Here is a 225,438-nt window from a genome sequence, read left to right as displayed (position 1 = left end):
GCAGGGTCATCAGCGGCTGGCCCGCGGTCACGGTGTCGCCCGGCTTCGCGTGCAGCTCGATGCCCGCGCCCGCCTGGACCGGGTCCTCCTTGCGCGCGCGGCCGGCGCCCAGGCGCCAGGCGCCGACGCCCACCCCGTACGCGTCCAGGCGCGTCAGCACGCCCGAAGCGGTGGCGGTGACCACGTGCTGTTCGCGGGCCACCGGCAGGGCCGCGTCCGGGTCGCCGCCCTGGGCCGCGATCATCCGGCGCCACACGTCCATCGCCCGGCCGTCGGCCAGTGCCTTCGCCGGGTCGGCGTCCTTGATGCCCGCCGCGTCCAGCATCTCCCGCGCGAGGGCCAGGGTCAGCTCGACGACGTCCGAGGGGCCGCCGCCCGCCAGGACCTCCACCGACTCGCGGATCTCCAGGGCGTTGCCGGCGGTCAGGCCGAGCGGGGTGGACATGTCGGTGAGGAGGGCGACCGTCTTGACGCCCGAGTCGGTGCCGAGGCCCACCATGGTGCGCGCCAGCTCGCGCGCGTCCTCGATGTTCTTCATGAAGGCGCCGGTGCCGACCTTCACGTCCAGGACGAGGGAGCCGGTGCCTTCGGCGATCTTCTTGGACATGATGGAGGAGGCGATCAGCGGGATGGCCTCGACGGTGCCCGTGACGTCGCGCAGCGCGTAGAGCTTCTTGTCGGCCGGGGCGAGGCCGTCGCCCGCGGCGCAGATGACCGCGCCGGTGGTGTCCAGGACGTGCAGCATCTCCTCGTTGGAGAGCAGCGCGCGCCAGCCGGGGATGGATTCCAGCTTGTCCAGGGTGCCGCCGGTGTGGCCGAGGCCGCGGCCGGAGAGCTGCGGTACGGCAGCGCCGCAGGCGGCGACGAGCGGGGCCAGCGGCAGGGTGATCTTGTCGCCGACGCCGCCCGTGGAGTGCTTGTCGGCCGTCGGGCGGGAGAGGGAGTCGAAGTTCATCCGCTCGCCGCTGGCGATCATCGCGGCGGTCCAGCGGGCGATCTCGGCGCGGTTCATGCCGTTCAGCAGGATGGCCATCGCCAGCGCCGACATCTGCTCGTCGGCGACCACGCCGCGCGTGTACGCGTCGATGACCCAGTCGATCTGCTCGGGGCTCAGTTCGCCGCGGTCCCGCTTGGTGCGGATGACGGAGATGACGTCCATGGAAGTGCTTCCTTCTACGCGCATAGAGAGAGGGGATTCCGGTTACGGAAGGACGGACGGCCCTCCGCCCGGCAGGGCGGAGGGCCGTCGTCGTGACTATCTGAGGTGGTCGGGCCCGAAGGCCTGCGGCAGCATCGCGGAGAGCGGCAGGATGCCCTCCGGCGTCTCCACCTGGAGTTCCGGGCCGCCGAACTCGAACAGCAGCTGGCGGCAGCGGCCGCACGGGACGAGGATCTCGCCCTTGCCGTCCACGCACGTGAAGTGCGTCAGCCGGCCGCCGCCCGTGGCCTGGAGGGAGGAGACCAGACCGCACTCGGCGCACAGGCCGAGTCCGTAGCTCGCGTTCTCGACGTTGCAGCCGACGACGGTACGACCGTCGTCGACCAGCGCGGCGACGCCGACCGGGAAGCCCGAGTACGGGGCGTACGCGCGGGACATGGCGTCCCGGGCGGCCTCGCGCAGGGTCTCCCAGTCCACGGCGCCGAGCACCTCGTGGGGCGCCGTCACTTGCCCTGGCCCTTGCGGTAGGGCATGCCGTCCGCCTTGGGCATCCGCAGGCGCTGCGCGGACAGCGCGAGCACGAGCAGCGTGGTCAGGTACGGGGCGGCGTCCACGAACTGGCTGGGCACCGCGTCGGTCAGCGCGTACCAGAGGAACAGCAGCACGGCGAAGACCGCCGAGACGCCGGCCTGGACGTACTTCTTCTTGTAGAGCTGCCAGGCGACGACCAGGACCAGCAGGATCGCGATGAGCAGCAGCATCGCGTGGACGTTCTCGGCGCCGCCGCGCAGCTTGAGGCTGTCGGTGAAGCCGAAGAGGCCCGCGCCCAGCGCCATGCCGCCCGGCATCCAGTTGCCGAAGATCATCGCGGCGAGACCGATGTAACCGCGGCCGCCGGTCTGGCCCTCCTGGTAGATCGGGCTGGCCACGATCGACAGGAACACGCCGCCCAGGCCCGCCAGGGCGCCCGAGACGATCACGGCGATGTACTTGTACTTGTAGACGTTGACGCCGAGCGATTCGGCGGCGACGGGGTTCTCGCCGCAGGAGCGCAGCCGCAGGCCGAAGGTGGTGCGCCACAGCACCCACCAGGTGCCGGGGATGAGCAGCAGCGCGACGACGGTCAGCAGCGACAGGTTGGTGACCAGGCCGCCGATGACGCCGGCGAGGTCGGAGATGAAGAACCAGTGCTTGCCCTGGAGGGTGGCCATCCAGTCGGACAGCCCCGGCACGGTGATCTTGTAGATCTCCTCGACGCGAGGGGACTGCTTGGAGGAGCCGCCGGGCGCGTCGGCGAAGGTGAAGTTCGACAGGTACTGGGTGAAGCCCAGCGCCAGGATGTTGATGGCCACACCGGAGACGATGTGGTTCACGTTGAAGGTGACCGTGATGATCGCGTGCAGCAGGCCGCCGATGGCGCCGCCGATCAGGCCGACGAGGACTCCGGTCCACGGGCCCCACTGGTAGCCGGCCCAGGCGCCGAACCAGGTGCCGAGGATCATCATGCCTTCGAGGCCGATGTTGACCACGCCCGCGCGCTCGGCCCACAGGCCGCCGAGTCCGGCGAGGCCGATCGGCACGGCGAGGGAGAGCGCTCCGGAGACCTGGCCGATCGAGGTCAGGTCGTCGGCGCCGCTGATCACGCGGACCAGCGAGATCAGCGCGAGTCCGCCCGCGACGATCAGCATGGTCCACGGGAGGGTGAGCTTCTTGCGTCCGCCCTGCTTCTTGGGCGCGGCGCTGGTCGCGGAAACGGTGCTGGTGCTCACGCCGAGACCTCCTTCTCGGTCTTGATCGCGAGGCCTGCGGCCAGTTCCTCGCCGACCTTCTGCTGCTGGCGGCGGATGCCGTAACGGCGGACGAGCTCGTAGGAGACGACGACCGCGATCACGATCAGGCCCTTCATGATCGTGCCGATCTCCTTGGCGTACCCGGCCGTGTCGAGCGAGGCCGAGGCCTTGTCGATGAAGGCCATCAGGAACGCGGCGAAGAAGATGCCGATCGGGCTGTTGCGGCCGAGGAGCGCGATGGTGATGCCGGTGAAGCCGACACCGACCGGGAAGGAGAGGCTGTACGTGTGGCTCTCGCCCAGCAGGACCGGCATGCCGGCGAGGCCGGCGACGGCACCGGAGATGAGCATCGAGGTGATGATCATCTTCTTGGCGTCCACACCGGAGGCCTGCGCGGCGGACTCGCTGGCGCCGGTGGCGCGCAGGTCGAAGCCGAAGCGGGTGCGGTTGAGGGTGAACCAGTAGACGATGCCCAGCGCGAAGGCGACGAAGGTGAACCCGTAGATCTCCAGGCCGTCGCCGAAGGCGAGGGCCGGGAACCAGCCGGACTTGGGGATCTCACCGGTGGTCAGGTCGTTGGAGCCCGCGGGCTGGACGCCGAGGTTCTTCGGCAGGATCAGCCAGGCGATCAGGCTCGTCGCGATGGCGTTCAGCATGATCGTGGAGACGACCTCGCTGACGCCGCGCTTGGCCTTCAGGATGCCGGCGATGCCGGCCCAGGAGGCACCGACCAGCATGGCGACGACCACGATCAGCAGGATGTGCAGCGGGCCGGGCAGCGTGACCGCCGCGCCGACCACCGCGGACAGCATCGCCGCGAGGCGGTACTGGCCGTCGACACCGATGTTGAAGAGGTTCATCCGGAAGCCGATGGCCACGGCCAGGGCCGCCAGGTAGTACGTACCGGCCTGGTTGATGATGAGGACCTGGACGTCCTCGTAGCCGGCGTTCTCCACCATGAGGCGCAGCGGTTCGATCGGGTCGACGCCCGTCGCCGCCAGCACGATCATGGTCAGCGCGAAGGCGGTGACCAGGGCGAGCGCGGGGCCGGCGAAGCCGAGGAGCAGCCGGTCCTTGTCGAATTTCTTCATCGGGCCTCGTCCTCCGGAGAGTCGGTACGGGCATCCGTGCCGGCGTCGGAGCGGTTGTCGGTGGCTTCCAGGTGCCCGGAGGCGGCGCCCGTCATGGCGGTGCCGAGTTCCTCGGGGGTCACGGTCGCGGGGTCGGCGTCCGCGACCAGGCGGCCGCGGTAGATGACGCGCAGGGTGTCGGACAGGCCGATCAGCTCGTCCAGGTCGGCGGAGATCAGCAGGACCGCCAGGCCTTCGCGGCGGGCCGCGCGGATCGCGTCCCAGATCTGCGCCTGCGCACCGACGTCCACACCACGGGTGGGGTGGGCGGCGATGAGGAACTTCGGGTTGTGGCTCATCTCGCGGCCGACGATCAGCTTCTGCTGGTTGCCGCCGGAGAGCGAGGAGGCGGTGACCTCGATGCCGGGCGTGCGGACGTCGTACTCGCGCACGATCCGCTCGGTGTCCTTGCGGGCGGCCTTCGGGTCGAGGATGCCGTGCTTGGAGTTGGGGGCCTCGGTGACGTGGCCGAGGATGCGGTTCTCCCAGAGCGGGGACTCCAGCAGCAGACCGTGCCGGTGGCGGTCCTCGGGGATGTAGCCGATGCCGCCCTCGCGGCGCTTGCGCGTCGCGACGGTGGAGATGTCGGTGCCGTCCAGCGTGATGGTGCCGCCGTCCGGGATGCTCATGCCCATCAGGGCCTCGATGAGCTCCGTCTGGCCGTTGCCCTCGACGCCCGCGATGCCGAGCACCTCACCCTTGTGGATGGTGAGGTTGATGTTGGCCAGCACCTCGCGGACCACGCCGTCCGGGTCGGTCGCGGCCAGCCGCAGGTCCTGGACCTTGAGCATCGGCGTGGTGGTGACCGTGGACTCGCGGGTCTCGGGCGAGGGGAGTTCGGAGCCGACCATCAGCTCGGCGAGCTGCTTGGTCGTGGTGGTGCGCGGGTCGGCGGTGCCCACCGTGGTGCCGCGCCGGATGACGGTGATGTCATCGGCGACCTTCAGGACCTCACCCAGCTTGTGCGAGATGAAGATGACGGTCAGGCCTTCGGCCTTGAGCTCGCGCAGGTTGTCGAAGAGGGCGTCGACCTCCTGCGGCACGAGCACGGCGGTCGGCTCGTCGAGGATGAGGATCTTGGCGCCGCGGTAGAGGACCTTGAGGATCTCCACGCGCTGCCGGTCGGCGACGCCGAGGTCTTCGACCAGGGCGTCGGGGCGCACGCCGAGGCCGTACGCGTCCGAGATCTCCTTGATCTTCTTGCGCGCCTTCGCGCCGATGCCGTAGAGCTGCTCGCCGCCGAGAACGACGTTCTCCAGGACGGTGAAGTTGTCGGCCAGCATGAAGTGCTGGTGCACCATGCCGATGCCGCGGGCGATGGCGTCGCCGGGGCTGTGGAAGGAGACCTGCTCCCCGTCGATCGCGATGGTGCCCTCGTCCGGCTTCTGCATGCCGTAGAGGATCTTCATCAGGGTCGACTTGCCGGCGCCGTTCTCACCGACGAGGGCGTGGACCGTGCCCTTGCGGACGGTGATCGCGATGTCCTTGTTGGCGACGACGCCGGGGAAGCGCTTGGTGATGCCGTGCAGTTCTACGGCGGGGGGCGGGCTGGACGCGTTGATGACGCACTCTCCTTGGCGCGGAAGGAGCTGAAGGCAGGGAGGGGGACAGGGCGGGGAGAGAAAGTATCGCGTCCACGATGCTTCTACGCGCGTAGCACTGTCGAAAGTGAAAACTTGCGGCCAACCGGCCACAAGATCACACGAAACCACGTGAGACGGATCGGGGCCCGGGAGCGATAGAGACCGCTTCCCGGACCCCGGAGACCACGCTTACCGCATGTCAGACAGTGCCTTACGGCGCGGTCTTGACGGTGATCTTCTTGGCGATGATGTCGGCCTTGGCCTTCTCGACCGCGGCGACGACGTCCGCCATCTTCTTGTACTCGGGGTTGGAGTCGGCCAGGCCGACGCCGTCCTTGTCGAGGCCGTAGCGGACCTCACCGGACTCGGGCTTGCCGTCCTGGACCGACTTGATCAGGTTGAAGACGGAGAGCGAGACCTGCTTGGTGACCGAAGTCAGGATGTGGTCCTTGTACTTCGCCAGACCGGCCTGGTTGTACTGGTCCGAGTCGACGCCGATGGCCCACTTGCCCTTGGCGGCGGTGGCCTCGATGGCACCGGAGCCGGCCAGACCGGCGGCCGCGTAGACCACGTCGGCGCCCTTGTCGAGCTGACCCTCGGCGGCGGCCTTGCCCAGGTCGGGCTTGGCGAAACCGTCGAAGTTCGGCGGCTGGGTCAGGTACTGGGTGAGCACCTTGGCGTTCGGGTTGGTGTCCTTGACGCCCTGGGTGAAGCCCGCCTCGAACTTCTTGATCAGCGGAACCTCGACACCGCCGATGAAGCCGACCGTGCCGGTCTTGGACGCCTTGGCGGCGGCGACGCCGGCCAGGTAGGAGCCCTGCTCCTCGTTGAAGACGAGGTTGGCGATGTTCGGAGCGGTCACCGAGGTGTCGTCGATGATGCCGAAGGTGGTCTTCGGGAACTTCTCCGCGACCTTCTTGATGGCCGGAGCGTAGGAGAAGCCGACGCCGATGACCGGGTTGTTGCCCTTGCGGGCCAGCTCGGTCAGGCGCTGGACCTTGTCGGCCTCGCCCTCACCGTCGGTGGGCTCCGCCTCGGCGCCCTTGACCTGCAGGTCCTTCTCGGCCTGCTGGAGGCCGGCGTAGGCGGCGTCGTTGAACGACTGGTCGCCGCGGCCACCGATGTCGTACGCGATGGCGACGGACTTCTCCGCGGAGGAGGAGGGCGACGACGAGTCCGAGGACTTCTTACCGCCACAGGCGGTGGCCGAGAGGGCCAGCGCTGCGGACGCGATGCCCACGGTGGCGATCCTGGTGATCCGGCGCAAGGGGAGGCTCCTTCAAAACCTGACCGAAGCGCCACGACCGGCGCTGGTTTCGCCGAGATCGTAACGCGCGTAGATGTCAGTTAAAGGCCCGTTCATGAGTCGTTATCGGATCGTCGTGAACCAGACAGTGACCGATCGGTAACTCCTGCCCCGTCCAGCCCTTGTGTACCAAGGGCTGGACGCTACCGGTCGGTCGGCTGTGAATGCTGTACTGATTTCGGCCAGTCGGTGGCGGTGAGTCAGCCCGCGGGCCTGCCGTGGCGCGCTTCCAGCGGCCGGCCGTCCAGCAGGGCGGCGGCCGTGAAGAACTCCACGCCGACCCCGATCGCGGCCTCGTCCACGTCGAAGTCGCCCCGGTGCAGGTCCCGCTTGGCCGTGTCGCCGGGGGTGCGGACCCCCAGCCGGGCCATGGCCCCGGGCACGTGCTCCAGGTACCAGGAGAAGTCCTCGCCGCCCAGGCTCTGCTCGGTGTCCTCGATCGAGTCCGGGCCGAGCCGGGCGGCCATCGCCTCGCGCAGCAGTTCGGTGACCACCGGGTCGTTGACCACCGGGGGCACACCGCGGACGTAGGTGATCTCCGACTTGGCCCGGTGCAGGGAGGCGATCTCGTCGATGGCCGCGTGGATCTGGTCGGGGGCCTCGTGCCAGGCGTTCAGGTCCAGGCAGCGGATGGTCCCGGACAGCTCCGCGTGCATCGGGATGACGTTGCAGGCGTGTCCGGCCTCGATCCGGCCCCAGGTGACGGACATGCCCGAGCGGGCGTCCATCCGCCGGGCCAGCACGGCCGGCAGGTCGATGGCGAGCCGGGCGGCCGCCGTCACCAGGTCGGTGGTCAGGTGCGGACGGGCGGTGTGCCCGCCCGGCCCTTCGAGGGCCACCTCCAGCCGGTCGCAGGCCGAGGTGATGGGTCCGCTGCGCAGACCGATCCGCCCGGCGTCGACCCGGGGGTCGCAGTGCACGGCGATGATCTTGCCCACGCCGTCCAGCACCCCGGAGTCGATGGCCTCGGTGGCGCCGCCCGGCAGGACCTCCTCGGCGGGCTGGAAGAGCAGCCGCACCGGCCGGGGCAGCAGGCCCTGGCGGTCGAGCTCGGCGAGGACGAGGCCGGCGCCGAGGACGACGGCCGTGTGCACGTCGTGGCCACAGGCGTGGGCGCGGTCCGGGACGGTCGAGCGGTACGAGACGTGCGTCTTGGCATCCGGGATGGGCAGGGCGTCGATGTCCGCGCGCAGGGCCAGCATGGGCCGCACCCGGTCCCAGGTCCCGACGTCACAGATGAGGCCGGTCCCCGATTTCAGCACCTTCGGGCGCAGGCCCGCTTTCTCCAGCCGGGCCTTGATCGCCGCCGTGGTGCGGAACTCGTGGTGTCCCAGCTCGGGATGCATGTGCAAGTCCCGGCGGAAGGCGATCAGTTCGGCACGCAGGTGGTCCGGAAGCTTGCCGGGCAGCTCGGGCCGGTCGGGCTTGCCGGGCAGGGCGGTCTGGGACTCGCGGGACATCAACTGGTTCACCCGTTTAAGGGTAGGCGCACCTCCACCTCAACTGGCTGGAGATCACCAAAAGTTCATGCCGTTAGGGGAAAGAAACCCGGCCTCTGGACGCATGACCGGATGTGAGCGGGGGTAAACTCGCGCGCTCACTCCGGCCCTCATCTGCCCGCCGGGGCCGCCTGAGCAGGAAGTCTGTGCACATCGCGGGCCGTGTCGGTGACCCCGGCGAGAAAACCGCGGGCCCGCGCCGAGGCGCTCTGCGTGAGCCAGAGCGGATCGACATCGCATACGGCCACCGTCACACCGGTACCGGTGAGGGCGTAGGGCAGCGTGTGGACGACCGTGGACGGAAAGCTGACGATCGTACGGCCGACCGGTCCACGCCGCGCGATCAGCTCCAGCGGCAGGTCCGGACGTACGATCTCCAGCCCCGTCGCCTCGCTCAGCGCGCGCAGCTTCTCCGGGGACTCCCTGCGGTGCGCGAAGTAGCGCGTGGCCCCGTGCTCCAGGGCCAGGGCGCGGACCGCCTCCCGGTAGCGGTCCGGATCGACCACCCCGGTCTCCACCAGCGAGGTCCCGACCAGATCGGTGCCCTTGGTCAGGCGCGGCGGGCCGAAGCGGGCCCGGGTCCAGGCGAAGTCGTTGAGCCGGACGGTCATCGCTGCGTGCGGGGCGCTCACCGGCATCGAGGTGAACACCTCGACGTGGCGGCTGCCGCCCGGGCGCGGGGTGAACCGCCGCCGGGCGTTCGCCGACACCGGTGCGTACGCCAGCTCGCGCAGCCGGCCCGGCAGTCCGCCGCCGCCGACCCGGTGCCAGCGCACGAGCCGCTCGCCGCGGGAGGTCTGGGCGACGAACTCCATGGTGGCCGTGCCGTCGTCGACCACGACGAGCTCCTCGGCCCGTACCAGGGTCAGCAGGAGCTGCACGTACCGCGAGAAGGGATCCCCTATCACCACCCGCCGCGCCGCCCGCACCTCGCGCGCGAGCGCGGCGAGCGCCTTCACCGGTGCGAAGCGGCCGCCGCGCGCCTCCTGCCAGCGCACCTCGTGCCCCTCGTCCCGCGCCAGCCCCGCCATCCGGCGCAGCTGCCCGCGGGACATCGGGTCGGTGGGCGGCAGCACGACGATCCGCACCCCCGTCCCCTCCCCTTCACCCAGGCGCTGCTTGGCGGCCCGCGCGGGCGGACCCTCGCCGTCCGGCCCGGGCGGCCCTGCGGCGGAGCGGGAGGGCTGGCGCGGCACGCCGTCGAGCAGCCTGCCGGGCTCGGATGCCGGTCCGCTGCGCGCGTGGGCCCACTCGAGGACGTTGAGGAGCTGGACGGGGCTCTCCACGAAGGCCAGGGTCCGGGCGGGGGCGGGGGGGTGTGCGGGGGCTGAGCGGGTCACCGGGAACTCCTCGTCAGAGGGCGGAAGGGGACGACACGCCGGGTGTACGGGGCGGGCGGGGCGGGGGCGGGGCAGGGGTGGAGCGGGGCAGGGCAGGAGCGGGGCGCCCCGGGTCCGGGGGCAGCCGGATCCGGGGCGCCCCGCCGTTTCACACCGCGGCGAGCTCGCCCTGGACGCGGCGGAGCTTCTTCATCGGGCCGAGCTCGGACTCGTAGACCCGCTTGACCCCGTCACCCAGGGCCGTCTCGATCGTCCGGATGTCGCGGACCAGCCGCGACAGGCCGCCCGGCTCCACGGACGCCGCCTGGTCGGAGCCCCACATCGCCCGGTCGAGGGTGATGTGGCGCTCGACGAAGGCCGCGCCGAGCGCGACCGCGGCCAGGGTGGTCTGCAGGCCCGTCTCGTGGCCGGAGTAGCCGATCGGGACGTTGGGGTACTCCTCGCGCAGGGTGTTGATGACCCGCAGGTTGAGCTCCTCGGCCTTGGCCGGGTAGGTGGAAGTGGCGTGGCAGAGCAGGATGTTGTCGCTGCCGAGCACCTCCACCGCGTGCCGGATCTGCTTCGGGGTGGACATCCCGGTGGACAGGACGACGGTGCGGCCGGTCGCGCGCAGGGCGCGCAGCAGCTCGTCGTCGGTCAGCGAGGCGGAGGCCACCTTGTGCGCGGGGACGTCGAACTTCTCCAGGAAGGCGACGGCCTCGGTGTCCCACGGGGAGGCGAACCAGTCGATGCCGCGCTTGGCGCAGTGCTCGTCTATGGCGCGGTACTCGGCCTCGCCGAACTCCACACGGTGGCGGTAGTCGATGTAGGTCATCCGGCCCCAGGGGGTGTCGCGCTCGATGTCCCACTGGTCGCGCGGGGTGCAGATCTCCGGGGTGCGCTTCTGGAACTTCACGGCGTCGCAGCCGGCTTCGGCGGCGGCGTCGATGAGGGCGAGCGCGTTGCCGAGGTCGCCGTTGTGGTTGATGCCGATCTCGCCGACGACGTACACGGGCTGACCGGGGCCGGCGGTGCGCGAGCCGAAGGTGCGGAGGCGGGCGGCTGCGGGGCTGGACTTCATGGCAGAGCTTTCCTTCGGTACGGGGTGCGGGAGCTGGGCAGGCACAGGAGGTGCGGGGTCGGGAAGTGCGGGAGGGGTGAGGACCGGCGCGAGTGCGCGGGCGCGGGCCAGGTCGTGGGGATCGTCGATCTCCAGGACCCGGGCGGGATCGGTGGCGACGGGCACGGTCCGCCCGAAGAAGCGGTGGCGGGCGGTGCGGAACCCGGCGGCGGACATGGCGTAGGCGGCGCCGGTCTCCAGCAGGTCCTGGGGACGGTCCTGGCGGCGGGGGCGGTACGAGGCCTCGTGGTTGACCCCGGCTCCGGAGCCGTCGGCCCCGGCCCGCCAGAGGAAGCCGTGGAAGGGAGCCACGGTGAGCGCGGAGTCGGCGTCGCCGGATACGACGGCGGCGGCGACCGACTCGACGTCGGAGGCGGTGATGAAGGGGCTGGTGCACTGGACCAGGAGGACCACGTCGACGGTGACCGAGTGCAGTTCCTCGAAGGAGTTGAGCGCGTGCAGCACGGCGGCTTCGCTGGTGGCGGTGTCCCCGGAGATCCCGGCGGGCCTGCGCAGGGCGTCGGCCCCGGCCGCGCGGGCGGCGGCCGCGATCGCATCGGAGTCGGTGGACACCAGGACGTCGGTGACGCTGCCGGCCCCGAGGCAGGCCCGGACGGCCCGTACGACCAGCGGCATCCCGCCCACGTCGGCGAGGTTCTTGCCCGGTACCCCCTTGGACCCCCCGCGGGCGGGGATCACGGCCAGCACCCGGCTGGTTCCGGGCTGTCGGGCGGCATCGGCCCGGACCGCGGCGGCGGCGGCGGCGGCGCCGGCGCCGGCGCCGGTGTCCGCTTCGGTACTGACGGCGACCCCGGATCCGGCCGCGCGGGCGCTCACAGCTCCCCCAGCCGGCGGATCACCGGCGCGACGCGCTGGACGCCGTGGCGGTAGGCGCCGCGGGCGGCTTCGCGCAGGTGGGCGCGGAGCTTGCGGCGCAGCCGGGACTCACCGGCGGCCGCCCGGACCGAGCCGGGCAAGGGCCGTCCGTCGGGGCCCAGTTGGTGCCGGGCCAGGATCCCGGGCAGGTATCCGGGAGCGGTGGTCGGCGTGTAGTGGGGGGCGAGGGCGGGCAGCCGGCCCCGCTCCAGCAGGGCCGCGAGGCGGCTGCGGGCCGCGGCGTACGCCCCGCCTCCCGCGTCGCCGGCCGCAGCGGGGGCCACGCCCTGCGCCGCCAGCCACTCGGGGTTCCCCCGGGGCAGCAGTCCCGCGTCGAGCTGGGTCCAGGAGGCCAGGCAGCCCGAGCCGAGGAAGTGGTGGTTGCCCAGGGCTTCGCGGATGCCGAGGTCGGTCAGGACCGCCGTCGGGATCCCGCGGTGCAGCGATTCGAGGGCGGCCGTGGAGGAGACGGTGACCAGCAGGTCCGCGGTGTCCAGGACCTCGCCCATGTTCCCGTACACCAGGCGGCAGTTGGCGGGGAGGCCGCCGGGCAGCCGTTCCGCCAGGCGCTGGTACGGGTGCTCCTCGAGGTGTGTGGTGTGCTCCCCGGGGCGGCTGCGCAGTTTGATCAGCACCTCGCGCTCCGGGTGCAGCCGGGCGTGCTCCGCGGCGCGGCCCAGCAGGTAGGCGCGGTCGGCGCGGCCGTCCGGCACGGACGGCTGGACGGCGAAGACCACCCGGTGGGGTGTGTCGCCGACCGGCTGGTGGGGCGCTCCGCCGAGGAACGGCAGCGCGGTCTCCACGACGGCCCCCGCATCCGCGCCCGCGCCCTCGTACACCTCGCGGAACCGCGCGGCGTCGTGGCGGGAGTTGGCGAGGACGAGGTCGGCTCCGTGCCGCAGCAGCAGCCCGTCGGCGAGCTTCTCGTAGACGACCCCGACGTACCCGGTGACGAACACCGGCCGTGCGCCCGGTTCGGGCCACAGCGCCCGGGCCCCGTGAAGGACTGCCTGCACGGCGCCGCCGACCAGCGCGAGGACGACCACGTCGTAAGGGGCCGGGCCCGGGTGCCCGGGCTCGGAGGGCGACGAGGACCCCGGCTCGGCCAGCTCCGCGAGGAACCCGGCGCAGGTCACCTCGGTCAGCCGGTCGGCCCGGACGCCGACCTCGCCGAGCTGGCGCGCGGTGGGTGTGGCACGGCCCCGCAGCAGGAAACCGGTGAGGTGGACGGAGCCGGGCTCCGGGGCGAGGCGGCGCGCGGTGAGCGCACCCCATTTCCACCGGGTGTCGGAATCTGCGAGTACGGCCACTCGGAGGACGGCACGATCGGCCGCACGATTGCTTGCTGGCACCCGGCAGAAGTTATTCCGCCTTTCCGGTGATCGGCCCAACGAACGCACAACAGCGGGTTAACAACCCGTCGACGAAATGCGAAAGGGCCAGGAAACACCCCGGTTAAGACACCCGCCGTGCGTCGTTCACATGGAATCCGCGTCCGGGTCACGGTAAATGGTGAGCGGCGCTCTAATGTCTCCCGAGTGCCCAAGCTCTCCATTGTCGTGCCGTTCTACAACGTGCAGACATACGCGCCGGATGCCCTGAAAAGTCTCGAACTGAACGCACGGGACGATTTCGAGTTCCTGCTGGTCGACGACTGCTCGACGGACGGGACGCCCGCACTCCTGGAGCGTGCGGCGCGCGAGCTGCCCGGCGCCGTGCTCCTCAGACACGAGCGCAACGGCGGGCTGGCGACGGCCCGCAACACCGGCCTGGACGCGGCCCGCGGCGAATACATCGCCTTCCTGGACGGGGACGACTGGCTGGCGCCCGGCCACCTGGCCCGGACACTGGCCGCCATCGAGGCTCTGAGCTGCGACTTCGTCCGTAACGACCATGTCAGGTGCACCGGCCGGGAGCGCTCGGTGCAGCGCGTCCCGTACGGCCCGGAGTCGTTCGTGGCCGATCCCCGCACCGGCATCCTGCCCGCCTCCCGGGCCACCTCGGTGGACTATCCGTTCGCGTGGGCGGGGATGTACCACCGGCGGCTGCTGGACCGAGGGCTGCTGCACTTCACGGACGGTCTGCGGACGGCCGAGGACCGGCCGTGGATCTGGCGGCTGCACCGGGAGGCGCGGTCCTTCGCGGCGGTGGGCCTGCCCGGGATCTTCTACCGGCGCGGAGTTTCCACCTCGCTCACACAAATCGGGGACGAGCGTCAGCTCGATTTCATTCGAGCATTTGACCAGGTGGTGGAGGAGACGGCCGCCGACCGGGAATCCGATCTTCTCCTCCCCAAAGCCGTCCGGACGTACTGCGCGATTATCGCGCACCACATCGGATCCATCGAAAGGTTCGAACCGGCCGTGGCCAGGAAACTCCGTTCGATGAGCGCGGCCGCGCTCGGGCGCATGCCGCAGGATGTGCTGGACCAGGCCCTTTCCTCGATGGACGCCGAACGCTCCGCCCTGCTGCGCCGGCTCCGCCGCCGCACCCCGTCGGGAGCGGCAGCGTGAGTCTCACCCAGATCTTCATCGCCTCCACCCTCTACGGGACGGCCACGCTCGCCGCGGCCGTCGACGCCGGCAGCTTCCCGCCCGCCGACCGCCGGATCCTGCTGACCAGCAACCACTCCGTCGCCGCCGAGATCAACCCCCGGCTCGCCGACATGCCCGGCTTCGCCACGCTGAGCACCCGCTTCGACCAGGTGCTCGACTGGAACACCGTCATCGAGCCGCAGCACCCCGGCTCCTGGTCGCCGCGCGCCGACGACGTCCCGCTGTGGGAGCGGTACCTGCGGACCCTGTGGGGTCTCGGCGAGGACCGGGTCGAGCTGATCGTGGAGTCCCTCCAGGTGCCGCCCGCGCAGGCCCTGTGCCAGCTCTTCCCGGGCGCCGCCGTCGACGTCTACGCCGACGGGCTGATGAGCTACGGACCCACGCGCGTCCGGCTCGACCCGCAGATCGGGATGCGGGTGCGGCGGGTGCTGCACCTGGACCTCGTACCGGGGCTGGAACCGCTGCTCCTCACGGAGTTCGGGGTGCCGGCGGAGCTGGTGCCGACCGACGAGTTCCTCAAGGTGCTGGCCGCACTGGCCGCGTCGGCTCCGGACGGCGGGCAGCTCCCCGCGGCCCGGGCCGCGGGCGAGGCCCCGGCGCTGCTCCTGGGCCAGTACCTCTCGGCGCTCGACCTCATCTCCGCGCAGCAGGAAGAGGACCTGCACGCCGAGATGGTGCGCGGCGCGTACGCCCTTGGACACCGGGAGCTGATCTTCAAGCCGCATCCCAGCGCCCCGGCCGTCCACTCCCGCCGGGCGGAGGCGGAGGCCGAGCGGCTCGGCGCCCGCCTGACCGTCATGGACACTCCCGTGCTGGCCGAGATCCTCTACCAGCAGTTGCACCCGGCGCTGGTGGTCGGCTGCTTCTCCACCGGGCTGCTGACGGCGTCCACGTTGTTCGGGCTGCCCGTCGCGCGGGCGGGGACGGGGACCGTACTGGCCCGGCTCACCCCGTACCAGAACAGCAACCGGGTCCCGCTGACGATCGTGGACACGCTGTTGCCCGACCTGGCCGACACCGCGGCCGTGCGCGGCTGGACCGCCCCGGGACCCGCCGAGGTGCAGTCCCGCCTGGGCGGTCTGCTGACCGCGGTCGGCTTCGTGATGCAGCCGCGGATCCTCACGCAGCACCGCGCGGCGGCCGAGGAGTACCTGACCCGGCACCTGGACGCCCGTACCTGGCGCTATTTCACCCGGCGCCGCCTGGCGAGCCAGGGCCTGCCCGGCGGCATCCCCGCGCAACTGGCGTTCCTGACCCGCAGCCCGGTCCTGCGCAGCGCCGTGCGCCGCGCCCGCCGGGTCCGCCGTCTGAGAGGCAAGCGATGACCGCCACCGTGGTACCGGGCGCGCGCACCGATGCGAAGTCCGGGCCGAAGTCGGGGCCGAAGTCCGGCTCCGACCGGCTCCGGGCCCTGGACGGGCTGCGGCTGCTCGCCGCCCTCATGGTCTGCGGGTACCACTACGGCGGCCGCGGCGGGGAGGTGGCCAAGTCCTGGGGCGCCTCGCCGAACAAGTTGTTCCCCAGCGCCTCGACCTGGCTGGCGTACGGCCCGCTCGGCGTGCAGATCTTCTTCATCATCAGCGGCTTCGTGATCTGCATGAGCGCCCAGGGGCGCACGGTCCGCGAGTTCGCCGCCTCCCGCGCGGCCCGCCTCTACCCGGCGTACTGGGTGGCGATCGCGCTGGTCACCGTGGCGGTCGAACGGGTCTCGCCGTCGGACCTCCTGCTCAACCTGACCATGCTCCAGCAGCCGCTGGGCGCCGACCGGGTGCTCGGCGTGTGCTGGACGCTCTGGGTCGAGCTGCGCTTCTACGTCCTCTTCGCGCTCTGTGTGATCCTGCCGGGCGGAGGCCGCCGGCGGACGCTGCTGTTCTGCGGCGTCTGGACGATCGCGGCGGTGCTCGCGAACGTCGCCGATCCCATGGGCAAGGGATTCCTCAGCCAGGCCCTGATGCCGCAGTACGCGCCGTTCTTCATCGGCGGCATCGGCTTGTACCTGGTGCACCGCGACCACCGCGACAAGCTCGCCTGGGCCGCGGCCGTGACCGGCTGGCTGATCGGGCAGCACTACGCGGTGGCGGGGCTGTGGCACGCGCCGAACCCGAAGGCCTTCTCGTACCGCAGCTCGCTGGTGATCATCGCGATCGTGACGGCCGGCTTCGCGGTGGTCGCCCTGGTCGCGCTCGGCAAGCTCGGCTGGGCGCGCTGGAAGTGGCTGACGGTGGCCGGGGCCCTGACGTATCCGTTCTACCTGGTCCACGAGCATCTGGGCTTCGTGGTCATCAAAGCCCTGCACCGGACGGCGGGCATCCCGGCTCCGGCCACCTTCGCGCTGACGGTGGTGTTCATGCTGGGCCTGGCCTGGGCGATCCACCGTCTGGTGGAACGTCCCTTCGGCCCGAAACTGCGCAGAGCCCTCAGCTGACGGCGAGCTTGGCGGCGAAGCCCAGGAACAGGACTCCCGCCGCCGAGCTGGCCCCGGCGGACAGCCGCTTGCGGCGCCGGAAGGCGGCGGCCAGGCGGGTCCCGCCGAATATCAGCGTGGTCAGGTACAGGAAGCTGCCGATCTGCAGCAGGCCGCCGAGCAGCAGGAAGGACAGCGCCGGGTAGGCGTAGCCGGGGTCCACGAACTGCACGAAGAAGGACATCAGGAACAGGATGGCCTTCGGGTTGAACACGCTGATCAGCAGCGCCCGCCGGTAGGGCCGCTCGGCCCCGTCCCCGGCGGAGCCGTCGGCGGCCTCGGCCACCGGAGCCCCGGCCCGCTCCTGGGCCCCGTCCCGCTCGCGCCGCGCGCGCCACATCGTCCACGCGCCCCGCAGCATTCCGACGGCGAGCCAGGTCAGGTACCCGGCGCCGAGCAGTTTGACGATGCCGAAGAGCATCGGGCTGGTCTGGAGCAGGGCCCCGGCGCCCACGGCGGCCAGGGTCATGAGGACGGCGTCCCCCGTGAACACGCCGAAGGCCGCGGTGTACCCCTTGCGCACTCCGCGGCGCGCGGCGACGGAGAGCACGTAGAGCGAGTTCGGGCCCGGCAGCAAAATGATCAGCACGAGGCCGGCGAGATACGTCGGAAGGTCTGTGACACCCAGCATGTGCAGGAGTGTCCCATAGGGACGCACCTGTCGCGCCAGTGAGTTTCACAGTGTGGTCCCCCCGCTGGAGCGTGTGTGCGAGTGCGGGTTCCGCAGTGGCTGCGAGCCTCCCCGGACTGGTAGAACCTCCCCTGCCCACAGGCGCTGGTCACAATGGCGCAACATCGCCGCCGTCCCTGCAACTGTCGACGCCCGCCAGGCATCACCTAGATACACGTCGTAGAAACCGGGGGACTGCAATGCACCGACAGAAAGTCATAATCCGAGCTCTTGGCCTGGCCACCGCCGTCGCACTCGCCGCGACCGCCTGCGGTCCGCAGAAGGCGGAGTCCAAGGGCTCCCCCTCCGCGCCCGCTTCGCCCACGGCGGTCGCCTCCACCTCGCCGTCCTCGGACGCCAAGCCCGGCGACGCGTCACCGTCCGCCTCGCCGTCCACCTCGCCTTCCGAGTCCGCTTCCCCGTCCGCTTCCGCCTCCGCGAAGCCGACCGTCAAGCAGGTGATGTCGAACGGCGACGACAGCGACCAGGTGCGCGATCTCCAGGCCCGGCTGCGTCAGCTCAAGTTGATGTCGGTCGCCCCGACCGGCTTCTACGGTTCCAAGACGACGGCCGCGGTCAAGTCCTTCCAGTCGAAGAACGGCCTGACCGCCACGGGCGGCGTGGACGAGCCCACCTGGACGAAGATCCAGAGCCTGACCAAGAAGCCCACCGCCGACGAGCTGAACCCGTCGACCGTCAACGAGGCGGACGCGCCCGACCCGCGCTGCATGACGGGCCGGGTGATGTGCATCAGCAAGGAGAGCCGCACGCTCGCCTGGATGATCGACGGCAAGGTCGTCTCCACCATGGACGTCCGCTTCGGCTCCGAGAACACCCCGACCCGCGAGGGCGTGTTCGACGTGGGCTGGAAGGCCAAGGAGTGGACGTCGACGATCTACCACACGCCCATGCCGTACGCGATGTTCTTCAGCGGCGGCCAGGCCGTGCACTACTCGGCTGACTTCGCCGCCCGCGGTTACGCCGGCGCCTCGCACGGCTGCGTGAACGTCCGGGACAAGGCCAAGCTGTCGAAGCTGTTCGACGCCGTCCAGGTCGGCGACAAGGTCGTCGTCTACTGGTGAGCCGGACCGGCCGGCCGGTCGGAGATTGAGGGCGCGGGCGGGATCGGGGGAACGAATCCCGCCCGCGCCGGTTGCGCAGAGCCCAGGGGTACGGGGGGAACCCCGGCTCATGCGCGGCCGATGACCAGTCGGCTCGATATGTACTGCGCCGTCGGTTCGAAAAGTGTTACAGCCGGTGCGAGGGATCGTTTCAGGACACTGTCCGATACCCGGTCCCGCGCCCGGACACCGCTCAACTGCGGACGTGCAGCCCCAGTGAGCCGTCCACGCCCTGGGCTCCGCCGGCCGGCTCGGCCGGGGTCAGGGTGGGCGCCCCCGTCGAGGTGCTCCCGCCGACCACGGCCGGCGCCTCGCCCCGCGGAGCGCCGCCGGCGCTCCCGTCGAGGATCGTCTGGCAGTAGCGCGGGATCCGCAGGAGCCCCTTGGCCAGCCGTACGAGCTTCTCGCGGCGGTCGCCGTCGAGCTTTCCCGCCCGGAAGTCCCGGCACATCCCGACCGCCCCGGTCCGGCTGTCCCGGTCCTTGTCGGCATTGTCCGTGCCGCCTTCGAGGAAGCGGTCCCGGGATTCCCTGCCCGGGGTGGAGCCGTTGGCGCTCGGACCGGTCGCACTGCCGCCACCCGTCCCCATCCCACCGGCGGCGGCATCGGGTGCGGACGGAGTACGCCCGTCCGCGCCGAGGGTGCTGCCCGGGTCCGCAGTGGCACCCGGAGTCCCGGAGCCGGGCGTCCGGGTGGACTTCGGCTGCGGGATCAGCGTCGGGTCCGAACCGCCCGCGGCCGCCGAGGAGTCCCCGGTGCCCACCGACACGGCCGGGGCCCGGCCGGCGCTCTCGTAGGTGTCGTGGTCCAGCAGTCCGGCGCCGGCCGCGGCCGCCAGGCCTCCCACGGCCACGCTCGCCACGGCCGCCGCGAGAACGAAGCGGACCGGGCGGTGCCGTCGGGGGCCTGAACCGGAATGCGAACCGGAACCGGAAGATACGCCCGGGCCGTGGCCGGAACCAGACCCTGCGCCCCGGTGCGTTCCGGGCGGGCTGAGCTCCACCACGGTCTCGGCGGAGCCGAACATCCCGGCGCCCCCGGACTCCGTCAGCGGCACCGTGCCGCGCGCGGCACGGAAGGCAGCGAGCGCGGCGGCTTCTCCGGGCAGTTCCCCGCCGACCGACGGGGGCGGCTCGGCCAGTGCGTCGAGGGCGGCGCGCAGCCGCTCCGCGCGGGCGCGGGCGTGGTGCTCGGCGCCAGGTGTGGCCGGTTCTCCGCGCAGCAGTCTGTCCGCCGCGGCTCTGTCCAGCCACCTGTCGCGCTCGTCGGCCATCACATGTCCTTCTGCGTCCGCCAACGTGAATGCGTCACACCGGTTTGTTCTACGAGGCCCCCGCCATGGCCGCGCTGCGCCGGTACGGCATCGAGATCCCTCCCGCCCCCGCCGTCCCGTGCCTGGTCACCAGTACCGCGGCCGCTGCCATTATCTCCGAGCCCGAAGCCGGTTCCGGAGCCGATACCGGAGTCCGACCCGAAACCGCCCTCCGCGCAGAGCAGCTCGGCCAGCTTCTTCAGGCCCCGGTGCGCGGCGGTGCGTACCGCTCCGGGGCGCTTGCCCAGCGTCTCGGCCGCGGTCTTGGCGTCGAGGCCGACCACGACCCGGAGGACCACGGCTTCCGCCTGGTCCTGCGGGAGCTGGGCTATGAGGGCCATGGTGCGGCTGGTGGACAGGGCCTCCATGGCCTCGGCCACGGTGTCGGAGTCGGCGGCGCGGCCCGTCAGTTCGGTCTCGTCGCCGCCCACGGCGGGGCGGCGGCCGCGCATCCGGATGTGATCGAGGGCACGGTTGCGGGCGATGCGGGCGGCCCAGCCGCGGAAGCGGTCGGCGTCGCCGGTGAAGGAATCGAGGTCGCGGGCGATCTGCAGCCAGGCTTCGGAGGTGACGTCCTCGGCGTCGCCGTCCCCGACGAGCGTGCGGACGTATCCGAGCAGGCGTGGGTGCACGGCGCGGTACACAGTACGGAACGCGATCTCGTCGCCGTCTTGTGCCGCGAGCACCGCGGTGGTCAGCTCCGCGTCGTCCCCCAGCAAAGTCCCCAACCCGTTCACTGTCCTGTACGTGTGGCGCAAATCAGCACGTTACGGGTTTCAAGCACCTTCGTCCACGAGTTGTACAACGAGCAACCAATCCTGCGCGGAGCGAGGTGTGACACAAAACGCACCCAAGGCGCTGACAGGGGTACGGGCTTGTCGCACGAGTCCGTGACGGATGGCGGCCGGGGCCTCTCCTGTGGGGGGTGGCGGCCTCGGCCGCCCTCCCCTTTCCCGGCCTTCTCCCAGCCGTCTCCCGGGTCATCATGCCCCGCGCCACGCGCGGCCCGGCAGGCAGCCTTCGCCCCGGCCGCACGCCCCCCGGATGGCGCCTTGTCATCCTTTCGGCTCACTTCCGGGTGAAAACCCCGGATGGGTACGACACACCCGGCCCCACGTCGATAGCGTGGCGGTACACCCGCGCCACGCCACGAGGAGCCCCCCGCTGTCCAGCCACCTTCCGGCACAGGCCCGCGGCAGCTCCGATCCCCCTCAAGACTCCGGGCTCGCGCGGTTCAACGCCCTGTCCCCCGAAGCCGCCCACTCCGTACTGCTGCACTGCTGCGGCAGCACCCGCTGGGCCCAGCGGGTGGCGGCCCACCGCCCCTACCCCGACCACGGCGCGCTGCTCGCCGCCGCGGACGAGGCCTCGTACGACCTGTCCCAAGCGGACCTCTCGGAGGCACTGGCCGGCGAGTTCCCGCCGGAGCTGGAGCCCGGGGCCTCGTACGCCGCCCTCCTGGCGCTCGACGCGGCCCACGCGGAGTACGAGCGGACGTACCGCCACGCCTTCGTGATCTGCCTCGACGGGCACACCCCGGAGGAGCAGGCGGACGAGCTGCTGGCCGCGATCCGGCGGCGGATGGACCTGGAGGTGGACGAGGAGCGCGCGATCTCCGCCGATGAGCTCCGTCGCGTCGCGCAGGTCCGGCTGGCCGACCTGACACACTGGCTGACCTCGGCAGATGGGGTATCTGCTGCCGAATTCGGGCTATTCGCCCCTGTGGGATAGTCCGTCCGTGCCTGTTTGATCACACCGACGGCCCCCGCGCAAGGGAACCGACAAAGCGTCGCTACGATGTCCGGGGCCGGAGGACCGTACCCGGCCGGGCCCGACCGACAAAGAAGCCGGCTGGCCCCCGCCCCGCTTCCGGAGGGTTTTCCGTGCCGGCTGGAACGTTGTACCGCGGCCGGGAAGGAATGTGGTCCTGGGTGGCTCATCGAGTCACCGGCGTCCTCATCTTCTTCTTCCTGTTCGTACACGTCCTCGACACCGCTCTCGTCCGCGTCTCTCCCGAGGCGTACGACGATGTCGTGGCTACCTACAAGACTCCGATCGTCGCGCTGCTGGAATACGGCCTCGTCGCCGCAATCCTGTTCCACGCGCTCAACGGTCTCCGTGTCATCGCCGTGGACTTCTGGTCCAAGGGACCGCGCTACCAGAAGCAGATGCTCTGGACCGTGCTGAGCGTCTGGATCGTGCTGATGGCCGGGGCCGTTTACCCCGTGCTGCACCACGCCTACCTCGAACTGTTGGGGAAGTGACACGCATGTCTTCTGACACTTCTCCCGCCGGCATGACCAAGGCCATCGGCGACGTGGAGGGGGTCTCCCTCTACGACGTCGAGAACCCGGCGCCGTACATCGAGGCCCCGCGCAAGCGCACCAGCAAGACCCCGCGCTCCACGCGCGGCAACTTCGAGATGGTCGCGTGGCTCTTCATGCGCCTCTCGGGCATCGTGCTGGTCGTCCTGGTCATCGGCCACCTGCTGATCCAGCTCGTCCTCGACGGCGGCGTCTCCAAGATCGGCTTCGCCTTCGTGGCCGGCCGCTGGGCGTCCCCGTTCTGGCAGGTCTGGGACCTGCTGATGCTGTGGCTCGCGATGCTCCACGGAGCGAACGGCCTGCGTACCGTCATCAACGACTACGCGGAGCGCGCCAACACGCGGCTGTGGCTCAAGGGCCTGCTCTACACCGCCACCGTGTTCACCATTCTTCTGGGCACGCTGGTGATCTTCACCTTCGACCCGAACATCCGCTAGGCAACGGGGCTGAGGCGAAACCAATGAAGATCCACAAGTACGACACCGTCATCGTCGGGGCGGGCGGCGCAGGCATGCGCGCCGCCATCGAGTCGACGAAGCGCAGCCGCACCGCCGTGCTGACCAAGCTCTACCCCACCCGCTCCCACACGGGCGCCGCGCAGGGCGGCATGGCCGCCGCGCTCGCCAACGTGGAGGACGACAACTGGGAGTGGCACACCTTCGACACGGTCAAGGGCGGTGACTACCTGGTCGACCAGGACGCCGCCGAGATCCTGGCGAAGGAGGCCATCGACGCGGTCCTCGACCTCGAGAAGATGGGCCTGCCGTTCAACCGCACCCCGGACGGCACCATCGACCAGCGCCGCTTCGGCGGCCACTCGCGCAACCACGGTGAGGCGCCGGTCCGCCGGTCCTGCTACGCCGCGGACCGCACCGGTCACATGATCCTCCAGACCCTCTACCAAAACTGTGTCAAGGAGGGCGTGGAGTTCTTCAACGAGTTCTACGTCCTGGACCAGCTCCTGGTCGAGGAGGACGGCGTCAAGAAGTCGGCCGGCGTGGTCGCGTACGAGCTCGCCACCGGCGAGATCCACGTGTTCCAGGCGAAGTCCGTCATCTACGCCTCCGGCGGCACCGGCAAGTTCTTCAAGGTGACCTCCAACGCGCACACCCTCACGGGTGACGGCCAGGCGGCCTGCTACCGCCGCGGCCTGCCGCTCGAGGACATGGAGTTCTTCCAGTTCCACCCGACGGGCATCTGGCGCATGGGCATCCTGCTGACGGAGGGCGCCCGCGGTGAGGGCGGCATCCTCCGCAACAAGGACGGCGAGCGCTTCATGGAGAAGTACGCGCCGGTCATGAAGGACCTCGCGTCCCGTGACGTCGTCTCGCGCTCCATCTACACCGAGATCCGCGAAGGCCGCGGCTGCGGCCCGGCCGGTGACCACGTGTACCTGGACCTGACGCACCTGCCGCCGGAGCAGCTCGACGCGAAGCTCCCGGACATCACCGAGTTCGCGCGCACCTACCTGGGCATCGAGCCGTACACGGACCCGATCCCGATCCAGCCCACCGCGCACTACGCCATGGGCGGCATCCCGACCAACGTCGAGGGTGAGGTCCTCATGGACAACACCACCGTCGTCCCGGGCCTGTACGCGGCCGGCGAGGTCGCGTGCGTATCGGTGCACGGCGCGAACCGCCTGGGCACCAACTCGCTGCTGGACATCAACGTCTTCGGCAAGCGCTCCGGCATCGCCGCGGCGGCGTACGCGCACGCCCACGACTACGTCGAGCTGCCCGAGAACCCGGCGCAGCAGGTCATCGACCAGGTCGAGCAGCTGCGTGCCTCCACGGGCAACGAGCGGGTCGCGGACCTGCGCCTGGAGCTCCAGGAGACGATGGACGCCTGCGTGATGGTGTTCCGCACCGAGCAGACGATCAAGACCGCGGTCGAGAAGATCGCGGAGCTGCGCGCGCGCTACAAGAACGTCTCGGTCCAGGACAAGGGCAAGCGCTTCAACACGGACCTGCTGGAAGCCATCGAGCTGGGCAACCTGCTCGACCTGGCCGAGGTCATGGCCGTGTCCGCGCTGGCGCGCAAGGAGTCCCGCGGCGGTCACTACCGCGAGGACTACCCGAACCGCGACGACGTCAACTTCATGCGCCACACCATGGCGTACCGCGAGGTCGACGACAACGGCCAGGACTCGGTCCGCCTGGACTACAAGCCCGTCGTCGTCACCCGCTACCAGCCGATGGAGCGTAAGTACTGATGGCCACCCCGACCATGTCCAAGACGGACCAGATGGAGGCGGCGGCCGCCGCTTCGCCGTTCATCACGGTCACGTTCCGGATCCGCCGCTTCAACCCCGAGATCTCGGACGAGTCGCAGTGGCAGGACTTCCAGATCGAGATCGACCCGAAGGAGCGCGTGCTCGACGGTCTCCACAAGATCAAGTGGGACCTCGACGGCACGCTGACCTTCCGCCGGTCGTGCGCGCACGGCATCTGCGGCTCCGACGCGATGCGGATCAACGGCAAGAACAGGCTCGCCTGCAAGACGCTGATCAAGGACATCAACCCGGAGAAGCCGATCACGGTCGAGGCCATCAAGGGCCTCACCGTGATGAAGGACCTCGTCGTCGACATGGAGCCCTTCTTCCAGGCGTACCGGGACGTCATGCCGTTCCTGGTCACCAAGGGCAACGAGCCGACGCGCGAGCGCCTGCAGTCCGCCGAGGACCGCGAGCGCTTCGACGACACCACCAAGTGCATCCTGTGCGCCGCGTGCACGTCCTCGTGCCCGGTGTTCTGGAACGACGGCCAGTACTTCGGCCCGGCGGCGATCGTCAACGCGCACCGCTTCATCTTCGACTCGCGTGACGAGGCCGGCGAGCAGCGCCTCGAGATCCTGAACGACAAGGACGGCGTGTGGCGCTGCCGCACGACCTTCAACTGCACCGACGCGTGCCCCCGCGGCATCGAGGTCACGAAGGCGATCCAGGAAGTGAAGCGCGCCCTCATCACGCGCCGCTTCTGATCCCGTCGTAGTCAGTCGTACGAGGGCCCCGCGCCCGGTGTTCGCACCGGGCGCGGGGCCTTCGGCGTATCGGCGCCGCCGTCTCAGCCCCGCCCTCTCAGCCCCGGCGGATCTGGCTGGTGATCGTCGGGTCGGTGATGGCCGTGTCGTCGGCCAGCAGCATCGCCTTGCTGAGGACGACCGCCAGGGTCCGGTCGCCCTCGTAGGGCAGGTAGCCCGCGTCCGGGGAGGCGCCGGCCTTGGGCACGATGCACAGGTACTGGTCGTTCGGCTCCATCAGGATGTTGCCGGAGCCGAGGTGGATCTTGTACCTGCGCAGCTCGCCCCGGACGTGCAGGAACCTGCCCTCGACGTGGCAGCGGTCCGCGATCGCCAGCCTCGGCACCAGCCGCTCCAGCAGCGTCCGCCGGGTCTCGGCGCTCTGGCCGAGCTCGCCGAAGCCGTACGAGGTCCAGTACTCCCGGAAGCGGCCCTCGGGACCGCCGTCGGACCAGGTGGGATCGTTGCCCACGCTGGCGACCCCGACGAACAGGTCCACGTCGCGCAGCACCTCGCTGAGCACGAGCTCGGGTATCTCGGTGAGCGGGAGCGGGTCGACCGGTGCCCGGCCGTCGCGCAGCCACATGCGGTACTCGCCGCCGTAGGTGCTGGCGGAGTTCTCCGGGGCGTCGATCGGTTGAAGTGCTCTCCCGGTTGAAGCCGGGAGATTCCTGCCTACCTTGCGGTGGCGGGCTTGACGCGCTTGGCGCGCCTGACGACTGCCCTCCCGGCAGCCGGGATGAGCGCGAGGCCCATCCGGTACAGGTGCAGGACGTTGCGGGCCGCGTTGTGGTCGGCATTCCCGGCCCATCCGCAGTCCGGGTTCTTGCACGCGAACACGGCCTGGGACTCCCTGCTCCCGGGCGTGGTGAACCCGCACGCCGAGCAGCGCAGGCTGGTGCCGGGGGCGGGGACCTTGTGCAGGGTGCCGCCGCGCCGGACGGTCTTGTACGTCAGCATGATGACCGTCCGACCCCACGCCTCCCCGCTGATCGCGCGGTTCAGCCCGGACTTCTGGGCGACGTTCCTGCCCGGCTGGTCCACCGTGCCCTTGGCGGACTTGACCATGTTCGTGATGGTGAGTGCTTCGACCACGACGGTGCCGTAGGTGCGGGCGATGGCGGTGGTCGTCTGGTGCTGCCAGTCCAGAGCCCTGCGCTTGGCTTTCGCGCGGAGCCCTGCGATCTGGTCGTAGGTGCGGTGCAGTCGACGGCTGGTGTGCTCGCCGGGCTTACGGTGCTGCTTACGCCGTGCGGCCCGCTGCTCCAGGTCCAGCAGCTTTGCCTGCTCCTTGTCGGTCAGCCATTCGCCGTGCTCGTACGTCTCACCGTCCGACAGCGCGATGGGCACGGTGACACCCACGTCGATACCGACATCCGGCCCATGGTGCGGCTCCGGCTGGACCTCCAGGGTCTGGATGCGGAAGGCAATGTGCCAGCCGAGGACGTCCCTGATCAGCCGCGCCCCGGTGATCCGGTTCTCCCCGTTGGCACGCTTGCCCACGGGCAGGTCTTTGGTCCACCGGAAGCGGACCCGGCCGATCTTCGGCAGGTTGACCATGCCCCACCTGCGGTGCACGCGGACGATGTTCAGATCCCGGCCCTGCGGTACGTCTACAGACATCACCGTGCGGACCCGGCCCTTGAAGTCCGGGGCGCCCGCACGGCCCTCCCAGCAGTTCTTCCACGCCTGGAAGTACGTCTTCAGTACCGCTTGCGCGGCCTGCGCCGGAAGAACAGCCAGGAAGTCGATGTCCTCACGAGCCTGGCGGATCGCGGCGTCCGCATTCGCAAGCGTCCGCTTCTCCTTCGGCATCATCCGCCACCAGGCATGCAGCAGGTTCCACATGGTGCGGGCCGCATGCGCCTGATCATCCGCCTTGCGAACCCTGGCAGGCGACAGCGCGAGCCGGGCACGGTGCCCGAACCGCCGTTTCACTGCCGCCCGTTCACTCACAATCCCGACGATAGCGTTGGTTCGTGCCACCTCAATGGGAGCCGAATCCCGATGCCAGAAGCGGTCGTCATGTTGTCTGCAACCTGCACGTTCGCTTGGCTTTCATTGCGAAATACGGCGGAACGCGTTCACCGGTGCCATGCCGACGATCAGGGTCGCTGTAGGAGATCAGCACGCTGCGCCGCAGGGTGGCGAGCGCAGCGTCCGGGACAGTCCGCCCGGCGGCGAGCCAGCCGTGCACCCGGGCCGACCAGCTGCCACCGTAGGTGCAATAGGTCCGCCCCAGCTGCTCGAAGGCCTGCCGGGTCGCTTCGTCGGGGTCGGCCGCCATGTCAGCCACCCACCAGGGCGACGAGCTTGAGAAAGGTGACCTCGGTGCCGAGCGGGAGGTCGATTTCCTCGTCCAGGTCCGTGATCTGGCGCTCCCCCACCAGGACGAGGAAGCCGTTGCGCCCGAAGGCGGCGAGGGCCGCCTCGGTCTGCGCCTGCGGATCGACCGGGCCGTCCGCCTCGGCAGGGCGCACGAGCCGGCTCCCGGCCGCGGCCGGGGCCGCTGCCGGCCTGGACCGCGCCGCCTTGGCCTCGGCCACTTCCTGAAATATCCGCCTTCGGATCAACTCGCGCAGCGCGAGCCTCTCTTCGGTGATTTCCATCCCCCAGCCGTCACCACGGCCCCCGGCAGTCGTCTCGTCGACGAAGATCACGCTTCCCATGCCAGGAGATTAGGAGGGGGCACTGACAATCGGCCTACTGGCCCGGGGAAGGCTGTGTAAGGATCGACATCATGAGTGAGCAGCAGCCGAATCCGTACGCGGGCGACCCGAACCAGGTTGGCGGTCAGGGAGACAACAAGTGGGGTCCCGGCACGCCGAGTTACGGCGCCCCGGCGCAGCCCGGATACGGCTACCCGTCGGCCGGGCCGCCCCAGCCCGGCTACGGCTACCCGCCGGCCGACCCGTCGCAGCCCGGATACGGGTACCCGCAGCCCCCGGCCTACCAGCCGACCATCGGCGGCGCGGGCATGACGGCGCCGATGCCCCCGATGCCCTCCGCGGGGTACGCGGCGGCCGGGCTCTCGCTGGGCGACATCACCATCGCCGGGGACCAGATCATCACCCCGTCGGGCAACATGCCGCTCAGGGGCGCCATCTGGAACGCCACGGACTTCTCCCGGACGGAGGAGAAGATCCCGGCGCACGCGATCGTGCTGGCCGTCATCTTCTTCCTGTTCTGCCTGCTCGGCCTGCTCTTCCTCCTGATGAAGGAGCGCCGCACGACGGGCTACATCCAGATCACGGTGAACAGCGGCGGCCGCCACCACTCCACGATGATCCCGGCCGTGGACCCGGGCACGTACATGTGGGTGATGAGCCAGCTCAACCAGGCCCGCGCGCTGAGCATGTGACCCGACCCCGGGGCCCCGGGCCCTGGGGGCGACCCGGTAGGACGGCCCCTAGCCGGCGGCGGGGGCCCCTTCCGTGTCGAAGGTGTAGAACTTGCGGTGGTCCAGCATGTCGGCCGGGGTCACGTCCGTCCACGGCGACATGACGCCGTGCAGGTCGACCACGTCCTTTGTCGCAGTGGCGGGCAGGTACGTGGACTTCGGGTTCCGCCGCTGCCATTCGGCCCAGAGCATGTCGATGAAGGCATGGTGCATCCAGAAGACCGGGTCGTTGGGGGATGCCGCGGTGGCCATGTGGCCACCGATCCATACGTGGACGCGGTTGTGGAGGTTTGCGCCGCGCCAGCCTTCGAGGTGGTTGCGGAAGCCGTTGGAGGTGCTGTTCCAAGGGGCCGCGTCGTACTCGGGCATGGCGAGGACGGCGTTCACCTCCGCCTTGGTCGGCAGCTCGGGTACGCCCGCGCCGAGGGTGCGCCGCAGGTACTGGCGCTGGTCCACTCCCACGGTGATGGGCCACTTGCCCGCCCCGTAGGAGAAGGGCCCGTCGAGTACCTGCCCGTCCCGTGCCCGGCTGGTGCCGCCCATGAAGTCCGCGGCCCAGAGGGAGGAGCTGGGGGTCCGGTCGACGGTCCAGTCCCAGTACGGGAGCGAGACCTTCGGATCCACCTTCTGCAACTGGGCTTCGAAGCCGAGCAGGAAGCGCCGGTGCCAGGGGAGGAAGGAGGGAGCGCGGTGACCGACCCGGGTGCCGAGGTCGGAGTCGTTCATCAGGAAGGCGTTGTGGGCATCGACGTACCGGTCGTAGACGCCCGTCCGCTTGAGTTCGAGCAGCGCGTTGGTGAAGGCGCGCTTCTCCTCGGCGGTGAGCTTGGCCTGGCTCTTGCGGACGGTCATACGGCGACGCCGCCCTTCGGTGCGAACGGAACGAGGGCTGCGCCCTGGAGGTCGCGGATGGCTGCGCGGGCGGCCTCCACTGGATTCGGATACGTCTGGTAGTGGTTGACGACGCTGACCCAGGTGCCGTCCGCATTGGGCATGATGTGCAGTTCGTTGCCGTCGATCTTGACGGTGGGCACGCCGACGCCGTGGTGGCCGCCCGCGCCGAGAGCGATCTGGATGCGGCGGCCCTCGAAGACCTCGTCGATGCCGCCGGCAGGTATGGAAGCGGGCGAGCCGGACGCCGGGGAGCCGGACGCCCCGGCCGCCGGGGAGCCGGCCGACTTGGACGTGCAGGCGGTCAGCCCGAGAGCGGTGGTTGCGCCGGCAGCTATGCCCAAGGCATGCCGGCGGGTGATCTTCTTCATGGCTCGAAGAAATACCAGAGGCGCGTGAACGGCCGACCGGCGCCCCGGAGTTAATCCGGTCCGGCCCGACGGGAACGGTTCGCTTGAACCTGTTCAAAACCTGCTCTACAGTCAGTGACGTCAGCAGTTGAACATGTTCAAGGGGGCTGAGGGCAATGGACCTCACCGTGGTCGCGTACGTCATCTACCTGCTCGTAAGCATCGGACTCACCGTCTGGGTGGCCCGCACGCTCAGCCGCAACGGCCGCATCTTCATCGCCGACGTCCTGCAGGGGAACGAGAAGCTCGCGGACGCCGTCAACCAGCTCCTGGTCGTCGGGTTCTACCTCGTCAACATCGGCTTCGTGACCCTCTACCTGCGGTCGGCCGAGGAGATCGTCGCGGCCCGCGGGCTCTTCGAGGCGCTCTCGGTCAAGCTCGGCGTCGTCCTCCTGGTCCTCGGCTTCATGCACCTCAGCAACGTCTGGGTGCTGAACAAGATGCGCCGCCGCGGAATCATGGAGCGCCAGCACACCCCGCCGCTCCCCCCGCAGGGCTGGACCACGCCGGGCGCCCCCCAGGGCTGGCCCGCTCCCACCCGGGGCTGATCCCGATGACCACCACCGCGACCCGGTACCTGACGGTGCTGTACGACGCGAACTGCCCGCTCTGTGTCCACATCCGGCACTGGCTGCTCTCACAGCGCTGGCTGGTCCCACTGCGGCTCGTGCCCGCGGCCTCGGCCGAGGCCCAGCAGCGGTACCCGCAGCTCGACCACGCCGCGACGCTCCAGGAGATCACCGTCATCGGGGACTCCGGCCAGGTGTGGACCGGGACGGACGCCTTCATCGTCTGCCTGTGGGCGCTGACCGAGCACCGGCCGAAGGCGAACTGGCTGGCCACACCGGCCGGCCGGCCCTTCGCCAAGGCCGTCATGTACACCGCGTCCAAGTGGCGGGAGGCCGTACGGGACGACTCGGGGGACGCGGCCGCCGCCACCGGGCAGGACCCCGAGGAACCGGCCTGTGACGACCACTGCCCCGTACCCCGATAGGGTCATACACCGTGACTGATCAGAAGGCTCCCAAGAGCGAGCAGACCCGCACTCTCATCCTCGAAACCGCGCTCCGCCTCTTCCAGGAGCGCGGGTTCGACAAGACGACGATGCGCGGTATCGCGAAGGAGGCCGGGGTATCGGTCGGCAACGCCTACTACTACTTCGAGTCGAAGGAACACCTGGTCCAGGGGTTCTACGACCGGATCGGCGCCGCCCACCTGGCGGCGGTCCGGCCGATCCTGGACAACGAGACCGATCTCCAGAAGCGGCTCGCGGGCGTGCTGACCAGCTGGCTGGACATCGCGGCGCCCTACCACGAGTTCGCCTCGCAGTTCTTCAAGAACGCGGCGGACCCGGAGAGCCCGCTCAGCCCCTTCTCCCCGGAATCGGAAGCGGCCCGCAACCAGGCCATCGACATGCACCGCGAGGTGCTGGCCGGCGCGAAGACCAAGGTTCCGGACGAACTGGCCGACGTGCTGCCGGAGCTGATGTGGCTCTCGCAGATGGGCCTGGTCCTCTACTGGGTCTTCGACCGTTCCCCGAACAGCGAGAAGACCCGGCGGCTCGCCCAGCGCGGCGCGCAGCTGACGACGCGGGGCATCATCCTGGCCCGGTTCCGGGTGCTGCGCCCGCTGGTGCGCGAGGTCCACGAACTGTTCACGGACTTCCTGCCGGGCATGGCCGAGAAGGCCGTGTCGGGCAAGTCCGGCTCCCGCAGGCGGGCCTCGGACCCGGACGCGGGCCCCGAGCCCGGTCCGGAGGTCTAGGGAGTGTCTGTTCGGATCGCGCCGGGGCCCCGTGCTCGCACGGAGCCCCGTACGGCCGTTACAGCCAGTTGAGCTCCCACAGGCGCCAGACGCCCGTGCCGTCCGAGAGGAACTGCGCGCCGGTGACGGCCTCGCGGGACATCACGTAGTCCTTCTTCTGCCAGATCGGCAGCATCGGGACGTCCTGGGCGACGAGCTTCTGGAGCTCGCGGAAGTCGTTGGCCGCGCCGGCCCGGTCCGAGAAGGACTGGGTGCGGGTGATGAGGTCGTCGACGGCCTTGTTCGAGAAGCCGTTGTTCATCGAGGAGTCGGCGCCGACGAGCGGGGCGAGGAAGTTGTCCGCGTCCGGGAAGTCCGCGATCCAGCCGATCGTGTAGGCGTCGAACTCGCCGGCCGCGTACCCCTTCTGGAAGTCGGCCCACACCTCGACCTGCTTGATGTTCAGGTGGAACAGGCCGGTGGACTCCAGCTGCTTCTTGATCTCCTCGGCCTCGGCGATGTTCGCGCCGCGCACGTTGACCCCGAGGTTGATCGTGACCGGGGCGGTGATCCCGGCGTCCTTGAGGAGCTTCTTCGCGGTGAGCCCGTTGGGCGTCGGCCACGCGTCGAAGAAGGGCGTGCTGTGCGCGGCGATGCCGGCCGGAACCAGCGAGAAGAGCGGGGTGACCGTGCCCTTGTAGACCTCGCCCGCCACCTTGGGGCGGTCCAGGACCGCGGCGACGGCCTGGCGGACGGCGGGCTGCGCCGCCGGGGAGCCGGCGCGGACGTTGAAGACCATGCTGCGGGTCTCGGTGCCGCCCGTGGCCTCGTAGCGGGTGTCCTTCAGGCCCGGGTTGAGGGCCGCGAGGGTGGCCGGGGGCATGTCGCGGTGGGCGACCTCGATCCCGTGGTCGTTCCAGGCCTGCTCGAGCTCCTTGGAGTCCTTGTAGTACCGGACGGTGACGGACGTCTTGGAGATCTTGCCCTGGCCCTTGTACGAGGCGTTCGGCTTGAGCTCGGCGCTGGTGCCCGGCACGTAGGCGCCGAGGGTGAACGGGCCGGAGCCGTCGGCCTTGTTGCCCTCGCGCAGGGCCTTGGCCGGGTACTTGTCCTTGTCCACGATCGAGGCGGCGCCCGTCGCGATCTTGAACGGGAAGGTGGCGTCGCCCGCGGAGAGGTTGAAGGTGACCGTGTTGCCCTCGGCCTTGACCGAGTCCAGGGTGTTGAACAGCGGCGCCGGACCCTGGTCGGAGTTGATCGCCTTGATCCGGTCGAAGGAGTACTTGACGTCCTCGGCGGTGACCGCGCGGCCGGAGGCGAACTTCAGGTCGGGGCGCAGCTCGCACTGGTACGTGCTGAGCTTCTCGCCGACGAACTTGCAGGCGGAGGCCGCGTCGGGCACCGGGGTGTCCGAACCGGACCGGATGGTCAGCAGCGACTGGTAGACGTTGCTGAACAGGGCCCAGGAGCCGGCGTCGTACGCCCCGGCGGGGTCGAGGGAGGAGACCACGTCGCTCGTGCCGACACGGATCGCCTTGCCGCCGCCCGCGTCCTGCGGCAGCAGCTGCCAGGTGGCGACTCCGGCGACGGCCAGGCCCAGCCCGGTCGCGATGACTTTCGAGCGGACAGACCGCAACATCCTTGACCCCACCCCATGTGGCCGTACACCGCTGCGCACGACCGACTATCCGATTATCGGTCATCCCATCATGGAATTTCGGCCTCGGGAAGGCCGATTCACGGCGGGTCGCTAACGATTGAGGTAAGTCAAGCCTGATATGACACGAGTTCGACGATTGTGATGTCCGACGGGGCTCCGACCCGGACCGGCGGCCCCCAGGCCCCGGCGCCGCGCGATACGTACAGCTGGGTGTCGCCGTAGCGCTCCAGCCCGGCGACGGTGGGATTGGCGAGCTCGGCGATGTAGTTGCCGGGCCACAGCTGGCCGCCGTGGGTGTGCCCGGACAGCTGGAGGTCGACCCCGTGCCGGACGGCCTCGTCGATCACGATGGGCTGGTGGGCGAGGAGCACGGCGGTACGGGCCCGGTCGCGGTCCCCGAGGGCCGCCTCGAAATCGGGACCCTGGCCCTCGCTCTCCCCCGCGACGTCGTTGACCCCGGCCAGGTCGAAGTACGGCAGCGGGCGGCGGGCGTTCTCCAGGGGCATGAGGCCGAGCTCGCGGACGTGCTCCACCCACGGGGCGGCGCCGGAGAAGTACTCGTGGTTGCCGGTGACGAAGTACGAGCCGTGCCGCGCGCGCAGGTGCCTGAGCGGCTCGGCGGCCGGCCCGAGGTCGTGCACGGTGCCGTCGACGAGGTCACCGACCACGGCGATGAGGTCGGGCTGGGTCCGGTTGATGGTCTCGACGATCCGGGCGGTGTGGGCGCGGCCGAGGATCGGGCCGAGGTGGATGTCGCTGACCACCGCGATGCGGAAGCCGTGCCCGGCGCGGGGCAGCTTCGCCAGGGGCACCTGGACCCGCTTCACGCGGGGGCCGCGCAGGACTCCGTAGGTGCCGTACCCGACGGTGCCGACCGCGGCGGCGCCGGCGGCCCCGGCCACGGTCCGCGCGAAGCGGCGGCGGCTGAGGGCCGAGGGGGGCTCGGGGGTCTGCCCGGCGGGGGCGGGCTCGGCGGGCGCTGCGGGGGCCGTGGGCGCGGCGGGGGCTGCGAGCGTGGCCTGCGGCGCGGTTCCCCTCCCCACCCCTTCCCGCCGCGCCGGATCGTGCGGCTCCGCCGCGAGGCGGGGCTCCGCCCCAGCCCCCGTCCGGGCCGCGCCCCCGGCGGCATCATCCGCGGCCGGCGGGGTGGCCGCGGTCGACCGGCGGAGCCACACCGCACGGATCGGCTCCGCGACCAGCATCGCCATCGACAGGTACAGCAGCACCGCCAGCCACATGAAGCCCGGCCAGGCGACCGTGCGCTGGAGCCAGAAGGGGACTCCCGCACGGCCGGCGACCAGGGCGGCCACCGCGAGCAGCGGCAGGGCGAAAGCCAGGGCCGTGCCCGCGCGGCGGGTACGGCTGCCCGGGGCGGTGGTGTCGCGGACCAGGCGGGTCCAGAGCCAGCGGTGCACCAGGACCAGGAGGGCCAGTACGACCAGGGCTACGGCCGCGAACAGGAGGATCGTCACGCGTCCGGCCCCTGACGTGATTCGCGCCGCAGCGCCCTCACCCCGCGCAACCCGATCACTCCGACGGCCGTCCCCAGGAGAAAGGACGCCACCGCCAGGAGAAGGTGGACCCAGAAGTACGCGGTCGGGCTCCCTGCCTCGTCGAATGCCAGACCGCTGCCGTCCTTCCACAGGTTCCGGACGAAAGACACCCAGATGAACCAGCTCCACACTCCGAAGGCGAGCAGGAACCAGGAAGCGGCGCGGCTGAGTTTCATGAGCTCAGTATCGGTTTCGTCCCCAGGACGGCCGCGCCGGGGTGGGCTGTCCCGGCGGTGGTTGCGGCGGGTTGGCCGGTCCGTGCCGGTGGTCACAGCATCGGGATGTACTTTCACCTGCGTGTCTGCCAAGAAGACCGCGTTGACGGTCCTTTCCGCCGCACTGCCCGCGCTGCTGCTCCCGGCTCTGTTCGTGTCGCCCGCGCACGCCGCGCCGACGCCCTCGCCGACGCCGCCGGCCGACGGGAAGGGGCAGCCGGCCAAGGCGCCCGCGCCGCCCGCCTCGATGTCGACGGTCGGCGGAGCCTCGCTCGGGCAGCCCGGTACGCAGGTCAACCTGTTGCCCGGCGCGCCCGCCCTGCCGGCGAACCTGACGGGCCGCTCCTGGATCGTGGCCGACGCCGAGACCGGTGAGGTCCTGGCGGCGCACAACGCGCACTGGCGGCTCCCCCCGGCCTCCACCATGAAGATGCTCTTCGCGGACACCGTCCTGCCGACCCTGCCCAAGGAGACGGTCCACAAGGTCACCGAGCAGGAGCTGTCGGGGGTCGGCGCCGGTTCCAGCCTGGTCGGCGTCAAGGAGGACACCGAATACAGCGTCCACGACCTGTGGCTCGGGGTGTTCCTGCGCTCCGGGAACGACGCCGTGCACGTACTTTCGGCCATGAACGGCGGCGTCGAGAAGACCGTCAAGGACATGCAGGCGCACGCCGAGGAGCTCCAGGCACTGGACACCCACGTGATCTCACCGGACGGCTACGACGCTCCGGGCCAGGTCTCCAGCGCCTACGACCTCACCCTCATCGCCCGCTCCGGCCTGCAGAAGGCGGACTTCCGGGAGTACTGCGGCACGGCGAGCGCGAAGTTCCCCGGCAAGCAGGAGGCCGGGAAGCCGCGCGAGACCTTCGAGATCCAGAACACCAACCGGCTGATGACGGGTGCGGGCGGCCTCTCCCCCTACAAGGGCATCGCCGGGGTGAAGAACGGCAACACCACCATGGCCGGCTCCACCTTCACCGGCGCCGCCCAGCGCGGCGACAAGAAGCTGCTGGTCACCGTGATGAACCCGGGCACCGGCGGCGCGAACTCCGTGTACGAGGAGACCGCCGACCTGCTGGACTGGGGTTTCGCGGCGGTCGGGAAGGTCAAGCCGGTGGGTGAGCTGGTGCCGCCGAAGAGCGCCGACACCACGTCCCACGGCTCCCCGGCCCAGTCCCACGAGAACAACCCCTCGGCGGCCGGCGGCTCCGGCAGCAGCGGGGTCGCCACCGCCCTCGGCATCGCGGGCGGGGTGCTGGCGGTGGTGGGCGGCGGGGCCTACGTGCTCAACCGGCGTCTGCCGCGAGGCCGCGGCCGCCGCGCCCCGGGCCGCGAGGCCCCGTAGAGCCGACCGGCCACGGAGCCGGATCCGGGATCAGCCGGCCGCCGGGACCGTCCCCGGCCCGGACTTCCCCGGATCCGCCTCCGGGGCGGGCTCAGGCTCCGGGACGGGCTCCGGCTCCGGGACGGGCCCCGGCTCCGGGTCCTCGACCCCGTCGCCGTCCGCGTCGTCGCGGCTCGCCGTCCAGGCCGCGCAGAACAGCAGCAGCTTCGCCGTCAGGTTGATCCAGATCAGCAGGGCGATCGGCACACCGAAGGCCCCGTACATGCTCTTCGTGGCCACCTCCCGCATGTAGCCGCTGAGCAGCAGTTTCAGCAGCTCGAAGCCGGCCGCGCCGATCAGGGCCGCCTGGATCAGGCGGCCGCGCGGGGGTTCGACGCCCGGGAGCAGGGTCAGGACGTAGAGCAGCAGCAGGAAGGCGGCCAGGACGCCGACGAGGAAGGCCGCGGTGCGCAGCAGGCCGCCGCCGACTCCGTCACGCGGCAGGCCGATCCAGTTGCCGGCCTTGCCGACCAGGCTGGAGCCGACGATCGAGGCCGCGGCCGAGGCCAGGACCGCCCCGCCGAGGCCGATGAGGACCAGGGCGTCCTTGCCCTTGCGGACGATGGGGTTTCCCTCGTCCTCGTCGTCCTTGTCCCATACGGCGCGCAGGCAGCCGCGCATCGAGCCGACCCAGCCGATGCCGGTGAAGAGCAGGATTCCGGCGGCCACCAGCCCGACCGTGCCGGCGTTCGCGACCAGCGCGTTGATGTCGAGCTGGTCGGAGATGCCGGGCACCTGCTCGGCGAGGTTCTTCTGGAGCCGGTCGAGCTGGTCCTGGCTGAGCAGCGCCGCGCCGATCGCGGCGGCCACGGTGATCAGGGGGAAGAGCGCGACGAAGCTGATGAAGGTGATCGCGGCGGCGAGCCGGCCCCAGTGCACCCGGTCGAGCCGCTGGTACGAACGCCACAGGTGGGTCCGCATCAGCGCGGACATCAGGGTCCCGATCACCGGGATTTTCGTCAGCCAGTCCATGCCGTCACCGTAAATGAGCTGTCGGAAATAGCCGGGATTGCCGCAATTGGGGACTACGGTCGTCGATTGTGACTTTTCGCCCGACGGCTCGGCCGTTCCACGCCCTGATCCTGCGAAGGATCAGCTTCCGGTTCCGGTTCCTGCGTCAGGAACGGCGTACGGTCGCCTCGCCCGCGGCGGCCGCCGGGCTGTCGGTCGCCGAGCCCAGCTGCGCCGGAACGCCCGGTGCGCCGCCCCCGAACGGATACTCCCGCAGCTTGCGCCAGACCCCGTCCGAGCCCTGCTCGTAGAGGGCGAAACCGCCGCAGGTCCACTCCGCCGCATAGTCCGCGAGGGTGCTGAACGCCAGGTCCATCGCCTCCTCGGAGATCCCGTGGGCGACCGTGACGTGCGGGTGGTACGGGAACGCCAGCTCCCGGCTGAGCGGCCCCTGCTCGTCGCGGACCCGGCCCTGGAGCCGGGTGCAGCCCGTGCCGCCCTCGACGACCTGGACGAAGACGACCGGCGAGAGGGGCCGGAAGGTTCCCGTGCCGGCCAGCCGCATCGGGAAGGGCCGTCCGGCGGCTGCGACCTCGGCCAGGTGGGCGCGGATCTCCGGCAGCCGCTCCGCGGCCACCTCCGTCGGCGGCAGGAGGGTGACGTGCGTGGGAATGCCGTGCGCGGCGGCGTCCCCGAAGCCCGCGCGCAGCTCCTGGAGGCTGCTGCCGTACGGCTCCGGGACCGCGATCGAAACGCCGAGCGTTACGGTCCCCACGAATCTCTCCTCCGCCTGTCGTTCCTGTGCGTCGTCGGTGCGCGGCCTGTGGGCCGAGCGGGTGCTGCCGCACCAGTGTGGCGGCAGCACCCCCCGGATCGCCAGGGCCCTCTTCCTCTTCCGTGCGTCTCAGTGCTTCGCGGGCAGGAATCCGAGGTGGTCGTAAGCCTGCGCCAGAGTCTCCGACGCGACCGCGCGAGCCTTCTCCGCGCCCTTGGCCAGCAGGTTGTCCAGGGTCTCCGGGTCGTCCAGGTACTCCTGGGTGCGCTGCTTGAACGGTGTGACGAAATCGACCATCACTCCGGCGAGATCGGTCTTGAGCGCGCCGTAGCCCTTGCCCTCGTACGCGGTCTCCAGCGCGGCGACCGACTCACCCGTGAGGGTGGAGAAGATCGTGAGCAGATTGCTGACGCCGGGCTTCTCCACCGGGTCGAAGCGGACGACGGCCTCGGTGTCCGTGACGGCGCTCTTGATCTTCTTCTCGGTGGCCTTGGGCTCGTCGAGGAGGTTGATCAGGCCCTTGGGGGACGACGCCGACTTCGACATCTTGATCGCCGGGTCCTGGAGGTCGTAGATCTTCGCGACCTCCTTGACGATGTGCGGCGCGGGCAGCGTGAAGGTCTTGCCGAAGCGCTGGTTGAAGCGCTCGGCCAGGTCGCGGGTCAGCTCGATGTGCTGGCGCTGGTCCTCGCCGACCGGGACGGCGTTCGCCTGGTAGAGCAGGATGTCGGCGACCTGCAGGATCGGGTACGTGAACAGGCCGACGGTGGCGTTGTTGGCGCCGCCCTTGGCGGACTTGTCCTTGAACTGGGTCATCCGGCTGGCCTCGCCGAAGCCGGTGATGCAGTTCATGACCCAGCCGAGCTGGGCGTGCTCGGGCACGTGGCTCTGGATGAAGAGCGTGCAGCGCTCGGGGTCCAGGCCGGCGGCGAGCAGCTGCGCGGCGGAGAGCCGGGTGTTCGCGCGCAGGTCCTTGGGATCCTGCGGCATGGTGATCGCGTGCAGGTCGACGACCATGTAGAACGCGTCGTGCGTCTCCTGTAGGGCGACGTACTGGCGGATCGCTCCGAGGTAGTTCCCGAGGTGGAACGAACCGGAGGTGGGCTGGATACCGGAGAGCGCGCGGGGACGATCAGAAGCCATGGCTTCATTCTCTCAGGTGCGATGACGGGCTCGGGCCCGCCTTTGACCGGATCTTGCCCGGCCCGGCCGGCCTCCCGGGGCTCCGCCCCGGACCCCGCGCCTCAAACGCCGGCGAGGCTGGATTTTCCCCTGCGGGGGCTCGAATTGCCCGGCGGGGCCGGAATTGCCGCTGCGCGGCATATTCCAGCCCGTCCGGCGTTTGAGGACCGGGTCCGGGCGGAGCCCGGGGAACGGTGGAAGGGCGGGTCGGGGACGAGCCCCGCAGGGCCCCGCCCCCTCCACCGCGTCGCTACGCCAGCGGGAGCCCCGGGGCCGGGAAGGCGGCCATCAGGTCCGAGACCTCCGCGCGGATCGCGGCCAGGGCCTGCTCGTCCCCGTCCGCGGCCGCGGACACCGCACGCGAGATCCAGTCGGCGACCACCGGCATGTGCTCGGTCGACAGACCCCGCGACGTCAGCGACGGCGTACCGATCCGGATCCCCGACGGGTCGAAGGGCTTGCGCGGGTCGAAGGGCACCGTGTTGTAGTTCACGACGATGCCCGCCCGGTCCAGCGCCTTCGCCGCGATCTTGCCCGGGACCCCGCGCGAGGTCAGGTCCATCAGGATCAGGTGGTTGTCCGTGCCGCCGGAGACCAGGTCGAAGCCCTGGGCCAGCAGTGCCGCGGCCAGCGCCTTGGCATTGGCGACGACCGCGTGGGCGTACGAGACGAAGGAGGGCTGCGCCGCCTCGTGGAGGGCCACGGCGATACCGGCCGTGGTCTGGTTGTGCGGGCCGCCCTGGAGGCCCGGGAAGACCGCCTTGTCGATGGCCTTCGCGTGCTCCTCGCGGCACATCAGCATCGCGCCGCGCGGGCCGCGCAGGGTCTTGTGGGTGGTGGTGGAGATGACGTCCACGTGGCCGGCCGGGGAGGGGTGCGCGCCGCCCGCGATCAGGCCCGCGATGTGCGCGACGTCGGCGACGAGGATCGAGCCCGCCTCCTTGGCGATCGAGGCGAAGGCCTCGAAGTCGATCGTGCGCGGGAGGGCGGTGCCGCCGCAGAAGATCAGCTTGGGGCGCTCGGCCAGCGCGAGTTCCCGTACGGCGTCGTAGTCGATCAGACCGGTGTCCGCCTGGACGCCGTACTGCACGCCCCGGAACCAGGAGCCGGTCGCCGAGACGCCCCAGCCGTGGGTCAGGTGCCCGCCCATCGGCAGGGCCATGCCCATCACGGTGTCGCCGGGCTTGGCGAAGGCCAGGTACACGGCGAGGTTGGCCGGGGAGCCGGAGTACGGCTGCACGTTCGCGTGGTCCACCCCGAAGAGGCCCTTCGCCCGCTCGACGGCCAGGGCCTCGATGCGGTCGATGTTCTGCTGGCCCTCGTAGTAGCGGCGGCCCGGGTAGCCCTCGCTGTACTTGTTCTGCAGCACGGTGCCGGAGGCTTCCAGCACGGCGGCGGACACGTAGTTCTCGCTGGGGATCAGGCGCAGGGTCTCCGCCTGGAGGGTTTCCTCGGCGGCGACGAAGGACGCCAGCTCGGGGTCGGTGCTGAACAGGGCGGGGTGGTGGCTCGCGCTCATGGCGGCTCCTCCGGGGTCGATGTCAGATCTCGTCCCCGCGAGGCCCAGGCGAGCGGCCCTGTATGCGGTCGTGCCCGCACGACTCCCCCGGAGTTCGTTCTCCGTACGCCAGTCGCCGTGCGTACGCACACCTTAGCGGGCGCGCCACGAGAAAGGTTTCTCCGGCCGGTATACGACCCAGGATGCAGAGTGACGCCACCCTCGTCACAGGCCATGAACGACGATCGGAGACCCCGTGTCGACAACTGCTGATGCCATCCGTTCCGCCGACGCGCACAGCGCGCACAACTACCACCCCCTGCCCGTCGTCGTCGCGACCGCCGAAGGCGCGTGGATGACGGACGTGGAGGGCCGCCGCTACCTCGACATGCTCGCGGGCTACTCCGCGCTCAACTTCGGCCACGGCAACCGCCGCCTCCTCGATGCCGCCCGCGCCCAGCTGGAGCGGGTCACCCTCACCTCCCGCGCCTTCCACCACGACCGCTTCGCGGACTTCTGCACCGAGCTGGCCGCGCTGTGCGGCAAGGAGATGGTGCTGCCCATGAACACGGGCGCGGAGGCCGTGGAGACGGCCGTCAAGACCGCCCGCAAGTGGGGGTACGAGGTCAAGGGCGTCCCGGACGGCCACGCCAAGATCGTGGTCGCGTCCGACAACTTCCACGGCCGCACCACCACGATCGTGTCCTTCTCGACGGACCACGACGCCCGCGACCACTTCGGGCCCTACACCCCCGGGTTCGAGATCGTCCCGTACGGGGACCTCACCGCGCTCTCCCACGCCGTCACCTCCAACACGGTCGCCGTGCTCCTGGAGCCCATCCAGGGCGAGGCGGGCGTCCTCGTACCGCCCGCCGGATACCTCCAGGGCGTACGGGAACTGACGCGCGAGCGGAACGTCCTCTTCATGGCGGACGAGATCCAGTCGGGGCTGGGCCGGACCGGGAAGACCTTCGCGTGCGAGCACGAGGGAGTGGTCCCGGACGTCTACATCCTCGGCAAGGCCCTGGGCGGCGGGGTCGTCCCCGTCTCGGCGGTGGTCGCCGACCGCGACGTCCTCGGCGTGTTCAAGCCGGGCGAGCACGGCTCCACCTTCGGCGGGAACCCCCTGGCCTGCGCCGTGGCCCTGGAGGTCATCGCGATGCTGCGCTCCGGCGAGTACCAGCAGCGCGCCACCGAGCTCGGCGACCACCTGCACCGGGAGCTGAACCTGCTGGTCGGCGGCGGTGCGGTGACCGCCGTACGGGGCCGCGGGCTGTGGGCGGGCATCGACATCGACCCGGCGCGCGGCACCGGCCGGGAGATCTCCGAGAAGCTGATGGACCTCGGGGTCCTGGTCAAGGACACCCACGGGTCGACGATCCGGATCGCACCGCCGCTGGTGATCAGCAAGGAGGACCTGGACTGGGGCCTGGACCAGCTCAGGTCGGTCCTCGCCACCGAATAGCGGCTCCTCTCAGAGGATGCTGCGCCTACAAGATGCTGCGCCTACAAAATGACGTGGGGCAGGAAGCGGGCGTACTCGTCCGTGACCGGCCCCGCCGATTCGCGGATGCCGAGCCCCGCCGCCTCGTCCTCGACGACCCACGCGCCGAGCACCACCCGGTTGCCGTCGAAGTCGGGCAGCGGGGCGAGGGCCTGGAAGACGTACGTCTCGTCCGGCTCCGGCACGAACGGCTCGCCGCCCACCGGATGCAGGGTGACCCCGGCGCCCTCGCGCCCCAGCAGCGGCTTCGCCGCGTAACCGCCGGTCTCCGCCAGCTCGCGCGGGCCGTCGAGGTAGGCGGGCAGCAGGTTCGGGTGCTCCGGGAAGAGCTCCCACAGGACGGCCAGCAGCGCCTTGTTGGAGAGCAGCATCTTCCACAGCGGCTCGATCCAGGCGGTGGTGCCGGAGCCGCCGCCGTGGTCGTAGCTGCCCAGCACCTGCGGGGCGAACTCGTCGGTGACCAGCCACTCCCACGGGTAGAGCTTGAAGCACGCGCGGATGAAGCCCAGCTTCTCGTCCACGAACCGGCCGGACAGGGCGTCCCAGCCGATCCTCTCGACGGACAGCGCCCGCGCGTCGATGCCGGCCTGCTCGGCGGTCTCCCGGAGGTAGGCGACCGTCATCAGGTCCTCGCCGAGCTCGTCGGTCTCGGAGTGCGCGAAGTGCAGCGGGCCGGGGGGCAGCAGTTCCGCCTGCCGGCGCCAGGCCTCGACCAGCCGCTCGTGCAGGGAGTTCCACTGGTCGGCGCCCGGGAAGCGCTCCTCCATCCAGAACCACTGCGGGCTGGCGGCCTCCACCAGGGAGGTCGGGGTGTCGGCGTTGTACTCCAGCATCTTGGCGGGGCTGCCCTCGGCCCCGTCGTAGCGCAGGTCGAAGCGGCCGTAGAGCGAGGGCTGTTCGGCGCGCCGCCGCCAGGACTCGGCGATGAGCGCGGCGAGCTTCGGGTCGGTGATGCCGAGGTCCGCGAAGCGGTCGTGCTCGACGATGTGCTCCGCCGCCGCCAGGCACATGGCGTGCAGCTCCTCGACCACGTTCTCCAGCGCCTCCACCTCGGGCAGCGAGAAGGAGTAGTACGCGCTCTCGTCCCAGTAGGGGCGCAGGGAGTCGTCGGGGTAGCGGGTGAGCGGGTAGATCAGCCCCTGTTCCTCGACGGTCTTCTGCCAGTCGGGGCGGGGTTCGATCGTGTGGCGCTTCATCGGTGTGCGTTCCCTCGGGTATCGGGCGGCCGGGCTCGGTCAGCCGCCGCTGGAGCCGGAGCTCTTGTGCCCGCCGATGCCGCCGCGGGTGACGGCCGATTTGTCGAAGCTGCCGCCGGAGGCCTTGCCGCTGCGCACGGAGCCGCCGTAGTAGTACGTGCCGCGGCTGGTGGTGCCGCCGCTGCCGGTCTTGCAGTACTTGTCGTCGAGCTTGTCCAGCGTGGTCCGGTCGACGCAGCGCCTGTCCGGTTCGCTGCTGTTGCCGCAGGCCACCAGGGTGGCTGCGAGCAGGCCCATGCCTCCGAGGACGACGGCGCCGGAACGCATGCGGCGCTGCTTGGTGCGGCTGCTGGTGTCCATGTCTACTGCTCCCCCTAGGGCCTGTGCTGCCGACAGAGTAGAGCGGGTCCCCGGACCGATGGAATCCGGCCGTCCCCCGATCCGCGGGACTAGAGTCGCTTCGTGCTCATTGGGATGGTTTGCGCGCTCGGTGCGGCGGTCTGCTTCGGCACGGCGTCGGTCCTTCAGGCGGTGGCGGCGCGGGCGGCGGAGCCCGGGACGGGCTCGGGGGTCGACACCGCCCTGCTCCTACGGGCGCTGCGCCAGTGGCGCTACCTCGCCGGACTGGGCCTGGACGGGCTCGGCTTCGTCCTCCAGATCATCGCCCTGCGCCACCTCCCCATCTACGCGGTGGGCGCCGCCCTCGCCGCCAGCCTCGCGGTGACGGCGGTGGTCGCGGCGCGGCTGCTGCGGGTCCGGCTCAGCGGAACGGAATGGGCCGCGGTGGCGGTGGTGTGCGGGGGGCTGGTGATGCTCGGACTGTCCTCGGGAGAGGAGGGCTCCCAGGCCGGTTCGCTCGCGCTGAAGCTGGGGCTGCTGGGGGTGGCGGGGCTGGTGCTCGTGGTCGGAGCCGTGGCGGGCGGGCTGCCGGACCGCAGCCGGGCGCTGGCGCTGGGCCTGGCGGCCGGGACGGGCTTCGGGGTGGTGGAGGTCGCGGTCCGGCTCATCGACGAGGTCTCGCTGTCGGCCCTGTCCAACCCGGCGCTGTACGCGCTGCTGCTGGGCGGTGGTTCGGCCTTCCTGCTGCTCACCTCGGCCCTGCAGCGGGGCTCCGTGACGGTGGCCACCGCCGGGATGGTGCTGGGCGAGACCCTCGGCCCGGCGGCGGTGGGCGTGGCCTGGCTGGGCGACCGCACCCGCGAGGGTCTGACCTGGCTGGCGATCACCGGCTTCGCTGTCTCCGTGGCTGGCGCCCTGGCACTGGCCCGCTTCGGCGAGCCCCCGGCGCAGGAAGGGGAGGAGTCCGGGCCGACGGAGGCCTGAGGCGGTCTCACGGCAGCGCGGCGACCAGCGCGGCCAGGGTCGCGGACCAGGCGCTCTGGGTCGGGGTGCCGAAGCCGACGACCAGGGCCTCGCGCGGGGCCGCCGTCGCCTCCGGGTGGCGGAAATAGGACAGCGACTGGAGGCCCAGGTCCTGCCAGGCGGCTGCCCGCAGGGCCGCGCGTTCCCCGCCCGGCTCCAGGTCCAGGACCGCGTGGAGTCCCGCCGCGATCCCGGAGACCGCCACCCGGTCCCCGACCGCCGCCACCAGCTCGTCCCGGCGCCGCCGGTACCGCAGCCGCATCCCGCGCACGTGCCGGTCGTACGCCCCCGACCGGATGAACTCCGCGAGCGTCAGCTGGTCCAGCGCGCTGGAGCTCCAGTCGGTCCGGCCCTTCGCCGCGACCACCTCGTCGAGCAGCGCGGGCGGGACCACCATCCAGCCCATGCGCAGCCCCGGCGCCAGGGACTTGCTCGCCGTGCCGAGGTAGACCACCCGGCCCGGGTCCAGCCCCTGCAGCGCGCCCACCGGCTGGCGGTCGTAGCGGAACTCGCCGTCGTAGTCGTCCTCCAGGATCAGCCCGCCCGTGGACCGGGCCCAGTCCACCGCCGCCGCCCTGCGTACCGGGGTCAGCGCGGCGCCCGTCGGGAACTGGTGCGCCGGGGTGAGGAGCACCGCGCCCGAAGCGGGGGACAGCGAGTGGGTGTGCGCTCCCGCCGCGTCCACCTCCAGCGGCCGGGTCCGCAGCCCCGCCGCGGTCAGCAGGTCCCGGTGCTCGTCGAGCCCGTAGCTCTCCACCGCCACCTCCCGGACCCGGCGCGCCCGCAGCAGCTTCGCCAGCACCATCACCCCGTGCGCGAACCCGGAGCACAGCACGATCCGTTCCGGGTCCGCGTGCACCCCGCGGGCCCGTGCCAGGTACCCGGCCAGGGCTTCGCGCAGTTCCACCCGGCCGCGCGGGTCCCCGTACCCGAAGGCCTCGTTGGGGGCGTCGGTCAGGGCCCGGCGGGCCGCCGACAGCCAGGCCGCGCGCGGGAAGCCGCCCAGGTCGGGGGTGCCGGGGAAGAGGCTGTACGAGGTCCTCGCGCGCACGGGGCGCCGTACGGGCGCGGCCGGAGCGCTGCGCCGCTCCCGGGCCCGTTCCGCGACCCGGGTCCCGGAGCCCTGCCGGGCCGTCAGCCAGCCCTCGGCGACGAGCTCGGCGTACGCCTCGGCGACGGTGTTGCGGGCGATCCCCAGATCGGCGGCGAGCGAGCGCGAGGAGGGCAGCCGGGTCCCCGGGGCGAGCCGCCCGCTGCGCGCGGCCTCGCGCAGCGCCTCGGTCAGCCCGGCCCGCAGACCGCGTCCCGCGGACAGCTCCAGGTGCAGGTCCGCGCCGAAAGTGGCCCAGGATTCCGTCATGGATATGGACCATACCGGCGGGCCGCCTGCTTCGTAGGGTGGGCTCATGACCACTCACGTGCACACCACCGACCTCGCCGCCGAACACGCCCCCCGCGGCAACTGGGGCCAGCACTCCCCCGAGATCTACAAGGCGGTCCTGGCCCTGGAGATCGCCGCGAAGAAGGGCCTGGACCCCTCGCTCGTCGAGCTCGTCAAGATCCGCGCCTCACAGCTCAACCACTGCGCCTTCTGCCTCGACATGCACACGAAGGACGCCATCGCGGCGGGCGAGAGCGTCGAGCGGATCGTGCTGCTCGGCGCCTGGGAGGAGTCGCGGCACTTCTACACCGAGAAGGAGCTCGCCGCGATCGAGCTGACCGAGGCCGTCACGGTCCTGACGGAGGGCTTCGTGCCCGACGAGGTGTTCGAGAAGGCGTCGAAGCACTTCGAGGAGAAGGAGCTGACCCAGCTGATCGCCGTGATCGCGACGATCAACGTCTGGAACCGCTTCGGCGTCACCTACCGCATGGCCCCGGGCCACTACACCCCCGGCATGTACAACAAGTAGTCGGCGGACCGGTCCTCCCGGCCGCGTCAGCCGGCCGGGCGGAAGGCTGCCAGGGCGGCGGCGTGGTGCTCCTGGGTGAGCGTCCACTCGGGGGCCGGGCCGGCCGTCAGGACGGCCCACTTCTTGCCGTCCTGCGCGAAGAAGACCCGTTCGATCCCGCGCCGCCTGCCGTGCGATTCCGCGCTGTCGTACTCGTAGACGAGCTCGCCGGCGTCGGCGGCGCCGGGTGCCGGGCCGACCCGGATCTCCTGGTAGCCGGAGGTCTGGGCCCGCAGGTACGAGGAGGCGCCCTGGACGGCTCCGAGCGGGCTCAGGTCGGCCTCGCTGACCTGGAAGATCTGGACCAGGGAGGCGCGGTCGGGCGAGCGGTAGAAGACTCCCGAGGCGGCCTCCTCCCTGACCCAGCCGACGGGCACGGCGACGGTGAAGCCCTTCGCGTCGCGCACCGTCTCGTGCGCGGTGCTGCCGCTGGCGCCGGGGCTGGGGCTACGGGTGGGACTGGCGCTGGGGCTCGGTCCGGAGGCAGCGGTACCGGTGGGCGCGGGCGCGGCGGATGCGTCGCCGGTCGCCGGAGCGCTCGAAGCGGTGAGCCCCGGGGGCACGGGCTCGTCCCCCCGCTCCCGCTCCACGAACCAGACGGCCGCCGCGCCGATCGCGAGCGCGGCCACCGCGACCACCGCCGTCGTGGGCGTCAGCCACCGGCCGCGCGGCCCGTCGGGGCGCGGGGGCCCCGGCGGTACGGGCCCGGGCGGCACGGACCCCGGGTACGGGTCGTACTGGGGCAGGGGCTGGTGACCCGACGGGGCTCCGGGCCCGGGATGGACCGGGGCGTAACCGGGCGGGACGGGCGGGACGGAAGGTGCGGAAGGTGCGCCTGGCGGCCACGCCTGGCCCGGGGCGGGGCCGGGCGGCGGGCCCGGAGCGGGCGTCGGGGGCGCAGTCGGCGCCGGTGCCGGTGCCGGGGCGGGCGCCGGGGCCGAGGCCTGGGCCGGGCCGTCCGAGACCCAACGCTGGGTCTGCGGGTCCCAGCGGGGTGCGCCCTGCGGCTGCGAGGCCACGGCTCAGCCCCCCAGCGAGGTCAGCAGCCCGGCCAGCGCCGTGGCCGCGCTGACCGATTCCACCAGCGGGGCCCAGCGTTCCAGCGCCCCGCGCAGCCGGGTGACCAGGCCGGGGCGGATCTCCGCCGCCCCCTCCAGTCCCTCGGCGACCCCGTCCAGTTCGGTGTCGAGCGCCGTCCGGTCCGCGCCGCGCGGCAGCCGTACGAGGGCCGCGCGCAGCTCCAGTACCGCCTCCAGGAGCGCCTCCGGTGCGACGGCCCCGGCCGCCGTGTCCCCGTGGTGGACGGTGTTGGTGTTGTTGCTGCCCCCGATGCTGAAGGCGCTGCCGGTGATTCCGCCGATCCGGACGGACGGCTCGGACCCGCCCGTGCCCGTACCGGTCCCCGTACCGCTGTCGTCAGTTGCCACCGCTGCTCCCCCTGCCCCTGCCGCCGCCGTGGCGGACGGTGTTGGTGTTGTTGCTGCCGCCGACGCTGAAGGTGCTGCCGTTCACCGACTGGATGAACGTGCCGCCTTCGGCCACGTTGACCGCCCGCGCCGCGAACTCCTCGGTGTGCCAGCCCGCCTCGTGCAGGGCGAGCACGATCCCCCCGACGACCCGGTCCTGAATGGTCTTCAGGAAGCGGTCGAGGTCCATGAGGTGGAACAGCGAGCCGTTGTCCTGGGAGGCCAGGTCGCGCACCGACACCCGCGGCCCCTCGGGCCGGGCGCCGCCGTGCCCGGCGGTGGCGATCCGCCACCAGCTGACCAGGCCGCGGCCCAGGGTGGCGACGGAGGCCGCGATGGATCCGGGGGTGTTGCGCACGGCCCAGACGGCCTTGCCGAACGCGTTGTTGTTCCGGTGGCGCTGGGCGTCGGCGTCCGCGTTGTGGAAGGTGACGTGGACGGGGAGCAGCACGTGCGGGGCCACTTCCAGCATCATCATCCCGCCCTGCGTGTGGACCCGTACGAAGACGGTGACGACGAGGTTCTCGTCCCAGCCGCCGACCCGGACCCGCAGGAAGTGCCGGCGTCGTTCGCCGCCCTCCTCGATGGCGGCGGCCCGCTGTTCGCCGTACTGGCCGTGGACGACCTGGGCGGTGTCGCGGTGCGGCAGTCCGGCGGCGGGCAGGAACACGCACTCGTCCACGACCAGTTCGCGCATCCGGTCCCCGACGGCGGCGGCCGACTCGGGGGAACCGTGCGGCGAGGGCACCCGCAGGCGCTCCAGCAGCGGCACGACCTTGCCGAGGATGTGGGCGTTGGTGACCGGGACCGGCTTGCGGTCGGGTCCGAGGTCCTCGCGCGGGCGCAGTTCCACGGACAGCTGCCAGGGCATGTAGGGATCACCCGCCCCGCAGAACGGGTCGTTGACGTCGTACATGATCACCGGCGCGAACTGCTCGGCCCGGATGCGCTGGCGGATCCGCTGGAAGCGGGCTCCCTGGGCGGCTTCGGCCGGGTCGCCCGCGTGGTCGGCGTAGCGCTGCGGGTTGAGGTCGGTGGCGATGGTCCGGAAGACGTACCCGCGCTGGAGTCCCACGACGGTGGCCACGGCGCCGAGGACCACGGGCAGCCACCAGGCGGTGGCGCTGCCGCTGAGGGCGCTGCCCGACGGGGCGAACGGCAGGCCCAGGATCCCGCCCGTGTTCCCGAGGGAGCTCAGCAGCGCGAGGCCGCCGAAGCCGAAGGCGAGCAGGATGAGGACGATCATCCACCAGACGTAGATGCGCAGGATCAGGGCGAGGGCGCGCAGCAGCGGGACGCTGCGGCCGCGCAGCCAGTCGGCCAGGCTGAGCATCAGGAACGGGAAGACCAGTACGGCGAGGGCGCCGCCGGTGAGCAGGGAGCCGACGAACCAGGCTCCGAGGACCCCGGCGGCCCAGCCGAGTTCGGCGCGGCGGGCGCGCAGCGCGTGGGCGAGCACCCGGGAGGCGTCGTAGCCGTAGGAGGGGGCGACGACCCGCTCCTCGTGGACGTACAGCTCGTCGATGACCCGGTCGCGGTAGCCGGCGTCCAGGTAGGTGCCCGCGCACAGGAAACGGCCCGCTTCGCTGAGGGAGGGGTGGACCGGCGGGCGACCGGCGGGCGGATCACCCCAGGCGCCGCTGTCGGGCCGGCGGGGAATCGGGATCTCGGTCACCGGTCGACCTTAGGTTTTCCCTACACCCCGCGATAGAAAGAATCACGCCAAAGCGCCCCGTGCCAGGTTTGGCCGGGGCGCTTCGACGTACGTACTAATTCGCTCAGACTGATGTGCCCACAGGACGCGCTCAGCCTGAATGCGCTCAGATCAGGCCGAGCTCGCGCACCGCGTCGCGCTCCTCGACGAGCTCCGCCACGGACGCGTCGATGCGCGCACGGGAGAACTCGTTGATGTCCAGGCCCTGGACGATCTCGTAGCGGCCGTCCTTGGTGGTGACCGGGAAGGAGGAGATGATGCCCTCCGGCACGCCGTAGGAGCCGTCCGACGGGATGCCCATCGAGGTCCAGTCGCCCGCCGCGGTGCCGTTGACCCACGTGTGGACGTGGTCGATGGCGGCGTTGGCGGCCGAGGCGGCCGAGGACGCGCCGCGGGCCTCGATGATCGCCGCGCCGCGCTTGGCGACGGTCGGGATGAAGTCGTCCGACAGCCAGGCCTGGTCGTTGACCAGCTCGGCGGCGTTCTTGCCGGCGATCTCCGCGTGGAAGATGTCCGGGTACTGGGTCGCCGAGTGGTTGCCCCAGATGGTCAGGCGCTTGATGTCGGAGACGGCGGCGCCGGTCTTGGCGGCCAGCTGCGAGATCGCGCGGTTGTGGTCCAGGCGGGTCATCGCGGTGAAGCGCTCGGCCGGTACGTCCGGGGCGGCGGCCTGCGCGATGAGCGCGTTGGTGTTGGCCGGGTTGCCCACGACCAGGACCTTGATGTCGTCCGCGGCGTGCGCGTTGATCGCGGCGCCCTGCGGCTTGAAGATGCCGCCGTTGGCGGAGAGCAGGTCACCGCGCTCCATGCCCTTGGTGCGCGGGCGGGCGCCGACCAGCAGCGCGACGTTGGCACCCTCGAAACCCTTGTTCGGGTCGTCGAAGATGTCGATGCCGGCGAGCAGCGGGAAGGCGCAGTCGTCGAGCTCCATGGCGGTGCCCTGGGCGGCCTTCATGCCCTGGGGGATCTCCAGAAGACGGAGCTTGACCGGCACGTCCGCGCCGAGCAGGTGGCCGGACGCGATGCGGAAGAGCAGCGCGTAGCCGATCTGGCCGGCGGCGCCGGTGACGGTGACATTCACGGGAGTGCGGGTCATGGCCTTCTCCGTTAGACAGCTGGCGGTGGGGCGTCCCTGCCCCATGTGCTGGGAGGACGCCGCTCCGTGGCCCAGTAAATCTTGACGTGAAGAGACATCCGCCGTCAGGCTATCCGACCCTGGAGCACCCCAATCCCCCGGCCCGTGTGGTGCGTGGCACACGGGTGGTGCCAGGACGCCCTCCGGACGCCCGTCGGAGGCTCTCCTGGGCGCCCGCCGGACCGCGCGCGGACGGTGCCGCGGCGGCCCCGGTGCGGACCCGGTGCGGGTGTGTCACACCTGGAAGATCTCCCCGGTCCGGTGCCCTTCGACGGACTTGACGTAGGCGTTGGCGGCCCGCGCCACCGGTACCGCGTCGAATCCCGCGAAGGTGTCCCCGTAGATGCCCATGGACTCCTCGAAGACGGTCGGGCTGACGGCGTTGATCCGCTGCCGGCCGGGGAGTTCGATGGCCGCGGCCCGTACGAAGGCCTCCACCGCGCCGTTGACGAGCGAGGCCACCGATCCCGTCAGCAGGGGCTCGCGGGCCAGGATGCCGGTGATCAGGGTGAACGAGGCGTGCGCGGGCAGCCGTACGGAGCCCTGGCGGACCAACTCGATCTGGGAGACGGCCTTGCCCTCCAGGCCCGCGCGCACGTCCTGGGTGCTCAGCTCGCCGAGCGGCTTCCACGGGACGCTGCCGGCCGCGACCGCCACCGCGTCCACGGGACCCACCGTGTCGTACATGGCCCGGATGGACTCCGGATCGGTGATGTCCACGTGGACGTCCGCGTCCTTGCGGGAGGCGGTGACGACCTCGTGACCGCGCCCGCGCAGGGCCTCCTGAACCGCTCGGCCGAGGGTTCCGTTCGCTCCGATGACTACAACCTTGATCGCGTTCATGACGTCGAGCATCGCCAGGAATGATCGCGAAGTCCACCGGTGGCGGCCGGGGCGGCGGCCGCCGGGACGGGCGGGGTGCTCGGGGCGGGCGGGGCGGTCAGCGGACCGTGAAGCGGACCGCGCTCTCCAGGAACGGGATGTGCAGCCACGGCTTGGGCTCCATGACCAGCGCGAGCAGCACGATCGCCACGCCCAGCAGCCCGTACGTGACCATGTCCGTGAACCGGGAGCGCACCGCGAGCATGCCCACGGAGGGCAGTATCCGGCGCAGCACCGAAGCCGCGATCAGCGCGATGCCGATCATCAGGCAGCCGAGGCGCGGGTGGCCCATGGCCGTGGCCAGCAGCCCGCCCGCCGTGGCGGCGAGGACCGCCAGCATCGGCCACTGGCGGGCCGGCGCGGGCGCGCCGCCGGGCGCGGCCCGGCCGCCGCCCTCGGGGCGGGCGGTGTCCCGGGTGACGGAGGGGAAGCGGCGGGAGCGCGCCGCACCGGCGGCGGCCTCGGCCTTCTCGGCCTTGGCTCCGGCTCCGGACCCCGATGCGGGCCCCGCGGCGGACCCGGCCGGCTCCCCCGGCCCCGAGGGCGCCGCAGGCTTCGTAGAGCCCGCGGATCCCTCGGAGTCCGCGCGCTCAGCCCGCACTGGGGACGATCCGCTCGGCGGCCTCGACCACGTTGACGAGGAGCTGGGCCCGGGTCATCGGGCCGACGCCGCCCGGGTTCGGGGAGATCCAGCCGGCCACGTCCGCGACCCCGGGGTGCACGTCCCCGACGATCTTGCCGTTCTCGTCGCGGCTGACGCCGACGTCGAGCACGGCCGCGCCGGGCTTCACGTCCTCCGGCTTGACCAGGTGCGGCACACCGGCCGCCGCGACGATGATGTCGGCCTGGCGCAGCTGGGCGGCCAGGTCGCGGGTGCCGGTGTGGCACATCGTCACCGTGGCGTTCTCCGACCTGCGGGTCAGCAGCAGGCCCATGGAGCGGCCGACCGTGATGCCTCGGCCGAGGAGCACGACATGCGCGCCGTTGATCTCCACGCCGTGGTGGCGCAGCAGCTGGACGATCCCGTACGGGGTACACGGCAGCGGGCCCGGCTCGTTCAGGACCAGCCTGCCGAGTGACATCGGGTGCAGGCCGTCGGCGTCCTTCGCCGGGTCCATCAGCTCCAGGACGCGGTTGGTGTCGATTCCCTTGGGAAGCGGGAGTTGGACGATGTAGCCCGTGCACTCCGGGTTGTCGTTCAGCTCGCGCACGACCGCCTCGATGTCCTCCTGGGAGGCCGTCGCGGGCAGTTCGCGCTGGATGGAGGCGATGCCGACCTCGGCGCAGTCCTTGTGCTTGCCGTTGACGTACCAGCGGCTGCCCGGGTCGTCGCCGACCAGCAGGGTGCCGAGGCCCGGGGTGATGCCCCGGGCCTTGAGCGCCGCCACGCGGGCGGTCAGTTCGGACTTGATCGCGGCTGCGGTGGCCTTGCCGTCGAGAATCTGGGCAGTCATGGCCCCATCCTCCCGGATGAGGCGGTCGCGGATCCAGTCGCATCCGCCCCGCGACCGGTCCGATTCGTTGCACTTGCACAACGAGTGGGCGGGCGGGCGCGACGCGGCTGGACAAGTCCACCCCGTTCGCACGACGATGACCGGAAGATGTGCCGCGGGCAGTGCCGGGGGGCGGGCCGCACCACTTGCAGCGAATCCTCCTAGCGTGCCGTGCGTCCCCGCACTTCCACGGAGGAACACCCCAAGATGAGTTTCGGCGACCCGAACAACCCGTACGGGCAGCAGCAGCCCCAGGGCCAGCCCGGTTACGGCTACCCGCAGCAGGCACCCCAGGGCGTTCCGCCCCAGGGCTACGCCTACCCGCAGCAGGCCGGCTACCCGGGCCCGGCCGGCTACCCGGGTGCCAACGTGCCGATGCCGGGCGGCGTCAAGGGCGCCCGCGTCATCCTCTGGATCCTCGGCATCCTGGAGGCCCTGGGCGGCCTGCTCGTCGCGGTCGGCGGCGCGCTGTTCGCCTCGGCGTTCTCCAGCTCTTCCAGCTCCTCGGCGAGCGACGCGGGCACCGCCGCGGCCGGCGTGTTCGTCGTCCTCGGCATACTCATGGTCGGCATCTCGCTGTGGCCGATCCTGACCGCCGCCAAGATGGCCAAGGGCCGCGGCGGCGTCCGGGTCTCCGGCATCATCTTCGGATCGATCCAGACCCTCTTCGCCGGAGGCGGCCTGCTCGTCAGCATCGTGACGCTCAGCAACCTGAACGACTCGGGCGTCGCCCCCTTCATGTTCACGCTCGTCATCCAGGGCGTCTCGCTCGGTCTGGGCCTCTGGATCCTGATCGGCCTGGCCAACTCGGCCGCGGGCGTCTACTTCAAGCGCCCGCAGTACTAGGACCGCCGCCGCGGCCGGTACGAAGCCTCGTAGCCTCGTACCGGCCGCGCATACGGCGAAGGCCGCGCACCGCATCGCTGCGGTGCGCGGCCTTCGCCGTATTGCCGGGGACTCAGTGGAAGAAGTGCCGGGTCCCGGTGAGGTACATCGTGACGCCCGCCGCCTTCGCGGCCTCGATGACCAGCTCGTCGCGCATCGAACCGCCCGGCTGGACCACGGCCTTGATACCCGCGGCCGTCAGGATCTCCAGCCCGTCCGGGAAGGGGAAGAAGGCGTCGGACGCGGCGTACGAGCCCTGCGCGCGCTCGGCGCCCGCCCGCTCGACCGCGAGCTTCGCGGAGTCGACGCGGTTGACCTGGCCCATGCCGACGCCGACCGAGGCGCCGTCCTTGGCGAGCAGGATCGCGTTGGACTTGACGGCGCGGCAGGCCTTCCACGCGAAGGCGAGGTCGGCGAGCTCGTCGGCGGAGAGGGCCTCGCCGGTGGCGAGGGTCCAGTTGGCCGGGTCGTCGCCCTCGGCCTGGAAGACGTCCGCCTGCTGGAGGAGCACGCCGCCGGAGATGGGCTTGAGGTCGCCCGGCTGGTGCGGGTGGCCCTCGACCTTCAGGACGCGGATGTTCTTCTTCTTGGCGAGGACCTCGACGGCGCCCGGCTCGAAGCCGGGGGCCACGATGACCTCGGTGAAGATTTCGGCGACCTGCTCGGCGAGCTCCACGCTCACCGGGCGGTTGACGGCGATGACGCCGCCGAAGGCGGAGGCCGTGTCGCAGGCGTGCGCCTTGCGGTGGGCCTCGGCGACGTCCTTGCCCACCGCGATGCCGCACGGGTTGGCGTGCTTGATGATCGCGACGCAGGGCTCTTCGTGGTCGTAGGCGGCGCGGCGGGCCGCGTCGGTGTCCACGTAGTTGTTGTAGGACATCTCCTTGCCGTGCAGCTGCTCGGCATTGGCGAGCCCGCCGGGCTGGCCGTCCGTGTACAGGGCCGCGGCCTGGTGCGGGTTCTCGCCGTAGCGGAGGGTGGACTTGCGCTCCCACGCGCCGGCCAGGAACTCGGGCAGCGCGTCCGTTTCCTGGGGGGCCTCCGGGGCGTACGCGTTCGTGAACCAGGAGGCCACGGCGACGTCGTACGCGGCGGTGTGCTGGAAGGCCTCGGCCGCGAGCCGCTTGCGGGCGGTGAGGTCGAAGCCGCCGCCCTGGGCGGCGGTGAGCACGTCGGCGTAGCGCGCAGGGCTGGTGACCACGGCCACCGAGGGGTGGTTCTTGGCGGCGGCGCGGACCATCGACGGGCCGCCGATGTCGATCTGCTCCACGCACTCGTCCTCGGTCGCGCCCGACTGGACGGTCGCGAGGAAGGGGTAGAGGTTGACGACCACCAGGTCGAAGGGCTCGACGCCCAGCTCGGCCAGCTGGTTGCGGTGGTCCTCCAGGCGCAGGTCGGCGAGGATGCCGGCGTGCACGCGCGGGTGCAGGGTCTTGACCCGGCCGTCCAGGCACTCGGGGAAGCCGGTCAGCTCCTCGACCTTGGTGACGGGCACCCCGGCCGCGGCGATCTTCCCGGCGGTGGAGCCGGTCGAGACGAGCGCGACGCCCGCCTCGTGCAGGCCGCGGGCCAGCTCTTCCAGCCCCGTCTTGTCGTAGACGCTGATGAGGGCGCGCCGGATCGGGCGCTTCGAAGCGGTGAGGTCTGCGCTCTCTGCGGTCACGGTCTCTGCGGTCCCTGCGGCCTCTGCGGCGGTCACTGGATTGTTACCTTTCGTCCCTCGATGCTGTAGCCGTGCCGGGCCAGGCGCCCCACGACCTCGACGAGCAGCTCGCGCTCGACTTCCTTGATCCGCTCGTGGAGAGCGGCTTCGTCCTCTTCGTCCCGGATCTCGACCACACCCTGGGCGATGATCGGACCGGTGTCCACGCCCGTGTCCACGAAGTGGACCGTGCAGCCGGTGACCTTCGCCCCGTAGGCGAGTGCGTCCCGTACGCCGTGGGCGCCCGGGAAGGCCGGGAGGAGGGCGGGGTGGGTGTTGATGAACCGGCCGCCGAAGCGGTCGATGAACTCCGCACCCACGATCTTCATGAACCCCGCCGAGACCACGAGGTCCGGCGCGTGCGCGTCGGTGGCCTCGGTCAGGGCGGCATCCCACTGCGCGCGGGTCGCGTACGCCTTGACCGGGCACACGAAGGTGGGGATCCCCGCCTTCTCGGCACGTTCCAGGCCGGCGATGTTCTCGCGGTCGGCTCCCACGGCGACGACTTCGGCACCGAAACCCTCGGATCCGCCGGGGTGGGCGTCGATGGCGTCGAGCAGGGCCTGGAGGTTGGTGCCGGAGCCGGAGACCAGCACGACCAGGCGGGAGACGGCCATGGGAGGCCCTTTCTCGGGCGGGGGCACCCCCGGCGTGAGCTGGGGGCACGTCGTTCGTCTTGTGCGGTCGTACGAAACTTCGGGTCGCCGAGATGGGCGGACCCTACGAAGCCACCGACCGCCTGCAACGATACCGGCACACCGGACGGCCCCCGAGGGACGGGGGGACGGGTGGGCGGTAGCGTCTGGCCTACAAGCCGCAAACAGGCCTCCGACGTCCCAGCGACGTCCATGACACAGGGGATGAAACACACCCGATGCCGGATCGCCGCCAGCCCGACCGCTCCACCGACGACAATCCCTTCGCGGCGCCCCCGGAAGGCCGGCCCGACCAGCCCTGGGAACCGCGCGACGGCGGTGACGGCGGACCCGGGCACGGGCCGGGCGAGGCCCCCGGATCCGGACCGGCCCGCTGGGATCCGACGGACCCGATCCAGCGACGGGCGCGGTACGCGCTGCTGGCCGGCATGTGGGGCTTCTTCTTCGTGGTCATGGACATCCCCTCGATGGGGCTGCTCCTCGGCGCACTGGCCCTGTACTGGGGGATCAGCGCCCTGCGGGGCACACCGGTGAAGCCCGCCGGGGAGGACGGAGCGGCCACCGCCACGGTGGCCGATGTGACCGGGGGGCCGAGCCGGGCCACGGAGCCCGCCGCGGCCCAGGGCGGCCTGGCGGCCCTGGGGGCCGCCGCCCGGCCCCAGCGGACGGCGGCGGTGAGCGGCCTGGTCGCCGCCTCGCTGGCGGTGCTGCTGGCGCTGTCCTCGTACGCCGTGCACCTCGCGTACAAGGACTTCTACGTCTGCGCGCAGGACGCCCTCACGAAATCGGCGGAGATGCAGTGCAACGACCTGCTGCCGGACAACTTCATCGGAAAGATGATCAAGATTCCGGGGTAGTCGGACCGGCTATTCGGATTCCTGCCCGGGTTCCTTCCCGGAGTCCCTCGTCCCGGTGACCGGTGCGGCTTCCGTTTCGGGCCCCGGCCTGAGGCGGGTCAGGACCCGCGCGCCGGTCACGGCCGGGGCGAGCGGGGCCGGGACGGCCGGAGCCGGAGCCGGCAGGGGCTCCGCGGCGGGCGGCGGGCCGGCGGGCATCGCCGGGATCCCGCTGGTCGCGGGGGTCCCCGGGGGCGGCGGGGTCGCTGGAATCGCGACGATCGGGATCGGAGTCAGGTCCAGCTTGAGCCCGGGCATGACCAGTACGGGCCGCTTCGGCGGCACCGGTACGGGCCCGGGCGCCCGACCCGGCGCGGACCCGGCGCGGGGCTCCTCCTCGAGGGGCTCCGGCGGGTTCGGCGCGGAGGAGAAGTCCGGGATCAGGGTGCCCGCGGCCCGGCGCAGCGCCGCCCAGCGGACCTCCCGTACCCCGCTGTCGTGCCAGGCCTCCGCTCCGTCGGGGGCCTCGGACATCCCCCTCGCGGGCCGGTTGCGCCACGCGTGCACCGTCACGGCCACCGGGACGGCGAGCGCCAGGGTCCAGACCAGGGCCGCGCCGCCCGCCTGCCACCAGACCGGCCCGAAGGCGGCCAGCTCCCGGGAGCCGAGCGGCCCGGCCGAGGCGGCGGCGAGCCCGGCCGTGGCCAGGGCGCACACCAGCGCGCCCAGGGCCGCGGTGAGCGCGGTCTCCCCGTACGAGACTTCGCGCGCCCGGCGCACCGCGAACCAGCCCACCGCCAGCCCGGCCACCACCGGCACCGCGGCCGCGGCCCAGGTCAGCGGCGTGCCGGGGCCCTGCGCGGGCAGCGCGGCGAGCAGCGGGAAGCGGGGCAGCGCGGGCGAGCCGCCGAAGCCGAGCGGGGTCGCGGTGGCCGAGGCGCCCAGCGCGAAGCCGGGGCCCAGGGCGTAGGCGGCGCCCCAGACCACGGCGTTCGGGATCAGGGTGAGGGCCAGCAGCAGGACGGCGAAGCGGCCCGACCAGAATCCGGTCAGCGCCGCGAAGGACCCCTGCACCTCCGCCCCGTGCCAGGCCAGCGAGGCTCCGACCAGCAGTGCTCCGCCGCCGAGCAGGACCAGGACCCCGCCGACGCCGGCCCGCAGCGCGAGTGCGTAGCGGGGGCGGGTGAACCGGCCGGTCAGCGGCCCGAGCGGTCTCCCCCGGGCCTCCCAGACCCCGCCGGCGGCGGCCAGTGCGGCCACCAGCGGGAGGTGCCAGGCCGCGCTGAGCGGGTCGGCGGGCATCGGCCCGGAGGCGGCGTACACGGTGGCCAGGGCGCCGACGCCGAGGTAGCCGCAGAGCACGGCGGAGAACACCACCGAGGCGGGCAGCGGCTCCGCGCCCCGCTCCTCCTCGGCGGCGCTGCCGAGCCGGGCGGCACGCCGGATGAGCAGCGCGGGCAGGGCGATGAGCAGCAGCGGGGTCACGCCGACGGGGGCGGGGACCCCGGAGAGGGTCTCGTAGCGGACCAGGTCGGTCCCGTGGGCGAGCAGCCAGAGGCCCGCGGCGAGGTGCAGGGCGCCGCCGGGGCCGCTGTCGGGGTAGGGGGAGCTGATCCACAGGACGATGACGAGCACGGCGAGGAAGCCGAGCCCCAGTCCCGCGGCTACGGCTCCGCCCACGACACACGCGGCGGCCGCCGGTGAACGGCGCCGGGCGGGGGCCCTTGGGGGCGTGGGCAACGAGGTCCCGCGTTCGGTCACTTGGGTCACCCGCTCATGGTGCCAACGACACGCGCTATGGGCGGGTAACAGGCGAATGCCCGTGGTGTCGCTCAATATACGTTTATGTACTTTTTCGCTCAGGGCGTCCGGGTCGCGGGGAGTGTGGCATGACACAAAGCGTCACGGAGCTGAGCCTCCCCACCCCGAAGGAACGCCGACGCCTGCGCGAAGCGGCCGAGCTGACGCACGAGGAGGTCGCGGCGGCGGTGGGGGTCACCGCCACCACGGTCCGCTCCTGGGAGACCGGCCGCACCCACCCTCGGGGCCGCAAGCGCGAGGCCTACGTGAAGCTCCTGACCCGCCTCGCCACGGTCACTGACCCTGCGTCGGACCAGGGGGAGCAGGCGGAGCAGGTCGACGCGGACGGGGCTGCGGCCGTGGTTGCGGCCGCGCCTGACGGGGCCTCGGAGTCCGAAGCGGACCCGACGGCCGGTACGGAGCCGGCCGCCGTCGCCGTTCCCGACACGCCGACCCGGCCCACCCGGCCCGCCTGGGCCAACGGCGCCGAGGTCGAGCCCGAGGTCGAGGTCGAGGTCGAAGCCACTGCCGTGACCGGCGTGTCGGAGGAGTCCGAGGCGGTAACCGGAGCCTCGGAACCCCACACGGACGAGGCGTCAGCCGCCAACTCCGCCGAGGGGCGCTTCGGGTTCCGTGCCCATGCCTTCGGGCGCCCCGTCGGCGCGCAGACCCGGCCCAAGGCCGCCGTCAAGCGGGCCGCGAAGCCCCCCGTCGGAGTGCCCCGGCACGAGGCCAAGGCCACGGTAAAGGCCGCGGTCGGCGGTGGCGGCGGCCTCGCCACGCTCCGGTCAGGAGGAACGGTTCCTCCCGGTCCGGGCACGGGTCCGGGCACGGGTCCGGGCACGGGTCCGGGCACCGGAATGAGCATCAACGGTATCGGCAGCGGCACCGGTCCGGGCAGCGCCGGGCCGGGCGACGAGAACCGCGGCACGAGTGCCCGTACCGCCCCCGAGGACTCCGCCGCGGACGCCCCCGAAGGCGCTGGAGACGGCGACGGGGCGGACGAACGCCCGCCCCCGAAGGTCCCCGCGCCGGAATCCGCCTTCGACGCGCTCTACAACCGCACCGCCCCCGCCCTCACCCGCCAGGCCTACCTCCTCACCGGCCGCCGCGCCCTCGCCCGCGAGGCCGTGGAGCACGCCTTCCAGCAGGCGTGGGGCCGCTGGCCCGAGGTGGCCACCGACCCGGACCCGGTCGGATGGGTGCGCGCGGCGGCGTACGAATACGCGCTCTCGCCCTGGCACCAGTTCCGCAGGGCCCACAAGCACCCCGACAAGCCCCCGGCGGACCCCGGCGACCGCGTCCTCATGGACGCGATGCTCGCGCTGCCGCCCGCCCACCGCCGGACCGTGCTGCTCTACGACGGCGTCGGGCTGGACCTCCCCGACACCGCCGCCGAGACCGAGGCCTCCACGCCGACCGCCGGCAGCCGCCTCGTCAACGCCCACGACGAGCTCGCCGACCGGCTCCCCGAGCTGGCCGACGTGGCACCCGGGAAGCAGTCCGCACTGCTGCGCGAGCGGCTCGGCGGCCTGAGACCGGCCGTCGCGCTGGAGCCGCGCTCCGCGGCCGTCGTCCGGGCGGCCGGCGAGGGCCGGACCCGGCGGTGGACCCGCGCGATCCTGGGGCTGACGGCGGTGATCGCCGCCGCGACGGCCTACACGGCGGTGACCGCGCCGACCGAGTACGTGCCCGAGCGCGCCCCCGGCGCGAACGTGTCGGGCGTGCCCCCGCACGCCGGCCCGCAGCAGCTCTCGGACGAGGGGCGCCAGCTCCACGAGAAGCTGCTGAACGACCCGGCGGCCGGCCCGGCGAGGGTCTCGCCGAAGCCGGAGTAGAACGGGACCGGACCGGACGGGACCGGACGGGACCGGACCGGACCGGACCGGACCGGACCGGACCGGACCGGACCGGACGGGACGAGAACGGGCGTGGCCCGCACCCCCTCACAGGGTGCGGGCCACGCCCGTCACTACGTACAACTGCGGCAGCAACTGCTGCCGTCGCGAATTACTTCGCGGCGTTGAGGATCTCGCGCGCCAGCTTGGCCGTCTCGGTCGGCGTCTTGCCGACCTTCACGCCCGCGGCCTCGAGGGCCTCCTTCTTGGCCTGTGCGGTGCCAGAAGAACCGGAGACGATGGCACCGGCGTGGCCCATGGTCTTGCCCTCGGGGGCGGTGAAGCCCGCGACGTAGCCGACGACCGGCTTGGTGACGTTCTTCGCGATGAAGTCCGCCGCACGCTCCTCGGCGTCGCCGCCGATCTCGCCGATCATGACGATCAGGTCGGTGTCGGGGTCCGCCTCGAACGCCGCGAGGGCGTCGATGTGCGTGGTGCCGATGACCGGGTCGCCACCGATGCCGACGGCGGAGGAGAAGCCGAGGTCACGGAGCTCGTACATCATCTGGTAGGTCAGCGTGCCCGACTTGGACACGAGACCGATGCGGCCGGGCTTGGTGATGTCGCCCGGGATGATGCCGGCGTTGGACTGGCCGGGGGTGATCAGACCCGGGCAGTTCGGGCCGATGATCCGCGTCTTGTTGCCCTTGGACGTCGCGTACGACCAGAAGGCGGCGGAGTCGTGCACCGCGATGCCCTCGGTGATGACGACGGCCAGCGGGATCTCGGCGTCGATCGCCTCGACCACGGCGGCCTTGGCGAAGGCCGGCGGGACGAAGAGGACGGAGACGTTGGCGCCCGTCTTCTCCATCGCCTCGGCGACGGAACCGAAGACCGGGATCTCCGTGCCGTCGAAGTCGACGGTGGTGCCGGCCTTGCGCGGGTTGACGCCACCGACGATGTCGGTGCCGTCAGCCAGCATCAGCTTGGTGTGCTTCATGCCCGTGGCACCGGTCATGCCCTGGACGATGACCTTGCTGTCCTTGTTGAGGAAGATAGCCATGTGAGTCTGTGACCTCTGCCCTTACTTCGCAGCCGCGAGCTCGGCGGCCTTGTCGGCCGCGCCGTCCATGGTGTCCACGCGCTGCACCAGCGGGTGGTTGGCGTCCGAGAGGATCTTGCGACCCAGCTCGGCGTTGTTGCCGTCGAGACGGACGACCAGCGGCTTGGTGACCGCCTCGCCCTTGTCCTCGAGCAGCTGCAGCGCCTGGACGATGCCGTTGGCGACCTCGTCACACGCGGTGATGCCACCGAAGACGTTGACGAAGACGGACTTGACGTCCGGGTCGCCGAGGATGATCTCGAGACCGTTGGCCATGACGGCGGCGGAAGCGCCACCGCCGATGTCCAGGAAGTTGGCGGGCTTGACGCCGCCGTGGTTCTCGCCGGCGTAGGCGACGACGTCGAGGGTGCTCATGACGAGACCCGCGCCGTTGCCGATGATGCCGACCTCGCCGTCGAGCTTGACGTAGTTGAGGTTCTTCGCCTTGGCGGCGGCCTCGAGCGGGTTCGCGGCCGCGTGGTCCACGAACGCCTCGTGGCCCGGCTGGCGGAACTCGGCGTTCTCGTCGAGCGAGACCTTGCCGTCGAGCGCGATGACGTCGCCGTTGGCGACCTTCGCGAGCGGGTTGACCTCGACGAGGAGCGCGTCCTCGGCGATGAAGGTCGCCCACAGGGTCACGAGGACCTCGGCGACCTTCTCGGCAACCTCGGCCGGGAACTGCGCCAGCGCGACGATCTCGCGGGCCTTCTCGATGGTCACGCCCTCGTTGGCGTTCACCGGGACCTTGGCGAGCTTCTCCGGGGTCTCCTCGGCGACCTGCTCGATGTCCATGCCGCCCGCAACCGAGGCCATGGCCAGGAAGGTGCGGTTGGTACGGTCCAGCAGGTACGAGACGTAGTACTCCTCGAGGATCTCGGGAGCCGTCTCGGCGATCATCACCTTGTGGACCGTGTGGCCCTTGATGTCCATCCCGAGGATGTCCGTCGCACGAGCGACGGCCTCGTCGGGGGTGGCGGCGAGCTTGACGCCACCGGCCTTGCCGCGGCCGCCGACCTTCACCTGTGCCTTGACGACCGACTTGCCACCCATGCGCTCGGTGGCCTCGCGGGCTGCCTCAGGCGTGTCGATGACTTCACCGGCCAGCACCGGTACACCGTGCTTGGCGAAGAGGTCCCTCGCCTGGTACTCGAACAGGTCCACGCGCGTCCGTCCCTTGTCTTCAAAGATTCGCAGTGATTCGCGGTTATCTGCTATCTGCGTGGGCGTGCCGCGGAGGGCAACGTGACGGCGCTGTCACAAGGAAGGCGCACACGGTGACCGTGGACGCGGCATGTCCGTCCCGCAGGTTATCCCCGTGGGACGTAGGTCCCTAAATCGCAGATCACACCTGAGCGGTGATACCTGTCACAGATCGCCTCACGGTTGAACTGCATCTTCGTGCGATCTGCCGATGTACGGGCGGGATCAGGACCCTCCGACCGGTCCGGGCAGGGGCCGCTTCTCCAGGGCCGCGGCCATCACGTCCGGGAACAGGTCGGGGGTGCAGGCGAAGGCCGGGGCGCCCAGTTCGGCGAGGGCCGCGGCGTGTTCGCGGTCGTAGGCGGGAGCACCCTCGTCGGACAGCGCGAGCAGGGTCACGAACTCGACGCCCGCGCCCTTCATCGCCGCGACCCGCTTGAGCATTTCGTTGCGTATGCCGCCCTCGTAAAGATCACTGATGAGGACGACGACCGTGTCGGCGGGCCGGGTGATCCTGGACTGGCAGTAGGCGAGCGCGCGGTTGATGTCGGTGCCGCCGCCGAGCTGGGTACCGAAGAGCACGTCGACGGGGTCGTCGAGCTGGTCCGTCAGATCCACGACAGCGGTATCGAAGACAACGAGCCGGGTCGAGATCGAACGCATCGAGGCCAGCACCGCCCCGAAGACGGAGGCGTAGACGACCGAGGCCGCCATCGAACCCGACTGGTCGATGCAGAGGATGACCTCCTTCTTCACCGACTGCGAGGCCCGGCCGTAGCCGATCAGCCGCTCGGGGACCACGGTGCGGTACTCGGGAAGGTAGTTCTTCAGGTTCGCCCGGATGGTCCGGTCCCAGTCGATGTCCGCGTGCCGGGGGCGGCTGATCCGGGCCGACCGGTCGAGGGCACCGGTGAGCGTGGCCCGGGTCCGGGCCGCGAGCCGCTTCTCCAACTGCTCGACCACTTTGCGGACCACGGCGCGGGCCGTCTCCCTGGTCGTCTCGGGCATCGCCTTGTTGAGGGAGAGCAGGGTGCCGACGAGGTGGACGTCCGGCTCCACGGCCTCCAGCATCTCGGGCTCCAGCAGCAGCGCGGACAGCCCCAGCCGCTGGATGGCATCCCGCTGCATGACCTGCACCACGGAGGCGGGGAAGTACGTCCGGATGTCCCCGAGCCACCGGGCCACCTTCGGCGCGGACCCCCCGAGCCCGCCCGACCGCTCCCCCGCAGCCTTGCGCCCCCCACCATCCCCGCCACCGCCGTACAACGCCCCGAGCACGGAGTCCATCCCGGCATCCGCCCCGCTCAGCACACACCCGGTCCCATCGGCCTCCCCCCCGAGCACCATCCGCCACCGCCGCAACCGCTCGTCGCCGACGCCCGCCATCTGCCATCCCCTGCTCTCGTAGTCAGCACATCAATCAGCCCCGCCTGGTCCGCCCACAGCCCGTCCGGCGTTTGAGGCCCGGGCCCGCGCAGCGCCCCACTTCCAGCCCGTCCGGCGTTTGAGGACCGGGTCCGGGCAGCGCCCAACCCCCAGCCCGTCCGGCGTTTGAGGACCGGGCCCGCGCAGCGCCCAACCCCCAGCCCGTCCGGCGTTTGAGGACCGGGCCCGCGCAGCGCCCAACCCCCAGCCCGTCCGGCGTTTGAGGACCGGGCCCGCGCAGCGCCCAACCCCCAGCCCGTCCGGCGTTTGAGGACCGGGTCCGGGCAGAGCCCGGGGAACGGTGGAAGGGCGGGTAGGGGACACGCCCCGCGCAGCGGCACCCCCACAGCCCCGGCCACAGCCCCGGCCACGGCACCGGCACCGGCACCGGTCAGCCCGGCGCCCCCGCCAGGAGCAGGCGGTGGACCAGGTCCACCACCGCGTCCGCCCGGACCGGGTCCAGCTCCGCCCCGAAGCCCGCCGGAGCGGACCCCGCACCCCGCCCGGCGGCGGAGGGTCCGGCCCCCGGCCCCCGCCGCACCAGCTCGCCCAGGGTCCGTTTCACGCCCGGCTCGTACGCCCCGAACGTCCGCCGCAGCAGCGGCAGTACGTCCACGAACGCCCGCTCCGGCACGGATGTCAGCCACGCGTCGATCAGACCGAGCAGCCGCTCGTCGTGGACGAGCAGCGTGCCGCCGCCCGAGCCGCCGCCCGCGAATCCCTCGATCCAGCCCGCCGCGTCGGCCGGCGCGGACGCCGGGGAGAGCGAGAGCCCCATCAGCCGGGCCGTCTCCTGCGGCGGCAGCCGCCCGTCGTCGAGCAGCAGCCGCGCGGCCCGGCCGCGTATCAGCCCGGGGACGGTGTCCCGCCCGGCCAGGCTCCGCAGCACCGTCGACCACCGCTCCCGCAGCCCCTCGGCCCCGTGGGCCCCACCAGCCCCATCCGACCCGTCGCCCCCGTCGCCTCCCAGCAGCCCGATCGCCGCGTGTACGGAGTCCACGTGTCCCCGCAGCTCCGCCGCCGCGTCGGCGTCCAGCCCGGCCGCGCAGGCGGGCGGCAACGCCACGCAGATCCGCTCCGCGAGCCCGGCCGCGACCGTGCCCAGCGCCGCCGCGTCGGTGCCGCGTACGTCCCCGTACCGCAGGGAACGGGCCAGCGCGGGCAGCGCCTTGGCCAGTCCCGCGACATCGGTGTCCAGCGCGGCCAGGTCGGCCAGCGCCCGCAGCACGGCGGGCAGCGCCTGCGAGAGCCCCGCCAGCAGGCACCGCTCGGCCAGGGCGGTGACCTCGCCCAGCTCCCGGGCGCTCTCCGCGTCGGCCTCGGCCCTGGCGGTGGCCGCCCCGAGGACGGTGGTCCCCCATATGCCCGCTTCGGCGATCCGCACCGCGAGCTCCGGTTCCCAGCGGAGCCGCCAGGTCTCCCGGAAGGTGCCGGTGCTCCCCCGGGAGGCCGCCGGGACGCCCCAGTCGATGCCGAGCAGCCGCAGCCGGTGCAGCAGCAGGGACTTGGCCGCGTCGGAGTCCTTGCGCAGATCCAGTTCCAGGTCCCGCTCCTGCGCCTCGGCCTTGAGGCGCAGTGAGCGCTGCTGGCGGGTCAGGTCCCGCTGGAGCGGTACGGCGGGTGCCGCGTCGGGGACTTCGCCGAGCACGTCCCCGACGACGAGCCGGTCCTGGATCAGCGCGAGCGGTATGTCGGAGCCGTCGCACATGACCGCCCGGACCGCTTCCAGGGTCTCCGTCAGCCCCGGTACGGGTCTGCCCCGCATCGCGGCGAGGGTGTCGGCGAGCCGGACCGCTTCGATGACGTGCGCCGGGGAGACCTGCCGGTCCTCGGCGCGCAGCAGGTCCGCGACCTTGGTCAGCCACCGCTCGACGGGCCGGTCCCGGGCCGCGAAGAGGTGCGCGTACCAGCCGGGCGAGGTGATGCCCGCCCCGTACCCGCCGGCTCGGGCGAGGCGCCGGTGGGTCCAGGGGACCCAGGTGGTCTCCACCTTGACCTTGGGCACTCCGGTGAGCAGTGCCTTGTCGGCGGCCGCGGTGGTCTTCGCCCGCAGGGCCGGCACGTGCCAGGCTCCGCAGACCACGGCGTACCCGTCGCCGAACTCGCGGCGCGCTGCCCGCATCCGCTGGCGCATGTGGGCCTCGCGCACCAGGTCCCGGTGGTGGCCGCCGGCCCCGTACTCCTCGCGCAGGGCGCCCATGGCTTCGCCCAGCGCTTCGAACACGGCCAGCGGGTCCGCGCCGCCGGAGCCGCCCCGGTGTTCGACCACGTCCTCCCACCAGCGCTCGGGGTCGTCGTACCCGGCGGTTTCGGCGAGTACGGCCAGGGGGTCCAGCCGTACGGTGCGGCCGGAGGGTCCGGGCGCCTCCCCGCCCTCCCCCGCGTCCTCCCCCGAATCCCCTTCGGCGTCTCCCCCGAGGTCGGCCTCCCCGGCCAGGGCCAGGGAATGGGCGGCGGGCAGGTCGATGAACCGGACCGGCACGTCCCGCGCCTGGGCCCACCGGATGGCGGCCCACTCCGGGGAGAAGCCGGCCAGCGGCCAGAACGCGGCCCGCCCGGGGTCGTCGGCGGCGTGTGCGAGCAGGGCCACGGGCGGCCGCATCCCGGGGTCGGCGGCGAGCGGCAGCAGGGCGTCTCCCTCGGGCGGCCCCTCGATCAGCACCGCCGAGGGCTGCGCCGCGTCGAGGGCGGCCCGTACGGCGCGGGCCGAGCCGGGCCCGTGGTGCCGTACGCCCAGCAGCAGCGGCCCGCGCTGCGCGGTCCGCGGGCTCATACGGTCACCTCCCGGCAGGCGCGGTAGAAGTCCTTCCAGCCCTCGCGCTCGCGCACCACGGCCTCCAGGTACTCCTGCCAGACCACCCGGTCGGCGGCCGGGTCCCGCACGACGGCCCCGAGGATCCCGGCGGCCACGTCGGAGGGGCGCAGGACGCCGTCCCCGAAGTGGGCGGCCAGGGCGAGGCCGCCGGTGACCACCGATATGGCCTCGGCGGTGGACAGGGTGCCGCTGGGCGACTTCACCTTCGTCCGTCCGTCGTCGGTGATGCCGCCGCGCAGCTCGCGGAAGACGGTGACCACCCGGCGGATCTCCTCGAGGCCCTCCGGCGCGGCGGGCAGGTCGAGGGCACGGCCCATCTGGTCCACGCGGCGGGCGACGATGTCGACCTCGGCGTCGGCAGTGGCGGGCAGCGGCAGGACGACGGTGTTGAAGCGGCGGCGCAGTGCGCTGGAGAGCTCGTTGACCCCGCGGTCGCGGTCGTTGGCGGTGGCGATGAGGTTGAAGCCGCGCACGGCCTGCACCTCCTGGCCGAGCTCCGGTATCGGGAGGGTCTTCTCGGACAGGACGGTGATGAGGGTGTCCTGGACGTCGGCGGGGATGCGGGTGAGCTCCTCGACGCGGGCGGTCATTCCGTCGGCCATGGCCCGCATGACGGGGCTGGGTACGAGGGCTTCGCGGCTGGGCCCGTGGGCGAGCAGGCGGGCGTAGTTCCAGCCGTACCGGATGGCCTCCTCCGGGGTGCCGGCGGTGCCCTGGACGAGCAGGGTGGAGTCTCCGCTGACGGCTGCGGCGAGGTGCTCGGACACCCAGGTCTTGGCGGTGCCGGGGACTCCGAGGAGCAGCAGGGCGCGGTCGGTGGCCAGGGTGGTGACGGCGACTTCGACGATGCGGCGCGGGCCGACGTACTTGGGTGTGATGACGGTGCCGTCTTCGAGCGTGCCGCCGAGCAGGTACGTGGCCACGGCCCACGGGGAGAGCTTCCAGCGGGCCGGGCGGGGCCGGTCGTCGGCGTCCGCCAGGGCTTTCAGTTCGTGCGCGAAGGCGTCTTCGGCATGCGGTCGCAGTGCCTCGGCGGTGGTCTCGTTCTCGGTCGCGGTCATGGTCCCCCTCCAATGCTCGGCAGCCATGTCCGACTGCTGGCTCCACGATGCACCCGACCACTGACAACGCCCCCTGGACCCCGCGTTGTTGCAGGTCAGAGCGATTGTCAGTGGGGGTCTCTACGGTGGAACACATGACAGAGCAGGGGGTCCGCTGGACAGCGGAACAGGTACTGGCTCTGGCTCCTGACGACGCATCACGCAAGGCGGGGGCCAGACTCGGCGGGGCGGGGCCGTGGTCACAGACCGGAGGTTCCGCTTCCGGTGCGGTGTGGGGTTTGTGCAAGGGCAGCGGCAGCAAGCCGTACCGGACGGTCGTCGACCTGTCGGGCCCGGCGTACAAGTGCTCCTGCCCGAGCCGGAAGTTCCCCTGCAAGCACGCGCTGGGGCTGCTGCTGCTGTGGGCTACGGAGGGGCTCGCAGACGCGGCGGGGGCGCCGAGGGGGGACGGGATGCCCGACGGGGCGGCGGCTCCGGACTGGGCCGGCGAGTGGCTGGCGGAGCGGGCGGCGAAGGCCGCCCGGACCGCGGCCGACCGCTCCGCCGAGGCCGGGCCGGCGGACGCGGAGGCCGCCCGGAAGCGGGCCGAGCGGCGGGCGGTCCGGATCGGGGCGGGGGTCGCCGAGCTGGAGCAGCGGCTCGCGGACCTGGTCCGCGGCGGCCTGGCCGGACAGGAGCAGGCCGGGTACGCCGCCTGGGAGGAGACCGCCGCCAGGATGGTCGACGCCCAGGCGCCGGGACTGGCGGCCCGGGTGCGGGAGTTGGGGACGATACCCAGTTGCGGCGCCGGATGGCCCGCCCGGATGCTGGAGGAGGCCGCGCTGCTGCACCTGCTGGACCGGGCGTGGCTGGGGATATCCGCATTGCCGGAACCGCTGGCCTCGACGGTCCGCGGCCGGGTGGGACTGCCTTCCGGGGCGGGGGGCGAGGTCGTACGGGACCGCTGGCTCGTGCTGGCCCAGTACGACACGGCGTCGCCCGACGGCCGCCTCACCACCCGCCGGATATGGCTGCGCGGGCTGGCGAGCGGGCGGCCGGCCCTGGTCCTGGACTTCGGCCCGCCCGGGCGACCACCCGGGCTGGCCCTGCCCGTCGGGCTGGTGCTGGATGCGGAAGCCCGCTTCCGGCCCGGCTCGGCGGGACTCCGGGCGGACCTCACCGAACGGTTCGCACCGGCCGAGCCGTGCGGGGCTGCGCCGACGGGCGTGAGCACCGGCGCGGCACTGGAGGCGTACGGCGCGGCACTGCGCGAGGACCCCTGGCTGGAGTCCTGGCCTGTGGTGCTCGGCCCTGTGGTGCCGATACCGGGAGGACAGCGGGGGGACCAACCAGGCGAAGCAGCCTGGCAATTGGCGGACGTGGAAGGGGCGTCCGCCCTGCCCGTGCCCTTGACCGGGGCCGGGAGCCGGCCCCGTGCGGGGCTGTGGCAACTGGCCGCGCTGTCGGGAGGCGGGCCGGTGACGGTGTTCGGCGAATGCGGACACCGCGGTTTCACCCCGCTGACGGCCTGGCAGCCGGACTCCTCGGAGCCGGTGGTGCTGACTTCGGCCTGAGCGGGGCGCAGGGGGAAGAAGCGGCGGCGCATGGGCGCCGACGTGCAGGAACGACTGAGCCGGGGGGCTTTTGTGGACGACAACCACGCCAGTTGAGACCGAAGTCGTGGCGATGACCACGGGGGAATTCGAGCTGCTCCGGTCCCGCGGAGGGGGCGGGACCGGAGCACGCCACGCGCACGAGGGAAGGACCCGATGACCACGACGACGAAGACCACGACCACCACAACCACGCACTCGGGCACGAACACCGGCACACCCACGGGCACGGGCACGGCCACAGCCACGCCCACCACCACGGCCGCCGTCCCGGACTGGGACGAGTTGGTCGGAGCCGCACTCCTGGGGACCGAACGCCGCCAGGGCAGTCCCGGGGCCCTGCTCGGGGCCGCGGCCGTGCAGACGGTCCGGCGCCGGGCCGGTCTGCGGCCCGCCGAGGCGGGCCCGCGGCTGGAGCCCGCGCCGCACGATCCCCGGCCCATGCCGCCGGAGGCGGCCCGGCGGCGGCTCGCGCATCTGCTGGCCGGCCGGACCGCCGCGGGCAGCGGCGGCGGGCGGCGGGGGGCCGCCCCGGATCTGACGGAGCTGCTGCCGCAGTGGCTGGCCGCCGCCGGACACCACGGCTACCGGGCACCGGCGGCGCTGGTCCCCGCGCTCCTGGACGCGGCGCGGGCCCGCACCGACCTGCGCCCCCAGGCGCTGGCCCTGGCCGGGACGCGCGGGCTGTGGCTGGCCCGGCTGAATCCGGACTGGCGGTTCGCACTGCGCGGCGGTTCCGGCGGCGCCGGGGAACTCCCCGCGCCGACGGACGCCGCAGGGGTGGAACGCCTGTGGCAGGAAGGGCTGTTCGCGGAGCGGGTGGCGCTGCTCGGTACCGTACGGGCCCACGAGGCGGCGGCCGCGCTCCGCCTGCTGAGCACCACATGGCCCACCGAGCGGGCCGAGGACCGGCTGATGTTCCTCGACTCGCTGCGGGTGGGCCTCTCGCCGGGAGACGAGCCGTTCCTGGAGGCCGCGCTGGCCGACCGCAGCCGCAACGTCCGGGCGACCGCCGCCGAACTGCTCTCCGCGCTGCCGGAATCGGCGCTGGCCGGACGGATGGCCGAGCGGGCCCTGGTCTGCGTAGGCCCGGAGGGGGTGACACCGCCGGTCGAGTGCGACGCGGGCATGCTGCGCGACGGGGTGGTCAAGCGGCCGCCCGCCGGGCGCGGGGAGCGGGCCTGGTGGCTGGCGCAGCTGGTGGAGGCCGCTCCGCTCTCCTGCTGGCAGGAGCGGTTCGGGGGGCTCGGCCCGGCGGAGATCGTGGCGCTGCCGACGGCCGAGGGCTGGGCGGAGGAACTCCATGCGGCCTGGTGCCGGGCGGCGGTCCGCCAGCGCGATCCCGCCTGGTGCGAGGCCCTGCTGGGCTCGGCATCGGCCCCGCCCGCGACGGGCCCGGCGACGGCTTCGCTCGCCGAGCGGGCGAAGCTCCTGTCGATCCTCGGCGAGGAGGAACGGGCGGCGTGGGTCGCGGAGTTCATACGGGCCCACGGGCTGTCGGAGGCGTTCCAGCTGCTCGGGGTCTGCGTGGTGCCGTGGGCGGGAGAGCTGGGGCGGGCCGTGGTGGAGGCGCTGGACAGCGCTCGGGAGGCGGGCGGCTACCCGTGGAGCTTCAGCGGGGTGATGGGACTGGCGGAGCGCTGCCTCGACCCCGCGGAGGCAGGGCTGCTGGACGCGGTCGCGGTGGCAGCGGCTCCGGCCGAGCCGGGGGGCGCGGAGGCCTACTGGTCGGAGGCCTTCCAGCGCCTGGTCGCCACGCTCCGCCTCCGCGCGACGATGCACGCCGAACTCACCCCGCAGGGTCCATGACCCCGGGGCCGTGCGCGCCGGACCGTGCGGGGTCGGTCCGCTCGGCCGGCGCCGGGCGGACCTTGCCCGTAAGGGCTACGACGTCTGTCGGACGTGCCCGTTCACCCAGGCCACGATCTCCGTGGTCGTCGCGCCCGGGGTGAAGATCTCCGCCACGCCCTTCTCCTTCAGCGGAGCGATGTCCGCCTCCGGGATGATCCCGCCGCCGAACACCTTGATGTCGGCCGCGTCGCGCTCCGCGAGGAGTTCCAGCACGCGCGCGAACAGCGTGTTGTGGGCTCCCGAGAGGATCGACAGGCCGATCGCGTCGGCGTCTTCCTGGATCGCGGTGTCCACGATCTGTTCGGGGGTTTGGTGGAGGCCGGTGTAGATGACCTCCATGCCGGCGTCCCGCAGGGCCCGCGCGATCACCTTGGCACCCCGGTCGTGGCCGTCGAGACCCGGCTTGGCCACCACCACACGGATCGGACCGGTCACACCCATCGCACTGCCTCCCGAGTGAACGAACGTTAAGTACAGCATCGCGCACACCCCCGTTTCGCGGTCAACCGGGAGGGGGAAATCACACGTGGGATGGCGTGCCGCCGCTCCCGTGCCGCCACACCGTGCCGACAGCCGCACGGCACGGCGTGGCCGGCCGTCGCGGGCTCCTGGCACTTTGTCCCGGTCCCAAGGCAGTTGGGGGGAGGCCGTCCATGGGGCTGTCCACGTCCGGGGCCGCGCTGCGGGCCGGCCTGTTGGAAGCGATCGTGCTCGGCGGGCACATCCTGATGTATCCCACGGGGATCCGCCAGGAGCGACGGCCCGCCACCACCGGCGAGCGTCCGCCCGTCCTGCTCCTGCACGGGTTCACCGACAACCGTTCCGTCTTCGTCCTGCTGCGCCGCGCCCTCGGGGCGGGCGGCCGGCGGCAGGTGGAGACGTACAACTACTCGCCCTTCACCCTCGACCTGCGCGTCACCGCCCGCCACCTGGCCCTGCGCATCGAGGAGCTGTGCGAGCGCACCGGGCAGGAGCGGGTGGACCTGGTGGGACACAGCCTCGGCGGGCTGGTGGGGCGGTACTACGTCCAGCGGCTCGGCGGCGACGCCCGCGTCCGCATGCTCGTCACGCTCGGAACCCCACATTCCGGAACCCGCGTCGCGCCCTTCATGGACGCACATCCGCTGGTCCGCCAGATGCGCCCGGACTCCGAGGTGATGGCCGAACTGCGCGCACCCGCGCCCGGCTGCCGGACGCGCTGCGTGGCGTTCTGGAGCGAGTTCGACGAGCTGATGGACCCGACCGAGACGGCCCGCATCGAGCATCCGGACCTGCTCGCGGAGAACGTGCAGGTCACCGGCATCGGACACCTCGCCCTGCCCGCGCACCCGACGGTCATCGCGGCGGTCCGGCGCGCACTCGACGGGCCCGGCCCGGCCGCCCTCGCCCACCCCGGCGCGGCCTCCGTCGCCTGATTTCCCGACCCCGGAAATCGGCCCGCCACACCCTCTCTAATCGAACGCATTTCGAACTCAAGGCCAAGGGTGCTTCTTTGGGCGACCGAAAGGCGGCCGAATGCCCGGTTCCCTCAAGGCTGGAACCCGCCGAAGATTGTCGTTGCGAGTAACCGCCGGGTACAGTCACGCCACTGCTCTCCTCCGAGGAACCCCAAATTCCTCGGCCACCCAGGCCCCCCGTTGCCGAGGCGAAAGAGAAGTTGGTGAACGACCGCCCATCGTCGGGCCAGTACCCCAACCATGGGTACGACGGCCTTTCCACCACCACTTTCGCTGGTGATTCCGCGTACACGTCCCAGGAATCACAGGGTCAGGGCTATAACTACGCCGCTTATGGCTCGTACGAAACCAGTTCCTACGACACTGGTTCCTACGACACCGGCGGGTACGACACGACCGCCTGGACCACCCCGCAGAGCAGCTATCCCCAGCAGCCGCAGGCCGGTTACGACACCGCCGACGGTTACGACGGATACCTCTCGACCGTCCCCGCCCAGGCCGTCTCCACGGACTACCAGTCCACCGCCTTCGGCTACGACGCCTCCGCCGAGCAGACCGGCCACTGGTCGGTCCCCGGCTACGCCGCCGAAACCGGCACCTACGACGCCACCGCCTGGAACACCGGCGCGCAGCAGCAGGAGCAGGAACAGCAGCAGGACTACTCGTACGGCTACGAGCAGCCCCAGGAACAGGCGCAGGCCCAGCAGTACGCGTACGAGTACGAGTACGAGACGTACTCCGCGTACGAGGAGCCCGCATCCGCGTCCTACACCGAGACCTCCGTCTTCGGGGTCATCGCCGACGAAGTCACCGGCGAGTTCGCGTTCGACCCCGAGCTCGAGCTCGAGCTCGATGACGAGGGCGACGCCGCCGAGTTCCGGGTGCACGACCTCCCCACCCAGGCCATGCCCGTCACGCTCGCGGCCCCGGCCGCACCGCGCCCCTCGCGCCGCGCCGGCAAATCCGGCAGCGCGGGCAAGTCGGGCAGCGTCGGCAAGTCCGGCAGCGGAAGTCCGGCCGCCGGTGGCAACACCCGCCGCCGCACCCCCGCGAAGCGTTCCGCCCTGCTGACCGTGGCCGTGCCCTCCGCCTGCGTGATGGGCGTCGCGGGTGTCGCCGCCGCCTCCGTGGGCGGACTGACCGGTCCGGAGAAGCCTTCCGAGGAGACGACCACGATGGCCGCGCCCGACCCGGCGTCCATCAAGCCGGTCGCGGCGAACAGCAAGCTGGACACGCAGCTCACCGCGCTGAGCGCCGACGCCGGCGATTTCGCGAACCGTGCGAGCCGCACCCAGGAGCGCATCGACCTGCGCCTGCGCCAGGACGAGGAAAAGAAGAAGAAGGCGGAGGAGGAGGCGGCCAAGGAAGCGGCGCGCCCCAAGTTCGTTCTCCCCGTCGAGCAGCACGGCCTCAGCGCGGGCTTCGGCCAGGCCGGCGTCAACTGGATGTCCGTGCACACGGGCATCGACTTCCCGGTTTCCTACGGGACTACGGTCATGGCCGCCACCGACGGCACCGTGCGCAGCCAGTGGAACAGCGCCTACGGCAACATGGTGATACTCACCGCGCCCGACGGCACCGAGACCTGGTACTGCCACCTCAGCAGCGCCAAGATCCGCTCCGGCAAGGTCAAGGCCGGCGATGTAATCGCGTACTCCGGCAACTCCGGCAACTCCACCGGTCCGCACCTGCACTTCGAGGTGCGTCCGGGCGGCGGCACCCCGGTCGATCCCCAGGCATGGCTCCGCAGCCACGGCCTGGACCCGAACTAAGAGGAACCGGACCCCGGACCGGCGGCCGCGCGGCCGGCAGGCCGGTCATCCCCTCCGACCGGCCTGCCCGCCCACCGCTTCCTAGAGCTTCTGCACCGGCGCGTACCGCAGCAGCAGCCGCTTCGGCTTCTCGTCCCCGAAGTCGATGGTGGCCTGCGCGTCGGCGCCCGCCCCCTTGACCTCCATGACGGTGCCCAGCCCGAACTGGTCGTGCGTGACCCGGTCCCCGACCACCAGCGCGATGACCGGCTTGTCGGAGGCCCGGCGCGTCGCGAACCCGGACGGGCCCGACTTCGAACGCGACGAGGACAGGAACGACTCCGGCGAGGTCCCGAACGAGCTCTTCGAGCCGCCGCCCGAGCCCGAAGACCCGTACCCGGAGCTCCGCATCGGGCCCGCCGGCTTCTGCGCCGCGCCCGTCCGCTTCCACTGCAGGTATTCGGCCGGGATCTCCTCGAGGAACCGCGACGGCGGGTTGTAGGAGGGGGTGCCCCAGGCGCTGCGCATGGAGGAGCGCGTCAGGTACAGCCGCTCGCGCGCCCGGGTGATGCCCACGTACGCGAGGCGGCGCTCCTCCTCGAGTTCCTTGGCCTGGCCCAACGCCCGCATGTGCGGGAAGACCCCGTCCTCCATGCCGGTCAGGAAGACCACCGGGAATTCGAGGCCCTTGGCGGTGTGCAGGGTCATGAGGGTGATGACGCCGTTGCCGTCGGTGTCCTCGTCCGGGATCTGGTCGGAGTCGGCGACCAGCGCGACCTGTTCCAGGAACTCCGACAGCGTGCCGGGGCCCACGGGCGGTCCGCCGTTCTCGGCGGCCTCCGCCGCGGCGGCCTCCCGGGCCTGCTCGAACTCGAGCGCCACGGCAGCCAGTTCCTGGAGGTTCTCGATGCGCGTCTCGTCCTGCGGGTCGGTCGAGGCCTGGAGCTCGGCGAGGTAGCCCGTACGCTCCAGGACCGCTTCCAGGACCACCGCCGGGCCCGCGCCCGAGTCGACGATCGTGCGGAGCTCTTCCATCAGCACGTTGAAGCGCTTGACGGCATTGGTCGAGCGGGCGGCCATGCCGAAGGCCTCGTCCACGCGGCGCAGAGCCTGCGGGAAGGTGATCTTCTCGCGCATGCCGAGGGCGTCGATCATCGCTTCCGCGCGCTCGCCGATACCGCGCTTGGGCACGTTCAGGATGCGGCGGAGCGGGACGTTGTCCTCGGGGTTGGCCAGGACGCGCAGGTACGCGAGGACGTCCCTGACCTCCTTGCGCTCGTAGAAGCGCACGCCGCCGACGACCTTGTAGGGCAGTCCGACGCGGATGAAGATCTCCTCGAACACGCGGGACTGCGCGTTGGTCCGGTAGAAGATCGCGACGTCGCCGGCCTTCGCGTCGCCCGCGTCCGTCAGCCGGTCGATCTCGTCGGCGATGAACTGGGCCTCGTCGTGCTCGGTGTCCGCGACGTAGCCGGTGATCACCGCGCCCGTGCCGGCCTCGGTCCACAGGTTCTTCGCGCGGCGGTTCTCGTTGCGCTCGATGACCGCGTTGGCGGCGGACAGGATCGTCTGCGTGGAGCGGTAGTTCTGCTCCAGCAGGATCGTGGTGGCGTCCGCGTAGTCCTCTTCGAACTGGAGGATGTTGCGGATGGTCGCGCCGCGGAAGGCGTAGATCGACTGGTCGGCGTCACCCACGACGCACAGCTCGGCCGGCGGCAGGTCCGGGTATCCGGTGCCGACCAGTTCGCGCACGAGCGTGTACTGGGCGTGGTTGGTGTCCTGGTACTCGTCGACCAGCACGTGCCGGAAGCGGCGCCGGTAGTGCTCGGCGACCTCCGGGAAGGCCTGGAGCAGGTGGACGGTGGTCATGATGATGTCGTCGAAGTCGAGGGCGTTCGCCTCGCGCAGCCGCCCCTGGTACATCGCGTACGCCTGGGCGAGGGTCTTCTCGAAGCCGTCCACGGCCTGGCCGGCGAAGGCGTCCTCGTCGATCAGCTCGTTCTTCAGGTTCGAGATCTTGGCGTTGAAGGCCTTCGGCGGGAACTTCTTCGGGTCCAGGTCCAGATCGCGGCAGACGAGGGCCATCAGCCGCTTCGAGTCGGCCGCGTCGTAGATCGAGAACGAGGAGGTGAAACCGAGCCGCTTGGACTCGCCGCGCAGGATGCGCACGCACGCACTGTGGAAGGTGGAGACCCACATGGCGTTGGCGCGCGGGCCGACGAGGCCCTCGACGCGCTCCTTCATCTCGCCGGCGGCCTTGTTGGTGAAGGTGATCGCCAGGATCTGGCCGGGGTGGACCCCGCGCGCGCCGAGCAGGTGGCCGATGCGGTGCGTCAGCACGCGCGTCTTGCCGGAGCCTGCGCCGGCCACGATGAGCAGCGGGGATCCCGCGTGCACCACGGCGGCGCGCTGCTCCGCGTTCAGCCCGTCGAGGAGCGCCGCCGGGTCGATGACGGGCCTGGGGGCGCCGTCCCGGTAGTACGCGTCCCCGCTCATGGGCATGTCGAACCGGCCCCCGAAGAGATCGTCCGCGCCCGTCTCGGGGGCGGCGTGATCTTCGGGCGGCGGCGGGACCTCGTCGGAGGGGGAGAGGTCGGCCAGGAAGCTGTCGTCAAAGAGGCTGCTCATCGCCTTCCGAGTTTAGAGGGCGGGACCGACAGCCGGTCCCGGCCCGGGAAATTCGACGGCATATGCACGGCGAATCCTGTGCGGGCCCTTCCGAGGCACCCCCTCCGCGACTAGCGTGCCCCGCCAACCGGAAGGAGGTGCCGGCCGTGCATTCGTACGGATTCCCCTCGCTCCACTCCTCTCCCCACCGCAAGCCGCGCGCCCGAAGACATCCCCACGCCCCCGCCGCCGTCGTCACGACCGCGGCCCTGTCCTCCTTAGGACTGCTCCTCCCCCACCAGGCCTCGGCGGCGCCCGCGCCCCGCCCCTCGGTGGAGGAGGTACGGGCCCGCGTGGACGAGCTGCACCGGCAGGCGGGCACCGCCACGCAGGCCTACGACGCGGCGGCCGAGCGGACCGAACGGCAGCGGGCCCTGCTCTCGGCGCTGATGGACCAGGTGGCCGCCACCACCCAGAAGCTGAACGAGACCCGGCGGCTGCTCGGCAGCTACGCCGCCGACCGGTACCGCGGCGCCGGCCCCCTCGGCGGGACGGCGACCCTGTTCCTCGCCGAGGACCCGCAGGCCTTCTTCACCCGGGCCCACCTGCTGAACCGGCTCGACGGCCGCGAGGACGCACAGCTCGCGCGGTACACGCAGGCCAGGGCCGAGACAGCGAGCAAGCGCCGGGAGGCGGCCAAGGTCGCCCTGGACCTGGAGGCCGCGCAGGAGGAGTTACGGGCGCGCAAGCAGGAGGTGCAAGGCCGGCTCTCCGAGGCGAACACCCTGCTGGCGAAGCTCACCGCGGCGCAGCGGGCGCAGGTGGCGGGCGTACGGGCCCCCGCGGGCTCGGGTGACCTGCCCGCCGACTCCCCCGCTTCGGTGGCCGGCGCCAAGGCAGTGGCCTTCGCCCGGGCCCAGCTCGGGAAGCCGTACGTCTGGGGCGCGACCGGCCCGAACTCGTACGACTGCTCCGGACTGACCCAGGCCGCCTGGCGTGCGGCGGGCGTCACGCTGCCGCGTACCACCTGGGACCAGGCCGAGGCGGCGCCGCGGATCGCGACGAAGGACCTGCGCCCCGGTGACCTGGTGTTCTTCTACGGGGACATCAGCCATGTCGGGATCTACATCGGCGGCGGCCGCATGATCCACGCCCCGCGGCCGGGTGCGTACGTCCGCGAGGACTCGGTCTTCTACCAGCCGGTCCACAGCAGCGTCCGGCCGGGCTGAGACCGTCAGGGTCCGGCCGGGCTGAGACCAGCGGCATCCTGCCGGGCTGAGACCCCCCGCCACCCGGTCGTATTAAATACTCCGCGCGCGGCGTGGCGGGTGAGCCGTCCGGGCGGGATGCGTTCGGGGCCGTTATTCCGGCCCGCGTGGCCGGGGACCACTGCGGAGTCGCTGCCGGGGACCGCTGCAGAGTCCCCGACGGCTCCTGCACAGTCCCCGACGGATCCGGAGGGCTTCTCCCCGAGCCCTCCCGTGTCCCTCCCCGAAGGAGCCCCCTCGTGATCGCGTCCCCGATCCCGTCCCCGATCCCGCACCCGAGCCGCCGGCTGGCCGCCCGTCTCACCCGCGTCCTGCTGCCCGCGTGCGGAGCCGCCGCACTGGTGGGGACAGTGGTGGCGCCCGCGTCCGCGGCGGCCGCGGCCACGCCCGTGGCCTGCAGCGCGGCCTCGCTCTCCGCCGCCATCACCGCGGCCAATGCCTCGGGCGGCTCGCTGTCGCTGGCCACGGGCTGTACGTACGCGCTGACCGCGCCGCTGCCGGCGATCAAGGGGACGGTGGCCATCGAGGGTCATGTCGCCACGATCACCCGCGCGCCCAAGGCACCCCCGTTCGGGATCCTCGTGGTCGACCGGGGCGGCAACCTCACCATCAGCCATGTGATCATCACCGGCGGGAACGCGGCCGGGAGCTTCGGCGGCGGCATCCGCAACGACGGAACCCTCTCGGTGGCCGCGTCGATCATCAGCAACAACAAGGCCGACTACTCGGGCGGGATCGCCGGGACCGGCGGCTCGACCACGACGATCACCAACAGCTTCATCACCGGGAACACGGCGACGCGCAACGGCGGCGGCTTCGCCAACGACGGGCACATGACGATCACGCGGTCCACCGTCAGCGACAACACGGCACTGGAGAAGGGCGGCGGGGTGGCCAACGACGGGGTCCTGAAGATCGACCGGTCGGCGTTGACGAACAACTCCGCGAGCGGCCCGGCCGGACTCGGCGGCGGGATCGCCAACTTCGGCGGCCCCGGGGCCTCCACCACCCTCGACGGGGCCATCGTGACCGGCAACAGGGCCACGGCGGGCACCGGCGGGGTCTACAACAGCGCCGGGACGATCGCTTCGCGCGCGAGCACCACCTCGCTCAACCAGCCCAACAACTGCATGAAGAGCGCCCCGGCCGTACCCCTCTGCTCCAACTGAGCCACGTCCGGCGCCCATCGGCGTGTCGGTCACACAGCGCCAGCCTCCGCACGGGGCGCCCGGCGTGGCGCTCACCCTCCGTATCAGGGCGAGTTGACGGACCACCGTCGGCTCGCCCTTCGGCCTGCTCCGGCAGGGGAGTTCGAGTCGCCGATTCCGCCATCCGGACCTAGCGTCAAGCCATCGAGGGGCATTTCCTGCCTTTTGCGGACAAACAGTTCGCGGCTGCACCTCGGGGACCCGGAGGAATCACCATGCGTGCGATACGTGTCGCATCCGTCGCCCTGCTGTCCACCGCCGCTCTCGCGCTCGCCGCGCCGATGGCCGCGGCCAATGACGGCGGGACCACGCCCAACGTCACGTCGTTCGGCTTCACCGTCTCCCCCACCACCGTCGCCCCCGGCGGGACCGTCACCCTCAACGCCACGGGGTGCCAGGAACCGCTGGTCAAGGCCTCGTCCGGCATCTTCGACGCCGTCGAGCTCAACGAGGGCAAGCCCGCCACCGCCAAGGTGGACGCGGATGCCAAGCCGGGCGCCCAGTACGAGGTCACCTTCGACTGCAAGGGCGAGAAGGGCACCACCACCCTCACGGTCGCGGGCCACTCGACCGGCACGGGCACCACCACCCCCTCCAAGGGCGTCAAGGCCGGCCTCGGCGGCGGTGCGGGCGGCCTGAACGGCACCGAGATCGCCGCCGGTTCCGCACTGCTCGCGGCCGCGCTCGGCGGTGGCGTGTACCTCATGCGCCGTCGCGCCGACGGCAACGCCTGAGCACGGGCCCCCTGGCCGCGGGCCTCCCGACCGAGGCCTCCTGCCCCAGGGCTCCTGGGCCAGGACTCCTGAGACAGGACTCCTGACCGCTGGGCCCGTCCGACTCGCCCCTGACGACCGGACGGGCCCGGCCCAAGACCTCCCGCCCCCCGCAAGGAGACGCATCACATGCCCCGCCACCAGGAGCGTACGAAGCCTCGCGGCGGCTGGGGCGTCGTCGCCGTGGTCGCCCTCAGCGGCACCTTCCTCCTCACCAACGGCCTCGAAGCGAACGGCGGTCCGCCGCAGCCCGCGAACGCCGCCACCCTGGTCACCGACCCCGTCCACGACGAGGCCGCCCGCCGCCTCCCCCCGGCACCCGCGCCGCTGAAGCCCTCCCCGCCGACCCGGATCCGGGTGCCCTCCGTACAGGTCGACGCCCCCGTCACCCGCGTCGGACTCGACGCCGAGGGCTGGGTGGACGCCCCGCCGCCGCAGGACAAGAACCTGGCCGGCTGGTACGAGGGCTCCCCCGCCCCCGGCGCGCGGGGCACCACCGTGATCGACGGCCACGTGGACAACCAGCAGGGCCCGGCGGTCTTCTACAACCTCGGCTCGCTCAAGCAGGGCCAGCACATCGAGGTGGACCGGCAGGACGGCAGTACCGCCGTGTTCACGGTGTACGGCATCGAGGTCGTCGGCAAGAACGCGTTCCCGGCCCAGCGCGTCTACGGCTCCAAGGGCGCCCCGGAGCTCCGCGTGATCACCTGCGGCGGCGGCTTCACGAAGAAGACGGGGTACGACGGCAATGTCGTCGTCTTCGCCCGCCTGACGTCGATCCGAAAATAGCCACGATCTAGGCTCGTCGGCATGACTGTTCTCATCAACGCCTTCCTCGGCCTGCACATCATCGGGATCGCCTCGCTCCTCGGCGGCTTCCTGACCCAGATGAAGGCGATGAGCGCCGGCACCGCCCGTTTCGTGCCAGCGATGCTGCACGGCGCGCTGACCATGCTGGTCACCGGCGTGCTGCTCGTCGGCTTCCGCGAGATGGACGGCGGGACGGTCAACAACATCAAGATCGGCGTGAAGCTGGCGATCCTCTTCGTGGTCCTGGCGCTCGTCTACGTCAAGCGGGACGAGGAGCGGGTGGAGAAGGCGCTGTTCGGTGCCGTCGGCGGACTGACCATGGTCAATATCTTCATCGCCGTTCTCTGGCACTGACCACGGACGGCCACTGACCGGCAAGACCCGGTCGAATGCGGGCACTTACGATCATCTCGTCATCCGACCGTTACCTCCGGGTCTAGCGTCCTCCTCCAAGCACCGAGAGAGGAAGGACGTGAGGCCCTCGTGGCCAGTCATCGAAAGCCCAGGCAGCGCCCGCTTTCCGGCAGCACCGCACGGACCACCGTACGCACCACCGCCGCCACCCTCGCCCTCGCGGGCGCTGCCACCGCCACCGCGTTCGAAGGCACCTCCCAGGCCGACCCCCAGCCGACGCCCTCGCAGGTCAAGGCCGAGGTGGACCGGCTCTACGAGGAGGCCGAGGCCGCGACCGACCAGTACAACGGGGCGAAGGAGAAGGCGGACGAGGCGGAGCGCGCGCTCTCCGGACTCCAGGACGAAACCGCCCGCAAGACCGACCAGCTCAACACCGCCCGCAGTGCGCTCGGGTCGCTGGCCACGACCCAGTACCGCAACGGAACCCTGGGCGCCGCCGTCCAGCTGGCGATGTCCGCCAGTCCGCAGGAGTACCTGGACCGGGCCACCCTCATGGCGCACGCCGGCAATCGCAGCGCCGTCGAGATCGCCGTCGTGCGCCGCAAGCTCGACGAGGTCGGGCGCCTCAAGGAGCAGGCCTCCGGACGCCTCGCCGACCTGCGCGCCCGCCAGGGCGAACTCGCCGGGCACAAGGCCGAGATCGAGAAGAAGCTGACCACCGCGCAGCAACTGCTGGCCAAGCTCACCGCCGAGGAGCGCGCGGCCTACGAGGCCCGCTCCGGCGGCAGCGCCCCCACCGGCGCACAGACCCAGGCCCCGCCGCCCTCCGACGGATCGCGCGCCGCCCGCGCGGTGGCGTTCGCGTACGGGGCGATCGGCAAGCCTTACGTATGGGGCGCGACGGGACCGGACTCGTTCGACTGCTCGGGCCTGACCCAGGCGGCCTGGCGCGCGGCCGGGGTCTCCCTCCCGCGCACCACCTACACCCAGATCAACGCCGGGCAGCGGGTCTCCCGCGACCAGCTGGCCCCCGGTGACCTGGTGTTCTTCTACTCCGGGGTCTCCCACGTCGGCATGTACATCGGCAACGGCCAGATGATCCACGCCCCGCGCCCCGGCTCGACGGTGCGCCTCGCCCCGGTGGACTCGATGCCCTGGGCCGGCGCGTCCCGCCCGGCGTGAGGACCGCTCCGGTTCCACGGGCACCCGCTCCGCCTGCGGGGGCAGCCGCTACGGCGCCTTGACCACCGAGGTCAGCCAGCCGAAGGTCTGCGGCAGCTGCTTCGACCACGAGTCGAGATTGTGCCCGCCGGTGACCTTCTCCGCGTGCACCACCGTCGGGTTCTTCGCGATGCCCTTGAGGTCCGTGCCCGACAGGTAGCCGTCCTGCTCGGCCCCCGACATCCACAGCGAGACCGCCGGCGGCGCGGGCGCGGCCGTGAGCAGGTTCTTCAGGTTGTGGACGCGCCGCATCTCCGGGTCCTGGGCCACCAGCGAAGTGGACTCCTGGCCCGGGTCGTTGTAGCCGGACAGGGAGACGGCCGCGCTGTAGCGGTCGGGGTGCAGGATCGCCAGCTTGGCGGCGCAGTACGCGCCCGCCGAGTACCCGGCCACGCCCCAGGTGCGGGCCTCCTCCGAGGCCCGGAAGTTGTCGACGACCATCTTGCGGACGTCGACGCTGAACCAGCTGTCGGCGTTGACCTTGCCGGGGATGTTGGCGCAGCCGGTGTCGGCCTGGCCCACCAGCATGGCGCGCGGCGAGACCAGGATGAAGGGCTGCACCTTGCCGCTCTTCATCAGCGGCTCCAGCACCTCGTGCGCCTTGAGCCCCTGGAACCAGGACTTGCCCGTCCCCGGTATGCCCGGGATCAGCTCGACCACCGGGAACTTCTTGTCCTTGAAGGCGGGGTCCTCGTACTGCGGCGGGAGCCACACCATGACGTCGCCCTTGACCCCGGAGATCTTGCCGTTGAGCTCGGTCTTCTTGACCCGGCCCCCGACGCCGTCGACCGGCTCGAACTCCTGGAGCACCTTCGGCTCCGCCTTGACCTCGGCGGCCTTCTTCCCGCCGAGCCCGTCGGGCCCCAGGTCGGGGGCGGCGGTGACGTACTTGCCGGTGCCCATCAGGTCGCCCCAGGAGGCGTAGAAGTTCATGTCGCGGTTCACCGCGATGAACACCAGGGTGACGGCCGTGACCTGGGCGAAGACCACCATCAGGCCGCGCGAGCCGACACGTACGACGGCGGGGCCGCGCACCTTGCTCCACACGAACAGCGGCAGGACGACGGCCAACACGGTCAGGGCGACCACCGTCGCGAAGAGGGGGGTCCCCGTCAGACTCATCACGCCACCCAAGAGGGCAGCGCGAGGCCACCCGGTTGCTCCCCACCCCTGCGTCGTGGATCACATGGGCTCAGGGCAAATGCGCTGGTACCGGGCGCGCTTGGGCCAAATCCGCTCAGACCAGCCGACGGGCCGTGGCCCAGCGGGTCAGCTCGTGGCGGTTGGACAGCTGGAGCTTCCTCAGGACCGCCGAGACGTGCGATTCGACCGTCTTGACCGAGATGAAGAGCTGCTTGGCGATCTCCTTGTACGCGTATCCGCGCGCGATCAGCCGCAGTACCTCGCGCTCGCGCTGGGTGAGGCGGTCCAGGTCCTCGTCGACCGGCGGGGCGTCCGTCGAGGCGAAGGCGTCGAGCACGAAGCCCGCCAGTCGCGGCGAGAACACCGCGTCCCCGTCCTGGACCCGGAAGACCGAGTCCACCAGGTCGGTGCCGGTGATCGTCTTGGTGACATAGCCGCGCGCACCGCCCCGGATGACTCCGATGACGTCCTCGGCGGCGTCCGACACCGACAGCGCCAGGAACCGTACGGGGTCCTCGGCGGCCGACATCAGCGGGGCGCAGCGGCGCAGCACCTCGACGCCGCCGCCGCCGGGCAGGTGCACGTCGAGGAGCACCACCTCGGGGCGGGTGGCGGTGATGACGGTGACGGCCTGGTCCACGTCGGCGGCTTCGCCGACGACCTCGACCCCGGTCCGCTCGGTCTCGCCGATCTCGGCCTGGACCCCCGTGCGGAACATCCGGTGGTCGTCGACGAGCACCACCCGGACCCGCCTGCTGGCCGCACCGGTGGTCGCGTTCGCGCTGTCCTCGGTCATGCTGCCTTCGCCGCCCTCTCCATTTCCAGCTCGACTTCCGTGCCGCCGTCGGGCGCGGACCGCAGCCGCGCGGTCCCGCCGTTGCGCTGCATCCGGCCGATGATCGATTCTCGTACGCCCATCCGGTCGTCCGGTACCGCGTCCATGTCGAAGCCCGGTCCGCGGTCCCGCACGGACACGAACACCGTCTGGCCCTCGACCTCCGCGTACACCTGGACGGGGCCGCCCTCGCCACCGTACTTGGCGGCGTTGACCATCGCCTCGCGCGCGGCCTGCATCTGTGCCGCCAGCTTCTCGTCGAGGGGGCAGTCGCCGACGACGACCACCTCGATGGGGACCCCGTGGTGGTCCTCGACCTCGGCGGCGGTCTTCTTCACGGCCTCGGCCAGTGTCGTCGGCTCCTCGGCCTCGTCCTTGCCGGTGCCCTCGGGCTTGTACAGCCAGTTCCGCAGCTCCCGCTCCTGGGCCCGCGCGAGGCGGCGCACCTCTCCGGAGTCCTCGGCGTTGCGCTGGATCAGGGTCAGGGTGTGCAGCACGGAGTCGTGGACGTGCGCGGCGACCTCGGCGCGCTCCTGGGCGCGGATGCGCATCAGGCGCTCCTCGGAGAGGTCCTGGGTCATCCGGATCAGCCAGGGGCCTGCGAGGAGGGCGACGCCGACGAGGACGGCGAGGGTGGCGGTCAGTACGTTGCCCAGCTGGGCGGCGGAGCCGCGGACGACGATGAAGACCGTCAGGCCGACGCCGACCAGGGCCACGCCCGCGAGCGCCCGGGCGGTCTGGAGCAGCCGGACGTGCCGGCCGGCGGCCTCGTTCCAGTGGGCGCGGCGGGCGTTGTCGGCCTGCCGCCAGACGAGGACCACACCGGCGCCGACCAGCAGGAGCGGCCACACGTACCGGCCGGAGGCGCCGCCGACCTGGACCTTGGAGATGAAGATGCCTGCGCCGACGCACAGCGCGACCAGTGCGGTGATCTGGCCCCGCTCGGGCTTGCGCAGCCGCCGGGTGCCGTCGGGGAGGGTGTCGAAGTAGGAGCGGTGGCCGCTGCGCCCGCCGACGCCGAGCGGTACGAAGACCCAGAACGCGGCGTACAGCAGCACGCCCAGGCCGTCGCCCCACATGAACAGGCCGAAGAAGGCGAGCCGGACCCAGATGACGGGCACACCGAGGTGTCCGGCGAGTCCGCGCGCGACGCCGCCGAGCATCCGGCCGTCGGCGCTGCGGTAGAGCTTGCGCGGCGGCGCCTCTTCGGAGTCGGGTGCGTACGGCGGACGGGGGGCGGCTGCTACGGGCATGTCACCGATGGTCACACGTGCACGGTGCCCGGGACATCAGGGCAGCCCCCCAGTTCTCTCGGGGGGATATCAGGGTTGCGCCAGGGTGGATCCGGATGCCCGTCGCGGCGGCGGGCCGTCACCATGGACGCATGACCGACGTGCACGAATCCCCGCCACCGGACGCAGGCTCCGGTTCCGGCGCGAGCGCCGCAGCCATCCCGCCGCCCGCCGAGCGCCCTCCCCTGCGCCGCAGCCGGCGCGACAAGGTGCTCGCGGGCGTCTGCGGCGGGCTGGGCCGGTACTTCGACCTGGACCCGGTGATCTTCCGGATCGTGCTCGGCGTCCTCGGGGTGACCGGCGGCGTCGGTCTGATCTTCTACGGGTTCGCGTGGCTGCTGCTGCCCCAGGAGGGCGAGGAGGACAGCGAGGCGAAGAAGCTCCTGACGGGCCGGGTCGAGGGCGCGACCCTGGCGGCGGTGTTCGCCGCGCTGGTGGGCTGCGCCCTGTTCCTGTCGATGCTGGACAACGGCGGCCTGGCGGTCTTCTCCGTCCTGGCGGCCCTGGCGCTGGGCGGCGCGGCGTACTGGTCGCAGCACCACCGCAAGAACCTCGCGCCGGCCCCGGAGGAGAAGTCCGCCCCCGGCGCCGACTTCGTCTGGCCGGCGGCGACGCGCACCGGCCACCGGACCGCGCACAGCCCGGCGCCGCCCGAGACCCAGGCGCCGCCCGCGCCCGGCGGCCCGTCCTGGTGGCGGGATCCGCTGGTCAAGGACGGCACGACGGGACCGGTCGGCTCCACCGGGTACCTGTGGGGCCCCGACGACTCGGCCTCGCCCACCCCGGACGGTCCGGCGGCGGCCCCGGGCGGGGACCGCGTCCGCAGGGCTCCGCGCGGCGGCATCGGCGGCCGGGTGTTCGTCCTGGCCGTGCTGGCCGGGGGCATCGCCACCGCCTCGGTCTGGGACGGCAGCACCTTGAGCCATGCGCTCCAGGTCGGTTTCGCCGCCGCCCTCGCCGTCTTCGGGCTCGGGCTCGCGGTGAGCTCGGTCGCGGGCCGCACCGGATTCGGCACCGTGCTGCTCTCGGTGATCACGGCCGGGCTGCTGGCCGGGGCGGTCGCGCTGCCCAAGGAGATCGGCACCGACTGGCACGACGTGACCTGGCACCCGGCCGCGGTGGCCGACGTGGCGCCGAGGTACGAGGCGGGCACCGGACTGGCCACCTTGGACCTGAGCCACCTGAGCGTGCCCAAGGGCACCACCCTGCCCGTCAACGCCTCCATCGAGGCGGGCCGGCTCCGGGTGGTCCTGCCGAGCGGGGTCACCGCGCAGGGGGAGGTCGCGGTCGAGCTGGGCGACATCCAGATGCCCGGCGATCACGGCAACCAGATACGCATCAAGAACGGCGGGGAGACCCGGCAGGTGACCCTGCCGCCGGCGCCGGGCTCCGAACCCGGCGGGACGATCGAGCTGCACCTGACCGCGGGTGTGGGACAGGTGGAGGTGGACCGTGCGCACTCATGAGTTCCAGCCGGGACGGCTGATCGCGGGCCTGGTCCTGATGGCGGCCGGGGCGCTCTACCTGCTCGGCGCGGCAGGCGAGGCCGACCCGCCGTGGTTCCTCGTCCTGCTGATGACCCTGGGCGGGCTCTCGTTCGCCGCGGTGGTGGGCCTGGTGACCTACGCCGTGCGCCGCGACCGGCGCGACCGGATCACCGAGTCCAGCGAGAGGTAGGGCGCCCCGGCGAGGACCAGCGGGAGCCAGGCCATCAGGTAGATGAGGTCGTTGCCGTAGTAGTACGGGGTAACGGCCCAGGACACCGTGAGCCACAGGCTGAGCGAGATCAGCGCTCCGCCGACGGCCGCGACGCGCGTCAGCAGACCGGCCAGGACACCCAGGCCGACCAGGAGTTCCCCGATCGCCAGGGCGACGGCGAAGCCGACGGGTGCCTTCAGCGCCAGGTCCACCAGGGCCGGGATCGCGGAGGTGTCGCGCACCCCGCGCATCAGCTCGCCGATGGAGCCGTCGCCGGTGGCGGAGAGGAACGCGGAGTCGGTCAGCTTGTCCAGACCCGCGTAGACGAAGGTCACGCCGAGGAAGATCCGCAGGGGCAGGAGCGCGTGGCGGGCGGCGACCGCGCGCAGGCCCACGGGCTCGTCGGCGCGCGCGCCGGAAGGGACGTCAGTTCGGGTCACGCGACATGTGTACCCGCTTCACTCGGCCACGTCGATGGTGCAGCGGTTGGATTCCACTCCGGCGGCCGTCACCACCTGGATCTCGATCCGTCCCGGTTCCACTTCCGCGGGCACCGGCACGGTCAGCACCGCGTCGGAGGGATTGGTGAACCCGCCCGCCACCGGGACCAGCGGCACGTGCACGTGGACCGCCCCGACGCGTACGACCAGCCGCGCCAGCATCTCCGGCGTCTGCGCCCCGGGCGGCACGAAGCCGACGCCCCGGATCTCGATGTCGTCCCCGGGACGGATCGCCGCGTCCAGGTCCCCGGGTTCGCGTCTGCGCACCACCGAGAGCACCAGCGGGCGGCTGCCCTCCGCGTACTTGGCCGCCAGGTACACGGCCGCCGACAGTGCCACCAGCAGCGCGAGCGCCCACGGCAGTTGCGGCAGCCGGTCCGGGAACCGGGCCAGGGACACGGCCGCGAAGGCCAGTACCACCGTGGAGACCAGCACGTACTGCGCGTCCGGGAAGGAGCCCCGGCCCGCGTCGTCCGTCAGCAGGTCGGCCCCGGTCGGACGGTCCGCCGGCAGCTTCTGCAGCCGCTGCCCCATGATCCGTACGGAGACCACGCGGCGCACCAGCACCGCGACCCCCGAGGTCAGTGCGAGCACCGCCAGCAGCGGCAGGGCCCGCCCGAGCGCGAGGCCCGCGTACAGCGCCTGGCGTTCCGGTCCGGGCTCGGAGGCCGCGAGCCGCAGCGCGGGCAGCAGCGTCGCGAACGCGGTGAGGACCAGCCAGGCGCTGGGCACCGCCTTCGAGGTGGAGAGCCGGTTGTCCTCGCCGACCAGCGGGGCCAGCAGCCCGCCCCGCAGGGTCTGCGCGCGGGCCGCCACGGTCAGCAGCGCGGCCAGTATCAGCGCGGCCAGCAGTGCGGCGGTGCGCGCGGTGGACCAGCCGGTGCCGAGCGCGGTGCCGACCTGGACCAGCAGCAGGACCCCGGCGGCGATCCACACGGCGAGCACGGCCCGCCGCGAGAGCAGGTACAGCCAGGAGTGCCCGGCTTCCCGCCCGCGGTCGGCGACCGTCCGGGCGGACAGGGTCAGCTCGTCGGAAACCCATTGGCGGGAGGCCCCGAGCGAGTGGGCCACCGCGGCCGGCAGCCCCTGCCCGGCGGCGAACTCGTCGCGCTTCTCCAGGAACGCGGCGATCGCGCGCCGGTGCCCCTCTCGTGAGCAGTCGTCGCAGGCACAGGCCGCGGTATGAGTGCCTCTGGACATCTCTTGGACAGCCACGGACGTGCCGCCTCTCTGAACTACGGTGCAATGCCAGCGAATTGTGCACCACTGCGGCAGTGCTCCGGATTGCGCACGATGTCAGAGCAGGTGATTAACCGTTCATGATGTTGACGCCACCGCTTCCGGCCGCTTCCAGCAGCGGCTGGCAGCTCGCCCAGGCCGCGAGATCGGACCCGAACCGCTCCCGGGTGGCGACCGCGCCGTGATGGCCGATGAGCACCGGTTTCCCGGCCGCCCGCGCGATCAGCTGCACCTGCGCGGCCCGCTCCGCCGCGATGAACCACCAGGCCGCGGCCTCCACCGAGCCGCCGACCGTCAGCAGCCCGTGGTTGCGCAGGATCAGCGCCTTGTACGGGCCGAGCGCGTCCGCGATCCGGCCGGAGTCCTCGGCGGCGGCGTACTCGTCGAGGAGCGCGTGGTCCTCGTAGAAGGCGCAGGCCTCCTGCGTGATCGGGGCGAGCAGTTCGCCGAGGGCCGCGAGCGCCCTGCCGTACGGGGCCTGCGTGCGCACGACGGCGGCCACGGCGGGCCGGGCCCGGTGGACGGCGGCGTGCACGCCGAAGGCCAGCTGGTTGACCCGGCGCTCTCCCTGGCGGACCCGGCCCTCCCCGTCGACCAGCAGCAGGTCCTGGGGGCCGAGGGCGCCGAAGGGCCGGCCGAAGGGGTTCACCCAGTAGCAGTCCTCGAACTCCGGGTCCCGCACGGTGACGTGCCCGCCCACCCCGTCCTCGTAGCCGAGCCGCCCCAGCAGCCGCAGCACCCCGGCGAGCCGCTCCTTGCGGTGCGCGCGCTCCTCGGCGGCGGTGGCGAACACCGGCGGCATCTCGAAGCCCAGCCGCTCCACGGGCACGGGTCCGGGTGCGGGTGCACGTCCTGGCTGCTCGGCCATGGCCCCTCCTTCAAGGTCGCGGCGCAAGGTACCGGCGAGCGGCCGAAGAGGCCATACACGCGGCGAGGCCGCCGCTCCCGGGCAGGGAGCGGCGGCCTCGTCACATGCGGCTGACGGGTGGGACTACTCCCACTCGATGGTGCCCGGGGGCTTGCTCGTGCAGTCCAGGACCACGCGGTTCACGTCCGGCACCTCGTTGGTGATCCGGGTGGAGATCTTGGCGAGGACCTCGTACGGCATGCGCGTCCAGTCCGCGGTCATCGCGTCCTCGGAGGAGACGGGGCGCAGCACGATCGGGTGGCCGTAGGTGCGGCCGTCGCCCTGGACGCCGACGCTGCGGACGTCCGCGAGCAGGACGACCGGGCACTGCCAGATCTCGCGGTCCAGGCCGGCCGCGGTGAGCTCGTGGCGGGCGATGGCGTCGGCCTCGCGGAGCAGGTCCAGGCGCTCCTTGGTGACCTCGCCGACGATGCGGATGCCCAGGCCGGGGCCCGGGAAGGGCTGGCGCTGGACGATCTCGGCGGGCAGGCCGAGCTCCTGGCCGACCATCCGGACCTCGTCCTTGAACAGCTGGCGCAGCGGCTCGACGAGCTCGAACTCGATGTCGTCGGGGAGCCCGCCCACGTTGTGGTGGGACTTGATGTTGGCGGTGCCGGTGCCGCCGCCGGATTCGACGACGTCCGGGTACAGGGTGCCCTGGACGAGGAAGGCGACCGCGGGGCCGTCCTCCTGGAGGATCTCCAGCTGGGCCTGCTCGAAGACGCGGATGAACTCGCGGCCGATGATCTTGCGCTTGGTCTCCGGGTCGGAGACCCCGGCCAGCGCGTTCAGGAAGCGCTCCTGGGCGTCGACGACCTTCAGCTGCACGCCGGTCGCGGCGACGAAGTCCTTCTCGACCTGCTCGGTCTCGCCCTTGCGCATCAGGCCGTGGTCGACGTAGACGCAGGTGAGCTGCGAGCCGATGGCCTTCTGTACGAGGGCTGCGGCGACCGCCGAGTCCACGCCGCCGGAGAGGCCGCAGATGGCGCGCTTGTCGCCGACCTGCTCGCGGATGGCCGCGACCTGCTCCTCGACGATGTTGCCGGTGGTCCAGGTCGGGGCCAGGCCCGCGCCCCGGTAGAGGAAGTGCTCCAGGATCTGCTGGCCGTGCGTGGAGTGCATCACCTCGGGGTGGTACTGCACGCCGTACAGCTTCTTCTCGTCGTTCTCGAAGGCCGCGACCGGTACGACGTCGGTCGACGCGGTGACGGTGAAGCCCTCGGGAGCGGCGGAGCAGGCATCGCCGTGGGACATCCACACCGACTGGCTCTCGGGGGTGCCCTCGAAGAGGGTGGAGCCGGTCTTGGAGACGGCCAGCGGGGTGCGGCCGTACTCGCGGGAGCCGGTGTTGTCGACGGTGCCGCCGAGGGTGACCGCCATCAGCTGGAAGCCGTAGCACATGCCGAAGACGGGGATGCCGGCCTCGAAGAGCGCGCCGTCGAGCTGGGGGGCTCCCTCCTCGTACACGGAGGACGGGCCGCCGGAGAGGATGATCGCCTTGGGGTTCTTGGCCAGCATCTCGGCCACGGGCATCGTGCTGGGCACGATCTCCGAGTAGACCCGTGCCTCGCGGACTCGGCGGGCGATGAGCTGGGCGTACTGGGCACCGAAGTCGACGACGAGAACCGTGTCCGGAGCGCTGTCGTGGGTGGCGGAGATGGCTTCAGGCACGGGGCAGGCCTTCCGGCGGAAGAGGGGGTTGTTTTGTCGATTCTAACGGGGGAAGGGTGGGCCTCTTCGTCTCACCATCCGAACCGCTTGGCCCTCAGCGCCGCGGCGGGCCATAATCGGCTCGTGCGCAAGCAGCTGAGCTTCCTCTTTACCTATGGCACCGGCCGGTCCGGTCGCCATGGGTCATCGTGATGCTCGCTTGAGCCACTGACTTCCCAGAGCGCCCCGGTCCGGACAGGACCGGGGCGCTCTGGCGTTCCGCTCCTGCCGGCGAGATCGATCCCACGAACCGCAGGAGAAGAGACCCATGAGCGTCACGACCACCCCCGAGCAGCTGATCGCCGATTCCCGCGAGCGGATCGATGCCCTCGACGACCGGATCATCGGACTGATCCAGGAGCGGATGGCCGTCTCGACCGTCATCCAGGAGGCCCGGATCACCTCGGGCGGCCGCCGGGTGCACCTGTCCCGGGAGATGGAGGTGCTGGGTCACTGGAGCGACGCCCTCGGCAAGCCCGGCACCACCCTCGCCATGACCCTGCTGGAGCTGTGCCGCGGCCGCGTCTGAGGCCGCGCGGCCGGGAGGTCGGGGCGGGCTCGGAGGTCGGCCGGTCGGCCGTTCGTCACCCGTCCGGACCGTGACCGCCCCCACCGCCCTTCGTTGATGCGGGTGTCCGTGCCAGCCAGGCGCGGAACCGCAACACCACGCGTGGCTCCGACGGAGCGATGAGACGTGCGCCCTGAGGAGCGCGCGTCGTGGGACCTCGCTCCTTCGCGTGACCGGACGGCAGGGGACAGCAGCCCGGTCACCCCATAAAGGACGGCCGGCCCGGGGGACGCCCCGGACCGGCCGTTCTTGCTTTCTACGGAGTTACGCGGCTACGGAGCTACGCGCGCGCGGCGGCCCTGCGGCGGAACGCCACGAACAGCGCGCCACCGGCGGCGACGAGCACCGCTCCGCCGATCGCGATCGGGCCGGCGGTGCTGCCGGTGGAGGCCAGGCCCCCGTTGGGCTTGGCGTTGTTGCCCGCGCCGGGAGCGGCCGAGGCGGAGGTGCTCGGAGCCGGGCTCGGCGCGGCGGTACCGGTGCTCGGACCCGGGGTGGGCGTGGTGGTGGAGCCCTTGGCGTTGATCACGAAGGCGGCCCGGTTGTTGGCGTGGTTCGGGTCCCAGCTCTGGGGCTTGGGGTCCGCGTCGCCGTGCCACTGACCGACCGAGACCGAGCCCTTGGCGTCCTCGACGAGCTTCTCGATCTTCAGTTCGAACGGGAAGGAGACCTTCCCCTTCTCTCCGACGACGTAGTCCGACGCGCAGGAATAGCGCGGGGCACCCGTCCGCTCCTCGCGGTGCGTGCCGTCCGCGTTCAGGCTGCTGCACTCCTTCGCGGCCTTGGTGACCTTCGCACCGGCCGGAATCACGATGTCCGTGATGGCCACGCTCTCCCCGGAGCGCAGGTAGGCGACCCAGGCCGGGCCGTTGTTCTGGAAGCCCAGGTCGGCCTTGACCGTCTCGCCCGCCTTGCCCTTGAGGGAGACGGGGGTGGCCGCAAAGTCGGCGGTGTTCGTCACGTGGAGGTCGAACTCGCGGTAGTTGTCCTGCGGGTTCAGGTCAGCGGAGAGCCGCGCGGCCTTGGCGGGCTGCTCCTTGAGCGTCAGCTTCTTGCCCGTCTGCTGCTTGCTGGACGCCCCCGGGAACTTCGGCTCCCCGCCCTTCTCGTACACCGCGTAGGTAACGATCTCGTTGAAGGCGTACGGCGCAGCCTTGAGCGTCAGCGGATCGGTCTCGTAGATCAGGCCCGCCTTGATCTCGTCGTCGACGGTGCAGACCGTGGTGCTGTCCGGGTCCTGACCCGGGTCGCCGCCGTAGGAGCAGTTGTCGTACCGCTCGACGAGGTCCAGGCCGTGGGTGTCGTGGATGACCAGGGACAGGCCCTGCGCGGATTCGGTGCCGGTGTTCGAGACGACGATGGGCAGGGGCTGCGTTCCGCCCGGCTTCATCTCCTCCTTGAGCCCGGCGTCCGCCAGCACCAGGTCGGGACCGCCCACCTTGACCTTGGTGGTGGCCGGCCTGAAGGTGGCCCCCTTGGCCGAGCCGGTCATCGTCAGGTCGACGACGGTGCCGAGCTTGGCGTCCTTGGCCGCGCTCACGTCCAGCGCCGCGACCGTGTAGTCGTGCGGCCAGAGGCCGTACTGCGTGCACGTGACCGCGGTGTCCGTCAGCTTGCAGTCGGCCACGCCGTGGTTCTCGCTCAGCGAGACGTCCGCGATGCCCTTGAGCTTGGTCAGGTCGACCGTGAAGGTGATCGGCCCGTCGAAGGAGTTCGACGTGGGGTTCTCGATCCGGAAGTCGACGGTCGTCTTCTGTGCCTCGCCGCCCTGGGCGGGGTGCGGCCGCAGTCCGATCCCGGACGGGGCGCTGAGGGTGAAGACGGGGTCCGCGGCGTTCGCGGGGGTGGTGGCCAGCCCCACGGCCACCAGGCCGCAGGCGGCCAGCAGGGAGATGCGCTTTCTCATGCCCCCTTGACCATCGAACACCCGTCGCAGTTGCACATCCGACCATGTGACGGACACCACAGACGTGAATCCCGGATTCCGGTACAACCATCAAGCTTGAACATCTGTCACTTATGTACCGCGGTGGGACGGCCCTCGGAGGGGGAGCGCCGTCCCACCGCGTTTTTCATTCCGCGGCCGTCACCCGCGGCGGGATCTCCGGGACCGCCAGGAACGGCAGGCGCAGCGCCCCGAAGGCCTCCTTCGGGACGGCCGGACGGGCCGGTTCCACGGCCGACAGGCGGGCGTAGGCCCGGCCCTGCTCCGGGCGCGGGTCGCGTTCGCCCTTGTTCGGCCAGTAGGACATCGCCCGTTCCGCCTGCGCGGTGATGGTCAGCGAGGGGTTGACCCCGAGGTTCGCGGAGACCGCCGAGCCGTCCACGACCGAGATACCCGGGTGCCCGTAGAGCCGGTGGTACGGGTCGACCACACCCTCCTCGGGCGAGGCGCCGATCGGGCAGCCGCCGAGGAAATGGGCCGTCAGCGGGGTTCCCATCAGCTCGCCGACGTTACTGCCCGCAAATCCGTTGATTTCCTCCGCAAGCAGCGTGGCCGCCTGAGTGGCCTCGGCGATCTGTACCGGATTGGGTGCTCCGTGGCCCTGGCGGGCGGTGAGCAGGCCCTTCCCGAGGCCGCCGGGCTTGCGGTAGGTGGTCAGGGAGTTGTCGAGCGACTGCATGACCAGGCCGATGATGGTCCGCTCCGACCAGCGCCGGTTGGAGAGCGAGCGCAGCAGCTGCACCGGGTGCTTGGCGGTGCGCCCGAACCAGGCCCGGACCCGGTGCGGGGAGTACGGCACCTGGAGGATCGTCATGAACCCCATGGCGTTGGAGCCCTTGCCGTAGCGCACCGGCTCGATGTGGGTGTCGGCGTCGGGGTGCACGGAGGAGGTGATGGCCACGCCCCGGGTGAAGTCCGCCCGCCCGTCCTTGCCGTGCCGCTTGCGGTAGCGCCGGTCATCGGTCTGAGCGCCTACGAGGCCTTCGGAGTTGGTCCGGGTCAGCTCCCCGAGCCGGTCCGACAGGCGGGGAAGCTCGCCGAGGTCCTTCATCGTGTGCAGCAGGGTCTGGGTGCCGTACGTGCCCGCCGCGACGACCACGTAGCGGGCGCGCAGCACCTTGGCCTTGCCGCGGCGGCGGCCGTCGGTGGGGACCGTGCGGACGCGGTGGCCGCCGGCCGGGTCCTCGGAGAGGGCGGTGACGGTCGTCATCGGGTGGATGACGGCTCCGGCCCGCTCGGCGAGGTGCAGGTAGTTCTCGTTGAGGGTGTTCTTCGCGCCGTGCCGGCAGCCGGTCATGCACTCGCCGCACTCGGTGCACGCCTTGCGGGCGGGGCCGGCGCCGCCGAAGTACGGGTCGGCGACCTCGTCGCCGGGCCGGACCTTCGCCTGGTCCGCGGCGTCGTCCCCGTCTCCGAAGAAGACGCCGACGGGGGCCATGTGGAAGGAGTCGGCGACGCCCATGACGGTGGCGGCGGCCTTGAGGTGCACGTCGGAGGGGGTCATCGTCGGGTTCAGCCGCACCCCCAGCATCCGCTTGGCCTGGTCGTAGTAGGGGGCGAGCTCCGCGTGCCAGTCCGTGATGGACGCCCACTGCCGGTCCTCGAAGAAGGCGGTGGGCGGCACGTACAGGGTGTTGGCGTAGTTGAGCGAGCCGCCGCCCACTCCGGCGCCCGCGAGCACCATCACGTTGCCGAGGAGGTGGATGCGCTGGATCCCGTACAGGCCGAGGGCCGGGGCCCACAGGTAGTTGCGCAGGTCCCAGCTGTTCTTCGGCAGGCTCTCGCGGGTGAAGCGGCGGCCCGCCTCCAGGACGCCGACCCGGTAGCCCTTCTCGGTGAGCCGCAGTGCCGAGACCGACCCTCCGAAGCCCGATCCGATGACGATGACGTCGTAGTCGTACGCGTCTTCGTCGATGTCTGCCTCTGCGTCGTCGTACGACACTGCGGTGCCTCCCAAACGGATCGGGCCATCGGACTGGACTGCCAGGACTGCCAGGACTGCCTAGCGGAGTCGGAGCGCCTTCATGACCTTGAGGCTGCGGGTCATGAACGCGGCGTACTTCTCGTCGTCCATGCCCAGCGAGGGCGCCATCGGCAGCAGCCGCTGGTGGGCGACGGTCTGGGCCTCGGTGTACTTGAGGATGCCCTCGGAGCCGTGGCGGCGGCCGAGCCCGGAGTCCTTCATGCCGCCCATGGGGGCGGCGGCGCTGCCGTAGGCGGGGGCGTAGCCCTCGTTGATGTTCACGGTGCCGGTGCGCAGGCGTGCGGCGACGGCGTGGCCGCGGCGGGAGTCCTTCGTCCAGACGCTGGAGTTCAGGCCGTAGGCCGTCCCGTTGGCCTGGGCGATGACCTCGTCCTCGTCGGTGAAGCGGTAGACGGAGACGACCGGGCCGAAGGTCTCCTCCCCGCACACCGCCATGGGCGCCTCGACGCCTTCGAGGATGGTCGGCTCGTAGAAGAGCGGGCCGATGTCGGGGCGGGCGACGCCGCCCGCGACGAGGGTGGCGCCCTTGGCCACGGCCTCGTCCACGTGCCTCGTCACGGATTCCAGCTGGCGCGTGCCGGCCAGGCAGCCCATCTCCGCGCCGTAGGCGAGGGAGGAGCCCAGGCGCATGGCCTTCGTGCGGGCAGCGAAGCGGGCGATGAACTCGTCGGCGATCGAGGCGTGCACGTACAGGCGCTCGATGGAGATGCAGAGCTGGCCCGCGGAGGAGAAGCAGGCGCGGACGGCGCCGGCGGCGGCCTTCTCCACGTCGGCGTCGCGCAGGACGAGCATGGCGTTCTTGCCGCCGAGTTCGAGGGAGACCCCGACCAGGCGGGCGGCCGCGCCCTGGGCGACCTCGCGGCCGGTACGCGTGGAACCGGTGAACGAAACGTAGTCGGCGTGGCGGACCACCTCGGGGCCGACGACCGGGCCCTCGCCGAGGACGATCTGGAACACCTCCGCCGGCAGCCCCGCCTCGATCATCAGGTCGCGGGCCCACAGCGCGCTGAGCGCGGTCTCGGTGTCGGGCTTCATCACGACGGCGTTGCCCGAGACGAAGGCGGGCAGGGCGTCGCCGATGGACAGCTCGAAGGGGTAGTTCCAGGGGGCGATCTGGCCGACGACCCCGCGCGGCTGGCGCAGCTCGGTGACCTTGGTGAGGGTGGGCATGGCGCCCGTGTGGCCCTTGGGGCGCAGGTACGAGGGGGCCTTGCGGCCGTAGTGCCGGGCGGAGATCGCGACGGCCTGGACCTCTTCGTGGGCGTGCAGACGGGCCTTGCCGGTCTCCAGCTGGATCAGGTCGAGCACCTCGGCCTGGCGCGAGAGGACCAGGTCGTGGAAGCGCAGCAGTACGGCGGCCCGTGCGCGGACGGGCACTGCGGCCCAGGCGGGCTGCGCGGCGCGGGCCGCGGCGAAGGCCTCGGCCACCTCCCCGGGGGTGGCCTCGGGAAGGTCCGCGAGCTTGTCGCCCGTGAAGGGGCTGTGGTTGGCGGTGCGGCCGGAGCCGGCCACTCCGCGGATCAGCCGGGCGACCAGTTCGGGGGTCACCACGTCGGCGGCGCTCCGGGCGCCGGCCGGGGCGGGGGCGACCGGGTTGGTGGGCTGCGGGGCGCTGCGGAGGGCCGGGGCCTGCGTGTCCGTCATGCCGGTGAGCGTATTGCGCCCGGGGGTGCTTTGGGTACCCGCCGGTAACCGGATTTTGCCATTTCCGCCAGTGATCGCTGGCAGGATGGCGGAAATCCGGGGCCCGGGGCGGCCTCCGGCCCGGCAGGGGCCCCGAATCGTGACCCGTCCGGGGCCCCTGCGCTCAGCCTGCGGACCCGGCCGGGCTCAGCCCTCGGACGCCGGCTGCCAGCCGGTGAGCACGGTGTCGAACTGCGACCGGGCCGTCTGCCAGTCGGCGGCCGGGCTCGACATGTACACCGCGTACTCGGTGCCGTCCGCGCCGTAGTACATCTGCTCGATCGCACGCCGGGGCCCTGTGAACGCCCCGGTCTTCTCCGTCCAGGTGAACTCCCACAGGCCGGCCTTGACCTGCCCCCGGAAGCTGTTCTGGTGCAGCGTCACGCGCACGTAGTCGGAGCGCTTGGCCAGCTGCTTCTCCAGGTCCAGCAGGTGCATGTACGGGTTGTCGAACTCCGGCTTCGGGTTCACGGCGAGCCGGATGAAGTGCTTGCCGCCGTCCGGCGTGTAGTCGATCTGCCCGCCGTCCATCCGGCGGGTCCAGCCGTCCGGGACGAAGAGCGAGAAGCCCTCCGGGTCCTCGACCTTGTGCCAGCCGGCCGGCGCGACCGCCGCCTTCTCACCCTTGGAGTCACCGTTCCCGGGCGACTTCCCGGACGCACTCGCGCTCCTGGACGGATCCGCACCGGCCCCGTCCGCGCTCGCGTCCCCGATGTACTTCAGCACCCCGAACACCCCCGCGCCGCCGAGCACCGCCGCCACCAGGGCGACCACCGCCGCACGCCGGACCCGGCCGACGGCAGGGCCGCCCCGGCCCTGGTCCGGGCCGTGGCCGTGGCCCTGACCCCGGTCCGGGCCGTAGGCCTGGGGTCCCGGGTGCGCCCCGGCGGGCAGCTCGGCCGTGTCCGCCGACCCGCCCCGGACGGGGGCCAGCTCCTCGAAGCCGACCGCGCGCGTGGGCACGTACTCCTGCGCCGACTTCGGCTCGCGGCCTTCCATCGCCTCCAGCAGCATCTGCTCCACATCGGCCGCCGACGGCCGGTGCGCCGGGTCCTTGCGCAGCAGCGCCGTGATGACCGCGGCCAGCGGGCCCGCGTGGGCCGGGGGCGGCAGCTCGTCGTTCACCACGGCCTGGAGGCTGGAGATGGGCGAGGTCCGGCGGAACGGCGAACGGGCCTCGACCGCCGTGTACAGCGTCGCGCCCAGCGCCCACAGGTCGGAGGCCGGGTCCGGGGGCCCGCCCGTGACCCGCTCGGGGGCCAGGTAGTCGATGGAACCGACGAGCTCGCCGGTGCGCGTGATGGAGGAGTCGCCCTCGATCGCGGCGATCCCGAAGTCCGCGAGCATCACCCGCCCGTCCTTGGCGAGCATCACGTTGCCGGGCTTCACGTCCCGGTGCAGTACGCCGACCGCGTGCGCGGCCCGCAGGGCGCGCAGCACGTGCAGCCCGATCCGGGCCGCCTCCCGGGGCTCGATCCGTCCGGCCGTCTTCGCCGAGTCCGCGAGGGAGGGTCCGTCGATGTACTCCATGACGATCCACGGCCGGTCGTCGTGTTCCAGCACGTCATGGACGGTGACGACGGCCGGATGCTGGATCCGGGCCGCGGCCCGCGCCTCCTTCTGGGTCCGGGCGTGCAGGACCTCCCGGTCGGCCTGGGCCACGTACAGGCCGGCCGTCAGCTCCTTGACGGCGACGGTTCTGTGCAGCAGCTCGTCGTGCGCGCGCCAGACCTTGCCCATGCCGCCCCTGCCGATGGGCTCCACGAGCCGGTACCGGCCTGCGAGCAACGCACCCGCACCTGTCTGCTGTTCCACGAAACCCCGCCGCCGCTCTGTGCACTTCCGGTCAGACTACGGAGCGTGCGGGCGCTGCCGGAACCTCTCGGCGGCGGTGCGGCCGCACTGTGACGCAATCGCCGTACTAATGGCTCGTCAGGAGGCGTTCACCCACCGGATTTGTAACTGGCCGTCGCCTGTTCGAAAGCCTCCGTGACCTTGCCCTCCTGGTCGAGCGGGCCCGTGACCAGGACGATGTGGTACGAACCTCCGAGCGCGACGACGAAGTTGCGGGCCACGACGGACCGGCCGTTGCCGTCGATCCACGTGTACCGGCCGGTGACGCGGAGCTGGTTGCCGACCTTCGTGGAGCGGATGTCGCTGACGCTGGACCAGGTGGAGGACCGGTACGGAGCCAGCTCGGACTCCTTGTCCTTCTGGTACGTGGCCGGGTCCGGGTTGCCCTCCACCTTGTCCCGGCCGGGGACGACGGTGAGGGCGAAGTCCCCGTCGACGTAGCGCACCTGTCCGGACTCGTTGATTCCGCGCCGCTCCCAGCCGTTCGGGACCGTGATCGCGAAGTGCTCGGCGTCCTGCTGGGTGGTGTACCCGGACGGGGCGGGGGCGTTGGTCTGGGCGGCGGGCTTGGACTCCGGCGGGCTGGCGGAGGGCCGCGGCGCGCCGGTACCCGGGCTCCGGCTCTGCCCCGCACTCGGCGTCTGCCCCGAGCTGGCGGGCGGCTTGACCCCGGCGGCCCGCTGCCCGGCCTGCGGTTCGGCGGAGCGGGGCATGAAGAACATGGCGTAGGCCACGGCTCCGGCGAGCAGCACGAGGACCCCGAGCAGCAGCGAACGCCCCAGCGCACGCGGCTTGTGGGGGTGTTCGGCACTGCGGTGGCGGCCGTGCAGATCGGCCCGCCGCCGTACGACGGGCAGCCGCGCGGGATCCGGCTCCGGCATCGGGAGCAGCATGGCGAAGCCGCCGTCGGGCTCGGGCGCGGAGCGCACGAGGGAGCGCAGCCAGCCGCGGAGCTCCTCGAAGTCGGGTCGCTCGGTCGGGTCCTGACGCAGCAGCGACTCCACGATCGGCCGCAGCGGGCCGCACTCCTCGGCGAAGGCGGGCGGCTCGGCGCAGACCATCTCCACGAGCTCGGCGACGCTGTCCTCCGGGTACGGGGCATGGCCCTGCACCGCCCGGTACAGCAGAGCCCCGAGCCCCCAGAGGTCGGTGGCCGGCCCGACGGGTGCGGCCAACTGCCACGGCCCGTGCACGGCCTGCGCCTGCTCGGGCGACCACCGCTCGGTGACGGCCCCGACCACGGCCATCCGCGTCTGCCGGGCCCGCTCGGCGGCGAGCCCGCCCCTGGGACCACTCCCCCACCCGCCGGACCCCTGCGACGGGGCGGACGCGGGGGCGTTCGCCGGGGTCGTCGCCGGGGGCGTCGCCGGGGCACCGGTCGCGTAGTTGCCCGTCCGGGCGATCGCGGGGCCGGTCGTGTAGCCGGTCGCCGGGCTGCTCGTCCGACCGGCTGCCGGACCGTCCGCCTGGTTGCTCGCCCGGCCGGTCGCCGGGGCCGAGGACGCCATGGGGGGCCGCCCCTGCCCGGGCCCGGAAGGCCCGCCCGGACCCACCGCCGGGAGGCCGGGCCGGGCCGGAGCACTGCCGGGAGCACTGCCCGGCGCCCCGGCCGGGTCCTCCGCCTGGCGGTAGCCCTGCGGCAGCGCGAGTTGCGCCGGAAGCGCGGGACGGACCGGCGGGGTCCGCGGCTCCGGCTCGGCCGGGGGCTCCGCCTCCGCCGGGGGCTCGGCCGGGGGCTGGGCCTCGGCCGGGAGCTGGGGCTCGGCGGGGGGCTGGGGCTGGCTGCGCGGGGTGGCGCCGTGCCAGGCCGCGCCGCTGACGGGCCCCCCGTACGGGTACGAGTACCCCTGCGGCAGCTTCGACCCCTCGGGCCTCGGCTCCGCCGCGGTCTCCGCGGCCTCCGCGCCTGCCTCCAGCGCGGGCTGCGCTCCGGCCTTGCGCTGCTCGGTGATCCGCGCGGCGGCCTGCGCACCGGCTCGGTACGCGGCGATGGCCCCGGCCCGCGCGGCGGCCTTCGGGTCGGGCCGCTCCCCGGTCGCCCCGGGGCCGATGTGGTCGTTGTACCGCGGCCCGGTGTCGTACCCGGGAGCCACGAGGGGCGCGTACTCGGCCCTCCCGCCGCCGCTCTCCGGGGCAGCCGCCCCGCCCCCGGCCCCGGCGACACCCGCCGCCGAGCCGTACCCGGAGTCGTCCCGCCCCGAGCCGTACCCGGCCGCGGTGTCGTACCCGGCCTCGTCCCGCCCGGAGTCGTACCCGTGCCCGGCGTCAGCCCGCCCGGCCTGGTACCCAGCGGCGTCCCGCCCGGCCTGGTACCCGGCGGCGTCCCGCCCGGCCTGGTACCCGTACCCGGAATCGTCCCGCCCGGCCTCGTACCCGGCGACGCCCTGCCCGGCCTCGTACCCGTACCCGGCCCCGGAGCCCAAGGCGTCCTGCGCGGAACCGACGGCGCCCTGCTCGTACCCGTACCGGGCGACCTCCCCGGAACCGGCCGCGGCCGGCCCCGGACCGTGCCCGGAGACCTCCCCGGAGCCGGAGTCGAAGCTGGAACCGGAACCGGCACCGCCAGCGCGTGCTGAGCCACCAGCTCCGGAGCCGTATCCGCCGGTCCCCGGGTCAGCCGGCGGTCCCGCGAGGGAGCCCGCGCCCGCGAAGCCCTCGGCGTCCGGCGACGGGACCGGGTCGTACCCGCACAGCGCGTCCTCCGCGGCACCCGCCGCCAGCCCCGTCAGGACGACGCGGCCGTCCTCGCAGATCAGGACCGTCCGCGTGGTGATGTTCCGGTGGGTCCAGCCGTGCGCGTGCAGCACCCGCAGCGCGGTCAGCACGTCCGCCGCGACCTCCGCCGCCCGGTACGGGCTCAGCGGTTCCTCGGCGATCAGTGCCGCCAGCGGTCTGGCCGGTACGAGTTCGCTCACTATCCACAGCGACCCGCCCTCCGCGAACACGTCGAAGACCTGGTCCAGCCGCGGATGGTCCGGCACGGACGCCGCCGCCTGCGCCGCCGCGATGGCCCTGCGCACGGCGGGCAGTTCACCCGGAACCCGGGCCCGCCGCCCCGCACCGCCGCCGCCAGCGCCGGCCGGATCGTCCAGGGTGCCGTCCAGCAGCTCCGCGTCCACGACCTCCGGCAACGGCACCTGCCGTACCAGGACTTCCTGCCCGCTCCGGGTGTCGAAGGCCCTGGTCTCTATCAGTTCGTACTCGTCGGACGGCGGCAGCGGCAGGCGGTAGCGGCTGGCCAGGATCCGGCCCGCATAGTCCTCCACTTCGCCTCCCCCGAGAGCTGTGGACCCGTCCCCATGGCCCGGCTGCCACGATACGTCGCCCAGGGCGCCCGCGTCCCGGCCCTGGCAAGGCTCGCACCCAAGGCTCGTAACCCGGGGCTCACGCCCGGGGGGCCGGCGTCAGTTCAGCGGCTGGAACGTCTCGAACGCCGTCTTGCGCATCTGCGAGCACTCCGCGGCGTCCCACTGGTCTGCCGCGCAGCTGATCATGATCGCGTAGCCGTGCTTCGCGTCCATCCTGAACCCGCGGTCGAGCACGCGGACCCTCGTGCCCTTCTGGTCCCGCTCGAACTCCCAGTCCGCGACGGTCGGGTACCCCCGGTAGTCCACCACGTCGACCCGCAGCAGCTTGTAGTTCGTGCTGCTGCTCGCCACGGCCGGAGCGAGCTCCAGCCACGCGGCGCGCGCGTCCTGACCCGGCTTGGCGTTGAAGTCGACCTGGATGCGCGGGAAACCGCCGTCACGGCTGTATATCGCGCCGTCGTTGTCGCCGATCGTGTCGGTCTGCTTGAAGCCCTGGGGCATCGCCATCGCGAAGTGCAGCCCCGGCTCCGTCACCATGACGTACCCGGCCGGGAGTCCGCCCCCGGAGCCCCCGGGTGTGGCGCCCTGCCCCTGACCGCTGCTGGTCGTACCGGTGCCCGTACCCGTACCGGAGCTCGCGCCGGGGCTCGGCGAGCCCGCACCGCCGTTGGCGCTGGTGCCCGGCTGCCCGGACTTCGGCGAGGGGGTGGGGGCCGGTGAGGCTCCGCCCGCCGGGCTGGACGCGGACGAGGGATTGCCGCCCTTGCCCTCGTTCTTCGCGCCGCCCTTCTCGTCACCGTTGAAGGCGTACGCGATGAGTGACCCTATGACCGCCAGGACGACGACCAGGCCGGCTATCGCGAGCACGATGGTGCGGCGCGGCATGACGTCGGTGAGCGGCGCCGGGACGGGCGCGGGGCGCGCGGTCGGGGGCGTCACCCCCGTCGTGGGCGTGGCGGTGACGACCGCGGCCGCCTTGCGGGCCGACTTCAGCGCGGCACGGGCCCGCTCGCGCTGTTCCCGCTCCCGGCGCTCGCGGTCCTTCTTCTCTGCCTTCTCCGCGGCCTTCGCCGCCTTCTCGGCATTCGCCTTCTCCGCGGCCTCCTGTGCCTCGGCGAGCGATATCTGCCGGGTTTCCTCGGCGCTCGGCGCCGCTACGGGGGCCGGCTCCTCCGGTGCATCGATCACGGCGGTGAGCATCGCCCGCGCGCGGTGCTCGTCGAGCCGGTGGGCGGGGTCCTTGACGAGGAGTCCGTAGATGACCTCGGTCAGCGGACCGGCGTTCTTGGGCGGGTCGACCGGCTCGGTCATGACCGCGGTGAGGGTGGCGAGGGCCGAGCCCTTGTCGTACGGGGGCGTCCCCTCGACCGAGGCGTACAGCAGCCCGCCGAGCGACCACATGTCCGCGGGCGGACCGGGGCGCTGGCCGCGGGCCCGCTCGGGGGAGATGTACGAGGGCGCGCCGACGAGCATGCCGGTGGAGGTGACGGACGGGTCGCCCTCGACCTGGGCGATGCCGAAGTCGGTGAGGATGACGCGGCCGTTGCCGTGGTCGGCGAGGAGCACGTTGGAGGGCTTCACGTCGCGGTGCAGGATGCCCTGGCGGTGCGCGGCGCGCAGTACGTCGAGGACGGCGAGGCCGACTTCGGCGGCGCGACGGGGGGTGAGGGGACCGTTCTCACGGATGAACTCGGCGAGGGACGGGCCCTCGATGAGCTCCATGACGATCCACGGGCGGCCGTCTTCGTCGACGACGTCGTAGACGGTCACCGCGCCACCGCTGCGGATCCGCGCGATGGCCTTGGCCTCGCGCAGGGTGCGGGTGATGAGGCGGCGCTTCTCGTCCTCGTCCACGCCGGTGCCGAAGCGGAGTTCCTTGACGGCGACGGTGCGGCCGAGGGTCTCGTCCTCGGCGCGCCAGACCGTGCCCATGCCGCCCTTGCCGAGGACGTCGCTGAGCCGGTAGCGACCCGCGAGGAGCCGGCCCTCGTCCTGAGCGCCCTGTCCCGCCTTGACCACGGCCGCCTTGACGGCCGCGGCCACCTCGTCGGCCTTGCTCACCGCGGCAGGCTTCGCCGCCGGAGCCGGAGCCGGAGCCGCGGGCTTCGCGTCCTCGGGCTCAGCCTTCGGGGCTGCCTTGTCGGCCGCCTTCTCGGGCGCCTTGTCGGGCGCCTTCTCGGGCGCCTTGTCGGGCGCCTTCTCGGGCGCCTTCTCGGGCGCCTTCTCGGCCGCCTTCTCGGGCGCCTTGTCGGCCACCTTCTCCGGCGCCTTCTCAGCAGCCTTGGCCGCGCCGGACCGCGCCGCCGGAACGGCAGCCCCACCCGCGGCGGGCTTCGCGTCCTCGGGCTCCGCCACGGCAGTCTTCGCCACCGGAGCCTTGCGCAACTCCGGCTTCGCCGCAGCAGGCTTCGCGTCCTCCGGCTCCGCCGCGGCGGGCTTCGCGTCCTGCGGTTCCGTATCCCCGGCCGCCGACGCGGCCTTGGCCCCGGCCCGGGCCGTGCCGCCGCGCTTCGCGGTGGGGGGCTTCGGGCCCGCGGGCTTCTCGTCCGCGTGATCGGCTGCCGGAGACACCGGCGATCCCGTCCCGACAGACGGCTCCGGCGACTCGGTGTGCTCCGGCTTCGACATGCGTCCCCTCTGCGATCGTGCCGCCTGTTCCGGTTGTCCCGGCAGTGGCCGGGGTCCCCGGTAACCCGCCCCGGCAGAACCCTCATTGTCCCTTACTCCGCAACGGACGGGAGCCCCGGGTCCGTGGTTCCCCCCTCCGCATTGCGGAGTTACAACGGGACGATGTCCGGTGCCCCCAGCCTCGCGGCGTCCGCCGTCTGGTCGTCCGGCTGGCGCTGCGATTCCCGCTCCGCCTGCACCCGCTTTTCGTAGTGTTCCACTTCCTTCTCGATCTGCTGCTTGTCCCACCCCAGTACCGGAGCCATCAACTCCGCGCACTCCCGCGCCGATCTCGTCCCCCGGTCGAAGGTCTCGATCGAGATCCGCGTCCGCCGCGTCAGTACGTCGTCGAGGTGCCGCGCGCCCTCGTGCGAGGCCGCGTAGACCACTTCGGCCCGGAGGTAGTCGTCGGCGCCCGTCAGCGGCTCCGCCAGCGACGGATCCGCCGCGATCAGCGACAGCAGTTCCTCCGTCAGCGAGCCGTACCGGTTCAACAGGTGCTCCACCCGCACCACGTGGAGCCCGGTCCGCGCCGCGATCCGCGCCCGCCCGTTCCAGAGGGCCCGGTACCCCTCCGCCCCGACCAGCGGCACGTCCTCCGTCACGCACTCCGCGACCCGCTGGTCCAGGCCGTGCACGGCCTCGTCCACCGCGTCCTTGGCCATCACCCGGTACGTCGTGTACTTGCCGCCCGCGACCACCACCAGCCCCGGCACCGGATGTGCCACCGTGTGCTCGCGCGAGAGCTTGCTCGTCGCGTCCGACTCCCCTGCCAGCAGTGGCCGCAGGCCGGCGTAGACCCCCTGGACGTCGTCCCGGGTGAGCGGTACCGCCAGCACCGTGTTCACGTGCTCCAGCAGGTAGTCGATGTCGGCGCTCGACGCCGCCGGATGCGCCTTGTCCAGGTCCCAGTCGGTGTCCGTGGTGCCCACGATCCAGTGCCGGCCCCACGGGATGACGAACAGCACGGACTTCTCCGTCCGCAGGATCAGCCCCGTCGAGGAGTGGATCCGGTCCTTCGGGACGACCAGGTGGATGCCCTTCGACGCCCGTACGTGGAACTGTCCGCGCTCCCCGATCAGCGCCTGGGTGTCGTCCGTCCACACCCCCGTCGCGTTGACGATCTGCTTCGCGCGGATCTCGTACTCCCCGCCGCCCTCCACGTCCTGGACCCGGGCGCCGACGACCCGCTCGCCCTCGCGCAGGAAGCCGACGACCCTCGCCCGGTTGGCGCACTGCGCCCCGTACGCGGCGGCCGTCCGCACCAGCGTCGCCACGTAGCGCGCGTCGTCCATCTGGGCGTCGTAGTACTGCAGGGCGCCCACCAGCGCGTCCTTGCGCAGTGCCGGAGCGATCCGCAGGGCGCGCTTGCGCGAGAGGTGGCGGTGCGTCGGCAGCCCGCGCCCGTGGCCGCTGGAGAGCGACATGGCGTCGTACAGGGCGACCCCGGAGCCCGCGTAGAACCGCTCCCATCCCTTGTGCTGCAACGGGTAGAGGAACGGCACCGGCTTCACCAGGTGCGGGGCGAGGCGCCCCAGCAGCAGGCCACGCTCCTTCAGCGCCTCCCGCACGAGGCCGAAGTCGAGCATCTCCAGGTATCTGAGCCCGCCGTGGATGAGCTTGCTGGAGCGGCTGGACGTGCCCGAAGCCCAGTCCCGCGCTTCCACCAGGCCGGTCGCCAGACCGCGGGTCACGGCGTCCAGGGCGGTCCCGGCCCCCACCACGCCCGCGCCGACCACCAGCACGTCCAGCTCCCGCTCGGCCATTGCGGCGAGCGCCTCGGCGCGCTGCGCCGGTCCGAGCACCCCCGCCCCGCCCCCCATTCCCCTTCCGAACCCCGCACCCGAGCCCGCTCCCGTACCCGACCCTGCGCCGTTCCCTGTCCCTGTCCCTGTCGTGCTCACAGCCGCCTGCCTCCCGTTACGCGGGCCGCCCTGCCCGCCCCGTGGGGTCATCCCACCCGTCGTGGGTGATCCCGCTCACATCGCCCGTTCACGATTCTGTCCGCCCGCACCCACATCAGCCACCGCCTGTGGATAACACGACGGCGACCGCCACCTCTGAATGCGACATATCTGTCATATATACGCCTAGTCTGACATTGCGCCAGCTCTCCGCATCCACAGGACTTGCGCGCTCCGCCCCCTCATGCATGTCAGGGAAGGGAAGGGACGGCACCCCCATGCCCGCAGATCTCGCCGTCATCGGACTCGGCCATCTCGGTCTCCCGCTCGCCCAGGCAGCCGTGGCCGCCGGGATCGAGACGGTCGGCTACGACAGCGGTCCGGCGACGGACTCCACCCTCACAGCCGCCGAGATCCGCCGCATGTCGGCGGCCGGCTTCCGGGTCACCACCAACCCCGTAGAACTCGGCCGGGTCCGCACCGCCGTCATCTGCGCCCCCACCCAGCTCGGCGCGGACCGTGCACTCGACCTGTCCGCGGTCGGCGAGGCGGGCCGTACGCTCGCCGCCCGGCTGCGCCCCCACACCACCGTGATCCTCGAATCGGCCGCCCACCCGGGCGTCACCGAGGAGTACCTGCGCCCGATCCTCGAATCGGGCTCCCGGCTGCGCGCCGGCCGGGACTTCCACCTGGCCTACTCCCCCAGCCGCCTCGACCCCGGCAACCGCACGCACGGCATCTCCAACACCCCCAAGGTCATCGGCGGCCTCACCCCCGCCTGCACCGAGTCGGCGCACGCCTTCTACGCCCGCCTCACCGACAAGGTGGTCCGCGCCCGCGGCCTGCGCGAGGCCGAGACCGTACAGCTCCTCGAAACGAACTACCGGCACGTCAACATCGCCCTCATGAACGAGATGGCGGTGCTGTGCCACGACCTCGGCGTGGACCTGTGGGACGTCATCCGGTGCGCCGAGACCAAGCCGTACGGGTTCCAGGCCTTCCGCCCCGGCCCCGGGGTCGGCGGCCACGGCGTCCCCCTCGACCCCAACTACCTCCCCCACACCACCCGCACCCCCGGCCACCCGCTGCGCATGATCGGCCTGGCGCAGGAGATCAACAACCGGATGCCGCAGTACGTCATCCAGCGCAGCGCCACCCTCCTCAACGAGCACGGCAAGTCCGCCCGCGGGGCCCGCGTCCTCCTCCTGGGCGTCACCTACAAGCCGGACCTCGCCGACCAGGAGGGCTCCCCGGCCCGCGAGATCGCCAGCCGCCTCCTCGACCTCGGGGCGCTGATCAGCTACCACGACCCGTACATCGGCGGATGGCGCGTCAGGGACCAGCCGGTTCCCCGCGCGGAATCGTTGTACGAGGCCGCCGCCAACGCCGACCTGACGATCCTGCTCCAGCACCACCGCACGTACGACCTCCAAGGGCTGGCGGTGAAGGCCCAGTTGCTGCTGGACACCCGCGGAGCCAGCCCGGTGGGCGCCGCGCACCGGCTGTAACCAGCCGCCGGTCACGGCCCACGACGGCCGAAATCCCCTCCTGGGACGCCGTAGGCGGCTGCTAGCCTGCGGCGACTTATCTCGCACATACGTCCCATGCACAGACATGCGGCTTTCCCGTGCGCCCGAAAATCCCTGGGGGGGATTTCTCCATGAGCCAGCAGATCCAGCCGCCCGCGCCCGAATCCGCGACGCCGCCGACCGCACCCGACGCCGTCCCCGCGCCCCCGGCTCCGGCCCAGGCCCAGGCCGGCTTCCCGGCCCAGTCCGGCGCCGACTTCCTGGCCCCGGCCCCGGTCCGCACCGGCAACGTGGGCCTCGGCATCGTCGCCGCGCTCGTCGCCGCCCTGGTCGCGGCCGGTGCGTACGGCGCCATCATGAACGCCCTGGAACGCCAGTTCAGCTACGCCGCGATCGGTGTCGGTCTGCTCGTCGGTTTCACCGCCGCCAAGGTCGGCGGCCGCAACCCGGTCCTGCCCGTGGTCGCGGCCGTGTTCTCGCTCGGTGCCGTCTACCTCGGTCAGCTGTTCTTCGTCGCGCTCTTCATCGCGAAGACGGCCGGCACCGGCCTGGGCGACGTCATCGACGCCATGGGCGTCAGCGGCATCAACTCCGCCTTCCAGGAGGGTGCCGACGCCATCGACTACCTCTTCATCCCCCTCGCCGGCGTCGTCGCGTTCAGCGTCGCCCGCAAGCTGAACTCCTGACGACCGGGGCGGTCCGCCGCTCCCACCCCGGCAGCCGAGCCCGGAACACCGGGCCGGCCTGCCGCCGTGCCGCCGTGCCGCCGTGCCGCCGTGCCGCCGTGCCGCAAGACGGTCCACCCGCGCCGCCGAGCGCGGCGAGTCCGCCCGCCGCACCCCCGCCGAGCAGCCACTCCCTTGATCGAAAGCCCGGACCGGAACCCTGTCGCCCACAGAGCGGCCGGTCATATGATCCGCGCGTGTCCGCTCACCCCCCGCTCGGCCGGCCCGTGTCCGAACCCGCCGACCGCATCCCCGCCCTCGCCGCCCTGCGCACCCACGTCCACCGCCAGGACTGGGCTGCCGTCGCCGCGGCCTTCGCCGCGCTCACCGACGAGGACGACCGCGCCGTCGCCTCCCGCGTGGTCGGCGACCAGCAGAACGCCGAGGCGTTCCTCAACCGGGCGATGGCCGAGGACCCCGGAGATCCGCTCGTACGGACCCTGCTCGCCGAGCGGCAGATCCGGATCGGCTGGGCCATCCGTACCGCCGCCTCCGCCCAGCACCTCACGGCCGCGCAGTTCCAGCAGTTCCACGGCTACCTGCGGCGCGCCGAGATGCTCCTCATCGACGTCTGCGCCGAGCACCCCCGGTACGCCCTCGCCTGGTACCTGCGCATCACCACCTCCCGCGGCCTCGTACTGGGCCTCGGCGAGACCCGGCGCCGTTACGAGCGGCTCGCCGAGCACCACCCGCACCACTACGCGGGCCAGCAGCAGCTCCTCCAGCAGCTCTGCCCCAAATGGGGCGGGACCTGGGAGGCCGCACACGGCTTCGCCGAGGAATGTTCCAGGTCCGCGCCCCCCGGCAGCCCGAACGGCGCCCTGGTGGCCGTCGCGCAGATGGAGCAGTACCTGGAATCGCACGGGAAGGGCGAACTGCGGGGCGCGGAGAGGTACCTCAACGCCCCCGAGAACCGTGCGCGCCTGATGGCGGCCGCCGAGCACTCCGTGTTCCACTCCGCCGCCCGGGCCGACGCGTACGTCCACACCGACGCCCACAACGCCTTCGCGGCCGCCCACAGCGCGGCCGTCCGACCCGCCGACGCGGCCCCGCACTTCCGGGTCCTCGGCGACAACGCGAGCGAGTTCCCGTGGGGGTACCTCGGCATCGGGGACCACACGGCCGAGTTCGCCCGCCACCGCGAGCACGCCCTGGCAAAGGGCTGAGGGATACGAAGATGACCACCGACACGGACGGCATCGTCACCACCACGGTGAACGGCATCCGCACCCTGCTGGCCCCCCGCCCCGGCCCCCTCACCGCCGGGCTGCTCTTCCGGGTCGGCAGCGCCGACGAGACCCTGGCCACCAGTGGCATCACGCACCTCGTCGAACACCTCGCCCTGCACCACCACGGCTTGGGCGACCTGCACTACAACGGCGCCACCGCCCCCACGTACACCCACTTCCACGTCACCGGCTCCCCCGCGGACATCACCGAGTACCTGAACGGCGTCTGCGCCGCCCTGCGCGACCTGCCCATGGACCGGCTGGAGACCGAGAAGGAGATCCTGCGCACCGAGGCCGCCGGCAAGAACAGCGGCCCGGCCCACTCCGCGGCCCTGTGGCGCTACGGGGCGAACTCCTACGGCCTCGTCGCCTACCCCGAGTTCGGCCTCTTCAAGATCACCGAGAGCGATGTGCGCGACTGGGCGCGGACCCGGTTCACCCGGGAGAACGCCGTCCTGTGGATCGCCGGCGACGCCGCCCTCGAAGGCGTCGAAGGAATAGAAGGCCTGGGCCTGGGCCTCGACCTCGGCCTCCCCTCCGGCGAGTGGCGCCCCGCGCCCGAGCCCACCTCCGCCCTGCCCAGGACCCCCGCCTACTTCCACGGCGAGGACGGCGGCGTCTGCCTGACCGCCGTGGTGCCCCGCTCCACCGGGGCGACCCTGTTCGCCGGGGTGCTGAGCAAGGAGCTCTTCCGCGAACTGCGCCAGAAGGGCGGTTACTCCTACACGGCGGCCGCCGACTACACCATGCGCGACGCCGATCACGCGACCGTCCTCGCGTACGCCGACTCGCTGCCCGAGAAGCAGGACGCCCTGGTCGGAGCCTTCGTGGACGTCCTCGCGAAGCTCCGCGCCGGCCGCATCGAGGAGTCCGACCTGGACTCCGTACGGGCCTCCGCGCTGGCCCGGTTCGAGGTCCCCGACCTCGCCGCGGCCTGGCTGCCCGGCCGCGCCGTGGACCTGCTGCTGGGCCGCCCCCACCTCAGCACCGCCGGGGCACGGGCGGAGATCGAGGCGGTCACCGCCGCGGACCTGCGGAAGGTGGCGCGCGCCGTCTGGGCGGACGCCCTGATGCAGGTGCCCGACCGGGCCGTGGACTGGGCGGGGCTGACGGCCGCACCCAGCCAGTCGGCGGAGCTCGTCACCGGACGGCGCCATCCGTCCGTGGAGGACGACGCGGTGTACCTCGTCGTGGGCACCGAGGGCATCAGCGGGGTCAGTGCGCACGGCAGGGCCACCGTCCGGTACGCCGACTGCGTGCTGCTGCGGACCTTCCCGGACGGAGGCCTGCAGCTGATCGGCCGCGACGGCATCGCGCTCACCGTCGAACCCACCCTCTACAGGATCCGCCGGTCCGACCTGTCCGTGGTGGACGCCTCCGTCCCGCCGTCGGCGGTGGTCGCGATGGAGCCCCGCGACCCCTCCCGGATCCCGCGGCCCGGCAAGCCGACCCTCGCCACGTCCTGGCGCAACCCGCGCTCCGGGCTGTTCACCGCCGCGATCTGGGGACTGGGCGTCCTCTCGGTGGCCCTGGCCGTCGTCACGTGGGTGCTCGCCTTCCGCGCGACCGACCGGTCCATCGCCCCGGGGGACCAGGACTGGCGTGCGGTCAAGGTCACCTGCCTGCTGACCGTGGCCTGCGCCGCCGCCTTCGTCACCCGACTGCGCCGCCGCGGAGGCCGGTCCGCCGCACGGGTCCGAGGGGCGTCGTGATCACCGAAACCACCGCCGACGGCGTCCGCACGCTCCTGGAGGGCAAGAACTGACCGGCCGGGCCCGCACGCGCCGGAGGGCCGGCACCCCTGACGGGATGCCGGCCCTCCGGCGTGCGTGCGTGCCCTGCGGGGGTACGTCAGCGGCTGTGCTGCGAGTCCGCGATCGTGACCTCGACCCGCTGGAACTCCTTGAGCTCGCTGTAGCCGGTGGTGGCCATCGAGCGGCGCAGCGCGCCGAAGATGTTCATCGAGCCGTCCGGGGTGTGCGACGGGCCGGTGAGGATCTCCTCGGTGGTGCCGACCGTACCGAGGTCGACCTTCTTGCCGCGCGGCACGTCCTCGTGGACGGCCTCCATGCCCCAGTGGTTGCCCTTGCCGGGCGCGTCCGTGGCACGGGCCAGCGGGGAGCCCATCATCACGGCGTCGGCGCCGCAGGCGACGGCCTTGGGGATGTCGCCGGACCAGCCGACGCCGCCGTCGGCGATGACGTGCACGTAGCGGCCGCCGGACTCGTCCATGTAGTCGCGGCGGGCCGCGGCCACGTCCGCGACGGCGGTGGCCATCGGGACCTGGATGCCGAGCACGTTGCGCGTGGTGTGCGCGGCGCCGCCGCCGAAGCCGACCAGGACGCCCGCGGCGCCGGTGCGCATCAGGTGCAGGGCCGCGGTGTAGGTGGCGCAGCCGCCCACGATGACCGGGACGTCGAGCTCGTAGATGAACTGCTTGAGGTTCAGCGGCTCGGCGGCGCCGGAGACGTGCTCCGCCGACACGGTGGTGCCGCGGATCACGAAGATGTCCACGCCCGCGTCGACGACGGCCTTGGAGAACTCGGCCGTGCGCTGCGGGGAGAGCGCGGCGGCGGTGACGACGCCGGAGTCGCGCACCTCCTTGATCCGCTGGCGGATCAGGTCCGCCTGGATCGGAGCGGAGTAGATCTCCTGGAGGCGACGGGTCGCGGTGGCCTCGTCCAGCTCCGCGATCTCGTCGAGCAGCGGCTGCGGGTCCTCGTACCGGGTCCACAGACCTTCGAGGTTCAGCACGCCGAGGCCGCCGAGCTCACCGATGCGGATGGCGGTCTGCGGGGAGACGACCGAGTCCATGGGAGCGGCCAGGAACGGGAGCTCGAAGCGGTAGGCGTCGATCTGCCAGGCGATCGAGACCTCCTTCGGGTCCCGGGTCCGGCGGCTGGGGACGATGGCGATGTCATCGAACGCGTACGCCCGGCGGCCGCGCTTGCCGCGCCCGATCTCGATCTCAGTCACGTGTGGTGGCCTTTCCTCTGGGTCTGCCCGTCCAGTATCCCCGAACCCCGGGGACTCGCGTTCCGGTGACCGCTGTACGGACGCACGCAGCGGGCACGGCGAAGGGGCGGACCCGTCCGGGCCCGCCCCTCCCTCACTGCTCCGATCAGCCCTTGCGGCTGTAGTTCGGTGCTTCCACCGTCATCTGGATGTCGTGCGGGTGGCTCTCCTTGAGACCCGCCGACGTGATGCGGACGAAGCGGCCGCGGTCCTGGAGCTCGGGAACCGTGCGGCCGCCGACGTAGAACATCGACTGGCGCAGGCCGCCGACGAGCTGGTGCACGACCGCGGAGAGCGGGCCGCGGTACGGGACCTGGCCCTCGATGCCCTCGGGGATGAGCTTGTCGTCGCCGCCCACGCCCTCCTGGAAGTAGCGGTCCTTGGAGAAGGACTTGCGGTCGCCGCGGGACTGCATCGCGCCGAGCGAGCCCATGCCGCGGTACGACTTGAACTGCTTGCCGTTGATGAAGAGCAGCTCGCCCGGGGACTCCTCGCAGCCCGCGAGCAGCGAGCCGAGCATCACCGTGTCGGCGCCCGCGACGAGGGCCTTCGCGATGTCGCCGGAGTACTGGAGGCCGCCGTCGCCGATGACCGGGACGCCGGCCGCCTTGGCGGCGAGCGAGGCCTCGTAGATCGCGGTGACCTGCGGGACGCCGATGCCGGCGACGACGCGGGTGGTGCAGATCGAGCCGGGGCCGACGCCGACCTTGATGCCGTCGCAGCCGGCGTCGATGAGGGCCTGGGCGCCGTCGCGGGTGGCGATGTTGCCGCCGATGACGTCGACCGTCGAGTTCGACTTGATCTTGGAGACCATGTCGCCGACGAGACGGGAGTGGCCGTGGGCGGTGTCGACGACGATGAAGTCGGCGCCCGCCTCGATCAGGGCCTGGGCACGCTCGTACGCGTCGCCCGCGACACCGACGGCCGCGCCGACGAGCAGCCGGCCGTCCTTGTCCTTGGCGGCGTTCGGGTACTTCTCGGCCTTGACGAAGTCCTTGACCGTGATGAGGCCCTTGAGGATGCCGGACTCGTCGACGAGCGGCAGCTTCTCGATCTTGTGGCGGCGCAGCAGCTCCATGGCGTCCACGCCGGTGATGCCGACCTTGCCCGTGACCAGCGGCATCGGGGTCATGACCTCGCGCACCTGGCGGCTGCGGTCCGACTCGAAGGCCATGTCGCGGTTGGTGACGATGCCGAGCAGCTTGCCGGCCGGGTCGGTGACCGGGACGCCGGAGATGCGGAACTTCGCGCAGAGCTCGTCGGCCTCGCGCAGCGTCGCGTCCGGGTGCACCGTGATCGGGTCCGTGACCATGCCGGACTCGGAGCGCTTGACCAGGTCGACCTGGTTGGCCTGGTCGACGATGGAGAGGTTTCGGTGCAGAACGCCGACGCCGCCCTGGCGGGCCATCGCGATGGCCATCCGGGCCTCGGTGACCTTGTCCATGGCGGCGGAGAGCAGCGGGACGTTCACACGGACGTTGCGCGAGATCAGGGAGGAGGTGTCGATCGCGTCCGGCGACATGTCCGAGGAGCCAGGAAGCAGCAGCACGTCGTCATACGTGAGGCCGAGTGTGGCGAATTTGTCGGGCACTCCGTCGGCGTTCACAGTCATGACACCTTCCCATATGGTCTTGCTCGGCGCGGATGTCCATGCTAACGGGATCCCGACGCGTCTCATTCCACGACCAAGGTCAAGGCCAAGTTTCGTTGTTTCCTACGAAAAAAGCCGGTCGTCCTACTGCTCGGCGAGCGCACGGAGCCGACTGAGCGCCCGGTGCTGGGCCACCCGTACCGCTCCGGGGGACATTCCGAGCATCTGGCCGGTCTCCTCCGCGGTCAGCCCGACCGCGACGCGCAGGACGAGGAGCTCGCGCTGGTTCTCCGGAAGGTTGGCCAGCAGCTTCTTCGCCCAGGCGGCGTCGCTGCTCAGCAGCGCGCGCTCCTCCGGGCCCAGCGAGTCGTCGGGGCGCTCCGGCATCTCGTCGGAGGGCACGGCCGTGCTGCCGGGGTGCCGCATGGCGGCCCGCTGCAGGTCGGCGACCTTGTGCGCGGCGATGGCGAAGACGAAGGCCTCGAAGGGGCGCCCGGTGTCCCGGTAGCGCGGCAGGGCCATCAGGACGGCGACGCAGACCTCCTGCGCGAGGTCCTCCACGAAGTGACGAGCGTCACCGGGAAGTCGCGAGAGGCGGGTTCTGCAATAGCGGATGGCGAGGGGGTGCACGAAGGCCAGGAGGTCGTGCGTGGCCTGCTCGTCGCCCTCGACGGCGCGGCGTACGAGCGCGGTGACGGTGCCGTCACCGCCGCCCCTGGCGGCCCCGGTGGAGCCGGTGGCCGCGGGGGATCCCTGGGCCTCGTCGTCGCGCATCAATCCATGGTGCCTTGGCGCCGGAGTATTCGTGGCACTGCGGCCCGTGTTGTGCATCGAAGCGTTATGCGGGGTGGGTGCACCGGAACTCATGCTCTGGCCCTCCCCTCCCGCTCGGCCGAATCGTCCCCGAGGCGACATCTCCAAGGATGCGCCACACCCTCAAGCATGCGGCATCGCGCACGAAGCGACACGTCCCCCGGATTGTGCCCCGCCAATCCCGGGTTCGCACCAGGGTTCGACGGGACGGAAGGCGGGACTTGTCCGACCCCGGCGGGCCGGGGCGCCGGCCCGGCACGTCGGCCGGGTGCGCGGGCCGCGGCGCCGCCGGCCGGTGAGGGCCGGCGGTCGTGCGGTCAGCGGACCAGGCCCCAGCGGAATCCGAGGGCCACGGCGTGCGCCCGGTCCGAGGCGCCGAGCTTCTTGAACAGCCGGCGGGCGTGCGTCTTGACCGTGTCCTCGGAGAGGAAGAGCTCGCGCCCGATCTCCGCGTTGGACCGGCCGTGGCTCATGCCCTCCAGCACCTGGATCTCGCGCGCGGTGAGCGTGGGCGCGGCGCCCATCTCTGCCGAGCGGAGCCGGCGCGGGGCCAGCCTCCAGGTCGGGTCGGCGAGGGCCTGGGTGACCGTGGCCCGCAGTTCGGCGCGCGAGGCGTCCTTGTGCAGGTAGCCCCGGGCACCGGCGGCGACCGCGAGGGCCACGCCGTCCAGGTCTTCGGCGACCGTCAGCATGATGATGCGGGCGCCGGGGTCGGCCGAGAGCAGCCGGCGAACCGTCTCCACACCGCCGAGTCCGGGCATCCGTACATCCATCAGAATCAGATCGGAACGGTCGGCACCCCAGCGGCGGAGGACTTCCTCGCCGTTGGCAGCCGTCGTCACACGCTCGACGCCGGGCACGGTGGCAACCGCGCGACGGAGCGCCTCTCGGGCAAGCGGGGAGTCGTCGCAGACGAGGACGGATGTCATGACCGCCCTCCGCAGCTGCTGATGCGCGTCACCTTGAGCCTCCAGGCTGGTACGTATCGTCACCTGTGCGGTCGATGCTCCCGGACACCTGTCCGAGAACTTCTTGGTTCAACCGCCTTCGCACTCTCAACGATGGTCACTCGAAAGAGTTACGGGTCGGACGGACACCTTCGGCACTCTACGTGAGGAAGCGAACACAAGGCGGGCACCGCTCTCCGCGTGTCCTCCAGATGACGGTATGCCCTATTTGGCGGCTTTCCTTCCGTTTGGCGCATGTCTGAGGCTAGATTCCCAATGAGTCATATTTACATCTACTACGACAGTAGGTGTGGAGACATGGACCGTATCCGCCTCAGTACCGGCACCAAGAGGACTACCAATGGCAGATTTCTCCCGCCTCCCCGGACCGAACGCCGACCTCTGGGACTGGCAGCTGCTGGCTGCCTGCCGCGGGGTCGACAGCTCCCTCTTCTTCCACCCGGAAGGCGAGCGGGGCGCGGCCAGGAGCGCGCGCGAGGCCTCGGCTAAAGAGGTCTGCATGCGATGCCCGGTGCGTTCTGAATGCGCCGCGCACGCACTCGCCGTCCGCGAGCCCTACGGGGTGTGGGGCGGCCTGACCGAGGACGAACGCGAAGAACTGATGGGCCGCGCACGCCATCGCCTGATCCCCGCGACCACCGCGATCCCGACCGCGATCGGGCCGATCGCTCCGCACTGAGCGGGTCACGGAACGCGCGAAGGAACGTTTCCTTCAACCCCGCGGCACGCACAGGCGCGCCGCCTCCGGCCCGGGTCGCCACCCGACCGGCCGTACCGCCGTACGGTCCTTCGCGTGGCGGCCCGATCCGGCCGCCCCTCAGCGCTGCGCGGCCCGCTCCAGCTCGGCCAGGGTCGCGGCCACCGCCGGCACCCGGGCCAGGTCCGGCAGGGTCAGCGCCACGACCTCCCGCTCCACGGCGGGTTCCACGACGAGAGTGCTCACGCCCTTGGCCCGTACGGACTCCACCGCGAGCTCGGGCAGCACCGCGACCCCGAGCCCGGCCCCGACCAGGCCGACCACGGCCGGGTAGTCGTCGGTGGCGAAATCGATGCGCGGGGTGAAGCCGACGGCCTCGCACACGTCCACCAGATGGCGGCGGCAGCGCGGACAGCCCGCGATCCAGGGGTCGTCGGCCAGCTCCGCCATGCCCACCTGCCCGGCCCCGGCCAGCCGGTGCCCGTCCGGGACCAGCCCGATGAGCCGGTCGGTCAGCAGCGGCCGGACCACGAGGTCCTCCCACTCGGCCGCCGACCCGGCGGCCCCGCCGTAGCGGAAGGCCAGCGCGAGATCGCAGTCGCCCTCGCGCAGCATCTCGACCGAGCGCGGCGGCTCGGCCTCCACCAGCGAGATCCGGGTGCCGGGGTGCGCCGCGCGCATCGCCGCCAGCGCGGTCGGCACCAGGGTGGAGCTGCCGCTCGGGAAGGAGACGAGCCGGACCCGGCCCGCGCGCAGTCCGGCGATGGCCGCGACCTCCTCCTCGGCCGCGGTCAGCCCGGCGAGGATGCCGGCGGCATGCCGGACCAGCGCCTCACCCGCCTGGGTGAGGCGCATTTCGCGCCCGGTGCGGATCAGCAGGGGGGTGCCCGCGGACTGTTCCAGCGCCTTCATCTGCTGGGAGACGGCCGGCTGGGTGCAGCCCAGCTCGCGGGCGGCGGCGGAGAAGGAACCGGTTCCGGCGACAGCGCGCAGAACTCGGAGATGACGTGCCTCGATCACTCTTCGAGCATAAGGGCTACTTTGATGGCGGAGCGAATTATCCCGTGACGCTTTGAGGCCGTTCGGCTAGCGTGGATCCATGCATCTCATCTCCGTGAACCTCGGTCGCGCGACGGCCGTCGAGTACACCGACGCGGAGGGCGGGCTGACCGGACACGGAAAGCTCCCCGCCCCCGGCCCCGTCCGCGTCTTCGCGCCGGGACCCAGGGGCCCCGGCGCGAGCGGGGTCGAGGGCGACGACGTCTGCGACCTGCGCCATCACGGCGGCGACCACCAGGCGGTGTACGCGTACGCACGCGAGGACCTGGACTGGTGGGGGCGCGAGCTGGAGCGCGAGATGCCCGGCGGGATCTTCGCCGAGAACTTCACCACCTCCGGCGTCGACGTGAACGGCGCGCTGCTCGGCGAGCGCTGGCGGGTCGGCCCCGACCTGGTCCTGGAGGTGGCCGCGGCCCGCATCCCGTGCCGGACCTTCCAGGGGGCGCTCGGGGAGCAGTCCTGGGTCAAGCGGTTCACCCAGGAGGCCCGGCCGGGCGCGTACCTGCGGGTGATCGAGGAGGGTTCCGTCTCCCCCGGCGACGCCGTCGAGGTGCTGCACCGACCGGACCACGAGGTGACGGTGGCGTTCTGGTTCCGCGCGTTCACCACCGAGCGGGAGCTGCTGCCGCGCGTCCTGGCGGCGGGCGACGCACTGGCCCCGTCGTCGCGGGACAAGGTCCTGGAGTACGTGCGCAAGCAGGGGCTGCGCGCCGGAAGCGACCCCGCGGGCGACTAGGTTGCGCCTATGACGACTGCGTTGATTACGGGATCCACGGCGGGCATCGGCGCCGCCTTCGCCCGGCGGCTCGCCGCCCAGGGGCACAACCTCGTCCTGGTGGCCCGGGACACGAAGCGGCTCGGCGAGCAGGCCACCGAACTGCACGACCGGCACGGCATCGAGGCCGAGGTGCTGGCCGCCGACCTCTCCACGGAGGAGGGCATCGTCGCCGTCGAGAAACGTCTCGGCGACCGCAAGCACCCGGTCGACCTGCTGGTCAACAACGCGGGCTTCGGCAACAAGGGCCGCTACCTCGAAGTGTCCATGGCCGACGAGCTGACCATGCTGAAGGTGCACGTCGAGGCCGTACTGCGGCTGACCTCGGCGGCGACGGAGCCGATGCGCTCGCGCGGACGCGGCGGCGTGATCAACGTGGCCTCGGTGGCCGCCTTCCTGCCGCGCGGAACCTACGGGGCCAGCAAGGCCTGGGTCGTGCAGTTCACGCAGGGCGCGGCGAAGGACCTGACCGGTTCGGGCGTGCGGCTGATGGCGCTGTGCCCCGGCTTCGTGCGGACCGAGTTCCACGAGCGCGCCGGCATGGGCACGGACAACATCCCCGGCTGGATGTGGCTCGACGCCGACAAGCTGGTGGCCTCGGCCCTGGCCGACCTGGCGCGGGGCAGGACCGTGTCGATCCCGGATCCCCGGTACAAGGCGCTGATGAGCGTGGTGAAGCTGACCCCGCGCGGGCTGCTGGGCGGGGTCTCCTCGCGTACGGGCCGCAAGTACGGCCCCCAGTGACCGCCCGGTGACCGGGCCGCAGCGGCCTTCCGGTAAACGCGGCATATGGGTGGATTCTCCCTAAACTGGATGTGTCCCATCCAGCGCGGGAGGCGACGCGATGACATTCGTACAAGTAATCGATTACGAGACCACGCGGTTCGACGAGATGAACGCCCTGATCGACCGCTGGGCCGAGCAGGCGAGCGGTCGGCGCACGGTCACCCACACGATGATCGGCAGGGACCGCGATTCCAAGACCCACTACGTCGACCTCGTCGAATTCCCCTCGTACGAAGAGGCCATGAGGAACTCCCACCTTCCGGAGACGGACAGGATGTTCCAGGAGATGGTGGCCCTGTGCGAGGGCATGCCGAAATTCATGAACCTCGAGGTCGTCCGCGACGAGTACCTCAACAAGCTGGTGGTGAACCGGTTCTTCGAGGAGGTCGCGGGCAAGGGCAACTTCGATGTGATCGAGGAGTGCATCGCGGCCGATTACGTCACCCACGACATCATGGACACCACGGGTGAGGGCAACGGCCGGGACGGCCTGCGCAAGACCGTCGGCATGTGGCGGGACGCCATCGACTTCAGCTTCGACATGACGCGCCAGATCGCCGAAGGGGACTGCGTCACGACGCTCTGGGACTTTCGGGGCACCCACAAGGGCGAGTTCATGGGGGTCGCACCGACCGGCAAGGAAGTCAGCATGTCGGGCTGTACGACCAGCCGCATCGAGAACGGCCAGATCGCCGAGGACTGGTGGTACTACGACGCCCCGGGCCTGATGCGCCAGATGGGGATGATGCAGTAGCACCCCGCCGGTCATACCGCAGGGAACGGGAAAAGCCCCGGCCGCCAAGGCGACCGGGGCTTTTTCAACCCACCTCTGACGAGGTCAGTGGCTGTGGCCGTGACCGTGGCCGTGACCGGCGTCGCCCTCGTCGTCCGCCGGCTTCTCGACGACCAGGGTCTCGGTCGTGAGCAGCAGGGAGGCGATGGAAGCGGCGTTCTCCAGCGCGGAACGGGTGACCTTGACCGGGTCGATGACGCCGGCCTTGACCAGGTCGCCGTACTCGCCGGTGGCGGCGTTGAAGCCCTGGCCCTTGTCGAGCTCGGCAACCTTCGCCGTGATGACGTAGCCCTCGAGGCCCGCGTTCTCGGCGATCCAGCGCAGCGGCTCGACGGCGGCGCGGCGCACGACCGCGACACCGGTGGCCTCGTCGCCGGTCAGACCGAGGTTGCCCTCGAGGACCTTGACGGCGTGGACGAGCGCGGAGCCACCGCCGGAGACGATGCCCTCCTCGACCGCGGCGCGGGTCGCCGAGATGGCGTCCTCGAGACGGTGCTTGCGCTCCTTGAGCTCCACCTCGGTGGCGGCGCCGACCTTGATGACGCAGACGCCGCCGGCGAGCTTCGCCAGGCGCTCCTGCAGCTTCTCGCGGTCCCAGTCCGAGTCGGTGGACTCGATCTCGGCCTTGATCTGGTTGACGCGGCCGAGGACGTCCTCGGACTTGCCGCCACCGTCGACGATGGTGGTGCCGTCCTTGGTGATGGTCACGCGGCGCGCGGAACCGAGTACGTCCAGACCGGCCTGGTCGAGCTTGAGGCCGACCTCCTCGGCGATGACGGTGGCACCGGTGAGGGTGGCCATGTCCTGGAGCATCGCCTTGCGGCGGTCACCGAAGCCGGGCGCCTTGACGGCGACGGCGTTGAAGGTGCCACGGATCTTGTTGACGACGAGGGTGGAGAGCGCCTCGCCCTCGACGTCCTCGGCGATGATCAGCAGCGGCTTGGTGCCACCGGCCTGGATGACCTTCTCGAGCAGCGGCAGGAGGTCCTGGATGGAGGAGATCTTGCCCTGGTTGATCAGGATGTACGGGTCGTCGAGGACGGCCTCCATACGCTCCTGGTCGGAGACCATGTACGGGGAGAGGTAGCCCTTGTCGAAGGCCATGCCCTCGGTGAACTCCAGCTCCACGCCGAAGGCGTTGGACTCCTCGACGGTGATGACACCGTCCTTGCCGACCTTGTCCATCGCCTCGGCGATGAGCTCGCCGATCTGGGTGTCCTGCGCGGAGAGCGAGGCCACGGCGGCGATGTCGGACTTGTCCTCGATCGGGCGGGCGGTCGCGAGGAGCTCCTCGGACACGGCCTTGACCGCGAGGTCGATGCCCTTCTTGAGGGCGGCCGGGGAGGCGCCCGCGGCGACGTTGCGCAGGCCCTCGCGGACCAGCGCCTGGGCCAGCACGGTGGCGGTGGTGGTGCCGTCACCCGCAACATCGTTGGTCTTGGTCGCCACCTCCTTCACGAGCTGCGCGCCCAGGTTCTCGTACGGGTCGTCCAGCTCGACCTCGCGGGCGATGGTGACACCGTCGTTGGTGATGGTGGGCGCACCGAACTTCTTGTCGATGACGACGTTGCGGCCCTTGGGGCCGATCGTCACCTTGACCGTGTCGGCAAGCTTGTTGACGCCGCGCTCGAGGGCGCGACGGGCGTCCTCGTCAAACTTAAGAATCTTCGGCATGGGAGCGGTTCAGCCCTCTCGTTGCGATCCCCGGCCGCTCACCGCGACCGCCTAACCCAGAACGAACTACGCCCCTCGCCGCCCGGCATCAGCAGGGGTGACCAGGGGCGTAGCTCAAAGCAAAACTGGAGAAGTGATTACTTCTCGACGATCGCGAGCACGTCGCGGGCCGAGAGGACGAGGTACTCCTCGCCGTTGTACTTCACTTCGGTGCCGCCGTACTTGGAGTACAGGACGACGTCGCCGACGGTGACGTCCAGCGGGAGACGCTGGCCGTCCTCGAAGCGACCCGGGCCCACGGCAAGGACGACGCCCTCCTGGGGCTTCTCCTTCGCGGTGTCCGGGATGACCAGGCCAGAGGCCGTGGTCTGCTCGGCGTCGAGCGGCTGGACCACAATGCGGTCCTCGAGCGGCTTGATGGCAACCTTGGAGCTGGTGGTCGTCACGATCTGACCTCCCCCTTCGGAGATCCGGGGTTAACTGTCTGAGGTGGCGACCAGGTCGATCCGTCGTCGCGGGAGCCGGACCTGCCTGTCGCTGTGTTGGCACTCACCAGGGGCGAGTGCCAGACGCGAGACTATTCCGGCGATTAGCACTCGGTCAAGCGGAGTGCCAATACACGCCGCTGGTTTCGCCGCCCGGGCCGCCCCGGAGCGCCCCGTAACCCCGCCCCCTCGGGGCGTCTTCGAGCCCCCGCTTCCCCTCCCCCGGCCGCGGCGGACCACGTCCCGCCGGGTCGTGGGGGTCCTGTATGTGAGGCTTGGGGCATGCGCATTCTGGTCGTCGAAGACGAAGTGGGGCTCGCCGAATCGCTGCGGCGCGGGCTCGCCGCCGACGGCCACTGGATCGACCTCGCCCACGACGGACACCGCGGCCTGGACCTCGCACTCACCGGCGGCCCGTACGACGCCGTCGTCCTGGACCTGATGCTCCCGGGCCTGTCGGGCTACGAGATCTGCAAGCGGATGCGCGCCCACGGCGACCCCACCCCCGTCCTGATCCTGACCGCCAAGGACGGCGAGTACGACGAGGCCGAAGGGCTCGACTCGGGCGCCGACGACTACCTCACGAAGCCGTTCTCCTTCGTCGTCCTCGCCGCCCGGCTGCGCGCGATCACCCGCCGCGCCGCCGGCCCCCCGCAGAGCGCCGTACTCCAAGCGGGCGACCTGGTCCTGGACCCGCGCGGCCGCCGCTGCCGCCGCGGCAAGCACGAGATCGAGCTGACCGCCCGTGAGCTCGGCGTCCTGGCCTGCCTGATGGAACAGCCCGGCCGGGCCGTCGCCAAGCAGGACATCCTCGACGAGGTCTGGGAAGGTCCGCACGGCATCGACCCGAACATCGTCGAGGTCTACGTCTCCTCCCTGCGCCGGAAGATCGACGTCCCCTTCGGCCGCCGCTCGATCCTCACCGTCCACGGCACCGGCTACCGGATGGCCCCGGACGGTGGATAGGCCGTTCCGGCGCCCCGGACGGCCGTCGCACCCCCGGCGGCCCCGCCCGCGCCTGGGCAGCCTGCGCGCCCGCGCCGCCGCGGCCGCCGCCCTCGCGATGGCCGCCGTCCTCGCCACCGGCGGGCTGTGGCTGTACACGGTGCTGCGCGCCAACCTCATCGAGAACACCACCGGCCGCACCGAGCTCGCCGCCCGCAAGGTCGCCTCCCAGCTCGACAGCGGGATCCTTCCGGCCGCCGGCCGGCTGCCCGCGCCGGAGGGCGGGGTGGACCTGGTCCTCGTACGGGACGCGAACGGCCGGACCATCGCCACCAGCGGGGACCTGAAGGACACCCCCGAACTCGGCGAGCTGCGTCCCGCCCCCGGCAGCGACTCCCGCTCGGCCGTGCTGGCGCCCGCGCGCCCCGGCGCGGAACGGCGCGCGGTGGTCGCCGTGGAGGCCCCTGGTCCGCGCGGGGCGCGCGATCCGCACACCGTGTACGCCATGACGGTCCTGGGCGACGTGGACGCGGCCGACCGGTCCGTCGCCCTGGGCCTGCTCGCCGGCGCGCCCCCGCTGATCGCCTTCTCGGCGGCCCTGGCCTGGTGGGTGACCGGCCAGGCGCTGCGCCCGGTGGCCGCGATCCGCACCGAGCTGGCCGCGGTCACCGCCAGCGAGCTCGACCGCCGGGTCCCGGACCCGGGCGGGGCCGACGAGATCGCGCAGCTGGCCCGGACCGTCAACGCCACCCTGGACCGGCTGGAGCGCAGCGACGCCCGGCAGCGGCAGTTCACCGCCGACGCCTCGCACGAGCTGCGCAACCCCCTGGCGGCCGTCCGGTCCCGGCTGGAGGTGGCGCTGCGGGATCCCGACCGGGAGTCGGTGGCGGCCGCGCTGGCCGATACCGAGCGGCTCCAGGGCATCGCGGCCGATCTGCTCCTGCTGGCCCGGCTCGACGGCGGACCCGCGCCGCGCACCGAGCCCGTGGACCTCGCGCTGCTGGCCGCCGAGGCCGTGGCGCGGCGCCCGGATCCCCGGGTCGCGCTACGGCTGGACGCGCGGGCCCCCGTACCGGCTGCCGGGGATCCGGCGCGGCTGGAGCGGGCGCTGGCCAATCTCGTGGACAACGCCCTGCGGTACGCCCGGACCGGGGTCACCGTCCGGGCGTCGGCGAGCGGCGACGGCTGGGCGCTGCTGGAGGTCGCGGACGACGGGCCGGGCATCCCGGAGGCGGACCGGGACCGGGTCTTCGAGCGCTTCGTGCGGCTGGACGCGGACCGGGGCCGGGCCAGCGGCGGCACCGGCCTGGGCCTGGCCATCGCCCGGGAGATCGCGCGGGCGCACGGCGGCGACCTGCGCGCGCTCCCCGCGGCCGCCGGAGCCACCGGCGCGCGGCTGGTGCTGCGCTTGCCCCAGTCGGCCCCGCCCTCATTCAGCCCCGGCAGGGGGTCCCCCCGGACGAAGTCTGGGGGAGTTTGAGGCGCGGGGGCCCGGGGGCAGCGCCCCCGGCAACGGCGCCGCACCCGCCCCCCGGCACCAGCCCCTGAAAGCGGCTTCAGGACCCTCAGGTTTCCTTCAGCACCGCTGCATCAGCATCGACATCCATGAGTGCGCACCGCAGGAAGCCCCAGGAACCGCAGGCCCCCGCGACCCGGCGCCGCAGGCCCTCGCGCCGGACCCGGCTCACCCGGACCGTGCTGGCGGGAGCCTGCGCGCTGGTGGTGCTCATGGGCTGCACCGCCTGGTACCTGTACCACGACCTCGTCTCCACCATCGGCAGCTCCAAGGCCCTGGAGGGGGCCGAGAAGTCGAAGTACGGAGATGTGAACATCCTCCTGATGGGCCTGGACAGCCGCCGCGACCAGAACGGCGAGCCGCTGCCCGAGGACGTCCTGGACAAGCTGCACGCGGGCAGTTCCGACATCGGCGGCTACAACACCAACACCCTGATCCTGCTCCACGTACCCGGCGACGGGGGCAAGGCGAAGGCCTTCTCGGTGCCGCGCGACGACTTCGTCGAGATGCACGGCGTGCCCGGGTTCACCGGCAAGGCCAAGATCAAGGAGGCCTACGGGCGGGCGAAGGCCAAGCACGAGGAGCAGCTCGCCACCCAGGGGGTCAAGGACCGGCGGCAGCTGGAGCACGAGGGGCGCGAGGCGGGGCGCAAGGCCGAGCTCGACACGGTCCGCGCCTTCCTCGGCGTCCCGATCGACCACTTCGCCGAGCTGAACCTGGCCGGTTTCTACCACCTGGCGAGCGCCCTGGACGGCGTACCGGTGTGTCTGAAGCACCCCGTGAAGGACAGTTTCTCGGGCGCCGACTTCCCGGCGGGGCGCCAGAGCCTCGACGGTCAGCAGTCGCTGGCCTTCGTGCGGCAGCGGCACGGCCTGACCATGGGCGATCTGGACCGCACGAAGCGGCAGCAGGCCTTTCTGGCGGGTGCGACGTACAAGCTGAACCAGGCGGGGACCTTCACCGACCCGGTGAAATTGATCAAGTTGATCGACACCGCGAAACAGGACGTCGTCACCGATCAGGGGTGGGACCTGCTGTCGTTCGTGAAGCAGGCGAAGAACCTGTCGGGGGGCAACGTGGAGTTTGTGACCCTTCCCATCGAAGGCTTCGACAGGAACCATGGCGCCGAGATAAACGTCGTAGACGATATGAAGATAAAGCGACTCATTGCCGAGCAGATCGGGCCCAAGGCCGCTGCGAGCCCGAGCGCACCGGGCGCCGCTCCCTCCTCGGCAGGGTCGCCCGCCCCGGGGGCCTCCCCCTCCCCCGCCCCGTCCCAGACGAGCAGCGGAACCCCCGCCATCGATGGCGGCGGCGTCCCGTGCGTGGACTGAAACCCCTGACGACGGCGGGCGCGCGGCGCCGCACCGAAGCGCTGCTGCTCGTCCTGGTCGTCGTCATCGCCGTGTCCGGCCACGCCAGCGCGGGGCTGGCGATGAACGACGCGCTGCCGCCCAACCTCACCGGCTTCACGATCAGCATGTCGCTGCTCGCGCTGGTGGGGCACCTGGCCGTGCGCCGGTTCGCCGCGTACGCGGATCCGCTGATCTTCCCGCTCGCCATGCTGCTGACGGGGCTGGGGCTGGTGCTGCTGCACCGGCTCGACCAGGGGTACATCGAGCGGTACAAGTCGACGGCGAACGCGCCCGGCCAGCTGCTCTGGTCGGTGGTCGGCGTCGCCGCGTGCATCCTCGTGCTGTGGGTCCTGCGCGACCACCGGCTGCTCCAGCGGTTCATCTACATCACGATGGCCGTCGCACTGGTGGCGCTGATCGCGCCGGCGTTCTTCGGCGCGGACACCTACGGGGCGAAGCGCTGGATCCGGCTCGGCGCGCTCTCGGTCCAGCCCGGCGAGTTCGTGAAGATCATGATCGCCGTCTTCTTCGCGGGCTACCTGGTCATCCACCGCGACGCGCTGGCCCTGTCGGGCCGCAAGTTCCTGGGCATGCGCCTGCCCCCGATGCGCCAGCTCGGACCGATCGTCACGGTGTGGATCATCTCGCTGCTCGTGCTGGTCTTCGAGCGCGACCTCGGTACCTCGCTGATCTTCTTCGGCGTCTTCGTGGTGATGCTCTACGTGGCCACGGAGCGCACCAGCTGGATCGTCTGCGGTCTGCTCATGGCCTCGGTGGGCGCCTTCGTCGTGGGCTCCACGGAACCGCACGTCAAGGGCCGCGTGGCCGCCTGGCTGAACCCGCTGTCGTACTACTGGAAGGACCGGCCGCCGGGGGTCATCTCCGACCAGTCGGCGCAGGCGCTGTTCAGCTTCGGCACCGGCGGCATCTCGGGCACGGGGCTCGGCATGGGCAATCCGGAGCTGATCAAGTTCGCCGGCCGCAGCGACTTCATCCTCACCACGGTCGGCGAGGAACTGGGCCTGGCCGGTGTCATGGCCGTCCTGATCCTCTACGCGCTCCTCGTGCAGCGGGGGCTGCGGATGGCCCTGGGCGCCCGCGACCCGTTCGGCAAGCTCCTCGCCGTGGGCCTCTCCTCCGCGCTGGCCCTTCAGGTCTTCGTGGTGGCGGGCGGGGTCACGGGCCTGATCCCCCTGACGGGCAAGGCCCTGCCCTTCCTGGCGGCGGGCGGCTCGTCGCTCCTGGCCAACTGGGTCATGATCGCCCTGCTGCTACGGATCTCCGACAGCGCGGAACGCCAGCGCGAGGCGGATGCCAGGGGCCCGGTGGAAACGACGATCACCCCGGCGGTGTCGGGTCCGGGCCCCACGGGTTCCTGGCGCGGCCGAAGAACGGCCTAGAGGTAGTCCTCCAGGCGCCCGATCCGGTAGCCCTGCTCCTGTATCCGCTGGAGCATCCGCGTGGTCATCTCGATCTCCGTCGTGCCCTTGAGCTCGGCGGGGCCGCGGAAGTGGGCCAGGATGATGTCGCCCGGTTTGAGGGCGGAGCCCTCGGCGTACTGGAAGTTGTTGATCTGCATCGACACGCGCCACAGGAGGAGCTGCGATATCCCGCACTCGTTCGCGGCCCTGAGGGTGTCGTCGTTGTAGTTGCCGTACGGCGGGCGGAAGCGGGTCGGCTTGGTGCCGAACCGCTTCTCCAGACGCTCCTGCTGACCGCATATCTCCTTCTTCTGTGCCGCGAAGGAGAGGGTCTTGAGGTTCGGGTGCGTCAGCGTGTGGTTGTTTATCGTGCTGTTGGATCCGTTGTCGCGGAGCTTCTCGAAGTGGCCGTAGTCCGACGAGGCGATGTTGTCCGTCAGGAACATGCTGATCGGCAGCTTCAGATCGGCCGCCATCTTCAGGAACTCGGGGTTCTTCTCCGCGCCGTCGTCGAACGTCAGGAAGACGACCTTGTCGTCCGCCGGGACGGGTATTCGGTCGATGACCTGGACCCGGCCCGGCTTGGCGGGCGGGATCTGGGGTTTGACGGCGGGCTTGGGGGCGTACTGGACGGGGGCGTTCAGGCCCCACTTCCGGTACGCCTCGTCACCCGCGACCGCCGAGCCCGCCGTCCCCGAGGGGGAGGCCGGGGCGGAGGGCGACGGGGAGGTCCTTTCCTCCGTCGCCTTGCGGCCCATTCGTTCGATGGGGTCCACGCTGTCCCCGCACCCCGTCAGGGACAGCGCGAGCGCGCCGGCCGCCAGCGTTCCGGCTACCAACCGGCGCGCGTACCTCACAAGTAGTCCTCCAAGCGGGCCACGGCATACCCCTTGTCCGTGACGGTCTTCATGACATGACGGATCATGTCAGTCATGCTGCCCTTCCAGTCTTCCTTGCCCCGGAAGTGCGTGAGGATGATGTCACCGGGGTGCAGGTCGCGGTCCCACTCGCGCCAGTCCATCCGGTCCGGGAAGGCCTCCTCGTTCCAGAGGGGGACGTGCTTGATCCCGCAGGACTTGGCCGCGCGCAGCGTGTCCTCGTTGTAGTTGCCGTACGGCGGGCGGAACAGGGTGGGCCGCTTGCCGAACTGCTTCTCGATCGTGTCCTGCTGACCGCAGATCTCCTGACGCTGCTTCTCGTAGGAGAGCGCCGGCATGTAGCGGTGGTTGAGCGTGTGGTTGTTCAGGGTGACGCCCGCGTCCTGCATCTGCTTGAAGTACGGGTAGTTGTCCCGCACCAGGTAGTCGCTCAGGAACGCGGTGTACGGGAGCTTGAGCTCCTGCATCATCTTCAGGAACTCGGGGTCCTTCTCGGCACCGTCGTCGATCGTCAGGAAGACGACCTTCTCCTCCGTGGGGACGGTGGTGAAGACCGGCGGCAGGCTGTCGCCGTCCTCGACCTCGAAGCCCTTGCGGGTGGTGATCTCGGGCTTCTCCTTGGGCACGGCCGGGGCCATCAGCGGCGGCTTGGCCAGCCCCCACCGTTTGGCGGCGACGGCCCGCGCCTGCTGGGCGGCCTTCAGCTTCTCGGCGTAGTTGCCGAGCGCACCGGCGGCGCCGGGCCCCTCGGCGCCGGCGGCTGCCTTCGCCTTGGCGGCCTTGTCCGGCGCTGCGGAGCCGCTGGATCCGCACCCCGTCGCCAAGCCGGCGACCAGCAGTGCGGCCATGGCGGCCATCCCCAACCGGCCTCGCGCAACTGCCGCGATCCGGTGACCCTGTTGCGTCTTATGTTCCTTTTGTCGGACTAGCTGCATAGCTGGGCATCTTTGCACCTGTCACGCACCCGCCCCTGTCGACACCTCGGCGGGAACCCGACCTTCCACCGAGTGGCCGACAATGGACCCCGTGACCCCCGAAGACTTCGCCGCGCTCCTCACCCCCGAGGGCAGCGCCCTCCTCGACTCGCTCCGGGAGTACGACCCCGCCCAGGAGCTCGCCGTAGCCACCCGGCTGCGCCGCGAGCACCCCGCCCCGCTGGTCTCCGCCGCCCTCGGGCAGGCCCGGCTGCGGCAGCGCGCGGTGGCGAAGTTCGGGGCCGAGGACGCCCACCGGATGTACTTCACCCCCGGCGGCGGCGAGATGGCCACCCGCGCGTCGGTGGCCTCGTACCGCGCCGAGCGGCTCGCGGCCCTGGGCGTACGGAGCCTCGCGGACCTGTGCTGCGGCATCGGCGGCGACGCCCTCGCCCTGGCCCGCCTCGGCATCCGCGTACTGGCGGTGGACCACGACCCGCTGACCGTCGCCGTCGCGCGCGCCAACGCCGAGGCGCTGGGACTGGCCGACCTGATCGAGGTCCGGGAGGCGGACGTCACGGAGGTCGACACCGCGGGCTACGACGCCGTCTTCATCGACCCGGCCCGGCGGGGCGGGCGCGGCCGGATCTTCGACCCGGAGTCCTACTCCCCGCCGCTGTCCTGGGCGATCGCCACCGCCCGCGCCGCCGAGTTCGCCGCCATCAAGATCGCGCCCGGGATCCCCCACGAGGCGGTCCCCGCCGAGGCGGCGGCCGAGTGGATCTCCGACCAGGGGGACGTGAAGGAGGCCGTCCTGTGGTTCGGGACCGCCCCCGGCGAGATCCGCGCGACCCTGCTGCCCGGCCCGCGCGCGCTGGTGACCGCCGATCCGCTGCCCGACCCGGAGGCCGGTCCGGTCGGCCGCTACCTCTACGAGCCCGACGGGGCCGTGATCCGGGCCCACCTCGTCGCCGAGGTCGCGGAGCAGCTGGGCGGCCGGCTGATCGACCCGACGATCGCGTACATCACCGCCGACGAGCTGCACGAGACCCCGTACGCGACCTCGTACGAGATCACCGACGTGCTGCCCTTCGGCCTCAAGAAGCTCAAGGCGCTGCTGCGCGAGCGCGGGGTCGGCATCCTGACGGTGAAGAAGCGCGGCTCGGCGATCGAGCCGGAGGAGCTGCGCAGGAAGGTGAAGCCGCAGGGGCCGAACTCCGCGACGGTGTTCCTGACCCGGGTCGCGGGGGCGCCCTCGATGCTGATCGGCTCGCCGACGGCCAGGCCCTGACGGGGCTCTAGGTCGTCGGGCGGGTGGGGCCGCCGAAGGCCCGTACCGCCCACCGGTAGTGCGCGCCGGCCTTGCCGAGGCCCAGCAGGCCGGTGATCCACAGGATCATGCCGAGGCCCATCATGTACGCGACCTCGCCGTAGGTGTCCGCGCCCGGCCGGGCCGTCACCGCGGTCCCGAAGGTCACATAGAGCCCGAGCGCGCCCAGCAGGAACGAGGTCAGCAGCCAGGTCAGGCTGCGCCCCGGGGCGCGCACCTCGGCGTCGGCGGCCGGGTCCCGGCCCAGCTCCGCCCACGCGGACATCAGCCGGCGGATCTGGCGGTCCTGCTTGGCGCCCCAGGCGAACCAGAACCCGGCCGGTATCAGCACGCCCACGCCGAGCACGGCGAAGATGAGGCCGAAGAGGTACGAGAACAGGTCGTGGGTCTCGAAGGCCATCAGGGCCATGCCGACGAAGGTCCAGCCGAGGGCGAAGACCGCCGAGACGGCCCACAGCAGCAGCAGCCTCCCGAAGCCGAGGCTGCGCCGCCCGAGTTCGCTCAGGAAACGGGCACGGTCGGCCCGTACGGCATTCTCGTCCAGCCAGGCGCGCAGGTGCGCGGGAGGGGGCGGCGGCGGCAGGTCACGGCGGGGCATGCACATGACCATAGCCGCACGCAGGGCGGCTTCCGCCGAGCCCCTGCCCGGAGGCTCAGCCTCCGGGTCCCTCGACGGCCTCCACCGATTCGAAGCGCCAGCGGTGGACCGCCCGGGTGATCAAATCGGCGTCGGGCTCGGGGAGTTCGGGCAGGTCCGCACCGACCCCCTCGGGGGTCTCCCACCAGGTGATCACGAGCACCCGGTCCTGCGGGGCCCGGAACACCTCGCGCCGCACCGGCTCCTGGGCCAGCACCCGCGAACGGGCCCACTCCAGCAGCTCGTTGCCCCGCCCGGGCACGGACCGGGCCTCCCACATCAGCGCGACGGTGCTCACGAGTACAGGTTGTCCTTGCTCAGCTCGTGCACGTGGTCGTGGCTGTGGCTGTGGCTGTGGCCGTGGTCGTGGCTGTGCCCGTCCCCGCTTCCGTCCCCGTCTTCGTGGGAATGGCCGGAAGAACGGCCGGGAACGTGCGGGTCCGTCACCGGAAGCGAGGAGTCCGCCGACAGGTCCCAGTCCGAGGCCGGCCTGTTCCGCTTGACCATCTCCGCGCCCAGCGCCGCCACCATCGCGCCGTTGTCCGTGCACAGCCCCGGCCGCGGCACCCGCAGGACGATCCCCGCGGCGTCGCAGCGCTCCTGGGCGAGCGAGCGCAGCCGGGAATTGGCCGCGACACCGCCGCCGATCATCAGGTGGTCCACGCCCTCGTCCTTGCACGCGCGGATCGCCTTGCGCGTCAGCACGTCCACCACGGCTTCCTGGAAGGAGGCCGCCACATCGCGCACCGGCACCTCCTCGCCCGCCTTGCGCTTCGCCTCGATCCAGCGGGCGACGGAGGTCTTGAGTCCGGAGAAGGAGAAGTCGTACGCCGCGTCGCGCGGCCCCGTCAGCCCGCGCGGGAAGTTGATCGCCTTCGGATCGCCCTCGCGCGCGAGGCGGTCGATGACCGGACCGCCGGGGAAGCCCAGCTGGAGCACGCGCGCGATCTTGTCGAAGGCCTCGCCGGCCGCGTCGTCGATGGTCGCGCCGAGCGGGCGCACGTCGGAGGTGATGTCGGGGGCCAGCAGCAGCGAGGAGTGCCCGCCGGAGACCAGCAGCGCCATCGTCGGCTCCGGCAGCGGCCCGTGCTCCAGCTGGTCGACGCAGATGTGCGAGGCCAGGTGGTTCACCCCGTACAGCGGCTTGCCCAGCGCGTACGCGTACGCCTTCGCGGCCGAGACGCCCACCAGCAGCGCCCCCGCGAGGCCGGGCCCGGCGGTGACGGCGATGCCGTCGAGGTCGCGGGCGCTGACCCCGGCCTCCTTCAGGGCGCGCTCGATGGTGGGGACCATGGCCTCCAGGTGCGCGCGGGAGGCCACCTCGGGCACGACCCCGCCGAAGCGGGCGTGCTCGTCGACGCTCGACGCGATGGCGTCCGCGAGGAGGGTGGTGCCCCGGACGATGCCGACGCCGGTCTCGTCGCAGGAGGTCTCGATGCCGAGGACGAGCGGTTCGTCAGCCATGGGTCGTCTCACCTTGTACGGGTCCGTCCGCGGGGACGGAGGTTGCGGGGTCGGAAAGGCGCATCACGAGCGCGTCGACGTTGCCGGGCTGGTAGTAGCCGCGCCGGAAGCCGATCGGCTCGAAGCCGAAGCGCGCGTACAGCTTCTGGGCCCGGGTGTTGTCCACCCGCACCTCCAGCAGCACCTCGGCGCACTCGAAATCGCTGGCGGCGCGCAGCAGGTCGGTCAGCAGCCGGGCGCCGAGCCCGGTGCCCCACTGGTCGCGGGCGGCGGCGATGGTCTGCACGTCGCCCAGGTCTCCGGCGGCGGCCAGCCCGGCGTAGCCGACGATGCGGCCGTCGTCGGCTTCGGCCACGACGTAGCGGCGGGTGGCACCGGGGCCGCGGGCGTGCGCGAGCTCGGACCAGAACATCCCGGCGGACCAGGCGTCCTCGGGGAACAGCTCGTGCTCCAGCTCCAGCACGGGTTCGATGTCCCACCAGCGCATTTCGCGCAGTACGGCGGTGGTGGCGGTCACTTGGGGGTGACCACCTTGTAGTTCTTGGGCACCTGGGCGTCGGGGCGGCGCAGGTAGAGCGGGGTCGCGGGCAGGAACTCTTCCCCCGCCGCGAGGCGTTCCACCGCCAGGGCCGCCAGCGCGGCGGCGCTCTGGTGCTCCGGGGCGCGGGCGTCGGTGAAGACCTCCGGGTAGAGCTGCGCGCCCTGCCCGACGGCGGGCAGTCCGGCGACCCGCTCGGCGATGTCGGCCGGCCGGTCCACCGCGGGCTCGCCGACCCGGGTGCGCGGGTCCTCGTACCGGGCCCAGTAGACCTCCTTGCGCCGCGCGTCGGTGGCCACGGTGAAGGGGCCCTCGATCCCGGCGGCGCCGGCCGCGTAGGCCAGGCCGTCGAGGGTGCACAGCCCGTGCACGGGCACGCCGAGGACGGCGGCGAAGGTGGAGGCGGTGACGAGTCCGACCCGCAGCCCGGTGTAGGGGCCGGGGCCGACGCCGACGACGATGCCGGTGACGGCTTCGAGCTTGACCCCCGCCTCGGCGAGGACCTTGTCGACGGAGGGCAGCAGGAGCTCCCCGTGGCGGCGGGCGTCGACCTGGTTCGACTCGGCGAGGACGGACTCGCCGTCGTGCAGGGCGACGGTGACGGCGGGCGTGGCGGTATCTACAGCGAGCAAGAGCACGCGAACAGCCTACGACTCCGGGGCCCCGGGCCCTTGCGGCCGGTCTGGGAGCAGCCCGGCTGCTACCTTCGACCCAGGTGTCACCGATCAAGGTGTCGGGACGCCCCAGACCATGCGGAGAGGTGGACCAAGGTGGCACGCAGCAGCTCGGGAATCGTGGCCGGGCTCACCGTCGCGGCACTCGCCGCGGTCGGCTTCCTCGGCTACCAGGCCTCCGCCACCGCCCCCGCGCACCCGCAGAAGGCCGTCGCGCAGAGCCCCTCGCCCGCCCCGAGCCCTTCCGGCGCCGCGAAGGCGGACCCGGCCAAGCCGGTGGCCGTCCCGGCGGGCTCCGGTACCGGGATGCGCGTCGTGTACTCGATCGGCGCGAAGCGCGTGTGGCTGGTGGACGCCGCCGGCCAGGAGCCGAAGTCGTTCACGGTGATGCCGAGCACGGTCCATCCGGCGCCGGGCAGCTACACGGTCGGCAACCGCACGGGCACGGTGACGGGCTCGGACGGGGTGCCGATCGAGCACGTGGTCCGGTTCGCGAGCACGCAGGGCATCACGGTCGGTTTCAGCGCCCGCGTGGACAACACGCTCCCGGAGCCCGATCCGGGCAAGAAGACCGGCGGGGTCCGCATGACGCGCGCGGACGGCGACGCGATGTGGGCCTTCGCGACGATCGGCACCAAGGTCGTCGTCGTCTCCTGACGTTCGCCCGAACGGGGGACGCGCCCAGGCCCCTTCCCGGGCCTCCCCCGCCCTTCAGGCCGCTTCGGACTCCGCAGCGGCCTGTTCGCCTTCACCGGCCTCTTCGGCCTCTTCCCGTGCGGCTTGCGCCCCTACGGCCGCCTCCGCGGCGGGATCCGGATCGCCGCCGCTCTCGCGGGCGGGCGGTGTCGACACGGCGCTGGCGGCGACGCCGGCGGCGAGCAGCGCCCCCATGGACACGCCGGACGGGCGGGGCGGCCGCGCTCCCGGTGCCGCCGCTCCCGGTGGTGCTGCTCCTGCTGCCGACATGGCTGCCTCCTGGCCGGGGCCAGCCTGTACTTAGGTACGCCTAACCAGCCCTCGCTACCATGTGACCACGTGCCGTGGCGCGCGCGCAATATCTTGCCGACGAGTTGTCGGTACGTTAACCGCGAACTTTCATTCCGAGAGGACGCCCGCGAGGGTCTCCAGACCCGCGCCGGCCGACCAGCGCCCGCCGATCCCGCGCACGGTGACCTCCCGGACGTCGTCCAGGACCTCCTCGTGCCCCACCGCCCGCCGGATCACCACGTGCAGCCGGTCGTCGGACAGCTCCTCGACCTTGCCGTCGCCCCATTCCACGACGACCACGGACTCGGGCAGCGAGACGTCGAGGTCCAGGTCCTCCATCTCGTCGAGCCCGCCGCCGAGCCGGTACGCGTCCACGTGCACCAGTGCCGGGCCGCCGGTCAGCGACGGGTGGACCCGCGCGATCACGAAGGTCGGCGAGGTCACCGCCCCGCGTACGCCGAGGCCTTCGCCGAGTCCGCGGGTCAAGGTGGTCTTGCCGGCGCCGAGTTCCCCGGTCAGCAGGACGAGGTCGCCGGGGCGGAGCAGACCGGCGATCCGGCGGCCGAGGTCCTGCATGGCGTCGGGCGAGCCGACGGTGATGTGCGCTTCGGCTCCCGCTTCAGGAACCGCTGCCTGCGGTACTTCTTCCATGACCGGAAACGTTAGCCGGTGCGGGCACCACCGCGGTGCGCGCCAGCAGCCCGGTGAGCAGCCGGGTCACGGTGTCCGGGTGTTCCAGCATCATCAGGTGCCCGGCGGACTCCAGGACGACCAGCTCCGCGGAGGGCAGCGCGTCCTTGATGATCTGACTGTGCCCGGGCGGGGTGACCATGTCGCTGTCCCCGGCGATGACGGTGACGGGGATGTCGGCGAACCGCTGGAGCGCGGCGGTCTTGTCGTGCGTCTGGAAGGCCGGGTAGAACTCGGCGACCACGTCGATGGGGGTGCCCTCGATGAGCCGCTCGGCGAAGCGGGCCACGCCCGGGTCCACGTCGGGCGAGGCGAAGGAGTACATCTTGACCATGCCGGCGAACAGGTCGGCGGTGGCCCGGCGGCCCTTCTCCACCAGCTCCACCTGGGAGCCGAGCGCCTTGAGCACCCCGGGCAGCAGGCGGCGTACCGCCCCGAAGCCCACGGAGGGCAGCCCGTACGTCACCTCGTGCAGGCGGCCGCTGGAGGTGCCGACGAAGGCCACCCCGGCCACCCGCTCGCGGACGAGCTCGGGGAACTGCTCCGCGAGTCCCATGATGGTCATGCCGCCCATCGAGTGACCGACCAGGATCAGCGGGCCCTCGGGGGCGGCCGCGTCGATGACGGCCTTCAGGTCGCGGCCGAGCTGCTCGATGGTCACCGGCTCGCCCTCGGCCTGGGCCAGCCCGCGGCCGCTGCGGCCGTGGCTGCGCTGGTCCCAGTACACGGCGCGGACCTGACCGCGCAGGGCCGCGCGCTGGAAGTGCCAGGAGTCCTGCGCGAGGCAGTAGCCGTGGCAGAAGACCACGGTCGGCGGGGCCGGGGCCTTGCGGCGCAGCCGGCGCCGCTTGCCCTCTTCGGGCAGTTCGTCGATCTCGTAGTAGAGCGGGGTGCCGTCCTCGGCCCACGCCTGGCCGGGGGCGCCGCGCAGGGAGCCGTAGTCCCCGGTGGCGTCGAGGGCGAGGCGCGCCTTCATGCGCATGCCCCGCCCGACGGTGATCCGTTCGACCGCGACTCCGGCGGCCGCGCCCGCGGCTATCACGCCGATGGCCGCTCCGGCCCAGCCGGCCTTGCGCCAGTTCTCGCTCACGCCGCCGCCCTCACTCAGCCGTTGCGGTACTTCCGTCGCGGTACACCCGGGGAACCCTGACCCCGATACGTGTGACGATCTCATACGCGATCGTGTGCGCCGCTTGAGCCCAGTCCTCGGCGGTGGGCTCGCCGCGTTCGCCGTCGCCGAAGATGACCACCTCGTCGCCGGGCAGGACCCGGTCCTCGGGGCCGATGTCCACGACGAACTGGTCCATGGCCACGCGTCCGGCGGCGTGCCGCGTCCGGCCCCCGAGGAGGACGGGGCCGCGGCCCGAGGCGTGCCGCGGGATGCCGTCGGCGTAGCCGGCCGGGATGAGCGCGAGCCGGGTCTCGTCCTCGGTCACGTAGTGGTGCCCGTAACTGACCCCGTGTCCGGCGGGGACCTCCTTGACCAGGGCCACGAAGGCCTTCAGGGCCATGGCGGGGCGCAGCCCGAGCTGGGCGGGGGTGCCGAGTTCGGGGGCCGGGGAGACCCCGTACACGGCGAGGCCGCACCGGACGAGGTCGAAGTGGCTCTCGGGCAGGGTCAGGGTGGCGGGCGAGTTGGCGATGTGCCGGACCTCGGGCTCGATGCCCTCCTTCTCGGCGTACGCGAGCATGTCGCGGAAGGCGGTGAGCTGGAGCGCGATGGAGGGGTGTCCGGGCTCGTCGGCGCAGGCGAAGTGGGACCACAGCCCGGTGACGTGGACGGTGCCCTCGGCCTGGGCGGCGACGGCCGCACCGACGAGCTCGGCCCAGTCGGCGGGCTGGCAGCCGTTGCGGCCGAGGCCGGTGTCGGCCTTGAGCTGGATCCGGGCCGTGCGCCCGGCGGCGCGGGCGGCCGCGCGCACTTCCTCCAGGGCCCACATCCCGCTGACGGCGACGTCCACGTCGGCCTCGATGGCTTGCCGCCACGGCCCGCCGGGGGTCCACAGCCAGCACAGGATCCGCCCGCCGACCCCGGCGGCGCGCAGCGCGAGCGCCTCTTCGGGGGTGGCGGTCCCGAGCCAGGTCGCACCGGCTTCGAGGGCCGCCCGGGCGCAGGGCACGGCGCCGTGCCCGTAGGCGTCGGACTTGACTACGGCCATCACCTCGGCCCGGGGCGCCCGCTCGCGCAACGCGCGCACGTTCGCCCGTACGGCGTCAAGATCGATCTCGGCGTACACGCGCGTGGGTGTCTCGTTCATCCCCCACAGTCTCTCAGAGGCCGACCGTCGCGCTCGTCTGCGGCTCCACATCCGGCTCCACCTCCGGCTACGGCTCCACGCGCGGCCGCGGTGCGCCGGGGCACCGGTGGCCCGGCGGGCGGCTCACCCGGCTGCTCAGCCAGCGGCTCAGCGGCTCACCCGGCCGCTCAGCCGGCGGCCACCTCGCGCCAGGCGGCGGGCAGGGCGGCGGCGATGTCGTGGGCCAGCAGCGGGCCGCCGTCCGAGGCGATGCGGCCCGCGAGACCGTGCAGGTACGCCGCCACCGACGCCGCGTCGGCCCCGGACAGCCCGGCCGCCAGCAGCGACCCCGCCAGGCCCGACAGCACGTCACCGCTCCCGGCCGTCGCCAGCCACGCCGTGCCCGTCGGGTTCACCCGTACCGTCCGCGCGTCCCCGGAGCACACCAGCGTCGTCGACCCCTTCAGGAGCGCCGTCGCCCCGTACCGCCCGGCCAGCTCCCGCACGGCCGCCAGCCGGCCCGCCTCCACCACCTCCCGGGCGACCCCGAGCAGCGCCGCCGCCTCCCCCGCGTGCGGGGTCAGCACCGTCTCGGCCTGCCTCGCCCGCAGCGCCCCGGGGTCCAGCCCGCGCAGCCCGTCCGCGTCCACCAGGACCGGCACGGGCTGCGCCAGCGCCTGGGCGACGGCCGGGTCCTCGCCCTCGCCCAGCCCCGGACCGACCACCCAGGACTGGACCCGGCCGGGCCCGATCAGCGTCTCGGGGTAGCGGGCGAGCACGGCGTCCGCCACCGCCGGGGGTCCCACGTACCGCACCGCGCCCGCGCCGCCCCGCAGGGCCCCCGCCACGGCGAGCACCGCCGCACCCGGGTACCGGGCGGACCCGGCGATGATCCCGACCACGCCCCGCCGGTACTTGTCGCTGGTCCGCGCGGGCACCGGCAGCAGCCGGGCCACCTCCGCGTGGAGCGGAGCCTGTGCGTCGGGCGGCTCCGGGAAGGACAGCCCGATGTCCACCAGGTGCACCACCCCGGCCCGGGTGGCCCCCGGGTCGATGAGCAGTCCCGGCTTGTGGGCCCCGAAGGTCACGGTGACATCCGCCCGTACGGCCGCCCCCGCCACCTCCCCGGTGTCCGCGTCCACCCCGCTCGGCAGGTCCACGGCCACCACCGGCGCGCCCGCCGGGATCCGCTCCACCAGCGCGGCCGCCGCCGGCCGCAGCCCGCCGCGCCCGCCGATGCCGACCAGCCCGTCGAGGACCAGGTCCGCCCGGTGCGGCACCTCCTCGGCGAGGCGGCCTCCCGCGGCCCGCAGCGCGGCCAGGCCGCCCGCGTGCACCCGCGCCGGATCCATCGCCACCGCCGTCACCCCGGCGCCGCGCCGGGCCAGGCGGGCGCCCGCGTACAGGGCGTCGCCGCCGTTGTCCCCGGGGCCGACCAGCAGGACGACCCGGGACCCGTACACCCGGGGCAGCAGCCGGGCGCAGACGGCGGCCAGTCCCGCCGCCGCCCGCTGCATCAGGGCGCCCTCGGGCAGCCGGGCCATCAGCTCGCGCTCGGCGGCCCGTACGGTCTCCACGCTGTAAGCAGTACGCATGGCACCACCCTGCCCGCTATCCCTCGGCGATCACCACCGCGGAGGCGATGCCCGCGTCGTGGCTGAGGGATATGTGCCAGGACTTCACGCCCAGCTCCGCGGCCCGCGCCTGGACCGTCCCGGACACCCGCAGCCGGGGCTGCCCGCTGTCCTCGACGTACACCTCGGCGTCGGTCCACAGCAGCCCGGCGGGCGCGCCGAGGGCCTTGGCCAGTGCTTCCTTGGCCGCGAACCGGGCGGCGAGCGAGGCGGTTCCGCGCCGTTCGCCGCCCGGCAGGGTCAACTCGGCATCGAGGAAGAGGCGTTGCGCCAGGCTCGGCGTCCGTTCCAGTGCCACGCCGAACCGCTCGACCTCGGCAACGTCAATCCCCACACCGATAATCACAACGCACCCCTACGAAGCCATTTATTCGACGGTCACCGCTGCGCCCCATTGTCGGCGACCTGCTCCGTTCGCTGCGCTCACTCCACAGTCACCGACTTCGCGAGGTTACGCGGCTGGTCCACCTCATTGCCCCGCGCGGTCGCCAACTCGCACGCGAAGACCTGCAACGGCACGGTCGCCACCAGCGGCTGGAGCAGCGTCGGAGTGGCCGGAATGCGGATCAGGTGGTCGGCGTACGGGACGACCGCCTCGTCGCCCTCCTCCGCGATCACGATGGTCCGCGCCCCGCGCGCCCGGATCTCCTGGATGTTCGACACGATCTTGTCGTGCAGCACCGAACGCCCGCGCGGCGACGGTACGACCACCACCACCGGCAGGTCCTTCTCGATCAGCGCGATCGGCCCGTGCTTGAGCTCGCCGGCCGCGAAGCCCTCGGCGTGCATGTACGCGAGCTCCTTGAGCTTGAGCGCACCCTCCAGCGCCACCGGGTAGCCGACGTGCCGGCCCAGGAAGAGCACCGTGTTCTTGTCGGCCAGGGAGCGCGCGAGCTCCCGTACCGGCTCCATCGTCTCCAGTACGGTGTCCACCGCCGCGGCGATGTCCGACAGCTCCCGGATCACCGCCCGGATCTCGTCGCCCCACTTCGTACCCCGCACCTGCCCGAGGTACAGGGCGACCAGGTAGCAGGCCACCAGCTGCGTCAGGAACGCCTTGGTCGAGGCGACGGCCACCTCGGGTCCGGCGTGCGTGTACAGCACGGCGTCCGACTCGCGCGGGATGGTCGAGCCGTTCGTATTGCAGACGGCCAGCACCTTGGCACCCTGCTCGCGCGCGTGCCGCAGCGCCATGAGGGTGTCCATGGTCTCGCCCGACTGCGAGATCGCGATCACCAGCGTCCGCTGGTCCAGGATCGGGTCGCGGTAGCGGAACTCGCTGGCCAGCTCCGTCTCGCACGGGATGCGGGTCCAGTGCTCGATGGCCAGCTTCGCGATCATGCCCGCGTGGTACGCCGTACCGCACGCCACGATCACGACCTTGTCGACCTCGCGCAGCACCGAATCCGGGATGCGCACCTCGTCGAGGGTCAGCAGTCCGCTCGCGTCGATCCTGCCCAGGAGGGTGTCGGCGACAGCCTTCGGCTGCTCGGCGATCTCCTTGAGCATGAAGTAGTCATAACCCCCCTTCTCGGCCGCCGAGGCGTCCCAGTCCACGTGGTACGCCCGCACGTTCGCGGCCGAACCGTCGAAGTTGGTCACCGTGACACCGTCGCGGCGGAGCTCGACGACCTGGTCCTGCCCCAGCTCGATCGCGGACCGCGTGTGGGCGATGAACGCGGCCACGTCCGAGGCGAGGAAGTTCTCACCCTCTCCAACGCCCACGACCAGGGGCGAGTTCCGGCGCGCGCCGACCACCACGTCCGCGTCGTCGGCGTGCACGGCGACCAGGGTGAAGGCCCCCTCCAGCAGCCGGCACACCTGCCGCATCGCCTCCGCGAGGTCCCCGGAGTCCTCGAACCGCTCCGCCAGCAGGTGCGCCACGACCTCGGTGTCCGTCTCGGACTCCAGCCGGTGCCCGCGCCCGGCCAGCTCGGCCCGCAGCGCGGCGAAGTTCTCGATGATCCCGTTGTGCACGACGGCCACGCGCCCCGAATTGTCGAGGTGCGGGTGGGCGTTGACGTCGGTGGGCCCGCCATGGGTCGCCCACCGGGTGTGTCCCAGCCCCGTGGAACCGGCCGGCATCGGGTGCCCGACCAGTTCCTTCTCCAGATTGACCAGCTTGCCGGCCTTCTTGACCGAAGCGAGAGCGCCGTCCGCGAGCACGGCGACACCCGCCGAGTCGTAGCCGCGGTACTCCAGCCGCTTGAGTCCGGCAATGACCACATCGAGCGCCGACTGCGCTCCCACGTAACCCACGATTCCGCACATAAGCCGCAGGGTACGCCGTAGTTGGCTCCCCGCCCGGTACCTGAACAAGACGAAAACCCCGCCCCGGCGAATGTGCCGGAGCGGGGTTGACGCATGCGTGGCCGAGCATGCGGGACCTAAGGTCAGCCGAGCTTCTTGACCTGCGCCGCGACGACGGCCGTCGGCTGCTCGGCGGTGCCGGCGAGGCTGACGGCGGAGAAGGTGGCGAGGGTGTTGCCCTTGCGCACGACCACGAGCTGCGTCGTGAACGCCTCGCCGTCCGCGTCACCCGCGATGGTGTAGGCGATCGCCTCGTCGCCGGCGGTGACCGGGGCGGCCGGGGCGACCTTGGTGACCTTGCCGGCTTCGCCCGCCTGGGTGGCCGTGTAGCCGGAGGCGCACGGCGTGCCCGCGCTCTTGAGCGAGGCGAAGGCATCCTCCGCGCCCTTGCCCTCGTACGACTGCAGGGTGACGGCGGTGGCGGTCGCGCCGAGGGCGTCCATACCGGCCTTCAGCTTCTCCTCCGGGCTCGCGTCCGCGGCCGGAGCCTTGCCCTTGGCGACGACCTTGACCCGCGCGGTGCCGGAGGAGGAACCGATCGCCGTCATGGACTGCGCCTTGACCAGCGGGAGGCATGCGGGCTTGTCGCTGGTGGCCCCGGCGCCCGCCTTGGCCTCCTCGGGCGTGGCGGCCTTGAAGACGTAGTCGGGCAGATCGGCCTGGACCAGGAGGACACCGCCGAGCTCGGCGTCCGTCTTGCCCTTGACGGCCGGGGCCGCCGGAGCGGAGGCGGACGGCTTCGTGTCGTCCTTCTTGGCGTCGGCCTTCTCCGTGCCGCCGCACGCGGTGGCGAGCAGCGCCAGGGACACGGCCGAGGCGGACAGGACGGTACGGCGGACGAGAGTGCTGCGCATGTGTGGTTCCCCCCACGGGAATGGTCTGCGGAAACGGGCAGCGCGCCGCGGCGCCCCCGGAACGGGGCGGCGGTACGAGCTGCGGTGCTCAACACCGTACGTGACCGGATGCCCCGCGCCAGCATTGATTTGCGCGCCCCGCCCATCGTGATCCCACTGAGACCGCACAGTGCCCCAATCCGGACCGCCCCCGGTACAACCCGCCCACCCCGGGCCATAAGGCCCGGCGGCACGTGACCGACCACACCACCCACAACCGCCCCCGAGCCCCGACAATGGCCCTGTGATCACTTCGCCGCCACGAAGCACGCCGGACGAAAGCGCAACGGAGCGCCCCGTCGGATCGGAGCACCCCGCGCACCCCGAGCCTGCCGCGCACCCCACGCGCCGCCGGGGCCACGAGGCCTCCCCCTACGTGGACCTCACCCGCGCGGAGTGGAGCGCCCTGCGCGAGCGGACCCCGCTGCCGCTGACGGCCGGCGAGGTCGAGCGGCTGCGCGGGCTCGGCGACGTCATCGACCTCGACGAGGTCCGCGACGTGTACCTGCCGCTCTCCCGGCTGCTGAACCTGTACGTGGGGGCCACCAGCAACCTCCGCGGCACCCTCAACACCTTCCTCGGCGACGCCGGCAACGGCCAGGGCGCGCAGCAGGGCACCCCCTTCGTCATAGGGGTCGCCGGCTCCGTGGCCGTCGGCAAGTCCACCGTGGCCCGCCTCCTCCAGGCCCTGCTCGCCCGCTGGCCCGAGCACCCGCGCGTGGAGCTGGTGACCACGGACGGCTTCCTGTACCCGATGAAGGAGCTCCAGCGGCGCGGGCTGACCGCCCGCAAGGGGTTCCCGGAGTCCTACGACCGCCGCGCGCTGACCCGCTTCGTCGCCGACATCAAGGCCGGCAAGGACGAGGTCACCGCCCCGGTCTACTCGCACCTGATCTACGACATCGTCCCCGGCGAGCAGCTCGTCGTGCGCCGCCCCGACATCCTGATCGTCGAGGGGCTCAACGTCCTCCAGCCGGCGCTGCCCGGCAACGACGGCCGCACCAGGGTCGCGCTCGCCGACTACTTCGACTTCAGCGTGTACGTGGACGCCCGCCCCGAGGACATCGAGCGCTGGTACCTCAACCGGTTCCGCAAGCTGCGCGAGACGGCGTTCCAGAACCCCTTCTCCTACTTCCGCAAGTACACCCAGGTCTCCGAGGAGGAGGCGCTGGAGTACGCGCAGACGATGTGGCGGACCATCAACAAGCCCAACCTGCTGGAGAACGTGGCCCCGACCCGCGGCCGCGCCACCCTCGTCGTGCGCAAGGGCCCGGACCACAAGGTGCAGAAGCTGAGTCTGCGCAAGCTCTGACGGCGCCTCGCGGGCTACTGTGCGGCCATGCTGCATCTACGGATGATCATCCCGCCCGACCGCACGGACGCGGTGGTCCGGATCATCGAGGGGACGGTCGGCACCACCCATCTGGCGGTGCTGCCGGGCGCGGCCCGCATTCCCGCGGGCGACATCGTGCTGTGCGACGTGGCCCGCGAGGCGGGCGACGAGCTCCTGCACGAGCTGCGCATGCTCTCCATCGACAAGGACGGCTCGATCGCGGTCGAGAACATCGACCTCTCCCTCTCGGAGCGGGCCGACCGGGCCGAGGAGGAGGCCCCGGGCGAGGCCGCCGACGCCGTCCTGTGGGAGCAGCTGACCGGGGCGACGCACGAGGAGTCCACCCTCTCCATCACCTACGCCGCCTTCATGATCGTCGCGACGATGATCGCGGCCTGCGGTGTGGTCCTCGACAACGCCATCCTGATCGTGGGCGCGATGGCGGTCGGCCCCGAGTTCGGCCCGCTCGCGGGCGTCTGCACGGGCCTGGTGCAGCGCGCCCCGAGGCTGGCCGCCCGTTCCCTGGTCGCCCTGCTGGTGGGCTTCGCCGCCGCGATGGTCGCGACCACCGTCTTCAGCCTGGTGATGGACGCCCTCGGCCTGTTCCACGCGGGAATGCTGGACAAGCCCCGTCCCAACACCAGCTTCATCTGGCAGCCGGACCCGTTCTCCTTCGTCGTGGCCCTGCTCGCCGGCGTGGCCGGGGTGCTCTCGCTGACCTCGGCGAAGTCCGGGGCGCTGGTCGGCGTCGCGATCTCGGTGACCACCGTCCCGGCCGGCGCCAACGCGGCCGTGGCGCTCAGCTACGGGGAGTTCGCCCAGATGTGGGGCTCGGCCGAGCAGCTGCTGCTGAACCTGTGCGGAATCATGCTGGCCGGCGTACTGACCCTGCTGGGCCAAAAACTCCTGTGGCGCACCCAGCGCGGCCACTGGCGCCGCCCGCAGCCCAAGGCCTGATCCCGGGCCCCCGAAGGGCCCCGGATACGGGACCGGCCCCGCGCTACGAGGCTTCGTAGCGCGGGGCCGGTTCCATGACAACCGTGCGGGGTCTAGCCGAGGGCCGACTTCACCGCGTCGGCCAGGCGGCCGGCGACGGAGCGGGCCTGCTCGATGTCGGCGGCCTCCACCATCACCCGGACGAGCGGCTCGGTGCCCGAGGGGCGCAGCAGTACGCGCCCGGTCGAGCCCAGCTCCCGCTCCGCGTCCGCGACGGCCGCGGCCAGCTCGGCCGAGGTCGTGACCCGGGACTTGTCCACGTCGGGGACGTTGATCAGGACCTGCGGAAGCCGGCTCATGACCCCGGCCAGCTCCGCGAGCGACTTGCCGGTGGCCGCGATCCGCGCCGCCAGCATCAGGCCGGTCAGGGTGCCGTCGCCGGTGGTGGCGTGGTCGAGGATGATCACGTGGCCGGACTGCTCGCCGCCCAGCGCGTACCCGTGCTCCTTCATCGACTCCAGGACGTACCGGTCGCCGACCCCGGTCTGCACGACCTGGATGCCCTCGGCCTCCATGGCCAGCTTGAAGCCCAGGTTCGACATCACGGTGCCGACCACGGTGTCCTCGCGCAGGTGCCCCGCCTCGCGCATGGCAAGCGCGAGCACGGCGAGGATCTGGTCGCCGTCGATCTCGGCGCCGTTCGCGTCCACGGCCAGGCAGCGGTCCGCGTCCCCGTCGTGCGCGATGCCCAGGTCGGCGCCGTGCTCGACGACGGCCTGCTTGAGCAGACCGAGGTGGGTGGAGCCGCAGCCGTCGTTGATGTTCAGGCCGTCGGGCTCGGCGCCAATCGTGACGATCTCGGCGCCGGCCCGGGTGAAGGCCTCCGGCGAGACGAAGGCGGCCGCGCCGTGCGCCTCGTCCAGGACCACCTTGAGGCCGTCGAGGCGGTTCGGGAGGACACCCATGAGGTGGGCGACGTACTTGTCGAAGCCCTCGGTGTAGTCGGAGACGCGGCCGACGCCGGAGCCGGTGGGCCGGTCCCACGGAGCGCCCGTGCGGTGGTCCTCGTAGACGGACTCGATCCGGTCCTCGAGCTCGTCGGCCAGCTTGTGCCCGCCGCGCGCGAAGAACTTGATGCCGTTGTCGGGCATGGCGTTGTGGCTGGCCGAGAGCATCACGCCGAGGTCGGCGCCCAGCGCACCGGTGAGATACGCCACCGCCGGGGTGGGCAGCACACCGACGCGCAGGACGTCCACGCCCGCGCTCGCGAGGCCGGCGACGACTGCGGCCTCCAGGAATTCACCGGAGGCACGGGGGTCCCGGCCCACTACGGCGGTGGCGCGGTGACCCGCGAAGGTGCCCGCCTCGGCCAGTACGTGTGCGGCCGCCACGGAGAGGCCGAGCGCCAGCTCGGCCGTCAGATCCGCGTTCGCGACGCCTCGTACACCGTCCGTCCCGAAGAGTCGTCCCACTGTTGTCCTCCCGAGTTCACACTGCGTTTGTGACCACTTGTGCCATGTATCTGCCGCTTGTGGCAGTAAACGAACCGCCCCGGCAGCACGGAGAGTGCTGCCGGGGCGGATTCGTTGCAGAACAGCAGGCGCAGATTAACGCTTGCTGTACTGCGGAGCCTTGCGGGCCTTCTTGAGACCGGCCTTCTTGCGCTCGACCGCACGGTCGTCGCGGGAAAGGAAGCCGGCCTTCTTCAGCGCCGGGCGGTTGTTGTCGACGTCGGCCTCGTTCAGCGCACGAGCGACACCGAGGCGCAGGGCACCGGCCTGACCGGAGACGCCGCCACCCGAGATGCGGGCGATGACGTCGTAGCGGCCGTCGAGCTCGAGGAGCTTGAAGGGCTCGTTGACTTCCTGCTGGTGCACCTTGTTGGGGAAGTAGTCCTCAAGGGTGCGGGCGTTGATCTTCCACTTGCCGGTGCCCGGAACGATCCGGACGCGGGCGATGGCGTTCTTGCGACGGCCCAGGCCGGCGGCCGGCTGGGGGTCGCCGAAGCGACCGGCAAGGGACTCCGAGGTGTAGTCGCCCTCGACTACGTCAGCGGACTCGGTGGTGTATTCCTCGACGTTGCCCTCGAACTCTTCTTCGATGACAGGGGTCTCGGCGGTGGTCTCGGCCACGATGCTCCTCAGAATTTTCTACGTCTTAGGGGGTGGCCGGAACTACTGCGCGACCTGGGTGATCTCGAACGCCACCGGCTGCTGCGCAGCGTGCGGGTGGTTCTCGCCCGAGTAGACCTTCAGCTTCGAGATCATCTGACGGCCCAGGGTGTTCTTGGGGAGCATGCCCTTGATGGCCTTCTCGACGGCCTTCTCCGGGTTGTTCGCCAGGAGGTCGTCGTAACGCACGGAGCGGAGACCACCCGGGTAACCGGAGTGGCGGTACGCCATCTTCTGGGTCGCCTTGTTGCCGGACAGGTGAACCTTGTCGGCGTTGACGATGATGACGAAGTCGCCCATGTCCATGTGGGGGGCGTAAGTCGGCTTGTGCTTGCCCCGCAGGAGGGCAGCGGCCTGGGTCGCCAGACGGCCGAGGACAACGTCCTGAGCGTCGATGACGAGCCACTGGCGCGAGATGTCGCCGGGCTTGGGGCTGAACGTACGCACGCGTATGCCTTCGCTTCTTCAGTGGTGGGTCATCCCCGGGGGGTGAGCCCGAGGGACGGGTCCTGACATGGGTCACCACGGACGATCACGACAGCCCTGGTTCACATCGGAGACGCAACCCGTGTGTACCGCTGGTCATCGGCCCGGTGGACCGGCGTAAGGCAGTTCACGTGAGAATGAGCAAGCCAATACGCATAACGAACCAGCAGGGTACCCCTGAAGACCTGGAAGGGTCAAAACGCGGTCCGCGATCCCGTCTCGACGGGGGTTGCGGCGCACTCCGGTTCGGTCCTGGGTGGGGACCCCGTAGTTCGTACTGGGTCCAGAGTAACCCGGATCGGACGCAGCGAACGCCGGGCCAGCAATCCGGCCAGCGAGCACAGGGTCACCATGTCCTTGAAAGCACGCCGCTTGTGCTCGAACTCCGAGGGCCACGGGATGCCCGCGGTCTGGGGCACCAGGGCCAGCCAGAACCAGGGCGAGCGCGGCATCGAGCCCGCCCGCACCCCCGACACCAGCAGCAGCGGGAGCACCACCAGCAGGTAGTGGTCGAAGGACGGCCGCGACACCAGGAATGCGGCCAGCATCACCATGCAGGCCGTCTCCACCAGCCTCAGCTCACCCCGGTCCCCGTCCGTCTCCACGGGCCGCCGCCACCGCCGCCAGGCCGCCCACAGACCGCACCCGGCCCCCGCGAAGGCCAGCAGCACCGCCAGCGGCGCCGGCACCCCCAGCCGCGGCAGCGCCGCGATCGGCGAGGCGTCCCAGGGCAGCGCGTAGGAGTCCTGGCCGTGCAGCAGGAACGGCAGCGTCTTGGTGAAGAACAGCATCGGGTGCGGCATCATCAGCGCCCCGGCCAGCGACAGCCCCAGCGGTACGCCCACCGCCACCGCCAGTCCCCGCCACTGCCGCGCGAGGACGAAGAGCAGCCCGATCGGCACCAGCATCGGCTTGCACGCGATGGCCAGGCCCACCACCAGCCCGGCGGCCCCCCAGGAGCGCCGGTGCGCCAGCAGCAGCGCCACCGGCAGGGCGGCGGCCGAGATGGCCGTCCAGTTCCCGATGAGCACGAGGTTGATGTACGGCTTGTAGGCCAGCGCGAACAGTCCGAAGCCGCCCACCGCGAGCCGGGAGCGCACCGGCACCGAGAACAGTTTCAGCGCGGCCCACCAGCCGATCCCGACCAGCCCGGTCATCCCCAGCGGCAGCACGCAGCGCAGCAGCGGGGCCGGCAGCAGCGCCTCGGGGATCGCCATGATGACGGCGCTGGGGAGGTAGAGGAAGCGCTTGTCCTCGTACGGGGACACCCCCGCGAGCAGGGCGTCCGCCGCCTTGACGACGAAGGCGTTGTCCGAGCCCCAGTTCACCCGCAGGCTCGCCGAGACCGCGACCGCGAGCAGGATCACCAGGGTCACGGCCCGCCAGGACCGGGGGGCGGGCCGCAGCAGCCACGCCACCCGCCGGTCCCAGGAGGACGGGGTGTCCCACTTCATGACCCACACACTCGGCCGCAACCCCACGACGACTTCCCCTCGACCAAGCCGGGGGGAGGCCTCCCCCTAGCGCTTGCGCTCGACCCTACGTTCGTCCCAGACGGGCTCCGTAGTCTCCCGCACAACACCGTCCGAACCGAAGACCAGATAACGGTCAAATGTGCGGGCGAACCACCGGTCGTGCGTGACGCACAACACAGTGCCCTCGTAGGCCTCCAGCCCGTCCTGCAGCGCCTCCGCCGATTCCAGGTCCAGGTTGTCCGTCGGCTCGTCCAGGAGCAGCGCCGTCGTACCCGCCAGTTCCAGCAGCAGGATCTGGAAACGCGCCTGCTGGCCGCCCGAGAGCCTCTCGAAGGGCTGGTCCCCCTGGCGCTCCAGCTCGTAGCGGCGCAGGGCGCCCATCGCCTGGCCCAGCGGCTTCGCCGCCTCCGTCCACAGGATGTCGACGAGTGTGCGGCCGAACAGCTCGGGGTGGGCGTGGGTCTGCGCGAAGTGGCCGGGCACCACGCGGGCGCCGAGCTTCCACGTACCCGTGTGCTTGACGTCCTCCCCCGCCATCAGGCGCAGGAAGTGGGACTTCCCGGAGCCGTTCGAGCCCAGGACCGCGACCCGCTCCCCGTAGAAGACCTCCAGGGAGAAGGGCTTCATCAGCCCGGTGAGCTCCAGGTTCTCCACCGTGAGCGCGCGCACGCCCGTACGGCCGCCCTTGAGCCGCATCCGGATGTCCTGCTCGCGCGGCGGCTCGGGCGGCGGGCCCGCGTCCTCGAACTTCTTGAAGCGGGTCTGCATCGCGTGGTACCGCGAGGCCATGTCCGGGCTGCTCGCAGCCTGGCCGCGCAGTCGCAGCACCAGGGCCTTCAGCCGGGCGTGCTCCTCGTCCCAGCGCCGCTTGAGCTCCTCGAAGCGCGCGAAGCGCTCCTTGCGGGCGTCGTGGAAGGTGGAGAAGCCCTCGCCGTGGATCCACACGTCCGAGCCGTTCGGGCTCGCCTCCAGGCTGATGATCTTCTCGGCGGCCTGGGTCAGCAGCTCCCGGTCGTGGCTGACGAAGAGCACCGTCTTGCGGGTGGCCTTCAGCTGGTCCTCCAGCCACCGCTTGCCCGGGACGTCCAGGTAGTTGTCCGGCTCGTCGAGCAGCAGCACCTCGTCCGGCCCGCGCAGCAGCGCCTCCAGCACCAGGCGCTTCTGCTCACCGCCCGAGAGCGTGCGCACCTCGCGGAACTGCGCCGAGTCGTACGGGATCGCCAGCGCGGCCATCGTGCAGACGTCCCACAGGGTCTCCGCCTCGTACCCCTGGACGTCCGCCCAGTCGCTCAGCGCCTGCGCGTAGGCCATCTGGGCGGCCTCGTCGTCCACGGTCAGGATCAGCTGCTCGGCGTGGTCCACGGCCTTCGCGGCGGCGCGGATCCGCGGCTGGGCCACCGAGACCAGGAGGTCCCGTACGGTCGTCTCGTCCCGTACGGAGCCCACGAACTGCGACATCACGCCGAGGCCGCCGGAGACGGTGACGCCGCCGCCGTGCGGCTGGAGCTCACCGGAGATCATCTTCAGCAGTGTGGTCTTGCCGGCCCCGTTCGCCCCGACGAGGGCGACGACCGCTCCCTCCCCCACCCGGAAGGAGACGTCGGGGAGCAGAACCCGCCCGTCGGGAAGGTAGTACTCCAGGTGGCTGGCTTCGAGATGTCCCATGCCGGGCATTGTCCAGGTCCGCCACCGTTCCACCCAAACTGATTAGCAGCAGCCCTTGCCCGGCAGGGTGCGCAGGTTCCGCGCCTCCTTGCTGCGGGCGGCCAGCAGCTCGTCGGCCGGGTAGCCGACCTCCTCCAGGGTCAGCCCGTGCGGCTTGACCACGTGCACCGAGGAGTCCCGTACGGCCGCGGCCAGCACCTTGCCGGGCCAGTCGGTCGTCCGGTGGCCGTCGCCGACGTGCAGCAGGGCTCCGACCAGCGAGCGCACCATGTTGTGGCAGAAGGCGTCGGCGCGGACGGTCGCGGTGATGATCCCCTCCGCGTCCCGCTCCCAGCTGAGCTGCTGGAGCGTACGGATGGTCGTGGCCCCCTCGCGCTTCTTGCAGTACGCGGCGAAGTCGTGCTCCCCGACCAGCTGGGCGGCGGCCTCGTTCATGGCGTCCACGTCCAGGGGCCACTGGTACCAGAGCACGTGCCCGCGGCGCAGCGGGTCGACGCCGGCCTGGTGGTCGCCGACGCGGTAGGCGTAGCGGCGCCAGATCGCGGAGAACCGCGCGTTGAACCCGGCGGGGGCCTCGGCGGCCTTCCACACCCGGACGTCGTGCGGCAGCCGGCCCGCGAGGCGCCGCAGCAGCTTGTCCTGGTGCTCGGCCCACACCTCGTCGCGTACGTCGAACTGTGCGACCTGCCCGCGCGCGTGCACGCCCGCGTCGGTACGCCCGGCCACGGTCAGCTCGACCGGGTCGGGAAGCCGCATCACGGTCTGCAGCGCGGATTCCAGCTCGCCCTGGACGGTCCGCAGCACGCGCTGCTTCGCCCAGCCGGAGAAGTCCTTGCCGTCGTAGCTCAGGTCCAGCCTGACCCGGACGTGTCCGGGCTCCACCTCGTCACTCACGTGAGCGATCCTCTCAGACATACGGAAACGCAAAACGGGCCCGCCCCGGAAGGGGCGGGCCCGTTCAGAGCCGATCAAGCGAGCTCCGATCCCGAAGGATCAGGCCTCCTTGGTCTCCTCGGCGGTGACCTCGACAGCCTCCGCCTCCTTGACCGCGCGCTTGGTGGCGGCCTCGGCCTCACCAGTGGCCTGCTGGGCGACCGTAAGGGCCTCGACCAGCTCGATCACGGCCATCGGGGCGTTGTCGCCACGACGGTTGCCGATCTTGGTGATGCGCGTGTAACCACCGGGGCGGTTCTCGTAGCGCGGGGCGATCTCGGTGAACAGCGTGTGCACGATGCTCTTGTCCGTGATCGTCTGCAGCACCAGGCGACGGTTGTGGATGTCGCCCTTCTTGGCCTTGGTCACCAGACGCTCGGCGTAGGGACGCAGGCGACGGGCCTTGGCCTCGGTGGTGGTGATGCGGCCGTGCTCGAAGAGCGCCTTCGCGAGGTTCGCGAGGAGGTGCTTCTCGTGCGCGGCGCTGCCGCCCAGACGGGCACCCTTTGCGGGACGCGGCATGGTCATACTCCTTCATATCTGCACCGGCCGTGTCAGGTACCGGTGTCAGTTCCCCCGCGGCGGATGCCGCGGGAAAGTTCTTAGTACTGCTCGGGCTCGACGTTGCGATCCCCTGGGCCGGAGCCCAGCCGACTAGTACTGCTCGGTCTCGACGAAACCGGCGTCCGCGTCGTCGTCGGCGCCGAAGGCGTCGGCAGCGGCGGTCGGGTCGAATCCGGGCGGGCTGTCCTTGAGGGCCAGGCCCATGCCGGCGAGCTTCGCCTTGACCTCGTCGATCGACTTCGCACCGAAGTTGCGGATGTCGAGCAGGTCGGCCTCGGAGCGGGCGACGAGCTCACCCACGGAGTGGATGCCCTCGCGCTTGAGGCAGTTGTACGAGCGGACCGTGAGCTCGAGCTCCTCGATCGGCAGCGCCAGATCGGCGGCCAGGGCCGCGTCCGTCGGCGAGGGGCCCATGTCGATGCCCTCGGCGTCGATGTTGAGCTCGCGCGCCAGACCGAACAGCTCGACCAGGGTCTTACCGGCGGACGCCATGGCGTCGCGCGGGCGCATGGCCTGCTTGGTCTCGACGTCGACGATCAGCTTGTCGAAGTCGGTGCGCTGCTCGACTCGGGTCGCCTCGACCTTGTAGGTGACCTTGAGGACCGGGCTGTAGATGGAGTCGATCGGGATGCGACCGATCTCCTGGCCCAGCTGCTTGTTCTGGACGGCGGAGACGTAGCCGCGACCGCGCTCGACGGTCAGCTCCATCTCCAGCTTGCCCTTGCCGTTGAGCGTGGCGAGGACCAGGTCCGGGTTGTGCACCTCGACACCGGCCGGGGGCGCGATGTCGGCAGCGGTGACCAGGCCGGGACCCTGCTTGCGCAGGTACATCACGACCGGCTCGTCGTGCTCCGAGGAGACGACCAGCTGCTTGATGTTGAGGATGATGTCGGTGACGTCTTCCTTGACACCCGGCACGGTGGTGAACTCGTGCAGGACGCCGTCCACGCGGATGCTGGTGACAGCGGCACCCGGGATCGAGGACAGGAGCGTGCGGCGCAGCGAGTTGCCGAGGGTGTAGCCGAAGCCCGGCTCGAGCGGCTCGATCACGAACCGCGAGCGGTACTCGTCGACGACCTCTTCGGTCAGCGAGGGGCGCTGAGCGATAAGCATGTGGATTCCTTCATTCGTGGACGCCCACTATTTGACGCCCGACGGATGCGGCCCCGATGGGTGCACGGGTCCGCTCACACGTGGCACTACGAACTACAAGGGTACGGGCGGTACGTCCCCCGCGAAGGGTTCGTACCGCCCGGACACTCAAAGACGCACAGGCGCGAAGCCCGGCGCCGCCGAATCAGACGCGGCGACGCTTGGGCGGACGGCAGCCGTTGTGCGGGGTGGGGGTGACGTCCTGGATCGAGCCGACCTCGAGGCCAGTGGCCTGGAGGGAGCGGATCGCGGTCTCACGGCCGGAGCCGGGACCCTTGACGAAGACGTCGACCTTGCGCATGCCGTGCTCCTGCGCGCGACGGGCGGCCGACTCAGCGGCCATCTGCGCGGCGAAGGGGGTGGACTTGCGCGAGCCCTTGAAGCCGACGTGGCCGGCGGAGGCCCAGGAGATCACGTTGCCCGCGGGGTCCGTGATCGAAACGATGGTGTTGTTGAACGTGCTCTTGATGTGGGCGTGCCCATGAGCGACGTTCTTCTTTTCCTTGCGGCGCACCTTCTTGGCAGCGCCCTGACGACCCTTGGGGGGCATCTAAATCTCCTACGGGAGGTGGTCGGTCCTACAGCGCAAGACCGCTGAACAGGACTACTTCTTGCCCGGCTTCTTCTTACCGGCGATCGCGCGACGCGGACCCTTGCGGGTACGGGCGTTCGTGCTGGTGCGCTGACCGTGCACGGGCAGGCCACGACGGTGGCGAACACCCTGGTAGCACTGGATCTCGACCTTGCGGCGGATGTCGGCCTGGATCTCGCGGCGGAGGTCACCCTCGGTGCGGAGGTTGGCGTCCACGTACTCGCGGATCTTGACCAGGTCTTCTTCGGCCAGGTCACGAACGCGGGTGTCGGGGTTCACACCGGTGGCCGCAAGGATTTCCTTGGACCGGGTGCGACCGACACCGAAGACGTAGGTGAGTGCGATCTCCACACGCTTTTCGCGCGGGATGTCAACACCGGAAACGCGTGCCATTCAATGGCTCCTGTGTGTTCGGGGGTCTTCAGCAGAACCGAACCCCGGCCGCCGACCACACCTGATGGGTGGTGGTACGTCCGGGTCCCCGGCCCCCGCCGGAGGTGCCGCCGGCCCTGGTCGGGGCTAGGCGGGTTCTGCGTATGTACGTTTTCTTACGTCGCGCGAAGAGCTGCGTAGTGCAGGTCGGTCGGCGTGCGTCAGCCCTGGCGCTGCTTGTGGCGCAGGTTGTCGCAGATGACCATGACCCGACCGTGACGGCGGATCACCTTGCACTTGTCGCAGATCTTCTTGACGCTCGGCTTGACCTTCATGTTGGTGAGGTTCTCCGGGTCAGTGCCACCACCCGCGCCGGGACGGAATGTCCGGACGGGAGTGAAGACAAGATCTACTTGTATCGGTAGACGATCCGGCCACGCGTCAGGTCGTACGGAGACAGCTCCACGACGACCCGGTCATCAGGGAGGATGCGGATGTAGTGCATGCGCATCTTGCCGCTGATGTGCGCGAGGACTTTGTGACCGTTCTGGAGTTCCACCTTGAACATCGCGTTCGGGAGGGACTCGATCACGGTGCCCTCGATTTCGATGGCACCTTGCTTCTTGGCCACGCTTCGCCTTTCGAATCGGCTACCTTGATCAGCTCCCCCGCCTTCGCATGAGGACATGCGGGTGCAAAGGAGCCGACGAGTCAGTCTACGTCAGGGCCCACCGAAAGACGAATCCGGAAAGTGTGCCCTACAGGATAGATCATCAATCCTGGTCAGCGCGGTCGACCGGCCGCCCGGCCCTACCGCCCGCCCTAGCCCAGCGGGTCGGGCGCGGTGGTGATGCCGTACTCCGCCAGCTTCGCCTTGCCGCAGTCCGGGGAGGTCAGCACGATCGGGCCCTCCTCGGTCAGGGCGATGGAGTGCTCCCAGTGCGAGGACCAGGTGCCGTCCGTGGTGATGACCGTCCAGTCGTCCGCCAGTACCTCCGTCTGGGCGGTGCCCAAGGAGACCATCGGCTCGATCGCCAGGCACAGGCCCGGGACCAGCTTGATCCCCTTGCCGCGCTTGCGGGAGACGTAGTTCAGCAGGTGGGGGTCCATGTGCATCTCGGAACCGATGCCGTGGCCGCCGTAGTCCTCGATGATCCCGAACTTGCCGAGGCTGTGCTCACCCGTGGAGGGGCGCGGCTGGCGCTTGATGTACGTCTCGATCGCCTTCGAGATGTCCACGAGCCGGTTGCCGAGCTTCATGGCGGCGATCCCGGCCCACATGGACTCCTCGGTCACCCGGGAGAGCTCCAGCAGCTCAGGCGCGTGCCCAGTGCCCACGAAGGCGGTGTACGCGGCGTCGCCGTGCCAGCCGTCGACGATCGCACCGGCGTCGATCGAGATGATGTCGCCGTCCTTGAGGACGGTCTTGTCGTCCGGGATGCCGTGGACGACGACCTCGTTGGCCGAGGTGCAGATGGTCGCGGGGAAGCCCCCGTAGCCGAGGAAGTTCGACTTGGCGCCGGCGTCCGCGATGACCTTGCGGGCCACCATGTCCAGATCCCGCGTCGTGGCGCCGGGCACGGCCGCCTCACGGGTCGCCGCGTGGATCGCGGCGACGACCAGCCCCGCCTCGCGCATCTTCGCGATCTGCTCGGGGGTCTTGATCTGGACCATGGGAATTGCCTTCCACCTTCGGTTCGACGGTCGCATCAACAGTACGGCCGCGGCGTCCTGGGGACACCGCGGCCGTGGCTGCACTAAGGAAAACACTGCGCTGCGGGGGAACGCAGCAACTACTTCTTCAGGGCGTCCATCGCGCGCTGCGTGACGTCCTTGACCTCGCCCAGCGCCGGGATCGTCGACACGAGGCCCTGGGCCTTGTAGTAGTCGATGATCGGCTCGGTCTGGGTGTGGTAGACCTCGAGCCGGTTGCGCACCGCGTCCTCGGACTGGTCCTCGCGGACGTACAGCTCGCCGCCGCAGACGTCGCAGACGCCTTCGACCTTCGGCGGGGCGTACGCGACGTGGAACACGTGCGAGCCGTCGTTGCGGCAGGTGCGCCGCCCGGCGAGACGCTTGACGACCTCGTCCTCCTCGACCTCCAGGTCGAGGACGGCGTCGAGGTTCATGCCCTCGGCCTTCAGCATCACGTCGAGGGCCTCGGCCTGCGACACGTTGCGCGGGAACCCGTCGAGCAGGAAACCGCCCGCGGCGTCCGCCTGCTCCATGCGGTCCTTGGCCATGCCGATGGTGATCTCGTCCGGGACGAGGTCGCCGGCGTCCATGAACGCCTTCGCACGACGGCCGAGCTCGGTGCCCTGACTGATGTTGGCCCGGAACAGGTCACCCGTGGAGATGTGCGGGATCGACAGGGTCTTGGCAAGCACGGCCGCCTGCGTTCCCTTGCCCGCACCGGGCGGTCCGACGAGGACGATTCGCATCAGCGGAGGAACCCTTCGTAATTACGCTGCTGGAGCTGGCTCTCGATCTGCTTCACGGTTTCCAGACCCACACCCACGATGATCAGGATGCTCGTCCCGCCGAACGGGAAGCTCTGGTTCGCTCCGAAGCCCGCCAACGCCATCGTCGGCACGAGAGCAATGAGACCCAGGTACAGCGACCCCGGCCAGGTGATCCGGTTGAGTACGTAGCTCAAGTACTCGGCGGTAGGCCGACCGGCGCGGATACCCGGGATGAAGCCACCATACTTCTTCATGTTGTCGGCAACTTCCTCGGGGTTGAACGAGATCGCCACGTAGAAGAACGCGAAGAAGACGATCAGGAGGAAGTACGCGGCGATGTAGTACGGGTGGTCGCCCTTGACGAAGTGCTTCTGGATCCACGTGGCCCAGCCGGCGGTGGAACCGCTGAACTGGACGATCAGTGCCGGGATGTACAGCAGCGACGAGGCGAAGATGACCGGGATGACACCGGCCTGGTTCACCTTGAGCGGGATGTACGTCGAGGTACCGCCGTAAGCACGGCGGCCGATCATGCGCTTCGCGTACTGGACGGGGATCCGTCGCTGCGCCTGTTCGACGAAGACCACCAGGGCCACCATCGCGAGGCCGACCAGGATGACGATGCCGAACTCGACCCAGCCACCCGCGATCTTGCCCTGGAGCTTGATCTGCCAGAGGGCGCCGACGAAGCCCGCGGCGATCGAGATGAACATCAGGATCGACATGCCGTTGCCGATACCGCGGTCGGTGATGAGCTCACCGAGCCACATGACGAGGCAGGTACCGGCGGTCATGGTGAGCACCATGACGACGGTGGTGAAGATCGACCGGTCGGGGACGATCTGGTCCTTGACCGCGCAGCCCTGGAAAAGGGCGCCGCTGCGGGCAGTGGCGACGAGGCCGGTGCCCTGCAGGATCGCGAGCGCGACCGTCAGATAGCGCGTGTACTGAGTGATCTTCGACGTGCCGGCCTGACCCTCTTTTTTGAGGTTCTCCAGCTTCGGGATGACCACGGTCAGCAGCTGCAGAATGATGCTCGCCGTGATGTACGGCATGATGCCGAGCGCAAAGATCGTGATCTGCAGCAGCGCACCGCCGCTGAACATGTTGACGAGACCGAAGAGGCTGTTGCTGCTCCCGGCCGAGTCGACACAGATCTGAACGTTCTTGTAGCTCACACCAGGTACGGGCACATGCGACCCGAGCCGATACAGCACGATGATGCCGAGCGTGAAAAGCAGCTTCTTGCGCAGGTCGGGCGTCTTGAACGCCCGGGCGAACGCGGTGAGCACGGTGCCTCCTGCGACCCCCGCGCTACTGCGTCAGAGGTGACGGTCTGAGGGATCGACGAATAAAGACAAGCAAAGGTGCAGGCCACCATACCGGCGTCTGCGCCCCCCGTGGAACGACCAACCGGGGATGCCCCATATGTGAGGCATCCCCGGTCGGGTTTCTAGCTATTTGTCACTGAGTTCGTCTTAGACGAGCTCGGTCACGGTGCCACCAGCGGCGGCAATCTTCTCCTTGGCGGAGCCGGAAACGGCGTCAACCGAAACCTGCAGCGCCACGGAGATCTCGCCCTGGCCCAGGACCTTGACGAGGCTGTTCTTGCGAACCGCGCCCTTGGCGACCAGGTCGGCCACCGTGACCTCTCCACCCTCGGGGTAGAGAGCGCCGAGCTTGTCCAGGTTCACGACCTGGAACTCGGTGCGGAACGGGTTCTTGAAGCCCTTGAGCTTCGGCAGACGCATGTGGAGGGGCATCTGCCCACCCTCGAAGCGCTGCGGGATCTGGTAACGGGCCTTCTGGCCCTTGGTACCACGACCAGCCGTCTTACCCTTCGACGCCTCACCACGACCGACACGGGTCTTCGCGGTCTTGGCGCCGGGGGCGGGACGGAGGTTGTGGGCCTTCAGCGGGCTGCTTTCAGCCATGTTAGTCAACCTCCTCAACCGTCACGAGGTGGCGGACGGTGTGAACCATTCCGCGGAACTCGGGGCGGTCCTCCTTGACGACGACGTCGTTCAGGCGCTTGAGCCCGAGCGAACGCAGCGTGTCGCGGTGGTTCTGCTTGCTGCCGATGTACGACTTGATCTGCGTGACCTTGAGGCGAGCCATTACGCACCCGCCCCAGCACGCGCACGGAGCAGAGCCGCGGGAGCGACGTCCTCGAGGGGCAGACCACGGCGAGCCGCGATCTCCTCGGGACGCTGCAGGCCCTTGAGGGCCGCCACGGTCGCGTGCACGATGTTGATCGCGTTGGAAGAGCCGAGCGACTTCGACAGGATGTCGTGAACGCCGGCGCACTCCAGAACGGCGCGCACCGGGCCACCGGCGATAACACCGGTACCAGGGGCGGCCGGCTTCAGCAGCACGACGCCCGCGGCGCGCTCGCCCGTGATCGGGTGAGGAATGGTGCCCTGGATGCGCGGAACCTTGAAGAAGGACTTCTTGGCTTCCTCGACACCCTTGGCGATGGCCGCGGGAACTTCCTTGGCCTTGCCGTAACCGACACCTACAGTGCCGTCACCGTCGCCCACCACGACCAGCGCGGTGAAGCTGAAGCGGCGACCACCCTTGACAACCTTGGCGACGCGGTTGATCGCGACAACGCGCTCAACGTAAGCGGTCTTCTCGGCGGCAGGGCCACCGTCGCGACCCTTCCGGTCCCGCCGCTCGCCGCCACCGGCACCGCTTCCGCGGCGCTGGGGTCCAGCCATTGGATTACCTCTCTCTGTTACGTCCGTGAGTCCCGGAAAACGGGGCTTAGAACTTCAGCCCGGCTTCGCGGGCGGCGTCAGCCAGAGCGGCAATGCGCCCGGCGTATCGGTTGCCACCGCGGTCGAACACGACGGTCTCGACACCCGCGGCCTTGGCACGCTCGGCGACGAGTGCGCCGACAGCCTGGGCCTGCGAGCTCTTGTCGCCTTCGCCACCACGGATCGAAGCGTCCAGGGTCGACGCCGACGCCAGGGTGTGACCCTGGAGGTCGTCGATGACCTGAGCAACGATGTTGCGGTTGGAACGCGTCACGACGAGGCGCGGACGCTCCGCCGTACCCGAGACGTTCTTGCGGATGCGGATGTGGCGACGGGCCTTGGCGGCACGCTTGTACGCGTCGCCCTTGGCGATCTTTACACCGTATGCCATGGCTACTTACCAGCCTTTCCGACCTTGCGGCGGATGACTTCGCCGGCGTACTTGACACCCTTGGCCTTGTACGGGTCGGGCTTCCGCAGCTTGCGGATGTTGGCGGCGACCTCGCCGACCTTCTGCTTGTCGATGCCCTCGACCGAGAACTTGGTGGGCGACTCGACCTTGAAGGAGATGCCCTCGGGCGCCTCGATCAGGATCGGGTGGCTGTAGCCAAGCTGGAACTCCAGGTTGGAGCCCTTCGCGGCGACGCGGTAACCGACACCGCTGATCTCAAGAGCCTTGACGTAACCCGTGGTCACGCCGGTGATCATGTTCGCCACCAGCGTGCGGGACAGGCCGTGCAGGGCCTTGTTCTGACGCTCGTCGTTGGGACGAACGACGTTCAGAACGCCGTCCTCACCCTTGACGATCTCGATCGGCGCCTTGATGGTCAGCGCGAGGGAACCCTTGGGGCCCTTCACAGCGACCGCCTGGCCGTCGATGGTGACGTCCACACCGGCGGGAACCTGGATGGGGAGCTTGCCGATTCGCGACATTGCTTTTCCTCCGTTCCCGACTACCAGACGTAGGCGAGGACTTCCCCACCTACGCCCTTCTTGCCTGCCTGCTGGCCGGTGAGCAGACCGTGGGACGTGGAGATGATCGCCACGCCCAGGCCGCCGAGCACCTTCGGCAGGTTGGTGGACTTTGCGTACACACGCAGACCGGGCTTCGAGATCCGCTTGATGCCCGCAATGGAGCGCTCACGGTTCGGCCCGAACTTCAGCTCGAGGACGAGGTTCTTGCCGACCTCGGCGTCCTCGACCTTCCAGCCGGTGATGAAACCCTCTTGCTTGAGGATCTCTGCGATGTGCGACTTGATCTTGCTGTGCGGCATCACCACGGTGTCGTGGTACGCCGAGTTAGCGTTACGCAGACGCGTGAGCATGTCTGCGATCGGGTCAGTCATGGTCATGAAGTGGCCTTCGGCCTCTCTCGCCGGGGTTTCCTGTATGCGCCATCCCTCTCCCCACTCAGTGGCGGGACGGGTGCGGTGCGGGGACCTACGGCGTAGTAAGTCGTTATGGGCGGCGGACGCCCAACCACACAAGCCTAAGGCATGCGCGGCCGGGCATCCGCCGACCAGATGCTTACCGAGAGTGCCTGGAAGTTCCCAAGTCCTTGCGGACGAGAGGGAATTACCAGGAGCTCTTGGTCACGCCCGGCAGCTCGCCACGGTGAGCCATCTCACGAAGGCACACGCGGCACAGGCCGAACTTGCGGTACACGGAGTGGGGGCGACCGCAGCGCTGGCAGCGGGTGTACGCACGCACACCGAACTTGGGCTTGCGGGCAGCCTTCGCGATGAGAGCCTTCTTCGCCATCTCGCTTACGCCTCCTTGAAGGGGAAGCCGAGGTGACGAAGGAGGGCGCGGCCCTCGTCGTCGTTGGTCGCCGTGGTGACCACGGTGATGTCCATACCCCGGGTACGGTCGATCTTGTCCTGGTCGATCTCGTGGAACATGACCTGCTCCGTGAGACCGAAGGTGTAGTTGCCACGGCCGTCGAACTGCTTCGGCGACAGACCACGGAAGTCACGGATACGCGGCAGCGCGAGCGACAGCGTACGGTCCAGGAACTCCCACATGCGGTCACCGCGGAGGGTGACGTGGCAGCCGATCGGCTGACCCTCACGCAGCTTGAACTGCGCGATGGACTTGCGGGCCTTCGTGACGGCCGGCTTCTGACCGGTGATCGTCGTCAGGTCCTTGATGGCGCCGTCGATCAGCTTGGAGTCGCGGGCGGCGTCGCCCACACCCATGTTGACCACGATCTTCACGAGGCCGGGAATCTGCATGACGTTCTCGTAGGAGAACTCTTCACGCAGCTTGCCCGCGATGTCCTCGCGGTACTTCGTCTTGAGACGCGGAGTGGTAGCCATCAGATGTCCTCACCCGTCCGCTTGGCAACGCGGATCTTGTTGCCCTCGTCGTCGAAGCGGAAGCCGACGCGGGTAACGACCTTCTGGCCGTCCTTCTCCACAACCAGCTGAACGTTGCTGACGTGGATCGGCGCCTCGGTGATCACGATGCCACCGGTCTGCGAACCACCAGCGGTCTGACCGGCCTTGGTGTGCTTCTTGACCCGGTTGACACCCTCGACCAGGACGCGGTTCTCAGTAGGGATGGCCAGAATGACCTTGCCCTGCTTGCCCTTGTCCTTACCGGTGATGACCTGAACCAGGTCGCCCTTCTTGATCTTCATGCTTACAGCACCTCCGGCGCGAGCGAGATGATCTTCATGAACTTCTTCTCGCGCAGCTCACGGCCCACCGGGCCGAAGATACGGGTGCCACGAGGGTCGCCGTCGTTCTTCAGAATGACGGCGGCGTTCTCGTCGAAGCGGATGTACGAGCCGTCCTGGCGGCGGCGTTCCTTCACGGTGCGAACGATGACCGCCTTGACGACGTCACCCTTCTTCACGTTGCCACCGGGGATCGCGTCCTTGACGGTGGCAACGATGACGTCACCGATGCCCGCGTAGCGGCGACCGGAACCACCGAGAACACGGATGCAAAGGATCTCCTTGGCACCAGTGTTGTCGGCGACACGCAGTCGCGACTCCTGCTGGATCACGTCTATCTCCTGTTTGTCTGCCGGTTCCCGGCGGGGGCATCACTCCGAAGAGCTACCGCCCCCACCGAGCCTGGCGGAACGAACCTGAGGGGCCCCCGGGCTTGATGCCCGGGGCCTCAGATACTTACTTGGCCTTCTCGAGGATCTCGACGATGCGCCAGCGCTTGCTCGCCGACAGCGGACGCGTCTCCATGATGAGGACGCGGTCGCCGACGCCGGCAGCGTTCTGCTCGTCGTGAGCCTTGAGCTTGTTCGTACGGCGGATGACCTTGCCGTACAGGGCGTGCTTCACGCGGTCCTCGACGGCGACGACGACAGTCTTGTCCATCTTGTCGCTGACGACGAGGCCCTCACGGGTCTTGCGGAAGCCGCGGTCCTGGGTCTCAGTCACATTCTTCTCGCTCATCAGGCGCTCTCCACCGTCTCGATGCCGAGCTCGCGCTCGTGCATCAGGGTGTAGATCCGGGCGATGTCCTTGCGGACGGAACGGAGCCGGCCGTTGTTCTCGAGCTGGCCCGTGGCAGCCTGGAAGCGAAGCTTGAACAGCTCTTCCTTGGCCTCGCGCAGCTTGCCAACGAGCTCCTCGTTGCCGAGCTCACGCAGCTCGGACGCCTTGGTTCCCGTCGCCATCACGACTCACCTGCCTCGCGCCGAACAATCCGGCACTTCATCGGAAGCTTGTGAGCAGCGCGGGTGAGCGCCTCACGAGCAATCTTCTCGTTCGGGTAGGACAGCTCGAACATGACCCGGCCCGGGTGCACGTTCGCGATCCACCACTCGGGAGAACCCTTACCGGAACCCATGCGGGTCTCGGCAGGCTTCTTCGTCAGGGGACGGTCCGGGTAAATGTTGATCCAGACCTTGCCGCCACGCTTGATGTGGCGGGTCATCGCGATACGAGCCGCCTCGATCTGGCGGTTCGTCACGTAGGCGGGGGTAAGCGCCTGGATGCCGTACTCGCCGAACGAGACCTCAGTACCGCCCTTGGCCATACCACGGCGCTTCGGGTGGTGCTGCTTGCGGTGCTTGACCCTACGAGGGATCAGCATGTCGGTCAGGCCTCCGTTCCGGTGCTCTCGGCCGGAGCGGCGGCGGGAGCGTCGGCCTTGGGGGCCTCGGCACCAGCAGCCTGCTGCGGCTTGCGGCCACCACGGCCGCCGCGCTCGCCACCACGGCCACCACGGCCGGCGGGACGGTCGCCAGCGCCTGCGGCACCACGGGCCGGGCGGTTACCCGCACGGGCCGCAGCGTTCTCGGCGCGAACCTCGGCGATGTTCTTGACGTCGCCCTTGTAGATCCAGACCTTCACACCGATACGGCCGAAGGTGGTCTTGGCCTCGAAGAAGCCGTAGTCCACGTTCGCGCGGAGGGTGTGCAGCGGCACACGGCCTTCGCGGTAGAACTCGGAGCGGGACATCTCGGCGCCGCCGAGGCGACCGCCACACTGGATCTTGATGCCCTTGGCGCCGGCCTTCATCGTGCCCTGCATGCTCTTACGCATGGCGCGACGGAAGGAGACGCGGGAGGAGAGCTGCTCGGCAACGGCCTGGGCAACCAGCTGAGCGTCGAGCTCGGGGTTCTTGACCTCGAGGATGTTCAGCTGGACCTGCTTGCCCGTGAGCTTCTCGAGGTCACCGCGGATGCGGTCGGCCTCGGCGCCACGGCGGCCGATGACGATGCCCGGACGAGCGGTGTGGATGTCCACACGCACGCGGTCACGGGTGCGCTCGATCTCAACCTTCGAGATGCCGGCGCGCTCCATGCCGGACGTCATCATCCTGCGGATGGCGACGTCTTCCTTGACGTAGTCCTTGTACAGCTTGTCGGCGTACCAACGCGACTTGAAGTCGGTGGTGATGCCGAGCCGGAACCCGTGCGGGTTTACCTTCTGGCCCATTACCGGGAACCTTCCTTGCTGCTGACGACCACGGTGATGTGGCTGGTCCGCTTGCGGATCCGGTAGGCACGGCCCTGTGCACGCGGACGGAACCGCTTCAGGGTCGGGCCCTCGTCCACGTACGCCTCGCTGATGACCAGCGTGGAGGCGTCCGGGTGGTTGTAGTTGTGTGCGGCGTTGGCAATGGCGCTGTCGAGCACCTTGCCAACCGGCACGCTCGCGGCCTGCGGGGCGAAACGCAGGACCGCCTGAGCCTCCGTGGCATCCATGCCACGGATAAGGTCCACCACTCGGCGGGCCTTCATGGGCGTGACGCGGATGTACCGCGCCTGGGCCCTGGCTTCCATGGTTGTCCCTTCGGTGTAAGTCATAGTCGTAACCACCCCGCCTTTAGCGGCGCTTCGACTTCCGGTCGTCCTTGACGTGGCCGCGGAAGGTGCGAGTCGGCGAGAACTCGCCGAGCTTGTGGCCGACCATCGACTCGGTGACGAACACCGGGACGTGGATCTTGCCGTTGTGCACCGCGATGGTGTGACCCAGCATGGCCGGGATGATCATCGAGCGACGGGACCAGGTCTTGATGACGTTCTTGGTACCGGCTTCGTTCTGTACGTCCACCTTCTTGATGAGGTGTCCGTCGACGAAGGGTCCCTTCTTGAGACTGCGCGGCATCTAAACCCGCTCCTAGCGCTTCTTGTTCGTCTTGCGGCGGCGGACGATGTACTTGCTCGAAGCCTTCTTCGGCGAGCGAGTACGACCCTCCTTCTGACCCCACGGGGAGACCGGGTGGCGACCACCACTGGTCTTACCCTCACCACCACCGTGCGGGTGGTCGACCGGGTTCATCGCGACACCGCGGACGGAGGGGCGAACGCCCTTCCAGCGCATACGGCCGGCCTTGCCCCAGTTGATGTTCGACTGCTCGGCGTTGCCGACCTCGCCGACCGTGGCGCGGCAGCGGGCGTCGACGAGACGGATCTCACCGGACGGCATACGAAGGTGGGCCATGGTGCCCTCCTTCGCCAGCAGCTGCACGGAGGCACCAGCGGAGCGGGCGAACTTCGCGCCACCACCGGGACGGAGCTCGATCGCGTGGATCGTGGTACCGACCGGGATGTTGCGGAGCGCCAGGTTGTTGCCGGGCTTGATGTCGGCCGTCGGGCCGTTCTCAATCCGGTCACCCTGCTTCAGGTTCTTCGGCGCAATGATGTAGCGCTTCTCACCGTCGGCGTAGTGCAGGAGCGCGATGCGCGCCGTGCGGTTGGGGTCGTACTCGATGTGCGCGACCTTCGCCGGCACGCCGTCCTTGTCGTGACGACGGAAGTCGATCACACGGTAGGCGCGCTTGTGGCCGCCACCCTGGTGTCGAACCGTGATCCGACCGGTGTTGTTACGGCCGCCCTTGCTGTGCAGGGGGCGGACCAGCGACTTCTCCGGCGTGGACCGCGTGATCTCGACAAAGTCGGCGACGCTGGAGCCACGACGGCCCGGGGTCGTCGGCTTGTACTTGCGGATACCCATTTCTCAGTCCTCGTCCGATTCCGGACGACTAGACCTCCGTTAGGAGGCCTGGCCGCCGAAGATGTCGATTCGGTCGCCCTCAGCGAGGGTCACGATGGCGCGCTTGGTGTCAGCGCGCTTGCCGAAACCGGTCTTGGTGCGCTTGCGCTTACCCTGACGGTTGATCGTGTTGACCCCGGTGACCTTGACCCCGAAGACCGCCTCGACGGCCTGCTTGATCTGGGTCTTGTTGGAGCCGGGCGCGACGATGAACGTGTACTTGTTCTCGTCCAGCAGCGCGTAGCTCTTCTCCGAGACAACCGGCTTGATCAGCAGGTCGCGCGGGTCAGTGAAGGTCTTGCTGGTAACGGTCGCCTCAGACATCAGGCGTCGCTCCCTTCGGTCTCATCGGCCTTGGGGCCAGACACGAAGGACTCGAAAGCGGTCTGAGTGAAGACCACGTCGTCAGAGACGATCACGTCGTACGTGTTCAGCTGGCCCGGCTCCAGGATGTGAACCTGGGGCAGGTTGCGGGCGGACAGCCACGCGGCCTCTTCGGAGCGGTCGACGACCAGGAGCAGGTTCTTGCGCTCCGAGATCTTGCCGAACAGCGTCTTGGCGGCCTTCGTGGAGGCGGCACCCTCGACCACGCCGGTGACGACGTGGATGCGGGAGTGACGCGCGCGGTCCGAGAGGGCACCGCGGAGAGCGGCGGCCTTCATCTTCTTCGGGGTCCGCTGCGAGTAGTCACGCGGCTGCGGGCCGTGAACGACGCCACCGCCGACGAACTGCGGAGCGCGGGTCGAACCCTGGCGCGCGCGGCCGGTGCCCTTCTGGCGGTACGGCTTGCGGCCACCACCACGGACTTCGCCACGACGCTTGGTCTTGTGCGTGCCCTGACGGGCAGCAGCCAGCTGAGCGACAACGACCTGGTGGATCAGCGGAACGCTGGTCTTCGCGTCGAAGATCTCCGCGGGGAGCTCGACGGTACCGGCCTTGTCGCCTGCCGGCGAAAGGATGTCAATGGTGCTCATTACCTCAAGCCCCCTTGGCCGCGGTACGGACCAGGACGAGGCCGCCGTTCGGACCGGGGACCGCACCCTTGATCAGGAGCAGACCCTTCTCCGCGTCAACCGCGTGGATGGTCAGGTTCTGGGTGGTGACACGCTCGTTACCCATACGACCGGCCATGCGCATGCCCTTGAAGACACGCCCAGGGGTGGCACAGCCACCGATCGAACCGGGGGAGCGGTGCTTGCGCTGCACGCCGTGGCCGGCGCCGAGGCCCTTGAAGTTGTGACGCTTCATGACACCGGCGAAGCCCTTGCCCTTGCTGTTGCCCGTGACGTCAACCTTGACGCCGGACTCGAACACAGCAGCGGTGATCTCCTGGCCGAGCGTGTACTCGCTGGCGTCGGAGGTGCGGAGCTCCACCAGGTGGCGGCGCGGGGTTACATCGGCCTTGGCGAAGTGACCCTTGAGGGGCTTGTTCACCTTGCGCGGGTCAATCTCGCCGAAGGCGATCTGGACCGACTCGTAGCCATCGATGTCGTTCTTACGGACCTGGGTAACGACGCAGGGCCCAGCCTTGACGACAGTGACCGGGACGACACGGTTGTTCTCGTCCCAGACCTGGGTCATGCCGAGCTTCTCGCCCAGGACGCCCTTGATCTGCTTTGCCATCTTCTCCGTGCCTCTCAGAGCTTGATCTCGATGTCAACGCCGGCCGGAAGGTCCAGGCGCATCAGCGAGTCAACGGTCTTGGGCGTCGGGTCGAGGATGTCGATCAGGCGCTTGTGAGTGCGCATCTCGAAGTGCTCGCGCGAGTCCTTGTACTTGTGCGGCGACTTGATGACGCAGTACACGTTCTTCTCAGTGGGCAGCGGCACCGGGCCCGCGACCGACGCACCAGTGCGCGTCACCGTCTCGACGATCTTCTTCGCCGACGAATCGATGACCTCGTGGTCGTAGGCCTTGAGCCGGATGCGGATCTTCTGTCCCGCCATGGCTACTCCGTAGTCCTGTCTGTTGTGGAAACGCTCTGGCGCTCGGCCGGCTGCGGATGACTCCGCCGCTTTCCTCCGACCCACGCGGTCGGGCGTGTCGCACTCCCTCTAGAAAAAATTCCCATACGGAAATTCCCTCATCCAAGGGGGTGCGGTCCCAAGACCGCAGATCGGGGGCAAACACCCACCGAGTGCCTGGAAGGCACCGTGCTGACGCTTCCCAGAAGATTCCCGTACGTCCGCCCCATTGCTGCCCCGAAAGGCAGGTAAGGCGACGAGTACTGTGGGACTCGCTTCCGGTCCTCCCGGCGGGAGGCGCGCAGCATCGGCACTCAGCCGAGCAACTTGAGTAGTCTGCCATACGAGACGCGTACTGCGCCAATCGGGCCGAAGAGACTACTCCGCCGCGCGTACGCGTCAAATCGCGACGCGCGGCCGGGTTCCGGCAGGACCGGCCGGAGCGCCGTGATCGTCCCCGGAACCGCGCCAGGAAGTGTTGATCACGGACATTCCGGTCCCCGTACGGGTCCACGCCGGTGACCTGGGCCCCGCAGCGATCTCCTACGGCAGTTTCAGCAGGTCGGCGAAGGCGGGCCGGGTGATCGCCTCGGCGAGCTGGACCCGCCAGTCGGCCAGCGGCTCCAGTCCGGCCTCGGCCCAGCGGCCGTGACCAAGGACACTGAAGGCCGGCCGCGCGGCGGGCCGGGCGAACGCCGCGGAGTCCGTCGGCCGGATCCGCTCGGGGTCCAGGCCGCCGAGCCGGTAGGCCTCCCGGGCCAGCCCGAACCAGGTGGTCCGGCCGCCCGCGGTGCCGTGGTAGACCCCGCCGGGGGCCCGCCCGTCCAGGGCGGCGGAGCCGAGCTCCACCAGGCGGCGGGCCAGCGCGTAGGACCAGGTGGGCTGGCCGTGCTGGTCGTCGACCACGTCGAGGGTGTCCCGCCGGGCGGCCAGCCCGAGCATGGTGGCGACGAAGTTCGGCCCGTGCTCCCCGTACAGCCAGGCGGTGCGGACGACGTAGCCGTCCTTCGGCAGCAGCTCGGCCACCGCCCGCTCTCCGGCCAGCTTGGAGCGGCCGTAGGCGTTGACCGGGCCGGTCGGGGCGGATTCGGGGTACGGCTGCGAGGCGTCGCCGGGCAGCACGTAGTCGGTGGACACGTGCAGCAGCCGCGCGCCGGCCTCGGCGCAGGCCGCGGCGAGAACGCGAACGCCCGTACCGTTGACGGCGGTTGCGGCCTCCTCGGCGCTCTCCGCGCCGTCCACATCGGTCCAGGCGGCGCAGTTCACGACCACGGCCACGCCTTCGACCGCGGCCCGGACGGCCCCCGGGTCGGTGATGTCGAGGTCGGCGCGGCCGAGCCCCTCGGCCCGGATCCCGGCCTCCCGGAGTGCGGCCAGGACGTCCCGGCCGAGCATCCCGGCGGCGCCGGTGACGAGCCAGCGCGGGCCGTCGGGGTCAGCGATCACTCGCGCGGCGTTCGCTTCTGCGGTGCTCACTTGAGCAGCGCCGCCTTGGCCTTCAGGGGCTCCCACCAGGCACGGTTCTCCCGGTACCAGTCCACGGTCGCCGCGATGCCCTCCTCGAAGGTGACCTGCGGTGCGTAGCCCAGCTCGGAGCCGATCTTGCCGATGTCGATGGAGTAGCGCAGGTCGTGGCCCTTGCGGTCCTCGACCCGTTCGACCATGTCCCAGCCGAGGCCCGCGGCCTCCAGCAGGACGCCGGTGAGCTCCTTGTTGGTCAGCTCGACCCCGCCGCCGATGTTGTAGACCTCTCCCCCGCGCCCCTTGCGCATCACCAGGTCGATGCCGCGGCAGTGGTCGGAGACGTGCAGCCAGTCGCGCACGTTGCCGCCGTCGCCGTACAGCGGGACCTTCTTGCCGTCCATCAGGTTCGAGACGAACAGCGGGATGACCTTCTCCGGGAACTGGTGGTGCCCGTAGTTGTTGGAGCAGCGCGTGACGACCACGTCCATCCCGTGCGTCCGGGCGTAGGCCAGGGCCAGCAGGTCGGAGGAGGCCTTCGAGGCGGAGTACGGGGAGTTGGGCGCCAGCGGCCACTCCTCGGTCCAGGAGCCCTCGGAGATCGATCCGTACACCTCGTCGGTGGAGATGTGGACGAAGCGGCCGACCCGGTGCTTGCGGGCGGCGTCCAGGAGGACCTGGGTGCCCACGACGTTGGTCATCACGAAGGGGCCCGCGCCGGCGATCGAGCGGTCCACGTGGGACTCGGCCGCGAAGTGCACGACGACGTCGTGTCCGGGCATCACCCGATCGACGGCCTCGGCGTCGCAGATGTCGCCCCTGACGAAGGCGTATCCCCTGTGGTCCGCCACCGGCGCCAGGTTCGCCTCGACGCCGGAGTAGGTCAGCTTGTCGAAGACGGTGATCCGCGCGGCCGGGTCCGCGACTAGCTGCTGCCTGACGAATTCCGAGCCTATGAAACCGGCACCGCCGGTTACGAGGATGCGCATAATCCGAAGAGTAGCCGCCTGTCGAACGCCGTTCGCATAGGTTCTCCACATGCGAGGAATCCTCTTAGCCGGCGGCACCGGATCCCGACTCTGGCCGCTGACCCGGGCCGTGTCGAAGCAGCTGCTGCCCGTCTTCGACAAACCGATGATCTACTACCCGCTCTCCACCCTGGTCATGGCCGGGATCAGCGAGATCCTGATCGTCACCACCCCGGACGACCGCGAGCAGTTCGAGCGGCTGCTCGGCGACGGTTCGCAGTTCGGCCTCCGGCTGGAGTACGCCGTCCAGGAGCGCCCCGAGGGCATTGCCCAGGCGTTCGTGCTCGGTGCCGATTTCATCGGCGACGGCTCCGTCGCCCTGATCCTCGGCGACAACATCTTCCACGGCAGCGGCCTCGGCACGCGGCTCGCCGAGCAGGCCGGCGCCAAGGGCGGCCGGGTGTTCGCGTACCCGGTCGCGGACCCCACGGCGTACGGAGTGGTGGAGTTCGACGCGAAGGGGCAGGTCGTCTCCATAGAGGAGAAGCCGGCCGTTCCCAAGTCCCGCTACGCCGTACCGGGCCTCTACTTCTACGACAACCAGGTCGTCGGGATAGCCCGCGGCCTCAAGCCCAGCGCCCGCGGGGAGCTGGAGATCACCGCGGTCAACGATGCCTACCTCCGGGCCGGCGAGCTGCACGTCACCGTCCTCGACCGGGGCACCGCCTGGCTGGACACCGGAACCTTCGTGGCGATGGTCCAGGCCTCGGAGTTCGTGCGGGTGATAGAGGAGAGGCAGGGGTTCAAGATCGGCTGTGTCGAGGAGGCCGCCTGGCGGGCGGGGCTGATCGGCTCCGCGCAGCTGCGCGCGCTGGCCGAGCCGCTCACCAAGAGCGGCTACGGGGACTACCTGCTGGGACTGCTCGAAGAGGAGGCCGCCCTGTGAAGTTCCGCGAGCTGGGGATCAAGGGGGCCTACGAGATCGTCCCCCAGCAGCACGGCGATCCGCGCGGCATGTTCATGGAGTGGTACCGCTTCGACCGCCTCGCCGAGGTGGTCGGGCACCCCCTGAACCTGGCGCAGGCCAATCTCTCGGTATCCGAGCGGGGGGTGGTCCGCGGCATCCACTTCGCCGACGTCCCGCCCGGCCAAGCCAAGTACGTCACCTGCGTGCGCGGGGCCGTCCTCGACGTCGTCGTGGACCTGCGGGTCGGCTCCCCGACCTTCGGCCGCTGGGAAGGGGTCCGGCTGGACGACGTGGACCGTCGCGCGGTCTACCTCCCCGAGGGGCTCGGCCACGGCTTCTGCGCGCTGAGCGACGGGGCCACGCTCTCCTACCTCTGCTCGGCGACCTACAACCCGGCGGGCGAGCACGCGCTCCACCCGCTCGACCCGGGCCTGGGCATCGACTGGCCGGCACCGGTCCCGCTGCTGTCCGCGCGCGACGAGGCGGCCCCCTCGCTGGCCGACGCGCTCGCGTCCGGGCTGCTCCCCCGGTACGACGCCTGCCTGGCGTTCACCGAGTCGCTGCGCGAGGGGTGAGCGCGGGCCGCGCGCGCAGCCCCGTAGGGCTCCCTGGAGCTCCGCATGCAGAAGGGCCCCTTCCCTGTCGCGTGAACGACGGGGAAGGGGCCCTTCTGTCAAACATGGTGCCCGCGTCAGCGAGCTACCAGGTCAGAGCACGAATTACTTCGTGATCTTGGTGACCTGGCCGGCGCCCACGGTACGACCACCCTCACGGATGGCGAACTTGAGGCCTTCCTCCATGGCGACCGGCTGAATCAGCGTGACCGTCATCTCGGTGTTGTCGCCCGGCATGACCATCTCCGTGCCGGCCGGCAGGGTGACAACACCCGTGACGTCCGTGGTACGGAAGTAGAACTGGGGACGGTAGTTGTTGAAGAACGGGGTGTGACGGCCACCCTCGTCCTTCGACAGGATGTACGACTGGGCCTCGAACTCGGTGTGCGGGGTGACCGAACCGGGCTTGATGATGACCTGGCCGCGCTCGACGTCCTCGCGCTTGATGCCACGGAGGAGCAGACCGACGTTCTCGCCCGCCTGGCCCTCGTCGAGCAGCTTGCGGAACATCTCGATACCGGTGACCGTGGTGGTGGTCTTGGTCTCCTTGATACCGATGATGTCGACGGTCTCGTTGACCTTCAGGACACCACGCTCGATACGGCCGGTGACGACGGTACCGCGACCGGTGATCGTGAAGACGTCCTCGACGGGCATGAGGAACGGCAGCTCGGTGTCACGCGGCGGGGTCGGGATCGCCTCGTCGACGGCAGCCATGAGGCCGAGAAGCTTCTCGCCCCACTCCTTGTCGCCCTCGAGCGCCTTCAGCGCGGAGACGCGGACGACCGGAAGGTCGTCGCCCGGGAAGTCGTAGTCGGAGAGGAGCTCACGAACCTCGAGCTCGACGAGCTCCAGGATCTCCTCGTCGTCCACCATGTCGGCCTTGTTCAGGGCGACGACGATGTACGGAACGCCGACCTGGCGGGCCAGGAGCACGTGCTCCTTGGTCTGCGGCATCGGGCCGTCGGTGGCGGCGACGACGAGGATCGCACCGTCCATCTGCGCGGCACCGGTGATCATGTTCTTGATGTAGTCCGCGTGACCCGGGCAGTCGACGTGGGCGTAGTGACGCGCCTCGGTCTGGTACTCGACGTGCGCGATGGAGATGGTGATACCGCGCTGGCGCTCTTCGGGAGCCTTGTCGATCTGGTCGAAGGCCGAGGCCTCGTTCAGGTCCGGGTACGCGTCATGCAGCACCTTGGTAATGGCGGCCGTGAGGGTCGTCTTACCGTGGTCAATGTGACCGATGGTGCCGATGTTGACGTGCGGCTTAGTCCGCTCGAACTTCGCCTTCGCCACGGGGTCCTCCTGGAGAGTGGTTCTGTACGCCTTACAGATCGGCGCCAGGTGATCTTTGCTGGATAGCCGGTTCCCCCGGGGCAACGGAAGGGTTACTCCTGTTGCCCCAGAGGCTCCGGTGACAAGCCTAAAGCGTGTACTCGGAAGAGTTACTCGCCCTTGGCCTTCGCGATGATCTCCTCAGCGACGTTCCGGGGAACCTCGGCGTAGGAGTCGAACTGCATCGAGTAGCTGGCGCGACCCGAGGTCTTGCTGCGGAGGTCTCCGACGTAGCCGAACATCTCCGAGAGGGGCACGAGGCCCTTCACGAGGCGCGCACCGTGACGCTCCTCCATGGCCTGGATCTGGCCACGGCGGGAGTTGATGTCACCGATGACGTCACCCATGGACTCCTCCGGCGTGGTGACCTCGACGGCCATCATCGGCTCGAGGAGCACGGGAGAAGCCTTGCGCGCGGCCTCCTTGAACGCCTGCGAACCGGCGATCTTGAAGGCGAGCTCGGAGGAGTCGACCTCGTGGTAGCCACCGTCGAGAAGAATGACGCGAACGCCGGTCATCTCGTAGCCGGCCAGGATGCCGAACTTCATGGCTTCCTGCGCACCGGCGTCGACCGAGGGGATGTACTCCCTCGGGATGCGGCCACCGGTGACCTTGTTCACGAACTCGTACGCCGGACCGTCGGGCTCGGTGATGGGCTCGATCGCGATCTGCACCTTGGCGAACTGACCGGTACCACCGGTCTGCTTCTTGTGGGTGTAGTCGTGACGCTCCACCGTCTGGCGGATCGTCTCGCGGTACGCGACCTGCGGCTTGCCGACGTTGGCCTCGACCTTGAACTCGCGCTTCATACGGTCGACCAGCACCTCGAGGTGCAGCTCGCCCATACCACCGAGGATGGTCTGGCCGGTCTCTTCGTCCGAGTGAACGTGGAAGGAGGGGTCCTCCTCCGCGAGAGACTGGATGGCGACACCCAGCTTCTCCTGGTCACCCTTGGACTTGGGCTCGATGGCGACCTGAATGACCGGGGCCGGGAAGTCCATGGACTCCAGGATGACCGGGTTCTTGTCGTCACACAGCGTCTCACCAGTGGTGGTCTGCTTCAGGCCCATGACGGCGACGATGTCACCGGCGCCCACCGCATCGATCTCTTCACGCTTGTTCGCGTGCATGCGGTAGATCTTGCCGATGCGCTCCTTCTTGCCCTTGACGGAGTTCAGCACCGCAGTGCCGGCCTCCAGGCGGCCCGAGTAAACCCGGACGAAGGTGAGCTTGCCGAGGTGCGGGTCACGCATGATCTTGAACGCGAGCGCCGCGAGGGGCTCGTCGTCCGAAGGCTTGCGCTTCACGACGACCTCGGCGTCCTTGACGTCGTGGCCTTCGATGGCCTCGATGTCCAGGGGCGAGGGGAGGTAGCGGACGACGGCGTCGAGCAGGGGCTGAACGCCCTTGTTCTTGAACGCCGTGCCACAGAACACCGCGGTGACGGTGGCGCCACTGTCACCCTTGGAGCCGATGATGATGCGACGCACAGCGGCGTGCAGCTGCTCGACGGTGGGCTCGACGCCCTCGAGGAACAGCTCCATGATCTGGTCGTCGTTCTCGGCGACCGTCTCGACCAGCTTGGCGTGCCACTCTTCAGCGGCTTCCTTGTGGGTGTCCGGGATGTCGACGATGTCGTACATCTCGCCCTTGGTCGCCTCGGCGGACCAGACGAACGCCTTCATGGTGACCAGGTCGACAACGCCCTGGAAGTCCATCTCGGCACCGATGGGGAGCTGCATGACGATCGGAACCGCACCGAGGCGGTCCTTGATCATCTCGACGCAGCGGTGGAACTCGGCGCCGGTACGGTCCAGCTTGTTGACGAAGCAGATGCGCGGCACGCCGTAACGGTCGGCCTGACGCCATACCGTCTCGGACTGCGGCTCTACACCGGCGACACCGTCGAACACGGTGACGGCGCCGTCGAGGACGCGGAGCGAACGCTCCACCTCGACGGTGAAGTCGACGTGACCCGGGGTGTCGATGATGTTGATCGTGTGGTCAACGTCTTCGAGGGGCCAGTGGCAGGTCGTCGCGGCAGACGTGATGGTGATACCACGCTCCTGCTCCTGCTCCATCCAGTCCATCGTGGCAGCGCCGTCGTGGACTTCACCGATCTTGTAAGACACACCGGTGTAGAACAGGATGCGCTCGGTGGTGGTCGTCTTGCCCGCGTCGATGTGGGCCATGATCCCGATGTTGCGGACCTTGGCCAGGTCAAGCGAAGTGGTAGCCATAAGGCTTCGGTCTTCTCTCGGTCTCGATGTGGGGTGGGACTACCAGCGGTAGTGCGCGAAGGCCTTGTTGGACTCGGCCATCTTGTGCGTGTCCTCACGCTTCTTGACGGCCGCACCGAGGCCGTTCGAGGCGTCGAGGAGCTCGTTCATGAGGCGCTCGGTCATGGTCTTCTCACGACGGGCGCGGGAGTAACCCACGATCCAGCGGAGCGACAGGGTCGCAGCGCGACCCGGCTTGACCTCGATCGGCACCTGGTAGGTGGCGCCACCGACACGGCGGGACTTGACCTCAAGCGACGGCTTGACGTTCTCCAGCGCGCGCTTCAGCGTGATGACCGGGTCAGCGCCGGTCTTCTCGCGGAGGCCTTCCATGGCGCCGTAAACGATGCGCTCGGCGGTGGAGCGCTTGCCGTTCAGGAGGATCTTGTTGATGAGCGACGTCACCAGAGGAGATGCGTAGACCGGGTCGATGATGACCGGGCGCTTCGGGGCGGGGCCCTTACGAGGCATTTCTACTTCTCCTTCTTGGCGCCGTAGCGGCTGCGGGCCTGCTTGCGGTTCTTGACAGCCTGGGTGTCAAGCGCACCGCGGATGATCTTGTAACGAACACCCGGCAGGTCCTTCACACGGCCACCACGCACGAGCACGATGGAGTGCTCCTGCAGGTTGTGTCCCTCACCCGGAATGTAAGCGGTGACCTCGATGCCGGAGGTCAGACGCACGCGCGCGACCTTACGGAGCGCCGAGTTCGGCTTCTTCGGGGTGGTCGTGAACACGCGCGTGCAGACACCGCGACGCTGGGGCGAAGCCTCAAGCGCGGGGGTCTTTGTCTTCTCGACCTTGTCCTGCCGGCCCTTACGGACCAGCTGCTGGATCGTAGGCACTACTTCTCCGGTTTCTGTGTGCCGTGTAGTGGAGCTAACCTGGAACATTTGCCGACCCACGCGGTCGGGTGTGTCGGATCCGGCGGACCTCCACGCAAGCGTGGAAACGCATGAATCACGGTGGCCGAATACGGCTCGAGTGCGGTTGGTGGACACGCACAGGAGCCCAGGCACACCCCAGGCACAAGGTCTGAGCGTACCTACCGCATCCACTCCGGTCAAAACAAAAGCCCCTGGCCCCGAACGCCGAAGGGCCCACCGGCCAGTCGCCACACGGCCGAGACCCCTGTGTGGCCCCCACGATGTGCGGATGTGGTGCGGATGTGCTAAACGCCGCCCTACGGGGCTGCGCGCGCCGGCCGCCGCCGGGAGGCTTCGAACATGCGCCCCGCACCCCCGGCGCGAGCGGCGCACGCCCCCGGCGCGGGCCCTCCCCAGCGCGCCGGGCCGCACGGGTCCGGCCCTCCCGGCGAACTAGGCTGCGCTCCGATTCGTCCCAAAGCACACGACGGGACCCCATCGCAGCAGGGAGCGGGACATTGGGGACGGCCACCACCCAGCCGACGACGACCGAGGGTCCGCCGGAGCTCCTCCACGGCCCGCCGCAGAGCCCGCCCGGAGCCCCGCCCCGCCCCCCGGCCGCCCGCGGCCGCCGGGCCCTGCGGCGGGCCGGCGCCCCCCTGCTGGCCTTCCTCATCGCCTCGGGCGCCTCATGCGCGTCCTGGGCGGCCCGGGGCACGTACCCCTTCGGCGCCACCGGCCGCGCCATCAACGACCAGGCCAACCAGTACGTGCCCTTCCACCGGGCCCTGTGGGACCTGGTGCACGGCCAGGCGGCCGGAGACCTCCTCTTCACCTGGCGCGGCGGCTTCGGCGAACCGTTCCTCTCCGACTACTACACCTACCTCTGCAACCCCTTCTCCTGGCTGACCGTCCTGGTCCCCCGCGACCGGGTCGACCTCGCCGTCTTCGCGATCACCCCGCTCACGATGGGCGCCGCCGCCGCCGTGATGGCCTGCTACCTCGGCAAGCTGCACCCCGGCCCCTGGTGGCAGCGGGGCGTCCTCGGAGCCGTCTACGGGCTGTGCGGCTGGGCGCTCAGCGACGCCTCGTACATCCCCATGTGGCTGTGGGGCCTGGTCGCCCTCCCCCTCCTCGGCATCGCCGCCGAGTGGTGCCTGGAGCGGCGCCGCTGGCCCGCCGCGACCCTGCTGGTCGCGCTCGCCTGGTTCGGGAACTTCTACACCGCGATGATGGCCACGATGGCCGCCTGCGTACTGCTCGCCATCCGCCTGATCCTCATGGACCTGACCGGCGCGCAGCGGCTGCGCGCCGCGGGGCGGGCCGCGACGGCCACCGCGACGGGGATCCTGCTGACCCTGCCGCTGCTGCTGCCCGCGTTCCTCTCCAGCGGGGCCGCGCAGCCGACCGGAGCGGGCGCGTTCCATCCGGTGCGGATCGAGGTGTTCCTGACGGGCATGCTCCCCGCCACCCACCTGTGGGGCGGCCGGCCCCGGCTCTACGTGGCCTCGCTCGGCCTGATCCTCGCCGGGTCCTTCCTCCTCAACGGGGCCGTCGCCAAGCGGACCCGCCTGGTGTGGGCGGTGGCCACGGGGCTGGTGGCGGCCTCCTTCCAGTTCCCGCCGACCCAGTACCTCTGGCACGGGCTGGCGGTGCCCAACGGCAACCCCTACCGCGAGGCCTTCGTCTTCAGCGGGATGCTCGTGGTCCTGGCCTGGCTGTCGCTGGCCGCCGGGCCCCGCCCGCGGCAGCTGGCGCTGAGCTTCGGGGTGCTGGTCGCCGCCACCGCCGTCCTCAGCCGCACCAACGACTTCGGCGGCGCCACCTGGCCCGCGGTCCTGGGCGGCGGAGCGGTGTCCCTGCTGGCCCTGGTCCTGCTGACGCAGGGCGACAGGCGCCCGGTGCTGATCCCCGTGGCCGCCGCCCTGATGATCGGCGTGGTCCTCACCGAGTCCACGGTCGCCGCGGTCAACGCCGACCTGCGGCGGGCCCGCGAGCCCTGGGCCGCGCCCGCGGTCACCTCGGGCCCTTCGATCACCCGCCACTTCGAAGCCGCCCGCCAGGTGCACGGCTGGCCCGCGTACCGGACCGACTCGGGCTCGCCGCAGAGCTCGTACAACGACGCGCTCGCGCTCCGCACGGAAGGCCCGCAGTACTACAGCAGCTACCTGCCCGAGGTCACCTACCGGGCACTGGAGCCCCTCGGCTTCGGGTTCAAGAACGACGGCCGTACCTTCTTCGGCGCCGACAACCCCGTCCTGGACGCCATCTTCTCGATCGGCGCCCGGGTCCGCCCCGCAGCCGATCCGGACACCTGGACCGCCTCCCGGTTCCCGGCCCCTCCCCTGGTCACCGTCCGCAGCGCCCCCTACACCTCCCCCAACCCGGCGGGCAGCGTCTACGCCCGCCAGGAGAACCTGCTCGGAGCCACCGTCTACCGGGTCCCGCCCGTCACCCGCGGCGGCACCGCCACCGAGCGGACGTACGCCGCCCGGTGCGCCCCCGGCTCCGAGGCCTTCTGGTACTCCCCCGGGCTCTACGGCACGGTCGCCTCCGGAAGTGTGCGGGGGCGGCTGGGGGGCCGGGCCGCCGGTGTCCTGCCGCTCGGCGAGATCCCGGCGAACGGCAGGGGCGTGATCAGCGTGAAGACCCGTAACCTGCGCGCCGACGCCGGCCGGCACCCCGTCGGCTGCCTCGACCGCGCCAAGCTCACCGGGGCCGTCGCCCACCTCACCGCCACGGGGGCCACCGAGGTCACCGCGGGGGGCCACACCATCGAGGCCACCTTCCCGAAGGGCACCGCCGGCACCGCCGTCTTCGCAATGACCGACGTGCCCGGCTGGCGGTGCACGGCCCCGGTGAAGGACTTCCACGGACTGGTCTCCATGGACATCCCCGCCGGAGCCACCCGCCTCTCCTGCACCTTCACCCCCAGGGGCCTCACCCCGGGCCTGGCTGCCGCCACCCTGGCCCTCCTGGCCCTGGCCTCGGTCACGGTGACGGGCCTGCGCCGCGAGCGCCGCCGGGGCTGACAGCGGGACCCGGGCCCCGGACACGAAGAAGCCCCCCGCCACTCCTCTCGGAGCGGCGGGGGGCTTCTTCACATGCCCTATGACTTAGCCGTTGTACGGGCCGTAGTCGTAGTCCTCCAGCGGGACAGCCTGGCCGGAGCCGGTGCCGAAGGGCGAGTAGTCGATGTCGTCGTAACCGACGGCCGAGTACATCGCTGCCTTGGCTTCCTCGGTGGGCTCGACCCGGATGTTGCGGTAGCGGGCGAGGCCCGTACCGGCCGGGATGAGCTTACCGATGATGACGTTCTCCTTGAGGCCGATCAGGGAGTCGGACTTGGCGTTGATCGCCGCGTCCGTCAGAACCCTGGTCGTCTCCTGGAACGACGCCGCCGACAGCCAGGACTCGGTCGCGAGCGAGGCCTTGGTGATACCCATCAGCTGCGGACGGCCGGAGGCGGGGTGACCGCCCTCGGTGACCACACGACGGTTCTCGGTCTCGAACTTCGACCGCTCGACGAGCTCGCCCGGCAGGAGCTCCGCATCGCCGGACTCGATGATCGTCACGCGGCGGAGCATCTGCCGGATGATGATCTCGATGTGCTTGTCGTGGATCGACACGCCCTGCGAGTTGTAGACCTTCTGGACTTCGCCGACCAGGTGGACCTGGACCGCACGCTGGCCGAGGATGCGCAGCACGTCGTGCGGGTTGGTCGCACCCATGGTGAGCTTCTGGCCGACCTCGACGTGGTCACCCTCGCTGACGATGACCTTGGCGCGCTTGGAGATCGGGAAGGGCGTCTCCTCGCTGCCGTCGTCGGGCACGATGACGATCTTCTTCGTCTTCTCGGTCTCCTCGATCCGCACGCGACCGGCGGCCTCGGAGATCGGGGCGACACCCTTCGGGGTACGGGCTTCGAAGAGCTCGACGACACGCGGCAGACCCTGCGTGATGTCGTCACCGGCCACACCACCGGTGTGGAAGGTACGCATCGTCAGCTGGGTACCGGGCTCACCGATGGACTGGGCGGCGATGATGCCGACCGCCTCACCGATGTCGACCAGCTTGCCGGTGGCGAGCGAGCGTCCGTAGCAGAAGGCACAGGTGCCGACCGCGGACTCACAGGTCAGGACCGAGCGGGTCTTGACCTCCTCGACGCCGTTCGCGATGAGGGCGTCGATGAGCACGTCACCGAGGTCCACGTTGGCCGGCGCGATGACCTTGCCGTCGATGACGACGTCCTCGGCCAGCATGCGGGCGTAGATGGAGGTCTCGACGTCGTCCGCCTTGCGGAGGACACCGGTCTCGTCCTTGACACCGATCTTGAGCTTGAGGCCGCGCTCGGTGCCGCAGTCCTCCTCGCGGATGATGACGTCCTGCGAGACGTCCACCAGACGACGGGTCAGGTAACCCGAGTCGGCGGTACGCAGGGCGGTGTCCGCCAGACCCTTACGGGCACCGTGCGTGGAGATGAAGTACTCCAGAACGGTGAGGCCCTCACGGAAGGACGCCTTGATCGGACGCGGGATGGTCTCGTTCTTCGCGTTCGACACCAGACCACGCATACCGGCGATCTGTCGCATCTGCATCATGTTTCCTCGGGCACCCGAGTCAACCATCATGAAGATGGGGTTCGTCTTGGGGAAGTTCGCGTTCATCGCCTCGGCAACCTCGTTGGTCGCCTTGGTCCAGATCGCGATGAGCTCCTGCGTGCGCTCGTCCTTGGTGATCAGACCGCGCTCGTACTGCTTCTGGACCTTCTCGTCCAGCTCCTCGTAGCCCTTGACGATGGCCTTCTTGGCCTCGGGCACGACGACGTCGGAGATGGCCACGGTGACGCCCGAACGGGTCGCCCAGTGGAAGCCGGCCGCCTTCAGGTTGTCGAGCGTCGCCGCCACGATCACCTTGGGGTAGCGCTCCGCCAGGTCGTTGACGATCTCGGAGAGCTGCTTCTTGCCCACCGAGTAGTCGACGAACGGGTAGTCCTCGGGCAGCAGCTCGTTGAAGAGCGCGCGGCCCAGGGTGGTGCGCAGACGGAAGCTGTCGCCCGCCTGGAACTCCTGCTCGCCCTCTTCGGCGACCGGGTGCACCCAGCCACGCGGCGGGATGGTGCCCACCGGGAAGCGGATGTCGACGGCCGACTGGAGCGCCAGCTCACCGTTGTCGAACGCCATGGTCGCCTCGGCGGTGGAGCCGAATGCACGGCCCTCGCCCTTGACGTCACGGAGCTCGCCGTCGGTGGTGAGGAAGAACAGACCCAGCACCATGTCCTGGGTCGGCATGGTGACGGGACGACCGTCTGCCGGCTTCAGGATGTTGTTCGAGGACAGCATCAGGATGCGGGCCTCGGCCTGCGCCTCTGCCGAAAGCGGCAGGTGCACGGCCATCTGGTCACCGTCGAAGTCCGCGTTGAACGCGGTGCAGACGAGCGGGTGGATCTGGATGGCCTTGCCTTCGACCAGCTGGGGCTCGAAGGCCTGGATGCCGAGGCGGTGCAGCGTGGGCGCACGGTTCAGGAGAACCGGGTGCTCGGCGATGACCTCTTCGAGCACGTCGTAGACGACCGTGCGGCCGCGCTCGACCATGCGCTTCGCCGACTTGATGTTCTGCGCGTGGTTCAGGTCGACCAGGCGCTTCATCACGAACGGCTTGAAGAGCTCCAGCGCCATGGCCTTGGGCAGACCGCACTGGTGCAGCTTCAGCTGCGGGCCGACGACGATCACGGAACGCGCGGAGTAGTCCACGCGCTTGCCGAGGAGGTTCTGACGGAATCGACCCTGCTTGCCCTTGAGCATGTCGCTCAGGGACTTCAGCGGACGGTTACCGGGACCGGTCACCGGACGACCACGACGACCGTTGTCGAAGAGGGCGTCCACGGCCTCCTGGAGCATGCGCTTCTCGTTGTTCACGATGATCTCGGGAGCACCGAGGTCGAGAAGACGCTTCAGGCGGTTGTTGCGGTTGATCACGCGGCGGTACAGGTCGTTCAGGTCGGAGGTCGCGAAGCGGCCACCGTCCAGCTGCACCATCGGACGCAGGTCCGGCGGGATCACCGGCACGCAGTCCAGAACCATGCCCTTGGGCTTGTTGCTGGTCTGCAGGAACGCGGAGACGACCTTGAGGCGCTTGAGCGCACGGGTCTTCTTCTGGCCCTTGCCGGTACGGATGATCTCGCGGAGGCGCTCGGCCTCTTCGTCGAGGTCGAAGGACTCCAGACGCTTCTGGAGCGCCGCGGCGCCCATGCAGCCGTCGAAGTACGTACCGAAGCGGTCGCGCAGCTCGCGGTAGAGCAGCTCGTCGCCCTCGAGGTCCTGGACCTTGAGGTTCTTGAAGCGCGCCCAGACCTCGTCGAGACGGTCGATCTCGCGCTGAGCGCGGTCACGGAGCTGCTTCATCTCGCGCTCGGCACCTTCGCGCACCTTGCGGCGTACGTCGGCCTTCGCGCCCTCGGCCTCGAGCTCGGCCAGGTCGGTCTCGAGCTTCTTGGCACGGCCTTCGAGGTCCGAGTCGCGTCGGTTCTCGATCTGCTGGCGCTCGATGGAGACGTGCGCCTCCAGGGACGGGAGGTCGCGGGTGCGGCGCTCGTCGTCCACGAACGTGATCATGTACGCGGCGAAGTAGATGACCTTTTCGAGGTCCTTCGGCGCGAGGTCCAGCAGGTATCCGAGGCGCGACGGGACGCCCTTGAAGTACCAGATGTGGGTGACGGGGGCGGCGAGCTCAATGTGGCCCATCCGCTCGCGGCGCACCTTGGCGCGCGTGACTTCGACGCCACAACGCTCACAGATGATGCCCTTGAAGCGGACACGCTTGTACTTGCCGCAGTAGCACTCCCAGTCCCGGGTCGGACCGAAGATCTTCTCGCAGAAGAGTCCGTCCTTCTCGGGCTTGAGCGTGCGGTAGTTGATGGTCTCCGGCTTCTTGACCTCGCCGTGGGACCAGGTTCGGATGTCGTCCGCGGTGGCAAGGCCGATCCGCAGCTCGTCGAAGAAGTTGACGTCGAGCACTGTGCGTCAATCCCTCTTTCGGGGTCGAGTCTCAATCATGGTCTGAACGGTCCCGGGGATGACGGGGGGCTCTTGAGCGAGCCCCCCGTCAGGCCCGTCAGACCTCTTCGACGCTGCTCGGCTCACGCCGGGACAGGTCGATACCGAGCTCCTCCGCCGCGCGGAAGACGTCCTCGTCGGTGTCGCGCATCTCGATGGACATGCCGTCCGAGGACAGCACCTCCACGTTGAGGCAGAGCGACTGCATTTCCTTGATGAGCACCTTGAAGGACTCGGGAATGCCCGGCTCGGGGATGTTCTCGCCCTTGACGATGGCCTCGTAGACCTTCACGCGGCCGGTGACGTCATCGGACTTGATGGTCAGCAGCTCCTGGAGGGCGTAAGCGGCGCCATAAGCCTCGAGCGCCCACACCTCCATCTCACCGAAGCGCTGGCCACCGAACTGCGCCTTACCACCCAGCGGCTGCTGCGTGATCATCGAGTACGGACCGGTCGACCGCGCGTGGAGCTTGTCGTCGACCAGGTGGTGGAGCTTGAGGATGTACATGTAGCCGATCGAGACCGGCTCCGGGAACGGCTCGCCGGAGCGGCCGTCGAACAGGTGCGCCTTACCGGTCGGAAGGACCAGGCGGTCCCCGTCGCGGTTCGGGATGGTGTGTTCGAAGAGACCGGAGATCTCGTCCTCGCGGGCACCGTCGAACACCGGGGTGGCGACGTTGGTACCGGGCTCGACGCGGTCGGCGCCGATGACCTTCAGTCGCTCGGCCCACTCCTCGGCGACACCGGAGACGTCCCAGCCGCGGCTGGCGAGCCAGCCGAGGTGGATCTCCAGGACCTGTCCCGGGTTCATTCGGGACGGGACACCCAGGGGGTTCAGGATGATGTCGACCGGCGTGCCGTCTTCAAGGAAGGGCATGTCCTCGATCGGAAGGATCTTGGAGATGACACCCTTGTTGCCGTGGCGGCCGGCGAGCTTGTCACCGTCGGTGATCTTGCGCTTCTGGGCCACGTAGACGCGGACCAGCTGGTTGACGCCCGGGGGAAGCTCGTCGCCCTCTTCGCGGTCGAAGACGCGGACGCCGATGACCTTGCCGATCTCACCGTGAGGAACCTTGAGCGAGGTGTCACGCACCTCGCGGGCCTTCTCACCGAAGATCGCGCGGAGCAGACGCTCTTCCGGGGTCAGCTCGGTCTCGCCCTTGGGCGTGACCTTTCCGACCAGGATGTCGCCCGCGACGACGTCCGCACCGATGCGGATGATGCCGCGCTCGTCGAGGTCCGCGAGGACCTCCTCGGAGACGTTCGGGATGTCCCGGGTGATCTCCTCGGGGCCCAGCTTGGTGTCACGGGCGTCGACCTCGTGCTCCTCGATGTGGATCGAGGAGAGGACGTCGTCCTGTACGAGGCGCTGCGACAGGATGATCGCGTCCTCGTAGTTGTGACCTTCCCAGGGCATGAACGCGACGAGCAGGTTCTTGCCGAGGGCCATTTCGCCCTCTTCGGTCGCAGGACCGTCGGCGAGGACCTGAGCCTCGATGATGCGGTCACCCTCGTTGACGATGACCTTCTGGTTGACCGAGGTGCCCTGGTTCGAGCGGGAGAACTTGGCGACGCGGTACGTGGTGTACGTGCCGTCGTCGTTGGCGACGGTGATGTAGTCGGCCGAGACCTCCTGGACGACACCGTCCTTCTCCGCACGGATCGAGTCACCGGCGTCGACCGCACAGCGGTACTCCATGCCGGTGCCGACGAGCGGCGCCTCCGCCTTGATGAGCGGAACGGCCTGGCGCATCATGTTCGCGCCCATGAGGGCGCGGTTGGCGTCGTCGTGCTCGAGGAAGGGGATCATCGCGGTCGCGACGGACACCATCTGGCGCGGGGAGACGTCCATGTAGTCGACGTCGTCGCCGGCGATGTAGTCGATCTCGCCACCACGACGGCGAACCAGCACGCGGTTCTCGGTGAAGCGCATGTCCTCGGACAGGCCGGCGTTGGCCTGGGCGATGACGAAGCGGTCTTCCTCGTCGGCCGTCAGGTAGTCGACCTCGTCGGTGACGATGCCGTCGATGACCTTGCGGTACGGGGTCTCGACGAAACCGAACGCGTTGACGCGGCCGTAGGACGCGAGCGAGCCGATCAGACCGATGTTCGGGCCTTCAGGGGTCTCGATCGGGCACATGCGGCCGTAGTGCGACGGGTGAACGTCTCGGACCTCGAAGCCGGCCCGCTCACGGGACAGACCACCCGGGCCGAGCGCCGACAGACGGCGCTTGTGAGTGAGACCCGACAGCGGGTTGTTCTGGTCCATGAACTGCGACAGCTGGCTGGTGCCGAAGAACTCCTTGATGGAGGCGACGACCGGCCGGATGTTGATCAGGGTCTGCGGCGTGATCGCCTCGACGTCCTGGGTCGTCATCCGCTCGCGGACGACGCGCTCCATACGAGCCAGACCCGTGCGGACCTGGTTCTGGATGAGCTCGCCGACGTTGCGCAGACGACGGTTGCCGAAGTGGTCGATGTCGTCGGTCTCGACGACGATCGAACGACCCGACTCACCGACGGTCTCGGTCTCACCGGCGTGCAGCTTGACCAGGTACTTGATGGTCGCGATGACGTCGTCGGTGGTGAGCACGCCGGCGTCCAGCGGCTCGTCCGCGCCGAGCTTCTTGTTCACCTTGTAGCGGCCGACCTTCGCGAGGTCGTAGCGCTTCGGGTTGAAGTAGAGGTTCTCGAGCAGCGTCTGAGCGGCCTCGCGGGTCGGCGGTTCGCCCGGACGCAGCTTGCGGTAGATGTCGAGCAGCGCGTCGTCCTGGCCCTGGGTGTGGTCCTTCTCCAGGGTGGCGCGCATGGACTCGTACTCGCCGAACTCCTCGAGGATCTGCTCGGTGGTCCAGCCGAGAGCCTTCAGGAGGACGGTGACGGACTGCTTGCGCTTGCGGTCGATGCGAACACCGACCATGTCGCGCTTGTCGATCTCCATCTCGAGCCAGGCACCCCGGGAAGGGATGATCTTGGCGGCGAAGATGTCCTTGTCGGACGTCTTGTCGATGGAGGAGTCGAAGTAGACACCAGGGGAACGGACGAGCTGCGACACAACGACACGCTCGGTGCCGTTGATGACGAAGGTGCCCTTGTTGGTCATGAGCGGGAAATCGCCCATGAAGACCGTCTGAGACTTGATCTCTCCGGTCTCGTTGTTCGTGAACTCGGCGGTGACGAAAAGCGGCGCCGCGAACGTGAAGTCGCGGTCCTTGCACTCGTCGACCGAGTTCTTCGCCGGCTCGAAACGGTGGTCGCGGAACGTCAGCGACATCGACCCGGAGAAGTCCTCGATCGGCGAGATCTCCTCGAAGATCTCTTCCAGACCGGACTTGGTGGGAACGTCCTGTCCGCTCTCAAGCGCCGACTCGACGCGAGACTTCCAGGCGGCGTTGCCGAGCAGCCAGTCAAAGCTCTCGGTCTGCAGCGCCAGGAGGTTCGGAACCTCGAGGGGCTCCTTGATCTTTGCAAAGGAGATGCGCAGCGGGGCGGTGCTGGCACCGTTGTTCGTATTGGTCGAGGCGTTGCGCGAGGCGGCCAAGAGGGGGTCCTTCCGAGGGCTCGGACTCACTACGCGCGTACCGGTCCCAGCTGACACAGAAGACAAGCGCCCCCCATCTGGTCAAAAGGACCAGCTCAGGGCCGTTCAATCAAGTGTGCTCATGCGTGGGCATGCCCCTGGCGACGGGCAGGGGGCAGCTAACAGGCAGCGCAAAGGGTCAGTGTAGCCACTCGGCTCACTGATGTCCAGACCAGGTTTCCGGAAACCGGCAACAGGCCTTCCCCATGTCGTTTAAACGGACCAACCCTGCGTCCTACGGCGTGCCACGCACTGCGGCTCTCGCACACAGAGCGCGTAACAGTACTGCCCTCTTCGTAGTCAATCCATGCCCGATGCGGGCCAGATCCATGCCTCGGATCTCGGATCGAACGAGCCCATCTCGCGACCGGTCTGAGAATTGCGCGCCGCGTCCCGTTCGTCAAGGCCCCCTGCTCCGAGCGGATCATCTCAGGACCCTGCCGCAGAGCAACGATGATCACCCTACTCCCCAACGAGACGGGGGCAAATCAGGCACTCCGGGTACGCCAAAGGGCGACCACCCTTACGGGTGATCGCCCTTTGAATGGGTCCCAGAAGGGGCCCAGAGGTGTTACTTGACGGTCACAGACGCGCCGGCAGCCTTGAGGGACTCGGCAGCCTTGTCAGCGGCCTCCTTGGCGACCTTCTCGAGGATCGGCTTCGGAGCGCCGTCGACGAGGTCCTTGGCCTCCTTGAGGCCCAGGGAGGTGAGCTCGCGCACGACCTTGATGACCTGGATCTTCTTGTCGCCGGCACCCTCGAGGATGACGTCGAACTCGTCCTGCTCCTCGGCGGCCTCAGCGGCAACCGGGGCACCCGGGCCCGCAACGGCGACGGCCGCGGCGGCGGTGACGTCGAACTTCTCCTCGAACGCCTTAACGAACTCGGAGAGCTCGATGAGGGTGAGCTCCTCGAACTGAGCGAGCAGGTCTTCCTGAGAGAGCTTCGCCATGATGGGCGATCCTTCCACTAAATCGGCAGGTGCCGGATGTATATAGAGGCGGGCGTAACGGCCCGCTTTGACCCACGCACTAGGCGGCGTGGATCAGTGCGCGAGCCGAATTACTCGGCACCGCCCTGCTCGGCGAGCTTGACGCGAAGCGCTTCCGCAGTGCGGACGAACTTCGACGGCAGCGCCTGGAAGAGCGAGGCAGCCTGAGACTGCTTGCCCTTGAACGCGCCGGCCAGCTTGCTGAGCAGAACCTCGCGGGACTCGAGGTCCGCAAGCTTCTTGATCTCATCGGCGGTGAGCGCCTTACCATCAAGGACACCCGCCTTGATGATGAGGTTGGGGTTTTCCTTGGCGAAGTCACGCAGGCTCTTCGCCGACTCCACCGGGTCACCGGTGATGAAGGCGACCGCGGTGGGACCAGCGAAGTGCTCGTCCAGCGCGGTGATCCCGGCCTGGTTGGCCGCAATCTTGGTCAGCGTGTTCTTCACCACGGCGTACTGGGCGTTCTCACCGAGAGAGCGACGCAGCGTCTTGAGCTGCGCGACGGTGAGACCCCGGTACTCGGTCAGCACGGCGGCGTTCGAGTCGCGGAACTGGTCCGTGAGCTCGGCTACCGCGGCAGCCTTGTTGGGCGTCGGCATAGTGCGTCGGCCTCCTTCCGGGTGATGAGGACCGCTCAGAAGGGGCATAAATACGAAACGCCCCGGCGCAGGCGCCAGGGCGTAGCTCAACCGGAACGGATTCCGGGAACTTTCCTTGATCACCTGCGCAGGACGTCCGCAGTTAGCGGATCCTTCGGCCACCGCACCCTTGCAGGCACGGCAACGACCAGCGGTCTTTGGCTTCTCCGGAAGCGTACGCGAACCAGTCGTTGTCAAGCAAATCCGCCCTCCGGGACCCTCGCGGGCCGGTCCCCGCAAGGGTTCCGGGGGCTCAGTGGCGTCAGTGGCCTCAGTGGCCGAGGCCCTTGAGCTTCTCGTCGGTCTCCTTGAGGGACTTCTCCGTCTCGGCGAGGCTCTTGTCGACGTCCTTGAGCTTGTCGTCGACCCCCTTCATGACGTCGTCGAAGTCCACCGTGTCCTCGGCCGGCGGCGCGGCGACGGCGGGCGTCGTACCGAAGGCGGAGAACTTCGCCGTGGTCTGCAGCGGACCGTTCTCGGGCCCCGACTCCGTGGCGTCGAAGCGGACGGGGTAGCCGTCCTTGCCGATCCACAGGTCGATGCGGAGCTCCTTGATGCCCTTGACCGCCTCGTGGAGGTACTGGCGGTTCTTCTCCTCCATGACCTTCGTGGCGTCGTCGGCCTTCAGCAGCTCCGTGCCCGTGAGGACGGCCTTGTAGTGCTGGGCCTCCACCCCGTCGGTCGGCTCCGCGCCCACGTACCGGACGGTGTCCTGGCCGAGGAGCATCGCGAGGTACTCGGCCGGGTCCTCGTTGCGCCGCACGCCCGGCTTGCCGTCCTTGGCCAGGTTCATCTTCATCCAGGACTTGCCCTCCAGGGGCTTGTCCAGCTTGGTCCAGACGATGTCGCCGATCATGATCGAGCGCGTGTCGGGCTTGTCGCCCTTGAGCACCACGTCATGGCTGGACGGGTACCAGCCCTTGGTGCCGGACTGCCCCGAGGTCTTGCCGGCCGGGTCGGTGGTGGTCACCTCGGCCTTGGCGAACTTGGCGGCCACCGTCTTGAGGTAGGCCGCCTTCACCGCCTCCTCGGGCGTCGGGGGCTTGGCCGCGGCCCCCTTCGACCCGGACTTCTCCCCCTTGCCCGCGTCGGCCTCGTCGCCGCCGCAGGCCGTGAGACCGCCCACGAGCAGTGCGGCGCCCGCCAGGGCGGCACCGGTCCGTGTCCAGACAGCCTTGTTCATCTCGTACTCCCCCATGAAAAAAGATCTACGTCGTGCACGCCGGACCGCGGTCAGCCGGTCCCGGCGCCCTTCATCATCTCGGCGAGGTCGACGACCTGGTCGGCGGGCGGCGCGGCCACCTCGACCGGCTTGTTGTAGTCCAGGAACTTGATGGTGGTGTCCACCGGGCCCTTGGCGGCCTCACCGCGGGTGCGGACCTGCTTGGTGTGGTCCGACTCGTCGATCCACATGTCCACGGTCAGGCTCTTGACGCCCTGCGCCTCCAGGCCCTTGAGGGACTCCTCCTGGCGCTTCTTGGCCTCGGGGGTCGCGGAGTCGAGCGCGGCGCGCATCTCGTCGAGGCCGACCGTGCCGCTGAGGTGCCTGGTCTTCACCCCGTCGATGGTCTCGTCGCCGACCAGCTTGAGGTCCTTGGCCCTGAGCAGCTCGCCCGCCCGGTCTCCGGGGTTCTCGCCGGTCTTGTTCGCCGAGCCGCCCGCCTCGTTCAGCTTCTGCGCGGTGGCCGCGTCCAGGCTCTTGAGGTCGAACTTGAGCCACTTGCCGTCGGACCCGATGAACATGGCCCCGTCGACGAGGCGGATCTCGGCGCTCTGGCCGCCCTCCCCGGAGGTGCCGATCTTCATCGCCATCTCCACCGCGGGCTTGAGCCGCATGGAGACGTCCCCCGAGAACTGCTCGCCCTCCGCGGTACCCGTCATCGAGTAGTGCAGGGAGGTGATCTCCTCCGACTTCGCCTTGACCTTCTCCAGGTAGGCGGCCGGAGCGGCCTGCGCAGCGCCCTTCCCGGCGCCCTGGGCGGACGGGGCGGCGGACGGGTCCCCGGCCTTGCCCGCCCCGTCCTTCTGCCCGCCCTCGCAAGCGGTGGCCCCGCCCACGAGCAGTACGGCGGCCAGTGCGGCCCCGGCGGCCTTCTTGCGGTTGCGGTACACGGACAAGAGTCCCCACCCCTGATGTGATCGTTTGATTGAATCTTTACCCTACTGGCTGGTTCGTCGATCACTTCGTGATTTTTCGGGGCGAAACGCAAAAACGGGCCTTGGTCCCCCCTGGAGGGGACCAAGGCCCGTTCGGGCAACTCAGCGGGCCGTCAGGCCCGGCTCAGTCAGACAGCAGCCGGGTCTTCCTCGACGAGGAGGTTCCGGGTGCGGTTGGAGTCCAGCGCGATGCCGGGGCCCATCGTGGTGCTGAGGGCAGCCTTCTTGATGTAGCGGCCCTTGGCGGCGGACGGCTTCAGACGAAGGATCTCGTCGAGGGCCGCACCGTAGTTCTCGACCAGCTGCTCATCGGTGAAGGAGACCTTGCCGATGATGAAGTGCAGGTTCGAGTGCTTGTCGACGCGGAACTCGATCTTGCCACCCTTGATCTCGGTGACAGCCTTCGCGACGTCCATCGTGACGGTGCCGGTCTTCGGGTTCGGCATCAGGCCACGGGGACCGAGCACGCGGCCGAGGCGGCCGACCTTGCCCATGAGGTCCGGGGTGGACACAACGGCGTCGAACTCGTTCAGGCGGTTGCCCTTGGCGATCTCGTTGATGAGCTCGTCGTCGCCGACAATGTCGGCGCCGGCGGCTTCCGCGGCCGCTGCACGGTCACCGGTCGCGAAGACCAGGACCCGGGCGGTCTTGCCGGTGCCGTGCGGGAGGTTCACGGTGCCGCGGACCATCTGGTCGGCCTTGCGCGGGTCTACACCCAGGCGGAAGGCGACCTCGACGGTGCTGTCGAACTTGGTCGCGGAGGTCTCCTTGGCGAGACGGACGGCCTCGAGCGGGGCGTACTGCTTCTCCCGGTCGACCTTGGCGTCCGCAGCGCGGAGAGTCTTGCTGCGCTTCACTTCTGCTCCTGTGTTGTGATCAGGCATGGAGTCGTGGTGCGGACCAGCGCTTGGCCCTACCACTGTCGTGCTGGGTGGCTGAATCAGCCTTCGACGGTGACGCCCATCGAACGCGCGGTGCCGGCGATGATCTTCATCGCGGCGTCGACGTCGTTGGCGTTCAGGTCGGGCATCTTCAGCTCGGCGATCTCGCGGACCTGGGCGCCGGAAAGCTTGGCGACCTTGGTCTTGTGCGGCTCGCCGGAGCCCTTCTCGATGCCTGCGGCCTTCAGGATGAGGCGCGCGGCCGGCGGAGTCTTGGTGATGAAGGTGAAGGAGCGGTCGTCGTAGACCGTGATCTCCACCGGCACGACCATGCCACGCTGCGACTCGGTCGCGGCGTTGTAGGCCTTGCAGAACTCCATGATGTTGACGCCGTGCTGACCGAGCGCGGGGCCGACCGGCGGAGCCGGGTTGGCCGCACCGGCCTTGATCTGGAGCTTGATAAGCCCCGTGATCTTCTTCTTCTTGGGAGGCATTGCTCTCTCCGGGTCCTAGTGAGAGTTTTTCGCCGCCAATCCGGTCATCCGGATGGAGGCATACCGCACCACGATAACGGGTATCGGCGCGGGGCTAAAAACCGAGCAGGTCAGACCGCCCGCAAGGGGGCAATCTGACCTGTCCGGAAGCGTGTGCCAGAAGGCTGTGGATCAGTTCTTCTGGATCTGGTCGAAGCTCAGCTCGACCGGGGTCTCGCGGCCGAAGATCTCGACGAGACCCTTGACCTTCTTCGAGTCCGGGTTGATCTCGTTGATGGTCGCCTGCAGCGTCGCGAACGGGCCGTCGGTGACGGTGACCGAGTCGCCGACCTCGAAGTCCAGGACCTCGATGGTGCGCTTGACGGAGGGCGCGGGCAGGCCGGCCTCTTCCGCAGCGAGCTTGGCGGCCTTCTCCTGAGCCTCGGGAGCGAGCATCTTGACGATCTCGTCCAGGGTCAGCGGGTACGGGTCGTACGCGTTGCCCACGAAGCCGGTGACGCCGGGGGTGTTGCGGACGACGCCCCAGGACTCGTTCGTCAGGTCCATGCGGACGAGAACGTAACCGGGCAGCTTGTTCTGCCGGACGTTCTTGCGCTCGCCGTTCTTGATCTGGACGATCTCTTCCTCGGGCACCTCGGCCGAGTAGATGAAGTCCTCGACGTTGAGCGAGACGGCGCGCTGCTCGAGGTTCGCCTTCACGCGCTTCTCGTAGCCGGCGTAGGTGTGGATGACGTACCACTCGCCCGGCAGGCTGCGCAGTTCCTCGCGCAGGGCCTGGATCGGGTCGACGGGCTCGGCGTCCTCGACGGGGGCGGCCTCCTCGGCCTCCTCCGCGTCCTCGTCGGCCTCTTCGGCCTCTTCGGCCTCTTCGTCAGCAGCGTCCGCGTCTTCGCCGGCCTCGGAGTCCTCGTCGGCCTCTTCGTCGGCGTCGCCCTCGTCCTCGACGTCGCCCTCGTCGGTGTCAGCCTCGACGTGCGCGGCCTCGATGTGCATCGCGGCGGTCTCGGCGGCGACACCTGCCTGGGCTTCGTCGGCGAGCTCGACTTCGTCGCGGTCCGCGTCCGCCGCCTCGACGATGTCGAGCGCGTCCTCGACGGACTCGACGGAGTCGGGGCTCGCGTTCAGGTTCGGGTCAGACACGGTGGCTGCTTCTTCCTGGATACAAAAGGTGGTCGAACATGCGAAAACGGGCGGCAGCCATCAAGGCGCCGCCCTCCGCGGGGATCAGCCGAAGACGAACTTGGTGGCTTCCTGGAACCCATAGTCAATCACGGTCACCAGACCGATCATGATGACGACGAACACGATCACCACGGTGGTGTACGTCGACAGCTGGTTACGGGTGGGCCAGACAACCTTGCGGAGTTCCGCGACGATCTGACGGTAGAAGAGCGCGAGACGGCCGAGAGGGCCCTTCTTGCCGCGCTTGCCGCCCTTGCGGGCCTTCTTCTCGCGAGTGTCGTCCTCGGCGTCAGGCATGTCGATGGAGCCCAGGGCGTCCGTCACGTCTCTCACCTGAATCCGGGTCGTGGCCGTAGCCGCGCCCGGTTGCGCCGCACGGCACTACATCGAAATACGTACCTGCGCACACGTCCGAGAAGGAGTGTGGAGCAGGGCCGGAGGGACTTGAACCCCCAACCGCTGGTTTTGGAGACCAGTGCTCTACCAATTGAGCTACGACCCTTTGCGTCCCCCAACCTACCGCATCCAGATGAGTGCACGGAGTGCTCACGCTCTGCAGCGTTTGGCGAGGGCCAACGACGGTTGAGTGTACGTGGTCCGGGCCCTGACGTCGAACAGCATCGGCGGCGGGCCCCGCGTCCGGTAACTGAAACGGCGTGCGGCGCTTCTTCGGCGTCTGGGACGATTGCCCGCATGACCTCTGAAACGCCTTCCGCCGAGCGCCGCGTATCCGCCCGTATCGGTGCCATCTCCGAGTCCGCCACCCTTGCCGTGGACGCCAAGGCCAAGGCCCTCAAGGCCGCCGGGCGCCCGGTGATCGGTTTCGGCGCGGGCGAGCCCGACTTCCCGACGCCGGACTACATCGTCGAGGCCGCGGTCGAGGCCTGCCGCAACCCGAAGTACCACCGCTACACCCCGGCCGGCGGGCTGCCCGAGCTGAAGGCCGCCATCGCCGCGAAGACGCTGCGCGACTCCGGCTACGAGGTCGACGCCTCCCAGGTGCTGGTCACCAACGGTGGCAAGCAGGCGATCTACGAGGCCTTCGCGGCCATCCTGGACCCGGGTGACGAGGTCATCGTCCCGGCTCCGTACTGGACCACGTACCCGGAGTCGATCCGTCTCGCCGGCGGTGTCCCGGTCGAGGTCGTCGCCGACGAGACCACCGGTTACCGGGTCTCCGTCGAGCAGCTCGAAGCGGCGCGCACCGAGCGCACGAAGGTCGTCCTCTTCGTCTCCCCCTCGAACCCGACCGGCGCCGTGTACTCGGAGGCCGACGCCGAGGCCATCGGCCGCTGGGCCGTGGAGCACGGCCTGTGGGTCCTGACCGACGAGATCTACGAGCACCTCGTCTACGGCGACGCGAAGTTCGTCTCGCTCCCGGCGATCGTTCCCGAGCTGGCCGACAAGTGCATCATCGTCAACGGCGTCGCCAAGACGTACGCGATGACCGGCTGGCGCGTGGGCTGGATCGTCGGCCCGAAGGACGTGGTCAAGGCCGCGACCAACCTCCAGTCGCACGCCACCTCCAACGTCTCCAACGTGGCCCAGGTCGCGGCGCTGGCCGCCGTCTCCGGCAACCTGGACGCCGTGCACGAGATGCGCACCGCCTTCGACCGCCGCCGCCAGACGATGGTGCGGATGCTCAACGAGATCGACGGCGTGTTCTGCCCGACCCCCGAGGGCGCGTTCTACGTGTACCCGGCGGTCAAGGACCTGATCGGCAAGGAGATCCGCGGCAAGCGCCCGCAGAGCTCCGCCGAGCTGGCCACCCTGATCCTGGACGAGGCCGAGGTCGCGGTAGTCCCCGGCGAGGCCTTCGGCACCCCCGGCTACCTGCGCCTCTCCTACGCCCTGGGCGACGAGGACCTGGTCGAGGGCGTCTCCCGCATCCAGAAGCTCCTGGCGGAGGCCAAGGCCTAGGCCTAGGTCGGCCCGCAGCAAGGTCCGAGCGGCGGTTCCCCACCGGGGGAGCCGCCGCTCGGCCGTTCCTGGGGCTCCGCCCCAGACCCCGCGCCTCAAACGCCGGCGAGGCTGGGTTTGCTGATGCCGTCCGCCTGGCGGGGCTGGATTGCCCGCAGGGCAAATCCAGCCCCGCCGGCGTTTGAGGCGCGGGTCCGGGCAGCGCCCGGGAGGCCCCGCGCAGCGGCACCCGCAGGCACGCCGGCTCCGCTCATGCGTTCGCGCAAGCCCCCGATCGGTAAAACCCCCTCCCGCCGAGCGCAGCGGTGCGGCAGGATCAACCGATGGAGCACGTACGAGATCTCACGCTTCTCCCCAAGGCCCACCTCCACCTGCACTTCACCGGCTCGATGCGGCCGTCGACCCTGCTGGAGCTGGCCGACAAGTACGGCGTCCGGCTGCCCGACGCCCTGACCGGCGGCGAGCCGCCCAAGCTCCGCGCCACCGACGAGCGCGGCTGGTTCCGCTTCCAGCGGCTCTACGACGCCGCCCGCTCCTGCCTGCGTGAGCCCGACGACATCCGCCGCCTGGTCCGCGAGGCCGCGCAGGAGGACGTGCGGGACGGCAGCGGGTGGCTGGAGATCCAGGTCGATCCCACCTCCTACGCCCCCCTCCTCGGCGGGATGATCCCGGCCGTCGAGATCATCCTCGACGCCGTCGACTCCGCCTCCCGCGAGACCGGACTCGGCATGCGGGTCGTCATCGCCGCCAACCGCATGAAGCACCCGCTCGACGCCCGGACCCTGGCCCGGCTCGCCGTCCGCTACGCCGACCGCGGCATCGTCGGCTTCGGCCTCTCCAACGACGAGCGCCGCGGCATGGCCCGCGACTTCGACCGGGCCTTCGCCATCGCCCGCGAGGGCGGCCTGCTCGCCGCCCCGCACGGGGGCGAGCTGAGCGGACCGTCCTCCATCCGCGACTGCATCGACGATCTGCACGCGGCCCGCATCGGGCACGGGGTCCGGGCCGCAGAGGACCCGCGGCTCCTCCAGCGGCTCGCCGACCGGCAGATCACCTGCGAGGTCTGCCCGGCGTCCAACGTGGCCCTCGGGGTCTACGAGCGCCACGAGGACGTCCCGCTGCGCACCCTCTTCGAGGCGGGGGTCCCGTTGGCCCTGGGCGCGGACGACCCGCTGCTGTTCGGCTCCCGGCTCGCGGCCCAGTACGAGATCGCCCGCCGCCACCACGGCTTCACGGACGCGGAGCTCGCCGAGCTGGCCCGTCAGTCGGTGCGCGGTTCGGCCGCGCCCGCCGACGTACAGGAGAAGCTGCTGACCGGGATCGACCACTGGCTGGTCTCCTGAGCCCGGGGCCGAAGCTCATTTCATGAGGCGCAGATCGCCCTCGTGGCAGTCGGCGCGTACCCGGGCGCCGTCGGGGAAGCCGATCTCCAGGTGGGTGCGGCCCTGGGCGGGCAGCGCGTACTCGGCCACCGATTCGACGGTGTCGCCCAGGTGGCGCAGGAAGGGGTGGTCGCCGAGGTCCTCGCCGACCTCGATGCGGCCCCACTCCCCCATGTCGCAGGCCTCGTGCGGGGCGACGGATTCCACGATGAGGCAGGCGTCGGACCCGGTGGTGATCCGGGTGGACTCGCCCGCGCTGTCGAGGAGCCAGACGTCGAGGGGCGCTTCGGAGCGTTCGCCGTCGCTGATGTGCCAGGACGCGACGATTCTTCTGATCGTGCGTCCCACCAGCCGGGTGGGGTCCGTACCGGCCCCGTGCAGGGGACAGAGCATGGGCGGCCGGGACTCCTCAGATGCTGACGCCGACCGTCACCGGCTCGTTGACCAGGGTGACGCCGAAGGCCGCGTGGACGCCCGCGACGACCTCGCGGGCCAGTGCCAGGAGGTCTTCGGTGGTGGCCTCGCCGCGGTTGGTGAGGGCGAGGGTGTGCTTGGTGGAGATGCGGGCGGGGCCGTCGCCGTAGCCCTTGGTGAAGCCGGCCTTGTCGATCAGCCAGGCCGCGCTGGTCTTCGTACGGCCTTCGCCGGCCGGGTAGGCGGGCGGGGCGGTGTCGGGGCCGAGCCGCTCCTGCGCGCGGGCGAGGAAGGCGGCGTACGCCTCGTCGCCGAGGATCGGGTTGTGGAAGAAGGAGCCGGCCGACCAGGTGTCGTGGTCGGCGGGGTCCAGGACCATGCCCTTGCTGGCGCGCAGCCGCAGGACGGTCTCGCGGGCCTGCGCCGCGGGCACCCGGTCTCCGGCCTCGACGCCGAGGGCGCGGGCGGTTTCCGGGTACTTGACCGGCGCGGACAGCCCGCCCGCGTCCTCCAGGGCGAAGCGCACGCGCAGGACGACGTACCGGTCGGGCTGGTGCTTGAAGAGGCTGTCGCGGTACGAGAACGCGCACTCGGCGGCCGACAGCGTGACCGTCTCGCCGCTCGTGCGGTCGTAGGCGACGACCTCGGTGATCGTGTCGCAGACCTCCTGGCCGTACGCCCCGACGTTCTGGATCGGGGTGGCGCCGGCCGAGCCGGGGATCCCGGCGAGGCATTCGACGCCCGCCAGCCCCGCTGCCACGGTCCGGGCGACGGCCTCGCTCCAGTTCTCGCCGGCGGCCAGCTCCAGGCGGGTGCCGTCGAGGGCGAACCCGGTGGTCGCGATGCGCAGGGCGGTGCCGTCGAAGCCGTGGTCGCCGATGACCAGGTTGCTGCCGCCTCCGATGATCAGGAGCGGGGTGCCGCTCTCGTCCGCGGCGCGCACGGTGGCGACGACCTCGGCGTCGGTGGTCGCGGTGACCAGCCGGGCGGCGGGGCCGCCGAGGCGGAAGGTGGTCAGCGGGGCGAGGGGGGCATCGTGGAGTTCCTGCACGTGGACAAGAGTACGGTCCGCGTCCCCCCAACCGGGCGGGGCCACGGACCGCGATCGCGCCACGGGCGCCGGACCCGTCAGACGGCCGCCTTCTGGAGGGCGGGAGCGTCGGCCCCGGAGGTCGCCCGGCCCGCCGTCGCGCGGGCCTTCTCCTTGTCCCGGCCGGGGAGCAGCAGCGCCAGGGCGGCGGCCACGGCGACGACCGCGGCGCCGATCCACAGGGCGGGGACGGTTCCGTCGGTGAAGGACTGGCCGGTCTCGTAGCCGCCCCGGGCGGAGAAGACGGAGGCCAGGACGGCGACACCGAGGGCTCCGCCGACCTCGCGCAGTGCGCTGTTGGCTCCGGCGGCCTTGCCCTGGTCGGCGGGGGCGACGGTGGACATGAGGGCGTTGGAGGCGGGGGCGAAGTAGAGGCCCATGCCGATGCCGCTGATGATCAGGGCCGGCAGCTGGGCGGCGTAGGAGACGTCGGTGCTCAGGATCATGGCGAACCAGCCGAGGCCGATCGCCTGGAGGGCCAGCCCGGCGGCGACGACGGGGCGGCTGCCGATCCGGTCGGAGAGGATTCCGGAGATCGGCGCGACGATCATGGGCATGCCGGTCCAGGGGAGCATGCGCAGCCCGGCTTCGGTGGGCGAGTAGCCGACGACTCCCTGGAGGAACTGGCTCAGCAGGAAGATCGAGCCGAACATCCCGACGAACATCAGCAGGCTGGCCATGTTGATGCCGAAGAAGCCCCGGTCGCGGAAGAGCCGCATGGGCAGCACGGGGTTGGCGGCGGCGAACCCGTAGCGGATGAACGCGCCCACCAGGACCACGCCGAGGATCAGCGCGGCGAGGACGGGGCGGCTGGTCCAGCCGTGCGCGTTGGCGTTGACCAGTCCGTAGACGATGCCGAAGAGCCCACCGCTGATCAGGAGCGTGCCGGGAACGTCGAGCTTCGCCTTCGGGGCGGTCGACTCGGCGAGCCGCAGCCGGGCGAGCGGGATCAGGGCCAGCCCGATCGGGACGTTCAGCCAGAAGATCCACTGCCAGGAGATGTGCTCGGTGAGGCTGCCGCCGATGAGGGGTCCGCTGGCGACGGCCAGGCCGCTGAGGGCTCCGTAGATCCCCAGGGCCATGCCGCGGCGGGCCGCGGGCACGGCGACGGTGAGCAGGGTGAGCGAGAGCGGCATCATGACCGCCGCGCCCACTCCCTGGACCGCGCGTGCGGCGATGAGCTCGTTGATGCCGGGCGAGAGCGCCGCCGCGGCGGAGGCGCCGGTGAAGACGACCATGCCGGCGATGAAGAGCCTGCGCCGTCCGAACCGGTCACCGAGGGCCGCCCCGAACATGAGGAGGACGGCGAAGGTGAGCGTGTACGCGTTCACCGTCCACTCCAGGTCCTCCAGCTTCCCGCCGAGATCGGCGCGGATGACGGGGAGCGCGGTGGTGACGACGAGGTTGTCGAGCGCTGCCATGAAGCCGGCGGCTCCGGTGATCACGAGGGCCCATATCGCGGGCCCCCGCAGCTTGGTGTCGGTGTCGGGCATGACTCCCCCAAAACTAGTTATTACTCACTAACTTCACAGGACAGGGCTTGGCCTGGGCCTGGGCCTACGGGGACCCGGTCGGGCCCACTCGGGCCCGCTCGGATCCACTCGGGCCTACGAGGACCTACTCGGGCCGGACGCCGGGATAGCAGCCATCCCACACCCGGTGGCCGGGCGGGAATCCCATGGCCACCTGGACGCTGATCAGCATCCCGAAGGCCAGGAACGTGGTGGTCTCCTTCGCGTCCGCCCCGAGCGGCACGTGCAGGGTGTCCCACAGCTCCATCCAGGCGGCGCGCACCATCTCCCCGAAGGCCGGTTCCCCGGCGGCTTCGGCGGCGGAGACGGTCACGTACGTCTGGAGCTGCATCTGCAGCTTCTCCGGATGCTCGGCGATCAGCTGCATGTACGCGGCCCCCATCGCCTCGACCATCCCCTCGCTGTCGCCTTCGTGGGCCTTGGCGGCCCCCTCGACGACGTGCCGGATGTCCTCCATGCAGCGGGTGGCGGCGGCGAGGAAGATCGCCTGCTTGTTGGGGAAGAGCCGGAACAGGTAGGGCTGCGAGACCCCGACCCGCTTGGCGATCGCCTCGGTGGAGGTCCCGTAGTACCCACCCCGGGCGAACTCGCTCATCGCCGCCCGGATGACACTCTCGCGCCGCTCTTCCGCACTCATCCTTGCCATGGTTCGAAGTTAGTGGCCAATCACTAACTTGGCAAGACCGGGGGGTGGGGGGAAACGACGAGGCGGGAGACGGAGGGGCGGAGAGGCCGGGAGACAGCGAGGCGGGCAGACACGATCGTCTGCCCGCCCTCGCCATAGACCCGTAGGCCCGTAGGCCCGTAAGCCCGTAGGCCCGTAAGCCCGTAGCCCCGTAGCCCCGTAGCCCCGTAGGCCGATGGGCCCGGCCGGCCGCTACGCCAGCGCGACCACCGCGCGGGACATCCCCAGGACCTTCTGCCCGGCGCTCATCGCCGTCAGGTCGACCCGGACCCGGTTGTCGTCGAGCTTCGCCGCGACCTTCGCCGTGACCTCGATCAGTGCGCCCTGGCCGTCGTTCGGGACGACGACCGGCTTCGTGAACCGCACCCCGTACTCCACGACGGCGCCCGGGTCGCCCACCCAGTCCGTGACCACGCGGATCGCCTCGGCCATGGTGAACATGCCGTGCGCGATCACGTCCGGCAGCCCGACCTCGGTGGCGAACTTCTCGTTCCAGTGGATCGGGTTGAAGTCACCCGACGCACCCGCGTACTGGACCAGCGTGGCCCGCGTCACGGGGAAGGAGGCCGCCGGCAGCTCGGTGCCGACCTCGACCTCGTCGTACTGGATCTGCGCAGCCATCTCAGACCTCCTCGGTGGCGGTGGCGGCGGGCTCGGCCTCGGGCTCCGGGGCACGGGAGACGAGCTTCGTCCAGGCCGTCACCACGTGCTCGCCGTTCTCGTCGTGGACCTCGCCGCGGATGTCGATGATGTCGTTGCCCGCGAGCACCTTCACCGACTCGATGGTCGAGGTCACCGTCAGCCGGTCACCGGCCCGCACGGGCCGCGCGTACGCGAAGTTCTGGTCGCGGTGCACGACGCGGCTGTAGTCCAGTCCCAGCTGCGGGTCCTCGACGACCTGGCTCGCCGCCGCGAAAGTGATGGCAAACACAAAGGTCGGCGGGGCGATCACGTCCAGGTGACCGAAGGCCTTGGCGGCATCGGGATCGGTGTAGACGGGATTGGTGTCACCCACCGCTACCGCGAATTCGCGGATCTTCTCCCGGCCGACCTCGTACGGATCGGTGGGCGGGTAGCTCCGCCCCACGAAGGACTGGTCGAGCGCCATGACCCACTACCTCCTAGTGAAACGACACGAGGCCGCCCCCCAAATGAAGGGGACGACCTCGTGACGGTGCCTGTTAAACGAGACTTCGCTGGGGTCAGCGGGTCTCGCGGTGCGCGGTGTGCGAGTTGCAACGCGGGCAGTGCTTCTTCATCTCAAGACGGTCCGGGTTGTTACGCCGGTTCTTCTTGGTGATGTAGTTCCGCTCCTTGCACTCCACGCAGGCCAGCGTGATCTTCGGGCGGACGTCGGTGGCAGCCACGTGAGTGCTCCTTGACGGACATTAGGGACGGATGAACGCATAAAAGAGTAGCCGATCGGGAGACCGACCCCGCAATCGGCTACTGTGTGTAGCGGCGACCGGACTTGAACCGGTGACACAGCGATTATGAGCCGCTTGCTCTACCGACTGAGCTACGCCGCTTTGATGAGATCCGCTCCCCACCCGAGGGTGGGGAACCTCTCTCACCAGAGCCCCAATGCGGAATCGAACCGCAGACCTTCTCCTTACCATGGAGACGCTCTACCGACTGAGCTATTGGGGCGAGCGAGGAAGACATTACACGGTGGTCCGCCGATCGCCCAAATCCTTTGCGGGGCCTGGCCTCGGAGCACTTGCGCCGAGTTTCTTGATCGGCCCGAAACGCCTTCCCGGAGCCCCCGGAGACGCTTTTCGCCCCGAAAAGTGTCCGGCGTCACATCGCGGTCGCATCACGGGCTCATCACGGTCACCCCACGGGCACACCGGTACGACTATTGCCCTCTTCCGCGAAGCGGGCACCCCCGCCCCCTAGGCTCTGAGCACGCTGCGTGATCTTGGGCCGCGAGGCTGCGGCCACGGGCCCAGGAACCGCCCGAGCCACCGCAGGAGCGCGATGTCCGACAGCCAGCCGCAGCAGCAGCCGTCCCACTCCTCGCGGGGCGGCTCGACCGGCGACGGGAGCCCCGCGTCGGCGGCCGAGTCCACCACCCTCCTCCTCACCGGAGCCCGCCTCACCGACGGCCGCACCGTCGACGTCCGCCTCTGCGGCAGCCGGATCCAGGCCGTGGGCACCGCCGGCAGCCTGCCCGCCGCCGCGGGCTCCCGCGTCGACCTCGGCGGCTACCTCCTGCTCCCCGCCCCCGCCGAACCGCACGCCCACGGGGACACCGCCCTGACCGCCGACAGCGAAGGGCCCGTCTCCTACGCCCCCGACGAGGTCCAACGCCGCGCCACCGAGGCCGCGCTCCTCCAGCTCGGCCACGGAGCCACGGCCGTACGGTCCCACGTGCGCATCGGCGACGTGCACGGGATCGGCCCCATGGAAGCCGTGCTCCAGGCCCGGCGGTCCCTGCGCGGGCTCACCGACCTCACCACGGTCGCCGTGCCCCGGCTGCTGACCGGGGTGGCCGGGGCCGACGGACTCGCCATGCTGCGGGACGCCGTGAAGATGGGTGCCTCCGTCATCGGCGGCTGCCCCGACCTCGACCCCGACCCGACGGGCTTCCTCGAAGCCGTACTGGAGCTGGCGGCCGAGCACGGCTGCCCCGTGGACCTGCACACCGACGGGGACGACCCCGCCCGCCTGTCCCGGCTCGCGGCGATGGCCGGCGGGCTGCGGCCGGGCGTCTCCATCGGCCCCTGCGGCGGCCTGTCCCGGCTCCCGCTGGACGTGGCGCACCGGGCCGCCGACCAGCTGGCCGCGGCCGGAGTACGGGTCACCTGCCTGCCGCAGGGCGATTGCGCGGCCCTGGAACGCCGCGGCCTGCGCACCGCCCCCGTCCGGCTGCTGCGCAGCGCCGGGGTCCGCGTCGCGGCCGGCAGCGGGGCGCTGCGGGACACCGGCAACCCGGTCGGCCGCGGGGACCCGCTCGAAGCCGCGTACCTCCTGGCCTCCCAGGGCGGGCTCCGCGCCGCCGAGGCCTACCACTCGGTCAGCGCGGCTGCCCGCGAGGCGATGGGGCTGCCGGAGGTGCGGGTGGAGGCCGGTTTCCCCGCCGAGCTGCTCGCGGTGCGCGGGGACCGGATCGCGAGCGTGCTCTCGCTCGCGTACAGCCGGATCGTGATCCACCGCGGCCGGGTGGTAGCCCGGACGAGTGCCGTACGGGAGTACTGCGACTCCGCCGTCGCAGTGGCCCTGGACCTGCCCCGGCAGGGCCGTATGGAGCCCGGTCCCTGAGCGTTCACCGCATGTTCCCGGGCGCCCCGGCCCGGCTCGTCGTACGGTCGGGACATGCGCATCGTCATCGCGGGTGGACACGGTCAGATCGCGCTGCGGCTGGAGCGCCTGCTCGCCGCGCGCGGGTACGAGGTCGCGGGCATCATCCGCGACCCGGCACAGGGCGACGACCTCAGGGAGGCGGGCGCCGAACCGGTGCTGTGCGACCTGGAATCGGCGTCGGTCGAACATGTGGCGGGCATCCTTCAGGGCGCGGACGCCGCGGTGTTCGCGGCCGGCGCGGGTCCCGGCAGCGGAGCCGGACGAAAGGACACGGTGGACCGGGGCGCGGCGGTGCTCTTCGCGGACGCGGCCGAACGGGCCCGGGTACGCCGCTTCCTGATGGTCTCTTCGATGGGCGCGGACCCGCGCCGCGAGGGCGACGAGGTCTTCGACGCCTACCTCCGTGCCAAGGGCGAGGCCGACGAACACCTCCGCACCCGTCTGGGCCTGGAGTGGACGGTCCTGCGCCCCGGGGCGCTGATCGACGACGCGGGTACGGGACTGGTCCGCCTGGAGGCCGGGACGGGGCGCGGGCCGATCCCGCGCGACGACGTGGCGGCGGTGCTGGCGGAGCTGATCGAGACCCCCGCGACCGCCGGCCTCACCCTGGAACTGATCTCCGGCTCCACCCCGGTCGCGGTGGCGGTCAAGGACGTCGCGGGCAACTGACCGACCCCGGGACCCCGGCCGGGCCCGGCCGGCCGGTCTCCGGCCGGCCAGGGGCCCGGCCGGTCGGAACCCGCCGCGTCAAAAGTCGGCTGCGTCAGAAGTCGGCCGTCACCTGATCGTCGGACCGCCCCACCGAATCCTGCTGGAACCGCTTCTCGTATGCCTTGCGGATCCGCTCGATGCGCTCGCCGCGCTCGTCGGCCTCCTTCTCCGGATACAGCAGCACCACCTCGTACGAGGTCTCGCGGATGACCTTCCCGTCCCGCTGCCACTGGCCCCGCCCGTCCTGGAGGGTGAGCCCCTCGGGGAAGGCGGGGGTGATCTCCCGGTCGAGGAAGCCCATGAACTCCCGCTCCCCGACCGGCGGCCGTCCGTCCGGCCTCTCGGTGCCGAAGTAGAGCCGGGTCTCCTGGTAGGGATTGCCCACGTTGCTGTGCAGCGCGGCCCCGACCAGAGCCGGGATCCCGGCCCCGAGCAGGGCGAGAAGCACCCCGCCGCCGACCTTTCCGCGCGTGTCAGAAGTAAATTTCACCCCCGGAGAACGACGCGATCCGCCATCGGTGCGCCTCATCCCCCCGATCGGCTCACACCCCGGCCACGACGGCTCGGCCGTCCGCTCGGGACGACCGGCGTGGCCGGTCGGACCTGACCCGTTTTCCGGGGAACGAGAAAGCCCCCGTATCGCGTTTCCGCAATACGGGGGCTCCACTCGCGTGGCGGCGCCAGGGTTCGAACCTGGGTAGGCTGAGCCGGCAGATTTACAGTCTGCTCCCTTTGGCCACTCGGGCACACCGCCAAGAGACGTTGCCATTATTTCCGCCTTGCGGCGGCGCTCCCTGGCAACGACGTAAACGATACCTGATGACCGGGGGTGCTTCGCCACCGGATTGATCAGCACCTCACCTGGGTGCGGTGGCTAGGCTTTGCCGAGCGGGCCGGGGATGTCCGGCCGCGCCCTTCGGGGCAGTCACAGCCGACTTCAAGGAGCCACAGCACATGGCCGACTCCAGTTTCGACATCGTCTCGAAGGTCGAGCGGCAGGAGGTCGACAACGCCCTCAACCAGGCCGCCAAGGAACTCTCGCAGCGCTACGACTTCAAGGGCACCGGCGCCACCATCGCCTGGTCCGGCGAGAAGATCCTGATGGAGGCCAACTCCGAGGAGCGCGTCAAGGCCGTCCTGGACGTCTTCGAGACCAAGCTGGTCAAGCGCGGGATCTCCCTCAAGGCGCTCGACGCCGGTGAGCCGCAGCTGTCCGGCAAGGAGTACAAGATCTTCGCGACGATCGAGGAAGGCATCTCCCAGGAGAACGCCAAGAAGGTCGCGAAGATCATCCGGGACGAGGGTCCCAAGGGCGTCAAGGCCCAGGTCCAGGGCGAGGAGCTGCGTGTCAGTTCCAAGAGCCGCGACGACCTCCAGGAGGTCCAGGCGCTCGTCAAGGGCAAGGATCTGGACTTCGCGATCCAGTTCGTCAACTACCGCTGAGCACCGACTCCCGTCTGCGATCAGCCCGTACGCCGGCCCGGCGGTCCTTCGAGGACCGCCGGGCCGCGGCGTTCGCGGGGTGAGGGCGCCCGGTGGGTGTGTGCCGGGCGTGAGCGGCGTACGCGCCTGCGCGGCCCCCCGTGGGCACTTGGGCAACATCGGGTGCGCCCGTCACGCTGAGGTGAATCCAGCACCGCCGTGACAGGGGGGTTTCCGCATGCCTGGGACCGGCACGTTGCGCGAGGACTTCGGCGCGTCCGTCGTCGTCGCGCTGGTCGCACTACCGCTCTGCGTCGGGGTGGCGGTCGCATCGGGGGTGCCGGCCGAGCTGGGCATCGTCACCGGGGTGGTGGGCGGGCTCGTCACCGGGTGGTTCCGCGGGAGTTCGCTCCAGGTGAGCGGACCGGCCGCGGGGCTCACCGTGCTCGTCTACGAGGCCGTGCGGACGTACGGGATGCCCGCGCTCGGGGTACTGGTCCTGGCTGCCGGCCTGGTGCAGCTGTGCATGGGCGTGCTGCGGCTCGGGCGGTGGTTCCGGGCGATCTCCGTGGCCGTCGTGCACGGGATGCTCGCAGGCATCGGACTCGTCCTGATCGCCGGTCAGCTGTACGCCATGGCCGGCGTGCAGGCCCCTGCGAGGACCCTGGAGAAACTGGCGGCCGTGGCATCGCTGGCCGCGCGGGCCGACTGGACCGCCGTGGCCCTCGGGGCCGGGACCATCGCCGTCCTGGTGGCCTGGCGCCGGATGCCGGACCGGCTGCGGCTGGTGCCCGGGGCGCTCGTCGGTGTGGCGGCCGCGACCGCCGCGGCCGTGGTGCTGCGGCTGCCCGTGGAACGGGTCCGGGTGACGGGGGTCCTCCAGGCCGTCTCGCCGCCCGCCTGGGGGGACTTCGGGGTGCTGGCCTCCGCCGGAGCCGCGGGCACCGTGATCGCCCTCGCGCTGATCGCCTCCGCCGAGACGCTCTTCAGCGCGGCCGCCGTGGACCGCATGCACGACGGGGCCCGGACCGACTACGACCGCGAACTGGTCGCCCAGGGCGTCGGGAACACCCTCTGCGGGCTGCTCGGAGCGCTGCCGATGACCGCCGTCATCGTGCGCAGCGCCGCCAACGTGGAGGCCGGCGCCCGCACTCGGGCCTCCCGGGTGCTGCACGGCGGCTGGCTCCTGCTGTTCGCCGTGGCGGTGCCCGGACTGCTGGAGTCCGTTCCGATCGCCGCGCTGGCCGGGGTGCTGCTGCACGCCGGCTGGAAGCTGCTGCCGGCCCGGCAGGTGGCCGCCCTGTGGCGCACGCACCGGGGCGAGGCGGTCGTCCTGGTGGCGACGGCCTCGGCGGTCGTGGCCACGAACCTTTTCGAGGGGGTCCTCGCCGGGCTGGGGCTCGCCATCGCCAAGGCGGCCTGGGAGACCTCCCACGTGCACCTCGAGAAAGTGTGGGAGGGCGAGGAGCTGTGTGTGCGGATCCTGGGCAACGCCAGCTTCCTGCGGCTGCCCAAGCTCCTCGACGAACTGGACGCGCTGGACCAACTGGACGCGCTGCCACCCGGGTCCACCGTGCGCCTGGACCTGAGCGGGCTGCGCCACCTCGACCACGCCTGCCTGACCGCGCTCGACGGCTGGGAACGCGCCCGAACGCCGCTCCCCGGTCGGGAAGGCGTCACCTAGCCCGGCTACCCTCCGGCCGTGAACACCGAACTGAAACGCACCCTGGGAGTCTTCGACGCAGTCGTCGTCGGGCTCGGCGCGATGATCGGGGCCGGCATCTTCGCCGCGCTGGCCCCGGCGGCGCGCGCGGCCGGCGGAGCGCTCCTGGCGGCGCTCGCGCTGGCGGCCCTGGTGGCCTACTGCAACGCGCGCTCCTCGGCGCGGCTGGCCGCCCGCTACCCCTCCTCGGGCGGCACCTACGTGTACGGGCGCGAGCGGCTCGGGCCCTTCTGGGGATATCTGGCGGGCTGGGGCTTCGTCGTAGGCAAGACGGCCTCCTGCGCGGCGATGGCCCTGACCGTCGGGGCCTACGTGTGGCCCGGCCGGGAGCGGGCGGTGGCCGTGGCGGCGGTGGTGGCACTGACCGCCGCGGGCTACGGCGGGGTGCAGAAGTCGGCCCGGATCGCCCGGGTGATCGTGGCGGCGGTACTGGCCGTGCTGGCCGGGGTCGTGGTGGTCTGCCTGTCCTCGGGCGCGGCCGACGCGGCCCGGCTCGGCGGCGGGGACTGGAGCGGCGGGGACCGCGGCGTCCTGGGGCTGCTCCAGGGCGCCGGACTGCTGTTCTTCGCCTTCGCGGGCTACGCCCGGATCACCACCCTGGGCGAAGAGGTGCGCGATCCCGGGCGCACGATCCCGCGGGCGGTGCCCCTCGCGCTGGGGATCGCCCTGTGCGTGTACGCCGCGGTCACGGTGGCGGCGCTGTCGGTGCTCGGCGCCGACGCTCTGGCGCGCTCGGCGGCTCCGCTGGCCGACGCCGTGCGGGCGGCCGGGTGGCCCGGGCTGACTCCCGTCGTCCGGGCGGGTGCGGCCCTGGCGGCCCTGGGCTCGCTGCTGGCCCTCGTGCTGGGGGTGTCGCGGACGGGCCTGGCGATGGCCCGGGACGGCCATCTCCCGCGCGTGCTGGCCGCCGTACATCCCCGGCATCAGGTCCCGCACCACGCCGAGCTGGCGGTGGGCGCGGTGGTGGCGGTGCTCGCGGCCACCACCGATCTGCGGGGCGCGATCGGCTTCTCCTCCTTCGGCGTGCTGGCCTACTACGCGATCGCGAACGCTTCTGCCTGGACTCTCGATTCAGGTGTCAAGGACCGGGCCGTGGCAGCGGCGGGGCTGTCCGGCTGTGTGGTGCTGGCCTGTGCGCTGCCCGCCGCATCGGCGGTGACGGGGGCCGCGGTGCTGGCGCTGGGCGCGGTGGCCTACGGGGTGCGCAGGCGGCTCAGACCCGGGATCTGAACTCGGCCCAGGGGGCCAGCTCCAGGTCCCACTCCTCCCCCGCGCCCGACTCGTCGCTGAACCAGGCGGTGCCGTCGAGCCAGCCGCGCAGCCAGTCGGCGAGACCGGCCGCATCCACGAACCAGGCCAGATCGGGCTCGCCCGCGCTCGGTTCGAACAGCAGGACCTGGGCGGATTCGGACCGGCAGTCCACGCAGACCTGCATGTGGCAGCCGAAGTCGGCTATCGGCAGCACGCCCTCCGGCCAGCGCCAGGCGGAGGTGCGCATGGAGCTGTACGCGGCGACGCTCTGCTCCAGCGGCATCAGGCCGAACTCGGGGCCGAAGCCGCCGTTCGCGACGCGGGTGTAGAGCCCTGCGAGCAGCGGCGGCAGGGCGAAGCCGAGTATGCCCTCGGCCCGGCTCAGCGCCCCGGCGTCCAGGGGCTCCGGTAGCGGCCCCTCGGGGCCCACGTACCCCTGCCGTGAGCTGTGCGCACGTCCGGCGACTTGCTTCAGCAACTGCTCGGTCTCATCCATGCACCCATAGTCACCGCCCCCACTGACAATCGCCCCCGACCTGCGGTTTTACCCGCTCTGGGCCGCTATCGGCCGGTCTCCCCCTCCGCGGGGGTCTCGCTCGCGGAGTGCGCCGAGTCGTACCCGACGAAGAAGGTGGGGCGGCGCTGGACGGCCGTGTAGATGCGGCCGATGTACTCGCCGAGCAGGCCGACGCAGATCAGCTGCACGCCTCCGAGAAAGAGCATCATGATGAACAGCGAGGTCCAGCCGGGGACGGTCTTGCCGCACAGGTAGATCGCCAGGGTGGCGCCCACCATCAGCAGGCAGCCGAAGAAGCTGGCCACGCCCAGCCAGGTCGCCAGGCGCAGCGGGGCGGCGGAGAAGTTGATGACGCTGTCGAGGCCGAGCCTGATCATCTTGCTCAGCGGGTACTTGGTCTCGCCCGCCACCCGCTCTTCGCGCTGGTAGGCGACCTGTCCGCTGGGGAAGCCGAGCCACGGCACCAGCAGCCGGTACACCTGGTGCTGGTCGGGCATGGACTTGACCGCTTCGACCGCCGCGCGGCTCAGCAGCCGGAAGTCGCCCGCCTGGGCGGGTACCTGCTTGCCGACCAGGCGGCGCACCAGCCAGTAGTAGGCGCCGGCCGAGCGCCGCTTGAAGCCGGTGTCGGTGCTCCGATCCGCGCGGACCCCGTAGACGATGTCGAGGTGGTCGCGGCGGGCCAGGTCCAGCATCTCCGGGATCTTCTCCGGCGGGTCCTGGAGGTCCGCGTCGAGGCTGGCCACGTAGGCCCCGACCGCGCTGTGCAGGCCGGCGGTGAGGGCGGCCTGGTGGCCGGAGTTCCCGCGCAGCCGCACGATGCGCAGTTCGGGCCACTTGACCTGGAACTCCGTCAGGAGCTCGGCGGTGCGGTCCTTGCTGCCGTCGTCGACGGCGACGACCTCGTAGCTGATGTCCATGCCGTCGAGTGCCGGGCGCAGCCTCGCGACCAGGGCGGGCAGCGCGTCCTCTTCGTTGTACATCGGCACGACGACCGAGAGGGTCGTGGAGGGCTCAGTCGACATCGGTTCTTCCCTGCCCGTTGTGCGTGCCGCTCGTTCGCGCCACTGGCCGCAACCCGGAACTTTAATACGAGCGGGAGAACCGCCCCCGAGCGTCACGCGGCCTGTGCGGCCCGTGCGGGCTCAGCGCGAGGCGAACGGCGCGTCCGTCGGGACGATCTCGCGGCCCAGCGGGAGCAGGGACAGCGGGACCATCTTGAAGTTCGCGATGCCGAACGGGATTCCGATGATCGTGACGCACAGGGCGATGCCGGTGACGATGTGCCCGAGCGCCAGCCACCAGCCGGCCAGGATCAGCCACAGGACGTTGCCGATGCAGGAGGCGGTGCCGGAGTCGCGCCGCTCGACGGTCGTGTACCCGAAGGGCCACAGCGCGTAGACCGCGATCCGGAAGGAGGCGATGCCGAAGGGGATGCCGATGATCGTGATGCAGAGGATCACGCCGGCCAGGCAGTAGCCGAGGAACAGCCAGATGCCGCTGAGTACGAGCCAGATGAGGTTGAGGATGGTCTTCACTGACTGCGGCCTGCCATCTGTTCGAGCCGGGCGATGCGCTCGGCCATCGGAGGGTGTGTGGAAAACATTTTGGACAATCCCTCACCCGGACGGAAGGGGTTGGCGATCATCATGTGGCTGGCCGTCTCCAGCCTGGGCTCGGCCGGCAGCGGGAGCTGCTTGGTGCCGGCGTCCAGTTTGCGCAGGGCGCTGGCCAGGGCGAGCGGGTCCCCGGTGAGCTGGGCCCCGGAGGCGTCCGCCTCGTACTCGCGGGAGCGGCTGATGGCCAGCTGGATCACGGACGCGGCCAGCGGGCCCAGGATCATGATCAGCAGCATGCCGAAGAGTCCGGGGCCCTCGTCGTCGTTGGAGCGGCCGATGGGGATCAGCCAGGCGAAGTTGACCAGGAACATGATCACGGAGGCCAGGGCGCCCGCGACCGACGAGATGAGGATGTCCCGGTTGTACACGTGGCTCAGCTCGTGGCCGATGACCCCGCGCAGTTCGCGTTCGTCGAGGATCCGCAGGATCCCCTCGGTGCAGCAGACCGCGGCGTTGCGCGGGTTGCGGCCGGTGGCGAAGGCGTTGGGGGCCTCGGTCGGCGAGATGTAGAGCCGGGGCATGGGCTGGCGCGCGGACGTGGAGAGCTCGCGCACCATGCGGTAGAGCTCGGGAGCCTCGAACTCGCTCACGGGGCGGGCGCGCATCGCGCGTAGAGCCAGCTTGTCGCTGTTCCAGTACGCGTACGCGTTGGTCCCGAGGGCGACGAGGACGGCGACGATCAGGCCGCCCCGGCCGAAGAAGCTTCCGATGACGATGATGAGTGCGGACAGACCGCCGAGGAGTACGGCGGTCTTCAGCCCGTTGTGCCGGCGGTGCACGGTACGCCCTCCAAGTGGTACGGCAGGGGCCCCCGGTCGAGGATCTGTCTGTCTGAGGGCCCACGGTCCAGTGGACCCTCCCTTCCTGGTCAACGCCAGGTGAGCACGACAGGTTCCCCGCGCGCGACGGCCCCGGTGGCACGGGCGGCGGGGCCGTGGCGGGCGTGGCGGGTGTTGGGCCGTACGAGTTACGGGCGTACTTGGGCTGCACACGGGCGTGCCCCGGCTACAGCGGGAAGAGGCTGCCCGTCGCGAAGCGCAGCACCAGTTGCGGGGCGCCCGAGAGGACCAGGGCGGTCGCGGCGGTGAGCACGATGGCCGCGGTGACCGGCCACGGGGTCCTGGTGCCCGTACGGGGCCTCGTGCCCTCTTCCCCGCCCGAGGACCCGGTCTCCCCCTCCGGGGTGCGGAAGAGCAGGGCCGTCCAGCGCAGGTAGTAGTACAGGGCGACGACCACGTTGACGGCCATGACCACGGCGAGCCAGCCCAGCCCCGCGTCGACGGCCGACCGGAAGACGGTGACCTTCGCGAACAGCCCGATGATGCCCGGCGGCAGACCGGCCAGGCAGAGCAGGAAGAAGGCCAGCGCGAGGGCGGCCAGCGGGCGCTCGGCGTACAGGCCCCGGTAGTCGGAGAGCCGGTGCAGGGGCTTCGTGCGGGCCACCAGGGCGGCCACGGCGAAGGCGCCGAGGTTCACGGCCGCGTACATGAGGGCGTAGGCGACGGTGGAGCCGATCTGGTCGCGCCCGGCGTACGCGGCGGCGGCGATCGGGACCAGCAGGTAGCCGGCCTGGCCGACCGAGGACCAGGCGAGCAGCCGTACGGCGCCGTTCGGGCGGTCGGCGGACTGGCGCAGCGCGGCGGCGTTGCCCAGCGTCATGGTGAGCGCGGCGAGGACGGCGAGGGCCGGGCCCCAGACGTCGGAGTAGGCGGGGAACGCGATCACGGTGACCAGGATGAGGCCGGTGAAGCCGACGGCCTTGCCGATGACCGAGAGGTATCCGGCGACGGGCAGCGGCGCGCCGACGTAGGTGTCCGGGACCCAGAAGTGGAAGGGGACGGCGGCGGTCTTGAAGGCGAAGCCGACGAGGGTGAGCGCGACGCCGGCCGTGGCGAGGGTGTCGAGCTGCCCGGGAACGTGTTCGAGCCCGTCGGCGACCTGGTCGAGGTGGAGGGAGCCGGTGGCGGCGTAGACGAAGCTGACGCCCATCAGCGACACGGCGGTGGCGGTGACGGAGGACAGGAAGAACTTGAGTGCGGCCTCGGAGGAGAGCCGGTCGCCGCGGCGCATGCCGACGAGGGCGAAGGCGGGCAGCGAGGCGACTTCGAGGGCGACGATCAGGGTGGCGAGGTCGCGGGAGGCGGGCAGCAGGGCCGCGCCCGCGGCGGAGGAGAGCAGCAGGAACCAGTACTCGCCGGCCGGCATGCGGGCTTCGCGGACGGTGGTGAGCGAGAGCAGGGCGGTGACCAGGGCGCCGCCCAGGACGAGGAACTGGACGACCAGGGCGAAGTGGTCGGCGGCGTAGCTGCACGAGCCGGGGTCGGCGGTGCCGGGTCCGGTGAGGCAGAAGGTCGTGCGGTCGCCCGCGCGCAGCGGCAGCAGGGTGGCGGTCGCGGCGGCCAGTCCGGCGACCGAGATCCAGCCGAGCAGCGGCTTGCGGCGCTCGGGTACGAAGAGGTCGGCGACCAGGACGATCAGGCCGACGGCCGCGGTGACGACCACGGGCGCGATGGCGAGCCAGTCGACGGACTGGGCCAGGCCGGGGGTGTCGGCCGCGGCGATGGCGGTGCTGGCGATGGGGCGAAGGACCGTCATGAGTTCCCTCCCGCGAGGAGCTTCTGGACGGCCGGGTCGGTGAGGCCGAGGAGGACCGCGGGCCACAGGCCGGCGAGGACGGTGAGGGCGACGAGCGGGGTCCAGGCGGCGAACTCGTAGCGCTGGATGTCCGCGAGGGCCGCCGGGGCGGTGCCTTCCGCGCGGACGGCCTCCGGGTCGCCCATGCACACCCGCCGTACGACGATCAGAAGATAGGCGGCGGTGAGCAGCGTGCCGAACGCACCGACGGCCATGTACGTGAGGAACGCGGGCCGGGGCAGCCCCTCGGCGGGGTCGAACGCGCCGAACAGGGCGAGCATCTCGCCCCAGAACCCGGCCAGGCCGGGCAGCCCGAGGGAGGCCACGGCGGCGAAGGCGAGGAAGGCGCCGAAGCGGGGGGCGCGGCCGTAGAGGGCGGCGCCGGTGGCTCCGGCGAGGGTGTCGAGGTCGGCGGTGCCGTAGCGGTCCTTCAGGGCGCCGACCAGGAAGAAGAGGAGGCCGGTGATCAGGCCGTGGGCGACGTTCGCGAACAGCGCGCCGTTGACTCCGGTCGGGGTCATGGAGGCGATGCCGAGCAGCACGAAGCCCATGTGGCCGACGGAGGAGTACGCGATCAGGCGCTTGAGGTCGCCCTTGTTGCCCTTGCGGGCCAGCGCCAGGCAGGCCAGGGACCCGTAGACGATGCCCACGGCGGCGAAGGCGCCCAGGTAGGGGGCGAAGGCGGCCATGCCGTCGGGGGTGACCGGCAGCAGGATCCGGACGAACCCGTACGTGCCCATCTTCAGCAGGACGCCCGCGAGGAGGACGGATCCGACGGTGGGGGCGGCGGTGTGGGCATCCGGCAGCCAGCTGTGCAGCGGCCACATCGGGGTCTTCACGGCGAGGCCGGTGCCGATGGCCAGGACGGCCAGGATCTGGGTGGTGTGGGTCAGTCCGCGGCCGTTGTCAGAGGCGAGTGCCACCATGTCGAAAGTGCCGCTGTTCAGTCCGATCAGCAGCAGACCGAGCAGCATGACGACGGAGCCGAGGAGGGTGTACAGGATGAACTTCCAGGCCGCGGCCTGACGCTGGGCGCCGCCCCAGCGGGCGATGAGGAAGTACATCGGGATGAGGACCATCTCGAAGGCGAGGAAGAACAGCAGCAGGTCGAGGACGGCGAAGGTGGCGAGGGTGCCGGACTCCAGGACCAGGAGCAGGGCGACGAAGCCCTTCGCGGAGGGGCCCGCGGGGAGCTTGAAGTAGCTGTAGAGCGCGCAGAGGAAGAAGAGCAGCGCGGTCATCAGGAGGAGGGGGAGCGAGATGCCGTCGATGCCGAGGTGGATCCGGACGTTCAGCGCCTGGATCCAGCTGATGTCGGTCGTCGCCTGGAAGCGGGACGGGGCGTCGTGGTCGAAGCCGATGGCGAGGGCGATCGCCGCGGCGAGGATGACTCCGGTGACGGTCACGCCGTGGCGCAGCACGGCCTGTTCGGGGCTCTTGCCCTTGAGGCCGGGCGGTGCGGGAAGCAGGGCCGCGACAGCGCCCAGGAGCGGTCCGGCCACGACGAACGCCAGAAGGAACTGCATCACGGACGGGCTGATATCAATCACGGCTGACTCACGGCTCACGATCCGGCGTTGACGTTGGCGAGGACGGCGGTGGCGATCGCCAGGACCACGGCACCGGCGAGCAGGGCGCTCAGGTAGCTCTGCACGTTGCCGGTCTGGGCCCGGCGTACGAGGCCGCCGAGCAGCCGGGGGCCGATGCCCGCGCCGCGGACGTAACTGTCCACCACCTCGCGGTCGAGGAAGCGTACGAGGCTTGCGGCGGCTCGGACGGGGCGCACGAACAGCCGGTCGTAGACGGCGTCGAGGTGGAAGCCGTTGGCCGCGTGGCGGTGCAGGGGGCCGAGGAGCGCCTTTCCGGGGTCGGCGGCGGGGCCGGCCGGGACGGCGGGGTGGTCGTGGGTGACCTCGGCGACCTCGGGGGTCTCGGCCTCCGATTCGGCGACCGTGGCGGCCACGGCGGCGGCTGCCGCGAGGCCGTTGCCGGGTGCGGTGGAGGCCGCGACGGCAGCGGCTCGGACCGTGGCGCGCTGCCAGAGGGCGTAGGTGAGCATGGCGCCGATGGCCGCGGCTCCCGTGCCCAGGACCGAGGTCGTCAGCGACGGGGTGAGCTCACGGCCTTCGAAGAAGTCGGCCAGCGGGCCGGCCAGCAGGCCGAAGCCGACGGACGGGATCGCCAGCAGCCACAGCACACCGGTCATGGCGACGGGCTCCCTGCCGTGGTCGGGGGCGGCCGCGCCCCGGCCGCGGAAGGCCATCAGCCACAGCCGGGTGGCGTAGGCGGCGGTGAGCAGGGCGGTCAGCACGCCGGCGACGAGGACCACCCAGCCGGCCGCGCTCGGTGCGAGCTCCGAGTGGCCGCCGGCGGTGTGCTCGGCGGCGACGAGGACGGCTTCCTTGGAGAAGAAGCCGGCGAAGGGCGGGATGGCGGCGAGTGCGAGCAGCGCGATCGTCATCGTCCAGAAGGCGTCCGGGATGCGCTTGGCCAGACCGTCCATCCGGGACATGGCGGCGAGGGAGTTCGTACCGGCGGCGTGGATGATCACGCCGGCCCCGAGGAACAGGAGCGCCTTGAAGGCGCCGTGGGACAGGAGGTGGAAGACGGCGGCCGCGCGGTCGCCGACGGCCAGGGCCCCGGTCATGTAGCCGAGCTGGCCGATCGTGGAGTAGGCGAGCACCCGCTTGATGTCGTCCTGCGCCAGGGCGGCGAGGGCCGAGCCGACCATCGTCACGGCCGCCATGACGGCCATGACCACCAGCGCGGCCCGGGAGGCCGCGAAGACGGGGAGGAGACGGGCGATGAAGTAGATGCCGGCCGCGACCATCGTCGCGGCGTGGATCAGCGCGGAGACCGGGGTGGGGCCCGCCATGGCGTCGGGGAGCCAGGTGTGCAGCGGGAACTGCGCGGACTTGCCCGCGACTCCGGCCAGCAGGAGCAGCGCGATCAGCGTCGGGTGGTCGAGCCCGCCCGCGGCGACGGTACCCAGGATCTTCGTGATCCGGAAGGAACCGGCGTCGGCGGCGAGCGCGAACAGGCCGATGAGGAAGGGGACGTCGCCGAGCTTGGTGACGAGGAAGGCCTTCAGGGAGGCGGAGCGGGCCGCCTCGGTCTCCCAGTAGTGCCCGACCAGGAAGTACGAGCAGATGCCCATGATCTCCCAGCCGACCAGCAGCACCATCAGGTCGCCGGAGTAGACGACGAGCAGCATGGCGGAGGTGAACAGTGAGACCAGAGCGGCGTAGGACGGATAGCGCGGGTCCTCGCGCAGGTACGCCATCGAGTAGATCTGTACGCAGGTGGCGACGACCCCGACCAGGACGGCCACCAGCACCGCGAAGCCGTCGAGGTGGAGCGAGAGCTCGATCGGCACCGAGCCGGTCGGGGTCAGCTCGGTCGCCGTGTCGATCGCCTTGCCGCCGCCGTGGCGGAAGGCCACGAGCACGGCCAGGACGGCGGCGCCCAGCGTCGGCAGGACGGCGAGCGGCCTGACGAACCCGGGGGCGGTGCGGCCGAGCAGCAGTCCCGCGAGCGCGCCCAGGAAGGGCAGCAGGGGGACGAGTACGGCAAGGGTCGGCGTGTTCACGCGGCGGCTCCCGTCGCACGGCTGTCGGTGCTGTCCGGCTCGTGGCCCTCGGCGGTGTCGCGCAGCTTGTCGACGTCCGCGGTGCCCCGGTTGCGGTACACCGTCAGCACGATCGCGAGGCCGATGCCGATCTCGGCGGCGGCGATGGCGATGGTGAAGAGGGTGAGGGCCTGGCCCGCGTGCAGGGTGTCGCGCAGCCAGACGTCGAAGGCCACCAGGTTGAGGTTGACGGCGTTGAGCATCAGCTCGACGGACATCAGGACCAGGATGGCGTTGCGGCGGGCGAGCACTCCGTACAGGCCCGTGGCGAAGAGGAGGGCCGCCAGTACGGCGGGGTAGGCGAGGTGCATCAGCGCTGCCCCTTCGTCTTGTCCGTCGTGCCGGTGGCGCCCGGCTCTTCGGTGGCGGCGTCGGCCGCGTCGGTCTTGCGGGAGAGCACGATGGCGCCGATCAGGGCTGCGAGGAGGAGGACCGAGAGCGCCTCGAAGGGCAGCACCCAGTGCCGGAAGAGGATCTCGCCGGTGACCTTGGTGGAGCCCTGGGCGGGGCCGTCGAGGTCGATCCAGGTGGTGCGGAAGGCGTCGACGACCACCCAGACGAGTGCGACGGCCGCGGTGGCGGCGACGCCGATCGCGACCGGGCGGTTGCCGGAGTCGGCGTCCGGGGAGCGGCCGATGGGCGCCTTGGTGAGCATCAGCCCGAAGAGGAGGAGGACGACCACGGAACCGAGGTAGATCAGTACCTGGACCCAGGCGATGAACTCCGCGGTCAGCAGCAGGTACTCGACGGCGACCCCGCCGAGCGCGACGACCAGCCACAGGGCGGCGTGCACGAGCTGCTTGGTGGTGACCGTGACGAGGGCCGCGCCGAGGGTGGCGAGACCGACGAGGACGAAGACGATCTCGACGCCGGTCGGGGAGAGGAAGCCGGTGCCAGTGCCTTGGGCGGCGGCGGAGAGGTGGGCGGTGATCATCAGGCGGCGCCTCCCGCCGGGGTCTCGGGAGTGCCGGTCCCGGCGTCGGTGCCGAGTTCGCCCGGTGCCGCGGGCGCGGACGGCTCGGCGGGTGCGGGCGCGGCCGGTGCCGCCGGCTCGGACGGGGCGGCGGGCGCGGCCGGAGCCTGCGCGGACGGGGCCGCAGGCGCGGGCGGGGCGGCGGGGTAGGTGCCCGTGGCGGGCGGGGCCGGGGCGGTGGCTGCGGCCGCGGCGACCTCGGCCTTCTCCACGGCCTTGCGGGCCGCGGCGATCTCCTTGGGCTCCTCGGCCGCCGGGTCCAGGGCGGGCGGGGCCGGCACGGTCCACATCCACTCGCGCAGCTTGTCGCGCTCGTGGGTGAGCTCGTGGATGTCCGTCTCGGCGTACTCGAACTCCGGCGACCAGAACAGCGCGTCGAAGGGGCACACCTCGATGCAGATGCCGCAGTACATGCAGAGGGAGAAGTCGATGGCGAAGCGGTCGAGGACGTTGCGGCTGCGCTCACGCCCGCCGGGGGCGGCGGCCGGGACCGTCTCCTTGTGGGAGTCGATGTAGATGCACCAGTCGGGGCATTCGCGCGCGCAGAGCATGCAGACCGTGCAGTTCTCCTCGAACAGGCCGATGACCCCGCGCGAGCGCGGCGGGAGTTCGGGCTGCACCTCGGGGTACTGGGCGGTGTGCGAACGCTTCGTCATCGTGCGCAGCGTGACGGCCAGGCCCTTGGCGAGGCCTGATCCGGGGATGGGGGGCATTTACTGGATCGCCACCTTCACGATGCCGGTGAGCGCGATCTGGGCGAGCGCGAGCGGGATGAGTACGGTCCAGGCGAGCTTCTGCAACTGGTCCTCGCGGAGCCGGGGGTAGCTCACGCGGAGCCAGATCACCACGAAGGAGAGCGCCGCGATCTTGAGCAGGGTCCAGACCCAGCCGGAGCCGTCGCCGCCGAAGGGGCCGTGCCAGCCGCCGAGGAAGAGGACGGTGGTCAGGGCGGCGAGGACCACGATGCCGGCGTACTCGGCGAGCAGGAACAGCGCGAAGCGCAGGCCGGTGTACTCGGTGTACGCGCCGAAGATGATCTCGGAGTCGGCGACGGGCATGTCGAAGGGGGGCCGCTGGAGTTCGGCGAGGCCGGCGGTGAAGAAGACGAGGCCGCCGACGACCTGCCAGGGCAGCCACCACCACTCGAAGGCCTCGACGATGCCGGGCAGCGAGACCGTACCGGCGGCCATGGCGACCGAGGCGGCGGCGAGCAGCATGGGGAGCTCGTAGGCGAGCAGCTGCGCGGCGGTACGGAGGCCTCCGAGGAGGGAGAACTTGTTCGCGGAGGCCCAGCCGGCCATGAGCGAGCCGAGCACTCCGACGCCCATGACGGCCAGCGCGAAGAAGAGCCCGGCGTCGATGACCTGGCCGACGGCGCCCTCGCCGGGGCCGATCGGGATGACGAGGAGGACGAGGAGGTACGGGAGGAGGGCGACGGCGGGGGCGAGCTGGAAGACGCGGCGGTCGGCGTTGGCCGGGACGATGTCTTCCTTCTGTACGAACTTCACCCCGTCGGCGACGAGCTGGGCCCAGCCGTGGAACCCACCGGCGTACATGGGGCCGAGGCGGCCCTGCATGTGGGCCATCACCTTGTGCTCGGTCTGCCCGACGACGAGCGGGAGCACGAGGAACACGGCGAAGACGATGAGCAGCCGAAGGCCGACGTCGAGGACGTCGTTCACGCGGTGCCTCCGGTGGGGTCTGTGGTCGGGTCGCCGTCGGTCCCGGCGGGGTCGACGGGGTCGACGGGGGCAGCGGGTTCGGCCGGGGGCGCCGGTTCAGCCGGAGCGGCGGGCTCGGCCGGAGCCGCGGGCTCGGCCGCAACGGCCGGTTCAGCCGGAGCGGCCGGTTCAGCCGGAGCGGCCGGTTCAGCCGGAGCGGCCGGTTCAGCCGGAGCGGCCGGGGGCTCGTCGAAGGCGGGCTTCGGGTCGTGCCAGGGTGCGTCCGTGCTCGGGGCCGCGGGCCGCGCGGGCGGCGCCGGCGTGGTGTCGGCCGCCTGGCTCGCCGAGCCCTCGGAGGCCGAGCGGCTGCGCCGCACCGGGCGTGCGGCGTCGGCCGGGCCGGTGGTCGCCGCGTCGGCCGGGGCGGTGGTCGGAGCGGTGGTCGGGTCCGTCGGGGTGGCGGGGGCCGCCTGGCTGGCCGAGCCTTCGCCGACCGAGCGGGTGCGGCGCACCGGAGCGCCCTCGCGGGGAGTGCGCGCCGGGCGCTCGGCCGCGGCTCCGGCCGCGGCTCCGGCGCGCGGGGTGCGGGCGGGGCGGGCCGGGGCCGGCGGGAGCTGGCCCTTCATCGGGCCCCAGTCGTTGGGGTCCGGTACGCCCGGCGGGAGCATCTGGCGGCGCTTCGGAGCATCGGGGTCATGGGCCTCGCCCGGCTCCTTGGCGCCGGGCCAGGCCTTGGCCACGCGCGCCGCGAGGACGAAGTCCTTGCGCAGCGGGTGGCCTTCGAAGTTCTCGGGGAGCAGCAGCGGGACCAGGTTCGGGTGGTCGGTGAAGACGATGCCGAACATCTCGAAGGTCTCGCGCTCGTGCCATTCGGTGCCCGCGTAGATCGGGACGGCCGAGGGCAGGGAGGGCGCCGAGTGGGGGACGGTGGTCCGCAGCAGGAGGCGGCGTACGCGGTGGTTTTCGAGGGAGACGACGTGGGCGCAGACACGGAAGCCGGTGCCGGGCTCGTCGACGGCGCTCAGCCAGTCGAAGTAGGTGCAGCCCAGCTTGTCGCGGGCGATCTCCAGCGCGGGGATCCAGCTCGCGGTGGGGACGTCGACCGTGAGGAGGGAGTGCGCGTACGTGGCGACGGCTTCGGCGCCGAAGATCGTTGCGGCCGCGTCCGGGAGGGAGTCGTAGAGGTTCACGCGCCCGCCCCCGGGGTGGGCGGAGGGGTGACCAGGCCGCTGGTGAGCTGCGCGGGCGTCGGCGCGGCCGTGGTCGCGTAGCGCTCCGCCAGCGATTCGCGGGCGATCTTCTCCTGGAGCTTGAGGATGCCCTGGAGGAGGGCCTCGGGGCGGGGCGGGCAGCCGGGGACGTAGACGTCGACGGGGATGATCTGGTCGACGCCCTTGGTCACCGAGTACGAGTCCCAGTACGGGCCGCCGCAGTTGGAGCAGGCGCCGAAGGAGATGACGTACTTGGGCTCGGGCATCTGCTCGTAGAGCCGCTTGACGGCCGGGGCCATCTTGTCCGTCACCGTGCCCGAGACGATCATCAGGTCCGCCTGGCGCGGGCCGGGCGCGAAGGGGATGACGCCGAGCCGGATGAAGTCGTGACGGGCCATCGACGCGGCGATGAACTCGATCGCGCAGCAGGCGAGGCCGAAGTTGAAGACCCACAGGCTGTAGCGGCGGCCCCAGTTGAGGACCACCTTCATGGGCTCGGGCGCCAGGCGGGAGAGGACTCCCAGGCGCTTCGGTTCCGGGAGCAGCTGCGGCTCCGACGGCACGGCCGGGGTACCAGCCGGTGTCACAGCCATTCGAGGACGCCCTTCTTGTACGCGTAGAGCAGGCCGACGGCCAGGAAGCCGAGGAAGATGAACATCTCCACCAGCGTCGTGGCGCCGTAACCGGCGGCGGCGAAGACCGTCGCCCACGGGAAGAGGAAGATCGAGTCGACGGCGAAGATGACGTAGAGGAACGCGTAGACGTAGTAGCGGACCTGGGTGTGCGCCCAGCCCTCGCCCACCGGGTCCACACCGCATTCGTACGTCAGCAGCTTCTCGCGGGTCGGGACGACGGGGCTCAGCAGGCGGTTGGCGCCGAAGGCCACCGCCACGAACAGCACGCCGAGCGCGGCCAGGAGGCCGACGACCGAATACGTCCGGAAGTAGTCCGCGGCGAGCACGGATACGGTCGATACCGTTGGTTCGGGCACGTCCGCTTCCTCGTTCCTCGGCCACTGTCGACCATCAGGTTGATCTGGTACGGACGGGAGTCTAGGGCCTGGGCCCCACAGGGTGGGGTTATCCCCCGTTTACCTCGGCCCGGCTGCCCCATGGCATCGGCCGCTCCCACTTGGCAGTCTGTGGCGCATGACCGCCACCGATCACACCTCCGACGACCCCCGTCCCCCTTCCGTGCGCGCGGCCTTCGATGCCGTGACGTGGAAGGAAATCGCCTACTTGCTGACCAATTTCCCCATGGCCCTCATCGGGTTTGTTTACACGGTTGCCATGGTGTCCGTGGCGGGCGGTCTGTCGGTGACGGCGATCG

General features: G+C 70.9%; 215 protein-coding genes, 4 tRNA genes, 2 pseudogenes and 1 riboswitch (2 of these 222 only partly in view). Of the genes and pseudogenes, 60 read left to right on the top strand and 161 right to left on the bottom strand.

Annotation, left to right across the window (positions count from 1 at the left end):
* The 11 genes and pseudogenes from OG490_RS23225 to OG490_RS23175 all read right to left on the bottom strand — a co-directional run.
* Positions 1 to 1,159 carry the 5' portion of a thymidine phosphorylase gene (locus OG490_RS23225; protein ID WP_330298207.1) on the bottom strand. It extends 119 nt beyond the left edge of the window, so the window shows 1,159 of its 1,278 coding nt (coding positions 1-1,159); the start codon lies at positions 1,157 to 1,159; its stop codon lies off the left edge, out of view.
* Between the two features lie 96 nt (positions 1,160 to 1,255).
* On the bottom strand, positions 1,256 to 1,666 hold the full coding sequence (locus OG490_RS23220) for a cytidine deaminase (protein WP_330298206.1): 411 nt from the start codon (positions 1,664 to 1,666) through the stop codon (positions 1,256 to 1,258).
* On the bottom strand, positions 1,663 to 2,928 hold the full coding sequence (locus OG490_RS23215; RefSeq protein ID WP_330298205.1) for an ABC transporter permease: 1,266 nt from the start codon (positions 2,926 to 2,928) through the stop codon (positions 1,663 to 1,665). The genes OG490_RS23220 and OG490_RS23215 overlap by 4 nt, the downstream gene beginning before the upstream one ends.
* Positions 2,925 to 4,040, bottom strand: a complete 1,116-nt coding sequence (locus OG490_RS23210) for an ABC transporter permease (protein WP_330298204.1) — start codon at positions 4,038 to 4,040, stop codon at positions 2,925 to 2,927. Before OG490_RS23210 ends, OG490_RS23215 begins: the two co-directional genes overlap by 4 nt.
* Entirely contained in the window at positions 4,037 to 5,641 is a 1,605-nt protein-coding gene (locus OG490_RS23205; RefSeq protein WP_330301020.1) for an ABC transporter ATP-binding protein, read from the bottom strand. The genes OG490_RS23210 and OG490_RS23205 overlap by 4 nt, the downstream gene beginning before the upstream one ends.
* 232 nt (positions 5,642 to 5,873) lie before the next feature.
* Entirely contained in the window at positions 5,874 to 6,929 is a 1,056-nt protein-coding gene (locus OG490_RS23200) for a BMP family lipoprotein (protein ID WP_330298203.1), read from the bottom strand.
* 239 nt (positions 6,930 to 7,168) lie between these two features.
* A complete protein-coding gene (locus tag OG490_RS23195; RefSeq protein ID WP_330301019.1) occupies positions 7,169 to 8,428 on the bottom strand; it encodes an amidohydrolase in 1,260 nt (419 codons plus the stop codon).
* A 149-nt stretch (positions 8,429 to 8,577) separates the two neighbouring features.
* A complete protein-coding gene (locus OG490_RS23190; protein WP_330298202.1) occupies positions 8,578 to 9,807 on the bottom strand; it encodes a hypothetical protein in 1,230 nt (409 codons plus the stop codon).
* A 148-nt stretch (positions 9,808 to 9,955) separates the two neighbouring features.
* Positions 9,956 to 10,867, bottom strand: a complete 912-nt coding sequence (locus OG490_RS23185; RefSeq protein WP_330301018.1) for an N-acetylneuraminate synthase family protein — start codon at positions 10,865 to 10,867, stop codon at positions 9,956 to 9,958.
* Between the two features lie 387 nt (positions 10,868 to 11,254).
* Positions 11,255 to 11,605: pseudogene (locus OG490_RS23180) on the bottom strand (cytidylyltransferase domain-containing protein); the annotation flags it as partial.
* A gap of 134 nt (positions 11,606 to 11,739) precedes the next feature.
* A complete protein-coding gene (locus OG490_RS23175; RefSeq protein ID WP_443065858.1) occupies positions 11,740 to 13,134 on the bottom strand; it encodes a DUF6716 putative glycosyltransferase in 1,395 nt (464 codons plus the stop codon).
* A 186-nt stretch (positions 13,135 to 13,320) separates the two neighbouring features.
* Here OG490_RS23175 and OG490_RS23170 point away from each other — a divergent pair, with 186 nt between their 5' ends.
* From OG490_RS23170 to OG490_RS23160, 3 genes are read left to right on the top strand one after another with little or no spacing between them, the layout of a single operon-like run.
* A complete protein-coding gene (locus OG490_RS23170) occupies positions 13,321 to 14,295 on the top strand; it encodes a glycosyltransferase family 2 protein (RefSeq protein WP_330298200.1) in 975 nt (324 codons plus the stop codon).
* Positions 14,292 to 15,662 (top strand): polysialyltransferase family glycosyltransferase, encoded by a 1,371-nt coding sequence (locus tag OG490_RS23165; protein ID WP_330298199.1) that lies wholly within the window; start codon positions 14,292 to 14,294, stop codon positions 15,660 to 15,662. Before OG490_RS23170 ends, OG490_RS23165 begins: the two co-directional genes overlap by 4 nt.
* Positions 15,659 to 16,762, top strand: coding sequence for an acyltransferase family protein (locus tag OG490_RS23160; RefSeq protein WP_330298198.1), 1,104 nt, complete (start codon positions 15,659 to 15,661; stop codon positions 16,760 to 16,762). The genes OG490_RS23165 and OG490_RS23160 overlap by 4 nt, the downstream gene beginning before the upstream one ends.
* On the opposite strand, the gene leuE is transcribed toward OG490_RS23160, so the two are convergent.
* On the bottom strand, positions 16,755 to 17,432 hold the full coding sequence (leuE, locus tag OG490_RS23155; protein WP_330298197.1) for a leucine efflux protein LeuE: 678 nt from the start codon (positions 17,430 to 17,432) through the stop codon (positions 16,755 to 16,757). The genes OG490_RS23160 and leuE overlap by 8 nt on opposite strands.
* Before the next feature lie 239 nt (positions 17,433 to 17,671).
* Between leuE and OG490_RS23150 the strand changes: the two genes are divergently transcribed.
* A complete protein-coding gene (locus tag OG490_RS23150; protein WP_330298196.1) occupies positions 17,672 to 18,553 on the top strand; it encodes a L,D-transpeptidase family protein in 882 nt (293 codons plus the stop codon).
* 232 nt (positions 18,554 to 18,785) lie between these two features.
* Here OG490_RS23150 and OG490_RS23145 read toward each other — a convergent pair whose 3' ends face one another.
* Both OG490_RS23145 and OG490_RS23140 read right to left on the bottom strand, forming a co-directional pair.
* A complete protein-coding gene (locus OG490_RS23145) occupies positions 18,786 to 19,865 on the bottom strand; it encodes a hypothetical protein (protein ID WP_330298195.1) in 1,080 nt (359 codons plus the stop codon).
* A complete protein-coding gene (locus OG490_RS23140) occupies positions 19,865 to 20,623 on the bottom strand; it encodes an RNA polymerase sigma factor (RefSeq protein WP_330301017.1) in 759 nt (252 codons plus the stop codon). Before OG490_RS23140 ends, OG490_RS23145 begins: the two co-directional genes overlap by 1 nt.
* 406 nt (positions 20,624 to 21,029) lie before the next feature.
* On the opposite strand from OG490_RS23140, the gene OG490_RS23135 reads away from it, so the two are divergent.
* The 5 genes from OG490_RS23135 to OG490_RS23115 all read left to right on the top strand — a co-directional run bounded on the left by OG490_RS23135 (position 21,030) and on the right by OG490_RS23115 (position 25,210).
* Entirely contained in the window at positions 21,030 to 21,635 is a 606-nt protein-coding gene (locus OG490_RS23135; RefSeq protein ID WP_330298194.1) for a 2-oxo-4-hydroxy-4-carboxy-5-ureidoimidazoline decarboxylase, read from the top strand.
* A 152-nt stretch (positions 21,636 to 21,787) separates the two neighbouring features.
* Entirely contained in the window at positions 21,788 to 22,168 is a 381-nt protein-coding gene (sdhC, locus tag OG490_RS23130) for a succinate dehydrogenase, cytochrome b556 subunit (RefSeq protein ID WP_330298193.1), read from the top strand.
* Between the two features lie 5 nt (positions 22,169 to 22,173).
* Positions 22,174 to 22,665 (top strand): succinate dehydrogenase hydrophobic membrane anchor subunit, encoded by a 492-nt coding sequence (locus OG490_RS23125; RefSeq protein ID WP_330298192.1) that lies wholly within the window; start codon positions 22,174 to 22,176, stop codon positions 22,663 to 22,665.
* Positions 22,666 to 22,688: 23 nt separating this feature from the next.
* Positions 22,689 to 24,443: a succinate dehydrogenase flavoprotein subunit gene (sdhA, locus tag OG490_RS23120; protein ID WP_330298191.1), complete on the top strand. Its 1,755-nt coding sequence runs from the start codon at positions 22,689 to 22,691 to the stop codon at positions 24,441 to 24,443.
* Positions 24,443 to 25,210 (top strand): succinate dehydrogenase iron-sulfur subunit, encoded by a 768-nt coding sequence (locus OG490_RS23115; RefSeq protein ID WP_330298190.1) that lies wholly within the window; start codon positions 24,443 to 24,445, stop codon positions 25,208 to 25,210. The genes sdhA and OG490_RS23115 overlap by 1 nt, the downstream gene beginning before the upstream one ends.
* Positions 25,211 to 25,307: 97 nt before the next feature.
* Here the strand turns inward: OG490_RS23115 and OG490_RS23110 are convergent.
* The 4 genes and pseudogenes from OG490_RS23110 to OG490_RS23095 all read right to left on the bottom strand — a co-directional run.
* Positions 25,308 to 25,886 (bottom strand): annotated as a pseudogene (locus OG490_RS23110) (DUF7737 domain-containing protein); the annotation flags it as partial.
* A gap of 38 nt (positions 25,887 to 25,924) precedes the next feature.
* Positions 25,925 to 27,205, bottom strand: coding sequence for an RNA-guided endonuclease InsQ/TnpB family protein (locus OG490_RS23105; protein ID WP_330298189.1), 1,281 nt, complete (start codon positions 27,203 to 27,205; stop codon positions 25,925 to 25,927).
* A 67-nt stretch (positions 27,206 to 27,272) separates the two neighbouring features.
* Positions 27,273 to 27,536 (bottom strand): hypothetical protein, encoded by a 264-nt coding sequence (locus tag OG490_RS23100; RefSeq protein WP_330298188.1) that lies wholly within the window; start codon positions 27,534 to 27,536, stop codon positions 27,273 to 27,275.
* 1 nt (position 27,537) lies between these two features.
* Complete coding sequence (locus OG490_RS23095; RefSeq protein WP_330298187.1) at positions 27,538 to 27,918, bottom strand: hypothetical protein; 381 nt, start codon at positions 27,916 to 27,918, stop codon at positions 27,538 to 27,540.
* 71 nt (positions 27,919 to 27,989) lie between these two features.
* Between OG490_RS23095 and OG490_RS23090 the strand changes: the two genes are divergently transcribed.
* Positions 27,990 to 28,610: a hypothetical protein gene (locus OG490_RS23090; protein ID WP_330298186.1), complete on the top strand. Its 621-nt coding sequence runs from the start codon at positions 27,990 to 27,992 to the stop codon at positions 28,608 to 28,610.
* A 48-nt stretch (positions 28,611 to 28,658) separates the two neighbouring features.
* Here OG490_RS23090 and melC2 read toward each other — a convergent pair whose 3' ends face one another.
* A complete protein-coding gene (gene melC2 / locus OG490_RS23085; RefSeq protein ID WP_330298185.1) occupies positions 28,659 to 29,501 on the bottom strand; it encodes a tyrosinase MelC2 in 843 nt (280 codons plus the stop codon).
* Positions 29,498 to 29,911 carry an apotyrosinase chaperone MelC1 gene (gene melC1 / locus OG490_RS23080; protein WP_330298184.1) on the bottom strand — a complete coding sequence of 138 codons (414 nt, stop codon included), beginning with the start codon at positions 29,909 to 29,911 and terminating at the stop codon, positions 29,498 to 29,500. Before melC1 ends, melC2 begins: the two co-directional genes overlap by 4 nt.
* Before the next feature lie 155 nt (positions 29,912 to 30,066).
* Between melC1 and OG490_RS23075 the strand changes: the two genes are divergently transcribed.
* The 3 genes from OG490_RS23075 to OG490_RS23065 are packed head-to-tail and all read left to right on the top strand — an operon-like array spanning position 30,067 to position 31,714.
* On the top strand, positions 30,067 to 30,498 hold the full coding sequence (locus OG490_RS23075; protein ID WP_330298183.1) for a hypothetical protein: 432 nt from the start codon (positions 30,067 to 30,069) through the stop codon (positions 30,496 to 30,498).
* A 5-nt stretch (positions 30,499 to 30,503) separates the two neighbouring features.
* On the top strand, positions 30,504 to 30,944 hold the full coding sequence (locus tag OG490_RS23070) for a thiol-disulfide oxidoreductase DCC family protein (protein ID WP_330298182.1): 441 nt from the start codon (positions 30,504 to 30,506) through the stop codon (positions 30,942 to 30,944).
* Positions 30,945 to 30,955: 11 nt separating this feature from the next.
* Positions 30,956 to 31,714 (top strand): TetR family transcriptional regulator, encoded by a 759-nt coding sequence (locus OG490_RS23065; RefSeq protein WP_330298181.1) that lies wholly within the window; start codon positions 30,956 to 30,958, stop codon positions 31,712 to 31,714.
* A gap of 58 nt (positions 31,715 to 31,772) precedes the next feature.
* Here OG490_RS23065 and OG490_RS23060 read toward each other — a convergent pair whose 3' ends face one another.
* The 3 genes from OG490_RS23060 to OG490_RS23050 form a co-directional block, all read right to left on the bottom strand.
* Positions 31,773 to 33,332 carry an ABC transporter substrate-binding protein gene (locus OG490_RS23060; protein WP_330298180.1) on the bottom strand — a complete coding sequence of 520 codons (1,560 nt, stop codon included), beginning with the start codon at positions 33,330 to 33,332 and terminating at the stop codon, positions 31,773 to 31,775.
* 128 nt (positions 33,333 to 33,460) lie between these two features.
* Complete coding sequence (locus OG490_RS23055; protein WP_330298179.1) at positions 33,461 to 34,825, bottom strand: metallophosphoesterase; 1,365 nt, start codon at positions 34,823 to 34,825, stop codon at positions 33,461 to 33,463.
* A complete protein-coding gene (locus tag OG490_RS23050; protein ID WP_330298178.1) occupies positions 34,822 to 35,082 on the bottom strand; it encodes an SCO4848 family membrane protein in 261 nt (86 codons plus the stop codon). The genes OG490_RS23055 and OG490_RS23050 overlap by 4 nt, the downstream gene beginning before the upstream one ends.
* A 121-nt stretch (positions 35,083 to 35,203) precedes the next feature.
* Between OG490_RS23050 and OG490_RS23045 the strand changes: the two genes are divergently transcribed.
* Entirely contained in the window at positions 35,204 to 36,466 is a 1,263-nt protein-coding gene (locus OG490_RS23045) for a D-alanyl-D-alanine carboxypeptidase family protein (protein ID WP_330298177.1), read from the top strand.
* A 30-nt stretch (positions 36,467 to 36,496) separates the two neighbouring features.
* Here OG490_RS23045 and OG490_RS23040 read toward each other — a convergent pair whose 3' ends face one another.
* The 4 genes from OG490_RS23040 to glyA form a co-directional block, all read right to left on the bottom strand.
* Complete coding sequence (locus OG490_RS23040; protein WP_330298176.1) at positions 36,497 to 37,477, bottom strand: YihY/virulence factor BrkB family protein; 981 nt, start codon at positions 37,475 to 37,477, stop codon at positions 36,497 to 36,499.
* Positions 37,478 to 37,622: 145 nt separating this feature from the next.
* Positions 37,623 to 38,231 (bottom strand): 2'-5' RNA ligase family protein, encoded by a 609-nt coding sequence (locus tag OG490_RS23035; protein WP_330298175.1) that lies wholly within the window; start codon positions 38,229 to 38,231, stop codon positions 37,623 to 37,625.
* A 129-nt stretch (positions 38,232 to 38,360) separates the two neighbouring features.
* Complete coding sequence (gene trpS / locus OG490_RS23030; protein WP_330298174.1) at positions 38,361 to 39,374, bottom strand: tryptophan--tRNA ligase; 1,014 nt, start codon at positions 39,372 to 39,374, stop codon at positions 38,361 to 38,363.
* A gap of 289 nt (positions 39,375 to 39,663) precedes the next feature.
* Positions 39,664 to 40,932 (bottom strand): serine hydroxymethyltransferase, encoded by a 1,269-nt coding sequence (gene glyA, locus OG490_RS23025; RefSeq protein WP_330298173.1) that lies wholly within the window; start codon positions 40,930 to 40,932, stop codon positions 39,664 to 39,666.
* Positions 40,933 to 40,967: 35 nt separating this feature from the next.
* Positions 40,968 to 41,058, bottom strand: a riboswitch (ZMP/ZTP riboswitch).
* A gap of 109 nt (positions 41,059 to 41,167) precedes the next feature.
* Here glyA and rocD point away from each other — a divergent pair.
* Positions 41,168 to 42,376, top strand: coding sequence for an ornithine--oxo-acid transaminase (rocD, locus tag OG490_RS23020; RefSeq protein WP_330298172.1), 1,209 nt, complete (start codon positions 41,168 to 41,170; stop codon positions 42,374 to 42,376).
* A gap of 41 nt (positions 42,377 to 42,417) precedes the next feature.
* On the opposite strand, the gene OG490_RS23015 is transcribed toward rocD, so the two are convergent.
* Both OG490_RS23015 and OG490_RS23010 read right to left on the bottom strand, forming a co-directional pair.
* Positions 42,418 to 43,611 carry a glutathionylspermidine synthase family protein gene (locus OG490_RS23015; protein WP_330298171.1) on the bottom strand — a complete coding sequence of 398 codons (1,194 nt, stop codon included), beginning with the start codon at positions 43,609 to 43,611 and terminating at the stop codon, positions 42,418 to 42,420.
* A 39-nt stretch (positions 43,612 to 43,650) separates the two neighbouring features.
* Entirely contained in the window at positions 43,651 to 43,971 is a 321-nt protein-coding gene (locus OG490_RS23010) for a hypothetical protein (protein ID WP_330298170.1), read from the bottom strand.
* Positions 43,972 to 44,085: 114 nt separating this feature from the next.
* Here OG490_RS23010 and OG490_RS23005 point away from each other — a divergent pair, with 114 nt between their 5' ends.
* Positions 44,086 to 44,934 (top strand): hypothetical protein, encoded by an 849-nt coding sequence (locus tag OG490_RS23005; RefSeq protein WP_330301016.1) that lies wholly within the window; start codon positions 44,086 to 44,088, stop codon positions 44,932 to 44,934.
* A 7-nt stretch (positions 44,935 to 44,941) separates the two neighbouring features.
* On the opposite strand, the gene pdxR is transcribed toward OG490_RS23005, so the two are convergent.
* Positions 44,942 to 46,333, bottom strand: a complete 1,392-nt coding sequence (gene pdxR / locus OG490_RS23000) for a MocR-like pyridoxine biosynthesis transcription factor PdxR (protein ID WP_330298169.1) — start codon at positions 46,331 to 46,333, stop codon at positions 44,942 to 44,944.
* Positions 46,334 to 46,379: 46 nt separating this feature from the next.
* Between pdxR and OG490_RS22995 the strand changes: the two genes are divergently transcribed.
* Positions 46,380 to 46,883, top strand: a complete 504-nt coding sequence (locus tag OG490_RS22995) for a carboxymuconolactone decarboxylase family protein (RefSeq protein ID WP_330298168.1) — start codon at positions 46,380 to 46,382, stop codon at positions 46,881 to 46,883.
* 26 nt (positions 46,884 to 46,909) lie between these two features.
* Here OG490_RS22995 and OG490_RS22990 read toward each other — a convergent pair whose 3' ends face one another.
* The 7 genes from OG490_RS22990 to OG490_RS22960 form a co-directional block, all read right to left on the bottom strand.
* Positions 46,910 to 47,638, bottom strand: a complete 729-nt coding sequence (locus OG490_RS22990) for a hypothetical protein (protein ID WP_330298167.1) — start codon at positions 47,636 to 47,638, stop codon at positions 46,910 to 46,912.
* A gap of 306 nt (positions 47,639 to 47,944) precedes the next feature.
* Entirely contained in the window at positions 47,945 to 48,349 is a 405-nt protein-coding gene (locus OG490_RS22985; protein WP_330298166.1) for a hypothetical protein, read from the bottom strand.
* A complete protein-coding gene (locus OG490_RS22980; protein ID WP_330298165.1) occupies positions 48,339 to 50,063 on the bottom strand; it encodes a hypothetical protein in 1,725 nt (574 codons plus the stop codon). The genes OG490_RS22985 and OG490_RS22980 overlap by 11 nt, the downstream gene beginning before the upstream one ends.
* Before the next feature lie 145 nt (positions 50,064 to 50,208).
* A complete protein-coding gene (locus tag OG490_RS22975) occupies positions 50,209 to 51,198 on the bottom strand; it encodes a malate dehydrogenase (RefSeq protein WP_330298164.1) in 990 nt (329 codons plus the stop codon).
* A gap of 273 nt (positions 51,199 to 51,471) precedes the next feature.
* Positions 51,472 to 52,080, bottom strand: coding sequence for a short chain dehydrogenase (locus tag OG490_RS22970; RefSeq protein ID WP_330298163.1), 609 nt, complete (start codon positions 52,078 to 52,080; stop codon positions 51,472 to 51,474).
* Positions 52,081 to 52,177: 97 nt separating this feature from the next.
* Positions 52,178 to 52,720: a DUF3017 domain-containing protein gene (locus OG490_RS22965; protein WP_330298162.1), complete on the bottom strand. Its 543-nt coding sequence runs from the start codon at positions 52,718 to 52,720 to the stop codon at positions 52,178 to 52,180.
* Positions 52,710 to 53,573: a bifunctional methylenetetrahydrofolate dehydrogenase/methenyltetrahydrofolate cyclohydrolase gene (locus OG490_RS22960; protein ID WP_330298161.1), complete on the bottom strand. Its 864-nt coding sequence runs from the start codon at positions 53,571 to 53,573 to the stop codon at positions 52,710 to 52,712. Before OG490_RS22960 ends, OG490_RS22965 begins: the two co-directional genes overlap by 11 nt.
* 246 nt (positions 53,574 to 53,819) lie before the next feature.
* On the opposite strand from OG490_RS22960, the gene OG490_RS22955 reads away from it, so the two are divergent.
* Entirely contained in the window at positions 53,820 to 54,458 is a 639-nt protein-coding gene (locus tag OG490_RS22955) for a hypothetical protein (protein WP_330298160.1), read from the top strand.
* Between the two features lie 112 nt (positions 54,459 to 54,570).
* Here the strand turns inward: OG490_RS22955 and purH are convergent, their stop codons facing one another.
* Complete coding sequence (gene purH, locus OG490_RS22950; RefSeq protein WP_330298159.1) at positions 54,571 to 56,160, bottom strand: bifunctional phosphoribosylaminoimidazolecarboxamide formyltransferase/IMP cyclohydrolase; 1,590 nt, start codon at positions 56,158 to 56,160, stop codon at positions 54,571 to 54,573.
* A gap of 32 nt (positions 56,161 to 56,192) precedes the next feature.
* On the bottom strand, positions 56,193 to 56,816 hold the full coding sequence (gene purN / locus OG490_RS22945; protein WP_330298158.1) for a phosphoribosylglycinamide formyltransferase: 624 nt from the start codon (positions 56,814 to 56,816) through the stop codon (positions 56,193 to 56,195).
* A gap of 257 nt (positions 56,817 to 57,073) precedes the next feature.
* Here purN and OG490_RS22940 point away from each other — a divergent pair, with 257 nt between their 5' ends.
* Complete coding sequence (locus OG490_RS22940) at positions 57,074 to 57,712, top strand: hypothetical protein (protein ID WP_330298157.1); 639 nt, start codon at positions 57,074 to 57,076, stop codon at positions 57,710 to 57,712.
* A gap of 9 nt (positions 57,713 to 57,721) precedes the next feature.
* On the opposite strand, the gene OG490_RS22935 is transcribed toward OG490_RS22940, so the two are convergent.
* On the bottom strand, positions 57,722 to 59,461 hold the full coding sequence (locus OG490_RS22935; RefSeq protein WP_330298156.1) for a cell division protein PerM: 1,740 nt from the start codon (positions 59,459 to 59,461) through the stop codon (positions 57,722 to 57,724).
* A 119-nt stretch (positions 59,462 to 59,580) separates the two neighbouring features.
* Between OG490_RS22935 and OG490_RS22930 the strand changes: the two genes are divergently transcribed.
* Positions 59,581 to 61,329 (top strand): helix-turn-helix domain-containing protein, encoded by a 1,749-nt coding sequence (locus OG490_RS22930; protein ID WP_330298155.1) that lies wholly within the window; start codon positions 59,581 to 59,583, stop codon positions 61,327 to 61,329.
* 172 nt (positions 61,330 to 61,501) lie between these two features.
* Here OG490_RS22930 and sucD read toward each other — a convergent pair whose 3' ends face one another.
* The 5 genes from sucD to OG490_RS22905 form a co-directional block, all read right to left on the bottom strand.
* A complete protein-coding gene (sucD, locus tag OG490_RS22925) occupies positions 61,502 to 62,392 on the bottom strand; it encodes a succinate--CoA ligase subunit alpha (protein ID WP_330298154.1) in 891 nt (296 codons plus the stop codon).
* Between the two features lie 21 nt (positions 62,393 to 62,413).
* Complete coding sequence (gene sucC / locus OG490_RS22920; RefSeq protein ID WP_112446542.1) at positions 62,414 to 63,592, bottom strand: ADP-forming succinate--CoA ligase subunit beta; 1,179 nt, start codon at positions 63,590 to 63,592, stop codon at positions 62,414 to 62,416.
* Between the two features lie 264 nt (positions 63,593 to 63,856).
* A complete protein-coding gene (locus tag OG490_RS22915) occupies positions 63,857 to 65,017 on the bottom strand; it encodes a vWA domain-containing protein (RefSeq protein WP_330298153.1) in 1,161 nt (386 codons plus the stop codon).
* 430 nt (positions 65,018 to 65,447) lie between these two features.
* Positions 65,448 to 67,829 (bottom strand): DUF5682 family protein, encoded by a 2,382-nt coding sequence (locus OG490_RS22910; RefSeq protein WP_330298152.1) that lies wholly within the window; start codon positions 67,827 to 67,829, stop codon positions 65,448 to 65,450.
* Complete coding sequence (locus tag OG490_RS22905) at positions 67,826 to 68,932, bottom strand: ATP-binding protein (RefSeq protein ID WP_330298151.1); 1,107 nt, start codon at positions 68,930 to 68,932, stop codon at positions 67,826 to 67,828. The genes OG490_RS22910 and OG490_RS22905 overlap by 4 nt, the downstream gene beginning before the upstream one ends.
* Before the next feature lie 134 nt (positions 68,933 to 69,066).
* Here OG490_RS22905 and OG490_RS22900 point away from each other — a divergent pair, with 134 nt between their 5' ends.
* On the top strand, positions 69,067 to 70,485 hold the full coding sequence (locus OG490_RS22900; RefSeq protein ID WP_330298150.1) for an SWIM zinc finger family protein: 1,419 nt from the start codon (positions 69,067 to 69,069) through the stop codon (positions 70,483 to 70,485).
* Between the two features lie 195 nt (positions 70,486 to 70,680).
* Positions 70,681 to 72,333, top strand: coding sequence for a DUF5691 domain-containing protein (locus OG490_RS22895; RefSeq protein ID WP_330298149.1), 1,653 nt, complete (start codon positions 70,681 to 70,683; stop codon positions 72,331 to 72,333).
* A 75-nt stretch (positions 72,334 to 72,408) separates the two neighbouring features.
* On the opposite strand, the gene OG490_RS22890 is transcribed toward OG490_RS22895, so the two are convergent.
* Positions 72,409 to 72,816 carry a cobalamin B12-binding domain-containing protein gene (locus OG490_RS22890; RefSeq protein ID WP_330298148.1) on the bottom strand — a complete coding sequence of 136 codons (408 nt, stop codon included), beginning with the start codon at positions 72,814 to 72,816 and terminating at the stop codon, positions 72,409 to 72,411.
* A 212-nt stretch (positions 72,817 to 73,028) separates the two neighbouring features.
* Here OG490_RS22890 and OG490_RS22885 point away from each other — a divergent pair, with 212 nt between their 5' ends.
* Together OG490_RS22885 and OG490_RS22880 are read left to right on the top strand one after the other, a co-directional pair.
* Positions 73,029 to 73,790 carry an alpha/beta fold hydrolase gene (locus tag OG490_RS22885; protein ID WP_330298147.1) on the top strand — a complete coding sequence of 254 codons (762 nt, stop codon included), beginning with the start codon at positions 73,029 to 73,031 and terminating at the stop codon, positions 73,788 to 73,790.
* Positions 73,791 to 74,035: 245 nt separating this feature from the next.
* The gene (locus tag OG490_RS22880; RefSeq protein ID WP_330298146.1) at positions 74,036 to 75,604 is read left to right on the top strand and encodes a M23 family metallopeptidase; all 1,569 of its coding nucleotides are present in this window, start codon (positions 74,036 to 74,038) and stop codon (positions 75,602 to 75,604) included.
* Between the two features lie 81 nt (positions 75,605 to 75,685).
* Here the strand turns inward: OG490_RS22880 and pcrA are convergent, their stop codons facing one another.
* Positions 75,686 to 78,211, bottom strand: coding sequence for a DNA helicase PcrA (gene pcrA, locus OG490_RS22875; RefSeq protein WP_330298145.1), 2,526 nt, complete (start codon positions 78,209 to 78,211; stop codon positions 75,686 to 75,688).
* 146 nt (positions 78,212 to 78,357) lie between these two features.
* Between pcrA and OG490_RS22870 the strand changes: the two genes are divergently transcribed.
* From OG490_RS22870 to OG490_RS22845, 6 genes are all read left to right on the top strand, one after another.
* Positions 78,358 to 79,419: a C40 family peptidase gene (locus tag OG490_RS22870; RefSeq protein WP_330298144.1), complete on the top strand. Its 1,062-nt coding sequence runs from the start codon at positions 78,358 to 78,360 to the stop codon at positions 79,417 to 79,419.
* A 278-nt stretch (positions 79,420 to 79,697) separates the two neighbouring features.
* Complete coding sequence (locus OG490_RS22865) at positions 79,698 to 80,627, top strand: hypothetical protein (RefSeq protein WP_330298143.1); 930 nt, start codon at positions 79,698 to 79,700, stop codon at positions 80,625 to 80,627.
* A 254-nt stretch (positions 80,628 to 80,881) separates the two neighbouring features.
* On the top strand, positions 80,882 to 81,400 hold the full coding sequence (locus tag OG490_RS22860; protein WP_330298142.1) for a hypothetical protein: 519 nt from the start codon (positions 80,882 to 80,884) through the stop codon (positions 81,398 to 81,400).
* 168 nt (positions 81,401 to 81,568) lie between these two features.
* On the top strand, positions 81,569 to 82,228 hold the full coding sequence (locus tag OG490_RS22855; RefSeq protein ID WP_330298141.1) for a class F sortase: 660 nt from the start codon (positions 81,569 to 81,571) through the stop codon (positions 82,226 to 82,228).
* A 21-nt stretch (positions 82,229 to 82,249) separates the two neighbouring features.
* Complete coding sequence (locus tag OG490_RS22850; protein WP_330298140.1) at positions 82,250 to 82,603, top strand: hypothetical protein; 354 nt, start codon at positions 82,250 to 82,252, stop codon at positions 82,601 to 82,603.
* A gap of 129 nt (positions 82,604 to 82,732) precedes the next feature.
* The gene (locus OG490_RS22845; RefSeq protein ID WP_330298139.1) at positions 82,733 to 83,785 is read left to right on the top strand and encodes a C40 family peptidase; all 1,053 of its coding nucleotides are present in this window, start codon (positions 82,733 to 82,735) and stop codon (positions 83,783 to 83,785) included.
* A 48-nt stretch (positions 83,786 to 83,833) separates the two neighbouring features.
* On the opposite strand, the gene OG490_RS22840 is transcribed toward OG490_RS22845, so the two are convergent.
* The 3 genes from OG490_RS22840 to OG490_RS22830 all read right to left on the bottom strand — a co-directional run bounded on the left by OG490_RS22840 (position 83,834) and on the right by OG490_RS22830 (position 87,055).
* Positions 83,834 to 84,946 (bottom strand): alpha/beta hydrolase, encoded by a 1,113-nt coding sequence (locus OG490_RS22840; RefSeq protein ID WP_330298138.1) that lies wholly within the window; start codon positions 84,944 to 84,946, stop codon positions 83,834 to 83,836.
* A 115-nt stretch (positions 84,947 to 85,061) separates the two neighbouring features.
* The gene (locus tag OG490_RS22835; RefSeq protein WP_330298137.1) at positions 85,062 to 85,763 is read right to left on the bottom strand and encodes a response regulator transcription factor; all 702 of its coding nucleotides are present in this window, start codon (positions 85,761 to 85,763) and stop codon (positions 85,062 to 85,064) included.
* Positions 85,760 to 87,055, bottom strand: coding sequence for an ATP-binding protein (locus OG490_RS22830; RefSeq protein ID WP_330298136.1), 1,296 nt, complete (start codon positions 87,053 to 87,055; stop codon positions 85,760 to 85,762). Before OG490_RS22830 ends, OG490_RS22835 begins: the two co-directional genes overlap by 4 nt.
* A 131-nt stretch (positions 87,056 to 87,186) precedes the next feature.
* Here OG490_RS22830 and OG490_RS22825 point away from each other — a divergent pair, with 131 nt between their 5' ends.
* Together OG490_RS22825 and OG490_RS22820 are read left to right on the top strand one after the other, a co-directional pair.
* Positions 87,187 to 88,560, top strand: coding sequence for a PspC domain-containing protein (locus OG490_RS22825; protein ID WP_330298135.1), 1,374 nt, complete (start codon positions 87,187 to 87,189; stop codon positions 88,558 to 88,560).
* Positions 88,547 to 88,771 carry a hypothetical protein gene (locus OG490_RS22820; protein WP_330298134.1) on the top strand — a complete coding sequence of 75 codons (225 nt, stop codon included), beginning with the start codon at positions 88,547 to 88,549 and terminating at the stop codon, positions 88,769 to 88,771. The genes OG490_RS22825 and OG490_RS22820 overlap by 14 nt, the downstream gene beginning before the upstream one ends.
* Here OG490_RS22820 and OG490_RS22815 read toward each other — a convergent pair.
* The 4 genes from OG490_RS22815 to guaA form a co-directional block, all read right to left on the bottom strand.
* A complete protein-coding gene (locus OG490_RS22815; protein WP_443065857.1) occupies positions 88,717 to 89,232 on the bottom strand; it encodes a DoxX family protein in 516 nt (171 codons plus the stop codon). The two genes, OG490_RS22820 and OG490_RS22815, sit on opposite strands and share 55 nt — an antisense overlap.
* An 18-nt stretch (positions 89,233 to 89,250) precedes the next feature.
* Positions 89,251 to 90,507, bottom strand: coding sequence for a hypothetical protein (locus OG490_RS22810; protein ID WP_330298133.1), 1,257 nt, complete (start codon positions 90,505 to 90,507; stop codon positions 89,251 to 89,253).
* Positions 90,508 to 90,601: 94 nt separating this feature from the next.
* On the bottom strand, positions 90,602 to 91,399 hold the full coding sequence (locus OG490_RS22805) for a class II aldolase/adducin family protein (RefSeq protein ID WP_330298132.1): 798 nt from the start codon (positions 91,397 to 91,399) through the stop codon (positions 90,602 to 90,604).
* A 123-nt stretch (positions 91,400 to 91,522) separates the two neighbouring features.
* The gene (gene guaA, locus OG490_RS22800) at positions 91,523 to 93,109 is read right to left on the bottom strand and encodes a glutamine-hydrolyzing GMP synthase (protein WP_330298131.1); all 1,587 of its coding nucleotides are present in this window, start codon (positions 93,107 to 93,109) and stop codon (positions 91,523 to 91,525) included.
* 307 nt (positions 93,110 to 93,416) lie between these two features.
* Between guaA and OG490_RS22795 the strand changes: the two genes are divergently transcribed.
* On the top strand, positions 93,417 to 93,677 hold the full coding sequence (locus tag OG490_RS22795) for a chorismate mutase (RefSeq protein WP_330298130.1): 261 nt from the start codon (positions 93,417 to 93,419) through the stop codon (positions 93,675 to 93,677).
* Between the two features lie 319 nt (positions 93,678 to 93,996).
* Here the strand turns inward: OG490_RS22795 and OG490_RS22790 are convergent, their stop codons facing one another.
* From OG490_RS22790 to OG490_RS22760, 7 genes are all read right to left on the bottom strand, one after another.
* Entirely contained in the window at positions 93,997 to 95,622 is a 1,626-nt protein-coding gene (locus tag OG490_RS22790) for a hypothetical protein (RefSeq protein WP_330298129.1), read from the bottom strand.
* Between the two features lie 166 nt (positions 95,623 to 95,788).
* Positions 95,789 to 97,603 carry a GMC family oxidoreductase gene (locus tag OG490_RS22785; protein ID WP_330298128.1) on the bottom strand — a complete coding sequence of 605 codons (1,815 nt, stop codon included), beginning with the start codon at positions 97,601 to 97,603 and terminating at the stop codon, positions 95,789 to 95,791.
* 60 nt (positions 97,604 to 97,663) lie between these two features.
* On the bottom strand, positions 97,664 to 99,289 hold the full coding sequence (locus OG490_RS22780; RefSeq protein WP_330298127.1) for a succinic semialdehyde dehydrogenase: 1,626 nt from the start codon (positions 99,287 to 99,289) through the stop codon (positions 97,664 to 97,666).
* A 186-nt stretch (positions 99,290 to 99,475) separates the two neighbouring features.
* On the bottom strand, positions 99,476 to 101,143 hold the full coding sequence (locus OG490_RS22775) for a serine/threonine-protein kinase (protein WP_330298126.1): 1,668 nt from the start codon (positions 101,141 to 101,143) through the stop codon (positions 99,476 to 99,478).
* A 128-nt stretch (positions 101,144 to 101,271) separates the two neighbouring features.
* A complete protein-coding gene (locus OG490_RS22770; protein ID WP_330298125.1) occupies positions 101,272 to 104,448 on the bottom strand; it encodes a protein kinase in 3,177 nt (1,058 codons plus the stop codon).
* Between the two features lie 138 nt (positions 104,449 to 104,586).
* Positions 104,587 to 107,118, bottom strand: coding sequence for a serine/threonine-protein kinase (locus OG490_RS22765; RefSeq protein WP_443065856.1), 2,532 nt, complete (start codon positions 107,116 to 107,118; stop codon positions 104,587 to 104,589).
* 149 nt (positions 107,119 to 107,267) lie between these two features.
* Positions 107,268 to 108,980, bottom strand: coding sequence for a glycerol-3-phosphate dehydrogenase/oxidase (locus tag OG490_RS22760; RefSeq protein WP_443065855.1), 1,713 nt, complete (start codon positions 108,978 to 108,980; stop codon positions 107,268 to 107,270).
* A 359-nt stretch (positions 108,981 to 109,339) separates the two neighbouring features.
* On the opposite strand from OG490_RS22760, the gene OG490_RS22755 reads away from it, so the two are divergent.
* The 4 genes from OG490_RS22755 to OG490_RS22740 all read left to right on the top strand — a co-directional run bounded on the left by OG490_RS22755 (position 109,340) and on the right by OG490_RS22740 (position 114,256).
* Positions 109,340 to 110,569, top strand: a complete 1,230-nt coding sequence (locus OG490_RS22755; protein ID WP_330298123.1) for a nucleotide sugar dehydrogenase — start codon at positions 109,340 to 109,342, stop codon at positions 110,567 to 110,569.
* Positions 110,570 to 110,721: 152 nt separating this feature from the next.
* Complete coding sequence (locus OG490_RS22750; RefSeq protein WP_330298122.1) at positions 110,722 to 111,276, top strand: hypothetical protein; 555 nt, start codon at positions 110,722 to 110,724, stop codon at positions 111,274 to 111,276.
* 236 nt (positions 111,277 to 111,512) lie between these two features.
* Complete coding sequence (locus OG490_RS22745; protein ID WP_330298121.1) at positions 111,513 to 112,481, top strand: hypothetical protein; 969 nt, start codon at positions 111,513 to 111,515, stop codon at positions 112,479 to 112,481.
* A gap of 11 nt (positions 112,482 to 112,492) precedes the next feature.
* Positions 112,493 to 114,256, top strand: a complete 1,764-nt coding sequence (locus OG490_RS22740; protein ID WP_330298120.1) for a M16 family metallopeptidase — start codon at positions 112,493 to 112,495, stop codon at positions 114,254 to 114,256.
* Positions 114,257 to 114,395: 139 nt separating this feature from the next.
* Here the strand turns inward: OG490_RS22740 and OG490_RS22735 are convergent, their stop codons facing one another.
* The 4 genes from OG490_RS22735 to OG490_RS22720 all read right to left on the bottom strand — a co-directional run bounded on the left by OG490_RS22735 (position 114,396) and on the right by OG490_RS22720 (position 118,892).
* Positions 114,396 to 115,520 carry a GuaB3 family IMP dehydrogenase-related protein gene (locus tag OG490_RS22735; RefSeq protein ID WP_330298119.1) on the bottom strand — a complete coding sequence of 375 codons (1,125 nt, stop codon included), beginning with the start codon at positions 115,518 to 115,520 and terminating at the stop codon, positions 114,396 to 114,398.
* Positions 115,521 to 115,665: 145 nt separating this feature from the next.
* Positions 115,666 to 117,171: an IMP dehydrogenase gene (gene guaB / locus OG490_RS22730; protein ID WP_330298118.1), complete on the bottom strand. Its 1,506-nt coding sequence runs from the start codon at positions 117,169 to 117,171 to the stop codon at positions 115,666 to 115,668.
* A gap of 123 nt (positions 117,172 to 117,294) precedes the next feature.
* Positions 117,295 to 117,924 carry a sigma-70 family RNA polymerase sigma factor gene (locus OG490_RS22725; RefSeq protein ID WP_330298117.1) on the bottom strand — a complete coding sequence of 210 codons (630 nt, stop codon included), beginning with the start codon at positions 117,922 to 117,924 and terminating at the stop codon, positions 117,295 to 117,297.
* A 356-nt stretch (positions 117,925 to 118,280) separates the two neighbouring features.
* Complete coding sequence (locus OG490_RS22720) at positions 118,281 to 118,892, bottom strand: response regulator transcription factor (RefSeq protein ID WP_003948568.1); 612 nt, start codon at positions 118,890 to 118,892, stop codon at positions 118,281 to 118,283.
* A gap of 379 nt (positions 118,893 to 119,271) precedes the next feature.
* Here OG490_RS22720 and OG490_RS22715 point away from each other — a divergent pair, with 379 nt between their 5' ends.
* Entirely contained in the window at positions 119,272 to 119,610 is a 339-nt protein-coding gene (locus OG490_RS22715; RefSeq protein WP_330298116.1) for a WhiB family transcriptional regulator, read from the top strand.
* A 138-nt stretch (positions 119,611 to 119,748) separates the two neighbouring features.
* On the opposite strand, the gene OG490_RS22710 is transcribed toward OG490_RS22715, so the two are convergent.
* On the bottom strand, positions 119,749 to 120,648 hold the full coding sequence (locus tag OG490_RS22710; protein ID WP_330298115.1) for a LysR family transcriptional regulator: 900 nt from the start codon (positions 120,646 to 120,648) through the stop codon (positions 119,749 to 119,751).
* A 79-nt stretch (positions 120,649 to 120,727) separates the two neighbouring features.
* Between OG490_RS22710 and OG490_RS22705 the strand changes: the two genes are divergently transcribed.
* The 3 genes from OG490_RS22705 to OG490_RS22695 all read left to right on the top strand — a co-directional run bounded on the left by OG490_RS22705 (position 120,728) and on the right by OG490_RS22695 (position 123,002).
* Positions 120,728 to 121,423, top strand: coding sequence for an MOSC domain-containing protein (locus tag OG490_RS22705; protein WP_330298114.1), 696 nt, complete (start codon positions 120,728 to 120,730; stop codon positions 121,421 to 121,423).
* A gap of 9 nt (positions 121,424 to 121,432) precedes the next feature.
* Entirely contained in the window at positions 121,433 to 122,206 is a 774-nt protein-coding gene (locus tag OG490_RS22700; protein WP_330298113.1) for an SDR family NAD(P)-dependent oxidoreductase, read from the top strand.
* A gap of 100 nt (positions 122,207 to 122,306) precedes the next feature.
* A complete protein-coding gene (locus OG490_RS22695; protein ID WP_330298112.1) occupies positions 122,307 to 123,002 on the top strand; it encodes an ester cyclase in 696 nt (231 codons plus the stop codon).
* A gap of 84 nt (positions 123,003 to 123,086) precedes the next feature.
* Here the strand turns inward: OG490_RS22695 and groL are convergent, their stop codons facing one another.
* Together groL and groES are read right to left on the bottom strand one after the other, a co-directional pair.
* The gene (groL, locus tag OG490_RS22690) at positions 123,087 to 124,715 is read right to left on the bottom strand and encodes a chaperonin GroEL (protein WP_330298111.1); all 1,629 of its coding nucleotides are present in this window, start codon (positions 124,713 to 124,715) and stop codon (positions 123,087 to 123,089) included.
* A 137-nt stretch (positions 124,716 to 124,852) separates the two neighbouring features.
* On the bottom strand, positions 124,853 to 125,161 hold the full coding sequence (groES, locus tag OG490_RS22685) for a co-chaperone GroES (RefSeq protein WP_008739621.1): 309 nt from the start codon (positions 125,159 to 125,161) through the stop codon (positions 124,853 to 124,855).
* Between the two features lie 321 nt (positions 125,162 to 125,482).
* Here groES and OG490_RS22680 point away from each other — a divergent pair, with 321 nt between their 5' ends.
* From OG490_RS22680 to OG490_RS22665, 4 genes are all read left to right on the top strand, one after another.
* Positions 125,483 to 126,166, top strand: coding sequence for a response regulator transcription factor (locus tag OG490_RS22680; RefSeq protein ID WP_330298110.1), 684 nt, complete (start codon positions 125,483 to 125,485; stop codon positions 126,164 to 126,166).
* A complete protein-coding gene (locus OG490_RS22675; protein ID WP_330298109.1) occupies positions 126,159 to 127,625 on the top strand; it encodes a sensor histidine kinase in 1,467 nt (488 codons plus the stop codon). The genes OG490_RS22680 and OG490_RS22675 overlap by 8 nt, the downstream gene beginning before the upstream one ends.
* 125 nt (positions 127,626 to 127,750) lie before the next feature.
* On the top strand, positions 127,751 to 128,995 hold the full coding sequence (locus OG490_RS22670) for an LCP family protein (RefSeq protein ID WP_330298108.1): 1,245 nt from the start codon (positions 127,751 to 127,753) through the stop codon (positions 128,993 to 128,995).
* Positions 128,983 to 130,416, top strand: coding sequence for an FtsW/RodA/SpoVE family cell cycle protein (locus OG490_RS22665; protein ID WP_330298107.1), 1,434 nt, complete (start codon positions 128,983 to 128,985; stop codon positions 130,414 to 130,416). The genes OG490_RS22670 and OG490_RS22665 overlap by 13 nt, the downstream gene beginning before the upstream one ends.
* Here OG490_RS22665 and OG490_RS22660 read toward each other — a convergent pair.
* Both OG490_RS22660 and OG490_RS22655 read right to left on the bottom strand, forming a co-directional pair.
* A complete protein-coding gene (locus OG490_RS22660) occupies positions 130,413 to 131,294 on the bottom strand; it encodes a polysaccharide deacetylase family protein (protein ID WP_330298106.1) in 882 nt (293 codons plus the stop codon). The genes OG490_RS22665 and OG490_RS22660 overlap by 4 nt on opposite strands.
* On the bottom strand, positions 131,291 to 132,250 hold the full coding sequence (locus OG490_RS22655; RefSeq protein WP_443065854.1) for a polysaccharide deacetylase family protein: 960 nt from the start codon (positions 132,248 to 132,250) through the stop codon (positions 131,291 to 131,293). Before OG490_RS22655 ends, OG490_RS22660 begins: the two co-directional genes overlap by 4 nt.
* An 82-nt stretch (positions 132,251 to 132,332) precedes the next feature.
* Here OG490_RS22655 and OG490_RS22650 point away from each other — a divergent pair, with 82 nt between their 5' ends.
* Positions 132,333 to 133,520 (top strand): class I SAM-dependent methyltransferase, encoded by a 1,188-nt coding sequence (locus OG490_RS22650; protein ID WP_330298104.1) that lies wholly within the window; start codon positions 132,333 to 132,335, stop codon positions 133,518 to 133,520.
* A gap of 7 nt (positions 133,521 to 133,527) precedes the next feature.
* Here the strand turns inward: OG490_RS22650 and OG490_RS22645 are convergent, their stop codons facing one another.
* The 5 genes from OG490_RS22645 to tsaB are packed head-to-tail and all read right to left on the bottom strand — an operon-like array spanning position 133,528 to position 136,836.
* A complete protein-coding gene (locus OG490_RS22645; protein WP_330298103.1) occupies positions 133,528 to 134,157 on the bottom strand; it encodes a hypothetical protein in 630 nt (209 codons plus the stop codon).
* A 55-nt stretch (positions 134,158 to 134,212) separates the two neighbouring features.
* On the bottom strand, positions 134,213 to 134,476 hold the full coding sequence (locus tag OG490_RS22640; protein WP_330301013.1) for a hypothetical protein: 264 nt from the start codon (positions 134,474 to 134,476) through the stop codon (positions 134,213 to 134,215).
* A gap of 14 nt (positions 134,477 to 134,490) precedes the next feature.
* Positions 134,491 to 135,660, bottom strand: coding sequence for a tRNA (adenosine(37)-N6)-threonylcarbamoyltransferase complex transferase subunit TsaD (gene tsaD, locus OG490_RS22635; RefSeq protein WP_330298102.1), 1,170 nt, complete (start codon positions 135,658 to 135,660; stop codon positions 134,491 to 134,493).
* A complete protein-coding gene (gene rimI / locus OG490_RS22630) occupies positions 135,653 to 136,147 on the bottom strand; it encodes a ribosomal protein S18-alanine N-acetyltransferase (RefSeq protein ID WP_330301012.1) in 495 nt (164 codons plus the stop codon). The genes tsaD and rimI overlap by 8 nt, the downstream gene beginning before the upstream one ends.
* Positions 136,148 to 136,173: 26 nt before the next feature.
* Positions 136,174 to 136,836: a tRNA (adenosine(37)-N6)-threonylcarbamoyltransferase complex dimerization subunit type 1 TsaB gene (tsaB, locus tag OG490_RS22625; protein ID WP_330298101.1), complete on the bottom strand. Its 663-nt coding sequence runs from the start codon at positions 136,834 to 136,836 to the stop codon at positions 136,174 to 136,176.
* Between the two features lie 132 nt (positions 136,837 to 136,968).
* On the opposite strand from tsaB, the gene OG490_RS22620 reads away from it, so the two are divergent.
* Positions 136,969 to 137,529, top strand: a complete 561-nt coding sequence (locus tag OG490_RS22620) for a hypothetical protein (RefSeq protein WP_330298100.1) — start codon at positions 136,969 to 136,971, stop codon at positions 137,527 to 137,529.
* A 54-nt stretch (positions 137,530 to 137,583) separates the two neighbouring features.
* Here OG490_RS22620 and OG490_RS22615 read toward each other — a convergent pair whose 3' ends face one another.
* From OG490_RS22615 to OG490_RS22580, 8 genes are all read right to left on the bottom strand, one after another.
* Positions 137,584 to 137,838 (bottom strand): hypothetical protein, encoded by a 255-nt coding sequence (locus OG490_RS22615; protein WP_330298099.1) that lies wholly within the window; start codon positions 137,836 to 137,838, stop codon positions 137,584 to 137,586.
* Positions 137,839 to 137,967: 129 nt separating this feature from the next.
* Positions 137,968 to 138,510: a tRNA (adenosine(37)-N6)-threonylcarbamoyltransferase complex ATPase subunit type 1 TsaE gene (gene tsaE / locus OG490_RS22610; RefSeq protein WP_330298098.1), complete on the bottom strand. Its 543-nt coding sequence runs from the start codon at positions 138,508 to 138,510 to the stop codon at positions 137,968 to 137,970.
* A complete protein-coding gene (locus OG490_RS22605) occupies positions 138,479 to 139,639 on the bottom strand; it encodes an alpha/beta fold hydrolase (protein ID WP_330298097.1) in 1,161 nt (386 codons plus the stop codon). Before OG490_RS22605 ends, tsaE begins: the two co-directional genes overlap by 32 nt.
* A 10-nt stretch (positions 139,640 to 139,649) precedes the next feature.
* On the bottom strand, positions 139,650 to 140,807 hold the full coding sequence (alr, locus tag OG490_RS22600; protein WP_330298096.1) for an alanine racemase: 1,158 nt from the start codon (positions 140,805 to 140,807) through the stop codon (positions 139,650 to 139,652).
* Positions 140,808 to 140,974: 167 nt separating this feature from the next.
* Entirely contained in the window at positions 140,975 to 142,381 is a 1,407-nt protein-coding gene (locus OG490_RS22595; protein WP_330298095.1) for an NAD(P)H-hydrate dehydratase, read from the bottom strand.
* Between the two features lie 16 nt (positions 142,382 to 142,397).
* Positions 142,398 to 142,766, bottom strand: coding sequence for a holo-ACP synthase (locus tag OG490_RS22590; RefSeq protein ID WP_330298094.1), 369 nt, complete (start codon positions 142,764 to 142,766; stop codon positions 142,398 to 142,400).
* 77 nt (positions 142,767 to 142,843) lie between these two features.
* Complete coding sequence (gene glmS, locus OG490_RS22585) at positions 142,844 to 144,691, bottom strand: glutamine--fructose-6-phosphate transaminase (isomerizing) (protein ID WP_330298093.1); 1,848 nt, start codon at positions 144,689 to 144,691, stop codon at positions 142,844 to 142,846.
* 122 nt (positions 144,692 to 144,813) lie between these two features.
* Complete coding sequence (locus tag OG490_RS22580) at positions 144,814 to 145,584, bottom strand: hypothetical protein (RefSeq protein WP_330298092.1); 771 nt, start codon at positions 145,582 to 145,584, stop codon at positions 144,814 to 144,816.
* A gap of 415 nt (positions 145,585 to 145,999) precedes the next feature.
* On the opposite strand from OG490_RS22580, the gene coaA reads away from it, so the two are divergent.
* Together coaA and OG490_RS22570 are read left to right on the top strand one after the other, a co-directional pair.
* On the top strand, positions 146,000 to 146,935 hold the full coding sequence (gene coaA / locus OG490_RS22575) for a type I pantothenate kinase (protein ID WP_330301011.1): 936 nt from the start codon (positions 146,000 to 146,002) through the stop codon (positions 146,933 to 146,935).
* A 27-nt stretch (positions 146,936 to 146,962) separates the two neighbouring features.
* Positions 146,963 to 147,913 carry a DUF389 domain-containing protein gene (locus tag OG490_RS22570; protein ID WP_330298091.1) on the top strand — a complete coding sequence of 317 codons (951 nt, stop codon included), beginning with the start codon at positions 146,963 to 146,965 and terminating at the stop codon, positions 147,911 to 147,913.
* Positions 147,914 to 148,005: 92 nt separating this feature from the next.
* Here OG490_RS22570 and glmM read toward each other — a convergent pair whose 3' ends face one another.
* The 38 genes from glmM to rfbB form a co-directional block, all read right to left on the bottom strand.
* Complete coding sequence (gene glmM / locus OG490_RS22565) at positions 148,006 to 149,364, bottom strand: phosphoglucosamine mutase (RefSeq protein WP_330298090.1); 1,359 nt, start codon at positions 149,362 to 149,364, stop codon at positions 148,006 to 148,008.
* Positions 149,365 to 149,499: 135 nt separating this feature from the next.
* Entirely contained in the window at positions 149,500 to 150,024 is a 525-nt protein-coding gene (rpsI, locus tag OG490_RS22560) for a 30S ribosomal protein S9 (RefSeq protein ID WP_330298089.1), read from the bottom strand.
* Positions 150,025 to 150,066: 42 nt separating this feature from the next.
* Positions 150,067 to 150,510 (bottom strand): 50S ribosomal protein L13, encoded by a 444-nt coding sequence (gene rplM / locus OG490_RS22555; protein ID WP_330298088.1) that lies wholly within the window; start codon positions 150,508 to 150,510, stop codon positions 150,067 to 150,069.
* Between the two features lie 233 nt (positions 150,511 to 150,743).
* Positions 150,744 to 152,003, bottom strand: a complete 1,260-nt coding sequence (locus OG490_RS22550) for a glycosyltransferase family 87 protein (RefSeq protein ID WP_330298087.1) — start codon at positions 152,001 to 152,003, stop codon at positions 150,744 to 150,746.
* A 66-nt stretch (positions 152,004 to 152,069) separates the two neighbouring features.
* Positions 152,070 to 153,698: an ABC-F family ATP-binding cassette domain-containing protein gene (locus OG490_RS22545; protein ID WP_330298086.1), complete on the bottom strand. Its 1,629-nt coding sequence runs from the start codon at positions 153,696 to 153,698 to the stop codon at positions 152,070 to 152,072.
* Positions 153,699 to 153,731: 33 nt separating this feature from the next.
* Positions 153,732 to 154,583 (bottom strand): tRNA pseudouridine(38-40) synthase TruA, encoded by an 852-nt coding sequence (gene truA / locus OG490_RS22540; protein WP_330298085.1) that lies wholly within the window; start codon positions 154,581 to 154,583, stop codon positions 153,732 to 153,734.
* 99 nt (positions 154,584 to 154,682) lie between these two features.
* Positions 154,683 to 155,144 (bottom strand): 50S ribosomal protein L17, encoded by a 462-nt coding sequence (gene rplQ, locus OG490_RS22535; RefSeq protein ID WP_330298084.1) that lies wholly within the window; start codon positions 155,142 to 155,144, stop codon positions 154,683 to 154,685.
* 132 nt (positions 155,145 to 155,276) lie between these two features.
* Positions 155,277 to 156,299 carry a DNA-directed RNA polymerase subunit alpha gene (locus OG490_RS22530; RefSeq protein ID WP_008739666.1) on the bottom strand — a complete coding sequence of 341 codons (1,023 nt, stop codon included), beginning with the start codon at positions 156,297 to 156,299 and terminating at the stop codon, positions 155,277 to 155,279.
* 184 nt (positions 156,300 to 156,483) lie between these two features.
* Complete coding sequence (gene rpsK / locus OG490_RS22525; protein ID WP_006376016.1) at positions 156,484 to 156,888, bottom strand: 30S ribosomal protein S11; 405 nt, start codon at positions 156,886 to 156,888, stop codon at positions 156,484 to 156,486.
* Between the two features lie 54 nt (positions 156,889 to 156,942).
* Positions 156,943 to 157,323: a 30S ribosomal protein S13 gene (rpsM, locus tag OG490_RS22520; RefSeq protein WP_053682609.1), complete on the bottom strand. Its 381-nt coding sequence runs from the start codon at positions 157,321 to 157,323 to the stop codon at positions 156,943 to 156,945.
* A gap of 200 nt (positions 157,324 to 157,523) precedes the next feature.
* Positions 157,524 to 157,637: a 50S ribosomal protein L36 gene (gene rpmJ / locus OG490_RS22515; RefSeq protein WP_003956441.1), complete on the bottom strand. Its 114-nt coding sequence runs from the start codon at positions 157,635 to 157,637 to the stop codon at positions 157,524 to 157,526.
* A gap of 74 nt (positions 157,638 to 157,711) precedes the next feature.
* Positions 157,712 to 157,933: a translation initiation factor IF-1 gene (gene infA / locus OG490_RS22510; RefSeq protein WP_003956442.1), complete on the bottom strand. Its 222-nt coding sequence runs from the start codon at positions 157,931 to 157,933 to the stop codon at positions 157,712 to 157,714.
* Positions 157,934 to 158,124: 191 nt separating this feature from the next.
* Positions 158,125 to 158,976: a type I methionyl aminopeptidase gene (gene map / locus OG490_RS22505; RefSeq protein ID WP_330298083.1), complete on the bottom strand. Its 852-nt coding sequence runs from the start codon at positions 158,974 to 158,976 to the stop codon at positions 158,125 to 158,127.
* Between the two features lie 119 nt (positions 158,977 to 159,095).
* The gene (locus tag OG490_RS22500) at positions 159,096 to 159,743 is read right to left on the bottom strand and encodes an adenylate kinase (RefSeq protein ID WP_330298082.1); all 648 of its coding nucleotides are present in this window, start codon (positions 159,741 to 159,743) and stop codon (positions 159,096 to 159,098) included.
* Positions 159,743 to 161,056: a preprotein translocase subunit SecY gene (gene secY, locus OG490_RS22495; RefSeq protein WP_330298081.1), complete on the bottom strand. Its 1,314-nt coding sequence runs from the start codon at positions 161,054 to 161,056 to the stop codon at positions 159,743 to 159,745. Before secY ends, OG490_RS22500 begins: the two co-directional genes overlap by 1 nt.
* Positions 161,057 to 161,242: 186 nt before the next feature.
* A complete protein-coding gene (gene rplO, locus OG490_RS22490) occupies positions 161,243 to 161,698 on the bottom strand; it encodes a 50S ribosomal protein L15 (RefSeq protein ID WP_330298080.1) in 456 nt (151 codons plus the stop codon).
* A gap of 1 nt (position 161,699) precedes the next feature.
* Positions 161,700 to 161,882, bottom strand: coding sequence for a 50S ribosomal protein L30 (gene rpmD, locus OG490_RS22485; protein WP_112447741.1), 183 nt, complete (start codon positions 161,880 to 161,882; stop codon positions 161,700 to 161,702).
* Positions 161,882 to 162,484, bottom strand: coding sequence for a 30S ribosomal protein S5 (gene rpsE / locus OG490_RS22480; RefSeq protein WP_008739695.1), 603 nt, complete (start codon positions 162,482 to 162,484; stop codon positions 161,882 to 161,884). The genes rpmD and rpsE overlap by 1 nt, the downstream gene beginning before the upstream one ends.
* A gap of 46 nt (positions 162,485 to 162,530) precedes the next feature.
* Complete coding sequence (gene rplR / locus OG490_RS22475; protein WP_030008471.1) at positions 162,531 to 162,914, bottom strand: 50S ribosomal protein L18; 384 nt, start codon at positions 162,912 to 162,914, stop codon at positions 162,531 to 162,533.
* Positions 162,915 to 162,916: 2 nt separating this feature from the next.
* Positions 162,917 to 163,456 carry a 50S ribosomal protein L6 gene (gene rplF / locus OG490_RS22470; RefSeq protein WP_330298079.1) on the bottom strand — a complete coding sequence of 180 codons (540 nt, stop codon included), beginning with the start codon at positions 163,454 to 163,456 and terminating at the stop codon, positions 162,917 to 162,919.
* 20 nt (positions 163,457 to 163,476) lie between these two features.
* On the bottom strand, positions 163,477 to 163,875 hold the full coding sequence (gene rpsH / locus OG490_RS22465; protein ID WP_007265911.1) for a 30S ribosomal protein S8: 399 nt from the start codon (positions 163,873 to 163,875) through the stop codon (positions 163,477 to 163,479).
* Between the two features lie 223 nt (positions 163,876 to 164,098).
* Complete coding sequence (locus OG490_RS22460; RefSeq protein ID WP_003956452.1) at positions 164,099 to 164,284, bottom strand: type Z 30S ribosomal protein S14; 186 nt, start codon at positions 164,282 to 164,284, stop codon at positions 164,099 to 164,101.
* Between the two features lie 5 nt (positions 164,285 to 164,289).
* A complete protein-coding gene (gene rplE, locus OG490_RS22455; protein ID WP_030388859.1) occupies positions 164,290 to 164,841 on the bottom strand; it encodes a 50S ribosomal protein L5 in 552 nt (183 codons plus the stop codon).
* Positions 164,841 to 165,164, bottom strand: coding sequence for a 50S ribosomal protein L24 (rplX, locus tag OG490_RS22450; RefSeq protein WP_215023444.1), 324 nt, complete (start codon positions 165,162 to 165,164; stop codon positions 164,841 to 164,843). The genes rplE and rplX overlap by 1 nt, the downstream gene beginning before the upstream one ends.
* 2 nt (positions 165,165 to 165,166) lie before the next feature.
* Positions 165,167 to 165,535, bottom strand: coding sequence for a 50S ribosomal protein L14 (rplN, locus tag OG490_RS22445; RefSeq protein ID WP_003956455.1), 369 nt, complete (start codon positions 165,533 to 165,535; stop codon positions 165,167 to 165,169).
* A gap of 124 nt (positions 165,536 to 165,659) precedes the next feature.
* Entirely contained in the window at positions 165,660 to 165,941 is a 282-nt protein-coding gene (rpsQ, locus tag OG490_RS22440) for a 30S ribosomal protein S17 (RefSeq protein ID WP_053682619.1), read from the bottom strand.
* Positions 165,941 to 166,165: a 50S ribosomal protein L29 gene (gene rpmC, locus OG490_RS22435; protein ID WP_073912892.1), complete on the bottom strand. Its 225-nt coding sequence runs from the start codon at positions 166,163 to 166,165 to the stop codon at positions 165,941 to 165,943. The genes rpsQ and rpmC overlap by 1 nt, the downstream gene beginning before the upstream one ends.
* A complete protein-coding gene (gene rplP / locus OG490_RS22430; protein WP_030026326.1) occupies positions 166,165 to 166,584 on the bottom strand; it encodes a 50S ribosomal protein L16 in 420 nt (139 codons plus the stop codon). Before rplP ends, rpmC begins: the two co-directional genes overlap by 1 nt.
* 5 nt (positions 166,585 to 166,589) lie before the next feature.
* Positions 166,590 to 167,432, bottom strand: a complete 843-nt coding sequence (rpsC, locus tag OG490_RS22425; RefSeq protein WP_266626437.1) for a 30S ribosomal protein S3 — start codon at positions 167,430 to 167,432, stop codon at positions 166,590 to 166,592.
* Entirely contained in the window at positions 167,432 to 167,779 is a 348-nt protein-coding gene (rplV, locus tag OG490_RS22420) for a 50S ribosomal protein L22 (RefSeq protein ID WP_007265904.1), read from the bottom strand. The genes rpsC and rplV overlap by 1 nt, the downstream gene beginning before the upstream one ends.
* Positions 167,780 to 167,822: 43 nt before the next feature.
* Positions 167,823 to 168,104, bottom strand: a complete 282-nt coding sequence (rpsS, locus tag OG490_RS22415; protein WP_023539342.1) for a 30S ribosomal protein S19 — start codon at positions 168,102 to 168,104, stop codon at positions 167,823 to 167,825.
* Between the two features lie 12 nt (positions 168,105 to 168,116).
* A complete protein-coding gene (gene rplB, locus OG490_RS22410; protein WP_112447748.1) occupies positions 168,117 to 168,953 on the bottom strand; it encodes a 50S ribosomal protein L2 in 837 nt (278 codons plus the stop codon).
* A gap of 39 nt (positions 168,954 to 168,992) precedes the next feature.
* The gene (gene rplW, locus OG490_RS22405) at positions 168,993 to 169,316 is read right to left on the bottom strand and encodes a 50S ribosomal protein L23 (RefSeq protein WP_030154694.1); all 324 of its coding nucleotides are present in this window, start codon (positions 169,314 to 169,316) and stop codon (positions 168,993 to 168,995) included.
* Positions 169,316 to 169,966 carry a 50S ribosomal protein L4 gene (gene rplD, locus OG490_RS22400; protein WP_254387363.1) on the bottom strand — a complete coding sequence of 217 codons (651 nt, stop codon included), beginning with the start codon at positions 169,964 to 169,966 and terminating at the stop codon, positions 169,316 to 169,318. The genes rplW and rplD overlap by 1 nt, the downstream gene beginning before the upstream one ends.
* A gap of 4 nt (positions 169,967 to 169,970) precedes the next feature.
* The gene (gene rplC / locus OG490_RS22395) at positions 169,971 to 170,615 is read right to left on the bottom strand and encodes a 50S ribosomal protein L3 (RefSeq protein ID WP_215015311.1); all 645 of its coding nucleotides are present in this window, start codon (positions 170,613 to 170,615) and stop codon (positions 169,971 to 169,973) included.
* A gap of 14 nt (positions 170,616 to 170,629) precedes the next feature.
* Positions 170,630 to 170,938 (bottom strand): 30S ribosomal protein S10, encoded by a 309-nt coding sequence (gene rpsJ / locus OG490_RS22390; RefSeq protein ID WP_003948644.1) that lies wholly within the window; start codon positions 170,936 to 170,938, stop codon positions 170,630 to 170,632.
* Positions 170,939 to 171,499: 561 nt separating this feature from the next.
* Positions 171,500 to 172,351, bottom strand: a complete 852-nt coding sequence (gene rfbD / locus OG490_RS22385) for a dTDP-4-dehydrorhamnose reductase (protein ID WP_443065969.1) — start codon at positions 172,349 to 172,351, stop codon at positions 171,500 to 171,502.
* Positions 172,352 to 172,428: 77 nt separating this feature from the next.
* Positions 172,429 to 173,406: a dTDP-glucose 4,6-dehydratase gene (gene rfbB / locus OG490_RS22380; RefSeq protein WP_330298077.1), complete on the bottom strand. Its 978-nt coding sequence runs from the start codon at positions 173,404 to 173,406 to the stop codon at positions 172,429 to 172,431.
* Between the two features lie 49 nt (positions 173,407 to 173,455).
* Between rfbB and rfbA the strand changes: the two genes are divergently transcribed.
* Both rfbA and rfbC read left to right on the top strand, forming a co-directional pair.
* A complete protein-coding gene (gene rfbA, locus OG490_RS22375; RefSeq protein ID WP_330298076.1) occupies positions 173,456 to 174,331 on the top strand; it encodes a glucose-1-phosphate thymidylyltransferase RfbA in 876 nt (291 codons plus the stop codon).
* Positions 174,328 to 174,927, top strand: coding sequence for a dTDP-4-dehydrorhamnose 3,5-epimerase (rfbC, locus tag OG490_RS22370; RefSeq protein WP_330298075.1), 600 nt, complete (start codon positions 174,328 to 174,330; stop codon positions 174,925 to 174,927). Before rfbA ends, rfbC begins: the two co-directional genes overlap by 4 nt.
* A gap of 144 nt (positions 174,928 to 175,071) precedes the next feature.
* Here rfbC and tuf read toward each other — a convergent pair whose 3' ends face one another.
* The 4 genes from tuf to rpsL form a co-directional block, all read right to left on the bottom strand.
* Positions 175,072 to 176,265 (bottom strand): elongation factor Tu, encoded by a 1,194-nt coding sequence (gene tuf, locus OG490_RS22365; protein ID WP_112447760.1) that lies wholly within the window; start codon positions 176,263 to 176,265, stop codon positions 175,072 to 175,074.
* 149 nt (positions 176,266 to 176,414) lie between these two features.
* Entirely contained in the window at positions 176,415 to 178,544 is a 2,130-nt protein-coding gene (fusA, locus tag OG490_RS22360; RefSeq protein ID WP_330298074.1) for an elongation factor G, read from the bottom strand.
* A gap of 39 nt (positions 178,545 to 178,583) precedes the next feature.
* Complete coding sequence (rpsG, locus tag OG490_RS22355; RefSeq protein WP_330298073.1) at positions 178,584 to 179,054, bottom strand: 30S ribosomal protein S7; 471 nt, start codon at positions 179,052 to 179,054, stop codon at positions 178,584 to 178,586.
* 2 nt (positions 179,055 to 179,056) lie between these two features.
* Entirely contained in the window at positions 179,057 to 179,428 is a 372-nt protein-coding gene (gene rpsL, locus OG490_RS22350) for a 30S ribosomal protein S12 (RefSeq protein WP_007265893.1), read from the bottom strand.
* Between the two features lie 539 nt (positions 179,429 to 179,967).
* On the opposite strand from rpsL, the gene OG490_RS22345 reads away from it, so the two are divergent.
* Entirely contained in the window at positions 179,968 to 182,481 is a 2,514-nt protein-coding gene (locus tag OG490_RS22345) for a YfhO family protein (RefSeq protein ID WP_330298072.1), read from the top strand.
* Between the two features lie 84 nt (positions 182,482 to 182,565).
* Here the strand turns inward: OG490_RS22345 and OG490_RS22340 are convergent, their stop codons facing one another.
* The 11 genes from OG490_RS22340 to OG490_RS22290 form a co-directional block, all read right to left on the bottom strand.
* A complete protein-coding gene (locus OG490_RS22340) occupies positions 182,566 to 186,465 on the bottom strand; it encodes a DNA-directed RNA polymerase subunit beta' (protein WP_330298071.1) in 3,900 nt (1,299 codons plus the stop codon).
* A 97-nt stretch (positions 186,466 to 186,562) separates the two neighbouring features.
* Complete coding sequence (rpoB, locus tag OG490_RS22335; RefSeq protein ID WP_330298070.1) at positions 186,563 to 190,045, bottom strand: DNA-directed RNA polymerase subunit beta; 3,483 nt, start codon at positions 190,043 to 190,045, stop codon at positions 186,563 to 186,565.
* Between the two features lie 610 nt (positions 190,046 to 190,655).
* Positions 190,656 to 191,036 carry a 50S ribosomal protein L7/L12 gene (gene rplL, locus OG490_RS22330; protein WP_330298069.1) on the bottom strand — a complete coding sequence of 127 codons (381 nt, stop codon included), beginning with the start codon at positions 191,034 to 191,036 and terminating at the stop codon, positions 190,656 to 190,658.
* Positions 191,037 to 191,146: 110 nt separating this feature from the next.
* On the bottom strand, positions 191,147 to 191,677 hold the full coding sequence (gene rplJ / locus OG490_RS22325; RefSeq protein WP_215023401.1) for a 50S ribosomal protein L10: 531 nt from the start codon (positions 191,675 to 191,677) through the stop codon (positions 191,147 to 191,149).
* Between the two features lie 310 nt (positions 191,678 to 191,987).
* Positions 191,988 to 192,899 (bottom strand): hypothetical protein, encoded by a 912-nt coding sequence (locus OG490_RS22320; protein ID WP_330298068.1) that lies wholly within the window; start codon positions 192,897 to 192,899, stop codon positions 191,988 to 191,990.
* 50 nt (positions 192,900 to 192,949) lie between these two features.
* Positions 192,950 to 193,828: an LppX_LprAFG lipoprotein gene (locus tag OG490_RS22315; RefSeq protein ID WP_330298067.1), complete on the bottom strand. Its 879-nt coding sequence runs from the start codon at positions 193,826 to 193,828 to the stop codon at positions 192,950 to 192,952.
* A gap of 173 nt (positions 193,829 to 194,001) precedes the next feature.
* Complete coding sequence (gene rplA / locus OG490_RS22310) at positions 194,002 to 194,730, bottom strand: 50S ribosomal protein L1 (protein ID WP_330298066.1); 729 nt, start codon at positions 194,728 to 194,730, stop codon at positions 194,002 to 194,004.
* Positions 194,731 to 194,813: 83 nt separating this feature from the next.
* Positions 194,814 to 195,248 (bottom strand): 50S ribosomal protein L11, encoded by a 435-nt coding sequence (gene rplK / locus OG490_RS22305; protein WP_266905484.1) that lies wholly within the window; start codon positions 195,246 to 195,248, stop codon positions 194,814 to 194,816.
* 171 nt (positions 195,249 to 195,419) lie between these two features.
* Positions 195,420 to 196,388 (bottom strand): transcription termination/antitermination protein NusG, encoded by a 969-nt coding sequence (nusG, locus tag OG490_RS22300; protein WP_330298065.1) that lies wholly within the window; start codon positions 196,386 to 196,388, stop codon positions 195,420 to 195,422.
* 84 nt (positions 196,389 to 196,472) lie between these two features.
* Positions 196,473 to 196,754, bottom strand: coding sequence for a preprotein translocase subunit SecE (secE, locus tag OG490_RS22295; protein WP_330298064.1), 282 nt, complete (start codon positions 196,752 to 196,754; stop codon positions 196,473 to 196,475).
* Positions 196,755 to 196,859: 105 nt separating this feature from the next.
* Positions 196,860 to 196,932 (bottom strand) — tRNA-Trp (locus OG490_RS22290).
* A 191-nt stretch (positions 196,933 to 197,123) separates the two neighbouring features.
* Between OG490_RS22290 and OG490_RS22285 the strand changes: the two genes are divergently transcribed.
* Positions 197,124 to 198,350, top strand: a complete 1,227-nt coding sequence (locus OG490_RS22285; RefSeq protein ID WP_330298063.1) for a pyridoxal phosphate-dependent aminotransferase — start codon at positions 197,124 to 197,126, stop codon at positions 198,348 to 198,350.
* Between the two features lie 323 nt (positions 198,351 to 198,673).
* Complete coding sequence (locus OG490_RS22280) at positions 198,674 to 199,693, top strand: adenosine deaminase (protein WP_330298062.1); 1,020 nt, start codon at positions 198,674 to 198,676, stop codon at positions 199,691 to 199,693.
* A gap of 15 nt (positions 199,694 to 199,708) precedes the next feature.
* Here the strand turns inward: OG490_RS22280 and OG490_RS22275 are convergent, their stop codons facing one another.
* From OG490_RS22275 to OG490_RS22235, 9 genes are all read right to left on the bottom strand, one after another.
* The gene (locus OG490_RS22275) at positions 199,709 to 200,125 is read right to left on the bottom strand and encodes a hypothetical protein (protein WP_330298061.1); all 417 of its coding nucleotides are present in this window, start codon (positions 200,123 to 200,125) and stop codon (positions 199,709 to 199,711) included.
* A 16-nt stretch (positions 200,126 to 200,141) separates the two neighbouring features.
* Entirely contained in the window at positions 200,142 to 201,197 is a 1,056-nt protein-coding gene (locus OG490_RS22270; protein WP_330298060.1) for a UDP-N-acetylmuramate dehydrogenase, read from the bottom strand.
* A 77-nt stretch (positions 201,198 to 201,274) separates the two neighbouring features.
* On the bottom strand, positions 201,275 to 202,729 hold the full coding sequence (locus OG490_RS22265; protein ID WP_330298059.1) for a DHA2 family efflux MFS transporter permease subunit: 1,455 nt from the start codon (positions 202,727 to 202,729) through the stop codon (positions 201,275 to 201,277).
* 124 nt (positions 202,730 to 202,853) lie between these two features.
* Positions 202,854 to 203,414 (bottom strand): TetR/AcrR family transcriptional regulator, encoded by a 561-nt coding sequence (locus tag OG490_RS22260; protein ID WP_330298058.1) that lies wholly within the window; start codon positions 203,412 to 203,414, stop codon positions 202,854 to 202,856.
* Between the two features lie 231 nt (positions 203,415 to 203,645).
* A complete protein-coding gene (locus OG490_RS22255; RefSeq protein WP_330298057.1) occupies positions 203,646 to 204,074 on the bottom strand; it encodes a MaoC family dehydratase in 429 nt (142 codons plus the stop codon).
* 1 nt (position 204,075) lies between these two features.
* Positions 204,076 to 204,561 carry a MaoC family dehydratase N-terminal domain-containing protein gene (locus OG490_RS22250; protein WP_330298056.1) on the bottom strand — a complete coding sequence of 162 codons (486 nt, stop codon included), beginning with the start codon at positions 204,559 to 204,561 and terminating at the stop codon, positions 204,076 to 204,078.
* A gap of 94 nt (positions 204,562 to 204,655) precedes the next feature.
* Positions 204,656 to 204,820 (bottom strand): 50S ribosomal protein L33, encoded by a 165-nt coding sequence (rpmG, locus tag OG490_RS22245; RefSeq protein WP_003956487.1) that lies wholly within the window; start codon positions 204,818 to 204,820, stop codon positions 204,656 to 204,658.
* Positions 204,821 to 204,909: 89 nt separating this feature from the next.
* A tRNA-Met gene (locus OG490_RS22240) sits at positions 204,910 to 204,982 on the bottom strand.
* A 48-nt stretch (positions 204,983 to 205,030) separates the two neighbouring features.
* Positions 205,031 to 205,103: transfer RNA gene (locus OG490_RS22235), tRNA-Thr, on the bottom strand.
* A gap of 330 nt (positions 205,104 to 205,433) precedes the next feature.
* Between OG490_RS22235 and OG490_RS22230 the strand changes: the two genes are divergently transcribed.
* Together OG490_RS22230 and OG490_RS22225 are read left to right on the top strand one after the other, a co-directional pair.
* Positions 205,434 to 206,717, top strand: a complete 1,284-nt coding sequence (locus OG490_RS22230) for an amidohydrolase family protein (protein WP_330298055.1) — start codon at positions 205,434 to 205,436, stop codon at positions 206,715 to 206,717.
* Positions 206,718 to 206,771: 54 nt separating this feature from the next.
* On the top strand, positions 206,772 to 207,428 hold the full coding sequence (locus OG490_RS22225) for an SDR family oxidoreductase (RefSeq protein WP_330298054.1): 657 nt from the start codon (positions 206,772 to 206,774) through the stop codon (positions 207,426 to 207,428).
* 94 nt (positions 207,429 to 207,522) lie between these two features.
* On the opposite strand, the gene OG490_RS22220 is transcribed toward OG490_RS22225, so the two are convergent.
* Together OG490_RS22220 and OG490_RS22215 are read right to left on the bottom strand one after the other, a co-directional pair.
* Positions 207,523 to 207,918 (bottom strand): DUF3574 domain-containing protein, encoded by a 396-nt coding sequence (locus OG490_RS22220; RefSeq protein WP_330298053.1) that lies wholly within the window; start codon positions 207,916 to 207,918, stop codon positions 207,523 to 207,525.
* Positions 207,919 to 208,142: 224 nt separating this feature from the next.
* Positions 208,143 to 208,224, bottom strand: a tRNA-Tyr gene (locus OG490_RS22215).
* Positions 208,225 to 208,424: 200 nt separating this feature from the next.
* Between OG490_RS22215 and OG490_RS22210 the strand changes: the two genes are divergently transcribed.
* The 3 genes from OG490_RS22210 (at position 208,425) to OG490_RS22200 (ending at position 211,845) form a co-directional block, all read left to right on the top strand.
* The gene (locus OG490_RS22210; RefSeq protein ID WP_330298052.1) at positions 208,425 to 208,913 is read left to right on the top strand and encodes a YajQ family cyclic di-GMP-binding protein; all 489 of its coding nucleotides are present in this window, start codon (positions 208,425 to 208,427) and stop codon (positions 208,911 to 208,913) included.
* A gap of 217 nt (positions 208,914 to 209,130) precedes the next feature.
* Entirely contained in the window at positions 209,131 to 210,576 is a 1,446-nt protein-coding gene (locus OG490_RS22205) for a SulP family inorganic anion transporter (protein ID WP_330298051.1), read from the top strand.
* A gap of 18 nt (positions 210,577 to 210,594) precedes the next feature.
* Positions 210,595 to 211,845 carry an APC family permease gene (locus tag OG490_RS22200; protein WP_330298050.1) on the top strand — a complete coding sequence of 417 codons (1,251 nt, stop codon included), beginning with the start codon at positions 210,595 to 210,597 and terminating at the stop codon, positions 211,843 to 211,845.
* Here OG490_RS22200 and OG490_RS22195 read toward each other — a convergent pair.
* From OG490_RS22195 to OG490_RS22130, 14 genes are all read right to left on the bottom strand, one after another.
* Positions 211,829 to 212,362, bottom strand: coding sequence for an SMI1/KNR4 family protein (locus OG490_RS22195; protein ID WP_330298049.1), 534 nt, complete (start codon positions 212,360 to 212,362; stop codon positions 211,829 to 211,831). The genes OG490_RS22200 and OG490_RS22195 overlap by 17 nt on opposite strands.
* Before the next feature lie 65 nt (positions 212,363 to 212,427).
* A complete protein-coding gene (locus OG490_RS22190) occupies positions 212,428 to 213,408 on the bottom strand; it encodes a glycosyltransferase family 2 protein (RefSeq protein WP_330298048.1) in 981 nt (326 codons plus the stop codon).
* Positions 213,409 to 213,528: 120 nt separating this feature from the next.
* Complete coding sequence (locus OG490_RS22185; protein ID WP_330298047.1) at positions 213,529 to 213,921, bottom strand: YccF domain-containing protein; 393 nt, start codon at positions 213,919 to 213,921, stop codon at positions 213,529 to 213,531.
* Positions 213,918 to 214,781: a zinc metalloprotease HtpX gene (htpX, locus tag OG490_RS22180; RefSeq protein WP_330298046.1), complete on the bottom strand. Its 864-nt coding sequence runs from the start codon at positions 214,779 to 214,781 to the stop codon at positions 213,918 to 213,920. The genes OG490_RS22185 and htpX overlap by 4 nt, the downstream gene beginning before the upstream one ends.
* A gap of 226 nt (positions 214,782 to 215,007) precedes the next feature.
* On the bottom strand, positions 215,008 to 216,597 hold the full coding sequence (locus tag OG490_RS22175) for an NADH-quinone oxidoreductase subunit N (protein ID WP_330298045.1): 1,590 nt from the start codon (positions 216,595 to 216,597) through the stop codon (positions 215,008 to 215,010).
* Entirely contained in the window at positions 216,594 to 218,162 is a 1,569-nt protein-coding gene (locus OG490_RS22170) for a complex I subunit 4 family protein (protein WP_330301010.1), read from the bottom strand. Before OG490_RS22170 ends, OG490_RS22175 begins: the two co-directional genes overlap by 4 nt.
* Before the next feature lie 38 nt (positions 218,163 to 218,200).
* The gene (locus OG490_RS22165) at positions 218,201 to 220,225 is read right to left on the bottom strand and encodes an NADH-quinone oxidoreductase subunit 5 family protein (protein WP_330298044.1); all 2,025 of its coding nucleotides are present in this window, start codon (positions 220,223 to 220,225) and stop codon (positions 218,201 to 218,203) included.
* The gene (nuoK, locus tag OG490_RS22160; RefSeq protein WP_330298043.1) at positions 220,222 to 220,575 is read right to left on the bottom strand and encodes an NADH-quinone oxidoreductase subunit NuoK; all 354 of its coding nucleotides are present in this window, start codon (positions 220,573 to 220,575) and stop codon (positions 220,222 to 220,224) included. Before nuoK ends, OG490_RS22165 begins: the two co-directional genes overlap by 4 nt.
* Entirely contained in the window at positions 220,575 to 221,198 is a 624-nt protein-coding gene (locus OG490_RS22155; RefSeq protein WP_330298042.1) for an NADH-quinone oxidoreductase subunit J family protein, read from the bottom strand. The genes nuoK and OG490_RS22155 overlap by 1 nt, the downstream gene beginning before the upstream one ends.
* On the bottom strand, positions 221,198 to 221,950 hold the full coding sequence (locus OG490_RS22150) for a NuoI/complex I 23 kDa subunit family protein (RefSeq protein WP_330298041.1): 753 nt from the start codon (positions 221,948 to 221,950) through the stop codon (positions 221,198 to 221,200). The genes OG490_RS22155 and OG490_RS22150 overlap by 1 nt, the downstream gene beginning before the upstream one ends.
* Positions 221,951 to 222,919 (bottom strand): complex I subunit 1/NuoH family protein, encoded by a 969-nt coding sequence (locus OG490_RS22145; RefSeq protein WP_330298040.1) that lies wholly within the window; start codon positions 222,917 to 222,919, stop codon positions 221,951 to 221,953. It abuts the gene before it with no gap.
* The gene (locus tag OG490_RS22140; protein WP_330298039.1) at positions 222,916 to 224,088 is read right to left on the bottom strand and encodes an NADH-quinone oxidoreductase subunit C; all 1,173 of its coding nucleotides are present in this window, start codon (positions 224,086 to 224,088) and stop codon (positions 222,916 to 222,918) included. The genes OG490_RS22145 and OG490_RS22140 overlap by 4 nt, the downstream gene beginning before the upstream one ends.
* Positions 224,085 to 224,702: an NADH-quinone oxidoreductase subunit B gene (locus tag OG490_RS22135; protein WP_330298038.1), complete on the bottom strand. Its 618-nt coding sequence runs from the start codon at positions 224,700 to 224,702 to the stop codon at positions 224,085 to 224,087. Before OG490_RS22135 ends, OG490_RS22140 begins: the two co-directional genes overlap by 4 nt.
* Positions 224,693 to 225,100 (bottom strand): NADH-quinone oxidoreductase subunit A, encoded by a 408-nt coding sequence (locus OG490_RS22130; RefSeq protein ID WP_330298037.1) that lies wholly within the window; start codon positions 225,098 to 225,100, stop codon positions 224,693 to 224,695. Before OG490_RS22130 ends, OG490_RS22135 begins: the two co-directional genes overlap by 10 nt.
* 157 nt (positions 225,101 to 225,257) lie before the next feature.
* Here OG490_RS22130 and OG490_RS22125 point away from each other — a divergent pair, with 157 nt between their 5' ends.
* Positions 225,258 to 225,438 carry the beginning of a sensor histidine kinase gene (locus OG490_RS22125; protein ID WP_330298036.1) on the top strand. 998 nt of this gene lie beyond the right edge of the window, so the window shows 181 of its 1,179 coding nt (coding positions 1-181); the start codon lies at positions 225,258 to 225,260; its stop codon lies beyond the right edge, outside the window.

It is taken from the genome of Streptomyces sp. NBC_00503 (assembly GCF_036346895.1).
GTDB lineage: Bacteria > Actinomycetota > Actinomycetes > Streptomycetales > Streptomycetaceae > Streptomyces.
This window is presented reverse-complemented; position numbering and strand designations above follow the sequence as displayed.

Excerpts from the sequence above, each read along its gene's own strand:
- OG490_RS22680 (WP_330298110.1), top strand. The coding sequence starts at position 125,483 with ATGCGCATTCTGGTCGTCGAAGACGAAGTGGGGCTCGCCGAATCGCTG.
- OG490_RS22855 (WP_330298141.1), top strand. The coding sequence starts at position 81,569 with ATGCCCCGCCACCAGGAGCGTACGAAGCCTCGCGGCGGCTGGGGCGTC.
- OG490_RS22860 (WP_330298142.1), top strand. The coding sequence starts at position 80,882 with ATGCGTGCGATACGTGTCGCATCCGTCGCCCTGCTGTCCACCGCCGCT.
- fusA (WP_330298074.1), bottom strand. The coding sequence starts at position 178,544 with ATGGCTACCACTTCGCTTGACCTGGCCAAGGTCCGCAACATCGGGATC.
- rpsG (WP_330298073.1), bottom strand. The coding sequence starts at position 179,054 with ATGCCTCGTAAGGGCCCCGCCCCGAAGCGCCCGGTCATCATCGACCCG.
- OG490_RS22795 (WP_330298130.1), top strand. The coding sequence starts at position 93,417 with ATGAGCGTCACGACCACCCCCGAGCAGCTGATCGCCGATTCCCGCGAG.
- OG490_RS22320 (WP_330298068.1), bottom strand. The coding sequence starts at position 192,899 with ATGAACAAGGCTGTCTGGACACGGACCGGTGCCGCCCTGGCGGGCGCC.
- OG490_RS23070 (WP_330298182.1), top strand. The coding sequence starts at position 30,504 with ATGACCACCACCGCGACCCGGTACCTGACGGTGCTGTACGACGCGAAC.
- melC1 (WP_330298184.1), bottom strand. The coding sequence starts at position 29,911 with ATGAAGAAGATCACCCGCCGGCATGCCTTGGGCATAGCTGCCGGCGCA.
- leuE (WP_330298197.1), bottom strand. The coding sequence starts at position 17,432 with ATGCTGGGTGTCACAGACCTTCCGACGTATCTCGCCGGCCTCGTGCTG.
- OG490_RS22135 (WP_330298038.1), bottom strand. The coding sequence starts at position 224,702 with ATGGCTGTGACACCGGCTGGTACCCCGGCCGTGCCGTCGGAGCCGCAG.
- OG490_RS22890 (WP_330298148.1), bottom strand. The coding sequence starts at position 72,816 with ATGGGTGTGACCGGTCCGATCCGTGTGGTGGTGGCCAAGCCGGGTCTC.
- tsaE (WP_330298098.1), bottom strand. The coding sequence starts at position 138,510 with ATGGAAGAAGTACCGCAGGCAGCGGTTCCTGAAGCGGGAGCCGAAGCG.
- OG490_RS22545 (WP_330298086.1), bottom strand. The coding sequence starts at position 153,698 with ATGCCCGGCATGGGACATCTCGAAGCCAGCCACCTGGAGTACTACCTT.
- OG490_RS22755 (WP_330298123.1), top strand. The coding sequence starts at position 109,340 with ATGCCCGCAGATCTCGCCGTCATCGGACTCGGCCATCTCGGTCTCCCG.
- OG490_RS22655 (WP_443065854.1), bottom strand. The coding sequence starts at position 132,250 with ATGCAGCTAGTCCGACAAAAGGAACATAAGACGCAACAGGGTCACCGG.
- OG490_RS22830 (WP_330298136.1), bottom strand. The coding sequence starts at position 87,055 with ATGCCCGTAGCAGCCGCCCCCCGTCCGCCGTACGCACCCGACTCCGAA.
- rplX (WP_215023444.1), bottom strand. The coding sequence starts at position 165,164 with ATGAAGATCAAGAAGGGCGACCTGGTTCAGGTCATCACCGGTAAGGAC.
- OG490_RS22580 (WP_330298092.1), bottom strand. The coding sequence starts at position 145,584 with ATGCGCAGCACTCTCGTCCGCCGTACCGTCCTGTCCGCCTCGGCCGTG.
- tsaD (WP_330298102.1), bottom strand. The coding sequence starts at position 135,660 with ATGGCTGACGAACCGCTCGTCCTCGGCATCGAGACCTCCTGCGACGAG.
- OG490_RS22280 (WP_330298062.1), top strand. The coding sequence starts at position 198,674 with ATGGAGCACGTACGAGATCTCACGCTTCTCCCCAAGGCCCACCTCCAC.
- rplC (WP_215015311.1), bottom strand. The coding sequence starts at position 170,615 with ATGGCAAAGCAGATCAAGGGCGTCCTGGGCGAGAAGCTCGGCATGACC.
- purN (WP_330298158.1), bottom strand. The coding sequence starts at position 56,816 with ATGGCCGTCTCCCGCCTGGTCGTGCTGGTCTCCGGCTCCGGCACCAAC.
- OG490_RS22265 (WP_330298059.1), bottom strand. The coding sequence starts at position 202,729 with ATGCCCGACACCGACACCAAGCTGCGGGGGCCCGCGATATGGGCCCTC.
- OG490_RS22915 (WP_330298153.1), bottom strand. The coding sequence starts at position 65,017 with ATGGCGGGCGTCGGCGACGAGCGGTTGCGGCGGTGGCGGATGGTGCTC.
- OG490_RS22725 (WP_330298117.1), bottom strand. The coding sequence starts at position 117,924 with ATGCGCGACGACGAGGCCCAGGGATCCCCCGCGGCCACCGGCTCCACC.
- OG490_RS22460 (WP_003956452.1), bottom strand. The coding sequence starts at position 164,284 with ATGGCGAAGAAGGCTCTCATCGCGAAGGCTGCCCGCAAGCCCAAGTTC.
- rpsM (WP_053682609.1), bottom strand. The coding sequence starts at position 157,323 with ATGGCACGCGTTTCCGGTGTTGACATCCCGCGCGAAAAGCGTGTGGAG.
- alr (WP_330298096.1), bottom strand. The coding sequence starts at position 140,807 with ATGAACGAGACACCCACGCGCGTGTACGCCGAGATCGATCTTGACGCC.
- OG490_RS23185 (WP_330301018.1), bottom strand. The coding sequence starts at position 10,867 with ATGAAGTCCAGCCCCGCAGCCGCCCGCCTCCGCACCTTCGGCTCGCGC.
- OG490_RS22155 (WP_330298042.1), bottom strand. The coding sequence starts at position 221,198 with ATGATCACCGCCCACCTCTCCGCCGCCGCCCAAGGCACTGGCACCGGC.
- OG490_RS22740 (WP_330298120.1), top strand. The coding sequence starts at position 112,493 with ATGACCACCGACACGGACGGCATCGTCACCACCACGGTGAACGGCATC.
- rplQ (WP_330298084.1), bottom strand. The coding sequence starts at position 155,144 with ATGCCGCGTCCCGCAAAGGGTGCCCGTCTGGGCGGCAGCGCCGCGCAC.
- OG490_RS22225 (WP_330298054.1), top strand. The coding sequence starts at position 206,772 with ATGCGCATCGTCATCGCGGGTGGACACGGTCAGATCGCGCTGCGGCTG.
- OG490_RS22765 (WP_443065856.1), bottom strand. The coding sequence starts at position 107,118 with ATGTCGAAGCCGGAGCACACCGAGTCGCCGGAGCCGTCTGTCGGGACG.
- OG490_RS22250 (WP_330298056.1), bottom strand. The coding sequence starts at position 204,561 with ATGGCGCTCGACCAGTCCTTCGTGGGGCGGAGCTACCCGCCCACCGAT.
- rfbA (WP_330298076.1), top strand. The coding sequence starts at position 173,456 with ATGCGAGGAATCCTCTTAGCCGGCGGCACCGGATCCCGACTCTGGCCG.
- OG490_RS22570 (WP_330298091.1), top strand. The coding sequence starts at position 146,963 with ATGCTGCATCTACGGATGATCATCCCGCCCGACCGCACGGACGCGGTG.
- sucD (WP_330298154.1), bottom strand. The coding sequence starts at position 62,392 with ATGGCTATCTTCCTCAACAAGGACAGCAAGGTCATCGTCCAGGGCATG.
- rplP (WP_030026326.1), bottom strand. The coding sequence starts at position 166,584 with ATGCTGATCCCTCGTAGGGTCAAGCACCGCAAGCAGCACCACCCGAAG.
- rimI (WP_330301012.1), bottom strand. The coding sequence starts at position 136,147 with ATGCGCTGGTGGGACATCGAACCCGTGCTGGAGCTGGAGCACGAGCTG.
- OG490_RS22995 (WP_330298168.1), top strand. The coding sequence starts at position 46,380 with ATGACCACTCACGTGCACACCACCGACCTCGCCGCCGAACACGCCCCC.
- OG490_RS22260 (WP_330298058.1), bottom strand. The coding sequence starts at position 203,414 with ATGGCAAGGATGAGTGCGGAAGAGCGGCGCGAGAGTGTCATCCGGGCG.
- OG490_RS22640 (WP_330301013.1), bottom strand. The coding sequence starts at position 134,476 with ATGTGGGAGGCCCGGTCCGTGCCCGGGCGGGGCAACGAGCTGCTGGAG.
- OG490_RS22170 (WP_330301010.1), bottom strand. The coding sequence starts at position 218,162 with ATGCAGTTCCTTCTGGCGTTCGTCGTGGCCGGACCGCTCCTGGGCGCT.
- OG490_RS22840 (WP_330298138.1), bottom strand. The coding sequence starts at position 84,946 with ATGAGTCTGACGGGGACCCCCCTCTTCGCGACGGTGGTCGCCCTGACC.
- OG490_RS22195 (WP_330298049.1), bottom strand. The coding sequence starts at position 212,362 with ATGGATGAGACCGAGCAGTTGCTGAAGCAAGTCGCCGGACGTGCGCAC.
- OG490_RS22895 (WP_330298149.1), top strand. The coding sequence starts at position 70,681 with ATGACCACGACGACGAAGACCACGACCACCACAACCACGCACTCGGGC.
- OG490_RS23125 (WP_330298192.1), top strand. The coding sequence starts at position 22,174 with ATGTCTTCTGACACTTCTCCCGCCGGCATGACCAAGGCCATCGGCGAC.
- rpsK (WP_006376016.1), bottom strand. The coding sequence starts at position 156,888 with ATGCCCCCCAAGGGTCGTCAGGGCGCTGCCAAGAAGGTGCGCCGCAAG.
- pdxR (WP_330298169.1), bottom strand. The coding sequence starts at position 46,333 with ATGACGGAATCCTGGGCCACTTTCGGCGCGGACCTGCACCTGGAGCTG.
- rplL (WP_330298069.1), bottom strand. The coding sequence starts at position 191,036 with ATGGCGAAGCTCTCTCAGGAAGACCTGCTCGCTCAGTTCGAGGAGCTC.
- OG490_RS22790 (WP_330298129.1), bottom strand. The coding sequence starts at position 95,622 with ATGAGAAAGCGCATCTCCCTGCTGGCCGCCTGCGGCCTGGTGGCCGTG.
- OG490_RS22210 (WP_330298052.1), top strand. The coding sequence starts at position 208,425 with ATGGCCGACTCCAGTTTCGACATCGTCTCGAAGGTCGAGCGGCAGGAG.
- OG490_RS22670 (WP_330298108.1), top strand. The coding sequence starts at position 127,751 with ATGAGTGCGCACCGCAGGAAGCCCCAGGAACCGCAGGCCCCCGCGACC.
- OG490_RS22720 (WP_003948568.1), bottom strand. The coding sequence starts at position 118,892 with ATGACATCCGTCCTCGTCTGCGACGACTCCCCGCTTGCCCGAGAGGCG.
- OG490_RS22970 (WP_330298163.1), bottom strand. The coding sequence starts at position 52,080 with ATGAACGCGATCAAGGTTGTAGTCATCGGAGCGAACGGAACCCTCGGC.
- OG490_RS22955 (WP_330298160.1), top strand. The coding sequence starts at position 53,820 with ATGAGTTTCGGCGACCCGAACAACCCGTACGGGCAGCAGCAGCCCCAG.
- OG490_RS23010 (WP_330298170.1), bottom strand. The coding sequence starts at position 43,971 with ATGGACACCAGCAGCCGCACCAAGCAGCGCCGCATGCGTTCCGGCGCC.
- OG490_RS22850 (WP_330298140.1), top strand. The coding sequence starts at position 82,250 with ATGACTGTTCTCATCAACGCCTTCCTCGGCCTGCACATCATCGGGATC.
- rplK (WP_266905484.1), bottom strand. The coding sequence starts at position 195,248 with ATGCCTCCCAAGAAGAAGAAGATCACGGGGCTTATCAAGCTCCAGATC.
- groL (WP_330298111.1), bottom strand. The coding sequence starts at position 124,715 with ATGCCGAAGATTCTTAAGTTTGACGAGGACGCCCGTCGCGCCCTCGAG.
- OG490_RS23210 (WP_330298204.1), bottom strand. The coding sequence starts at position 4,040 with ATGAAGAAATTCGACAAGGACCGGCTGCTCCTCGGCTTCGCCGGCCCC.
- OG490_RS22695 (WP_330298112.1), top strand. The coding sequence starts at position 122,307 with ATGACATTCGTACAAGTAATCGATTACGAGACCACGCGGTTCGACGAG.
- rpsC (WP_266626437.1), bottom strand. The coding sequence starts at position 167,432 with ATGGGCCAGAAGGTAAACCCGCACGGGTTCCGGCTCGGCATCACCACC.
- OG490_RS22175 (WP_330298045.1), bottom strand. The coding sequence starts at position 216,597 with ATGACGGTCCTTCGCCCCATCGCCAGCACCGCCATCGCCGCGGCCGAC.
- OG490_RS22910 (WP_330298152.1), bottom strand. The coding sequence starts at position 67,829 with ATGAGCCCGCGGACCGCGCAGCGCGGGCCGCTGCTGCTGGGCGTACGG.
- trpS (WP_330298174.1), bottom strand. The coding sequence starts at position 39,374 with ATGGCTTCTGATCGTCCCCGCGCGCTCTCCGGTATCCAGCCCACCTCC.
- OG490_RS22700 (WP_330298113.1), top strand. The coding sequence starts at position 121,433 with ATGACGACTGCGTTGATTACGGGATCCACGGCGGGCATCGGCGCCGCC.
- rpsJ (WP_003948644.1), bottom strand. The coding sequence starts at position 170,938 with ATGGCGGGACAGAAGATCCGCATCCGGCTCAAGGCCTACGACCACGAG.
- melC2 (WP_330298185.1), bottom strand. The coding sequence starts at position 29,501 with ATGACCGTCCGCAAGAGCCAGGCCAAGCTCACCGCCGAGGAGAAGCGC.
- OG490_RS23115 (WP_330298190.1), top strand. The coding sequence starts at position 24,443 with ATGGCCACCCCGACCATGTCCAAGACGGACCAGATGGAGGCGGCGGCC.
- OG490_RS23090 (WP_330298186.1), top strand. The coding sequence starts at position 27,990 with ATGAGTGAGCAGCAGCCGAATCCGTACGCGGGCGACCCGAACCAGGTT.
- OG490_RS22930 (WP_330298155.1), top strand. The coding sequence starts at position 59,581 with ATGACACAAAGCGTCACGGAGCTGAGCCTCCCCACCCCGAAGGAACGC.
- OG490_RS22190 (WP_330298048.1), bottom strand. The coding sequence starts at position 213,408 with ATGTCGACTGAGCCCTCCACGACCCTCTCGGTCGTCGTGCCGATGTAC.
- rfbD (WP_443065969.1), bottom strand. The coding sequence starts at position 172,351 with ATGCTCGGCCGGGACGTCCTGGCCGCACTCCGGGAGGCCGGGATCCGG.
- rpsS (WP_023539342.1), bottom strand. The coding sequence starts at position 168,104 with ATGCCGCGCAGTCTCAAGAAGGGACCCTTCGTCGACGGACACCTCATC.
- guaB (WP_330298118.1), bottom strand. The coding sequence starts at position 117,171 with ATGACTGTGAACGCCGACGGAGTGCCCGACAAATTCGCCACACTCGGC.
- OG490_RS22595 (WP_330298095.1), bottom strand. The coding sequence starts at position 142,381 with ATGCGTACTGCTTACAGCGTGGAGACCGTACGGGCCGCCGAGCGCGAG.
- rfbB (WP_330298077.1), bottom strand. The coding sequence starts at position 173,406 with ATGCGCATCCTCGTAACCGGCGGTGCCGGTTTCATAGGCTCGGAATTC.
- rplD (WP_254387363.1), bottom strand. The coding sequence starts at position 169,966 with ATGAGCACCATTGACATCCTTTCGCCGGCAGGCGACAAGGCCGGTACC.
- OG490_RS22780 (WP_330298127.1), bottom strand. The coding sequence starts at position 99,289 with ATGACGGACACGCAGGCCCCGGCCCTCCGCAGCGCCCCGCAGCCCACC.
- OG490_RS22705 (WP_330298114.1), top strand. The coding sequence starts at position 120,728 with ATGCATCTCATCTCCGTGAACCTCGGTCGCGCGACGGCCGTCGAGTAC.
- rpsE (WP_008739695.1), bottom strand. The coding sequence starts at position 162,484 with ATGGCTGGACCCCAGCGCCGCGGAAGCGGTGCCGGTGGCGGCGAGCGG.
- OG490_RS22650 (WP_330298104.1), top strand. The coding sequence starts at position 132,333 with ATGGACCCCGTGACCCCCGAAGACTTCGCCGCGCTCCTCACCCCCGAG.
- OG490_RS22530 (WP_008739666.1), bottom strand. The coding sequence starts at position 156,299 with ATGCTTATCGCTCAGCGCCCCTCGCTGACCGAAGAGGTCGTCGACGAG.
- OG490_RS22905 (WP_330298151.1), bottom strand. The coding sequence starts at position 68,932 with ATGACCGCGACCGAGAACGAGACCACCGCCGAGGCACTGCGACCGCAT.
- sdhA (WP_330298191.1), top strand. The coding sequence starts at position 22,689 with ATGAAGATCCACAAGTACGACACCGTCATCGTCGGGGCGGGCGGCGCA.
- rpsQ (WP_053682619.1), bottom strand. The coding sequence starts at position 165,941 with ATGAGCGAGAAGAATGTGACTGAGACCCAGGACCGCGGCTTCCGCAAG.
- OG490_RS23015 (WP_330298171.1), bottom strand. The coding sequence starts at position 43,611 with ATGAAGCGCCACACGATCGAACCCCGCCCCGACTGGCAGAAGACCGTC.
- OG490_RS22150 (WP_330298041.1), bottom strand. The coding sequence starts at position 221,950 with ATGCCCCCCATCCCCGGATCAGGCCTCGCCAAGGGCCTGGCCGTCACG.
- OG490_RS23195 (WP_330301019.1), bottom strand. The coding sequence starts at position 8,428 with ATGTCCCGCGAGTCCCAGACCGCCCTGCCCGGCAAGCCCGACCGGCCC.
- OG490_RS22835 (WP_330298137.1), bottom strand. The coding sequence starts at position 85,763 with ATGACCGAGGACAGCGCGAACGCGACCACCGGTGCGGCCAGCAGGCGG.
- OG490_RS22900 (WP_330298150.1), top strand. The coding sequence starts at position 69,067 with ATGACAGAGCAGGGGGTCCGCTGGACAGCGGAACAGGTACTGGCTCTG.
- OG490_RS23095 (WP_330298187.1), bottom strand. The coding sequence starts at position 27,918 with ATGGGAAGCGTGATCTTCGTCGACGAGACGACTGCCGGGGGCCGTGGT.
- rplR (WP_030008471.1), bottom strand. The coding sequence starts at position 162,914 with ATGGCATACGGTGTAAAGATCGCCAAGGGCGACGCGTACAAGCGTGCC.
- OG490_RS22255 (WP_330298057.1), bottom strand. The coding sequence starts at position 204,074 with ATGGCTGCGCAGATCCAGTACGACGAGGTCGAGGTCGGCACCGAGCTG.
- rplV (WP_007265904.1), bottom strand. The coding sequence starts at position 167,779 with ATGGAAGCCAGGGCCCAGGCGCGGTACATCCGCGTCACGCCCATGAAG.
- OG490_RS23145 (WP_330298195.1), bottom strand. The coding sequence starts at position 19,865 with ATGGCCGACGAGCGCGACAGGTGGCTGGACAGAGCCGCGGCGGACAGA.
- rplE (WP_030388859.1), bottom strand. The coding sequence starts at position 164,841 with ATGGCTACCACTCCGCGTCTCAAGACGAAGTACCGCGAGGACATCGCG.
- OG490_RS23050 (WP_330298178.1), bottom strand. The coding sequence starts at position 35,082 with ATGAAACTCAGCCGCGCCGCTTCCTGGTTCCTGCTCGCCTTCGGAGTG.
- OG490_RS22975 (WP_330298164.1), bottom strand. The coding sequence starts at position 51,198 with ATGACCCGCACTCCCGTGAATGTCACCGTCACCGGCGCCGCCGGCCAG.
- OG490_RS22275 (WP_330298061.1), bottom strand. The coding sequence starts at position 200,125 with ATGCTCTGTCCCCTGCACGGGGCCGGTACGGACCCCACCCGGCTGGTG.
- OG490_RS22645 (WP_330298103.1), bottom strand. The coding sequence starts at position 134,157 with ATGCCCCGCCGTGACCTGCCGCCGCCGCCCCCTCCCGCGCACCTGCGC.
- nuoK (WP_330298043.1), bottom strand. The coding sequence starts at position 220,575 with ATGCACCTCGCCTACCCCGCCGTACTGGCGGCCCTCCTCTTCGCCACG.
- rpmD (WP_112447741.1), bottom strand. The coding sequence starts at position 161,882 with ATGGCTCGCCTCAAGGTCACGCAGATCAAGTCGTACATCGGCAGCAAG.
- OG490_RS22615 (WP_330298099.1), bottom strand. The coding sequence starts at position 137,838 with ATGTCGGCAGCAGGAGCAGCACCACCGGGAGCGGCGGCACCGGGAGCG.
- rpmJ (WP_003956441.1), bottom strand. The coding sequence starts at position 157,637 with ATGAAGGTCAAGCCGAGCGTCAAGAAGATCTGCGACAAGTGCAAGGTG.
- rplF (WP_330298079.1), bottom strand. The coding sequence starts at position 163,456 with ATGTCGCGAATCGGCAAGCTCCCCATCCAGGTTCCCGCCGGTGTGGAC.
- OG490_RS23005 (WP_330301016.1), top strand. The coding sequence starts at position 44,086 with ATGGTTTGCGCGCTCGGTGCGGCGGTCTGCTTCGGCACGGCGTCGGTC.
- OG490_RS23100 (WP_330298188.1), bottom strand. The coding sequence starts at position 27,536 with ATGGCGGCCGACCCCGACGAAGCGACCCGGCAGGCCTTCGAGCAGCTG.
- glyA (WP_330298173.1), bottom strand. The coding sequence starts at position 40,932 with ATGAGCGCGAGCCACCACCCCGCCCTGTTCAGCACCGACCCCGAGCTG.
- rplB (WP_112447748.1), bottom strand. The coding sequence starts at position 168,953 with ATGGGTATCCGCAAGTACAAGCCGACGACCCCGGGCCGTCGTGGCTCC.
- OG490_RS22805 (WP_330298132.1), bottom strand. The coding sequence starts at position 91,399 with ATGGCCGAGCAGCCAGGACGTGCACCCGCACCCGGACCCGTGCCCGTG.
- OG490_RS22715 (WP_330298116.1), top strand. The coding sequence starts at position 119,272 with ATGGCAGATTTCTCCCGCCTCCCCGGACCGAACGCCGACCTCTGGGAC.
- glmS (WP_330298093.1), bottom strand. The coding sequence starts at position 144,691 with ATGTGCGGAATCGTGGGTTACGTGGGAGCGCAGTCGGCGCTCGATGTG.
- OG490_RS22550 (WP_330298087.1), bottom strand. The coding sequence starts at position 152,003 with ATGAAGTGGGACACCCCGTCCTCCTGGGACCGGCGGGTGGCGTGGCTG.
- rpmC (WP_073912892.1), bottom strand. The coding sequence starts at position 166,165 with ATGGCGACGGGAACCAAGGCGTCCGAGCTGCGTGAGCTCGGCAACGAG.
- OG490_RS22825 (WP_330298135.1), top strand. The coding sequence starts at position 87,187 with ATGACCGACGTGCACGAATCCCCGCCACCGGACGCAGGCTCCGGTTCC.
- OG490_RS23040 (WP_330298176.1), bottom strand. The coding sequence starts at position 37,477 with ATGGACTGGCTGACGAAAATCCCGGTGATCGGGACCCTGATGTCCGCG.
- OG490_RS22205 (WP_330298051.1), top strand. The coding sequence starts at position 209,131 with ATGCCTGGGACCGGCACGTTGCGCGAGGACTTCGGCGCGTCCGTCGTC.
- OG490_RS23075 (WP_330298183.1), top strand. The coding sequence starts at position 30,067 with ATGGACCTCACCGTGGTCGCGTACGTCATCTACCTGCTCGTAAGCATC.
- OG490_RS22760 (WP_443065855.1), bottom strand. The coding sequence starts at position 108,980 with ATGGGGGGCGGGGCGGGGGTGCTCGGACCGGCGCAGCGCGCCGAGGCG.
- OG490_RS23160 (WP_330298198.1), top strand. The coding sequence starts at position 15,659 with ATGACCGCCACCGTGGTACCGGGCGCGCGCACCGATGCGAAGTCCGGG.
- map (WP_330298083.1), bottom strand. The coding sequence starts at position 158,976 with ATGGTCCAGATCAAGACCCCCGAGCAGATCGCGAAGATGCGCGAGGCG.
- rplW (WP_030154694.1), bottom strand. The coding sequence starts at position 169,316 with ATGTCTGAGGCGACCGTTACCAGCAAGACCTTCACTGACCCGCGCGAC.
- OG490_RS23150 (WP_330298196.1), top strand. The coding sequence starts at position 17,672 with ATGCACCGACAGAAAGTCATAATCCGAGCTCTTGGCCTGGCCACCGCC.
- rpsH (WP_007265911.1), bottom strand. The coding sequence starts at position 163,875 with ATGACCATGACTGACCCGATCGCAGACATGCTCACGCGTCTGCGTAAC.
- rplJ (WP_215023401.1), bottom strand. The coding sequence starts at position 191,677 with ATGCCGACGCCCAACAAGGCTGCCGCGGTAGCCGAGCTCACGGACCAG.
- OG490_RS22940 (WP_330298157.1), top strand. The coding sequence starts at position 57,074 with ATGCCGGATCGCCGCCAGCCCGACCGCTCCACCGACGACAATCCCTTC.
- OG490_RS23060 (WP_330298180.1), bottom strand. The coding sequence starts at position 33,332 with ATGTTGCGGTCTGTCCGCTCGAAAGTCATCGCGACCGGGCTGGGCCTG.
- OG490_RS22230 (WP_330298055.1), top strand. The coding sequence starts at position 205,434 with ATGTCCGACAGCCAGCCGCAGCAGCAGCCGTCCCACTCCTCGCGGGGC.
- OG490_RS22500 (WP_330298082.1), bottom strand. The coding sequence starts at position 159,743 with ATGCGAATCGTCCTCGTCGGACCGCCCGGTGCGGGCAAGGGAACGCAG.
- rplO (WP_330298080.1), bottom strand. The coding sequence starts at position 161,698 with ATGGCTGAAAGCAGCCCGCTGAAGGCCCACAACCTCCGTCCCGCCCCC.
- OG490_RS22285 (WP_330298063.1), top strand. The coding sequence starts at position 197,124 with ATGACCTCTGAAACGCCTTCCGCCGAGCGCCGCGTATCCGCCCGTATC.
- OG490_RS22885 (WP_330298147.1), top strand. The coding sequence starts at position 73,029 with ATGGGGCTGTCCACGTCCGGGGCCGCGCTGCGGGCCGGCCTGTTGGAA.
- pcrA (WP_330298145.1), bottom strand. The coding sequence starts at position 78,211 with ATGAGCAGCCTCTTTGACGACAGCTTCCTGGCCGACCTCTCCCCCTCC.
- OG490_RS22960 (WP_330298161.1), bottom strand. The coding sequence starts at position 53,573 with ATGACTGCCCAGATTCTCGACGGCAAGGCCACCGCAGCCGCGATCAAG.
- OG490_RS22750 (WP_330298122.1), top strand. The coding sequence starts at position 110,722 with ATGAGCCAGCAGATCCAGCCGCCCGCGCCCGAATCCGCGACGCCGCCG.